Source organism: Roseibium sp. 10G30-5 (assembly GCF_055809635.1).
Genome location: NZ_CM147918.1, coordinates 2,961,442 through 3,192,127 on the forward strand (window position 1 = coordinate 2,961,442; position 230,686 = coordinate 3,192,127).

Sequence of the window (230,686 nt, forward strand, 5' to 3'; positions counted from 1 at the left end):
TTGCCGTCCGGGTCCTGTGTTGAGCCGCCCTCGAACGAGAAATTCATCGAGATCATCGGAATTGTGTGATCTTCGACAAGCCACGCGGTAATGCCGCCGGGGCTGGTGACCTTTTGCACGGTCATGGCCCAGGCTGGTGTGGTGGTCAGGGTTGCGACAAGGGCAAGCGTTGCCGTTGCGACGCGCGGCGCGCTCATCAGGAAATGTTTCATGGAATGCAGCATGATTACGACTTGTCCTTTGCACCGGTTGGCTTCGAGGTCTTGTCGGGGGCAGGGGCGCGTTTCAAAAGCCCGACCACCGGCGAACCGGCGAGATATGCGCGGGCGGCCTTCTGAATGTCCTGTGGTGTGACCGCATCAATGCGTGCTGGCTAAGGTCTGAACTTGTCTCATGGTCTGGCCGGTCGCCAAAGCGCTGCCAAAGAGGCGGGCCAGAGACTGCTGGCTGTCCTGACTGTAGATGGCACTGGCGGTGAAGCTGTGCTTCGCCTTGTCCAGTTCTTGTTGAGTGACGCCATCTGTCAGGATCTTGTGTAACTGGGTCTTCAACTGACTTTGCATTTCACCCAGCGTGTGGTTGTCACGCGGGGCGGCATAAACCGTAAAGGTGCCCTGATCCAGTGCGGTGCTCTGGTAGTAACTGCCTGCATCCAATGCGCTGCGATCGCTCAGCACCATGCTCTTGTGCAGGCGGCTGGTCGGTCCATTGCCAAGGATATAGGACAACAGGTCCAGTGCTTCCGGCGTGTTGCCCTTGCCTGTGTGATCACTGGGTACAACCCAGGTCATGGTAACACTTTCCTGCTTTACGCGGGGATCGCTGAGAGATACCTGACGCTGGCCCGGCAGCTTTGGTTCTTCCGGACGCACGCGCGGCGACAGATGAGACCGGTCCTTGACCTTGCCATAGGTTTCCTCCGCGAGTTTCAGCACCTTTGCCGGGGTCACGTCCCCTGCAACAACGACAATGGCGTTGTTGGGTGTGTAGTAATGCCGGTAGAACGCCAGAATATCGTGTCGTGTCAGGCCTTCGACCTCTTTGGTCCAGCCGATGGTCGGGGTGCCATAAGGATGGTTGACGAAGGTCACGGCGTTGAGCGTCTCGCGCAAGCGGGAGGCCGGGTCGGTTTCAACGCGCATTCGGCGTTCTTCCAGCACCACTTGGCGTTCCGGATTGATGACCTTGTCGGTCAGCACCAGGTGCGTCATACGGTCTGCTTCAAGCTGCATCATCAGCTTCAGGTGCTGCTTGGCAACGCGCTGGAAAAATGCGGTGTAATCGTTGGTCGTGAAAGCATTTTCCTTGGCCACCCAAATCGGCAACGATCTTGGAGAATTGTCCATCCGGATGCTTTTTGGTGCCCTTGAACATCAGATGCTCAAGGAAATGCGCCAAACCGGACTTGCCTTGGACCTCATCGGCTGCCCCGACCTTGTACCAGACCATGTGGGTCACAACCGGTGCGCGATGATCCGGGATCACAACCAGTTCAAGGCCATTCTTGAGAACGTAATGCTTGGCATGGGGACCGATCAATGGTGCCTTGGCGGTCGCTTTAGCCTCCGTCTTTTCGGAGGGTACTGCACTGGCAGCGGCCTCGTCTGCCTTGATCGGCGACGCTTTGGGTGTCGGGGCTTTTTCAGCGCTCGACTTTGGCTTCGGGATTTTTGATTCTGCGGCTTTTTCCGCCTTAGGCTCCGGTGTCTTCGCAGCAGGGGCAGTGGTTTCCTCTGGCGCTGCGTCTGTTGCCGGAACGGTGGCTGTGTCCTTGGTCGTTTGCGGCGACGTTGTCGCGGCAAGGCTGAGGCCAGGATGCGCGAAGGTAAGGCTTGTGAATACGAGAGCGGAGGTCAGTCGCAGTCCGCGCCTTCTTCGGCGCATGGACTGATCGCTGGGTGTGTCGAGGGGCACTACGGTCTCCATGTCGGTGTTCGGGATGGCAGCGCGTCCGAACCGGCAACGCTGGCCATTCTCTATGGTGGTCCTCAAGATATAAGGCCCTCCTGTTATCCTCTCCAGACGCATCACGGGATTTTGGGTTTTTTGAGACCGGGAGCTTAAAAAAGAAAAGCCCGCCACAAGGGCAGGCTTTTCCAGTACATGATCGCGGAAAGGCGATGAGAATTTACTGATTGCCGCGGTGGCAGTCGCCGCCGCTGTTTTCCAGGCACTTCATATCGAGAGGCTTGTCGTAAACGCCCTTCGTATCCTTGTGCTTGGCATCCTGAACCGTGGTCGGCATCGGTGCATCGGGCGAAGGCTGGCTATAATCAGATGGCGGCTGCGTCAGGTATTTGCGTTGCAGTCCGTCCGCCTGTGCCCCTTTGACACTCTTCTGGTCCAGAGCCTTTGCGTCGCCGTTCTGAGCGCGCATTTCGGCAGAGGTCATAAGGCTGCCTGAGGAAATGTCCTGCTGGCGCTGTTCGACCGCCGGGTTGCGTTTGGCCGCACTGCGAATGTTGACGCCGCGCATCTGTTCTGGGGTCAAAGGCTTGTCATGCTTGCGGGCTGTACCGGCATAAAGCTGTTTGACGCGTTCCAGATCCCGGTTCTGTGCTTTTTTCGGCCAGTTCGACTTGTCATCTTCTGCGACCCGTGTTTCGGGCGCAGGCAGATTGGACGTGTTGGCAGGCATGGCAAGCGGTGCGCGTGGCTTGTACTCAATCGGCTTTTGATGCGGATCCACCGCACCAAGGCCAGACATGATGCTGTCTACCAGCGCAACATCGGGAGCCTGCTTAGTGCCATCGGCGGCCTGACAGCCGGCCAGCGATGCTACGGCAGCCGCGCCAAAAGCTAGCCCTGCAAATTTTTTCAAGACCGTCCGCAACAAATCGGATCCCCCTGTTCGTGTCGATTGAACGTCCATTCCACGAAGCTTTCAACAGTGTGCAGTCTGTCGGTCAGTCGCAAAAGACTTTTCCATCACGCATGACGCGCTCTAGTTGTGCTTTGCGGCTTTGTTACGACCACTTTGAATTCCGTCATACAGCAGACCGATCACTCCGGCAACGATGGCCACGTCCGCCAAGTTGAAGACGTACCACGAAAAATCGCCCATGTGGAAATGAACAAAGTCCACCACGGCCCCATAAGCGACACGATCTATGCCATTGCCAATCGCGCCACCGATCAGCAGCGCCATGGCGATGGCCAGAAAGCGACTATGGACACGGGCCGACCAGATCCACAGCACAATAGCGGCAACAAGCGTGACGAGCGCCAGAAGCCAGCGCCCTTCGCCGGAGTTTTGCTGGAAGAGACCATACGAGATGCCACGATTCCATACCAGCACGAGATCAAGCGCCGGCAGCAGGTGGACCGGGCCGCGCAATGCGAGGTCCAGTCCATGCAGAACCCAAAGCTTGCTGGCCTGATCGAGGATCACCCCAATCACGGCCAGGCTCAAAACCAGACGGCTGTGTTTTCCCCAAAGCCAGGTCAAAGGGCTTGAGGCATCCGAGGTCGCTTTGGTCATATCGGTCATTGCTTTTCCTGTGCCGTTGTCAGGCTGCGGCGTGGGAGGCATCCCACTCGCGCAGTGCGTCAGCATCCCGAAGCGTAACTTCAGGATAGTCGGGATCGGTGCCAACCTCCGGCAGTACTTTCCAGGACCGAGCGCATTTGGTCCCTTCCGCCAGACCTGGAACAACGGCCACGTCAGGCGTGTCGTCCAGACGGAAGGCTGTTTCAGGGGCTGCATCAGATGTCAGCGTCAACTGGCTGGTGATGGCGATATCGGCCATGTCCTTGCCTTGCAGCGCTTCCATCAGGGTCGCGTCGGTGACATGCACCACCGGGTGCGCTTCCAGAGATGAGCCGATGCGCTTTTCGCGACGCTCGATTTCAAGTGCTCCGGTGATCACGCGACGCACCGTGCGGATCTTGTCCCACTTGGCCGCAAGCTCCGGATTCAGCCATGCCTGTGGCACATTCTGAAACTGTTCGAGATGCACTGAGCTGTCCTCGCCATAGCGCGAGGACCAGGTCTCTTCGGCGGTAAAGGGCATGACTGGCGCAAGCCACGTGACAATGCAGCGGAACAGCTTGTCGATAACCTGAAGCGATGCCTGACGGCGCACAGACGTCTGTGGATCACAATACAGCGCATCCTTGCGGATATCGAAATAAAAGGCCGACAGGTCCAGCGTCATGAAGTTGAACAGGTGATGCACAACGCGCTTGAAATCGAAATTCCAGTAAGCCTTGCGCACCAGGTCGTCCAGCTCTGCCAATCGGTGCAGCATCAGACGCTCCAACTCGGGCATGTCTTCAACGGCAATCTCTGATCCGGCATCATGGCTGAGAGATCCCAGCATCCAGCGCAGCGTGTTGCGCATCTTGCGATAGCTGTCGACGCTGGTCTTGATGATTTCATCACCCAGACGCTGATCTTCCGAATAGTCACAGGACGCAGTCCACAGACGTAGGATGTCAGCGCCATACTGCTTGATGATGTCTTGCGGGAACACCTGATTGCCCAGTGACTTGGACATTTTGCGACCGTCTTCTGCCATGGTGAAGCCATGCGTCAGCACCGAATCATATGGTGCGTGGCCACGCGTTCCACAGCTTTCCAGCAGCGAGGAATGGAACCAGCCGCGGTGCTGATCCGAGCCTTCCAGATACAAGACGTAGTCGTTTCCGCCAAGTCCCTGACGTGACGGTTTCAGATCGTCGCGCTGTTCAAGACAGAAAGCATGGGTTGAGCCGCTGTCAAACCAGACATCAAGAATGTCGGTGACCATGTCCCACTCATCAGCCTTGTAGTCTGCTCCAAGGAAACGCGCCTTGGCACCATCCTCGAACCAGGAGTCGGCGCCTTCCTTGGTGAAAGCCTCATAGATGCGGGCATTGACGGTTTCGTCTTTGAGGACTTCGCGGCTGTCCTTATTGACAAAAACCGTGATCGGCACACCTCAGGCGCGTTGACGCGACAACACCCAGTCAGGGCGGTTTTCGATCATCGAACGCAGCCGGTTCTGGCCACTTTGCGGCACAAACCGTGTCTCTTGAATGGCCTTGAGCGCCCGAGCGCGCAGCGTATCACCTTCCGCCGCAATGTCGCGGTCCATATAGACGAACCACTGCGGCGTGTTGCGGAAGATCACCGGCTTCTTCGAGCGCCATGGAATGCGGATAGGAATGCTTCAGACGACCAAGCCCGATCAGGGCTCCGGCCTCTTTCAGCTTGTCGATGTTGGCCTTGTTGGCCGAGCCGGTTTCACCTTTGTGAGTGATGACCTGATGCCCCTCAAAGCCCGGAGCGTCCTTGGTGTAAAAGCCATCATCAGCCACGGTGAAGGGGATCGTGCTGTCGATCCCGCGGGCTTCGTTATCCCGTGCGGACGCCATCCAGATTTCAAAGTCATCTGCACCATGGCCCGGTGCGGTATGCACAAAACCCGTGCCCGCATCATCGGTGACATGGTCGCCGTCCAGTACAGGAATATCGAACTGATAGCCGCCGAGATCGAGATCCCGATACGGATGCGCCAGCGTCATGGTGGCCAGTTCGTCAGACGTGACGGAGCGGACTTTCTTAAAGCTTTCGATTCTTGCGTTCTTGAAGACGTCTGCTGCCAGTGCATCGGCCAGAAGTAGACGGTCGCCTTGCTGTACCCAATTGTCGTCCGGCAGGCCATCCTGCGTCACTTCGTACATGCCATAGGCAATATCGGACGAGAAGCAAACGGCGCGGTTGCCCGGAATGGTCCAGGGCGTCGTTGTCCAGATGACAACGGCAGCGTCCAGCAACTCTTCTGCTGCGGCTTCGTCGGTGCCGCCAACGCTGACGATCGGGAAGCGCACCCAGATCATATCCGACTTATGGTCGTGGTACTCGATTTCGGCTTCGGCGAGCGCTGTCTTTTCGACTACGGACCACATCACCGGCTTTGAGCCGCGATACAACTGGCCGGAAGTGGCGAATTTCATCAATTCGCGGGCGATGATGGCTTCGCTTTCAAACCGCATCGTCAGATAGGGATTGTCCCAGTCTCCTTCGATGCCGAGGCGCTTGAATTCCTTTTTCTGAACGTCGATCCAGTGGCTGGCGAAGTCACGGCATTCCTGACGGAACTCATTGACCGGTACTTCGTCTTTGTTCTTGCCCTTGGAGCGGTATTTCTCTTCGACTTTCCACTCAATCGGCAGGCCATGGCAATCCCAGCCCGGAACATAGTTGGAATCCCACCCCGTCATCTGCATGGAGCGGGTGATGATGTCCTTGAGCGTCTTGTTCAGCGCATGACCGATATGGATGTTACCATTGGCATAGGGAGGTCCATCGTGCAGCACAAATTTGTTGCGGCCTTTGCCTGCGTCCCGAAGCTTGCCGTACAGGTTCATCTGCTGCCAGCGCTCGATGATCTGAGGCTCTTTTTTGGGCAAACCGGCGCGCATCGGATAGTCGGTCTTGGGCAGGTTCAACGTTTCGGAATAATCGCGTGTCTTGGTGTCGTCAGTCATCACTCGGTGGATCCAGTCGGATAGGCGCAGTTGTGGTTGCGTATCCCATCAAGCAGAATTACAAAGCGGGCCGCTTTCGCAGGGGCCCCGCAAAACGATAAGGATACTCCCGGTCCTTTGGCGGCGCAGGTTTGCGCTCTAGCCGCAGGCCGGGCCAATAATTCGAACACACCGGGACGATGCCCGATCTGTCAAGGCTGCGAAACAAACACTCATGGCGCATGGACATACCAGCACTTGGCAGATGAATAAAGCCATTCCGTGGCCTCTTTTTCGTGAGGGCTGAATTTGTCGCGGCCGAGGGGGCCGGCGGATCGGTGCGGGGGAGGGCGGTTTATGGGTTGGCACGCCCGGTTTCTTTGAGGTAGGAAAATTGACTTGGCCTTAGCCGAGGTCAGGAGAACGCAAGAATGACGTTGGGCAAGACCCTCAAAACCGGCTCATGGGCAACGCGTGACAGGCTGTTGCCAGCAGCAATCATGGCGCTGTTCGCCTATGGCGTCGTTCTCATCTATTTCTTTGGCTATCCGGGTGTCTTGTCGGTCGCAACCGGGGCGCGGTTTGGCACAACGGTGACCAATGACTTTCTGAGTTTCTGGAGCGCTGCCGCGCAGGCGCTTCAGGGACATTCTCTTGTTCCCTATGATCCGGCTGCCTTCCGCTCCTTTCAGGCCGATCTGTTACAACAGGGAAAAGCTGCCCCCTTCTTTGCTTTTTTCTACCCGCCAACGTTTTTGCTATTGGTTTTGCCGCTGGGGCTGTTGAGCGGATTACACGCTTTTCTTGTCTTTGAGCTTCTGGCGCTTCTCTGTGCAATGGTCGCCTGTGGGGCGCTGGTAATCTCTGTCAGCAATCGTTTCACCTATGGGATCGGCGGGCCATCGCCAAAATGCTCACGGGGACAGCTTTTCCTGGATGGTGCTTTGCTGGCCGCCGCCTTGCCGACGAGTTTCATTGCTGTCTTTCATGGCCAGAACGGGGTGTGGAGCCTGGCTCTTTTTGCAGGCGTGCTGGGGGCTTTGAGCTCGCGGCGAGAAATTCTGGCAGGGCTGCTGATCGGGTTCATGACGTTCAAACCGCAATTGGGCCTGCTCATTCCCTTTGTGTTGCTGGCCGGCGGCTATTGGCGCTGTTTTCTGGCCGCCGGGGTTGTCACGCTGACACTGTGTCTCGTCAGCCTTGTGGTTTTTGGAGAGCAGACATGGCTGGTCTTTTGGGTGCAGCGCGATTTTGCCGAGCAGGTTCTGACCCATGGCCTCGTCTCCATGAGCAAGATGGTTTCGTTTTATGCCGGGTTCCGGCAAATCGGTCTGTCCAGCATGCTTGCCATGGGTTTGCAGGGGCTTTTTTCGCTGGCGACGCTGGTGGTGTGCATGCTCATCTGGCGACAATCGCGAGACTGGGTGACCAAGGGCTGGACTTTGATGGGCGGCATTGCACTGTCGACACCCTTCGTCTTCTCCTATGATCTGGCGATCCTGGCTGTGCCCGCCGCACTTGGCATGGCAGCGCATCATCAGCGTCGCACTCTGCCCTTTGACCTGACGATCATTGCTTTCGCGATGATCTGCGCGATTGCCTCGCGCGCTCTGGCCAGCATGGTGGGGGTGCCTTTGGGGCCGTTGGCGTCTCTCTTGATCCTGTGCCTCGGCGTGCGCCGCTGGTGGGTCCTTGAGCGGTCGACCCGCACATAAAACACCATGAAAGGGACGGCGCGAGGCGCTGTCCTGCCGAGATTATCCGAAAGGCAGGAGCTTGGTGTCGAGTTCGCCTAAGGGTTGCAAGGATCCAAGCGCAGCGCGCGCTTCTTCACTGTCGCGGTCCATCTGGGCGATCAATGCGTCGACTGCATCGAATTTCAGTTCCTCGCGCAAATAAGAGCCGAGGTGAACCCGCAATGTCTTGTCATAGAGATCGCCCCTGAAGTCGAAGACGAAGACTTCGAACAGGGCTTTGCCATTGTCAAAGGTCGGGCGACGGCCGAAACTTGCGACACCGTCATGATAGGTGTCGTTAATACGAACCTTCACTGCATAAATGCCATGCTTGAGAGGCGCGTTCTCAGGCAGCTGCAAGTTGGCCGTGGGGTAGCCAAGATCGCGGCCCCGTTTGTCGCCGTGATGAACCTTTGCATCGAAGAACCAGTGATAGCCGAGAAGGCCATTGGCAAGCGCGACATCCCCTTCCGCCAGCGCGTGACGAATGCGCGATGAGGAAATGACCTGTGCGCCTTCATCGTGCTCTGCGGTGACAATGGTCACACCGAAATTATGAGTGGCACCTGATTCTGTCAGGAAACTGGGCGTGCCCTGACGCGCCTTGCCAAAGTGAAAATCATAACCGGTGACAGCATGAGAAATATCCAGCCGGTCGAGCAGAATATTTTGGATGAAATGATTGGCTTCGAGACCTGCAAATTCCTTGGTAAAGGCGATCTGCAACAAGCCATCCAGCCCCAGCTTGCGCATCACTTCGGCTTTTTCCTCTGGCGGCGTCAGGCGAAAGACCGGTTTGTCCGGTGCAAAGAAGCTGCGTGGATGGGGCTCGAATGTCATGGCAAACACAGGGCAGCCGCGGGCGTGGCCCTGCACGAGAGCCGTTTCCAGCACGCTGCGGTGTCCCCGATGAACGCCATCAAAATTGCCGATTGCCACAACGCCTTTCTTCAAGGCCTCGGGAAAGTCTCCAAGGTCCGTGACATATTGAAATGTGGGAGAGGCGTGCATTCAAGACCCTTCTTGTATCCGTTTCTTGACGGCGCAGGCATGGGAGATTGGGAGATCCTCGCCGGTCAATTCCGCTGTGGGCGGCGGTTGTGCTGACATATGTGCATGGCAACACTCTGCTGCAATCCTCATACTGTCTCCTGCAGGAACTGGCAATGTGACACGGTGCGCAGGTGACAGAAAGTCAAGTGGCCCATAGGCGCAACCGGCCGAATAAAAGCGAATATCACGAAAATTTCGATGAATTTTCTAAACATTCAAGGCAGAGAAACTGGCTCGCATTAACGGTCTTTTCAGGTGCTTCTCTTATTTTTCTTGAAAGTTGGGGAGGTGAGGACACAAACGTGTTGCTCTCCTGTTCGTCATATCGCGTTTCCGGGGCCCGACGGCCAGAGCCGCGCACCTTGACATTTATGGAGTAGATGAATGGCCCTTGATCTTCAGATGCCGGTTCTCGTGGTCGATGACTATAAGACGATGATCCGAATCATCCGGAACTTGCTGAAGCAGCTTGGTTTTGAAAACATCGATGACGCTGCCGACGGTACGGAAGCGCTGGAGAAGATGAAACAGCGCAAGTACGGCTTGGTTATTTCCGATTGGAACATGGAGCCTATGACCGGTTACGAACTGCTGAAGCAGGTCCGTGCCGATTCGGGCTTGAGCAAGACACCGTTCATTATGGTCACCGCCGAATCCAAGACGGAAAACGTTATCGCCGCCAAGAAGGCCGGTGTGAACAACTATATCGTGAAGCCCTTCAATGCTCAGACGCTTAAGGGCAAGATTGAAGCTGTCTTCTCCGATTGATTTTGGTTTTGCGCGGATTGCCTTTCCGACCAATGACTGTCGCCGAAGGCAATCCGTATTTTCTATCGACGGATGAATTGCTGATGGTTCCGCACGCAAGCGGCAAGCGGCGGTTCGCACACCAATGTTTGGAGCATTCATGACTTCGGGTGAGAGCGAGAATATTGAGCGGGTTATCCAGTTTTTGCAGGACAACAAAGAGCGTGGCGGCGACGTCTCTTTGAATGATGTCATGCATCTGGCGGAAATCATGTCCGGCTCCATGCAGGAGTTTATCCGCAATGTGCGCCCGGCCGTGATGGATGAGATGTCGTTGATTGCCCGCGAAATTTCACGGATGAAAGACGAAATCGTTCAGTTGCGCGCCAATGACATGAAGGACAACAAGATCCCCGACGCTGGTCGGGAGCTTGATGCCATCGTGGAAGCAACGGAAAAGGCAACCAATTCGATCATGGAAGCCGCCGAAGAGATCATGGGCGCCGACAGCTCCGATCATGATGCTTATGTTGGCATGGTCAACGACAAGATGATCGAGGTTTTCGAAGCCTGTACCTTCCAGGATCTGACAGGTCAGCGCATTTCCAAGGTTGTGTCGACACTGCATTACATCGACGAACGTGTCAGCGCTTTCGTCGAGAAGCTGAAGATTCCGGTCGATATGGAAAGCGAGCAGCAGGAAACGGAAGAAGAGCGTCGCAAACGCGAACTCATTCTTCATGGTCCGCAGCATGAGGGCGAGGGTGTTTCCCAGTCTGACGTCGACGATCTTTTGAAAGATGCGCAGGCGGATATCGACAAGCTGTTCGATTGATCCTGCTCAGATATTCAGAATATGAAAAAGGCCGCTGTCCTGAGGACCGCGGCCTTTTTTCGTTTGGTGATCTTGCTTCGGGGTCTACCAGACCAGTCGTGGCACTGCGGCAACGGCCTTCAGGCCTTCTCCGTGCAGACGGTCTTGAATGAGAGCCTCTTCCGGCGCGTCAATCGGGCCGAAATCCGGGCCGTGGATGCCTGCGGTGATGAACAGGACATCGAGATCTTCCGAGACCGCACCGCGAATGTCGGTCGGCAGGCCATCGCCAACGGCAAGCAACTTACGGTCGTCCGGCTGGTGGCCGAGAATTTTTGCCATACGCGCACGGGCTTCATCGTAGATCGGCTTGTGTGGCTTGCCGGCAATGGCAATCTTGCCACCCAGATCTTCATAAAGCCGGGCCAGCGCGCCGGCGCACCAGACGAGCCTGTCGCCACGCTCGACGACGATGTCCGGATTGGCGCAAATCATGAGCAGACCGCGTTTGGCAAAGCCCGCCAGCAGATCGCGGTAGTCGTCCGGGGTCTCCGTGTCATCATTGACCAGGCCGGTGCAACAGATAACATCGGCCTCGTCAGCCCCGGTCAGATGGACGCCCGTACCTTCGTAAAGGCCGAATTCCTCATCCTTGCCAAGGTGAAACGCATTCTTGCCGCTATAATCATGCAGCAAGGTTTGCGTGACATCGCCGGACGTCACGATATCATCATAGGCATCGTCCCAAACGCCAAGCCCGGCCAATTGCGTGCGCACGGCGGGTCCAGGGCGAGGGGAGTTGGTAATCAGGACGACATGGCCGCCCATTTTGCTGCGATAATTGGCCAGCGCTTCGCTGGCAGCCGGAAAGGCGCTCACGCCATTGTGCAAAACGCCCCAGACATCCGACAGGATGCCTGTGTAGTTTTCGGCAATGTGGCTGAGGCCGGGGATCAGAAGCCTTGAAGAAGATGTCATGCTCTGTCACTTGAGACGTGGAAGGACTGGTCAACTGAGGCTGAATCGGTCAGCCTGCGGCGCGACACTATAGGAAGCGGTCCCCGGTTGGAACCGGCGAAAGGAATTTGAATGCAGGTCAGGCAACTCAGCGACGAGACCATCAACCGGATTGCAGCTGGTGAGGTCATCGAACGGCCGGCGAGCGTGATCAAGGAGTTGGTCGAGAACGCCGTGGATGCCGGCGCAACGCAGGTTGATATTGTTACCGCAGCAGGTGGCAAAACGCTGATGCGTGTGTCCGATGACGGGCGTGGCATGACCCGAACGGACCTTGAACTGGCGGTGCGGCGGCACTGCACCTCCAAGATCAACGAGGAGGACCTGTTTGATATTCGCACTCTCGGATTTCGCGGAGAAGCCTTGCCGTCCATTGGCTCTGTTGCACGTCTGGGCATTCAGACCCGCCACGACAGCGAGAGCCATGCGCTGGAAAATTGCGATCGAAGGCAGCATTGAGACGCCGGCCGGTCCGGCAGCGCGTCACAAGGGCACGCAGGTGGAAGTGCGCGACCTGTTTTTTGCAACGCCTGCCCGCCTGAAATTTCTCAAGTCTGACCGGGCCGAGGCAACGGCGATCACGGAAATCGTCAAGCGAATTGCGTTGGCCTATCCAACCATCGGCTTTTCACTGTCGGGCGCCGACCGGACCAGCAGCACCTGGCCGGCCGCAACCGGTGAGGACCCCCGGCTGGCGCGGATTGCCCAGATCCTTGGGGCAGATTTCATCGAAAATGCGATGGAGATCAATGCCGAGCGTGAAGGCGTGCGCTTGACCGGATTTGCTGGTCTGCCGACCTTTCACCGCGGTAATGCACAGCACCAGTTCTTTTTCGTCAATGGCCGGCCAGTCAAGGACAAGCTGCTTCTGTCGGGACTGCGGGGTGCTTATGCCGATGTTTTGGCGCGCGACCGGCATCCGGTGGTCGTATTGTTTGTAGATTTGCTGCCTGCGCTGGTCGACGTCAACGTGCATCCGGCCAAGGCGGATGTGCGCTTTCGCGATGGCCAACTCGTGCGGGGCCTTCTGGTCGGTTCGATCAAGCAGGCACTGGTGCAATCGGGCCATCGCTCGTCCACGGCCAATGCGGGGGTCGCATTGGATGCCTTGCGGCCAACAGGGTTTTCTTCACGACCTGGCGCTGGATATGGGACATCTCCGCAGGCGGCTGCAGCGCGTGGCACAGGCTTCGATATGGCGGCATTTCGTCCGCTGGAGACAGCAGGCTTCGCCGATCCCGGTGAAGTGGGGTCTGACAGGGAATTGCGATCGGAATCGACCCCGGCCATGTTCGGCTTTGCAGACGGTGAGGCGGCGGGCGGCGCGTTGGCGCGAGACATGGCGCATGGTCTGGCTGGTGTTATCCATCCGTCAGCCGACGCGCGCGCGCATGAGGGGCCGCTTGACGCCACACGCATGGCGCTGCCTCTGGGGGCTGCCCGTGCGCAGGTCCATGAGACCTACATTATTTCGCAAACCGAAGATGGCGTAATCATCGTTGATCAGCATGCCGCTCATGAGCGACTGGTCTATGAGCGGCTGAAGGAAGCGCTGGCGAAGAAGGATATTGCCCGTCAACTTCTGTTGATCCCCGAAATCATCGAAATGCCGGAAGAAGACGTGGGTCGGCTGGTTGAGCGGGCAGACGAGCTGGAAGCAGTCGGGCTGTCTCTGGAGGCTTTTGGTCCCGGCGCCATTGCCGTGCGTGAAACACCGGCCATGCTGGGTGATACAGACATCCGTGGCATGGTCATGGACCTTGCAGATGAATTGGCCGAGTGGGACACGGCGACCGGGTTGCGAGAAAAACTGGATCACGTCGCCGCCACGATGGCCTGTCACGGATCGATTCGCGCTGGTCGGCGGATGCGGGCTCCGGAAATGGATGCCTTGTTGCGCGACATGGAGGCAACCCCTCTGTCGGGTCAGTGCAATCACGGGCGCCCGACCTGGGTCGAACTGAAACTCTCCGACATTGAAAAGCTCTTCGGCCGCAAATAGATGGCTGTGTGCCGCCGGGCGCTGTCCTTCCCTCACATTGCATCAGACATAAAAAAACACCTGCCAGGGGGAGGATCCTGACAGGTGTCTTTGGGAGGTTCTGCCTGGGAGGAGGCAGACTAACGACAACCGGTCCTTGGGAGGAGGAGATGGACCGGAGATCGAAACTTTTTAAATGGTGGCAGCCTGAGCGGTGCGACGGATGTCAGCACGCGCCATACCGAGGTCTGCGAGCTCACGATTGGAGAGCTTGCTGAGTTCGTCGTATGTGCTGCGGAACTTTTCCAGTTCTGATACTTGCGAGCAAAGCTGTTGATCATGGTTTTGGCCTTCTATCTCTATGGCCAGCGATTTCTTCAGTCCGGATGACTGAGACGTTGGCCCGTTCCCTTTGATGATCTGAAGATAGTCCTTCAGAACACCTTGAGGTAGAGGGCAAACCGCACGGCAGCTATGCCGAACATGCAAGGCTTGCAATGCGTTAAGCGCTCATCTTGCAAGACACTCTGTGCCTGCGCCATGCGGCGTGGTGCCGCACGGTGCTGATCAACTGGATTGGCAGCATTGCATCAGACACAAAAAAACACCTGCCAGGGGAGGATCCTGACAGGTGTCTTTGGGAGGTTCTGCCTGGGAGGAGGCAGACTAACGACAACCGGTCCTTGGGAGGAGGAGATGGACCGGAGATCGAAACTTTTTAAACGGTAGCAGCCTGAGCGGTGCGACGGATGTCAGCACGCGCCATACCGAGGTCTGCGAGCTCACGATTGGAGAGCTTGCTGAGTTCGTCGTATGTGCTGCGGAACTTTTTCCAGTTCTGATACTTGCGAGCAAAGCTGTTGATCATGGTTTTGGCCTTCTATCTCTATGGCCAGCGATTTCTTCAGTCCGGATGACTGAGACGTTGGCCCGTTCCCTTTGATGATCTGAAGATAGTCCTTCAGAACACCTTGAGGTAGAGGGCAAACCGCACGGCAGCTATGCCGAACATGCAAGGCTTGCAATGCGTTAAGCGCTTACCTTGCAAGACACTCTGTGCCAGCACCATGCGGCGCGGTGCCGCATGTGGATTATTTGGAGTTTTTCGGGTGGTTTTGGGTGTGCTTCAGCACGGAGCGCGCCAGCTCGTCAGTGACATACTGCGGGCCTTTGCGAAATTCGTTTTTGGCAAATTCCAGCATGGCGGCTTGCAGATTGTCTGGCACAGTCTTGAGCACCCTGTCCTTGGGGACAGGGCGTCCAATCAAGAACCCTTGAATTTCGTCGCAGCCCTGCCGTGCCAGGAATGTCAGGCTTTCGATGTCCTCCACACCCTCGGCAACGATCGACATGTCGAGGGCGCGGCCCAGGCGGATCACCGTTTCGATGATGGCCGTAGCTCCCGAATTGTTGGCGGCATTGGTGAGGAACGACCGGTCGATCTTGATCGTGTCGAAAGGAAACCGGCTCAGGTAAGACAGTGATGAATAGCCAACGCCAAAGTCATCAAGAGCAATCAGGACGCCAATGTCCTTCAGCGTGTTGAGAATTGACAGCGCGCGAGTGTCGTCGTCGATCAGCAGGTTTTCCGTGATTTCCAGTTCGAGGCGGTCGGGCGCGACGCCGGACTTCGCAATGGCTTGCTTCACGTCATCAAGGAAATTCGGATCGCGGAACTGGATAGGGCTGACATTGACGCTGATGCGTGATGTTGGAAAATCATCGCGAGCCGCTTTCAAGGCCGTATCAATCACCCATTGCCCGATCTGCATGATCTTGCCGGAATTTTCTGCAACCGGAATAAAGTCACTTGGGTTGATCAGGCCCTTCGTCGGGTGGTTCCAGCGGATCAGCGCCTCATACGCGACAATATCGCCGATGCGCAAATCAAGCCGTGGCTGGTAATAGAGCTCGAATTCGCCATTGGCGAGGGCAGGATGCAGATCTTCGTTCAACTCGCGTTGTCGACGGACGCGGTCGCCCATGCCTTCCTTGAACACACTGTAGGTGCTGCGGCCAAGGCTCTTGGCATTGTAAAGAGCGATGTCTGCATTCGAGACGAGATGGTCGAGATCGGGACTGTCGGTATCAATCCAGGCGACGCCGACGCTGGCGCTGGGATAGATGACCAAACCGCCACCACAATCAATCGGACGGGACAGATGGGAAATCAGACGTCTGGCCAGATCTTCTGCCTGATTGAGGAATGTGGCCCGGCGTTGAATGAGAGCGAATTCGTCGCCCCCGAGACGAGCCACAATGTCTGTGGGGCCGGACACTTGGCGCAGCCGTTCTGCCGTTTCGCGGATAACCTGGTCGCCTGCCGGGTGCCCATGCAGATCATTGATGTCCTTGAAGTGATCCAGGTCAACGAGAAAAAGCGCTGCCGTGTAATGACCGGCCGTTGCGCCCTTGATTGTATAGGCAAGCTCTGCATTGAAGAGCGCGCGGTTCGGCAGGTCTGTTAGCGTGTCATGCTGTGCCAGATGCAGAATTCGAGCTTCGGCCTGCTTGCGTTCGCGAAGGTCCACCAGCGCTGAGACGCGCGTTGGGGCGCCACGATAGGCAATGACGCGGGTGCGAATTTCCACCGGGATAATCTCACCGCTGCGATTGACCATTTCCAGCTCACGCGGCTCCCGTTCGGCCCGCACGAGATGGCTTTCCAGCGTGCTGGCGAGATCCGAATGGACGAATTCATAAAGCCCGCGTGTCTTGAGGTCTTCAATCTTGTAGCCGAGCAGCCTTTCAAGTGCGTCGTTGCCATCCAGGATACGGCCATCAATCGAGATGACGATGGCATCGAACGTTGCATTGGCAAGTGCGGACAGGCGCTCTGATTCTTCACGGGTACGTTTGGTCTCCCGCGCACGTCCCTGTTCAAGTTCAGAGCTTTGAATGGTATCCATCAGCGCATTGAACAGCACGGTCAATCGTTCCGCTTCATCGCCGGACGACACGTCCAGCCGCATGGTGAGGTCTGCCTTGCCCGCAATGACCTGATCAATGGCATCTTCAACGTGGCCGATCCCCAGGCTGAGTGGCATGCTCGGCTTCGTTCATGCCGCGCTCTTCATCGCCATCAGAAATGCGCAGCGGCGTAAACATCGACAGGATTTTCAGGCTGGCAAAACCCATGCCGAAACACCAGACAAAATTGAGCGCAACACCTTCAAACTGGACAAGGAATTGATCCCAGCGATTATGCAGGGGGAGATTGGTGAGTGGAGCGAGGAACACAAGACCAAGTGTGCCAACAACGCCCGCGAAAGCGTGTACCGAGATAGCCCCGACGGCATCGTCAATCTTGAGTTGACGTTCCAGAAACTGCCCGCCGATGACAGCACTTGCGCCACCCATAGCCCCGATCAACATGGCTCCGGGAGCGGTCAGGACATGACAACCTGCGGTGACGGCGACAAGTCCGCCAATCATCCCGGCAAGGGATTTTTCCGGCAGGATGATCTGATCCTGCCGCCATCCTATAAAATACCCGATGGAGCCGCCGGTGCCGGCGGCCAAAACGGTATTGGTGATGATGCTGGCAATCTGCGGAGTGGCCTGCAGGGTCGATCCGCCATTGAACCCGATCCAGCCAACGAACAGCAAAAGACTGCCGGTTGCAGACAGGACCGCACTGTGGCCCTGCATGCGCACCGGCTCGCCACTGGCCGTAAAGCGCCCCTTTCTGGGGCCGATGATGATACAGGCGGCCAGGGCAATCCAGCCGCCGGTACTATGCACAACGGTGGAGCCTGCAAAGTCGACAAAGCCCTGTGCCGCCAGAAAGGCACCGTCATTGTCAAAAAGGGCGCTGCCCCATGCCCAATGGGTAAACACCGGATAGATAAAGCCGGCGGTAATGATGGAGCACCAGACATAGGCGCGCAGTCGCATGCGCTCGGCCACGGCCCCGGAAATGATCGTTGCGGCGGTGCCGCAGAACATGACCTGAAATGCAAAGAATGCCAGTTGCCAATCGGTCAGATGCTGGAGGAAGGCGAAGTCCAGATCCCAGCCGATCGGCAGAACGCCGGATGGCGCAAATGCGAACATGAAGCCGACCAGCGCGAACAGAAGAACCGAGAACATGAAGTCCAGCAGGTTTTTCTGTGCGACGTTGATTGAATTCTTCGACCGGACAAGACCGGCCTCAAGCAGCAGAAAGCCGACCTGCATGAGAAGAACCAGCGCAGCAGAAACCATCAGTCAGGCAAGATCAATGTGATACTGCAACGCCGAAACTGTCGCTTCGCTGATTTTGGACAGCTCTGCGGCACCAGCGGAGGAACTGGTTACCAAGACAATAAGGGCAAAACTTAGGAGCAGTCGGAATGCTTGGCTGAAAACGGCTGACATAAGGGGTCCATAACTTCTCTGTGAAGGTCAGCTTCTCGCCCGATTGGTTAAATTAGTGTAACAATATTAGATAAATACTTAGTATTCCTGCCAAGTGTTCGCGTCTTGCAGGCAGTTGTCGCCGCAATGCAACATGATCGGGTTCAGTCGGAGCAAGATACCGTTACGCCAGGTTTCAGTCAGCCTGGTGCCGAGGCTGGAGATGAAGGTCTGCACTTGGCGTCAGAGTACTTGGCGGCGGCCTTTGAAAAAGCGCTTCAGCAGATTGGCTGCTTCGATTTCTGCAATGCCGGAATAGACTTCCGGACTGTGATGGCAAGTGGGGTGGTCATAGAACCGTGTCCCATGTTCCACTGCCCCGCCTTTTTCATCGCCTGCGCCATAGTAAAGTCGGCGGATGCGCGCGAAAGAAATCGCTGCGGAGCACATCGGGCAGGGCTCCAATGTTACATAGAGATCGCAATCTGGTAGCCGTTGTGATTGAAGTTTTTGCAGGCCTGCCGAATGACCAGAACCTCGGCGTGGGCCGTCGGATCGTTTTGTTCCAATGTGCGATTGCCGTCGTGGGCCAACACCTTGCCCTCGTGTACAAGTACGGCACCGACTGGAACTTCACCCCGCGCTGCCGCTTTTTGGGCCTCGGCAAGGGCGATTTCCATGAAGCTTTGACTGGTTTCTGGCATGGTGAAAGATCTTGAATGCAAGGTCGGACTGATGAAGGAGGCGCAGGACGTCGCCAAGCTGACGTATCGTATTGCCGCGTATCACGATAGCCCGACATGAAAAAACATGAAACTTGCTGATTCCAGAAAGTCGCAAGCTCTGCTATGAGGCGGATATGACCACAAGACAACCTCCCAAGAAGGGTTTTGGCCGCGATCGCTCCGAACGGAGCGCAGGCGGGCCGAAACGCTCATCGGCTGCGGGCGCGAACAAGCCCCCACGCGGCCCCCGTAAGGATGCAACCGGCGGCCCGAGCAAGATCGCGGCTGGCGGTGCACGCAAGGATGGCGCAAACACCGCGCGCGCCGCGGCGACATCTGCCGTGAACGCCGATGTCGCAGGCAAAGGCGAGCGTATTGCCAAGGTGATGGCGCGCGTCGGGCTGTGCTCGCGCCGCGACGCTGAGGCCTGGATTGCTGATGGCCGTGTCGAACTGAACGGCAAGACACTGGATACGCCCGCTGTGACCGTAGGGCCGCGCGACAGGGTCGTCGTTGATGGTGAGCCGTTGCCGATGCGCGAGCGTACCCGCCTCTGGCTGTACCACAAGCCACGTGGACTGGTGACGACCAACCGGGATCCGGAAGGCCGCAGGACTGTCTTTGAAAAGCTGCCGTCGGACCTGCCGCGTGTTCTCGCTGTTGGTCGTCTGGACATCAACACCGAAGGCTTGCTGCTTTTGACCAATGATGGCGGTTTGGCTCGTGTGCTGGAACTTCCGGCAACCGGCTGGCTACGCCGCTACCGCGTCCGGGCCTTCGGCAAGGTGACGCAGCCGCAGTTGGATGCGCTGGCCGACGGGGTGGCCATTGACGGTCTTCTTTACGGCTCCATCGAGGCGACCCTCGACAAGGAACAGGGCGATAATGTCTGGATCACCGTTGGTCTGCGTGAAGGCAAGAACCGCGAAGTGAAACGGGTGCTGGAGCATCTGGGTCTCGCGGTGAACCGGTTGATTCGGCTGTCCTTCGGTCCTTTCCAGTTGATGGAACTGGAGGAAGGCGGAGTACGCGAGATTCGTGGCCGCGTCTTGCGGGACCAGTTGGGTGACAAGCTGGTTGAAGAAGCTGGTGCTGATTTTGATGCGCCATTGCTGCATCAGCCCAAGCCGGAAGCCGAAAAGCGTGTCAGTACACGTGGGGGCGACAAGGATCGCAAGCGGGACGGGGCGACAAAAGGCGGCTGGGTTTCCGCGCGTGAAGCCTCCAGCCTGAAGAAGCCTAAATATAAGAGTGGTGCCGGTGCTTCTGCTGGTGGACGTGGCGGGGATCGCGAAGAAAGCCGTGATCAACCGCGTAAGCCAAAAGTCAAAGTGTCTCCACGTGGCCGTTTCAGAACCGAAGGCACGACACCGCGCCCGCGTGATGATCGTGCCGAAGGGCCGCGCCGTGACCGGGGTCCGACTCGCCGTATCTGGGGAGACGATGGTCTGCTCGATGACAAGGGGCAGGAGCGTCGCGCCGGGCAACAGGATGCTGCCAAGGCAGGGCGTCGCGGGGATAGTGGACCTCGTGGTGAAACCAGCCGCCGCAGTGAGGGCGGACATCGCAACGAAGGGGGCGCGGAACGCCGTGGAGGCAGTAAGCCGGGGGGCGTGGCGAGCGTCCGCCGCATCGTGACGAGAAGCCACAGCGTCGTGGCAATGCCCAGGGCCGTAACTCGGATGGTCCAGGCGGTGGTGGTCGTGGAGGAGCCCCGCGTGGTGATCGCAAGCCGTCGCCGGGTCGTTCCGGTCCTCAGGGTAGCCGGGGGCGTCGGTGAGAATAGTCGCCGGTCGCTTCAAGGGCAGTGCGCTTGCAACGCCCAAGAGCAACAGCACGCGGCCGACGTCTGATCGGCTGCGTGAAAGCTTGTTCAATATCTTGTCACATGGGATGGACGTCACATTTGACGGACTGCGCGTGCTGGATCTTTTCGCAGGCACGGGCGCGCTAGGCTGTGAAGCCATCAGCCGTGGCGCGCGTCATTGCACCTTTGTGGAAGAAGGGGCGGAGGCGCGTGGCGTTATTCGCAGCAATATGGAGGCTTTCGGCTTGAATGGGGCCGCCAAGATCTTGCGACGCGATGCAACGCGTCTGGGGGGCGGGAACCATTGAGCCATTTGATCTGCTGTTTGCTGATCCGCCCTATGACAAGGGGCTGGGTGAGTTGGCTCTGGCCTCGGCGCTCGAGGGAGGGTGGCTGAAGTCAAACGCTGTCTGTGTGCTGGAAGAGCGGGCCACCGCCGTTATCGAAGTCCCGGTCGGCTTTGACGAGATCGACCGACGCAATGCGGGCGATAGCCAGCTTGTATTTTTGCGGCTGACGGCTTCGAAATAAGGTCTGACGAGGCGGGCGGCGCCGAGGAAGGCGTCATCGACAAGAAAAAGGCAAACGATTGCAGCGTTGACGCAATCGTTTGCCAGTTAAGGATGCATGGGAGGAAGCATCCTGGCTTGCGTTGGTGCCCGTGAGAAGGAGGGGAACAGACACCGGCGCATCACATGAACCAAAACCTCACGATCTGTCGATCAAGGCAGTGCTGTCAGCAGCGGTGCAGACTGACGGGCTTGGGTGCGTAGCGGTCGGAGCGGAAGCGCTCTGACGACAGGAAAACGCCCGGGTTCTGAGCCTGAAAATAGATCAGTTCACCTGCGTGGCCACTCTCGCGCACAAGCGATTGCTTGCTGCACAAAGCTGCGACCATCAATCCCAGAGCACGATAGTGTCCTCTGCGGTAACAGTAGACCGCAAGCTGGCTACGAACCGTTTCATCGAAAGCGGAGACCGTTTCACGGATCTCATCCTCGGAATAATTTCGTAGATCGTTGAGCAGCTTGTCCGAGACGGGACAGGCGTCAACGTCAAGCGACGTTTCAACAGTCATCATCGTCCGTCATCCCCCAAATGGAATAAGTAGACACTAGCGATGAAGGGGTTAAAGAGTTATTAAATCTAACTTATTTTAATTAAAATTGTTTATGTATTTCTACGTGAGCGCAAGTTTACTTACGTCATTCTTTTGTAACAGTTCGATCTTCTCAGCAATTTTACGCTTGGTGAGTTCCTTGAGGTGGCGGCTGTCATCGAGAATTTTTTCCGTCTTCAGAAAGTCGAGCAAGCGCACTTGGTCATCGACCGGACCGACGAGGATATCAGGCGTATTGAGCTTGAGTTTTTGCGTCGTAATTGTCTGCATCAGGATCTGGGGTGCGCCGAAAAACGCATCGACGCTTGAAAGATGTTCGATGTCGTGACGCGGCACGGGCCGTCCGACCACATCGCAGGCGACTGTCAGATCACATTCCGTTGGTAGCACATCAAACGGCAGCGGATTGACTACACCGCCATCAATCAACACACGGTCATTGTGCGAAACAGCTTTGAAAATGCCGGGAATGGCGATGGATGCAGCGACCGCTTCGATCAGGCCACCATGGCTGAGGACCGTTTCATCGCAGGAATAGAAATCAGTGGCGACCACATACAGCGGTATCTTCAGCTCTTCAAAGGTTTCTGGCAGATGCATGGTAACGAATGCATCCAGAATCCGGGATGGGTCAAATGGCATGAGGCCACCTTCGAACCATCCGGTCAGTCCACGGGGTCGAATTTTCCATAGCGCCGACAGTGGGCCGGAGTTGGGGCCGAAGGTTTCAAGCGCAATCTGGCGCAACTCTGCACCGCTGCGACCTGAGGCATAAGCGGCACCCAGAATCGCGCCGATGGAGCAGCCTGAGATGGCATGAGGGGTGATTCCAAGGTCATCAAAGGCCTCAAGAACCGGAATATGGGCCATGCCGCGGGCACCACCGCCTCCAAGGGCCAATCCGATCTTCGGTTCACTCATGACATGCCTCTGATTGCTCTGTGTACGGTCTCAACCCTTCTTACAACTGCGCACCAGGGGGTGGTTTCAAGTTTTCTTGCAAAAATGGCAAAAGCTGATGTGCCGTGCGCCTTATCCTGTGCAATCACTGGCAAAACGGCATCAAAAACCCGCCCTGCCAACGTTGGTCAGAGCGGGTTTGAACCATTGCAAATGAGGTGTGAGAAGCGCACCAATCAGATATGGGGGTTGGGTTCCGTTTCGCGGGCAATCGCACGTTGGCCAATGTCCGTCCTGTAGAAGCCCTCTGGCCAGTCGATGCGCGCGAGGGCGGCATAGACCTTGGCCCGCGCTTCGCCGACTGTTTTGCCGCGAGCGGTGACATTGAGAACGCGGCCACCGTTTGCCAGCAGATGCGCATCGCCTGATTTGGTGCCGGCGTGAAAGATCTCCACGTCGGGCACGAGTGCGGCATCTTCAAGATTGTTGATCTGAGTGCCTTTCTCGTAGGCTCCAGGATAGCCCTTTGCGGCCATGACCACCGTAAGCGCGGCTTCATCAGACCATTCGGCTGTGACCTGATGCAAGGTTCCCTTGGCAGAGGCTTCAAGCAGCGTCAGCAGATCGCTTTTCAGGCGCATCATCAGCACCTGACATTCCGGGTCGCCGAAACGGGTGTTGTATTCGATCAGCTTCGGGCCGTCGGCACCGATCATCAGGCCTGCATAAAGCACGCCCTTGAACGGAATGCCGCGCCGAGCCATCGTTTCCGCAGTTGGAATGATGATCTCGTTCATGGTCCGCTCAATCAAGGCGTCGGTCATGACGGGAGCAGGCGAGTAGGCGCCCATGCCGCCGGTGTTGGGGCCGAGGTCACCGTCGAAAGCACGCTTGTGGTCCTGCGCTGTGGCTAGGGGCAAGACGGTCTTGCCGTCAACCAGCGCAAAGAAGCTTGCTTCTTCGCCGGTCAGGAATTCCTCAATCACGACTTCAGAGCCTGCGTCACCAAAGGCGCCATCGAAGCAGGTCTCAACCGCTTCAAGTGCTTCGTCCAGCGTCATGGCAACAACAACGCCCTTGCCTGCGGCCAGACCATCGGCCTTCACGACAATCGGCGCGCCCTGCTGGCGCACATAATCGAGGGCGAGCTCCTTGCTGGTAAAGTGGCCATAGGCCGCAGTCGGAATACCCGCCTCATCACAAACGCCTTTGGTGAAGGTCTTGGAACCTTCCAACTGTGCGGCTGCCTTGGAGGGGCCAAAGGCAGCAATGCCAGCCTTTTCCAAATCGTCGACAAGCCCGTCAACGAGGGGAGCTTCCGGCCCGACGACCACAAGATCAATTTCGTGATGCTCACAAAAGGCAATGACATCGTGGTGACTGGTAACATCCACTTCCACCAGCGTGGCGTTGCGGGCAATGCCGGCGTTGCTAAGGGTGACGTACAGCCGCGTCAGTCGGGCAGATTTTTCAAGCGCCCATGCCAGTGCATGTTCACGGCCACCAGACCCGATGAGAAGAATGTTCATGGACGTAACGTCTCCTGTTCAACCAGCCATCAGCCCCCAGAAGCGCCGACGGGCCATGCCGGTTCAATCGCGTTGATGCAGCAGTCACATGGGGTGTGCCGCAAGGTCTGGCGATCTAACACAACTGAACCGCAAAGAACAATCGCTCACACGCACTCTCGCAGACATATGGGCTTGTGACGCATGACAGGATGGGGGGCAGATGTTAGAGATGAAGCGAGAAAGTCCTCATCTTGACGCAAATTAGGTGGTGCAGAGACCCGTCATGTTTTTCCAGACCAAAGATACCGGCCCCGTCTCCGATGCTCTCAGCAAACATTGGGTTGATACTCGCATGCCGGGCTGGTTTCGTCCTTATGCGCGTCTTGCCCGTCTGGAGCGCCCGGTCGGTTGGTGGCTGTTGTTGTGGCCGTGCTGGTGGTCGGCGGCGCTGGCGGCCATCGCGGGTGGCGCAGCCTTCCCCAATATCTGGAATCTTGTGCTGTTTTTCGTTGGTGCTGTGGCCATGCGTGGTGCGGGCTGCACCTTCAACGATCTCGTTGATGAAGATATTGACGCCAAGGTGGAGCGGACCCGGTCGCGGCCCATTCCCGCCGGGCAAGTGACGCGCAAACAGGCGATGATCTTTTTGATCTTGCAACTTGTTGTCGGGCTTGTGGTGCTGCTGCAATTCAACACCTATACGATTGGTCTCGGCTTTCTGGCAGTGGTGCCGGTGGTCATCTATCCTTTCATGAAACGCTTTACCAACTGGCCACAACTTTTCCTTGGCACTGGCGTTTTCCTGGGGGGCGCTGATGGGGTGGGCTGCAAGCTTTCAGTCGTTGGGTTGGACGCCGATCCTCCTCTATATCGGCGGTATCGTCTGGACCATCGGCTATGACACGATTTATGCACATCAGGACAAGGAAGACGACGTTCTGGCCGGCGTGAAGTCAACGGCGCTGCTGTTCGGCGACAAGACGCGCCCGGCCATCATTGCGTTCTATGTTGCCGCGACCGCCCTTTTTGTGGCTGCAGCCGCAACGGCAGGTGCCGGGCCGGTCGCCTACGCTGGCCTTGCGCTGGGCGCCGGGCATCTGGTCTGGCAGGTGGTGCGGCTTGATATTGATGATCCGGATCAGTGCCTGAAGCTCTTCCGGTCCAACATCAATTATGGCTGGATTCTGTTTTTGGGCTTTGTGCTCGACGCTGTCGTCACCAACGCTTTTTGATCAGGCGGGTAAGCGAAAGCGCGTGCCCCGGGCGCTAGGAGCGAGCGATGATTTCACGGGCATTGCGATAAACCGGGGTCTGGCCCTGCGAGGAGCCGCAGCGGCGACGGTTGAGGAAGCGCGGGCGACGTCCGGTCAACAGCGCCAACTTGCGGCGCGGCGTTGGTGCCCCGCAGGGAGCTGCACTGTAGGATTCAATCGGATTGACCTTGCCGTCGCAGTCATGCACCAGCATCGGCAGACCAAGTTTCTTTGACCAGGACACCCACAGGGGCGCAAGGTCTTCGGCATTGGCCGAGGTGAAGAGCGTGATCCATTGATTCGGGTCTGCGTGTTTCAGGACCAGACGGGCGCAAACGCTGCCGGGAAGATCGCCCGGCTCAACAGCGACCATGACACCTTCATAATCTGCGTCGGGAATGTCGATCTGTGTAGGTTGGGTTGCGTGTCTCGTGTGGTCGACCCCATGGTTGGCGACCGTTAGCGCGGGACAATATGGTGCGGTGCTCATTGTTTCCTCCGCGCGGATAGGCGTGCGTGACGGTGTGCTTTGCAGGCAGACATCATGATTGTCATTCAACAGTGCGGATTGTCCGAGGGACTGCTGATGATCTTGTTTCGTTTGATGGTTCACAGGGTCACTCCGTCGCGTCCAGTTTGTTGCCCGCAAGGTCTTGCTGACACCCCTATGAATAGGCCCTGCGTCGTACCCATCGACTTAAAAAACAGAGTTAAAAAAAGCCTTATTTTCAAGAGGGTTACTCTTTTCTCAATGGTGCATTTACGAAGGTATAACCCCGCCTTTCCATCGTCTTAACCGGCTGTCCAAGGGGTTTGATTATCTTGGTTTTTTACAATGGCCAAAATGACCGGCCGGGCGGACGGGACGTCGCTTTGCCGCCTTGTTTTTGGGCCATCAAGGCTCTTGCCCTTGTTCGGGCATCGTCCTAGGGTCCGGCGCAATTCGATCAACGGGTTAAAGCCCCTTGGAAAAAGCCTTGCAGGAGTAATGCGACGCCATGGCACACGAAAGCATCAATCAAAAAGAGCTGGAGACGCGCGCGGCGGCCCTTGTCGAGGCAGCCAAGCGGGCCGGGGCTGATGCATGTGATGCCGTGGCCGTAACGGGTATGTCCCTGTCCGTTGGAGTACGGGAAGGCAAGGTCGAGGAAACGGAGCGCTCCGAAGGCAATGATCTGACGCTGCGCGTCTTCATTGGAAAAAGTGCGGCCTCCGTCTCCGCCAACAGCTTTGATGATCCGGCGGCGCTCGCCGAGAGGGCTGTCGCCATGGCGCGAGTCACTCCCGAGGATAAGTTTGCAGGCCTTGCAGATCCATCGCGCCTTCTGACGCAGTTTCCGGACCTGGAGTTGCTGGACGATGCTGCGCCCGACGCTGAGACTCTGACGCGCATGGCAATGGCCTGTGAGGAGGCCGGTCTGGGTGTCACGGGCGTGCGTACTTCAAGCGGGGCATCGGCCTCGCGCTCACTCGGTGGGCTGGTTCTGGCCACAAGCCATGGTTTTCTCGGCAGTTACAGTGTGTCGCGCTACGGCGTGTCACTGACGGCTGTGGCAGGCGAGGGGACGGTAATGGAGCGGGATTACGATTACGATTCCAAAACCTTCTTTGCGGATCTCGATGATCCGGGGGCGATCGGTCGACGTGCTGGAGAGCGGGCGGTGAAGCGTCTCAATCCGCGCCAGATTTCGACTCGCACCACCAACGTGCTTTATGAATCGCGCGCCGCTCGTAGTTTGCTGGGGCATTTCGCGGGTGCTGTGAATGGCGCTGCCATTGCCCGAAAGACCAGCTTCCTGCGCGATCTGATGGGGCAGCAGATCTTCGCAAAAGGAATTTCCATCGTCGATGATCCCTTCAAGCCTCGCGCAGCGGCCACACGTCCCTTCGATGGCGAGGGAACGGGTCCGCAGCCACTGCATATGGTCGAGGATGGTGTTCTCAAGCATTGGTTCCTGGATGGGGCTACCGCACGGGAATTGAACCTTGAGCCTAATGGACGTGCGCATCGCGGTGGGGCAGGCACGTCGCCGGGTAGCACAAATCTGACGCTGCAACCGGGACAGCAGACACCCGAGGAGATGATGCGTGAATTGGGTGAGGGGCTTCTGGTCACCGATCTGATTGGCCACGGTGTCAACGGCGTTACCGGCGATTACTCTCGCGGCGCTTCCGGGTTCTGGTTTGAGAATGGCGAGATCGCTTATCCGGTCAGCGGCATTACCATTGCTGGAAATCTCAAGGACATGTTCACACGGCTGCAGCCCGCTTCTGATCTGGATGACAGATATTCGGTGGCAGCTCCCTCGATTCTGATCGAAGGCATGGCATTGGCGGGGAACTGACATCGTGACCATGGAGCAGCAGAACGAGCAGGATCTTCTGCTTCTGGAAGAAGCAGCGCGCGAGGCCGGCGAAATTGCGCTGACTTTCTTTGGTGCCGATCCACAGACCTGGTGGAAGGAAAACAATTCACCGGTCTCGGAAGCCGATCTGACAGTCGACCGGTTTTTGGCCGAACGCCTCTTGGCCGAACGTCCGGATTACGGCTGGTTGTCAGAGGAGACGGCGGCCACCGATGCGCGCCTTGAGTCGAAGCGCTGTTTCATTGTCGATCCGATCGACGGGACGCGTGCGTTTCTCGCCGGCGGGACAGAGTGGACGATTGCGCTGGCCGTTGTGGAGGCCGGGCGCCCTGTCGCTGCGGTTGTTTACTGTCCTGTTCGAAAAGAACTCTTTAAGGCAATTCCCGGAGGAGGCGCCTCTTGCAACAATGCCGTGATTGGCGTATCGCCACAGGAAACCGTCCAGGGTGCAAGGTTGACCGGACCACACTCGGTTGCGGCCAACAAGGATGTTCAGAGCGCGGGTTTCAAGCGAGCCGAGGGCATTCGGTCTCTTGCCTATCGCATAGCGCTGGTGGCCGATGGGCGGACAGATGTTGCTGTTGCCCGAGCATCAGCAAGTGACTGGGATCTTGCGGCAGCCGATCTTCTGGTTGCGGAGGCTGGTGGTCATTTATGCACGCTTGAAGGAACTGGCCTGCTGTACAACCAGCAGGTGACGCGACACCCCACGTTGGTCGCGGCGCCATCCGGACTTATCAAAACGGCATGTGACGTCATCGCCCGTGCCCTAAGCTAAAGTGCATGTTGCAGTTAAAGGAGAAAAGAGACTCCCATGAGCGATACCACAAATTCCAAACAGCTTCTTCATCTCGTCTTCGGTGGCGAGTTGGTGTCTCCTGAGGGGCTGACCTTCAAGGACCTCAAAGATCTTGATGTCGTCGGCATCTACCCGAATTACGCCGAAGCTTACACAGCCTGGAAGTCAAAGGCACAGGCAACGGTCGACAATGCCCACATGCGCTATTTCATTGTCCATATGCATCGATTGCTGGACCCGGAAGTTCCGGCCTGATTTTTCTTCACTATGAACTGACAAGGGCTGACCTAAGCCACCCTTTTCGGTTTTGCCTGTTTCAGCCTGGCCCGGATTTTGGTTCGGACCGGGCTTGTTTTACGTTGTGATGGCTCCGAGCTGGTTGTCAGGCGCTGGAAACTAAGGCTTGATATGGCCTACCAGCGCTGCCTTGGCTGCAAATGACGATCTCCAGCAGACGTCCAGTCCGGGCGCGGCTGGCAGACATGATGACGGGTCCGAAAGAGATCCGGTTCAATCAGGGGATGAAAGACAGAGCGTGCCGCTTTTCCTGTTTCTATATCTGACGCTCTCCCGGTTTTCTTCTCCGGTCTACCGCGTAGTGCATTGGTACCGGGTCCGGAAGGGCAAGGCGGATACAACGCGTAAGGCCGAACGCTTTGGTATCACGGATCTGTCGCGTCCTGCCGGTCCGCTGGTGTGGATTCATGCGGCCAGTGTTGGCGAAACCAATTCTATCTTGCCGTTGGTGCGCAAGCTGGTTGCAGATGACATTTCGGTCGTGCTGACCACGGTGACCAAAACGGCGGCGATTGTGGCTGAACGCAATCTGCCCGAGGGGGCGCTGCATCAGTTTGCCTGCTACGATAATCCCGCTTTTATCAATCGGTTCTTGAACCATTGGCAGCCTGATGCTGCGATCATGGTTGAATCTGAAATCTGGCCTGCGACCTTTGCCACCCTCAACCAACGATCCATCCCGCTGGTTCTGGCAAATGGCCGGTTGTCGCACAACAGCTTTCGAGGCTGGCAGCGTTTCAAGACCTCCGCCGCCATGGTTTTCGGCTGGTTGGATCTGTGTCTGGCCCAAAGCGACGCTGATGCAGAACGATTTCGCGCGATTGGCTGTCGCAATGTGCAGATGCCATGGCAATCTCAAGTTCGATGTGATGCCGAAGCCTGTCGATGAGCCGGAGTTGGCGCGGCTGCGTCAGGACATCGGCGCACGCCCGTTGTGGCTTGCTGCGTTAACCCATCCAGGGGAAGATGAAATTGTGCTTGCCGCACATCGCAGCCTTTTGCAGCGCTGGCCCGAGGCGTTGCTTGTTCTTGTGCCACGTCATCCGGAGCGGGCTGCCACGATCGAGGCACTGGCGCGCAAGCAGGGGTTTGTCGTGCAGCGTCGGTCGACTGATGCGGTGTCTCTCTCGGGCGTTCAGGTGTATCTTGGGGATACATTGGGTGAAATGGAGCTTTTCTACGCGCTCGCTGATCAGGTTTTCCTTGGCGGATCTTTTGCCGAGGTGGGGGGGCATAATCCGGTTGAAGCGGTCTTGCAGAAGTCGGCGTTGGTCACAGGCTCGCGTGTGCCGAATGCGCGTCCTGTCTATCGGTCGCTGTGGCAAGGAGATGCGGCTGTGCGTCTGGAAACGCCGGATGATCTGGCCGGGCAGATTGAATGGCTGATGACACATCCACACGAGGCAGAGCAAATGGCGCAACGCGCAGAGCATATCGTAGTTGACGGGCAGGGCGCTCTGATGCGCACGCTTGAAGCGCTTGAGCCGCTTCTGGTCAAACTGAAACAGGATGCCGCCAAATGAGAGCGCCGTCATTCTGGTGGCTGGAACGTCCCTCGCTGGCCCGGCTGCTGTTGTCGCCCATGGCCTTTATCTACGGGGCTGTGGCGGGGCGCCGCATGGTGCGCCCGGCCAGCAGCAACACGATCATTCCGGTCATTTGCGTTGGTAACTATGTCGTTGGCGGAGCTGGAAAAACCCCGTTCAGCCTTGAACTCGCGCGCTTGCTGCAAGACATGGGCAGACATCCGGGCTTTTTGCTGCGTGGCTACGGCGGCCAGCTCAAAGGACCGCATCTGGTGGACATGAACATCGACACAGCGGAACTGGTCGGTGATGAAGCCCTTCTGCTGGCTGAGGCACAGCCGACCATTGTGGCCGCCGACCGTAGCGCGGGGGGCGCATTTGCCAGCCGGTTGGCCTCTGAGGGCATCATTGATGTGCTGATTATGGACGACGGCTTTCAAAACCCGACGCTGCATCGTGATTTTTCAATTGTTGTCGTTGATGCTGCAACGGGGGTTGGCAATGGAGCGTCCATCCCGGCAGGCCCTCTGCGGGCTCCTTTGCGCCGACAACTCAGTAAGACGGATGCCTTGTTCGTCGTTGGTGGCACACCGGATGACGGTGCTTTGCCGCGTCGCCTGCAGCGTGTGATCAAGAAATTGCGCAAGCGCGAAATCCCCATCTGGCGCGGTTCAGTCGAGCCGCGTGACGCCGACAGGCTTGCGGGCAGACCGCTGTACGCCTTCGCAGGGATTGGTCGACCGCAAAAGTTTTTTGATACACTTGGCAGCGTTGGCCTTGATGTGGCCTTGAGCCGTGGGTTTGGCGATCATCATGTCTATTCAGAGGAAGACGCAGAAGGTCTGCTGCGGTTGGCGCAGGACAAGGGCCTGACGCTGGTCACGACCTCGAAAGACATGGTCCGGCTGAAAACCGCCCGAGGAGCAGCCTTGCGCAAACTGGCAGCACAGAGCGAAGTGCTGGATATCTCCATGCGGGTCAAGGATACAGACGCTCTGCTTACGGAAATGAAGCGCATTCTTTAAGGCTTCCGCCGGGGACTGCGCTTCAGGATTTGCTTTGGTGATATGGTCGCAAGCCAGCGTTTGCGAAGCCACCGGCAGAGCAAGCCGGCAGTTCTGGCGAGGCGTCATCTTACTTGTCGTTTATTTCCTTGAAGCGTTTCTGCGACGCAATCGGGTCGACATAGGCTTCTTGCAGATCAACGGACCAGTATTTCAACTCGTCGAGCGGGATCGAAGTGTTCGTGACAGAGCAACGGACGAATGTTCCGGGGCTGACGACCTGAAAGTCGCCATCAAGATAGCGCACTTTGGCTTCCTTGGGCGGTTTCGGCGTGTCGAAAATATTCATGCAGTCAGGTCCATTTCAGGCAAGGCGCGGTCGGCGAAGGTGCCGGACGGCGTCGAAAAATCTTGCGCGGAGCATAAGACTTTGGGTCAGGCGGGGCAAGCGTGGCAGAGCGCACTGTCACATGATCCACCATCGTACGGATGAGGTTTTCATTCCATTCCGATCCCTGTAGGGTCGGGCCACCAAAAAGCGGCCATCTTACTCCTCGCGTCGCATCTCTGACACCAGCAGGATTTCCCATGAGCGATTTCAGCACTGATCTCATCGAAGCCTCCGGTCTTGGCCTTGAGACCGCGCAGCGGATTACGGCTGATGCCCTGAAGGGGGCAGACGACGGAGAATTGTTCTTGGAGTATCGCCAGAGCGAAGGTCTGGTGTTCGACAATGGTCGCCTGAAGGGAGCCAATTACGATACGTCGCAGGGCTTTGGACTGCGCAGCGTTGTGGGTGATGCCGCAGGCTATGCCCATTCTGGTGAGATGAGCGAAGAGGCGCTAAAGCGCGCTGCTGATGCTGTTTCCGCCGTCAAAACCGGCCATAGCGGCACCTATGCGACAGCCCCCGCCCGAACCAATCGTTCACTGTACTCGGACATCAACCCTCTGAGGACACCAACCTTTGAAGCCAAAGTGGCTCTTTTGCAGGAAATTGATGCCTACGCGCGAGCGCTTGATCCACGCGTGCGTCAGGTGACAGCCTCTGTTGCAGCGTCGTGGCAGATCGTCGAAATTCTACGGGCCGATGGTCATCTGGTGCGTGATGTACGCCCGATGGTTCGATTTAGCGTCAGCGTGGTTGCGGGCGACGACACACGGCAGGAGAGCGGCTCTTTTGGCTGTGGCGGACGGGAAGGGTTCGACCGGTTTCTGACGCCTGAAAACTGGCAGGGTGGCGTCAATGAAGCGCTGCGTCAGGCGCTCGTCAATCTCGATGCGGTTCCGGCCCCGGCGGGGACATTCGATGTTGTGCTTGCCTCTGGCTGGCTAAGGCATTCTCCTGCACGAAGCTGTCGGGCATGGACTGGAAGGTGACTTCAACCGTAAGCAAACCTCCGCATTCTCGGGCCTCATGGGGCAACGTGTAGCCGCGCCCTGGCGTAACCATCGTCGATGATGGCACGATCGCGGACCGTCGCGGGTCGTTGACGGTTGATGATGAGGGAACACCAGCCTCCCGCACGATGCTTATCGAAGATGGGATCCTCAAAGGATATATGCAGGACCGGCAGAATGCCCGTTTGATGGGCATGGAGCCAACCGGCAACGGGCGTCGTCAATCCTATGCACATATGCCCATGCCGCGGATGACCAACACGGTGATGCTGTCAGGCGACAAGACGCCGGAAGAGATCATCGCCTCAATGGATGATGGCCTCTACATGGTCAATTTCGGCGGCGGTCAGGTGGACATCACCTCGGGCAAGTTTGTGTTCTCCTGCACCGAAGGGTACCGGGTTCGAAAGGGCAAGATCGAGGAGCCGGTGAAAGGCGCGATGCTGATCGGCAATGGTCCGGATGCCCTGACGCGCATTTCGATGATCGGGAATGACATGAAGCTGGATCCGGGCATTGGCACTTGTGGCAAGCAGGGTCAGGGCGTGCCCGTTGGCGTTGGGCAACCCTCCATGCGCATCAACGGTCTGACCGTTGGTGGAACGCAGGTCTGAGGCCTCAAAATGGCGCGCCACACACCGCCGATTAGCTTTGTCATCTTCGACATGGATGATGTGCTGTATGATTATGACCATGCGGTGCGTTTGAAATTGCTGGCGGAGATGACGGGCCAATCCGTCGAAGCTATTGATGCCGCCGTGTGGGGAGGGCCGGAGGAAGCCCTTGCTGAGGCGGGATGTCCCGCAACCGGTGCGGCCTATCTGACGCAATTCAAGCAACTGCTCGGGCATGACATCAGCCGCGAGGAGTTTGCGCAGGTGCGTCAAGCCATGATGACCCCGCGCGAAGACGTGCTTGATCAAGTGGCCATGCTGAAAGCGCAGGTGGACATCGCTCTTCTGACCAACAACGGCATGCTGCTCAAGGATGTCCTGGGGCTTGTCGCCCCCCGTGCGCTGGAGCTTTTCGGGCAGAAGGCGCATGTTTCGGCAGAGTTTTCTGCCCGCAAGCCCAATCCGGATGTATACCGCGCCATCTGCCGACGCTACAGTCATGCGCCTACCCGCACGGCCTTTGTCGATGACAGGTCTGAGAACATCGAAGGTGCCGAAAAGGCCGGTCTGGTCGCGCATCTTTATCAGTCGCCACAAGGGCTAAGGGATTTCCTCGCAACGCTGGATCTCGTTTCTCCCGTTTCCGAAAGTGTGGACCCATAAGCACGGTTCGAATGGTCGGAGCAGATTGTTCTGCCTGTTAGGCGCGGATGCGCAGAAAACCGGCTGGTTTGCAGACGTCGAACGACACAGGCAGGGAAATCTGCCTGATCCTTCCTTTCTGCTCTTTGCGCTTTATGACGCGATATAAAGTGCATCCATGAATCCGTACCCTCGCTTTTGACCGATCTTCGGCAATGTGTCGCTGGATAACGGAAAGTTTTCCGGTCTTTGCTTTTTGTAGAAAGGTAATCCGGTATCCTTGATCCGTCATTCCACCGGATTTGCAAGGAGCCAGAATGTCAGCCGCTGACGGTCCTCCCTTTTTGACGGAAGCCATTATCCTGTTGTCATCGACCGTTGTGGCCGTGCCAATTGCGAAGCGGCTTGGACTGGGGTCTGTGGTTGGCTATCTTGCAGCGGGGGCCGTTATCGGTCCGTTCGGTCTGGGGCTTTTCGGCTCGCGGCAAGGGGCAGATGTGCTGCAATTCGCCGAACTGGGCGTGGTTTTTCTGCTGTTCGTGATTGGTCTGGAACTGGATGCAGGAAAATTGCTGCGCATGCGGCGCGACATCCTTGGGCTTGGTACATTGCAGGTGGTGCTGACTTCAGCCTTTCTCTTCATTCTGGCCCGCTGGATCGGGGCATCCATCCCGGTGGCTCTGGTTGCTGCTTGCGGATTGGCATTGTCATCGACCGCTTTTGCCCTGCAGATCTTACAGGAGCGTGGCCAGCTTTTTTCCGCTTATGGGCAACGGTCCCTCGCTGTTCTGCTCTTGCAGGACATGGCAATTGTGCCACTTCTGGCAATGGTTGCCATTTTGTCTCCAGCTCATCACGGTGCCACTGGTGTAAGCCTGTGGAAGGAAATCGGCACGGTCATTGCAGCTCTGGCGGCAGTGCTTTTGACAGGCCGTTATCTGGCCTCCCCCTTGTTCTCGCTGTTGGCTGCCAGCCGCGCCCGTGAGATTATGTTGACGGCAGCGCTGTTGGTGGCCCTTGGCAGTGCTGCGTTGATGCACGCCGTTGGTTTGTCGATGGCTTTGGGCGCATTTCTCGCCGGAGTGCTTCTGGCTGAAACGAGCTTCCGGCACACGCTGGAAGCGGATATCGAACCCTTCCGCTCGCTGCTGATGGGGTTGTTTTTTATGGCCGTCGGCATCTCGTTGAATTTCTCAATTCTGGCGCAGAACTGGCTGTTCATTCTCGTGGCGGTGCCAGGCGTCATGCTCATCAAGGGCGGCTGTCTGTGGGCGTTGACGCGGGGCACGGGCTCGTCCAATTCCGATGCGTTTCGGGTCGCGGTGACCTTGCCGCAAGGCGGAGAGTTTGCCTTCGTGCTGTTCACAGCCGCTGTCGGCAATGACATTTTCACTTATGAGACGGCCAACCTTCTCAACGCGATCGTCATTCTTACCATGCTGATGACGCCACTGGCGTGCCTTGGGCTTGATCTTGTCGCGGCCCGGATGAAAGCGCAGGGCGGGGACAAGCCGATCCTCGAAACATTTGACGAGGCGACCCCGGCTGTTCTGGTTATAGGCTTTGGACGTTTTGGACTGACAGTAGCCGAGATCCTGACCGCAGAAGGTCTGGAGGTCAGGGCGCTCGACAACAAACCCGAGCGGATCGGCTATGCCCGCAAGCTTGGCTACAAAGTCTATTACGGCGACGCGCGGCGCGCTGATGTGTTGAGCGCGGCAGGCGGAGGCGAAGCCGCGTTGATTGCCCTGTGTATCGAAGATGACCAGGTGATGAACAGTGCCATTGATCTGGTGCGCAGTGCCTTTCCGCAAGCGCTGATCTTTTGCCGCGCGACAGATCGGCAGCACGCCCTTGAACTGGAACGCAAGGGCGTCAACTTCCAGATCCGCGAGACATTCGAATCCAGTCTGGTGTTTGGCCGTGCCGCGCTGGAGCAGTTAGGCATTCCGGTGGAGCGGATTGATCAGATTGAAGAAGATGTGCGCGAACGTGATGCGCATCGGTTCGTGTTGCAGGTCAAGGATGGCCTGTTTGCCGGAACAGAGACCCTGCACAAGGTGACCCCGCGACGCGTCAAGACCGTTGCAGCAGGCCTTCCTGACAGCAGCCCTGAAGAGACAACCGCGACTGCACAGAAAAACAGCGCCCCTTAGGCGCTGTCATCAGATCACGGCAGAGCGTCGAAGCCCGGTGAGAAGCCTTTCAGGGAAATCGGAATGCCAATGCCCTCTTCCGGCGTCTGGAAGATGATGAAGGTGGCCTGCTTTCCCTTGCGCAGCTTGTCCAGAAGCGTGTCTTCCAGAACGACTTCAGCGATACAGCCATTGGGCAGACAGCGCACGAAACCGGCGCGGCCAATGTCCGAATTGTCGATGCGCAATCCCAGGCCCGAGGGCAACAGCACGCCCAGAGGTGCCAGAACGCGCAGGATCCGGCCTTTCTTGTCGGCGGTTTTCAACACGATGACGGACAGGCCGACATTGTCACGATCTTCCGCGGTAACATTCTGGATCAGTGCGCATTGCTCTTTCTTGGCACCCGGCGGGGTGTCGCAACGCATCTGCCAGTCGCCATACTTCGCCTTGATCTCACCCTGTGCCCGCGCAGTGTTCGGCGCGATCGATGCGCCAATGAGGGTCAGCAACAAGGTCAGACAGGCTGCGAGGGACAGAAAGCGGGTGGGCAAGGTTGATCTCCGGCTCTTGCTTTGGGTGTCCGACATCCGGTGAAGGTCCGTTTCTGGGGCGGCGGCACGCGCGTGCCGGTCAGACTTGGTCATAAGTGCGAATCCACATGATCTTTGTCGGTGCAGGATGCCGTATCCCATCCCGTGTGACCAGTGTCCAGACGGGTGAGACATGTTGAAATTAAAAGATTTCCTATAGGACGATGTCGGAAATGTGATTGCCGTAGGGTTAGCTAGTAAAAGTTTTCGGTGGCAAAATACACAAAGATGGCGCTGGAGGGTGCTATGGTCAGGATCTTGGAGAGGGATTTTTGCTCATAACGGCATTCTGCCGCGGCTTGTGCAAAGTGCTGGGAGGCCTTGCGGAACCTGCGGTACGCCGCATTGAAAGACTGTTTTCCAGATATTTCATAGGGACCATTGTCCGACATACCAATTTTCGCGGCCGCAGGAAGGGCTTAGGGTATCGATCACATGACGTCTTGGAGTGCTTGCCACTGAAAAGATCAGGACGTGTGAGGGGCAAGAAGACCGAGAAGTGTATGGCATCGCGGCAATGCGATTTTTTTGAAGAGCCAACGGTTTCATGACAGATGTAAACTGAGAGAGCGTTGATTGTATTTGGGTCAACTGCACTGAAATTTGGCACGTTTTGCTCTTGCCAGACGAAAGCTTGCCGGGGGCAGGTTTAGGGATTGATGTGACAAGGCGCGATGAGGAGCAGTTTGCAAGGGGTACAGGCTGTTTGAGGGAAGGAGCGCGATGTGACGAGTTTGATGGATCGTTTCTTGAGAGGGGCGGGGGTCTTCGTGATCATGTGGCTGCTGAATGCCATTGGTGTGGCACAGGCGGCTGATCCGGGCACTGGTGTGACCAATTGGCAGATCGGCATGCAGGAGCCTGCCACCGAGGTGATGCAGGACATTCACTGGTTCAATACGCTGACATTCGTGATCATGGCGGGCGTCGTGTTGTTTGTGCTGGGCCTGCTGGTCTATGTGATGGTGCGGTTTAACGCCAAGGCGAACCCGGTGCCTTCGCGCACCTCTCACAATACAGTGATTGAAGTGGCCTGGACGATCCTTCCGATCCTGGTGCTGGTGGTCATTGCTATTCCGTCCTTCCGGCTTCTTTATAAGGAACTGGAAATCCCCAAATATGACATGACGATCAAGGCGACTGGCTTCCAGTGGTACTGGGGCTATGCCTATACGGATGAGGCAATGAATGGCTTGTCCTTCGATTCCTTGCTGATCACGGATAATCAACGGGCCGACACGGCCAAGGCGCGTGGTCTCTCTTTGGACGAGGTGCCGCGTCTTCTTAGCGTCGACAATGAGATTGTGGTGCCGGTGAATGCTACCGTGCGTATGCAGGTGACGTCTGAAGACGTCATTCACTCTTTCGCCATGCCCGCATTTGGCGTCAAGGTCGACGCAGTGCCGGGGCGCCTCAACGAGACGTGGTTCCGCCCGGAGCGGACGGGCATCTATTATGGTCAGTGTTCGGAATTGTGCGGCACCAACCATGCGTTCATGCCAATTGTCATTCGCGTGGTCACGCCGGAGCAATATCAGGCGCTGGGCCAGCAAGGCACCTGAGGATCTGGAAAGCGCCAATGCGCAACTGATGGCGGCGCTGGCCTTGGACAAAAAGTCCGTTGCAGAATCCGGCGGGGTCGTTCAAATGAAGCTGGCAACCAACCGGATGGCGACGCGGTAACGACCGCTCAGGCTGAGGAAACGCTTTTAATCTCCGCTCGGGTCGGTTCATCCGCACCGGGATCGGGAAAGCAAGAGGGCAGGAAAAATGACGGCAAGTGACGCCCATGCAGGCCACCACGATCGTCCGACCGGTTTCACCCGTTGGGTCTGTTCGACCAATCACAAGGATATCGGCATCCTTTATCTGATCTTTGCGGTGTGCGCGGGGATTGTGGGAGGCGGACTGAGTGTCGGCATGCGTATGGAGTTGCAGGAGCCGGGCCTGCAAATTTTCTCAAATCCGCATGTCTTCAACGTTTTCACGACATCGCATGGGCTGATCATGATTTTCTTCATGGTCATGCCGGCGATGATCGGCGGCTATGCGAATTATTTCGTACCGATCATGATCGGCGCGCCGGACATGGCGTTCCCGCGCATGAACAACATCTCTTTCTGGTTGCTGCCACCGGCGTTCCTGCTGTTGATCAGCTCGCTGTTTGTGCCTTGGTCCACCGGCGGGCAACGGGGTGGGCGGCGGCTGGACCAGCTATCCGCCGCTGTCGACGTCCTTTCAGCAAGGTCCGGCGATGGACATGGTCATTCTGTCGCTGCATATCGCCGGGATCTCGTCGATCCTGGGGGCGATCAACTTCATCACCACCATCTTCAACATGCGCGCTCCAGGCATGACCTTGCACAAGATGCCGCTGTTTGCATGGTCGGTTCTGGTAACGGCCTTTCTGCTGCTGTTGTCGCTGCCGGTGCTGGCCGGGGCCATCACCATGTTGTTGACAGATCGTAACTTCGGAACGACCTTCTTTGAAGCGTCCGGTGGCGGCGATCCTCTGCTGTTCCAGCACCTGTTCTGGTTCTTCGGCCACCCGGAGGTCTATATCCTGATCTTGCCGGGCTTCGGCATCATCAGCCATGTCATCTCGACCTTTTCTCGCAAGCCGATCTTCGGGTATCTCGGCATGGCCTATGCCATGGTTGCCATCGGCGTGGTCGGTTTCATCGTCTGGGCGCACCACATGTACACGGTCGGTATGTCTGCCAATACGCAGGCCTATTTCGTCGCCTCCACCATGGTGATTGCCGTTCCTACTGGCGTGAAAATCTTCTCATGGATTGCAACGATGTGGGGTGGGTCGATCGAGTTCAAGACGCCTATGCTCTGGGCAATCGGTTTCATCTTTCTGTTTACACTCGGCGGGGTGACCGGGGTGCAGCTTGCCAATGCCGGGCTCGACCGGTCGCTGCATGACACCTATTACGTCGTGGCGCATTTTCACTATGTCTTGTCGCTGGGTGCGGTCTTCGCGATCTTCGCGGCGTGGTACTACTGGTTCCCCAAAATGTTCGGCTACATGTACAATGAAACCATTGGCAAATTGCACTTCTGGGTGACATTCATCGGCGTCAATCTTGTCTTTTTCCCGCAGCACTTTCTTGGCCTCAACGGCATGCCACGGCGCTATGTCGATTATCCCGAGCAATTCGCGGGTTGGAACTTCGTTTCGTCGATCGGCTCTTATATCTCTGCTTTCGCTGTACTGATCTTTCTTGTCGGCGTGGTGGATGCCTTTGCACGCAAGCGGGTTGCCGGAGACAATCCCTGGGGTCCGGGCGCCACCACTCTGGAATGGACGCTGTCGTCACCACCACCGTTCCACCAGTTTGAAACCTTGCCGCGGATCAGGTAAGACACGCATCAAATGGCCTCTGCCCTTAGGGCAGGGGCATATTGAGTATTGCGAAGCGTCAGCTTTTGGAATACTCGGCGGGTATCGTTTAGGCCGCGAGCGGGCAGGACCCGCATTCGCAGGGCGATGGGCCGCACATTCCCTTCGCAGTCAAAATCTAAGGAAAGCCGATGTCGCTGGTAGAGCGCCGGGAGCAGAGTGACACCGACAGCCTTGCCTGGAATGGCGGTATGGGCACAGTCGGCGATTTCATTGCCCTTCTCAAACCACGTGTCATGTCGCTTGTGATCTTCACCGCCTTTGTCGGCATGATCCTGGCCCCCGGACACATCAATCCGGTTTTGGCCGGGGTGGCCTTGCTGTGTATCTCTGTGGGTGCCGGGGCCTCTGGTGCGTTGAATATGTGGTATGATTCCGACATCGACTGCATCATGTCGCGCACGCGCAAGCGTCCGATTCCGGCTGGCAAGGTGGTGCGGGAAGAGGCCTTCGCTTTTGGTCTGACCTTGTCGATTGTCTCGGTGATGACGCTCGGCCTGCTGGTAAACTGGTTCACGGGGGCCTTGCTTGCCTTCACGATTTTCTTCTACGTTGTCATTTACACCATGTGGCTGAAACGCCTGACGCCGCAAAATATCGTGATCGGTGGGGCCGCCGGAGCCTTCCCTCCCATGATCGGCTGGGCTGCCGTTACAGGCAGTGTCAGTGTGGAAAGCGTTCTGCTGTTTCTCATCATCTTCATCTGGACGCCGCCGCATTTCTGGGCGCTGGCCTTGTTCAAGAACGAAGATTACAAGGCGGCAAACATTCCGATGATGCCGGTCATTGCGGGTGAGACCCATACGCGTCATCAGATCCTGGGATATTCGCTGGTGCTGGCACCTCTAGGCGTTGCGCCCTATTTCCTTGGTTTTGTCAGCCCTTTTTATGGCATTTGCTCAGGCATTCTGGGGGCCGTCTTACTGGGGCTGGCGGTCAATGTCTGGCGGCTGCGCGAGGGTGAAAGAGCCCGCAAGGCTTGCATTCGTCTGTTTTCTTTTTCCATCCTGTATCTTTTCCTGCTCTTCGTCCTTTTGCTGGTCGAAGGGGTAATGGCTCGTTTCTGAGGCGCTGATGTCGCATGACAATGACAAGGGGATCCGCTTGAGCGAGGAGCAATTGCGCCGTCGCAAAGGGCGATCTATTGCAATTGCCGTTGCGTTAGTTGCCTTTGTGGCCTTATTCTATGTTGTGACAATTGTGAAATTGAGTCTGCAAGCAAATAGCTAAGGTGTGGCCCCCTTAACGCGGTTCAACTGACGTTCTGACCGTCTTGATGGGCTACGCCTTCACCGCTTTGAGGAGGGCGGCATGAGCGAGGGCGGACAGTCTGATGGCAAGACAGGGCAGCCGACCTCCGCACAGCGCCGCAATGCGCTGGTTGGATGTGTTTGCTTTGGCATTTTCCTGGCCATGATCGGCGCGGCCTATGCAGCGGTGCCGCTTTACAACATGTTTTGCGCCAGCACCGGCTTTGGCGGAACCACGCAGCGCGCACAATCTGCCAGTAACACGGTGATCGATCGCATGATCACGATTCGGTTCGATTCAAATGTCAGTCGAGACCTTGCTTGGAATTTCAGGCCGAAGCAGCGTTCGGTGACGCTGAAGATGGGCGAGACGCGGCGGATCGCGTATCTGGCGACCAACGAGGGTCGGGCCCCCTCGGTCGGGACATCCGTTTTCAATGTCACGCCGAGTAAGGCCGGGGCCTATTTCAACAAGCTGCAATGCTTTTGCTTCACCGAGCAGGCTTTGAAGGCCGGTGAAACAGTGGAGATGCCGGTCGAGTTTTTTGTCGATCCGGACATGAGCAAGGACCCGGACCTGCGCTACGTGCGCGAGATCACCTTGTCTTATACGTTTTACCCGGTCGCGAAGCCGAAGACCAAGCCAGTTGCGGGTGTTGCCGGGCAGCAGAATGCTGTCGCGCGGCCACTCGAAAAACTTTGATGAATTGAAGTGGATAGTGCGTGCCCATCAGGCGCTGACGTGATGACCTGAGGGCGAAGGTGGATTTGGGACGATAAGCCCAAGAGGGGGAATGCACCGATGGCTGAAATGCATGCCAAGAACCATGATTATCATCTTGTAGACCCAAGTCCCTGGCCGTTTATGGCCTCGATGGGTGTGTTTGTGCTGGCGCTTGGCGGCATTGGCTTCATGAAGCATGCACAGGGCAAGGAGTTCATTCTTTACGGTTTTGATTTTACCGGGTGGTGGGCCTTCGCCGTTGGGGTGATTGTCATTCTCTACGTGATGTATTCATGGTGGCGCGACACTATTCGCGAAGGACATGAGGGGCATCACACACGTGTGGTCTCGCTGCATCTGCGCTATGGCATGATCCTGTTCATTGCCTCGGAGGTGATGTTTTTCGTCAGCCTGGTTCTGGGCGTATTTTGATGGCGCCCTCTTCGCAAATGAGGCCATCAACTTCAGCCGGGCGCAGGTCACGGGTGGGCAATGGCCGCCAAACGGCATTCAGACCTTCGACCCTGGCATCTGCCTTTGCTCAATACATTGATCTTGCTGTGTTCCGGTTCAACCGTGACCTGGGCGCATCATGCCTTGCTACATGACGACAGGGACAGCGTGCGCTGGAGCCTGATCACCACGGTTGTTCTCGGCCTGCTGTTCACAGCCTGTCAGGCTTATGAATACAGCCACGCGGCCTTTGATTTCGGTGGCAATATCTATGGCTCGACCTTCTTTATGGCCACCGGGTTTCATGGCTTTCATGTGATTGTCGGCACACTCTTTCTCGCGGTTTGCCTGTTTCGCATTCTTGCAGGTGATTTCACGGCAAAACATCATTTCGGCTTCGAGGCCGCAGCCTGAGTATTGGCACTTTGTTGATGTGGTGTGGCTGTTTCTGTTTGTCGCAATCTATATATGGGGTGCTGGCGAGACCGTTGCGGCCATGCATTAGGGTGCGGTGCTGAGAACAGGCCGTGCTTGTGCAGAACGATGGCCGTGTTCCTTAAAAACCGGCGGACAGGATGACCCTGCGCCGCCGATTGATCGTGAAGGGGATTTACGGACCATCTTGTGGGATGGTCATATGAGCACGCGGGGAGCTCAGGTCGTGTAGTCCACCAGAAGCGATCCAACCTCTTCGGAGGTGGTTGTGCCGCCTGCAGAATAACCCGTCGGATTTGACAACTGGTCGAGCAAGGCAGCGAGAGGGTCGTCGTCCTCATCCTCGTCAGTTGATGCAGCGGAGGAGGCGGCTGTCAGATCTGCCAGAATACCATCGCTTGGCGTTGTCCCATCTGCTGGCGGTTTCGGGGGCGTCATCAACTCCTTCAGCTCGCTGGCACTGGTTTTCTGTCAGATTTCCGGCTTCGACCTGATCTGATAAAAGACTGTCCAGCTTGGAGACCAATTCCGCAGGGTCGGGTGGTTGTGATGCAGTCGATTGTCCACCCTGAGGCGGAGCAAGTTCCTCACTCATGGTATTGAGAGCGCCGAGGAGGGCATCCTCGTCGTTTTGGCTGATAGTTCCGTTGGACACCTGAGAAGATAGTCGATCCTGAAGCATTTCATGGGGAGATGGACGGCTGGGCGAACTGGTTGAGATATCCATTTTCAACTCCTTTCGTGTCTGTATGAACATTCCGCTTCCCTAGCGTCAGATTGCACAGGTTAACGAGATGTTAAGCAGCTGACCTTTCTTTAATTCGCAATATTTCTACGTTCACTGAGGGATAAATGAAGAAATGTTGCGGACTAAAAATCTGGTTGCCGCTGCATCCGCGTGTTGGACGAGACTGGGGAATAGAGGGTGAAGCCTTGTCGATTTGGACAGGGGGCGCTTTGCGACCGGCGGAGAGTCGCCAGCGTAAGTTCAGTGAAGCCTTGGGGTTGAGAAATCGGGAGGCGCATATGCAGAATAAATGGCATTCTGGCTCAGTCATTTCTGACCCCGTGCGCGCGGGCTTGCGTGGAAAATGTCCACGTTGTGGCTAGGGGCGTTTGTTTCAGGGGTATCTGACAGTCCCCCAAACGTGTGAGAGTTGTGATCTCGATCTGGCGTTTGCCGACAGCGGTGATGGTCCTGCCGTTTTTGTGATGTTTCTGGTTGGATTTGTCATCATCGCATTGGTTCTGTTCGTCGAGGTGATGTATCGCCCGCCAATGTGGGTGCACCTCAGTCTCTGGTTTCCGTTGACCATCTTGTTGGCAGTCGGCATCTTGCGACCGTTGAAGGGTGTGTTGATTGCCCTTCAGTTTCGCCATAACGCACATGAGGGAAAGCTTGACCCCTGAAGACTCCAGGACATCGCGCAAGACTGATGCACCGGATTTCGTTCGCGCAGAACGGCCGTCGCTGCGCTGCCTGATCTGGCCAACTGTGGCGATGGTGATTGCCCTCGCCATCCTGATCGGTCTTGGCGTGTGGCAGCTTCAGCGGTTGGCGCAGAAGGAAGCGTTGATTTCCACGGTGACCAGGAGTGTTGCTTCGCGCCCCCATCCAGTGCCGCAGCCAAAAAGCTGGGACGCCTTGAATGCGACGTCCGGGGACTACCAGCACGTTGCCTTGTCGGGCCATTTTCTTTCCGGGCGTGCCTATTATTTTGGGGCCGTGGATGCGCCGGGCGCACAGTTTTCCGGTCCGGGCTATTTTGTCTATCGCCCGTTCAAGACCGATGCAGGCTGGTTGGTAATGATCAATCGCGGATTTGTGCCGCAGCACAGGTTTCGCGAGTGGCGCGAAGGGCCTCAGGACCTGGCAGGAGATCATCAGACATTGACCGGCATCCTGCGCGTTGCAGAGCATCCGAACTGGATAACAACGCAGACCGATCTGGCGCAAATGGTCTGGTTCGCCCGTGATCCGGTGGATATGGCGCAGCATATCGGCGTTGGCCGCGCGAAGGTCGCCCCTTTCAGTATTGATCTCGATGCCCGGTTCTCAGGAGAGGGCGGATTGCCGGAAGCCGGAGAGACCCGCGTTCATTTCCGCAATGATCATTTGCAGTACGCGCTGACGTGGTTCGGTCTGGCGTTGGGGTTGTTAGGCGTCTACGGGGCGTTCGTTGCTCACCTCATGCGACCGCCTGAGGATCATGACGAGGGTGTCAATGTACAAGACGGCGATGCTCTTGATGAGGATGAGGCGAGGGTCAAGCGCCGTGCCGCCGTAGGTTCAGGCGTCAATCTGTAAGACTGTGCTGCTGACAGCGTTATGGTCAGAGTACACGCTTTCTGTTGATATGAAAAATGCGCCACGAAGATCGTGGCGCATGTGTTTGAAAGCGATTGGGAGGATGCTGCTCAGGCCGATAGTTTTTCGAGCGCTGCATCAACGCCGCTGACATCTGTATTGGCCGGAGAATCTTCCAGACCGAAGTAGGTCACGACACCATCCTTGGCGATCAATGCGAAGCGCTGAGAGCGTGTGTCGCTGAAGAGTGGGGCTTCAAGAGAGACATCAAGAGCCTTGACGAAAACCGCGCCGGGGTCGGACAGAAACACGATGTCCGGATCGCCGGAGGCTTTCTTCCAGGCATCCATGACGAACAAGTCATTGGTTGCCATCACGGCAACCGTATCGGCGCCCTTGGCTTTCAGCTCATCCAACTTGTCGATGAAGCCTTTGAGATGTGTGTTGTGGCACGTTGGCGTGAAGGCCCCTGGCACTCCGATCAAGACCACCGTCTTGCCAGAAAACAACTCGCTGGTCATCAGTTCTGCGGGGCCGTCCGCTGACATGATCCTGAACGTTGCTGCGGGAATCTTGTCGCCAGTGTTGAGAGGCATAATGCGTCACTCCATGAAGAGAAAAGGGAACCGTCGCTCATTCGGGCGGCTATAGGCCGACCAGTGGAGGTCGGTGTTAAGTCACATATACGTGATTATACGTAGCTCTTGCAATGCTGCCGACAGGCTTATTGCGCTGGAGGTGGCAGCATGTCCTTGGTGATTTTTACGAGTTTCTGAACCACATTGGCTCCATTGCGCAGAACAAGGGTCAAGACGTCGTCGGTCTTTGCTGGCACGAGCCCCGTTGTCGGCAACACCCAGACGGCTTTGTCCTTGGTATGTTCGCTCAGACTTGGAAGACCGATATAGGATCCTTTGGGGCCACGGGCGAAAAGATCTGTCGTCTCCTTGGTGTAATCCTGTTTTAACTCCGCCGTGATCCGCAAAGCCTTGCCTTTGGCCGTTGCAATCGTGTTGACGCTGGTGATGTGTGCGCCGCTGTCCGTTTGCACTTGAGGCACCAGCGCCAGGTCGCGTTGGATGAGTTTGTCGGCGAGGTCATCGGTCGGTGCATCGGGCGACAGTGTCAGGTGGAGGACGGCATCATCGCGGATACAGATGTCCTTGCAGACCCCAAAGCTTGCCTGCACGGCCAGAGAGATCGGTTTTTTCGCGTCCGTCGGGCTTGCGAAGATCGGCAGGACGACATCTTTATCGTAAATGTTGGACGCGCTGAACCCGTCATCATAGCGCTTGGGAGCGGGAAACAGTACGTGCCCCCGCTCAAGGTTGGTCGACTTTGACAACGTCAACTCGGTGCCAATTCCTGCCTCACCCGGGTAACGCCAATACGTGTGCCAGCCGTCATTCAGCGAAAATTCAAAGCCGACCTGATAGCTGCCGTCCTGAATGGGCCCTGTCGAGATCAATCGCACGGAACCGCCTTGCACCTTGGTCCAGTTGCCAATAGCGGCGTTGGCGGGCTGCAAGCTGCATGTGGCGGCGAGAAGTAAACTGCCAAGAAGGAAGAGACTGCGGAAATGCTGCATTACTGTTTGCCAACTTGATCGAGAACGCCCAACCCTGGGCGGGAAAATAAGACTGAGGACAAAGCAAATACCCTGTGATTGCGAGCATAACTGATGCCCGCTCCGCCGACCATATACAACCTGATCGATCATCATGGCGGTGTTGTAACAGCGCGGTGATGCCGTCATCATGTCCTCAAGACCCAGTTGCTGCTCTCTTGCAGACCAACCAGCTTGCAGGGCAGGGAAGGGCTGACTATTCTTAACCCAGATGTCGGCGATGTCGAAACGTCGGATGACTCGTTTTCTCGGCGCCTGTGCGCGTGACCTAAGGAGCCATGAATGGACAATTCCCTTGAGGGACAGGTGCTAATCGCCATGCCCAACATGGAAGACGGCCGTTTCGAGCACTCCGTGATTTACATTTGCTCGCATTCAGAGCAAGGGGCCATGGGGTTGGTGCTTAATCAGGCCGCCCAGCATTTGAGCTTTGAAGCGCTGCTGGTACAGTTGAATATCGTCACCGATGACACGGCCATTCGCTTGCCTTTGCAGTTGCGTGACATGAACATTCACAAGGGCGGGCCTGTCGAAATGGAGCGTGGTTTCGTGCTGCATTCCGACGACTATGTGTTGGATCAGGCGACGCTGGAGATCGGCAACGGTATCTGCCTGACGGCGACGCTGGAAATTCTGAAAGCCATGGCCGATGGACGCGGGCCACAGCATGCCATGTTGGCGCTGGGGTACTCTGGTTGGGCTCCTGGGCAACTTGAAACGGAGATCCAGGCAAATGGCTGGCTGACGGCGCCCGCTGACCATGATCTCCTTTTTGATTCGGTCCTGGAAACGAAATGGCATCGTGCATTGGCTGGTCTGGGCGTGGATCCTGCCATGTTGATGCGGGATGCAGGTCACGCTTGATCCACATAGCCCGGACGCGACCTGGGTGCCTCCGGCTTTTTTGGCTTGGATTGTCGCAGGCTACGGGGCTTTCTGCGCTTCTCCTGTCTTTGAAAAGGCTCCTGTGGACGTCTTTGTTCGGCTCACGGCCGCATGCCGGTCCAATCGCTCTGCCATTCGCAGGGCCTCTCCGGGCGACATTCGTGACGGAAATGGCTCGGTTTTGTTTCAATTTCAGGACAGTTTGCTATAGGGTGCTCCGACACAAAAGCAAAAAAGCTTAACCAAGTTGGAGGCGTAGGGCACAGTGAAGTATTACAGTACGCGTGGTGAAGCCCCCGCTCTCGGATTTTCCGATGTGCTGTTGCAGGGACTTGCGCGCGATGGTGGTTTGTATCTGCCTGAAAGCTGGCCGACCTTTGATTCCCAGACCATTGCTTCCTTTGCTGGCAAGTCCTATCAGGACGTGGCCTTCGAAGTTATTTCGCCATTTATGGACGATGAAGTCGGGCCGGATGATCTGCGCGCAATGATCGACGACGCCTATGCCACGTTCCGGCACAAGGCCGTGACGCCGCTGACTCAGATCTCTCCCAACACTTTTGTTCTTGAGCTTTTTCACGGTCCGACGCTCGCCTTCAAGGATGTGGCGATGCAGCTCCTGGGCCGATTGATGGATCATGTGCTGACGAGGCGTGATCTGCGCGCAACCATTGTCGGGGCGACTTCTGGCGATACAGGTGGTGCTGCGATTGAAGCCTTCCGGGGGCGTGATCGGACGGATGTGTTTATTCTGTTCCCTGAAGGCAAGGTGTCTGAAGTGCAGCGTCGCCAGATGACGACGCCGACTGACCACAATGTCCATGCACTTGCGTTGGAAGGCAATTTTGATGATTGCCAGTCGATCATCAAGGGCATGTTCAACAATTTCGGCTTTCGCGATGAAGTGGCCCTGTCCGGGGTGAACTCGATCAACTGGGCCCGTATTCTTGCGCAGGTGGTGTATTATTTTGTGGCCGGTGTTGCGGTTGGCGCGCCGCATCGCCAGGTGTCTTTCACCGTGCCAACCGGTAATTTCGGCGATATCTTCGCCGGATTTGTGGCCATGAGGATGGGCTTGCCCATCGAGAAACTGGTGATCGCAACCAATGTGAACGACATTCTGGTGCGCACATTGGAAACGGGTCGCTACGAAATGCAGGGCGTGACCGCAACCACGGCTCCGTCGATGGATATTCAGATTTCGTCGAATTTCGAGCGGTTGCTGAGTGAGGCAACGGGACGAGACGGAGAGGCTGTGCGCCGCATGATGCAGAGCCTTGGTCAATCCGGCGGCTTTCAGATTGGCGAGGACGCGCTGTCCGTGATCCGGACGTATTTTGAGGCAGGACGCTGCGATCAGGCCGAAACGGCTGCGACGATCGCCAGAGTTCTGGAGGAGAATGGATATCTGCTCGATCCGCATACGGCGATCGGCGTCCATGTTGCTGCACAGAAGGACAACGGCACGGCACCCATGGTGGTGTTGGGCACGGCGCATCCGGCCAAGTTCCCGGATGCTGTCGAGGCCGCCTGCGGTGTTCGTCCTGAATTGCCACCATTGATGCAGCCGATGATGCAGGCCGAAGAGCGGCAGGATGTTCTTCCTGCGGATCAGACGGCCATCGAGCAGCATATCAAGACGCACGCACGTGCCGTGCAGGACGGGGTTTGACATGAATGTGAGGACGACACGACTGAGCAACGGGATGACCGTGGTAACGGATGAGATGCCGCACCTGAAAACGGTGGCCCTTGGCGTCTGGGTCCGCACGGGCTCGCGTGCCGAACGTCCAGAACAAAATGGCATTACGCACCTGCTGGAGCATATGGCCTTCAAGGGAACGCTGTCGCGCACGGCGCGTGGCATTGCCGAGGAAATCGAGGCGGTTGGTGGTGAACTGAATGCCTCCACCAGCATTGAACACACCAATTATTATGTGCGCATTCTGGCCGAGGATGTGCCTCTGGCGGTCGATCTTTTGGCCGATATCTTACAAAATTCGACCTTCAATGTCGACGAACTGGAGCGTGAGAAGAACGTCATCCTTCAGGAAATCGGCGCGGCCAATGACATGCCGGATGACCGCTTGTTTGATCTCTTTCAGGAGACGACCTTAGCCGGATCAGGCTCTGGGTCGACCTATTCTGGGCACCAGTGAAAGGGTCAAGAGCTTCACCCGGGATGGTCTTTACGACTACCTGCGTGAGCGCTATCGCGGCCCGGATATGGTGTTGTCTGCCGCCGGTGCAGTCGATCATGATGCGTTGGTGCAACTTGCCGAAGAGAAGTTCAATCGCATTGAAGCGGCCCCAGCGCGCGATGGCGAGTTGGGCGTTTATCGCGGCGGTGAACAGAAGCTGGTCAAGGACCTGATGGAAGCTCAGGTGCTGCTCGGCTTTGAGGGTCGATCTTACAGTGCCGACGATTATTATGCGGTGCAGATCCTTGCGTCTGTTCTGGGTGGCGGCATGTCATCCCGTCTGTTCCAGGAAGTGCGTGAAAAGCGCGGTCTGTGCTATGCCATTTACACCTTCCATTGGGCCTTTGCCGATACGGGGGTCTTCGGGCTTCACGCGGCAACAGGGCGCGAGGATCTCGGCGAACTCATGCCGGTGATCATTGATGAGCTCAAGAGCGCCAGCAGCACCATCACGGCGCCGGAAGTGGAGCGGTCGCGGGCGCAGATCCGCGCTGGTCTGATGATGGCTTTGGAAAGCCCGGCAGCACGCGCCGGCCAGATCGCTCGTCAGGTCCTGGTGCGCGGGCGGGTGCTGGACATTGAGGAAGTCTCGGAAAAGGTCAATGCCGTGACAGTCGACGATATCTGTCGCGTGGCGCATGAGACGTTTGTGAATTCACGGCCGACGCTGTCTGCGATTGGCCCGGTCGAGGACCTGATGAGCCTGGACGACTTGTCCGCCCGCCTGTCAGAGTCCGCACCGAAAGTGGCTGTGCTTTAGTCTTAACCTGACCGGTGTATCAGCGGCGACGTTTTTTGGGGCTTGGGGAAGATGGCGCTTTTGCGTCCGATACGTCCGTTTGAGGGGGACATGCGGATCGACAGCGAGACGCATTACCTTCGTGCGCCTGTCATGTCGGATTTTGCGTCGTGGGCTGCGCTGCGCGAGCGCAGTCGTGGCTTTCTCTCTCCTTGGGAGCCGATTTGGCCTGTCGATGATCTGACCAAGAGTGGATATCGTCGTCGGTTGCGACGCTATGCCCGCGATCGACGGCTGGAGCGGAACTATCCTTTCTTTTTGTTCCGGGCATATGACAACGAGCTACTTGGCGGTCTGACGCTGTCCAACGTACGCCGGGGGGTCAGTCAGGCGGCAACGCTGGGCTATTGGATGGGGGCTGACTACGCCGGGCAGGGGCACATGTCCCACGCTGTTTCAATGATCCTGCCTTATTGTTTTCAAGTCATGCGACTGCACCGTATCGAGGCGGCATGTCTGCCGCAGAATGACCGGTCCATTCGGCTTCTGCAAAGCAGCGGTTTCGTGCGCGAAGGCTATGCCCGCAATTATCTACTGATCAACGGTCGCTGGCAGGATCACGTTTTGTTTGCGTGTCTGGCAGATGATTACGCGACGCAAACCACGTTGCGCCTGACATCGGACGGGGGCAATGCAAAAGAATTCTTGTGAGATGAACCGCAAACCGATAGTCCTTCAGCCCATGTTACGCTGTGTATCGGGTGAGCTTTCTGGTTTGATTAGAAAATTCCTGCTCTTGGCGATTGTCTGTCTGACAGTCCTGTCCACGCAAAAAGCCTTTGCCTTGGAGCCTATCAACGTCCCGTTGGACGTTGAGGCGCTGGACCTGACGCATGCGGTTGAAATTCATCCAGATGCGGGTCCGCGCATTCAGGTGTCTACGGCGCCGGGCGCCGATGGCATCGTGCGCAGGATCGAGGTGTCCTCCTCGAACGGCAAGAACAAGGATTGGGCGGTTTTCTCGTTGGCCAATACCAGCGACGAACAGATCGACCGCTTGTTGGTTGCGCCCTATTACCGTCTTGTTGGATCACATGTGTTTTGGCCCGATCTGGGCAAGTCGCGCATCGCGTCGATCACGCCGAGCCAGGGCATCACACCGGTGCGCGAAAAGAGCCTTGATGCGGATGTCTACCTGATCACATTGGATCCGGGCGCTGTGGTTACGTTTGTGGCCGAGCTGACAACGCCCAAGGTGCCGGAGCTGCGGCTGTGGAAGCCGGATGTCTACAAGGAAACGGTCAACGCCTACACCCTGTATCACGGCATCATCATTGGAATTTCCGGCCTGCTGGCCCTGTTCCTGACCATTCTGTTCGTGGTCAAGGGAACGGTGATGTTTCCGGCTACCGCAGCGCTTGCCTTGGTCTGTTCTGGCCTATCTGTGCATTGATTTCGGCTTCTGGAGTCGGGTTTTCAACATTGCGCATGGTGATGATCAGATCTATCGGGCGGGTGCCGAGGTCATGCTGGCTGCCAGCCTGATCATCTTCCTTTATGCCTATCTCAATTTGAATCGCTGGAATGTTCACTACTCGCATCTGGTGTTGACGGCACTGGTGTTGCTGCTGGGTCTCTTTGGGGTGGCCGCCTGGGATCCGTCTGTCGCTGCCGGGATCGCCCGCCTGTCGCTTGGTCTTATCGGTGTTTTCGGATTTGTGACAATCATCATTCTGGCGCTTCAACACTATGACCGGGCGATCATGCTGATCCCCACATGGTTCTTGTTGTTGTGTTGGCTGGCCGGGTCTTTCATGGCCGTCACGGGACATCTTGATAATGACATCATCCAGTCGGCTCTGGGCGGCGGGCTTGTCCTGATCGTCATGCTGATCGGGTTTACGGTCATGCAGCACGCTTTCGCTGGGGGCGCAGTTGCGCAAGGTCTGATTTCAGATGTCGAGCGGCGTGCTCTGGCGCTGACTGGTGCGGGCGACATCATCTGGGACTGGGATGTCGACCGGGACCGCATTTTCACCGACAACGAGGTGGAAGATCTGCTTGGTCTCAAGCATGGCAGTCTGGATGGACCTGTGCGTGACTGGCTTGAGGTGTTGCATCCTCAGGATCGGGATCGGTTCAAGGCGACGCTGGACGCTGTGATTGACCAACGTCGGGGCAAGGTCAATCTTGTGTTCCGTTTGCGCTCCGAGGATGGCAATTTCCGCTGGTTCCGGCTGCGGGCCCGCCCGATTGTTGGGTCGGATGCAGAAGTCATCCGCTGTGTTGGTACCCTGTTGGAAGTGACTGAACAGCGTATGGCGGAAGAGCGTCTGTTGCACGACGCCGTGCATGACAATCTCACGGGTCTTGCCAACCGTGAACTGTTCATGGATCGCCTCAAGGCATCTGTCGCACTGGCGCGGGCGAGTGGCGACAGCAAGCCGACGCTGATGATCATCAATCTGGACCGCTTCAAGCAGGTGAATGACAGCATCGGTCTGTCGGCCGGCGACAGCATTTTGTTGACGGTGGCTCGCCGCCTGAGCCGTGTCATTGCACCGCAAGATTCACTGTCACGTCTGAGTGGGGATCAATTCGGTCTCATTCTGTTGTCGGAGCAGGTGCCGGATGCCATCGTGGCGTTGGCGGATGCACTGCGAAAGGGCGTGCGTGCGCCGATCACCTATAGTGATCGCGAGATCTTCCTCACCTGTTCAGTTGGCATCGCCTTGTATGACGAAGAAAGCCCGCAGGTGGAAGAACTGCTGTCCAACGCAGAGATTGCGCTCAATCATGCCAAGCGTCTGGGCGGCGACCGTCAGGAGGTCTTCCGGCCGATCCTGCGCCCGCTGGGCAAGAATATTTTTGACCTTGAAGGCGAGTTGCGCGAGGCGATCCAGAAAGAAACGCTCGGCGTTTTCTTCCAGCCGATTATCCGTCTCGACGATCATTCGATTGCAGGCTTTGAAGTTCTGGCGCGATGGACCCACGCCAAGCGGGGCAAGATTTCGCCGTCAGAGTTCATTCCGATTGCAGAACAGTCGGGTCTCATCAACGATCTTGGCACCTACATGTTGGAAAAGGGTGCGCAACAACTGTCGCAGTGGCAGCAGGACTTCCGCACCAAGCAGCCGTTGTTTGCCAGCATCAACCTGTCGTCGCGCCAGCTTCTCAAGCATGATCTGGTCAACGAGGTGAAAACCATCCTGTCGCGTATGGTTCTGTCGCCGGGGACGCTGAAACTGGAACTGACTGAATCCATGGTCATGGCCAATCCGGAAAATTCCACCAAGGTTCTGGAGCGCCTGAAAGAGCTTGGCGCAGGATTGTCTCTGGATGATTTCGGCACCGGTCACTCTTCGCTGTCCTATCTTCAGCGTTTTCCGTTTGACACCATCAAGATTGATCAGTCGTTCGTGCGCATGGATAGCAATTCATCCCGTCCGGTGCTGCTGCGCTCTATCGTTGCCATGGGCCATGATCTGGGCATGTCGCTGGTGGCGGAAGGGGCTGAGAATGAGACGGATGCGCTTGAATTGCGCCAACTCGGCTGTGAATACGCGCAGGGCTACTTCTTTGGCCGCGCCGTTGCTGCAGACGAGGCGACAAAGCTTCTGAAAGCACAGCAAAAAGACAGCTAAAACACCTGATGATGCCGCCAAGGCCGCGAAGGTTAGGGGCGACCACACGTCGTCTCCGGTTGTTTCAGCGTTTGGGTCTGGATGTCTTGCAAGGTGAGGGGATGGGTGGGGTCTTACCGCGCTAAGGTCACCGAGCGGGCTCGTGCATTTCAAACAGACACGCTAGAACTAACGCTTGGCCAAAGCACATGTGTGATGTGGTGGAACGATATGCCGGAGGGGTGGAGCGTCAGTCGGCCTCAGGCGTATAGCCCGGCTTATAGGGTGCCATGCCGCGCCGAGCGAGTTCATCCGCCTTTTCGTTTTCCGGGTGGCCTGCATGACCTTTCACCCAGTGCCATGTGACATCGTGCCGGTTGCGGGCCTTATCCAGAGCCTGCCAGAGTTCGGCATTTTTCACGGGCTTGTTGGCGGCCGTGCGCCAGTTCTTCTTCTTCCAGCCGAACATCCATTCTTTGATGCCGGAACGCACATAGGTGCTGTCGGTGTAAAGATCGACAGTACAGGATCGTTTAAGGGCATTGAGGGATTCGATTGCCGCTGTCAGCTCCATGCGGTTGTTGGTGGTTTCCTTTTCGCCGCCGTACAGTTCTTTCTCGTGCTCGCCGTAGCGCATCACGGCTCCCCAGCCGCCCGGGCCGGGATTTCCTGAGCAGGCCCCATCGGTGTAGATAACAACGCGAGATGTTTCGCTCATGCGGTTAGTCCATAGCTGGCGGGGCTGGCTGCATCGCGGTGAAAGCGCAGCTTGCGCAGATATTCAATCGGATCTTTTGGCGTCACAAGCGCGCCTTCTGGCACGCTCAGCCAGTCATAGAGACGTGTCAGCAGGAAGCGCAGGGCAGATCCGCGTGCCAGCAACGGCAAGGCTTCATATTCGGCAGTCCGCAGCGGGCGAACGGATTGATACCCATTCAGCATCGCTTGAGCCTTGGTGACATTGAAGGAGAGATCCTGTTCAAAGCACCAGGCGTTCAGACAGATCGCCAAGGTCGTACGCAAACGCATCGGTACATGCGAAATAGAAGTCGATCAGACCGGACAGCTCGTTGCCGAGAAAGAAGACGTTGTCCTGAAACAGATCTGCATGAATGACACCGCTTGGCAGATCTGTCGGCCAATGCGCTTCCAGATGATCCAGCTCAGTTGCGATTTCGTCTCGCAGCCCCGCAGACACAGTGTCAGCTCGCTCGGAGGATTGCTCGAACAAGGGGCGCCATCCCTCGACCGACAGCGCATTCTTGCGTGTCATATCAAAACTGCTGCCTGCCAGATGGAGCTTTGCCATGGCACTGCCAAGTTGTTCGCAGTGACCGGGTGTTGGCCGCTTGACCCACATGCCCTCCAGAAAGCTGACCATAGCAGCAGGCCTGCCTGCCAGTCTGCCGAGCATCTTGCCTTGCCGGTCTTGCAGGGGTGTCGGGCAGTTGATGCCTTGCGCCGCCAGATGCTGCATGAGCTTCAGGAAAAAGGGCAGGTCGGTCGGGTCGACGCGTTTTTCATAGAGCGTCAGGATCAGACTTGTCGTCTCCGTGCGCAGCAGAAAATTACTGTTCTCGACACCTTCGGCAATGCCTTTGAAGGACAGCAGGCGTCCCACATCATACCCATCAACGAAAGCCGACAGCTCTTCGTCGCTGACATCCGTATAAACGGCCATTGAGACCTACTCCGCAGCCGTGTGTGTTTCGAGATAGACGTCGCGCAGCTCTCTCGGCAGATTGAAGGCGATGGTCTCCTGCGCGGTGACAACGGTTTCAACCTGCACGTTGTAGCGCGCGGCAAAGGCGTCGATGATTTCCTCAACCAAGGTTTCCGGGGCCGAGGCCCCCGCAGTGAGGCCAAGGTTGGCAATCGAGCCGATCTTGTCCCAATCAATGTCGGTGGCGCGCTGCACGAGCAACGAGGTCCGACATCCGAATCGTTCGGCTACTTCGCGAAGTCGCTGCGAGTTCGATGAGTTGGGCGCTCCCACCACGATCATGGCGTCAACCTTAGGAGCAACCGCCTTGACAGCTTCCTGACGATTGGTTGTTGCGTAGCAGATGTCTTCCTTGTGTGGCGCGACCATGTCGGGAAACCGCTCGCGCAAAATGTCGACGATTCCCGCGGTATCATCCACCGACAAGGTCGTCTGGGTGATGAAGGCGAGCTGCTTGTTGCTGCCCGGCTGATAGGTGCGTGCGTCGTCTTCCGTTTCAATCAGCGCCACGGTGCCTTCCGGCAACTGCCCCATAGTGCCAATGACTTCCGGGTGGCCAGCGTGACCGATCAGCAGGATCTCGCGCTCCTTGCGGTCATGGATCATTGCTTCCTTGTGCACCTTGGAGACGAGCGGGCAGGTGGCATCAAGGAAGAACATCTTCCGCGACTGAGCATCTTCCGGTACGGATTTCGGAACGCCGTGGGCTGAAAAGATCACCGGACAATTGCCATGCTCTGCCGGAATTTCATCAAGCTCCTCAACAAAAACGGCGCCTTTTTTCTTCAGGCCATCGACCACGTATTTGTTGTGAACAATCTCGTGGCGGACGTACACGGGGCTGCCATATTTCAGCAGCGCCAGTTCGACAATCTGGATGGCACGATCAACACCGGCGCAAAACCCGCGCGGTGCGCAAAGGTGGATCGTCAGATCTTGTCTGTCGCTTGGCTGGGCTGTCATCACGGTCCCTTGGGTTCTTCAGTTGGTCGCAATAAGCGGGGCTGATCCTGTTGTGTCAAGGCGATTGTCGGAAAGAGCCCTTCGCACTCTCGCCAAGGTCAGCCTTTGCTGATATGTAACGTGGTCAAATTCCAATGTGATTCAACGGTGACATATGACTATGGGCAAAGGGAAGGTCGGATTTCGATGGGGACGGCCGCTTTTGGCAAGCGCTCTGTGTGCATTCGTTCTCACGGGATGCATGAGCGACGGTGGCGATGCACCAGCATCCACCACACCTCAGTCATCCGGCGGCGGTATCGGGTCCAAGACCAAAAACTGGTTTGCCAGTCTGGCGACCAGTGGCAAAGGCCCCATTGAGGTTGATCCCAATGCCTTCGTATCGGATGTGTATTGTCCGGCCATTCAGTTGCGCTCTGGTACGCATTTCATTGCGAAGTTCAAGCGCGGTCATCAAAACGACCCTGAAGCGCTTGAGTATCAGATCACCATTACCGATTGGGCCGATTCCTGTGCTCGTGAAGGGACGGATCAGACTCGTATCAAGGTTGGTGTTACCGGCCGTGTAACACCGGGCCCAGCCTGGACCGGCGGATCGGTTTCGGCTCCCGTGCGCGTGGTGATGGTCACGGACGACGATGGCGCCAAGCCGGTTATTTCCCGTCTTTTGAAAACTGAATTGTCCATTGGAAAGGATGCGCCAAGCAAGTCCTGGACGATCATTCAGGATGATTTCATTGTGCCGCGCAATCAGGACATGAAGATCGAAGTCGGTTTCGATGAAAAAGGCATGCATTAACGCTGACTGACATGAGATCTGCGGATTGTGTGTGAACGCTTGTCTGCAACATTGACAATGTTTTTCGCACAGTCGAAAATATAGGCATCGTCTCCTTCGTTGTGGAGGCGGTGCATTTGCCTGAAAGACATGATGCCTGTGCCGGGTGTTCCGGGGGCTGGTTGTCAGGCAGATCAACACCCTAGCGGGAGAGACCGGTTGAAATGCCGGCGCCGAAGGAGCAACCGCCCCGGAAACTCTCAGGCAAACGGACCGCGACGGGGACAACGCTCTGGAAAGCAGCTCTGATGCCGGCATGACGCCGGAGCAGGCTCACCGAAGGAGTAACCGTGTGTGGCCGTGGTCATGGGCGGGAAATCTCTCAGGTACTCGGACAGAGGGGGCACGGACGGGCCGGATGGCGCGTTCACGTGCGACCTTTTCCGAGGAGGCTTTATGGCCGGGACTGACGAGACAAGCCCAGCGGCGGCTGGCGATATTCTGAAACAAACACCCCTCTACGACCTGCATGTCGAACTGGGCGCCAAGATGGTGCCTTTTGCTGGTTACGATATGCCCGTGCAATATCCCGCTGGCATCATGAAGGAGCATCTTCAGACGCGCGACAGCGCCGGGCTGTTCGATGTATCGCATATGGGGCAGGCGCGCCTTGTCGGGCCAGACCACGAAACAACGGCCAAAGCGCTGGAAGCGCTTGTTCCCTCCAACATGATCGAGTTGAAGCAAGGTCGTCAGCGCTACACTGTTCTGCTCAATGATGAAGGCGGCATCATCGACGATCTGATGGTCACTCGCCCTGCCGATCCTGATATGGACGGCGTGCTGCTTCTGGTCGTCAATGCGGCTTGCAAGGACAATGATTACAAGGTCATTGCTGCAGGTCTGCCGGATAATGTCACACTGGAAATCTTTGAGGACAAAGCTCTGATCGCGGTTCAGGGCCCAAAGGCTGTTGACGCAGTGGCGGCACATGCGCCCGCTGTGGCGGACCTGGCCTTCATGTCCGGCATCTTTACCGAGTTTGACGGTATCGCCGTTCATGTGGCGCGGGCCGGATATACCGGTGAAGACGGCGTTGAAATGTCGGTGCCGGCCGGAGCCGCCGAGGCGATTGCCCGCGCTCTTCTGGCGGATGACCGTGTGCAGCCGATTGGGCTGGGCGCGCGTGACAGCCTGCGTCTGGAAGCCGGTCTTTGCCTTTATGGTCATGACATCGACGAAACCACCTCGCCGGTTGAGGGCAACATCACCTTCTGCATGCAGAAGCGCCGCCGTGAAGACGGTGGCTTCCCCGGTGATCAGCGTATTCAGCAGGAACTGGCCGATGGTCCGCGGCGTGTGCGTGTCGGACTGCGTCTTGAAGGACGTGCACCCGCGCGTGAGGGCGCCGAAATCCGGCTGAACGATGGAACCCCGATTGGCACCGTAACATCCGGCGGATTTGCACCAAGCGTTGGCGCACCAATCGCCATGGGCTATGTCGCTGCCGGTCATGAAGAGATCGGCACCAGCGTCAAGCTGATCGTGCGCGGCCGAGAGCTGACTGCCACCGTCAGCGACATGCCGTTTGTGCCAAACCGCTATTACAGAAAACCAAAAGCCTGACCCTCCTCCCAGAGAACGAAAGACATAATTATGAGCACCTATTTCTCCAAGGACCACGAATGGATCACCGTTGAAGGCGATACGGCGACCTTCGGCATCACCGACTATGCGCAAAAGCAGTTGGGCGATGTTGTCTATGTGGAGCTGCCGGATGTCGGCAAGTCTCTGACGCAGGGCGATGAAGCCGCAGTGGTGGAATCGGTCAAGGCAGCCTCCGAGGTCTATGCGCCGATTGATGGTGAGGTGACTGAGGCGAATGGCGTTCTGGCTGATGAGCCTGCCAAGGTCAATGAAGACCCGGAAGGTGCTGCATGGTTTGCCAAGCTGAAAGTGGCCAATGCCGAGCAGCTGTCTGACCTGATGGATGAAGCCGCCTACAAGGCTTACGTGGAAACGCTCTGATCATGGCTGGACACATCTACACGGCGGAAATTCTCTGGAGCCGGGAAGGCACCCTTGAAAAGGGGCGGTACTCCCGCAAGCACCTGTGGCGTTTCGATGGTGGTGTGGATGTGCCCGCGTCTGCCTCTCCGTCAGTCGTACCGCTACCTTATTCCGATGAGGCAGCCGTTGACCCGGAAGAGGCGTTTGTCGCCGCCCTGTCGTCTTGTCACATGATGACATTCATCGATCTGGCGCGCCATGCGGGCGTGATGGTGGAAAGCTACAGCGACAAGCCGGAAGGCACCATGGAGCGGGTCGGGCGCGGACGCATGGCGATGACCAAGGTCATCCTGCGGCCCTCCGTCAGCATTCTGGCGGACAGTGAGCCAGATCCCTCATGGCTGTCAGACCTGCACGAAAAGGCGCATGAAATGTGTTTCATCGCCAACTCCGTCAAGACCGAGATTGAGATTGCACCGGAACCGCTGAAGCTGGTTTCGGGCTAACCGAACGAGATCGCGAACATGCGTTACTTGCCATTGAGTAACCCCGACCGCGCCGACATGCTGGCAAAGGTAGGGGTCGATACGATTGATGAGCTGTTTTCCGATATTCCGGAGAAGGTTCGCCTGAACGACCTTCTGGACCTGCCGCGTCGTGCGGGCGAATTGCAGGTGGAGCGTCAGCTCTCCAAACTCGCCGCCAAAAATGTGTCGGCAGGCTCAGTCCCTTTCTTTGTTGGGGCAGGGGCTTACAAGCACCACGTTCCAGCCACCGTGGACCATCTGATCCAGCGGTCGGAATTCCTGACGAGCTATACCCCGTATCAGCCGGAAATCACGCAAGGGACTTTGCAGTACCTGTTTGAATTTCAGACACAGGTCGCCCGTCTGACTGCGATGGATGTTGCCAATGCGTCCATGTACGATGGTTCCACCGGCACTGGTGAAGCCGTGCTGATGGCGCACCGTGTGACCCGCCGCAACAAGGCTGTTCTGTCTGGCGGATTGCATCCGCAGTACCGCGAAGTGGTCAAGGGACTGTCGGAGATGGCCAGCGACAATGTTGTCGCACTGCCCGCCGACCCGGCAGGCAATGAAGACATTCTGTCGCAGATCGACAAGGATACATCCTGCGTCGTCGTGCAGTCGCCGAACTTCTATGGCCAGATTGTTGATCTGAAGCCGATTGCCGAAAAGGCGCATGAATGCGGTGCATTGCTGATCTCGGTTTTCACCGAAGTCGTGTCACTTGGCCTCATTGAGCCGCCGGGAACGCAAGGGGCTGACATCGTGGTTGGCGAAGGCCAGTCCATCGGCAATGGCCTCAACTTTGGCGGGCCTTACGTGGGGCTGTTTGCGACGCGCCAGAAATATGTGCGCCAGATGCCAGGTCGCCTCTGCGGTGAAACTGTGGATGCTGACGGCAAGCGTGGCTTCGTGCTGACGCTTTCTACCCGCGAACAGCATATTCGTCGCGACAAGGCGACGTCCAACATCTGCACCAACTCGGGCCTCTGTTCGCTGGCCTTTACCATTCACTTGTCGCTTTTGGGCGCCAAGGGCCTGAAGCAGCTTGCCACGATCAACCACGCCAATGCTGTGAAGTTGAAGACGGCTCTGGCCGCCGTGCCAGGCGTGGAAGTGCTGACAACAGCCTATTTCAACGAGTTCACCGTCAAGTTGCCGAAGGCGGCGCATGAGGTGGTTGAAGATCTTGCGGAGAAAGGCGTTCTGGCCGGTGTGCCGGTCTCCCGTCTTGAGCAGGGTCAGGATGCGCTGGAAAACCTTCTGGTGATTGCCTCAACCGAAGTGAACACGGACGACGACCGCGCCGAGCTGGTCGCAGCACTCAAGGAGGTGCTGGCATGAGCATGAACAATCAGGGACGTCCAAGTGCCCCCGTTGAAGGCGCTGACAGCTTCACGCCAACAACGTTTACCGGCAACCGTGCGCTTGATATGGAAGAGCCGCTGATCTTCGAATTCGGTCATTTCGATACAACTGGCGTTGATCTAGACATGCCGGACGACTTCGAAATGGAGCTGGGCGGTATGCAGCGTGAAGATGCTCTGGAATTGCCGGGGCTGGCCGAGCCGGAGGCCATGCGCCATTACGTGCGCCTGTCGCGCAACAATTATGCGATCGACAGTGGCCTGTATCCGCTGGGGTCTTGCACCATGAAGCACAACCCGCGCCTGAACGAGAAGATGGCGCGGCTGCCAGGACTTTGGTGATATTCACCCCTTGCAGCCCGTATCCACGGTTCCGGGAGCTATTGAGCTGATCAGCGACCTGAGCCATTGGCTGATGGTCATGACCGGTACATCGGCAGTGGCCATGAGCCCCAAGGCCGGTGCGCATGGCGAATTGTGCGGCATGATGGCGATCAAGGCCGCGCATGCCGCCAGCGGTCGTGATCCGAAGATCGTTCTCGTGCCGGAAAGTGCGCATGGCACCAACCCGGCCACAGCTGCTCTTCTTGGCTATAAGGTCGTCTCCGTTGCCGCAAAGGCGGACGGTACGGTTGATCTGGACAAGTTGAAGGACACGATTGCGGCGAATGCCGATGATATCGCCGGCATTATGCTGACCAACCCGAACACCTGCGGGTTGTTCGAGCGGGACATCATGGAAATTGCCGACGCGATCCATGCCGCTGAGGGCTATTTCTACTGCGATGGAGCCAACTTCAACGCCATTGTCGGCAAGGTTCGTCCGGGGGATCTCGGTGTCGATGCCATGCACATCAACTTGCACAAGACCTTCTCCACACCGCATGGCGGTGGGGGACCGGGGTCTGGTCCTGTGGTGTTGTCCGACCGCCTTAGCTCCGTTCGCACCGCTACCCTTCATCCGCAAGACGGAAGATGGTCCGATTCTGGTCGAGACCAACGAGGAAACTCTGGAGGACGAACTGCCGTTCGGCCGTATGACAGCCTTCCACGGCCAGATGGGCATGTATGTGCGAGCCCTGTCCTACATGATGAGCCACGGCGCCGATGGCTTGCGTCAGGCCTCTGAGGACGCGGTGCTGAATGCCAACTACGTTCGCGTTGGCTTGCAGGATCTCATGAGCCTGCCGTATGGCGAGCGTCCGTGCATGCATGAAGTGCTCTTTGACGACAGCTTCCTGAAAGACACAGGCGTCACCACGCTTGATTTCGCCAAGGCGATGATCGACGAGGGCTATCACCCGATGACCATGTACTTCCCGCTGGTGGTGCATGGTGCAATGCTGATTGAGCCGACGGAATCTGAAAGCCGTGCGTCGCTTGATCTGTTCGTGGCCACACTGCGCGATCTTGTGCAGAGCGCTACGCGCGGCGAGACGGACCGGTTTTCCGGTGCGCCATACTTTTCGCCGCGTCGTCGTCTGGATGAGACCCGTGCGGCCCGGAACCCGGTCCTCAAGTGGACGGCCCCGGCTCCAGCCGAGGTGAGTTCAGCTGCCGAGTAAATCTCAGGCTTGCTCAAGATACCAAAAAAGCCCGGGCAGATCAGATCTGCCCGGGCTTTTTCAGACGAAGATGTCGGGCGACAGGCTCAGTCGAGCTGTGTTTCGATGGCAGACTTATCCAGCACAGACCAGACCTCCCGCACTTTCCCATCCTCGTAGCGATAGAAGACATTTTCGGAAAAGCGGACTTTGCGGCCGTTGATCGGCAGACCCAGAAAGTCACCGCTTGGAGAACAATCGAAATCCAGTCGGCAGGCGATCAAGGGTGCATCAGCCGCCAACAGAGCGATGTTGAACCGGAGGTCAGGGATCGTGCGATAGTCGTTCTCCAGCATGGCTCGGTACCCAGCGATACCGAGTGGGCGGCCGTTGTGCTGAACATCGGTGTGCACATGAAGGTGCAGAGCATCCCAGTCTTGCGCGTTCAGGCAATCTATATACAGGCGATAAGCGTCTGCAAGTGCGGTCTCTGTCATGGCAAACCTTCAATGAAACAGTGATATCGTCAAAAATAACATGCGCGGAGCGGCGAATGAAAGGGCTGGCAGGCAGTGTCTTGTCGCTCAGCACAGCGTGCCTCTGTCCGGTGTAACGCAGTGTTCACACCTATGGCCTTGTACCACATGGCGTTGCACGGCACCTTCCACCAAAAGGACGTCTCGAACTCGAGAAAATGAAGGCAGGGGTCATGGCAGGGAACGGCAGAAACACGGCAGCTCTGGCGCTGGATACACGAACGGGTCTGCCCAGCGAATGGCTCACTTTGCTTGCGCTTCATCCGCGCGATCAGTGGGGAATGCCGGGTCACATCTCGCCCTTGGCGGATTTTTGGCTGGACCGCCATCAGGATTTGCGCGTGATGGGGCGCGGCGTGTTGCAAGGTCTCGATGCGTTTCGGGAGGATAGAGTGGCCGCGCGCGATTTTGCGGCCTTCCTGACTCCCGCGCCTCAATGAGTTTCTGTCCACGTTGCACCATCATCACGAGATCGAAGATGCGCACTACTTTCCAGTTTTTGCCGCCGCTGAAAAGCGGCTTGCTCAGGGCTTTGATCTTCTGGAAGGTGACCACGAGCTAATCCATGAACGCATCTCGTTACTGGCCGACAGCGCCAACGCTCTTCTGCTCGAAATGCGCAGTGAACTGAAGGATCCGGTGCGCCGAGCTGCCGATGCTTTTGCGGAGCGCAGTGATCAGTTGATGCAGGGCCTCCTGCGCCATCTGAATGATGAGGAAGATCTGATTATTCCGCTTATTCTCAACCGTGGTGAGGACGAGCTGGGCGTGTGACCCATCCGCCCGCCAAACCGATCAGGTAATCTGATGATTGGCCGTTTCCAGAAGCGCTCGGGCGCGCGGCAGGTCTGTCTGTTTTACCAGAATGTGGTCGCCGTCAAACGTCGAGACGACACAGAGGCCGAGCCCGCCAGTTGAGATCGGCTGCACCACAGAAAGAACAATGCCTGTGTCATCGAATGCGAACGGGCCTTGCAGTTTCAAGCAGGTCCATCCGGCATCGCATTGCACTTCGGTGGGAATACGATTGGCCAGACACATGATGGACAGCTCATCTTCGGTCCTGGAGATGCTGACAAAACCATCCCCATCGGCCCAGCCGGGCAATGCCTCATCCGCGGGAAGACGCGCAATGCCGTAAGTACCGGACAATTGCTTGAGGGTGATGGATCTAAGTGTCATGGGCGCGTGGCTTTGTGTCTATTTTTAATATATTTTCGCCTAAGTAACTCGAACTTACTATCAACGGAATAGTAAAGTAGCGCAGAAAATAAAATTACAATTATGTATGATATAATAGTTTTGAAGAAAGTTCCGTCAGCCTGAGGCAAATGCAAGCGGTTCATAACCCAGCCGACAACAAATAAATGTGATAAATAGATAGGATATGATAATTGTCCGATAAAATAATCTACCCTCCAATTTTTACTATTCTTAAAAATTAGATCGATGGATAGAGTTATTGTAGATATAATTATTATTTTTTTTATGGTTTCTCCTAATGGTATTATATTATACGATAATATAAGTGAAATTACGAGAACGTAAATTGTATAAAAAGATACAATACTTATTTTTTGAATGTTAAATCTTTTCCCTATCTCAAAAGCAATACTTCCAAGGAGGAAAGTCGATAGCTCATTTGGGAAGAAACGATAATTCCACGGATCCTCTGAGAGGCCATTATATGTAAGTAATAGGCGTAGTGTGAACGAAAAAGCAGCGAGCAGGATTATCAATGATAAGCTCCTTTTAAGAATAAATGGAGCTAAGATATAAAATGATATTTCGCAGCCAATTGACCATGCTTGCGGAACCAGCAAAAGCTGATAAAGAGGCCTTGCGCTATCTTTAAAGTCATAAGTCCAGTGAAGTGAAGATGAGCTAACTTTAAGGAACATTGTCATGTCTTGAAAAAATATTGTTAAATTTGTGAAGGTCAAGAAAACTATAGCAGAATAGGGTTCTGCTGATATTTTTTGTATATAATGTAAGAAATGAAATTTCAAAAAGAGAGTTAATAAAGCGCAGACAAAGTATATAGGAAATAATCTAAAATATCTACTAGCCCAAAATGTGTAAAATATATCATATTTTCCTATTATCAAAGACATGTAGTATCCAGATATAAGGAAAAATATCTGTACCGAACAGCTCCCACCAGTGAATTTTAAGAGATCATTTGAATTAATATGGGCGCCGACTACGGATAAGGCGAGTAATATTCTTATTAGACCCATTTTTATCTCAATGAATATTTTGTTTGTATAGATTTGGGTGGACCCTATATTAAAGTTCACCGTTTTGGGTTATCTATTTTGAAATAGATGAGTTCAACTTTGTCTTAGTCTTTCAAAACTAGGCGTCTCGTGGAGCGATTCTTTGCTTCGTCAGTCTTGCTGGTTTACCGGACATGTGTGTTTCAAGGCAAGAGCCGTGCGACGCAAACGTCTTTTCAGTGCCGCGGATCGCACGGTGGGTGCTGACAACAATCTGCGTCAGGTGAGGTTTTTCTTGAAAAAAGTGATGGTGCGGTCTTCAGCAAGTTTGGCTGCGTTCGCGTCGTAGCGCGGTGTGGTGTCATTGTGAAAGCCATGGTTGACGCCCGGATAGATAAAGGCTTGATAGGTCTTGTCATTGGCTTTCAAAGCTGCCTCATAGGCTGGCCAGCCGGAGGTGATGCGCGTATCTAACTCGGCATATTGCAGCATCAGAGGTGCTTCGATGGCAGGCACATCTTCGGCTGAGGGCTGGCGACCATAGAAAGGTACGCCGGCGGAGAGCTCAGGGTAGGCGACGGCGATAGCATTAACGACACCGCCTCCATAACAGAAGCCGACCGCTCCGACCTTGCCTGTACAATCCTTCCGCGACAACAGGGTCTCGAAACCGGCGAAGAAGTCGTTCATCAGTTTGACCGGATCGACGGTACGCTGCAATTCGCGCCCCTTGTCGTCATTTCCCGGATAGCCGCCTACTGAGGTCAGCCCGTCCGGAGCCAGAGCCATGAATCCGGCCTTTGCCATACGCCGAGCAACGTCCTTGATATAGGGATTGAGGCCCCGATTTTCGTGAATGACGAGAATGGCGGGCAATGCTGTCGTGACGCCTGCCGGCCGCACCAGATAGCCGTTGACCGCGCCGTTTCCATCAGGAGACTGGTAGGTGATGTCCTGTGTTTCAATCGTCGGATCGTCAACAGCAACTTGTGCTGCAAAGGCGTAGTCGGGCGAAAGCTGGTCGAGCAGCAAAGCTGCCGTCACGCCGCCGATGGCAAACTTGGCAGCGCCATCGAGAAACTGGCGTTTGGTGATCTTCCCGTGGGCGTAGAAGTCATAGAGATCGAGCAATTCTTGCGGAAAATCTTTCGCCGTTTTGCGTGCAGGCTTGTCGGAGGTCGTGTCAAGGTCAGTCATGCTGCTTCTCCTGCTGGTGATGCGGTTGCAAGCTTCTTCAAGCTCTTGATCGCGTGCTGCACTGGGTCACCTTCACGCTAATGAGGATTTGTGTCGTCGACCAGACAGCTGGTGGCGACACACGCACTTGTGACAGGGTGACTGCTATGCAACCAACTTTTCAACACATCAAGAGATCGTTCAATTATGATTTTATATTTTATATTCAGAGACTTAGATCGTGAATGCTGTGTTTTTGAGGCTGTGAAAATTTTTATGGCTTGACTCTTTTTCAGCCTGCGGCAATTAATCTGCACATGACCAAGATCGCCTGCACCTCTTTTGTGTATTCCTATTACGTCACCGACATATTGGCGGCTGCGTAGGATCTTGTTCACCTTCTAGAACCTTCAAAAAGCCGCCGCGTCAGGCGGCTTTTTGGTTTCATGGCTCCCCTGACGGGCTCAACGTCAGGATCGCCTACAATGACCCTTCATTCTACGACTGAAACATCATCACCCACACGGGTGAAATCCGAAGCTCTGCAAGTGCTTCTGGAGCGTGGACTGCTGCATCAGTGCACTGATCTGGAGGCGCTTGACGCAAAGCTTGCGGCAGGGCCGGTAACGGCTTACCTCGGCTTTGATGCTACGGCGGCCAGTCTGCATGTTGGCCATCTCATGCCGCTGATGGCCATGCGCTGGCTTCAGAAACTCGGCCACCGCCCTATCATCGTCGTAGGGGGTGGAACCAGTCAGATCGGTGACCCAAGTTTTCGCAATGAAGCGCGTCCTATGCTGGAACAGCAGCAGATTGCCGCCAATATCGCCGGTATCCGCCATTCTGTTGATCGATTGATCGACATATCGTCGCGCAAAGGCGGGCAGGTTGTCGACAACGGTGAATGGTTGACCGAGTTCAAGTTCCTTGAGTTCCTGCGCCAATACGGGTCTCAGTTCACAGTCAACCGCATGATGACCTTCGATAGCGTGCGGTCGCGGCTTGAGGCGCAGGTGCCGCTGACGGTGTTGGAATTTTGCTACATGATGTTGCAGGCTGTTGATTTTCTGGAGCTGTCGCGCCGCATGGATTGCACCTTGCAGGTGGGCGGGTCGGATCAGTGGGGAAACATTGTCAACGGCGTCGAACTTGGGCGTAAGGGCGGCGAAAAGCAGCTTTTCGGTGTGACTGTTCCGCTGATTACCACGTCCAATGGCAAGAAGATGGGCAAGACGGCCGCAGGCGCTGTCTGGTTGCATCCTGAGCATCTGTCGGCATTTGCCTTCTGGCAATTCTGGCGCAACACGGCGGACGCTGATGTCGCACGGTTCCTGCGGCTTTTCACGGAAATTCCGATGCCGGAAGTGGTGCGCCTGTCAGCGTTGCAAGGGACGGAAACGAATGAAGCCAAGACGGTTCTGGCGAATGCCGTGACAACTCTGGTGCATGGCGCGGATCAGGCCCGTCACGCAGCCCGGCAAGGGGAGGCGCTTTTTGCGGGCAATGAAGTAGAAGCCTCCCCGACACATCATGTGCCAAGGGCCCGTCTGGCCGAAACGCTGGGCCTTCTGGAGCTTCTTGTCGCGACCGACTTTGCCACCTCCAATAGTGAGGCGCGTCGTCTGATCGAGGGAGGCGGTGTTCGTTTGAACGGGCAGATCATTGAAGACCCGCGACGGATCATCGGCATTGGCGATCTTGGTCCCTCTGACCGGTTGGTCGTCGCCGCTGGTCGCAGGCGCAAGGCGTTGGTTGCCTTCGGCTGATCAACACGGTGCCTGAGTGTGATGGGTTACACCAAGTAGCGCATTGGCAAAGAGATAAAAGCCTCGCCACCTTGCGGTTGACGGGGCTTTTATCTCAAAAGGCTTCGCGGGGGAGCGAGGTCTTTGACGGAAAAGGCCAAACCCTTGACGGGTTCGGCCCTGGGTTAGATCGGCATTTGCGCTCTGACTTCCTGGCGCAATGTGTCGATCGACAGGGTCTTGCGACCCTTAGCGCACATGCCAGTAGGTCCAGCCGTTGCAGGATGTCTGGCCTTGAACCAATGCACCCACCTTGTGAATAGAGCCGGTAAAATCTCCGCACCGCAGAGAGCCATCGGCTCGCACAATGGCGCGGTGCAGGCCCTTGGGACACGAGAGTTCGGCACCCGCGCTCAACAGACCGGCTTCGAGCAGATTGCCAAAGGGAATACGTCGTTCTGCGCGTTTGCCCTTCTGCGTATCGAGGATGTCGCCCGACCCGGCCTCGATCTGATCGAGACGTGCCTGGGCGGCGTCAATATAGTCCTGCTCACGCTCAACGCCGACAAAGTGACGGCCAAGTTTTTTGGCCACGGCGCCGGTTGTGCCCGTGCCGAAGAACGGGTCAAGCACCGTGTCACCCGGATTGGAGGAGGCAAGCAGCACCCGATAAAGCAGTGATTCAGGTTTTTGGGTCGGATGCACTTTCTGGCCATCGTCGCTCTTGAGCCTTTCAGAGCCCGTGCAAAGCGGCAGATGCCAGTCAGAGCGCATCTGGAGATCGTCGTTGAACGTCTTCAGAGCCTCGTAGTTGAAGGTTGCTTTGGCATCCTTCGACTTGGTCGCCCAGATGATCGTTTCATGCGCGTTGGTAAAACGCTTGCCCCGAAAATTTGGCATCGGATTGGCCTTCAGCCACACGATGTCGTTCATGATCCAGAAGCCGAGATCCTGGAGGATCGCGCCAACGCGGAAAATGTTGTGATAGGATCCGATCACATACAGAGAGCCATTGTCCTTCATCACGCGACGCACCGACAGAAGCCAGGCGCGGGTGAAATGGTCGTAGGCTTCGAAGCTTTCGAACTGATCCCAATGGTCGTCGCAAGCATCGACCTTCGAGTGATCCGGACGATGCAAATCGCCACCCAACTGTAGATTGTAGGGTGGGTCTGCAAACACCAGGTCAACCGACTTGGATGGCAGTTTGTTCAAGGCGGCTACACAGTCGCCCTTCATGATCGTGTCGAGCCAGCGCAGGAGTGCCTGTTTGCTCATCTGGGAGTTGGGGTGCCACGGCGGACACCCCGTTACGCTGTACTCTCATTGCGACGCAATACCTCACGCAATTTCGAGTGTCATGGTTACCGGTTTTGGTAAATCAGGAGTTAAGCTAAGATCATAAAAAGTACTATAGAATCAATAGTTTGTTTACCTACGTAAATGCTTTACAGGAGATTAAGTTTTGCGTTTCGCGAAACATCAGCAGTTTCAGGTGGTTTGAGGTGCAAGCGTGCCATCCTGGCACGTCGCTTCGGTTAATATGGCATGGAAAAATTTACCAAGTTTTTTTCTCGCAGAGACAAATACCCTTGAGCTTTCGACCATCTTAACCATGGTGGATCGCCGGGCTTGCCAACGCAGTCCTGAAAAGATGTCGGTTGGCGACCTTTCCAGCTTGTGCAAGACACATGCAGATGGCTTCATCCATTTGAGATTGTGAACCCGGCAGAATAGGGTTGGTTGGCGAGTGACTTGCGGGACATCTTAGTTCAACCGTGAGGTTCGCACCGATAAACAGGAGGAAGCATGTCCGACAAGGCGAGATCCGTAATGGGGACCGGCACTGCCGCGAAACCGATTTTGATGAGCCCTGGGTTTCCGCTTGAAAGTTTTATGGAGGCCGACAAGGCCGTTACGCGGCTTATCGAGATCTTCGAAACGAATACGGCTTTCCTGCGCGAAGCGTTTTTGCACCTGATTGCGGGCACTGCACCTCAGGGGCGCGTGCGCGCGTTTTATCCGCAGGTGCAACTGGTCACGGAAAGCCACTCCCGTCTCGACAGTCGCCTGGCGTTCGGCTTTGTTGCAGGTCCCGGTGTTCATGCCGCGACGATTACCCGGCCGGATCTGTTTCGCAGCTATCTGGAAGAGCAGATTGCCCTGCTCATCAAGAACCATGGCGTGCCCGTGCAAATCGGTGCGTCCGATACACCGATTCCGCTGCATTTTGCCTTTTACGATGGCACCCATGTGGAAGGGGCGCAGCCGCAGCGCAAATTGATATTCCGTTGGCTGATGTGTTTGACCTGCCGGATCTGACGGTGATGGACGATGCTATTGCCAATGGCACCTATGAGCCAACAGACGGTGTAATGCCGTTGGCCTCTTTCACGGCGCCACGGATCGACTATTCGCTGCACCGCTTGCAGCACTACACGGCAACGGCGGCAGAGCATTTTCAGAACTATGTGCTTTTCACGAACTATCAGTTTTATCTGGATGAATTCTGCACTCTGGCGCGCAAGCTTCTTGCGGACCCCGCCAATGGTTATGAAGCCTTTGTTGAACCGGGAAATCTGACAACACTTGTCGGCCCGGATCTGGAGCAGCAGGGGGGCTGCCGCCAAGCTGCCGCAGATGCCTGCCTATCACCTCAAGCGTCCAGATGGCTACGGCATCACCATGGTCAACATTGGCGTTGGCCCATCGAACGCCAAGACGATCACTGATCACGTGGCTGTTCTACGCCCTCATGCCTGTATTGATGCTCGGCCATTGTGCAGGACTGCGTAACAGCCAGCAGCTTGGTGATTATGTTCTGGCGCATGGTTATGTGCGTGAGGACAATGTGCTCGACAAAGATCTGCCGTCGTGGGTTCCGATCCCGCCTTTGGCCGAAGTTCAGGTGGCATTGGAAGATGCGGTTGCGGAAGTGACTGGCTACGACGGTTTTGATCTCAAGCGGGTCATGCGTACAGGCACTGTTGCCTCAGTTGATAATCGCAACTGGGAGCTTTGGGACCAGAAAGAGGTGGTTCAGCGGTTTTCGCAGTCACGCGCCATCGCACTGGACATGGAATCGGCGACCATTGCGGCCAATGGTTTTCGTTTTCGTGTGCCTTATGGCACGCTGCTCTGCGTCTCGGATAAGCCCTTGCATGGCGAACTGAAGCTGCCAGGCATGGCGACGGACTTCTACAAGAAGCAGGTGGCCCAACATCTGGAGATCGGGATAAAGGCACTTGTGAAACTGCGTGAGATGCCCGCTGAACGTTTGCATTCGCGCAAGCTGAGGAGCTTCGCCGAAACGGCATTCCAGTAAGGCGAGGGGGCTGCTTTCGTCTTCCCGACGGGATAGCAAGCATAAAAAACGCGGTCCAATGACCGCGTTTTTTTGAAACGAACCTTTGAGGCATGACAAGGGGCAGAACTTCGCCCGTTGTAATTTACTCGGCTTCGTCGGCAGACGCAGATTGAAGCTGGCCGTATTTTTCCACGCCCAGCTTTTCAAGCAGCTCAAGCTGTGTTTCGAGGAAGTCGATGTGGCCTTCCTCATCTGCGAGCAGCTCTTCGAAAAGCTTCATGCTGACGTAGTCGCCTTCGGCATGGCAGATCTCGCGGGCTTCCTTGTAGTTGTTGCGGGCGTCATACTCGCCAGCAAGGTCGCATTCCAGAACTTCCTTGATGTCCTGTCCGATGCGCAGCGGCGAAACTTTCTGCATGTTCGGATGGCCTTCCATGAAAATAATCCGGTCGGTCAGCTTGTCGGCATGGCCCATTTCTTCAATGGATTCAGCGCGCTCTTTTTGAGCCAGCTTCGTATAGCCCCAATCTGCGGTCAGGCGATAATGCAACCAGTACTGGTTGATCGCACCCAATTCGAGAAACAGAGCTTCATTCAGCCGGTCGATGACTTTCTGGCTGCCCTTCATGGCAATTGCCTCCTCTTGAGGTGTCTGGATAACTTACTTTAGAACTATTCTACTTTATAAGTCCAGCTCTGATGCAGGTCCTTTTGGAGTTTTTTGCATCCTGCAACGGCCATCGTCTGGATGGCACTTCAGCGCTGCTGCCCGATGGCCACTTCGGCGTGCGGATGTATCAAACCAAATTCTGCTGAGGGAGGGAAGATCTGAAAAGAGTGCTGCTGTGCAACACCCTACCGTCAAGATGTGCAAAAGGACTCATCGGAATTCCGGGCCATGGCTCCAGCATGTCAGGGAGTAGCGCAGGCCGCGTGTGACGGGCGCGACTTTGTGCAACATGAAACTGGCAAACAGCGTTGCCGCACCGATCTCGCGCGTCGCCGCGGAGGGGTGCCCGCCTTGGGAGATCTCCAGGTTGCCGCCCTCATAGGCGTCCATTTCCGAAAGTTGTGTCACGATCGTGAGCTTGCGGTGGCGTGCCAGTGGGCCGTCGCCTATGTCGGAATGCCAGTCGTAATGGCCTTGATTGTCTTCCGGGTAGCAGGCGACCTGAAGCCGTTCTCGGAAATCGGTAATATCAAAATGAAAGACATCGCGGTTGGAATCTGCCACTGCCTGCACGATCCGGTCCATCACCCAACCGGCGTTGCCTTGATCATCCAGCCAACTGATTTTGGCACGGCGAATATTGTCGTGGTTCTGCCCGCCAACGAGACCGCCCGGGGCAAGCTCTGCGGCCTGCCCCATACGAATGATTTCCTGTGTTTCCTGCTTGCTGAAAAGAGCGGGAATTGAATGTGTGAACATACGCTTTGAAAGCCCTGAGAGTTCTGAACCGATCAGTGTAAGCGGTAAGTTTCAGGGCTTTGCAACTGAATAGTGTGTCACCTGGCGTCTTATGAACCAACAAGACGCTCCGGCGTGGGGCGTCTTTACAGGGCCGCCTTGATGATCTTGCGCATGACAGTCGGCAGGGCTTCTCCGTCAAGATCTTCCGGCGGAGACCACCAGGCAGCGTCCGGCACACGCTTGGTTGGGTCTACATCGGCCCGAAAGACGGTCACTTCCAGATGAAAGTGGGTGAACGTATGCTTCACCACGCCTATCTTTTGTTTCCAGGCTGCATCGCAAGGAGCAAAGGGATCGGCGTCCTTCAGAAGGAAATCTTCGCTCCACGTTGAGCCGGGAACTTCGCTCATGCCGCCTAGCAATCCTTTTTCCGGACGCCGTTGCAAGAGGACCGCGCCATCGCTGTTGCGCACGGTGACAAAAGCAGCACCTTTGCGGGTTGGCTTTTGCTTCTTGGCTGCTTTGCGCGGCAGGGTTGCTTCACTGCCGGATGCGCGGGCCATGCACGGGGTCATCCAAGGGCAGAGCGCACAGGCTGGCCGCTTCGGAGTGCAGATCGTGGCCCCCAGATCCATGACGGCCTGAGCAAAATCGCCGGGCCGATCCTGCGGTGTCAGCGCGCTCATCTCCGCCTTGATCTCAGGCTTTGCGTCAGGCAGTGGGGTGTCGATTTCATAAAGGCGGCTCAGAACGCGCTCGACATTGCCATCGACGACGGCCGCATGCTGATTGAAGGCGATGGCTGCAATCGCTGCGGCTGTATAAGGGCCGATACCGGGCAGTGCCTGCAAGTCTGCTTCGGTGTGCGGAAACGTTCCGCCGTGCTCAGTGGCGACAACTTCGGCGCATTTTTTCAGATTGCGGGCGCGCGAATAATAGCCAAGACCGGCCCATGCCTTCATGACATCCTCATCGTCTGCCGCAGCCAGATCTTCGACACGGGGCCAAAGGCGAATGAACTTGAGGTAATACTCTTTTACCGCTGCAACGGTTGTTTGTTGCAGCATCACTTCGGACAGCCAGATGTGGTAGGGGTCGGCAACCTGACCAAGACGTCTGTCTTCCGGCAGAATGCGCCAGGAAGCGTTCTCGCGTGGCGGTCGTACCAGTCGAGCAAATCAACGGAATTCGGGCGCTCGGGCATGGTCTTGCTGGTTTGCATCCGTATTTTTTACGAGTATCGAAACAAAGGCTGGGGAAAACGGAGGCAATTGTAGAACGTGAATCTACCACCTCCCGTTTAGCCGTTTTTCTGACGCAATCCCTGTGGCATGATTCTGTATAGGTGATTTGCGCAATGCTTTTCGGCTCGGTTCAGGAGTAACGTCATTTCCAGCCCCGGAGCAAGAGCGCCAGTCGAGTTTACATCCAGGTCCACAAAAACCGGAAGTAAAACATCAATGGCTGTCGCGTCAGAAAAACGACCCAGAGTTCATAGCCTGTCGGAATTGATCGGCAAGGCAATGACTCCCGTGTGTCGAAAGCGCGGGTTTGCATCATCGGATATTCTTGCAAGCTGGTCGTCCATCGTGGGCGAGAAATACGGCGAACGGGTTCAGCCGGAACGACTCCTGTGGCCTCGTCTTCCCAAGGACAGCGTTGACGGCGCCTCGGAACCTGCAACCCTTGTGGTCCATACCGATGGACCGACGGCGTTGATGCTCTCCCACGAGATGCCGCAGATCATTGAGCGTATCAATCAGTTTTACGGCTGGCGTGCAGTCAACCGCATTCGCATCAACCAGAAGCCGGTGCAGCAAAAGCCGAAACCTGTTTCGAAGCAGTTGCGCAGCCTGAATGATCAGGAACGCGAACATATCAGTGAGTTGGTGAAAGACGTTGGCAATGAGCGCTTGAAGCGCGCCTTGACCAAATTGGGCGAGCAGGTCATTGCGCGCTCCGAAGCCGCTCGTGAGGATGATGCAGGCGCCAGTGTTGAATCCGGTCTTGCCCGCAAATCTGCCTGACGTTAGTGAGATCTGGTCTCTTTGAAATATCTCATGATTTTTCTATCGCTTGCACTGTAGCGCTGTTGCCTTGGGTGGGCGGAAGACATAGAACCTCCACCCCATCAAGTTAATGATATTTAAGATAGTAATGCTGCCAAAGACAGCGGCTTTGAGCTAGTATCTCGCTTATGAAGCATGTGAGGACATGGGTTTGTGAAGGCCTTTCAAGGGGCTTCGGAAGCGGTGAATGTGTCCTTCTGCTTCCAACAAGCGCCACAATTCGTGTGTTTGTTGGCTTGGAATACGCAAGGTTGGATGATGAACATATGTCTTGAAGGCGCGCTGCGACGCGCTGCCTTTCAGGATTTTGGCCCGGTTTTGAGCCAGTTCGCCCCAAGTGACCCAAAAGCAATGTTGCACAGGATGACGCCCGTGAAATTCTCCCGCCGCCAGTTTGTACTTTCCGCCACAGGTCTTGCGGTTGCCGCAGGTACGGCGACCCTGCCGATCTCAGCGTTTGCGGCCGAAAAGGTCAACGTCAAGGAGCTGATGAAGCCGAGCCCGCTCGGTGAAATGTCGCTTGGCAAGGCAGATGCGCCGGTGACCGTGATTGAGTATGCCTCGATGACCTGTACGCATTGCGCACATTTTGCGGATGTCACGTTCCCGAAGTTCAAGGAACAGTTCATCGACACGGGCAAGGTTCATTATATCCTGCGTGAATTCCCGCTTGATGCCGTTGCTGCTGCCGCCTTCATGCTGGCGCGCTGCGCACCGAAGGACAAGTACTTCGACATCGTTGAAGTGATGTTCAAGGATCAGGAAACCTGGGCGTTCACCAAGGATCCCTACAACTCCTTGAAGAAATTCTCCAAACAGCTTGGTTTCACCGATACGACGTTTGACGCCTGCCTGACCAACCAGAAGCTTCTGGATGGCGTGAACGCAGTGCGTGAGCAGGCGTCTAAGGATTTTGGCGTCAACGCAACGCCGACATTCTTCATCAATGGTGAAAAACATCCTGGTGCTTTGCCGCTCGATGAGTTGAGCAAGCTGATCAACGCCGATCTCTGATTGGGCATCAGGTCACATTTTAAAGACATGACGGACGGGTCGGGGAAATGGTCTCATTTCCCCGACCCGTCCGTGTTTTTGACAGGCTTCGGTTTTTATTTTCTATTGCCTGACGGATTTGTATAAGATTTCCTTGCCGAAGGTGGGGTTCCGGCTGGGGTTTTCATGAAGTTCTCCAAACTGCGCATTGTGGGGTTCAAGTCGTTTGTCGAACCGATGGAATTTGTCATCGGGACGGGGCTTACGGGTGTCGTTGGACCAAACGGTTGCGGCAAGTCGAACCTTGTTGAAGCTCTGCGCTGGGTGATGGGAGAAAACTCCTATAAGAACATGCGTGCCTCGGGCATGGATGATGTGATCTTTTCGGGCAATCAGAGCCGTCCGCAACGCAATGCTGCCGAAGTCACCGTTTTCCTCGACAATGAGGAGCGCACGGCACCTGCCGCGTTCAATGATGCCGATGCGCTGGAAATTTCACGGCGTATCGAGCGCGAGTCCGGGTCCAACTATAAGATCAATTCGCGCGATGTTCGCGCGCGTGACGTGCAACTGCTGTTCGCGGATGCATCTACCGGGGCGCGGTCGCCTTCGATGGTGCGGCAGGGGCAGATCGGTGAGCTGATTTCGGCCAAGCCGACGGCGCGGCGGCAAATTCTGGAAGAGGCCGCAGGGATTTCCGGCCTGCATTCGCGGCGCAAGGAAGCAGAAATCCGGCTGCGTGCCGCTGAACAGAATCTGGAGCGTCTGGAAGATGTTCTGGTGCAGATCGACAGCCAGCTCGACAATCTGCGCCGTCAGGCACGGCAGGCAACGCGTTATCGCAATCTCTCATCTGAGATCCGCACCTCTGAAGCAGCCATTCTGTATTTGCGCTGGTGCAAGGCGCGCGATGCGGTCAGCGAAAGCCAATCGGCTTTCAATGTGGCCCAGGCTCGGGTCGCCGAGGTTGCCGCGCATCAATCTGAAACGGCGAGAACGCAGGCAATTGCAGCCCATAAGCTGCCGGAACTGCGGGAAGCTGCGGCTACCGCGGGTGTCGTGGTGCAGCGTCTGGTGATCGCCCGCAATGAGCTTGAATCTGAAGAGCGCCGGGTCAAAGATCGGTTGCAGGATTTGAGCGGACGCCTTGGCGCAATTTGAAGAGGACATCGCTCGTGAAACCAGTCTGCGCGATGAGAATGATGAAGTTCTTGAACGACTCATGGAGGAGCGTGCCGAGCTTCTTGAATTGAATGAAACGGCACTTGAGCGCGGAGAAGATGCTCGCGAAAGGCTGGTGGGCGCAGAAGAGAGTGTCGCGGAAAAAGAAGGCCATCTGGCCGATTTGACGGCTCGTCAGGCGCAACAGGCCGCACAGCGTCAGCAGCTTGAGCGCCAACTTGAAGAGGCGCGCGGCCGTGCTCGCAAGGCAGAAGATCAGGCAGAACAGGCAAGGACTGCCTTGCAGGCAATCCAGGATGAAATGGCCGATCTTGAAGACCTGACGCCTTTTCGTGAAGCCCTTGAAGAGATTTCTGAACATCTGCAAGAGGCGGAAGGCGCGGTTGAGGTTGCGGAAGAGCGGACCGCGCAGGCGCGGGACACCGAACAGGCGTTACGAAGCCCATTGGCCGAGGCGGAGATGCATCTTTCTGCGCTGGAAACGGAAGCGCGCACGTTGCATCAGGTCTTGAGTCTTGGCTCGGGTACGGACTTCAAGCCCGTCGTCGACCACATGTCAGTTGAGCCGGGATATGAGGCTGCGCTCGGTGCAGCGCTTGGCGAGGATCTTGATGCGCCGCTGGATGAGGCAGCTCCGGTGCGTTGGGGGCAAGTCTTTGCTGTCTCCGGCGATCCCGCTTTGCCAGGGGGCGTAACGCCATTGGCAACATGGGTGCAGGCTCCGGAGGAACTGACGCGCCGTCTGGGTCAGATCGGGCTTGTTGCGGCAGATGCAGGGACGGCTTTGCAGGCGTCCCTCAAGCCCGGGCAGAGGCTGGTGTCGAAGGAAGGGCATCTGTGGCGGTGGGATGGGTTCGTGATTGAAGCCGATGCGCCAACGTCTGCGGCTCAGCGGTTGGCACAGCGTAATCGCTTGACCGAGTTGGATGGCTTGATCGAGATGGCGCAAGGTCTGGTCGAGGGGCAACGGCAGAAACTTGTCGCCGCCTCTGAGGCTGTGCGCACAAGTGTCGAGGCGGAGCAGGTAGCACGTAACCGTATCCGAACGTTGCAGAAGCAGGATACGGACGCACGAGACGCGTTGACGAAGGCAGAGCGGGCCTTCTCGCAAATCGCAAGTCGTCGGGAAACGGCGCAGGAGCGTGTTGAGCGCACGCTTGACGATGCAAACGAGGCACGGGAAGTCGTCGTGGAGCGCGAAGAGATTTTCGCCGAGGCTCAGGAGCAGACGGACCTTGGCGAGGAGATTGCCATTTTGCGTGGTGAGGTTGCCGAATCACGTGCGTCTCTTGCCGAATTGCGGTCGATCGTTGACGGCTTGTCGCGTGAAAAACAGATGCGGGACGCGCGTCTTCAGTCGATTTCCGGGGAATACGACCAGTGGCAGCGGCGAGTCGCCAACGCTGGCGAACAGATCCGGGTGCTCTCAGAGCGTCAGCAAGCCGCGCGTAACGAACAGGAAGAGCTGCTTGAAGCTCCTGATGACATAGAATTGAAGCGTCGTGATCTGCTGTCCGGAATTGCCGAGGCAGAAGACAGAAAAAAGCGCTGCGACGATCAATTGGTGCAGGCTGAGGCCGGTCAGAAAGAGGTGGATCGCCTGGCACGTGAGGCCATTGAGGCTTTGTCAGGCGCGCGCGAAGAACGGGTCCGTGCGGAAGAGCGATTGCAGGCCAATCAGGAGGCAAAACAGGGGCTTGAAGAGCGTGTCGAAGATGAATTGGAGGTTGCTGTCGCCGCTCTGCCGGAGATCGCCGGAATGCGCGATGGGGCGCCGCTGCCGGATCTGGAGGGGCTTGAGCGCAAGTTGACGCGGCTGAAAAGCGAGCGCGAGCGGCTTGGGGGCGTTAATCTTCGCGCTGATCAGGAACTTCAGGACATCGACGAGCAGAGGTCCACGCTGACCCATGAACGGGATGAATTGATCGAGGCAATCCGCCGTTTACGCGCCAGCATTGGTAATCTCAATCGGGAAGCGCGTGAGCGATTGCTGGCGTCTTTTGGTACGGTCAATGACCATTTTCAACGGCTTTTCACGCATCTTTTCGGCGGTGGCGCAGCGGAATTGCAGCTGATCGAATCGGATGATCCGTTGCAGGCTGGCTTGGAAATTCTGGCGCGGCCCCCCGGTAAAAAGCCGCAAACCATGACGCTTTTGTCAGGCGGTGAGCAGGCGTTGACTGCCATGGCGCTGATCTTTGCGGTCTTTTTGACGAACCCGGCACCGATCTGTGTGCTTGATGAGGTTGATGCGCCTTTGGATGATGCCAATGTCGAGCGCTACTGCAATCTGCTGGAAGATATGGCTTTGCGCACCGAGACAAGGTTTATCGTGATTACTCACAATCCGATCACAATGGCGAGAATGAACCGGCTTTTCGGCGTCACAATGGCGGAAAGAGGTGTCTCTCAACTGGTTTCTGTGGATCTAGAAACGGCAGAGAAGTTCCAGGACGTAGGGTAAGAGTTTGGTTTTTCCTATGAGGTCTTGAGCACTTGCGTTCTATTGCATTGCAGCTTGCATTTTTCCTCTCTGTGAAAGTAAAATCAAATCGTTATACTGATTTTGCCTTTCTTGACAGGGGGAGGGGTGACACTATGGTGCGCCTCGATTTGGGGGAGGTACTCCGGTCTTTCGGACGGAATTATGGTGAGGGGGCAGCATGGCGAAATCTCCACACAATAATGATGTGCCTGAGGACAGGCATGCCGTCCCGCAAGGAGACTTGTCGGAGCGACGGAAAAGACTGAGCCAGACCCTTGCGGGTTTGAAATCGTCTGAGGAGGAAGAAAACCGCCCAGATGATACACGTTCAGGCTATTCTCAGGCTGTCAAACTCTCGTCTGAGTTTATAGCTGGCGTTCTGGTTGGGGGAGGCATCGGCTGGGTCTTTGACCAGTGGCTGGGGACGTCGCCATTCGGGCTGATCGTCTTTTTGTTACTGGGCTTTGTCGCCGGGGTCTTGAATCTTCTAAGGTCAGCGGGTTATGTGGCTGAACCCGGAGAACAGGCCCGCGATCAGAACAACGCGGACGATAACTCCGTAAAGTGAACCGCACCTTCGGGTGCATGGCAACAAGAGCAAGCGCAGAAGGCTGACAGGTGTCGAACAATCCGATCCATCAGTTCCAGATTCACAAGATTTTCCCGATCGAGGTCGGGCATGTGGATCTTTCTTTCACCAACTCTTCGCTATTCATGATCGTGAGCGTTGCAATTGCATCCGCCTTTCTGATCCTGTCTACGAGCGGGCGTGGTCTCGTTCCGGGGCGCTGGCAGTCGCTCGCCGAGATGTCTTACGAATTTGTTGCCGGCATGCTGCGAAGTGCAGCGGGAACGGAAGGGATGAAATTCTTTCCCTTCGTGTTTTCGCTCTTCATGTTCGTGCTGGTGGGCAACTCTCTTGGCCTGTTTCCGTATTTCTTTACGGTCACGAGCCACATCATCATCACCTTCGCGCTGGCAATGCTCGTTATTCTGACGGTCATCATCTACGGCTTCATGCGTCACGGGTTGAAATTCTTTCAGCTTTTCGTGCCGGATGGCGTGCCGGTAGTCCTGTTGCCGCTGGTGGTTGCGATCGAAATCATTTCGTTCGTGTCCCGTCCGGTCAGCCTGTCTGTTCGTTTGTTCGCAAACATGCTGGCAGGTCACATCACCCTGAAGGTTTTCGCCGGGTTCGTCGGAACTCTGGGCACGTTTGGAGCAATCGGTGTGGCTGGTGCCATTCTGCCTCTCGGGATGACCGTTGCGCTGACCGCACTGGAATTTCTTGTCGCCTTCTTGCAGGCCTACGTTTTCACGGTTCTGACCTGCATGTATCTGAACGACGCAATTCACCCGTCGCACTAAGGCAAATATACAGTCATGCGGCAAAGCTTGTTTTGGTCGCTTGGTAAACTCTGCAAAAACACAATCTAGGAGCACGTGTCATGGAAGCAGAAGCAGCAAAATACATCGGCGCCGGTATCGCATGTCTCGGCATGGGCGGCTCGGCCATTGGTCTTGGAACTATCTTCGGTAGCTATCTCTCGGGCGCACTGCGCAATCCGAGTGCAGCAGACGGTCAGTTTGGCCGCCTCATCTTCGGCTTCGCCGTGACCGAAGCACTGGGCATCTTCTCCCTTCTGGTTGCCCTGATCCTTCTCTTCGTCTGATCATCTTCTCGTTGATCAGCGAGACATGACGTGTTTCCGGCGGCGGCGCCGGATTAAAGCGCCGCCAAGCCCGGACCATGGAGAGAGTAAGAAATGGCAAGCCAAACCCATTCTAGTACAGACGGCACACACGCTTCGGTTGGCGTGCCTGGACAGGAGCACGGAGGGCACAGCTTTCCGCCGTTCGACAGCTCGACCTTCGCGTCGCAGATCCTGTGGCTGGCCATTGCATTTGGTCTGCTGTACTGGATCATGAAAAACGTGGCCCTGCCGCGGATTTCTGGGATCCTTGAAGATCGCCGTGATCGCATCGCGGGTGATATCTCCGAGGCAAACCGCCTGAAGCAGGAAACCGATGCGGTTATCGAAGAGTACGAACAGGCTCTTTCTGAGGCACGGTCCAAGGCTCACGGCATTGCGCTGGATACGCGCAACAAGGTGAAGGCAGAAATCGCGGCGCGCCGCGAGAAGGCAGACGCCGAAATTTCTGCAAAAATCTCGGAAGCCGAGGCAAAGATCAACGCCGTCAAGGATGAAGCTCTGACCCACGTCGATGAAATCGCCACCGAGACGACGTCCGTTCTCGTGAAGCGTTTGATTGGCAAGGCTCCGACCAAGACGGATCTTTCAAAGGCGCTGAAAGCGTCGTTGAACTGAGGAGGCGACCATGGATGCAACGTTTTTTGCCTTAGTCGCCTTTGCGATCTTTATTGGCGTCCTGATCAAATACAAGGTTCCGGGCACGCTTACGGGCATGCTGGACACGCGAGCTGATACAATCCGCAAGGAGCTGGATGAGGCGCGCCGTTTGCGCGAAGAAGCCCAGACCCTTCTTGCTGAATACCAGCGCAAGCGTCATGAAGCGGAAGCCGAAGCAGAGGCCATTGTGGCTGAAGCCAAGAGCGAAGCCGAAATGTTGGCACGTGAAGCGAACAAGGACCTTGAAGAGTTGATCGCACGCCGGTCGAAGGCCGCGGAAGCCAAGATCGCGCAGGCTGAAACGCAGGCTGTCGCAGAAGTCCGTTCCAGGGCTGCCGAGATTTCGGCGCAGGCTGCGAAAGAAATTCTGACGCAGAAGGTCAAGGACAAGGTCGCAGATGATATCTTGTCGCAGAGTATCGAAGAAGTGAAAGCCAAGCTCAACTGAGCCAAAGCGACATTTCACTGCGAACGATTTTAAAACGACCCTTCGGGGTCGTTTTTTTATGTCCGCAGTTTCAGTCCTGATCGGGTTGGATAAGCCATCCTGTGCGACGTGCCGCGGGTCTTATGCATCAGGTCTATCTGGGCTGCCAGAGAAACGTAAAGCGTTTGATGGATCGACAGGGTTGCGTATAGGACCATCCTGTGGCCACTTGGTCACTCTTCGTTGGCGAGCCGCACGGGCTTGAACGACAAGCGATGATGACGGCTCGGACCATGCTGCTTGAGCGTGAGCTGGTGTCGTGGCACGCCATAGCCCTTGTGGCTGGCAAATTCATAGGCCGGCTCATGACCAGCGAGACGGACCATCATGCGGTCACGCAGCACCTTTGCGATGATTGAGGCAGCGGCGACAGCCAGAGCAACGTCCGTCTCCCTTGATGAGAAACTGACCAGGACAGGGCAGTCCCGGCGGGACATCGCGACCATCAATGATGACGTGACGTGGCTGTGTCGGCAGCGCGTTGACGGCGCGTGTCATCGCGGCCAGCGTTGCGGCACGAATGTTGTGCCGATCAATGCTAGAAGGTGAGGCGCTGGCAATGCCGACTGCGGCAGAGCACATGATCTTGTCGAAGAGGGTCTCGCGACGGGCTTCGGTCAGCTTTTTGGAATCATTCAGCCCGTCAGGCAGCCTGTCATAATCGAGAATGACGGCAGCGGTCACCACCGGGCCTGCCCATGGCCCACGCCCGGCCTCGTCCACTCCCGCAAGCAACATGCTGAACTGTGCCGCATGGCGTCGCTCCAATATCTCGTTGGGACTGTCGTCAAAAGCAAGGTCGAAAAGGCAGGCGGAGGCTGAAGAAGTCATGCCGTGACAATGCCAAGAGCGTACCGCCGCGGCAAGCGCATGGTTCAGAAAAGATCAAGCTGCACACCGCCCTTTTGCGGCGAGACAAAAAGCTCCGTGTTCAAGCGGCGCTTGCGTTGGTTCAGTCCCAGCCGCTTGGCAGCCAGAGTAAAGCGCTTGGCAATCTGCTCTGCATAGGGTCCGCTGCCACGCATGCGCTGGCTCCAGTCGGCATCATAATCCTTGCCACCGCGCATGGAGCGCACGAGGTTCATGACATGTTGATAGCGTCCCGGGTGTTCGCGCAGCAACCAGTCGCGGAACAGCTCTGACACTTCATGCGGCAAGCGCAGCAACACGAAACCGGCACTCTCAATGCCCTGCTCATGGGCAGCGGTGAGGATGGCCTCAATCTCGCTGTCGTTCAGCGCTGGAATGACAGGGGCAACCATGACGGAGGTTGGAATCCCTGCCTCGCTCAGTTCCTTGATGGCGGCAAGGCGCTTGTGCGGCGCGGAGGCGCGTGGCTCCATTGATCGGCTCAGGCGATTGTCGAGCGAGGTGATCGACAATCCCACACGTACCAGATTGCGCTCTGCCATGTCGGCCAGAATGTCTTTGTCGCGGCACACGAGCGCCGACTTGGTGACGATGGCGACCGGATGATTGACGCGGTTTAGAACCTCCAGAATCTCACGCATGATTTCATACTGGCGCTCAATGGGCTGATACGGGTCTGTGTTCGTGCCAATGGCAATGGGGCGCACCGTGTAGCCGGGACGTGACAGTTCGCGTTCCAAAAGCTCGGCGGCGTTGGGCTTGGCGAATAATTTGGTTTCAAAGTCCAGCCCGGCAGACAGCCCCATGTGGCCATGCGTTGGACGGGCAAAACAATAGATGCACCCATGCTCGCAGCCCCGATAAGGGTTGATCGACCGGTCGAAGGGAATATCGGGAGAGCTGTTGCGCGTTATGATGGTACGCGCCTTTTCCGTCTGCACATGGGTCTTGAGCGCAGGCAGATCGTGAAGGCTGTCCCAGCCGTCGTCGACAGGTTCGGCCGCCAGTTTTTCGAAGCGCCCGGCCATATTGAGACCCGCGCCGCGTCCCGAGCGTCGTTCGGCCGCGATTGACGTCGAGGCGTGGGGGATTTCTCGTGCAGTTTCAGGCGCAAACGCAGGGGCGTTAATGGGATGTGCCGGTGCCGGCATGATGTTCCTCGTTTCGAAAAAATGAGAACGTAACAGGAACATGTGTTAAAAACGAAACGAATGCAATCAACCTTTTGTCGCCATCAAGAAAAAAACAGATACAACTCAGAGTCATGATTAGCGTGATTGTTTCGACACAGAACTCAGAAGTGAAGCTTGCCCACACGTTGGCCTCCCTGGTTTCAGCGGCAGCGGAAGGTGTTGTCCGGGATGTCGTGGTGGTCGACGGCGGTGCATCAGATGAAACGGAAATGGTTGCCGATGCGGCCGGGTGTGAGTACCTGCGCGTTCCCGGCAGTCGCGGACAACGTTTCATGCATGGCGCTGAAGCCTCGTCGCGCGGCGAATGGCTGTTGTTCCTGAGCGCTGAGACCGTTCTGGACGTGGGGTGGCATCAGGAAGTCTGCAAGTTACTGGAGCGGCTGGAGCGCTCCGGCAAGGCGCACCGAAGTGCGGCGGCTTTTCGGCTGCGCCTCGATGCCTTTGGTGCCCGCGCCAGACTGATCGAGTTCGCATCGCTTGCGCGCGCGCGTCTCACGGGTGGGTCGGACCGGCGACAGGGCCTTTTGATTTCGCGCCGTTTCTACAATGAGTTGGGGGGGCATCGGCCCTTGCCGGAAATGGAAGACCTCGATCTTTTGAAGCGCATCGGTCGCCGCCGTCTGGTGTTCCTGCATTCTGCGGCCATCTGCTCGGAAGAGGGGAATGAACCCGTTGGAGGGGTGACCGCACTACGTCGCCATGTGGCGCGCTTTTGTGTGGGCACCTTGCGGCTCCCCTCGCATTTCTTCATACGTTTGCATGGTTGAGTGAGCCGGCAAGCGCGATTGCCTGAAGGGGCCTGCCGTTTCAAACTCAGTTCGACGATTGCAGCTTGCCGCGTTTCAGGTGTTCATCCAGACGCGGCATGATCTCGACGAAATTGCAGGGCATATGGCGATAGTCGAGCTGCCATTTCAGGATTTCGTCCCAGCCATCCTTACAAGCACCTGTCGAACCCGGCAGCGCGAAGATATAAGTTGCGCCCGCCACTCCGCCTGTGGCGCGGGATTGAATGGTCGATGTGCCGATCTTTTCATAAGAAATCTGATGAAATAAATGCGAAAAGCCCTCCATGCGCTTTTCAAACAGTGGCTCCAGCGCCTCAGGTGTCACGTCGCGACCGGTAAACCCGGTGCCTCCAGTGGTAATGACCACATCAACCTGCGTGTCTCTGATCCAGCCTTGAACGACAGCGCGAATGGCGTCCATATCGTCAGGTGCAATCTGGCGATCATGAAGTGTATGACCCGCATCTTGGATGCGTTGCGCCAGAGTGTCGCCAGATCGGTCGTCTGCAAGCGTGCGTGTGTCGGATACGCTCAACACCGCGATGCGCAACGGCACAAAAGGGCGACTTGCATCAATTTTCGTCATCTTCATCTCCATTTTGCATCATCTTATGCGAGCTGGTTCTCAATGTCGCGTTTTCCGCTAGGTTCATTGTTCTTTTCGTAAAATTGCGAGAAACGTCTTTTTAGAGAAATTATCAAAAAAAATAGGGCAGGAATATTGACCTTATGTTGTTCTCGTGTTTTTGTCCTTCTTACGATGTGGCGCGGCCACTTGAATAAAAAAAGGTCAATTCCCCATGACAGACTGGACAACATTGTTCGCAGAACGATCGCAGCGAATGAGCGCGTCCGAAATCCGCGAGCTGCTGAAACTTCTTGCTCAACCCGACATCATTTCGTTTGCCGGTGGAATTCCAGATGCGAACCTGTTTCCGAAGGATGCTTTTGAAGCCGCTTACGCGAACATCTTCGCTTCTGAGGAGTGGCGCAATGGCTTGCAGTATTCGCCAAGTGAAGGCCATGCCCCGCTGCGCGAATGGATTGCAGAGCGGATGGAAAAGCTCGGCGTGCCATGCTCTCCTGACAATATCCTGATCACGTCAGGGTGTCAGCAGGCGCTGGATTATCTCGGCAAGATCTTGCTGTCGACGAATGACACGGCGCTGGTGGGCTGGCCCACGTATCTGGGGGCCTTGGGGGCTTTCAATGCGTATGAGCCGCGTTACGACCGGCTGCTGCCGTTCCGCAACGAGGGGTCGGAGGATATGACTGCGGCGGCGGCGGCTGCTGGCGGGCGGATTAAGTTCAGCTATGTGTCGCCTGACTTCGCCAACCCGACCGGCGAAACGCTGACGCTTGCAGAACGCTCCAGTCTTCTGGATGAAGCACATGCCCTTGGCATTGCCGTTGTCGAAGATGCAGCCTATCAGGATCTGCGTTACGAGGGAGAAACTCTGCCGTCCTTGCTGGCGCTCGACATGGCGCGCAACAATATGGACATCGACGCCACTCGCACCGTCTATTGCGGCAGTTTCTCCAAGACCATGTCGCCGGGACTGCGGTTGGGCTGGGTCTGTGCCTCGAAGGAATTGATCTCAAGACTGGTCCTGGTCAAGCAGGCGGCGGATCTCAATTCCTCGGCGATGAACCAGATTGCGCTGTCCAATGTCTTGCGTGACGTTTTTGACGATCAGGTTGCGAAAATCCGCAAGGCATACAAGAAACGTCTTGATCTGATGCTAGATGCGCTCGCCAAGCACATGCCGGAAGGTGTCTCCTGGAGCCGACCTGAAGGCGGCATGTTCATCTGGGCAACTCTGCCGGATCATATCAATGCAGGCGAGCTTCTGGCTCAGTCTCTGGTGTCCGCCAAAGTGGCGTTTGTTCCAGGTGCAGCCTTCTTCGCAGACGGTTCGGGTACGAACACGCTGCGTCTGAACTTCACCTGTCCGCCTGAAAATATCGAGCCGGGCATTGCGGCATTGGCAAACACCATCCGGCAGACGCTGGAGACGGCGCAGCCGTTATCTGAAGCGGTTTGATCGGCGAAGACAGTCCGTCGAAAACATGGGGCGCGCCCGTCAAGATTTTCTGGTGCGCCCGTGATCGTGAACAAGGCCGACCCTGCCGAACTGGAGCAGGGCTCTTTGGAAGGAGGAGGTCTTGGACCTCTGGCGTCACTACGACGGGTATTGTGAAAGACTGGGTCCAGGGTTCTGGGCAGAGCCATTGAATGCGGCGAGCAATGCGGCCTTTCTGGTTGCGGCGCTTGGCGCGTTTTTGCTATGGCGGCGTTACGCGCCCCGCGATGGTCTTGCGCTGGCGCTGATCCTTGTGGTGCTGATCACCGGCTTCGGCTCGTTTCTGTTTCATACATTTGCCACGGGCTGGGCCATGTTGGCCGACGTCATTCCGATCGCGGTTTTTATCAACATCTATCTGTTTGCCAGCCTGCATCGCTATGTGGGGGTGAGGCAATGGCGCGCGCTGGCGGTGACCTTGATCTTTTTCGCCCTGTCACCCCTGCTAGCCATGCAGTTATCTGCCGTTTTCGGCTCGTCTTCCGGCTATATTCCGGCACTTCTGGCTTTGTTCGCCATAGGCGTGGTGTGTTGGCGGCGCCATCGACAGGTGTCTGTGGCGCTGCTGTCAGTGGCGGCGCTGTTTACCGTATCGATCACCATGCGCGCGCTGGATGCGTCAATCTGCGCGCAAGTTCCGGTCGGGACACATTTTCTATGGCATATTCTTAATGCTGCCGTTCTCTTTTGTCTTCTTGCCCTTCTCATTTGGCATCGCGGCGTTTACACCGTGCGCTCAAGCTGTGAATGATGGTGTGAGGACGGTTTCGGCAAGGCTGCCTCAAGCAGGGCAGCAAACGTCCTGACGGGATGGAATTCGACTGAGGAAAGGCTGTGGACTGAGTATGAGCGACAAAAAGCCAAGCGGAAGCGATCTGACGGAGGCCGCGCTTCACTTCCACCGCTATCCGCGCCCCGGGAAGCTGGAAATCCGCGCGACCAAGCCACTCGGCAACCAGCGTGATCTGGCACTCGCCTATTCTCCCGGCGTTGCAGCGCCTTGTGAAGAGATTGCCATCGACCCGTCGAAGGCTGCGGACTACACGTCTCGCGGAAATCTCGTCGCCGTCATTTCCAATGGCACCGCCGTGCTCGGTCTTGGGGCGATCGGCCCGTTGGCCTCGAAGCCGGTGATGGAGGGCAAGGCTGTCCTCTTCAAGAAATTCGCTGATATTGATGTGTTCGACATTGAAGTTGATGAGACAGACGTGGATCGGTTCGTCAATGCAGTGGCTGCACTTGAGCCGACCTTTGGCGGCATCAACCTGGAAGACATCAAGGCCCCAGAATGCTTCATGATCGAAGACATTCTGCGCAAGCGCCTCAATATTCCGGTTTTTCATGACGATCAGCATGGCACGGCGATCATTGTCGGTGCGGCTGTGATCAACGGTCTGGAACTCGCCGGGAAAAACATTTCCGAAGCCAAGATCGTTGCCTCCGGGGCAGGTGCTGCCGCACTTGCCTGCCTGAACATGCTGGTCTCGCTGGGGGCCAGGGTGGAAAACATCTGGGTGTCGGACATCGAGGGTGTGGTCTATGAAGGCCGCGAAGTCCTGATGGATCCATGGAAGAGCAAGTTCTCTCAAAAGACCGATGCCCGTCATCTCGGCGATGTCGTTGATGGCGCGGATGTCTTCCTTGGGCTTTCGGCCGCAGGCGTCTTGAAACCGGAAATGGTTGCCAAGATGGCCGACCGGCCATTGATCATGGCGCTGGCCAATCCGCGCCCGGAAATCATGCCCGATGATGCGCTGGCTGTGCGCTCCGATGTGATGATGTGTACGGGCCGTTCGGATTTCCCGAACCAGGTGAACAACGTTCTCTGCTTCCCTTACATTTTCCGTGGTGCGCTGGATGTCGGGGCCACCAGCATCAACGAGGAAATGAAGCGCGCTGCCGTTCACGCCATTGCGGGGCTGGCACGGGAAGAGCCATCTGATGAAGCTGCGCAGTCTTATGGTGGCATCACGCAGACTTTTGGCCCAAGCTATCTGATCCCGACGCCCTTCGATCAGCGTTTGATTTTGCGCGTGGCACCGGCGGTGGCAAGGGCTGCCATTGAAACTGGTGTCGCGACCCGTCCGATCGAGGACTGGGATGCGTATATGGACCAGCTCAACCGGTTCGTATTCCGCTCTGGGTTGGTGATGAAGCCGATTTTCCGCGCGGCGACAGAAGATCCCAAGCGCATCATTTTTGCCGAAGGGGAAGACGAGCGCGCCTTGCGCGCGGCTCAGGTCGTTCTGGAAGACAAGACCGCCGTGCCGATCCTTGTTGGCCGACCCGATGTTATTGAAAACCGATGCGAGCGGTTTGGTCTCAAGGTGCGTCCGGGCGTTCATTTTGAATGTATCAACCCGGAAGACGATCCCCGGTATCGGGATTATGTCGACGAGTATTTCGCTTGTGTCGGCCGTCGTGGTGTTGCGCCAAGCAGCGCCCGGACCGTAGTGCGTACCAACAACACGGTGATTGCCGCTCTCGCAGTGCGTCGTGGAGATGCCGATGCCTTGATCTGCGGCATGGAAGGCAGCTACATGGAGCACCTTCGCGATATCAACCAGATCATTGGGCGGAGTGAGGGCGTGCGCCAGCTTTCTGCCCTGTCGCTGTTGATCAACAGTCAGGGCGCGCTATTCCTGACGGACACGCTGGTTTCTGACAATCCGAATGCGTCGGAAATAGCTGAAATGGCCACGCTGGCCGCGAAGGAAATTCGTCGCTTTGGCATTCAGCCCAAAGCGGCCTTGTTGTCGAAGTCGAATTTCGGCTCGCGGGATACGGAAAGCTCACGCAAGATGCGCGACGCCTTGCAGATCCTGTGGGAGACCTGCCCGGATCTGGAAGTTGATGGTGAAATGCATGGCGATTCGGCTCTCAGCGAGCCGCTGCGCGAGCGTGTGATGCCGGACAGCCGCCTGAAAGGCGAGGCCAACTTGCTGTTGTTCCCGAACCTTGATGCGGCGAATATCTCGCTCAACCTGTTGAAGGTGGCAACGGAAGCGCTTCACGTTGGGCCGATCCTGCTGGGCACTGCGCAGCCTGCACACATCATTACGCCGTCGGTGACTGCTCGCGGTGTCGTCAACATGGCGACACTGGCCTGTGTGCAGGCTCAAGCGCATGTGCAGGCTGCCGCAACCACTGCTGAAGAGTGAGCGCCTTCATCTGAAGGACCGCACCAGACATGAAAACGGGCTGGCCTTTTATCAGGCTGGCCCGTTTCGTCAGGAGGGAGTGGTTAAGCCGTTAGACGCAGACGGATTGCCGCGTCTAACAGGCAGGAAGATCTGCTCCGACCATTTGAAACGCATTTGGCTTCACACCTTAAAGCAGCGCTCCAGTTTGCTAAGATGCCTAAGGTGAGGGGGCTGTGCATCTGTTCAGACGTCGTAAAGAAACTGGAGACCTTTACATCGGACCAACGAGGGGGATTGTCAGGTCGGTCTCTCGTGCGTGCAATGGGCAGGTCTCGATCAGAGTGTCGAGCTGTTCCGCCGGAAGTGCTTCGCCGAAATGAAACCCCTGTCCGAAGTCGCAACCAAGCTCCTTCAACAAGGAGAGTTGCCCCTTTGTTTCAATGCCTTCTGCCGTCACCTGCATCCCGAACCCTTGGCCTAGCGATAGAATTGTCTTGACGAGGCTCAACTGTTTTGGGTCGGTTGCGCATGTAGAGATGAAGCTCTTGTCGATCTTCATCAGATCGATGTTCAGGGTTGCCAGCTGTGACAGGTTGGAGTTGCCTGTGCCGAAGTTGTCGAGTGCAATACGAACACCAAACCGGCTGAGGTCGGTCAGTACGCGCCGCGTTTGCGAGAAATCAGCCGTTACCGTGCTTTCCGTGATTTCGATCTCGAAACGTCCCGGCGCCAACCCGGTTTCACGCAATGTGCGGATGACCCGCATACTGAACATCGGATCGCCCAACAGGATTGGTGAGACGTTGAACGTCAGTTTCAGGGGCGGCGGCCAGGTTGCCGCCTCCTTGCATGCCTTGTTGAGGATGGTCATTGAGAGTTCGAAAATGAGACCCAGATTTTCGGCTGTCTCGACGAAATGTGCTGTGTCTGCATAGCTGCCATTGTCGCGTTTCCATCGCGCCAAAGTTTCAAATCCGCACAGGCTGTCGGTGGTCAAATCGTAAATCGGCTGGAAATGTGGAACAATGGAATTGCTTTCCATCGCGGATTTGAACTGTTGCTCGAAGGCGGCGCGGTTGGAAATCAACGAATCCATTTCCGGGTCATAGGGCATGACCTTGAGCGACATCTGATCGTTTCGCTTGGCGCTGTAAAGGGCGGTGTCAGCATGCTGACGGGCTTTGTCAATTGTCATATTGTTGGGCGACAGAGCCAGCGCAAAGCCGACACTTATGCCCACAGTCGCGTGGATGCCCTCCAAGTCCATCGGCTCGGCAACGCTGGCAATGATCGAGGTGGCAAATTCAATGGCTTCCGTTTCGCGCATGGCCTTGGTTACCCCAAGAAATTCGTCACCGCCCAATCGACAGACCATGTTTTCCTTGAAAAATTCGCGCAGTCGAGCCGACGTCTCGACCAACAGTTCATCGCCGCTTTCATGCCCCAGCAGATCATTGATCTTCTTGAAGCCATCCAGATCCATGGCGAAAACCGTAACGCCGCTGTCGCCATAGATTTGCTGCGCCAGCTCTGGCAACTTGGTCGCCAGAAAGCGACGATTGGGCAAGTTGGTCAGGAAATCATGTGTCGCATTCCAGCGCGCGTCTGCTTCCGCATTGGTGCGTGCAACAACCTCGCGTTTGAACTGTGCAATACGGCGTGCGGCGAGAAAGAAGCCTGACAGACCAAGAATGACGATGCCCAAAAGCAGTTCGTCCGCCTCCCAGCCTTCATGAGTCGCCAAAAAATTATGAACCAATTCGTGAACATCAAAATATGTGGCAAGAATCCAGAGGAAGAATGCCATTAAAACTGTTATCAGAAAGTCTCTCTGCATGTCCGTAGTTTTCGAAATAGTGAAAATTGACAGGAGTATTATTTTCTTTTACATATATTGTCATCAAAACTGTCAGTAATTAGGGCTAAAAAATATAAAAATGTCTTAGCGGAATCTGGATAATTTTATCTATCGTGGTTCTCCTTACAAATGTCTATTTGGCTTGACATAGTGTCGCTTTCACGCGATATGCAGAACCTTAGACGCCGCTTTGCCTTATTGAGGTGAATTGCTGCGGCTTGCGATGGGTGTGTCTGGTGCCGATCGATTTACTCGAAACGCTGTGGTTCTCGGAACGATGACCAGATTGGCGTGCAGTTGACCTATAGTCAATCTGGACGCTGTCTCGTTCCCTTGAAAAGAACCCGCCCCGTGCTCAAGGGGTCTGAGCGAACGCTGTGTTCGCCAGTCGACGGAAGCTGTCCGAAAACTGCACCAGATCCCCGTCTCAAAGGACAAAACTTGAAAGATTTTCAATCGCTGGGACTTGGGTCCCATCTCATTGCAGCACTTGCTGCAAAAGGCTTTGGCGAGCCAACTCCGATCCAGGAACAGTCTATTCCTTACGTTCTGGACGGCAATGACCTGATCGGTCTGGCCCAGACGGGTACCGGCAAAACTGCCGCTTTCGGACTGCCTATCGTTGAATTGATGACCCGTGAACGGCAGCCTCGCCTGGATCGTGGAACGCGCGCGCTGATTCTTGCACCAACCCGCGAGCTGGTGAACCAGATTCAGCAAAACCTGATCTCCTTCGTCAAGGGCACCCGCCTGCGCGTTGCATCTGTTGTTGGTGGCGTTTCCATCAATGGCCAGATCAAGCGCCTGTCGGAAGGCACTGACATTCTCGTTGCAACGCCAGGTCGTCTCCTTGATCTGATCGACCGCAACGCCCTGCGCCTTGATGGCGTCAACTTCCTTGTGCTCGATGAAGCTGACCAGATGCTGGACATGGGCTTCATTCATGCGCTGCGCAAGATCCGTCAGCTGGTTCCGAAAAAGCGTCAGACGATGCTGTTCTCGGCCACCATGCCGAAGCAGATCGAAGAGCTGTCACAGTCTTATCTCAAGGACCCGGTCCGTGTAGAAGTGTCGCCGGTTGGCAAGACCGCGGACAAGATCACCCAGAGCGTTCATTTCATGAGCCAGAACGACAAGCAGGATTTCCTGTTGTCGGCGCTGCGTGAACGTCCCGAAGATCTGTCGTTGGTGTTCTGCCGTACCAAGCATGGTGCGGAACGCTTGAAGAAGAAGCTGGAAACCAGCGGATTGTCTGCCGGATCCATTCACGGCAACAAGAGCCAGAATCAGCGGGATCGCGCTATCCGTGATTTCAAGGAAGGCGAAATCCGCATTCTGGTCGCAACTGACGTAGCCGCGCGTGGGATCGATATTCCCGGTGTCAGCCATGTCTATAATTATGAACTGCCGGAAGTTGCAGAAGCTTACGTTCACCGTATTGGCCGCACCGCGCGTGCGGGCCGTGAAGGCGAAGCTGTTGCCTTGTGCGCGCCGGAAGAAATTGGCCTGTTCCGTCAGATCGAAAAGCTGATCGGTATCGACATTGATGTTGCCAGTGGTGACATTCCGCCAATGCACATGGCTCAGTCCATGCGCAAGGGCAAAAGCGGTGGCGGTAGCAAGTCTGGCCGTGGCGGCGGCGGTGGTGGCAATGGCGCCAATCGGCGTCGGGCCCACGCTGGTGGCGGCAAGGGTCAGTCGTCCGGTGGTGGTGGCGAAGGCCAGCGTTCCAACCGGTCGCGCGGCAATGCCAACGCCAATGCAAAGGGCCGTCGCTCACAAAAGAGCCCGCGCCCTGCTGCTTGATGGTAACAAGGCATATGCATGTCTGAAAATTGAAAACCGGGAGCCTGATTGGCTCCCGGTTTTTTATTTGGTCACGGTCAGATTGTTTGCCCGCCCGACACCTCTATGCGCTGGCCGGTGACCCAGCGGTTGTCATCGCTGAGAAGGTTGGACACCATTGGCCCGATGTCGTCCGGCAGACCGACGCGACCCAGCGCCGTCATGGCGGCAAATTCCGTGTTGAGGTCGGGCATGTCGCGTACAGCGCCACCGAGGAAGTCCGTTTCGATAGCTCCGGGGGCAATCGTGTTGACGGTAATCCCTCGTGCACCCAACTCGCGAGCCATGTAAACACTCAGAATTTCTACAGCACCTTTGGCGGCAGAATAGGCTGAAAACCCCGGGTAGGATACACGCGTCAGACCCGACGAGAAGTTGATGATGCGGCCTCTGTCCGACAAAAGCGGCAGAAGAGTCTGGGTGAGAAAGAAGACGCCTTTGACATGTACGTCGAACAAGGCATCAAACTGCGCTTCAGTCGTGTCTGTAAAGGCGGCCAATTCGCCGTGACCTGCGTTGTTGATCAGGTGGTCGAATGTTGTCTGCTCAAATGTCTCGGACAATGTCATGCGCAAAGTGTCTGCGAAGGCGGGCAGGGACGCCATGTCGCTGACGTCTAGTTTCAGCGCTATGGCCTTTTGTCCCCGCGCTTCAATGTCGCGCACAACGGCTTTGGCGTCCGCTTCATTGCTGCGATAAGTCAAAATGACGTCACTTCCATTTTTTGCAATATTCAAGGCAGTGTTGCGGCCAAGTCCACGGCTTCCACCGGTTACGAGTGCGATTTTTGTCATGCTGTCAGGCTCCATTATGTGAGGGAAATTATGCCTTTATCGATAATGGAAGTGGCTTATGGCGTCTTTGCCGGAAAGACGGAACTTCTTGCCTATTTCTCCAAATGGAAAGTGTTAGGAAAACAGCCGTTGGTGTAGAGTATGAGGCAATTGCCATTGGGGAACACGATGTCTGACGAGTTATATGATCTTGTTTCTGCTCATCTGAAACGGCACGCAGACGGAAGCGGAATTGCCAGAACTCCGGTTCAGGGCTTATCCGCTGTCATCTCGAAGTGTCCGAGCGAGCTGGACTATGCGATCTTGCGTCCGTTGGTGGCTTTGGTTCTTCAGGGACAGAAACGGGTTGCAATCGGTCAAAACATCCTGACCTTGTCAGCGGGGGAAATGCTTCTGGTTGCGGCGGATGTGCCAAGCGTCAGCCAGATTGTGCATGCCAGCGCGGAGCATCCTTATGTATCGCTCGTCCTGGAACTCGATGTTTCAATCATTGCAGACCTGGTGGCAGAAATGCCCGTCGCTGACGAGGTCGAGCCGGGTGCCTTGCGGGTTTCACAAACATCGCGAGACGTAAGGGGTGCCGTTTTCCGATTGATGCAGTTGCTCGACCGCCCGGCGGCCTTGCCCATTCTGAAGGAGCAAGTTCTGCGTGAGGTGCATTATTGGCTGTTGTGCGGCGAGCATGGCTCGGCGATACGTCGCCTGGGGTGGCCGGAGGGGCAGGTCGTGCGAGTGACCCGTGCAATTGCGCTTTTGCGGCGCAGCTACACACAGCCGTTGCGTGTCGAGGCATTGGCGGAAGAGGCGCGCATGAGCGTCTCGTCATTTCACCAGCATTTCCGAAAGGTGACGTCCTTGTCTCCTTTGCAGTTTCAAAAACAATTGCGGCTGATTGAGGCGAGGCGGCTTCTGATGGCTGACGGCGTGACGGCTAGCGCAGCCGCTTTTGGCGTTGGCTACGAGAGTGTGCCTCAATTCACGCGGGAGTATCGACGCATGTTCGGCTTGTCTCCGGCGCGTGATAGGGCAATGCAGCGAAGCCGGAGTGCGGCCTGACGCGGACGTGAGATGGTTCAGGCCGATGTCTCCTCCTTTGTCGTCGTAAATTCTTGAAAATCGTATGGGGTTCTGAGGATCTGCGCCAACAGGTAGAAAATCTGCTCCGACCACTTGAGCCGTATGCATCGCGCCGGCGCCGAGGGGCAGGCTTTGCCATTTTGTCGCAAAAGTTCTTTCTTCTCTCGCACTTACAAAATGGTTATATGGTTTCGTGAATAAGTGTTATTCATAAAACGATCTTGCTGAACTTAGGGGCAGGAGAGTAATTTCCAGAAAAATAAAAGTTAGATTCTCTGTGCGTCCAAATAGATGTGAAAATGGAATGCTGGACGACTATTTCGATAATGATAGATCTCTACGAGAAGGGAGCCTGTTGAATTGTCACAGGTGCGGCATCGCCTATTCTTCAATGCAGATGAGGGGGCGGGTTTGCTTATCGTGTGTCGAGGAAGCGCAGGTCAGTGAAGAGCAGTATCAGGAAAGTTTGTTGCGGGAGAAGATTCTCAAGCGCAATTTTAACAATCCTGATGAAATCCCGATCGAATTGATCGACGAATACGCGACGCAGGTGGTGTGCTCTACCTCGCACACCATGCCTGATTACGCGCCTTACAGGATTATCGATATCATCAGTGCTGATGTTGCGATCACCTTGAATCTCTTCCGCGATATGCTCAACAATCGGACTGGCAACTTGGGTGGGCGCAATCTGGCCGTGCAAAAGGCTGTCAAGGAAGGACGAGAATCCTGTCTGCTGGAGATCAAAAGGCAAGCGTTCATCTGTGGGGCGGACACGGTGTTGTCGCTGGACTTCAAGCTGGGTGAGGTCTCGGCGTTCAGCAGTGGGGGCGTGCTGTTGATTGGTGCAACAGGAACGGCTGTCGCGCCGCGCTAGGCCTTGTTGCGGGTTTTTGAACGTGTCGTGCAGACGCGCAAAACCCCGCGCTTTTGTGGGGCGCGGGGTCTCTGAATTGAGTATTTTCTGCTCTCAGATACGACAAACGTCACATGTTTGGATAGTTCGGGCCGCCGGCCCCTTCGGGGACGGTCCAGGTGATGTTTCCGTTCGGGTCCTTGATATCGCAGGTCTTGCAGTGAACGCAGTTCTGCGCATTGATCTGGAAGCGTGGACCATCTGCCTCTTCGACCCATTCATATACGCCGGCCGGACAGTAACGGCTGGAGGGCCCCGCATAGACATCGTGTTCCGACCGTTTTTGCAGCTCCATATCCTTCACTTTGAGATGGATCGGCTGATCTTCCTCATGATTGGTGTTGGACAGAAAAACGGATGACAGCTTGTCAAAGGAGACTTCACCATCCGGCTTGGGGTAATTGATCTTCTTACAGTTCTTGGCTGGTTTCAGACTGGCCGCGTCGCTCTTGCCATGCGACATCGTGCCGAAGAACGAGAAACCAAAGAGTTCGTTCGTCCACATGTCGAGCCCGCCGAGCGCGATGCCCAGAACGGTGCCGAATTTTGACCACAGTGGTTTGACGTTGCGGACCTTCTTCAGATCCTTGCCAATTGCACTTGCGGCCCAGGCCGTATCGAAGCCGGTCAGTTCGGCGTTGATTTCCCCACGGGCCAACGAAGCCATGACTTCTTCTGCCGCAAGAATGCCGGAGAGCATGGCGTTGTGAGAGCCCTTGATGCGCGGCACATTGACGAAGCCAGCCGAGCATCCCATCAGCAGACCGCCGGGGAACGACAGCTTGGGAACAGACTGGAAGCCGCCTTCCGTAATCGCGCGCGCGCCATAGGAAATCCGCTTGCCGCCTTCGAAGGTAGAGCGGACTGACGGATGCGTTTTGAAGCGCTGAAATTCGTCGAATGGAGACAGCCAGGGGTTGTCATAGTTCAGGTGCACGACAAAGCCGACAGCCACCTGATTGTCCTCCAGATGATAGAGGAAGGAACCACCGCCGGTCTTGCCGCCGAGCGGCCACCCGAAGGAATGTTGAACCAGTCCCGGTTTGTGCTTTGCCGGGTCAATGGACCAGAGCTCTTTCAGGCCAATGCCGAATTTAGGGGTATCGCTGTCCTTGTCCAGCTCAAAGCGGTCGATTAGCTCTTTGGCGAGAGATCCGCGTGCGCCTTCCCCGATCAGGATATATTTGCCGCGCAATTCCATGCCACGGGTGAAGCTTGCGTTGGGGGTGCCATCGCGGCCTACCCCCATGTCGCCGGTCGCCACGCCAACCACCTTGCCGTCTGCGTCATAGAGCACTTCCGCTGCCGCAAAGCCGGGATAGATCTCAACACCAAGCGCTTCGGCTTTTTCGGCCATCCAGCGGCAGACATTCGCCAACGAAACGATGTAGTTGCCGTGGTTGCTCATCAGGCGCGGCATCAGAAAATTCGGCAAGCGGATGGAGGCTGCTGGCCCGAGAACCAGAAAATGGTCCTGTGTGACCGGAGTTTTCAGCGGAGCACTGTCATCCTCGCGCCATTCCGGCAGAAGTTGATCAAGTGCGATCGGATCAATGACGGCGCCGGACAGAATATGAGCGCCCACTTCGGAGCCTTTTTCCAGTACGACAATCGACAGCTCTTCGCCCTTGTCGTTGGCGATTTGCTTCAGACGGATGGCGGCGGCCAGTCCGGCAGGGCCCGCGCCGACGATGACAACGTCAACGTCCATACTTTCGCGTTCGCCGAGCAGTTCCTCGTCAGCCATAACAGTCTCCCTCTCTGGTGCAGGCCAATACCCGCGCCCATAATTTTGCGTCCCTTTACGACTTTCATAAACGACTTTCCCAGTTTTTGAAGACGTTAGAGCTGGTTTTCTGCCCACAACCCTGTGGTTTTGATGGTCAGACCCGGGCATCGCTTCGTCTGCGCAGTTCCTTCACAGGCGGAAGACCGCGCGTCTTATGTGATGGTGTTTTGAGGATAGAAGCGAATGGGCGCGCAAAAAGACCTGCACACCCTTGGCATAGTGACAGAGCGCCTTTGTCTTTTCGAGGCAGTTTGGATAAGGTCCGCACTTGGAGACAGGACCGTGCAGATAGCCAACCCCACACACGCCGAACTTGAAGCATTGCTTGAGTTCTATATTGAATCCGGCGTAGGCAGCTTTCTCGAAGAGCAGCCCGTGGATCGCTTTGCGCAGACGGTTGAGCAGCAGGCCCGTCAGGCGGCACGCCAGGGAGGCTGTCAGGGCAGGGCAGGGACAATCACTGCCGCCCATGCCGTTATCCGGGACGCCCCCTCCCTCTCAGGGGCCTCAACATCAGGCCCGGCCTTCGTATCCGTCAGCACCTTTGCCCCACACGCCGCCAGCTCCAGCCCGGGCGGTGCCCGCGCCGCGCGAAAATCTGGGGGCTGCTCCCGTTTCTTCTGCCGCCGGTGGCACCGTTGTCCTGCCAGATGAGCAGGTTGTTGCGGCGGCGCGCGAGACGGCTCAACAGGCCGGCTCACTTGCTGAATTGGAACGGGCACTTCAGGCTTTTGAGGGCTGTAATCTACGTCTGACCGCGAAAAAACTGGTGTTTGCCGATGGTAATCCGCAAGCCCCGGTGATGTTTATCGGTGATGCAGCCAGGGCGTGACGAGGATCTTCAGGGGCGACCTTTTGTGGGGCCAACGGGCCAGTTACTGGATCGCATGTTGGCGTCCATCGGTCTGGACCGCACCGGTGTCTATATCGCGAATGTCGTGCCGTGGCGGCCGCCGGGCAACCGCACCCCCACGCCACAGGAAGCCGAAATCTGCAAGCCTTTCATTCAACGGCAGATTGAATTGGCGAACCCGCAGGTGATCGTTTTTCTGGGTGCGGCCTCGGCCAAGACCTTTCTGGACGTCAAGGAAGGGATCCGACGTTTGAGCGGGCGGTGGATGACATATGACGTCGCTCGCCGTGAAATTCCTTGCGTGACGACCTATCATCCAAATTATCTTTTGCTCAATCCGGCCGAAAAACGCCAGTCTTGGCGAGACCTTCTGACCTTGAAATTGAAATTGCAGGAACTTTCCGAAGGCTCCGCGATTTAACCCATGACATTTCTTGCAGAAAAAATGTTTCTGCAAGTTTCCGTAATGGTTGGAAATGAAAAATTTACGCAGGGGAATTATACCAATTCCAGAAGCGTAAATTTATTTCTTTATTTCAAGGATACGCCCCTGTGATGCCCGGCCTGACTGTTTCGCCGCACGCAGAGATCCCCGTTTTGGTGGTCGATCTGACGCATCTGACCTGTCTGGAAGGACGGGCCAGCCAATTCACCTCTGACGGTTGTCAGCTTCATTCTAACGGTCTTGATCGCATCACGGGCCATATCGGCTTGCGCGTCACCGGTTTCGACAAGCTCTTGCGGGGGCGGATCACATCCTGTGCTGATGGTGAGGCGCAGGTCATTTTCGAAGACGCGGAGGCCGGTGAACCTGTGGCCTCGACGAAAAGGGCCGAGGCGCCGATGCCTCCCTCTCCGGCCGTCGAACAGGATGAGATCGAGGTTGTTCCCGCTTTCACTGAAAAGCGCAGGGAACCGCGCCGCAAGGTGCAGTTGCCTGTCAGGATTTTCGGCAAGTCCGAGGGATCCTGCATTTGCGCAATGATTGTCGATGCGAGCAAATCGGGATGTCGGATCAAGTCAGACAGCCTCAGTGAAATCGGCGACGAAGTCGTCTTGAAAATCTTCGGGCGCAAGCCGGTTGTCCGGGGCCGTGTGGTCTGGCGCAATGCTGATCATGCGGGCATCAGCCTTGTCTGGCAGACTGCCTGAGCGAGACGCAAATGCGGCTACCGCCATAGAAATAAGGCGCTGCGGCAAAGGTTTCTTCCCAAATCAGGTTGCGATACCTATATCGAGGTGTCCCTGTTACGTTGGAGATCCTTGCAGTCATCATGAACCTTCAAAATCTGCTTCCGAAAAAGTTTCGCAAATCTGGCCAGATCATCCCCGTTGTTCGACTGCAAGGTGCCATCGGCATGGCCACGCCTCTGCGCAGCGGCTTGTCTCTGGCCTCCGTTGCCGTTCAGTTGGAGAAGGCTTTTTCTGTCAAGAAGGCCCCGGCGGTGGCGCTGTTGGTCAACTCGCCAGGCATGGTTCTCCCGTACAATCGCGGCTGATTTATCAGCGCGTGCGCGATCTGGCGGGAAAGCATGAAAAAGACGTGTTGGTCTTCGTTGAAGATGTGGCTGCCAGCGGCGGCTATATGATCGCGTTGGCCGGTGACGAGATTTATGCCGATCCGTGCTCCATCGTTGGTTCCATCGGTGTCGTGTCTGCCGGTTTCGGCTTTCCGCAGCTTCTGGAAAAGGTCGGCATTGAGCGACGTGTTTACACGGCGGGCAAGAAGAAAGTCATTCTGGATCCGTTTCAGCCGGAAAATCCGGATGACATCGAGTATCTCAAGGGCCTGCAACACGAGATTCACGAAATCTTTGTTGATATGGTCAAGGCGCGTCGCAAAGATGTTCTGGCCGACGATGACGACATATTCTCGGGCAAGTTCTGGACCGGGCGTTCGGCCCGCGACCTTGGCCTCGTTGATGCCTTGAGCGATATGCGCAGTACGTTGAAGCAGCGCTATGGGGACGATGTTCGCACCAAGCTGATCTCTGCACCGCGCAATCTGCTGGGCCGCAAGAGCGGGGGCGGTGGTGTTTCGCTGTCCACTGTCGATGGCTTGCAAGTCAAAGGACTGGCAGACGACCTTATTTCCGCCGCAGAAGAGCGGTCTCTTTGGATGCGCTTCGGATTTTGACAGGCTGAAACACCGGCCCGGATAACCGGGCCGGATGCTGGAGAATGGCTATGAACGAGATACTTGGTTTTGCCGCCCTGGCTGTCGGTGGTTACTGGATCGTCCGCCGTATGAAGAAGAAGATTTCAGAGGTTGAGGGACGTCTCTCTCAGGCTACCCATCGGACACGGCAGACGGATGAGCCATCACCGGTGCGTCTGGTGCGCGATCCCTCGACCGGCAAATACCGTCCTGAGTAAATCTGTTGCTGCGCGCAGACGATGATGTCTTGCGTCCTCTGCCCGCACGGGCTGCGCAAAAATACCTCTCCTGAGTGAACATTTCCCTGAAACCAAAGTGACGCACTGCTGCATTTGAGCGTGGCGCTTGACCTTCTTGTTTCTGCGTGGCACCTCTCCCTTCCAAGGGGGCACTCTGCCGCCACTTTGTTTCTTTCGTAACGGATAGTCTTCATGTCGACGGACACGCTGCCGGTGCATATGCGCCCTCAAAACTCCTTTCAGGGCCTGATCCTGACCTTGCAGAGGTTCTGGGCCGACCAGGGCTGCGTTGTCTTGCAGCCTTACGATATGGAAGTGGGGGCAGGCACGCTGCATCCGGCGACAACGCTGCGCTCGCTCGGTCCGCGCCCCTGGAAGGCTGCCTATGTCCAGCCCTCGCGTCGCCCGACAGATGGTCGCTATGGCGAAAACCCCAACCGCTTGCAGCATTACTATCAGTTTCAGGTGCTGCTGAAGCCGTCGCCGGAAAACTTGCAAGAGCTGTATCTCGGCTCATTGAAGGCCATTGGCCTCGACCCGCTTCTGCATGATGTACGCTTTGTGGAAGACGACTGGGAAAACCCGACCACCGGCTCCTGGGGGCTTGGCTGGGAATGCTGGTGTGATGGCATGGAAGTGTCACAGTTTACCTATTTCCAGCAGGTTGCGGGCTTTGAGTGTTCACCCGTGTCGGGTGAACTGACCTATGGGCTGGAACGTCTGGCGATGTATATTCAGGGCGTCGATAACGTCTACGATCTGAATTACAACGGGCGTGAAGGCGATGAGAAGATCTCCTACGGCGATGTGTTCCTGCAAGCAGAACAGGAATACTCGCGTTACAACTTCGAGCATGCCGACACCGAAATGCTGTTCCGCCATTTCAAGGATGCGGAAGCCGAATGCCGTGCCATTCTGGATGCCGGAGCCAAGGCCAAGGAAGAGGCGGGCGCGCCGGTGCATCAGGTGGCTCTGCCTGCCTATGATCATTGCATCAAGGCCAGCCATGTCTTCAACCTGCTGGATGCGCGCGGTGTGATTTCCGTAACCGAGCGCCAGAGCTATATCCTGCGGGTGCGCGAACTCGCCAAGGCCTGTGGCTCTGCCTATCTCGATACGGTTGGCGGTGGCATTGGCTACGAAGGCTGACCCTGCTTCCTCATGACGTTTGCCGGTCGCCCGATCGGGACCGGATTTTGACTTTTAAACCGGGTAATTCACCCGCTACTTCGAAGGCTGACTGATCTTATGCCCGATCTCCTTCTTGAGCTTTTCAGCGAGGAAATTCCGGCGCGCATGCAGCGCCGTGCCGCTGATGACCTGAAAAAACTGGTGACCGATGCACTGGTTGATGCGGGTCTTCCTTACGAAGGCGCCAAGGCGTTTGCCACGCCGCGCCGTCTTGCGCTGCATGTTGCGGGCGTGCCTGCGGCCTCGTCAGCCACCCGTGAAGAGCGCAAGGGGCCTCGCGTCGGCGCTCCGGAAAAGGCACTCGAAGGCTTTCTGCGTGGCGCTGGCCTGACCTCTGTCGATGAGGCTCAGATCCAGACCGACCCCAAGAAGGGCGACTTCTACGTTGCGGTGATCGAGAAGCCGGGCCGGGATGCAATTGACATCATCGCCGGGTTCATGCCGGGCATCATTCGCAATTTCCACTGGCCAAAGTCCATGCGTTGGGGGACAGGTCAGATGCGGTGGGTGCGTCCGCTGCACTCCATCATTGCAACCTTCGGCCCGGAAACGGAAGAGCCGGACATTGTGCCTTTCGAGGTTGATGGCATTCAGGCAGGCAAGACCACGCGCGGCCATCGCTTTCTGGCGGGAGAGCCGTTCGAGGTGCGCCGCTTTGACGATTACGCCCCGGCGTTGGAGAAGCACAAGGTTGTGCTCGATGCGGATCGCCGCAAGGACATGATCCTTCATGATGCAAAGGACCGCGCCTTTGCGCAGGGGCTGGAGCTGATCGAGGATGACGGGCTGCTTGAGGAAGTCGCCGGGCTGGTTGAATGGCCGGTGGTTCTGTCGGGCACCTTTGATGAGGCGTTTCTTGCAATTCCGGACGAATGCATTCGGTTGACCATCCGCGAAAACCAGAAGTGCTTCGTGATGAACGACCCGGCAACGGGTCGTCTGGCCAACCAATTCGTATTGATTTCCAACATTGAAGCCACAGACGGTGGGGCCGAGATCATTGCGGGTAACCAGAAGGTTATTCGCGCCCGCCTGTCCGATGCCCGTTTCTTCTGGGACAGCGACCTGAAGACCAAGCTTGCGAACAATCTGCCGAAGCTTGATGCCATTATCTTCCATGAAAAGCTAGGGACGCAGGGCGCGCGCGTTCAGCGTCTGGAGGCTTTGGCCGCAACACTGGCACCGCTGGTCAAGGCGGATGCTGACAAGGCTGTACGAGCCGCGCATTTGTCCAAGGCCGATCTGGTGTCGCACATGGTCTTCGAGTTTCCGGAATTGCAGGGCCTGATGGGCCGTTACTATGCCGTGGAACAGGGCGAAGATGTCGCCGTCGCACAAGCCATCGAGGACCATTACCGCCCGCAAGGCCCGTCTGACAGCATCCCGACCGATCCGGTTTCCATTGCTGTCGCACTGGCCGACAAGCTTGACCTGCTAGCTGGCTTCTGGGCCATCGACGAAAAGCCAACCGGTTCCAAGGATCCGTTTGCCCTGCGTCGTGCCGCGCTGGGTGTCATCCGTATCATTTTGGAAAACGAGCTGCGGCTGTCGCTCGGCACGCTGCTCGACACCGCTCTTGCTGCTCTCAAGAATGCTCCCTCGGAAGACGAGCGCAAGGCGCTGGTTACGGACCTTCTGTCGTTCTTCGCTGATCGTCTCAAGGTTTACCTGCGCGACAAGGGTGCCCGTCATGATCTGATGGATGCCATCTTTGCTCTTGAAGGGCAGGACGATCTATTGATGATCGTGCGCCGTGTAGATGCGCTGGGCGCATTTCTGGCAACGGATGAAGGCGCCAACCTGCTTGCCGGGTTCAAGCGCACCGTGAATATTCTTCGCGCGGAAGAAAAGAAGGATGGCACGGCCGTCACAGGTATGCCGGATCGTGCACATCTGAAGGACGCGGCGGAAGTCGCTCTGCTTGAAGCCCTTGATATGGCAGAAACGGCTGCAAGCAAGGCTGTGCAGGCAGAAGACTTCGCCGCTGCGATGGAAGCTCTGGCTTTGCTGCGTGCGCCGGTCGATACCTTCTTCGAGGACATTCTCGTCAATGCCGATGATGAAGATGTGCGCATGAACCGCCTGCGCCTGCTGGCTCGCATCCGCACCGCCATGGGCGTGGTCGCCGACTTCTCCAAGGTCGCTGGCTAACTCACGTTCAGGCGTAAAGTTTAACAGCCCCGGCAGATCCGATCTGCCGGGCCTGTTTATTATTGCCTCTTTGCGCAAGGACTGCGCGGGCCTCAATGCCGGGTCACATGCCCGGGCGCTTCAGCACCTTGAAGGCGAGGAACTGGCTGACTTCATGTTTGCTGAAGTTATTGTCGGCCTCGATGATCAGCACAGGTGCGCCATCGTCCTTGGTCTTGCCAATGGTGATGCCTTCCAGATTGTCGGGCTTCAGGCCGAGGGCGCCGATGTTGAGTACCAGTGACTTGCTGGCTGGAACGACGCGGGTCTTATTGGCGGCCAGAGCAGAGGCTTTGAGCGACGGGATCTTGGAGACGTCTGTTGCGCCGGAAATATCGACGAGGAAAACCTTGGCGTAGTTGCCAACGCCTTCGGCCCAGCCGCGCTCCAGAGCCAGATAATGCGTGTCATCCAGCGCATAGATTTCCGAAACACCATTGTCGTTGCCGCCGGTCGGTTTGGCGGCTGCCAGAGGGATCGGGTTGATCGGATAGACGTATTCCGCCTTTGGCTCGCCGGTCTTGGTGTCGTAGCGAATAATCCGGGCGAGGCTGCCATGCAGCAGGCTGGCAATGGGGCCATCCTGATAAAGAGCTGATTCAGTACCCACCAGCGTATCACCATCCGGCAGCACGGTCAGGCCTTCGAACGCCAGGTTGTCACGGATACCGGAGGAGTGATCCTGCGTTGGCGCAAAGCCTTCAGGCAGCTTGAACTCACGCACAAACGATCCGTCACGTTTGGCAACGCGGACGAACGGCGGCAGGCCAGCATCAGCACCGCCTTCACTGGTCCAAAGAATATCCTCGCCGAACATGCGGATTGATTCCGGATCAGCCTTCTTGGGACCGAACGGCTTGCCGTCCTTGGTCAGAAGCGTGGTCTGCTTTAAAACCTTGACGCTCTTGAAGCCGTCTTTGGTGATGTCGAGATCAAGATCATAGTAGCGCGACGGTGCTTTTTCCGAGCGATCATCGGAAATGGCGATGTAATGCCCGCTCGCCGGATCATAGTCGATGCCGGACAATCCGCCGACTTCCACACCGTCAAACATGGTGCCGGTCGGTACATCAACCTTGCCAAGGAACGACAGGTCGATGGCGGCAGCGCAATCGCCGAAAGGGCAGGGCGTGTCAATGCGGGTGCCGACTTCGGTGGCGTGCGCGGCGGCGGTTCCGGCCATTAACAGGCCCAGGAGGGTGGTGAGCAATCGTTTTTGCATGATCATATCTTTTCGTTTGGCTTGAAGTCCGGGAACCCGCAACCTCGGTCAATGCAACGCTAATTGTCTTTCTTGTCAGATGTATAACGACAGCATGCCAGATGAACCATTCGTGAGAAAATACTCTCTTCCGCTCAGATACCTGAGTCATCACGCAAGATGCGACATGGCGCAGTGATCCGCCGTGTGAAAAAAATCGTCGAAAATCTCCGCATGTGCCAGACATTTCGCTCTGTCCTCTTTAAGCTAGCGGTGGTCCTGAGGGACTACAAACCCTGCACGACCCATTCCGGGGTGCAGCGATCGACTCTTGAAAGAGGATCCGTTGTTTATGAAAGTTCTGAGAGTAGTCTGTGCGCTTGCCTTGCTGGCTGCAATTTCGTCTCCCGCCTATCTGCATTTGCAGCCGCCACACGGGGCGTTCCTCGCGGGCTTTGCCCATCCTATCTTTGGTCTTGATCATGTGCTGGTGATGATTGCTGTCGGCCTGTGGGGCGCGCATATCGGCGGGCGGGCCATGTGGGCCCTGCCAAGCACTTTCGTTGCGTCGATGGTCGTTGGCTTTTCGCTGGCGTTGATTGGCGTGTATCTGCCGCTGGTCGAGGTGGCTATTCTTGCGTCTGTCGTGGCACTTGGCGGGCTGGTGGCTCTGTCGGTGCGTGTGCCGGTTTGGGGCGGCACGCTCGTCGTCGGCACGTTCGGCCTGTTTCACGGCTATGCGCATGGCAGTGAAATCGGGCAGGCGGGCGAAGCTGGTTTTGCCCTTGGCTTTATTCTCGCAACTGCCCTGCTGCATTCTGTCGGCGTGTTCATTGCCTATGGGTCACAGGCAGGCGCGGGACGCTCTGCAGTGGCCTTGCGCATCGTCACGAGGGCGCTTGGAGCGGTTACCGCATTGGCTGGTCTTTATATGATTGCCGGTTGAGCGACTTCCAAAGCGGAGAGATGAGAAAAGAGATCGCGTGGTGTCACGCGATCTCGATATCGAGGCCCAGATCAAGGATCGGCGCGGAATGCGTGATCCAGCCCGACGAAATCAGATGAACACCGGCCTCTGCAACGGCTTTCACGGTGTCTTCCTCGATCCCGCCAGAGGCTTCCAGCAACACTTGACCTGCGGCAATTTCCACGGCCTTGCGCAGGTCGTCGGGGCCCATGTTGTCCAGCATTACCACGTCAGGCTTGCATGGCAGCGCTTCCTTGAGCTGCTCCAGCGTATCGACTTCAACTTCGATCTTGACCAGATGCCCGGCAAAGCCTTGTGCCGCTTCAATTGCCTGACGCACACCACCGGCAACGGCAATATGATTGTCCTTGATCAGGATGGCATCATCCAGACCGAAGCGATGGTTGGACCCGCCGCCACACCGCACGGCATATTTTTCGAAAGCCCGCAGGCCGGGCGTCGTTTTTCGGGTGCAGACAATGTCGGCCTTGGTATGGGCAATCAAATCGGCAAAACGAGCCGTTGCCGTGGCAATGCCGCACAGGTGCGAGACAAAGTTCAACGCCACGCGCTCACCCGAGAGAATGGCACGGGCAGGGCCTGAAATACGCGCAACAAGCGTGCCTTTTTCAAGTCGGTCGCCGTCCTTGGCCAGCGCTTCGAAGACAATGGCCCCGTCGGTCTGGCGGAAGGCGCTTTCGGCCAGTGCTAGGCCGGACAGAACACCCGGCTTGCGGGCTGCCAGCACAGCGGTTGCCTGCGCATCAGCGGGAATGGTGGCCTGAGATGTAATGTCGCCAGCGCGGCCCCAGTCTTCAAGCAGGGCGGCCTTGACGGCGTCATCAATCATCAGACGCGGCAGAACCGGAAGTTCCTGTGCCATGGTCGTCACACCCCTTCACTTGCATAGACGGTTTCGCAGATTTCGTCCGCCTGCTTCAGCGTCAGATAGGATCGTTTGGCCAGTTCAGGCACTTGCTCGGGGAAATCGGAGCGGGCGTGTCCGCCTCGGCTTTCTTCACGGATCAGCGCGGCAGCCGTGATCATTCGCGCAGTCAGCATCATGTTCTTGATCGAAATGCGCTGGCAGCGGGCTTCCGCATCACGGATGTCGATCAGGGCCTGACGCAGACCTTCTGCATTGCGGACCACACCGACATTGCGAGACATGGTCTGCCGCAAGATGCCGACCGCCTCACGCTCGTCAACATTGCGCTGGCTGGGCAGGCCTTCGTCAGACGGTCCGGCATTCCAGAAGGCCAGACGCGGCGTTGGCATCAGGCAATGGATGTCTTCTGCGATTCTGGCCGCAAACACCACGGCATCCAGTAGGGAGTTGGAAGCCAGCCGGTTGGCGCCGTGGACGCCGGAAGAGGAGACTTCGCCCGCAGCCCAAAGGCCATCGAGAGATGTCCGTCCATTGGCATCAATCAGCACCCCCCCATGTGGAAATGCTCTGCCGGGGCAATGGGAATGAGATCCTTGGCGGGATCAATCCCGGCTGCCTGACAGGCAGCGTAAACTGTCGGGAACTCGTCTGCAAAGGCACTGCCAATTGCTTCGCGGCAATCCAGAAACGCTCCACGGCCGGAAACAACTTCTTCGTGCACGGCGCGCGCTACAATATCTCGTGGCGCCATCTCGGCCAGTTCATGGATTCCCTCCATGAAGTGATCGCCCTGTGCGTTGACCAGACGTGCGCCTTCGCCGCGCAATGCCTCGCTGGCAAGCGGTGCCGGGTCCCGACCGACATTCAGGGCTGTCGGGTGAAACTGGACAAACTCCGCATCGGCAATTACCGCTCCGGCGCGCGCCGCCATGGCAACGCCGTGGCCATTGGCTTCACTCGGATTGGTGGTGACGGAGTAAAGGTGGCCGATGCCGCCGGAGGCCAGAACCACAGCCTTGGCCGGAAAGGCCAGCCGCTCCAGACCGCCGCGCTTGCGAGCAAGAACGCCGGTGACGTGGCGGCCTTCCTTCATCAGACTTTCGCCCATGAAGCCTTCGATGACGCGGATCGAGGGGGTGTCGCGCACCGCCGTGATGATTGCGTCCATGATGGCCCGTCCGGCCATGTCGCCACGGACCCGCACGACGCGATTTTCCGAGTGGGCAGCCTCGCGCGATAGCGACAGTTTGCCTTCGAGGTCCTTGTCGAAGGGGACGCCGTAAGACAGCAGATCACGAACACGGTCACCGGCTTCCCGGGTCATCTGCTCGACAAGGGTGGCCTCGCAGATACCAGCGCCGGCGCGCAGCGTGTCGTCGCGGTGCTTTTGAAAGGTGTCGTTCTCAGAGACCGCAGCAGCGATGCCGCCTTGTGCCCAGGCCGAAGAAGCCCCATGCCCGATGAGAGCGTTGGAGATGATGGTGACAGGACGCGGAGCAAGCTTGAGCGCACAGAACAGGCCTGCCAGTCCTCCCCCAGGATGACGACGTCATCGACGTCTTTTCCCGCAAGTGAAGGGGCGAAGGCCTCAACCGGATATGCCATTGTATATTCCCGAGATGCGCCGACTGACAGAGGGTTCGTCAGCCGGGCCAATGCCCCGCCGCAGTGGGCGGGGACCCTATACCAAGGTCAATCAGATTTTCAGATTGATCATGCGTTCGACAGCGACCCTTGCTCTCGCAGAGATGGCGGGATCGACAATCACTTCGTCTTTCAGCTCGATCAATGTGTCAAGGATCTTGTCGAGCGTGATGCGCTTCATGTGCGGACACAGGTTGCACGGACGGATATAATTCACGTTGGGTGTCTCGCTGGCCACATTGTCGGCCATGGAGCACTCGGTGATCATCATGACCTTTTCCGGCTGGCGTGTCTTGACCCAATCGATCATATGCGCGGTTGAACCAGCAAAATCGGCTTCGTCGACAACTTCCGGCGGACATTCCGGGTGCGCGATGATCTTGATGCCTGGATCAATCTTGCGGTAGTCGCGCAGCTCCTGTGCCGTGAAGCGCTGGTGCACTTCGCAAGCTCCGTCCCAAGTGAGAACTTCAACGTCTGTCTTCTTGCCGACGTTGGCTGCCAGATACTTGTCAGGAATGAGGAACACCTTGTCGACGCCAAAGCTTTCGACAACCTGAAGTGCATTGGAGGAGGTGCAGCAGATGTCGCACTCGGCCTTCACGTCGGCGGATGTATTGACATAGGTGACGATCGGAATGCCCGGGTTGCGCTCGCGCAACGCGCGCACATCGGCACCAGTGATAGATTCTGCCAGCGAACATCCGGCTTTCATGTCGGGGATCAGGACGGTCTTTTCCGGGCTGAGGATTTTCGAGGTTTCTGCCATGAAGTGGACGCCGCACTGGATGATGATGTCGGCATCCGTGCGGGTTGCCTCGATGGCCAGTTGAAGACTGTCGCCGACAATGTCGGCAACGCCATGAAAAATGTCCGGCGTCATGTAGTTATGCGCGAGAATCACGGCGTTGCGCTCTTTCTTGAGCGTGTTGATCGCATGTACGGTCGGGGCCAGCGCGGGCCACTCGATTGCGGGAATGACGTGCTGGACCCTGTCGTAGATGTCAGCTGTCGCTTCGCCAATTTCGGGTGTGTAGCGCAAGTCGGGTCGATCGATACGGCCGAAACGATCCAGAGCAACAGCCCCCGCAGGAGTGGCTCCGGCGAGATCTGCCGGGGATGTATTGATGGTCATGGAGACCTCCCTAAATCATTTATGCTCAATTTGAGCATATCCCTTGCAAAAGAAAGAGGACGCAAGCGTCCGTGAACCTTCTTTTTATGTTCGTTTTTGATATAGGCTCTTTGTTGACAATAATCTAGCGCTTTCAAAGCAAAAGGCTTATTTTATTATAAAAGACTATATATTTCAGTATGTTATGTGATTTTTTCTAAATTATGACGATCAAAAAACTTTTCGTGATGACCTTTCAAGGCCGGACGGAGGGGGTCTGGTAAGACCATATTCCGAGCATGGGCGCAGGATCCGCGACCATGCTGATTGAAAGTCAGGGCGCGCGCTTTCGCGCAGAAATGCAGATTTGCGCAGCGCCGGCGGGGCTGAATCAGTTCCAGCCGCCGCCATACGTCTTGTAGAAGACGTGATCACCGATTTTACCACGTTTTACCATCGCTTTGGCCCAGCGGGGATGCACATAGGTGGCGTGATAATGCGTGGATGCATCAACCATCTTGGAATACAGCGTGCCGTCGGTGACCTCATAAGCGATTTTCTTGGCCTCTGCCCAGGAGGAACTGTCGGAAATGCGATGCCGCTGCCCGTCGCAAGCAAAAGAGAACTGGCAGCGATTGTACAGATGGCGGTTCTGATAAACGACGCCACAGATCGTGTCCGGATAGGCGGGGTTCTTGACCCGATTCAGCACGACCTGTGCCACCGCGGCCTGTCCACCTTGCGGTTCTCCACGAGATTCGAAATAAACCGCCTCGGCCAAGGCACTTCTGCTCTTTCTTCTTGGAGACTTCCAGCGGCAACGGTTTTTGCGCCCACCAATGTGGGTTTTCCGGATCTTCCGGTGGCGGCAGCGGCTGTTCATATTTGTGAGCGCCAAAGAGTGCGTTGAAGGGATCCTTGGCATCTGTCAGCGTTTCCGGCGCATAGGCGGAGACCAGCGAGAAGCTTGCGGCAGCGGCGTTGCGCGCCATCATAACGCGTTGCAGGTTCAGCGGCTTGCCGTCAGAGCTTGTGCTGGCGCTGCGGAAATCCCGATCGCCGGTCACGGGCAGGTTGGCCTTGACGAAGGAGACTTTTGGCAGGGTCGACAGATCGTCATGGTCGATCAGACTGGCGAGACGGAAAACCGAACCAGACGCCATGGAGCCGAGCTTGATGGCCGGGGCGCGACTGATCAAACGGTCCTGTTTGCCCTTGCGATTGATGTCGATGTGATCTGGAACGGTCTGAGGAGCAACCTCCTTGAGAACCTCCGACATTCCCTTTACTTCCTGCGGCGCTGCGCCCTTGACGGCTGAGGTGATGGACACGCTGGGTGCGTCGGCGACCGAGGTGGTCTGGCGCGAATTATCGGCCAGCATCAGCCTGGGCTGCAACTTGACAGTATATTCGGTTGGCATCAGCGCCATCATCCAGCGCGGCGTTTCTGCTTGCTGTTCTTCGGCTGCCAGAAGGCTGACGATGTCCTGATGTGCCACGGTGGTTGTCAGGTAAAAGAAGGAGAGGGGAACTCCAAGGGCGAGGAGCTTCAGCTTTTGCCTGCCAGACAGGCCGCCACGCGACCGATTGCGGGTGCGCCGTCGAGGGGCATCATACGAAACGGTGTGATTGAGGCCAGACATACGCAGCCAAACTCCAACTCTACTCAAGGCGCCTGACAAGACGCTGTCACTGAACCTGGATGCCCAGCATCCCCACGGTCAGAAGACTGGAGCATTAACCTTGAAAAAGGCTTAATCGGATTTTTGATGACTGAAATGAGCCATTTTGACGATGGTAAATGCGGTTTTATGGTTAAATGGCATTCCCTTGCGTCATGCTCGCTCTGTCCTATTTTTGCACAGGCACGATCTCATTTGCTGGGGTGGTACGAGCGGTCATGTCAAAGGGCTGGGAGTTATGCAGCGAAACACAAGTCTGCCTTTTGACAGAGGTGTTTGCGGTTCAGAAGGTTGGAGCCGGGGTGCGCGACTTGATTACCGGCGGCTGAAGCGCAAGCCGGGGGCAGGGCGCTCGTCCAGAAGCTCATGACGAAAGCGGAACAGTGCTGCCGGGCGTCCACCGGTGGCCGTTGACGTTGCGCCCGTTGGTTCAACCAGATTGGCGTTTTCAGCCAGACGCCGGAAGTTCTGCTTGTGCAGATGCCGCCCGGAAATCGCCTCGACGCAGGTTTGCAGTTCGGTGAGGGTGAATGTCCAGGGCATCAGCTCAAACACCACCGGGCGATACTTCAGTTTGGCACGCAACCGCGAAATAGCGGTCGCCAGAACGCGGCGATGATCGAATTGCATCGGGCGACCAAATTTCGGCAGATCCGGATTGGCCAAAGCGTCGGGGCGTTCATCGCGCAGGGCTTCCTCCACCAGACTGGCGTCATAGAGAAGTTCGTAGCGCTCAAGTGCCTTTTCTTCGTCCCAGTCGTCTGACCGGGTGCCGAACGCATGCTTCAGGCGTTCCATTCGAGTCAGGGATTGCGCGGCACCAGAGGCATAACTGCTGGTCGACCCGGCCTGCGCCCACTGGGACAGTGCGGGCAGAATGTCACTGTCCAGCAGGGCAGGGCGCCCTTTGCGCCAGTCTTCCCAGGGGAAGCAGTCGTACCAAGGCCGCCAAGACGAATGGTGCTGTGCCAGAACTTGCTCGGAATCTTGTGTCTGGCGGGTCAGTGCCAGATAGCCGACAGAGACGACATGTGGTCCATCATCTTCACGTGTTCGATGGCGTCCCCGATCTCCGAAGGTGTAGAGCTGCTCGATGTAGCCCAGTTTCAGGGCCGTCTGGGCTTCCACCCAGCTTCGCAAACCAATCTCGAATGTGCGATGATGAGGCGGCTCAAACGGGCCGAAGGGCAGGGCTGCGGGCTCCTGTCCCTTGTCGTCTTCAACGGCAACAAACTGCGGCATTCCACCGGACACGGCAACGATGACGGCATTCAGCCCGATCTCGACGGCAGCTGTCGATCCGCTCATGCGGGACACGTCCTTTGCAGTGGGCACATTTTCATCCAATCGGCATTTCGAAGGGAGCGCCCTCAAAGGCGGTGCGGCCACGGCCAATGCTGCGAATGGCGTCGATCATTCGTCCGTCCCTGTCCAGCAGCTTGTCGGCAATAGCAATAATACGGGCATTGGGGGTGGCGGAGGGGGAGCAGCGGCGCAGTCGTGCGGCGAGCTCATATTCATTGGCCTCCGGTGACAAGGCGCAACTTGTCACATACGCACCTGCGGTCGAACGGCTGACGCCCGCCCAGCAGTGCATGACCATAGGCGATGTCTGGTCCCATGCGCACACGAAATCAAGTAATTGTATGACATGCTGTTCGGCGGGGGAGGTCAGTCCTGATACAGTGCCGACGATATCGTTGAACGACAGTCGCAGATGCCGATTGGGCAGCACGCAGACCGGCGTATCGACAACGAACTCCTCATTGATCAGACTGACGAGATGGCGAGCTTCAACCTTGTTGACGGTTTCGGTCAATCGGGAAAGGGAACAGACGTGAAGCATCGAGATTTCGAACCTGCGCAGCGAATAACCACGCAGTCAGGATACAGACTTGCAACGCAGAGGTCATCGCTCGTAGCTAAATGGAAGCGGCTTGTTCCCAACTTAGCGGGCAGATCTCGCGGTTAATCGGGCGGTGTCATCAGGCAACCCTGTCAAATCGGGCGGTTTCGATGTCGATCAGAGCCGCTCTTCGATTTCACGGAACCGGTCGAGGAAGAGTTTGTGCGCTTCAAAGGCTGGCAACGGCCTCAGGTTGAGACGGATTTCCGCATCAGGCTCGTCTGCACAGCCGGCTTCCGCCGTCTTGATGAATTTGTCAGGTCGCGTAAAGATCTTGTCGGCTTCTTCCCGCGAAAAGCCGGCCAGCTCGATTGCCTCGAAATAGGCGCTGACAATGTCGGCCTGTTTGGCCAGCTTCTTGATAGGGTCGGGCAGAACCGCAGGCAAGCCAAAGCGCAGGTGAATGGCCGCCTGAAGCCGCTCTTCGACAGATTTATACGCTCCGCCCATCACGGCCTTGAACGGGGAGATCATGTCACCGATGACATATTCTGGCGCATCATGCAGCAGCACCGCCAGTCGCCAGCGCGGCTCAAGGCCTGGCTGTAACTGGCAGGCGATTTCTTCGACCACCAGCGAATGTTCGGCAACCGAAAACGCATGTTCTCCCTCGGTCTGTCCGTTCCACCGCGCCACGCGCGCCAACCCGTGCGCAATGTCTTCTATCTCAATGTCCATTGGCGACGGATTGAGTAGATCAAGTCGACGGCCCGACAGCATGCGCTGCCAGGCACGGGGGGCTTTATCGGTGCGTGCAGACACCATCGGGTCTCCGTAACAAGGGCGAAAAAGACAAGAGGCAGCTTATGGGCCGCCCGTTATGTTCGATCAAGCCTGTTCGGGCCAACTGAATTCTGCCCAGTCCGGGATCACGAGTTCGGCGGTCAGCCCATCACAGGTCAGTTGTTGGCCCGCATCCATGGCGCTTTTGGCCTTGTCGAGACGCACGAGCGCCATGCCGATGCCACTCACCTTGTCTTGTGCAGAGATAACGCTCGTCAATGTGCCGATCGACTTTTCCGGTCCCGCCATGATCGGCATGCCCAGTTTCGGGATGCCGGCTGCGCAGGTGACCTGGACGAAACGCTTGCGGGCACCGCCCCGATGCTGCATGCGGGAAACAACTTCCTGCCCGACGTAGCAGCCCTTCTTGAAAGACACGCCGTTAAGTTGGTCCATGTCCGCATCATGCGGGAAAATGTCGGAGTAGTCGTAGTCGCGCAGCGCTTGTGGGACACCTGTAGCGATGCGGTGCGCCTCGTATCCTTCGACGCTTACATCGCGGCTATCGACAGCCGCAAGTGCGTGGCGCAGATAGTGGTCATTGCCGGCAACGCGTAGCCCCAGCGCTTCAAGACGGGGGTCTTCATGGGCAATCACGAATTCGCGGATCCCGGCAATGTCTTCTGGGTCTACATTCCAGATCGCTGCGACAACATCATCTTCGATGAGGGGGCGAATGTCGACGCGCGCGCGCAGACGGTAGAACGTCAGCCGCTTGATGAACTCATCCATCGTCTCGCTGGGGGTATCGAGAAGATAGGCGTGTTCGCTTTCCTTATGGGCGATGAAGTCGAACAGGATCTTTCCCTGCGGCGTCAGGAGCGCTCCGAAGCCACTTCCTGTCTCATCAACCTGTGCCATGTCGCAGGTTACCAAGTTTTGCAGGAATGTGTGGGCATCGTCTCCCGAAACCCGGATAAGTCCACGATTGGTCAATATGGAATGTCTGGGTTCGGCCATGATCTTGTCCTGTTCGTTCTTGAAGTCTCTTTCGAGCGACATAGTGGCCCTTGTTGGCCCCTGCAAGTGGCAAGCGCTGGACCGTTCAGTCAGAGAACGATCAAGGGCTTTGGAAAGTTGCCTGTCTCAACGTAATTGACGATCGCAAGCCTGCCGTGGCCTGTTTTCTTTGGCACGCCAATTTGGCGAGAGGTCTTTTCCCTCAGGCTAAAAAAATGCAGCTGTAAGCGGTTTGGTAAGGCTAATTATACCGATTTGACGCAAACTGACCCTAAGGTAGATGGGCTATCGGGGCAGATGCGGAGAGTGGGATGAAGACGGAAACCAACCTCAAGAATATGGTTGAGGGCACAAGGCCTCGGGCATCTTGCGGGCACGCCGACGCGCAGGGGAAGGGCTATCTCCATTGCCGCCGCGTGTGGCCTCATTGTGCTGAGCATCGTGCCAGGGTATGCCGCCGGTCTCCATGAAGTGGCAGGCTCAGACCCGGCCGCCGTCGCTCCATCCCAGGCCCATGACAGTGATCCTGTGCAGATGATCGTGTCCCTGAAAGATCAGAAGATCCGCATCTACAAGGGAACGCACCTTGTCACCGAAGCCCCGGTCTCAAGCGGTCGAAAAGGACGCAGGACGCCAACTGGCGTCTTCACCATCCTGGAAAAGCAGCGCAAGCACTTTTCCAACCTCTATGACAGCGCGCCCATGCCGTATATGCAGCGGCTTACATGGTCGGGCATTGCCTTGCACAAAGGGCATCTTCCTGGTTATGCCGCCTCTCATGGCTGTATTCGTATGCCGGGTGATTTTTCGAAATCTCTCTACAGCATGACGACACGCGGTATGCAGGTGATTGTCGTCAAGGACGCGGTCGAGCCGTTTGTCGTGCGCGAGGCTGTGTTGCCAAAGCCGATGGCCTCTGGAGTGGAAGTGGCCAGTCTTGATGGCGCCGCACCGAAGACGACCGGTGCTACCGCCCTGCAAACCGATGCGTCCTTGCCGTCAAAGGCCGTGACATTAGCTCCACCCGCCTCGTGGAAGCGTCCGGTGCGGATGATCGTGACACGAGATACGGATCGTGATCGTTTGCAGCGTTTGCAAACCCTGCTGAATGACCTGTCTTATGACGCGGGAAAGCCGGATGGGATCATGGGTCAACAGACGCGCGCTGCCCTCCGGCTGTTTCAAGAAGGCGCTGAACTGCCAGTCACCGGCAATATCACCGATGCTCTGCTGCGCAAGATCTACGCAGAGGCGGGCTATGACAGCATTCCGAATGCGACCTTGCGAGTGCGGCAGAATTTCAAGCCGATCTATCAGGCTGGCGTGACACTGGCCGATGGCGCGGCCCCTCTGGGTACGAAACTTTATACGGCAATGGGCTTCGTGCCGGGGGAGACGCGCATTCAATGGATGGCTTTGTCGGCAGAAGGCGCAGATGCACAGGCCACCAAAGATGTATTGAATCGACTGCACTTCGCCAGCAAGGTTAAAACTGATCTGGCACCTCTTGTGTCGCCGGGCGCATCCTTGATCGTTACTGACCGCAGTTTTGAACGCAATACAGGCCTTGGCACCGATTTCGTGGTGATCACTCGCTGAGAGAGACCGCTGTCCCGGTCACATGTGTTGAACGCCAAGAGGCGGCCCGAAAGGAGCCGCCTCTTATTGCTTGACCATCACAGTCAGGTCGTCGGTTCGTGCCGCGAGGTGTTTATTCCTGCGTCATGAAATAGTGCAGCGTGCCATCCTTGCCGATGCCTACTTCATAGAACAGCCAGGTTCCAACGGCTTCCATCTCGTCGAAATCGGCGCCGGTGATGACGCGAAACATCTCGACCTTTTGCTTTGGCGTCAGCTTGTTCAGTGGGTATCCGGCGAAATAGGGCCAGACATACATTTCCTGCGGCTTGCCAATGTCGACATGCAGATAACCAGCATTCAGCGTGTCTTCGAGGATCGCGAGGATCTCATATCCGTCCGGATCGCCCGCTGTCTCCTTGAGATAGGCGATCGGGTCCTTTTTGGTCGGCGTGGCCGAAACGCTTGGTGGCATTTCATTGCTCTCGAAGACCTTGCGCAGGTTCTTGAAGTCACCGCTCTTGGCGGCTTCGATCAGCTCTTCGCGCATTTTCTGGACCCGTGGCGGCAGCTTCGACACATCATAGTAGACATGCGGCATCTTTCCGTCACGAGCAACGTTGGACGGTGGCGTTACCGTCTGCGTGTCATCACCGCCCTCCGGCGTGAGCGTCTGGGCTTCACTCGTATCTGTGTCATCCTTTTGAGAGAAGATGATGCTCTGTGTCTTCACTGCCTTAGCTAGGGCGGGCTGCGCTGTTGGGGCAAGTAACAGGACAAGCGCACAGAGAAAAAGGCGGGAGAAAAGGGGCTGGGACGAAATCATGGGTCAAGGCTCTGGAAAATGTGCGTCATGAAGAGTGAATTGAGGCTAAGGCAGCCTGTGACGAGAAGGGCCCAGCCTTGCTCTTTTCGGTCGGTGTCGTTATCGACGGAAAGGCAAGATGTGAGTAAGGGAGTCGGATCCAGGTGACACTTCTGGAATTTCTGGTGATTGGCGGTTTGGTCGGAATCATTACGAGCGCTCCGGTCGGTCCAGTCAACATCATGACCGTAAGACATGCTCTCCATCAAGGGTTCTATGCTGGACTTTTCGTGGGGTTTGGTGCGGTTGTTGCCGACGCGATCTTTGCAACCGTTGCAGCCTTCGGTCTTTCTGCTGTCACAGTTTTCATCGAGGGCAAAGCCGATTGGCTCAAGCTCGTCGGTGGATCCCTGTTGCTGGCCTATGGTGCGCGTCTGCTTTTCGTCCATCCGCAATTCTCCGATGAGACCTCGGAAGAAACCTTGAAAAACGCTTGGTCTGACGCGCTGGCGGCGTTCTTGCTGACAATTACCAACCCTGGCTCGATCCTCGGATTTGTCGCTATTTTGGGCGGTCTGGGCGAGTGGGGGCCGGATCAGTCAAACATTACCGGGACACTGTGCCTGCTGGCGGGTGTCGCCGCAGGGGCACTGAGCTGGTGGGCTTTTGTCGCCGCGCTTGTCACGCGGTTTTCGCGGCAGATCGACGATGTGTGGCTGACCAAGTTGAACCGGTGTGCCGGCGTCTTCCTGATTGTCTTTGGATTGGCTGTCTTCGCTGACCTCACGTACGACTACGTGCTGTAGCGGCGTGCCGCTCTGAAACGGAACAGGGCGCGTGGTATCACCCGTCTCAAAGGCTGTGTTTATGCTCTGTAAAATGTTGACCAGCCAGATGAGCCGCCAAGAGTAGGCACCAAGCATAAAGCCTAGCGGGTGCTGCTTACTGAAGCACCCGGTTGACGGTGTATTCGCCGCGCAGGATGCGATCAGGCAAACCTTCAGCCAGCTTGCAAACAGCGTCTTCGCCATAAGCCGCAACCAGATCTGCAAGAGCAGTGAACATAGCGGCATGGGCGACAGCATCAGCATCGACGCCATAAGCAATCGCGTCAGCCCAAGCGTCGGAAATGAAGCCAAGGGCAGCCCGCCGAGTATCTTCCTCTTCAGCGAAGTCCCCATCAAACTCAAGTGTTGCGTCGTTGAAGTCGTCGTTGGTCATTCTGTTCCTTAATCGGCTTAAGACACTTGGTCAGTTGCCTGACGTGTTGCTTCGCGAATCATGTAGCTTTGACATTAACATGGCGAAGCCGACGGGACGGCAAAGGTGAACGTGATCTTAACGACTGCCCACAGCGCAGAGCAAAAGGGTTAACAGACTGGATACCAAAACTCTTTCGAAACCGCCGCTTATTGGCCGTAGCGTGTGAGAAGGGTGCTGCTGACGCTGCGTCCTTCCTGACCATACTGTTCCATTGCGAGACGGGCTGCCACCGTGCAGCGGCGATAAGTTGAGGAAAAACCACGATACCCACGGTTAAAGGATTCAACCAGCCGGGCTCGCTCGCTGGAATGATCTTGCTGAGTGGCGAGAAGCTTTTCCATGCGCACACGCCAGCTCGGCTGGTCGTTATGCCCACACAAGGGACGTAAGAAATGCAAAGTCCCCATGATCTCCGCGAGGCGTTCCATATCGGGCTGAAACGGAGGAGCCTGGTCGATGCTTGGAACTTGGGCTCGGGCTGGTGTGGCGACCATGGCGGCAAGCGCACCGGCAAAGAAAATGGCAAAGATGAACGCGCAAAATCGCATAATTGGTCCCCAAACCTGATGCGGTAATCATGCGGTGCCCGGCGAGAGCGTGCAAGGGGAAGGCCACTCCGCGCACAGCGGACGTGTCAGGCTTTGACCGTCTTGGCCAGATTGCGCCGCACGATGTCCGGTGTTTTTGGCGTTGTCAGCAGTGTGTCGAGGGTGTCGACGCTAATCCATTGTGCGGCGGCGGCATCATCAGCGGCGCGCAGGTCGCCTGACAGGAGCGCTGCAGTAAACACGGCCAGCACATAATGCGCGCGCACCCGTCCGTCATCCTCTGTCTGGATGCTGTCGAACAGTTCACTTACCTCGTGAATGTCAGCCGTAAGGCCGGTTTCCTCGCTCAGTTCGCGCTGGGCGGCATCGCGTACAAGTTCGCCCAGTTCCACTTTGCCACCGGGCAGGCTCCAGTGATCCTTGAACGGCTCTTTACTGCGCTTGACCAGCACGATCTCGCGGCCCTGCGCGGTTTCTCGATGACAGATCACGCTGACGCTGAGAATGGGAGACGACGGGTAGAGGCGGGAATTTGACATGGAAAGGTTGGAGACTCGATTGAGGACGTCGAGGGCTCAATCTAGGAGGGGCGGTCAGCTTATGCAAACATGGCGTCGATCTGTACCTGCGCTTCAAAGCCTTCGCGGACGATGGCTTCCGCATCGACGCGGCCATGAATGATGCCGCCTGCCATGGAGACAAGAGGTTTGATACGCGTCGTGGCAACAATGGCGATTTCTTGCGCCACGAGATCCGGGCTTTTCGCTCGCCGGATCATCGCCTGAGCGCGCAAAACGCATTCGTTAATTTGGTGCACCAATGTCTCAAGCGGCGCCCTGAAATCTTCGTCAGCGGCCTGAAAAGCGGCAATTGCCAGCTTCTTATCCTTGAACGTGGAGTTTTCGAAATGAGAAATGTAATCTTGAGGTGCCCATTCAAGAACATCGTCGGCGCACATGGGCATGTCTGGGAGCATTTCGAGAAGCATGACGACTTCATTGAAATGGTTCAAATAATCGGTCGCCAACCCCGTGACAGGATTGATGTTTGCCGCCAAAAGCAGGTCTGCGCTAAGAGCTCCGCTGCCCAGAACCGGTTTCGCGCCTTGCATGCCATTCCCCAGGTTAAACTTTTCCGGTTGTGACGTTAACTTGGCTTGGTTGCCAATTGACTAATTTGATAATAATTCAAAGTGATGTGTGGTCGATTTACGCTTTCAGCCTCGCCGGAAGAAGTCCGTGCCTTTCTGCAATATGCGGAAAACCCCAATTTTCCGCCGCGGTTCAATATTGCCCCAACCCAACCGATTGCCACGGTGCGGCGCGAACATGGTGAACGTCACTTTCAGCTCATTCGTTGGGGCCTGGTGCCTCCGTGGGTCAAGGATCCGGGTGACTTCACGCTTTTGCTCAATGCGCGGGCCGAGACTGCTCTGCAAAAGCCGTCGTTTCGCGGAAGTATGCGGCATCACCGCTGTCTGGTGCCAGCCAATGGCTATTATGAATGGCTGCGCGTGGGGGAGGAAAAGCAGCCGTTCTTCATTCATCGGGCAGATGGTGGCTTGATTGCCTTTGCCGGATTGTGGGCAACCTGGAGTGATCCGGATGGTGGCGATATTGATACCGGTGCCATTATCACGACGTCAGCCAACCAGACGCTGCGCGGCATACATGATCGGATGCCGGCCATCGTGATGCCTGAACAGTTTGAGGACTGGCTTGATGTGGGCAATGTGCTGGATCGCCATGCGCACAAGATGTTGCGCCCCGCCAACGAAGATTTGCTGATCGCGACGCCTGTGTCGCGCCGGGTCAATTCGGTGGCGCAGGATGATGCGCAGTTGGTCGAGGTGGCCACGGATGTGACCGTTGCCCCTGTGCCCAGGGCGCGCGCCCAGACGAAGAAGGATGGCCAGCTCGATCTTTTCTGATAAGAGCGGGGCAGCGATCACGCAGAACAAAGAGCGATTGAGCATGACGGAAGAACAGGACGACGCTCTGGCCGAGGCCTACAACACGGGGCTCGCGCTGGAAAAAGCTGGCGACTACGATGGCGCGGAGAAGGCCTATCAAGAGGCCCTTGCGCTGGACCCGGCAGATACGGGTGGCGTCACCATTCGTCTGGCAGCCATCGGTCGCGCCGCGTCCCCCGACAAGATGCCAGAAGCCTATGTCGCGACATTGTTTGATCAGCATGCCGATGTCTTTGATGAAATTCTGGTCGAGCAGCTTGGTTATTGCGTGCCGCTGCAATTGCGCGAGGCTGTGCGGTCGCTCCAGCTCGGGCCGTTCGACCGCCTGCTGGATCTTGGTTGCGGCACGGGCCTGACCGGCATGGCCTTCGCCGATTGCACGGACCATCAAACAGGCGTTGATCTGTCGGAGCGCATTGTTGAACTGGCCTATGACCGCGAGGTCTATGATGATCTCTATGTGGGCGAGGCCGTCGCGTTTCTGCAAGAATTCGAAGAAGAGGATGGCACCAGTACCGTCGTGGGATTTTATCGCTGCCACTGACGTCTTTCCCTATCTGGGCGACGTGCGTCCCATGGTGCGTGGTGCGGCAGACCGACTGACCCCCGGCGGATATTTCGCCTTCTCCACGGAAACGCTGCCGGAGGCCGTTCTGGGCGGCAAGTCTTACATGGTGGGCCGCAAGCAACGGTTTGCGCAAGGCGAGGCCTACATTCGCGAAGAACTGGCGACCGCGCATTTCAGCATTCTCGATATGCAGCCGATTATTGTGCGGCTTGAAGATGGCGAACCGGTGTCGGGGCATCTGGTCGTGGCCAGACTCGACTGATCCAGTCTCTGCAAAACACCGTCTCGACGCCACGATAACAAAGACCTCGTCAGAAATCCGGCGAGGCCTTTGTCGTTCTCAAGGGCTCTGCGTCTTAGCCAATTTTATGCAAGCACATGTGCGGCATACCGTCAGATGTCTTTTGTCGGGTCGTGCCATTGGCATCGAGTGTGACGGAAACCCGTTGACGAAAATTCGAAAAGCTGTCGAAGGAGACCACATCCACCGGCGTGTCGAAGTGCAAGGTGACGTGCAAGGGAGCATCGGGAGATGCCTGCGTCAGGGCAAGCACTTCGCCTTCGAACGGTTGCCCGAGGTAGCTTCCGGCTACTCTGTCGCCGAGAGAAAGCAATGGATCCGGCATATTGCCTTTCGCTGCAAAGAGCGTGTTCCAATCGCGATAGCCGTATTGGCGGGCAACGACTTCAAGGGCCTTAGCTGTGGGAGAGGGAGGCGTTCTGATCCGCGCCAAGCGTGCTGCGTAGGCGTTTTGCCTGGGCTTTCAGTGCATCAATCGGGGGAAGGGACATGGCATGAGGCCTTTCTTCGAGGCGCAGGCAGCGTGTCGGATGGGGCTCGCATTGCCATCGGCCTGCCTGCATCAAAGCAAGGGCTGAGTGTCCTGTACGTCCGGTAAATCCGAACGGGAAGATTTCACCAAAGCTATGACGCTTGCGAGCGGCAGGGATCTTCAACCCGAGCACGATTTTCGCGCGCTCGGGCTGATCCTGTCAAGACAGATTGTGTGTTAGCTTGCCCGTGCCGTGCGGAAATTTTCGCGTGTGGTTGCCGCTAATTGGCGCGTCAGGTCTTCGCCTGACAAGGCCTGGCAATAGACAGGCAAGGCACGTTCAAACCGCCAGCCCTCCGACAGAGGCCCCACGTCCACGGGGTCATAGCCAAACGCGTCAACAAGCTCTGCCACAATGGCCTTGTCATGTGGGTGATCGCCAGACATCGGCAGTGCGCGGCGATCAGAGGCACCCGCAGGGCGGGCGTCACGTTCCAATTCATTCATGCGAATGGAATTGAATGCCTTCACGATACGAGCGTCGGGCAGTGCGGTCTTCAGAAACTCGCTGGTGGTCATGCCATCAATTCCGAGATCGGCAATGTCGCCGTCGCGGGTCGGGTAGTAGTTGGTGGTGTCGATGACGAGTTTTCCAGCAAGAAGCTCGGCTGGCAAATCATTGATCGCCGTCATTGGCACAGCCACAATGATAACGTCGCCGAAGCGAGCGGCATCATCGGCTGTGCCCGCCTGACAGCCGAGGCCAACGGCGGTGCTCATCAGTGTCTGCGGTCCACGTGAGTTGCTGATCAGGACGTCATGCCCGTTTTTGAGCGCTTGCGCAGCCAGCGTGCGTCCAACCCATCCGGCCCCTAATATTCCGATCTTCATGATGTTGTTTCCTTGAAGAGATGTGAGGAGCCGACGCTAATTCGCGCTTCATAAGAGATAAATGCTCATGATATAAAGAGATAAACAATAAAATGGAGGGAATAATGGATCGGCTTACCAGCATGAGCGTATTCGTGAAAGCGGCGGATTTGGGGTCCTTTGCGGCGACCGCTGAGGCATTATCGCTGTCGCCGCAAATGGTCTCCAAGCATGTCATGGTGTTGGAAAACCGGCTGGGAGCCACCTTGCTGAACCGCACAACGCGGCGTCAAAGCCTGACGGATGTCGGGCGAGCTTATTATGAGAGATGTCGCATCGTGCTGGCTGAGGCCGAGGCGGCAGATAACCTGTTGCAGGAAATGCGAGATGAACCCAAGGGCGTCTTGCGAATTTCTGCGCCGGTGACCTTTGGAACACATATGTTGGCGCCCTTCGTGACTCGGTATCTTGTCCGGTATCCGCAGACACAGGTTGATGTGAAGCTGTCCGATCAGTTTCTTGATCCGCTGGAACATGATTTTGAGATCATGTTGCGTATCGGTCAGCTCGAAGCCGATGCAGGTTTGCGGACATATGCGTTGAGGCCCTACCGGTTGATTGCCTGCGCGTCGCCGGACTATGTCGCCAGACGGGGATTGCCGTTGCAGCCTGTGGAACTGGCAGATCACGATTGTCTTTTCTTTGGCGATGCGCAGACACCTGCGAGTTGTCACTGGCAGATTGAAAGTGCGGACGGGCGTCGCCAGACAGTCGCGGCGAAGGGGCGCACGCGCAGCAACAATTGGCCTTACCTGATGCAGGCTGCAATTGCAGGCGCTGGAATCACCTTCGGTCCCGAGACGATCCTGTCACGACAGATTGAGGACGGACATCTTGTGCGCGTGCTGCCCGATTATGAGGGGCCTGCCAAACCCATGCGCATTGCACATCCCCTGAGCCGTCGCCCGACGGCCAAGATCAAATGCTTCATCGAGGCGGTTATCGCAGAGTTTGGCAATCCGGATCAGTCACAGTGAGGCCCCCTCTCAGACGGTGAAGACCTCGTCGCGCAGAAGCTGCCAGGTGTCCTTGTCTGGCGCGACCAGCAGTCCGCCGTCCAGATGTTCCGGCTGATAGGTGGACCCATCGAAACGGGCGACATAGGCTCCGGCTTCCTGCGCGATCAATGCACCGGCCAGATGGTCCCAGGGCAACAGCTTATTGTACATTAAAAAGTGCAGATGCCCTCCGGCAAAGGCGCGGTATTCGTGCGCCGCACACCGGTAACCGACCTGATGGCGGATCTTTGACAGATTGCCCCCGACGGAGACCCTTGCGGTGGGCGGTAAAAACCCGGTCGAAGCCGCGCCGACCATATGGTCCAGCGGCACACGATCACTGGCCGTCAGCTTGAAGCCGGAGCCGTCCGGGCGAAGCAGTTGCGCGCCAGAGCCTTTTTCCGCCATGACCCAGTCGTCGCCCATGGGATCGTAGATGATTCCTGCGACCGTCTCGCCCTTCTCGACGATGGAGGCCATGACACCAAACAGCGGCACGTCGGAGGCAAAGTTGAAAGTGCCATCAATCGGGTCGACAATTACCGCACGCTCCGCGCCATCAAGCTTGCCGAGAAGGTCCGGATCTGCGGCAACACTTTCCTCGCCGATAAAAAGGTGGTTCGGAAGCAAGGCTTCCAGTTCAGCGCGAATATAACGCTCCGCCTGTTCGTCTGCTTCCGTCACCAGATCGCTTGGCTCGCTTTTGGACCGGATGTCATCGTGTGCCAGATGGCGGAAGCGCGGCACAATCTCCCGCTTCGCCGCTGCGCGCAAAAGCTCGGCAAGAGCCATGATGTCAGGTTGAGTGGACATGAGGACACCTTTCAAACATTTGGGGAGCAAGCAAAGCGGGAGGGAGTGTTGTCAGAGCATACGGTCAGGGTTCATCAGGCCCTTGGGATCGAAGGCGTCCTTGATGCGCTGCATCAGGTCCAATTCGACCTCGCTTTTGACCGTCTTCAGCAGGTCGCGCTTCAGGCGACCGATGCCGTGTTCTGCGGAGATTGAGCCGTTCAACTCATGCACGATGCCATGAACGATTTCGTTCATCTCATCCCACTTGGCAATATAGTCTTCCTTGTCGGCACCAACTGGCTGGGAGACGTTGAAGTGAATGTTGCCATCGCCCAGATGCCCGAAAGGCACCGGACGGCAACCGGGAACGAAGTCGGTGACAGCGGTCATGGCGCGTTCAAGAAATTCCGGGATCAGACCGACGGGGACGGACACGTCATGCTTGATCGAGCCGCCTTCCGCCTTTTGCACTTCCGACATGCCGTGGCGAATATGCCAGAAATCCTGCACCTGGCTCATGTTCTGGGCAAACGCTGCATCTTCGACGATTTCGGCCTCAAAGGCTTCTCCGAGGATCGATTCCAGCAGATCACGGATGGGGAAAGCATCGGAACCGCTGGAGAGTTCCATCAGCACATACCAGGCATGTTCGCCTTCCAGCGGATCTCGGGCGCCGTCCAGATGCGCAACGCAGAATTCCAGTCCGACCCGTGGCATGATCTCGAAACCGGTGAGCACCGGACCGGCCTGTGCCTTGGCCGTAGAGAAGAGTTTCAGCGCCGCCTGTGGATTCGGCAGACCGACAAAAGCCGCTTCCAGTTTCTTCGGCTTGGGGAAAAGTTTCAGGGCTGCAGCCGTGACGATGCCAAGAGTGCCTTCTCCTCCAATGAATAATTGTTTCAAATCGTAACCAGTGTTGTCCTTGCGGAGTGTCCGCAATCCGTTCCAGATGTCGCCATTTGGCAGCACGACCTCCAGTCCCAGAACGAGATCACGCGTGTTGCCGTAGGACAGAACGGCTGTGCCACCAGCATTGGTGGAGATGTTGCCGCCAATGACACAGGAGCCTTGCGCGCCGAGGGACAGCGGGAACAACCGGTCCACTTTTTCCGCTTCATGATGCAGGGTTTCCAGCACCACACCGGCATCGACGGTCATGGTGAAACCATCCGGGTCGACGGAGCGCACCTTGTTCAGACGCGTCACGGAAATGACGATTTCATCCCCGGTTTCCAAGGGGATTTGAGCTCCCACCAAGCCCGTGTTGCCACCTTGCGGAATGATCTTCAGATCATTGTCGTAGGCGTATTTCATCACCTTTGACACTTCGTCGGTCGAGCCGGGACGCAAGACCATCTGAGTGGTGCCCTGATACAGGTCGCGCCACTCCGTCAGATAAGGGGCCTTGTCACTGTCTGACGTCAAAACATTGGTCTCTCCAATGATGTCGCGAAAGGCTTTGATGTGGGAAGACTGGTCCATGGAGAGGATCCTCGGAAATTCATGGTTGATGCGTTGCGTCGTAACATAATGATAGGAAAGGTGTACGTCGACGTTTCTATTCGGTGCTTAGAAGTCTTGAAGGGAAAAGGGTGGTGTGCCATAGGATGCCAACCCGTTGAGGGGTGGTTACTGAAATCCTTCTGGAGAAGACGATGGCGGAGACGCGCGGATTAATGAACGGCAAACGCGGCCTGATTATGGGCGTTGCAAACAACAGGTCTATCGCTCAGGGCATCGCTAAGGCACTCAGCGAAGCCGGCGCGGAACTGGCGTTGACCTACCAGGGCGATGCTTTGAAGAAGCGCGTCGAGCCTCTGGCTGGTGAGTTGGGTGCTCTTGTCGCTGGTCATTGTGACGTTACCGACGGCGAGTCGATCGATGCGGTGTTCAAGACGCTTGAAGAGGAATGGGGCAAGATCGACTTCCTCGTTCATGCTATTGCGTTTTCCGACAAGGACGAACTGACAGGTCGTTATCTGGAAACGACACCAAGCAACTTTGACCGGACGATGAACATTTCCTGCTACTCGCTGACGGCCGTGACACAGCGCGCCGAAAAGCTGATGTCGCATGGTGGGTCCATCCTGACATTGACGTATTACGGCGCTGAAAAAGTGCTGCCGCATTATAACGTCATGGGCGTGGCCAAGGCTGCTCTGGAAGCCAGTGTGAAGTATCTTGCTGCGGATCTCGGCCCGAAGGCCATTCGCGTCAATGCGATTTCCGCAGGGCCGATCAAGACGTTGGCTGCGTCCGGTATTGGTGATTTCCGCTATATTCTCAAGTGGAACGAAGACAACGCACCGCTGCGCCGCACCGTGACAACACAGGAAGTCGGCAATGCTGCTGTGTTCCTTCTGTCCGATATGGGCACAGGCGTGACCGGCGAAATCCAGCATGTCGATTGCGGTTACAACATTGTCGGCATGAAGGCTGTTGATGCTCCGGATGATGTGCCGAACAAGGGGTGATCCCGTCGGCTCGCAGCACACGGATTGGAATTGAGAAAGGTCGGCTTTGCCGGCCTTTTTTGCATTTATCGGCCTTTTGAGAGCCTGAAAGACACATCTGCGTCCGACTTTCATGCCTTTGCCATGAAAGCGTTGCACTTTTTCCAAGAATCCGGGAGAGATGAACGGCCTGTCCTGGAAGCTTGGAAACCTGCCCCATGAGTGAAATTCTATCGCCCATCGCCCTGCCTCATCTGCTGATCTTCATTCGTCACGGTCAAACCGACTGGAACGCGGAAGGCCGGATGCAAGGGCAACGCGATATTCCCTTGAATGATCTGGGGCGCGGTCAGGCCAGCGGAAATGGTGCCAGATTGAAGAGCTTTCTGGAAGCCAAAGGCCTGCGCGAGGCAGATCTTGATTTCGTCGCCTCGCCGTTGATGCGGACCCGCGAAACCATGGAGCGTCTGCGCGATGCCATGGCGCTTCAGCCCGACGTCTATCGCCTTGATCCTGTGCTGAAGGAGATCACCTTCGGCGAGTGGGAAGGATTGACGTTGGACGAGCTGGCAGAAACCGTGCCACATTTGGTGGATGAGCGCCAGCAGAACAAATGGGGGTTCACACCGCCCAATGGCGAGAGCTATGCCATGCTGTCTGACCGTATCAAGGGCTGGCTGGAAAGTATCGACCAGCCAACTGTGGTTGTCGCCCATGGCGGCGTGCTGAGGGTCGTGCGCGGTTTGCTTGAAGGATTGGCATGTGCTGAGGTGCCGAAGCTCGATACGCCGCAGGATCGTGTTTTTGTCTGGAACGGCGCGGAATTCGATCGGATCTGATCTCCGTATCAACTCTGCCGTTGACCGACACCTGAATTCGACTGATCCTGAAATGGACGGGCGGTTGCTGGATAATGTTTGGCAAACAGCAGGGGGAACGGGAAGAGTGAGCGCAGAAAACGCCGATTTCTATCTGGCTCTCAGGAGCCATGAAAAATTCAGTGCTGTTGAAGATCCTTCGTTCTATCAGGCTGTCCCCGATGACTGGTATGTGCTGGCGGCAGATATTGTCTCGTCTGGCAAGGCGATCGAGAACGGTCGCTATAAAGAGGTCAATTTTGTCGGCGCCTGCGTTATTGCTGCAGTCTTGAACCGGGTTGGCCGCGAACGTGTTCCCTTTATCTTTGGCGGTGATGGGGCTTTGCTGATGGTGCCCGCGTCTGAGGTCGAAAAGGCTCGGGAGGCGCTGGCCGGTGTGGCACGCCTTGCCCGCGATCAGGTCGGGTTCACGCTGCGCACAGCGGCGATCCCGGTGGCGCATCTGCGCGCACTGGGCACTCAGATCAGCTTGCTGAAATACCAGATGAGCCCGGATAATTTCCTGGCCATGGGGATTGGGGGCGGACTGGAACTGGCGGAAAAGATCCTCAAGAATCCAAAGCAGTGCCAACCGTTTACAATCCATATTTCTGACCCCCCGCAGCCCGATCTGACTGGCATGTCGTGTCGCTGGGAGAACTTGCCCAGCCGCAAGGGCAATATTGCCAGCCTTATTTTGAAGATGCCGGATGATCGTGAGACGATCAGCGCCATGCGGGAATTGCGTAGCGGCCTGATGGATGCGATCGGTGAGGATCCATTTCATGATGATGGTGAGAAGAGTTTGCTGGTGCTGCCGGAAAGCCTCAAGTTCCGCTTTCCACGCAGGGGTGTCGGGATTGAGGTTCGCGTTCTAGGGGCTGTTCGAGGGTATTTTCGTCAAGCGCTGAAGACGGTGTTTGAATGTGTGGCCTTCACCATCGGCATGGCAGCGAAATGCACCATCGGGCCGTTTGAGCCCAAGCGTTACCTGCATGAGGTGTCGCGCAACACGGATCATCGCAAGCTGGATGATTCCTTGCGATTGGTGCTTGATCTCGACGATCCGCAACTTGCCGGGTTGCGCAATTGGCTTGAGCACGCCTACGAGGCCGGGTCACTGGTCTATGGGCTGCATGTGTCTGGCGGCGCTTTGATGACGTGCTTCGTGTCCAATCTTGGTTCGGGCAAGCATGTGCATTTTGTCGATGGACAGAACGGCGGACTGGCCGCCGCTGGTGCCGATCTGAAGGATCGGTTGGCACACCTCACCAAGCCACAAGAAACGCAAGCGTAAGCGTCTTGGCCGTGACCGACGTCCCAAGATCCTATAACTTGGCCTTTGGCACTTGAGCTGCCTTGGCGGATGGCTTATCGCTGGCGTCTTGAGTGTAGTAGCAAGGTGTTGGCTTTCCTGTCGGGGAAGGCGGAAATGAAGGGCGTTCCATGTCGCACAATTCCTTTGGCCATCTGTTTCGCGTAACGACCATGGGGCGAGAGCCATGGGCCTGCCATTGGCTGCGTGGTGGATGGGTGTCCGCCGTTGATTCCTTTGAACGAGACCGACATTCAGGGATTTATGGACAAGCGCAAGCCGGGGCAGTCGAAGTTTACGACCCAGCGCCGCGAAGCGGATGAGGTTCGTATCCTGTCCGGTGTGATGGTCGATGAAGACGGCGTTCAAAAGACCACTGGCACGCCGATTTCGCTGATGGTCGAGAATACAGACCAGCGTTCCAAGGACTACTCCCAGATCAAGGACCGGTTTCGTCCGGGCCATGCCGATTTCACCTATGATGCCAAATATGGCATCCGTGATTATCGGGGCGGTGGGCGGTCTTCTGCACGTGAGACGGCGATGCGCGTGGCCGCTGGTGCTGTAGCCCGCAAGATCGTGCCGGGGATCACTATTCGTGGTGCACTGGTGCAGATCGGCGATCGAAAAATCAACCGGGCCAACTGGGATTGGGCCGAGATCGACAACAACCCGTTCTTCTGCCCGGATGTCCAGGCCGCCGCTGAGTGGGCGGACTATCTTGATGAAATTCGCAAGAGTGGATCTTCTGTCGGTGCCGTGATTGAAGTCGTTGCGGAAGGCGTGCCCGTCGGTCTTGGTGCGCCACTTTACGGCAAGCTGGATGGCGATATCGCCGCAGCACTGATGTCGATCAATGCTGTCAAAGGCGTCGAGATTGGCAACGGCTTCGAGGCTGCCACTTTGACCGGGGAAGACAATGCCGACGAGATGCGGCTTGGCGAAGGCGGCAAGCCGGTGTTCCTGTCGAACAATGCCGGTGGCGTTCTGGGCGGGCTGGCCTCGGGCGAACCGGTGGTGGCGCGCTTTGCCGTCAAGCCAACCTCGTCCATCCTGACTGAGCGCAAATCCATTACGCGTCAGGGCGAGGAAGTTGATGTGATGACAAAGGGACGCCACGACCCGTGTGTTGGCATTCGCGCCGTGCCGGTGGGCGAGGCGATGATGGCATGTGTTCTGGCCGATCACTTTCTGCGGGATCGTGGCCAGATCGGCTGATCAAAAACGTCTGTTGTCGACAGGAGTTCAAACAAAAAGCCGACGGGGTCTTTGGGAGCCGTCGGCTTTTTTGTGTCTTTGAGTGATCTTGCTTAAAGCCCGAGCAGAGGTCTGACAAAAATCACCAGCAGCCCGGCGGCAATCAGCAGCACCTTGTATGGCCAGCTTGAGGTCGCGATCAATCCATACGACACGAGGCTGAGGCCAACGCCCACCTGCACGAAGGCGAGTAGCGCTGCGACGGGGTGCGTTTCGAGGGCTATGAGATTCGGGTTGGCAACCATGCCCAAGGGGATCAAATAGAGACCGATGCCAAGCGCCATGGCTGTTCGGGCCACTTTGAGCCAGTTTTCGCCGATCATGCCCGCTGCAATGAACACAGCCCCGCAAACGGGAGGTGTGATCGTTGACAGGAGCGCGAACCAGAAGACGAAAAGATGGGCCTGCAAAGGCGCAAGGCCTAGCTGGTTCAGGGCAGGCCCGGCCACCGACACGCAGATTACATAGGCAGCCGTGGTTGGCACTTCCATGCCCAGGATCAGGCAGGCGACGGCGGTCAGAAACAGCGAGGGCCACAGCAGGCCGCCTGCGCCGGACAGGATCAGCGAGGTGATCTTGACGCCCAGACCCGTGATGGACAGCACGCCGATGATGATGGACGCACACAGGATGATCGAGGCGATCATTGCCACCTGTCGGGCGGCGCTTAAAATTGCAGCTTCGAAGCGGGCGCGGATCTGTTTCACATCCAGTGTCAGACGCGCATTGAAAAACAGCAAGATGGCGGCGGCCAGCGTGGCGATGCAGGCCGCGTATTGAGGTGTGTAGCGGGCCGCAAACATGCCCCACATCAACACGGCGAACGGGATCAGAAAGAAGCCAGTGGTGATCAACGTCATCTTGAGACCGGGGCGATCCTGTTCGTCCAGCGCTCGCAGGTCCAGTCGGCTTGCATAGGCATTGATGCCCACCCAGACGGCGAGAAAATACAAAATGGCAGGCAGCAGTGCTGCGCCCATGATTTGTGTGTAAGGCACACCGGTCAGTTCCACCATGACAAAGGCTCCGGCCCCCATCAGCGGCGGCATGATCTGGCCGCCCGATGAGGCCACGGCTTCTACGGCCGCAGCTAAGCGCTTCGGATAGCCGAGCTTGGTCATTGCGGGCAGGGTGATGGCCCCGGTTGACGCAACGTTGGCTGAGGCAGAACCGGAGATGGAGCCGAAGAGGGCGGACGAGATGATCGAAACTTTCGCTGCCCCGCCATTGAGCCGACCAGCGGCTGAGGCGGCAATATTCATGAAGCCTTGCCCGGCTTCGCCAGCGTTCAAGACCGCGCCAAAGATAACGAAGATGGCGACAACGGAGACAGAGACACCCGTCAATGTGCCCCATAATCCGCCTTCGGCAATGGTTAGCGTGCCGAGGAAGCTCGCCAGTGGCGTTCCGGCATGGCCGAAGTCTCCGGGAATATATTGGCCGAACAGCCCATAAAGCAATGCGAGTGCGGCCACCGTCGGCAGGGGCCAGCCAATGGCGCGTCTGGCGGCTTCCATGACGGTGATCAGCAACGCGCAGGCAACGCCTATCTGGAAGGGTGTTTCCAGATAGCCATATTGTCCGGTCAGCATATCCTGATTAAGCGCGATCCAGACGCAGGACGCGATGCCGACCCCGGTAAACAACAGGCCGATAACGCGGCCGGTCATGGTTTTGGCGGGCACGAACAGGAAAATCCATGGCAGCGCCAGAGCCATGTGCAGCGGTCGGCTGATCAGGTTGGGCACGAGACCGGAGAAGATCAGGCCAAGGTGAAAGGCCACCAGAATGGCAGCGCAAAAAAGCTGAAGGCACCGCAGAAGCGTGGCGTTGGTCGACGGCTGCAAAGGGGATGTCGTCATTTCTGGCTCTGGACTGAAGAACCCCGCATGGCAGCAGAGAGAACGCGATCACCGGATCGCGGACGTCTGCAACATGCGGGGTCTTGAGACGGATTATTTTTGCGCGGCAGTCACCGGGAAACCGGCTTCCTGATAGTAGCGCAATGCACCGGGATGGATCTGGCCTGTAATGGCCTTCATCAATGTCTTGTCGACACCTTTCCACCAGCGCGCACGATCACTCAATTTGGTCTTTGTCTGCCAGAATGTCTTGGTCAACTGGTAGGCGGTATCGTCGCTCATGGCTGTCGTCGTATAGGCAACCACCGACAGCGACGTGGTGTGAATGTCTTTTGTCTGACCTGCATAAGTGCCTGCTGGAATGACGATTTCGGTACGTTTGGTCTTGGCGATTTCGTCCGGTGTCAGCGACAGGATCTTCACGTCCGTTGAGGCGGCGGCCTCAATGACGTTGGGGGCGGGATAGGATCCCGCGGTGACGAAGCCGTCAATCTGGCCGTTCTTCAGGGCCGCGACAGCGTTGGACAGTTCAACGGTTGCCAGCTTTACCTTGCCGTCGAGACCGAACAACTTGAGATACTTCTCACCTTCGCGCGCGCCAAAGGAGCCCTTGCCGAGCAGAATGGTCTTGCCTTTGAGATCTTCGATGGAATTGATGCCACTCTTGCGCGACACAACGAAGTGCATCGTCAATGAGGGGATCGGAAACAGCGCGCGGATGTCCTTGAACTTCGGGCTAGCACGCTTTTCAAACATGCCCTTGCCAGCCTTGGCCAGCTTCACCAGAACAGGCGGGGCGGTGAAGACATAGTCGGCGCCTCGCACACGGGCTTCCATGACGTTTTGAACAGAACCCTGGCTTTCCTCGACCGTCATGTTGAGGTCGTCTTTCGAGCCTTTCTTGACGGCTTCCGCAATCTCGACGCCCATCTGATAATAGGATGATCCGGATTTTGCGGACTTGTAGGTAATGCGGGTCTGCGCGCTGGCCGGAAAGGCCATGGCAAGTCCAAGGCAGGCGGCAAGGCCCAGTTTGATAGCCGATCTGAACATGTTTCCTCCATTGATGCAGGAGGGGCGGGGTGGAGACTTCTTGCTGGAGTAGGTTCCTTGTTGCCCGGCGCGCCCTCAAAAAATGCTCTTCTTCCTTGCACAGCCCAACGGGCACGACAACCTCATTTCTGCCGAAACGGGTTCGCGTGTGGCTGTTTCTAACGCTTTCGGGATGCTGCCGTATCGTTAGATCGGCGACCAGATCAGGCGTGCGTATAAGCCTTGATGCGGGCGAAGATCTCTTTGGAATTGCCAGTCAGCGTATTGAGGCGGATCTCGCAGGTGCTGATTGACGTTCTTGCGTCGCTTCAGTTTCCAGTTGCGAGCCATCAGGCCTTTCCAGATCGGAAAGGTCTGCGGGGCAACGAGAGCATCGTCCAGTGGGCGCGTCAGTTCGATGTCCAGGACAGCGAGTTCTATGCTGCGCACATTGGTCTGTCGCAACTTGATCTCACCGATGGCCGACCAGTCGATGAAACCGATGCGCTCAACGAAAAGCCCTTTGGGATTAGCGCCCAGTTGAGGATGCTCGCGGTCCACCATTGGATAATACCAGTAGGCTGTGAACAGGGGCACAAGAGAGATCGCAATAAGCGGCTGCACGCCGCTGACAACACCGATGAGAAGAAACAGGAATCCGAACAGCAGTCCCCCATAGACCAGAGGTTCTCCAGAGGCTTTCGAGTAGCCGACAGCGAAAGGCTGAGGATCCAGGACCTTGTCTTCCTCTCCTGCAAACGGGCCGGCGCTCTGTTCACTCATCTCGGGTCTCCATATTGCCTGCAATCGCAGACGCTTCTCTCCTTTCTTAAATAGGAAGGATGATCACAAGTTTCAAAATGGAATTCGGGGCAGGTGGTTAACTGGCCCCGAATATCCTCAGCCTTGCTGAATGTCGGGCGAAATACTTGGCTGGGTGATCTTCAAAAGACGCAGCACCAGAAAAGCAATGAGGGCGCAGGCGAAGATGGCTCCGACCATCGGTGTCGCAGTGCCATCGAAGAATGGGCTGGCGACGGCGATCATCAGGCCCCCGATGACCATCTGCAGGGTGCCGCCAAGGGAGGAGGCAAGGCCGGCGATATCACCGTGATCATCCAGCGCCAGCACCTGTGTCGAGGGGATGACGAGGCCAAGAAAGCTATTGCCTGCGAACAGCAAGATAATCAGCACGAACAGGCTGTGAAAACCCGCCAGCGTCAGCGCCAGAAGCACGATCTGGCACAGAAGAAATCCGGTGATGGCGCGGGTGATCATACGTTCAGGCCCCATGGCACGGCCAACGCGAGCGGCAAGCTGCGAGGTCGAGAAAAAGCCGATGGCATTAACAGCGAATGCAATGCTGAAGCCCACCAGACTGAGACCATATTGCTCGGTATAGACAAAGCTGGCGCTTGACAGAAAAACGAAGAAACTCGCCATGCCGAAGCCTCCGATCAGGGTCAGTCCCATGAAGCGGCTGTCGCGGACAAGCACCTTGACGCCTGCCCAAAGGGCTTTGCCGTTGACCTTGTGGCGCTTTTCCGGTGTCAGCGTTTCCGGCAAGATGAAGGCAGCACCAACCAGGTTGGCAACGGCAACAAGTGCCAGGAACAGGAACAGCACACGCCAGCCTCCCAGATGGATCAGGCCCGTTCCAAGCAAGGGAGCCAACATCGGTGACACGCTGATCACCAGCATGATCATCGCCATCATGCGGGTGGCTGTGTAGCCGGTGAATTGATCGCGGATGATGGCGCGCGGCAGCACCATGGCAGAGGCAGCGCCCGCACCTTGTAAGGCGCGGCAGGCAATCAGCCAGCCAATGGAAGGTGCTATGAAGCAGCCAAACGAGCCGAGAGCACAGATGCCCAATCCGATATAAAGTGGCAACTTACGCCCCGTCTGATCGGACAAAGGGCCATAAATCAACTGGCACAATCCAAAAGCGGTGAAAAACGACATCAGGGTGAGCTGTGTCGTTGAGGCGCTGGCCATCAGTTCTTTTTGGATGGTTGGCAGGGCTGGGAGATAGACATCGATGGAAAGCGGCCCGACTGCGGCCATCACGCCGAGGATGAGAGCGGCACGAAAAAGCGGCGGCGCCGCAGGTGTCGTGTTGGACATATGCTGATCGTCACTATTCTTGAAGGAAAAAGGATGGCTGATGGGCACGGGACGCGTCAGCAAAATGTATCTTACCAGACATGCGGAAAAGGCGCGACACCTGCGTGACGCGCCTTTTCAAGCTTTCTCTGTCAGATCTTGGCAAGGGCCAAGACATCAACCGTCGATTGGTTCGGTGGCCTCGATCTTGATGTCAAAGCCTTCCAACCCGACGTAATGCCGCTGGCGGGACGACAGAAGGCGGATCGAGTTGACACCAAGATCGCGCAGGATCTGTGCGCCAAGGCCGATTTCGCGCCATTCTTCCTGACGGCTTTTGGCCGAGACGTGCTTTTCCTGGCTTGCAGCCTCCAGCCGCTCTTCTTCAAGCGGTTGGCGCATCCGGCTGGATTGGCGCGCCACACCAACGCCACCCTCGCGCAGATAAACAATGACGCCGCGGCCCCGGTCCGAAAACGCTTTCATCGTGTTGTGAATGCCCGGGGTGCAGCCGAACACATCATCCAACACCGATTCGAGCTGCAGGCGCACCGGTACATTCCGCCCATCCAGAATGTCGCCGTAGATCAGCGCAACGTGGTGCATCTGGTCATACGGCGTGGAATAGGTGATGGCATAGGCCGGACCGGCCAGCGTTTCGACAGGCTGCTCGCTGACGCGCTCCACCAAGGCGCTCTGTGCGTTGACGCCATGCAATGAGATCGGACACCGAGACACTGGTCAGATTGTGCTCTGCTGCAAAGTCGCGCACATCATCGCCTTTTTTGACGGAGCCATCATCGTTGACAAGCTCGCTGATGACGCCGACCTCAGGCAGTCCGGCCAGGCGGCAAAGATCGACGGCAGCCTCGGTATGGCCGGAGCGCATCAGCACGCCACCCTGTTTGGCGATCAGCGGGAAGACATGGCCGGGGCGGACAAACTCATGCGGGCCCGCATTGGGATTGGCCAGGGCGCGGGCCGTCGAGCAGCGTTCTTCGGCGGAGATGCCCGTGGTCAGACCGGGAGCATAATCGACGGAGACGGTAAAGGCTGTCGCCAGCGGAGCGTCATTCTGTGAGACCATCGGCGTCAGATTGAGGGCTCTGGCCCGTTCTTCGGTCATCGGCGCGCAGATGATGCCGGAGGTATGTCTCACGATGAAGGCAATCTGTTCGGTCGTGGCCTTGGAGGCAGCGACAATCAGGTCACCTTCGTTTTCACGGTCATCGTCGTCTGTCACGACCACGATTTCCCCTCGCTCGAACGCACGGATGGCGTCGGCGACGCGGCTTTGAGACACGGCATACTCCCTGCTGATGTCCAGGCCGAGAAAATCGTTGGGAGTGACCGCACCGCGCGTGGCGGTGGCAATCTTATGCGCCATGTCGCGCGACACCCAGACGTCGGGATCATTGCACAGCGCCGTTACAGAAGCGGCAGACAATCCTGCTCTTCGTGCAAATGCACTCCGATTTTCCCGGTTTTCATCAAGCCATTGATCAAGTTTCATGCTCTCTTAGGTAGCAAGAATGATCGGTGGCGCAAGGCCTGATGCCACGAAAATTCAGTGAGACTGAAAATTCATGTCACCAGTTGCGGGTAAAAGATCCTTGACCGCGCCGTTGCCGTTTGGTCAGCCGGCCTTGGTCAGATGTGCCACGCACTCGACGTGCGGGGAATAAAGAAACTGATCAACCGGCGTGATCGACTTCAAAGTGTAGCCGCCATCCAGCAGAATGCGGATGTCACGCGCCAGCGTTGCCGGGTTGCAGGAAACGGCGATCACGTTCGGCACCTTTGACAGGGCAAGTTGCTCTGCCTGTGCCTGTGCCCCAGCGCGCGGGGGATCGAAGACTACAGCGTCGAATTCGTTCAATTCAGCTCGCACCAGCGGGCGGCGAATGAGGTCGCGTTTTTCGACCGTGACTTTCTTGATGCCTTTGGGCACGCGCAGGGCCTGCGTCAGTGCATTACAGGCCGCTGCATCGCCTTCAACGGCGTGAACCGAGGTAATCCGTGCCAGACGCAATGAGAAGGTGCCAATACCCGCAAAAAGGTCGGCAACCTTCTTCGGCTTCTTGCCCAGCCCTTCGGCGACCAGCGCGCTGAGAAATTCCTCGGCCTCAAGGGTTGCCTGCGTAAAGCCACCGGGTGATGGGACGACGTTCATGCCCCCCATGTCCAGCAGGGGGGCGGATTTCAAGCAGGGTTTCGCCGTTGACAGAGAGGCGCGCAAGGTTCAACTCGGCCGCCTTCTTCGACAGCGCCGCAATATGCTTGTCGTAGGTGCGGTCGGCCTGCGTCAAGGCAACATCAAGGCCTGCGGTGGTCGACAGAACGGTGAGGCGCAACTCGCCCTTCTTCGGCATCAGCAGGCTTGCGAGAGATTTCAGGCCAGGCAATGCTGTGACGATTTCAGGAACCAGAACCGGGCACATGGAAATGTCGACCAGTCGGTTGCTGGCTTTTTCATGATAGCCGAGCAACGTGTGACGGCCAGCGCGCGAAGCGGACAAAACGGCGCGCCGCCGGGTGCCGGGCAGGCCAGGCTTGATCGGCTCCGGCTGGATTTCGAGACCTCTGTCGGCAAACGCCTTGGTCACCAGACCGCGCTTCCACTCCAGATAGGGGGCGCTGGCCAGATGTTGCACGTTGCAGCCACCGCAAGCCTCGAAATGGGCGCAGATGGGAGACACGCGATCGGCGCTTTCTTCCAGAATGCGAATGTCCTTGGCGCGGCTTTTGTCGAGCTGCACGGACACTGTTTCGCCGGGAAGGGCGTCAGCGACATAGACGGTCTCGCCGTCATGCGAGGCGAGGCCATCGCCTTTGTGGCCGAGACTGTCGATTTTGAGTTGAAGTGCCGTATCTTTCATGGGGGAGCGATAGCCTCGATCCGGGATTTGAACAAGTGGGCGCGCGCAAAAAGACGCGCGACGCTCTGAAAAACGTACCGATTGGCAAACAGACGGCAAAAGTCGGCGGCATCGTTGGGCCCGTGACATGCCGCATGTTGCGTAGAAAGTGGAGTGCGAAGCCGATCAGGTCTTCTGGCCGAATAAGAGCCACTCCGCGTTGCCATCGCCGCCTTTGACCGGCGATGGGATCAAATCCCCTGCCTGCCAGCCGGGCTGCTCATCCAGCCAGAGGCGAAGACTGTCTGCCGTCTCGCTGGCAATGTCAGGGGCGACAAGTCCACCCTTGCCAATATTCTTGCGCCCGGCTTCAAACTGCGGCTTGACCAGGAAAATGCCACAGGCGCCGGGGGCGCCTAGCGCAAGTGCAGGCGGCAGCGCAAGTTTCAGCGAGATGAACGACACATCTGACACCAGCAGAGACGGCGCATCACCGTTGAGATCATCGGCCACAAGGTCCCGCGCGTTCAGGCCGTCGCGACGGTGGACCCGCACATCCTTGTCAAGCGTGTCATGTAACTGGTCATGGCCAACGTCGATTGCGTGCACCTTGCGCGCACCCCGTTCCAGAAGCACTTGGGTGAAACCGCCCGTCGATGCGCCAATGTCGAGGCAGATACGATCGGTCGGATCAACACGATAGGCGTCGAGGCCGGCGATCAGCTTCAAGGCAGCTCGCGAGACATAGGCTGCAGCCGGGTCGGTGACCACGATTGCAGCAGACGCATCGACCTTTTGTGCGGGTTTGTTGCAAATGCTGCCCGCGAGCGTGACAGTCCCACGCAGAATTGCATCCCGCGCTCGGGCGCGAGAAGGGAAATGCCCGAGATCGACAAGCTGCTGGTCGAGACGTTGTTTCTGGCTCATGGCTGGATCTTCGCTGGTCGCAAGGCTTAGGCATGAAAGTCTGAAAGACGGGCGCCCCACCTGTCGCACCTTGGCAGGCGGGATCGCGCTCTCATAAAGGCTCGTGTTCCCGCTGGCAAGCAAAGCCCGAGTTTACACGGCGGGCTCTGCTGATGTTTCCAGCAGGCGATGGATCTTCTTCAAGGCTATCTGGTCGCTTTCGCCATAGGTGATGGTGCCACGCAGGTGCTGGTTCGCGTCCATCAGATAGATCTGGGCAGAATGGTCCATCGTATATCCGCCGTCTTCAAGCGGCACTTTCTTGGCCGAAATACGATAGGCCTTCAGCGTTTTGTCGATGGCAGCCTGTGATCCTGTCAGGCCCATGATATGATCGTCAAAGACACTGACATAATCCTGCATCACCTCCGGCGTGTCGCGGGTCGGGTCAACCGTGATGAAGACGTAGTTCAAATCATCGGCCTTGGGGCCGAGAGCGGCAATCCACCCTTGCATATCTGACAAGGTCGTCGGGCAGACCTCCGGACAAAAGGTGAAGCCGAAGAACATCAGGCTTGGCTTCCCCTTCAAGGACGCCTGTGTGACCGTGGTGCCATGGCCGTCGACGAGGGTAAACGGGCCGCCGATGCTGGTGATTTTGGCTATGGGTGGCGTGTCCCGAAAGGTCAACGCAAACAGACCTCCGGCAAGACACAGCGCCAGAACCAGAACACTACCCTGAGCTGCCGTAGCGGATGATTTTCAAAGAAGACATCGCTCATGCTCTCCTTATGGCTGCATCTTGGGGCTGTGTGCCATCATGCGCGCGCCGATCTTCTGCACGGCGAGGTGGGTCGTCACGGCGCCTGCATGTTCAAATGTCAGAGTTGCGGCAATGGACTGGCCCCGCTTGAGCGGGTGCTTCAGCCCCATAAACATCAGGTGATACCCTCCGGGAGTAAGCACCACAGCCTGATTTGAGGCAATGTTTAGCCCACCAGTGACCTCGCGCATTGTCATCACACCATCCTTGATCTGCATGCGATGCAGGGAGACGGACTTCGCATCCGGTGAGGTGATCTTGATCAGTCGGTCGGCCTGTGTGCCAGTGTTGGTGATGGTGACATAGCCTCCAGCTGTTGTCGCGCGTGGTGGGGTTGCTGGGCTCCAGCCCTTCGTCAACGCAATCGGCACAGAAGGGGTCGTTGAGGCAACATCCGCGCGGCTCGGGAAGATAGCTGTCGAGGTCAGCAGGATTGCTGCGGCAAAAGCGGATAGAATAGATGTCTTCATGATGAGCTCGATCCTTGAAGGAGACAGGACAAGCGGAGTTCTTGAGGGCCAGTCAGCGCCTCACTCTGCGGTCGAATCAGTCAGTCAGGATCGATCAGCGGGGGCGCACGGATTGGCCTATGCTGGTATGCGGACCACTGAAACAAGTGCAGGGGTCGGGGCAGCGTCAGACGCAGCCCGCTTGCTGCAAATGCCACAGGAACGCTTGTCTGAAGGCTTGGCAGATACGGCGCCCAGTGGTGCAGATGCATGCAGGCCGCACCACAAATGCAGTGTCCGGGATTATATGCAACGGGCTGGGTCTGGTCGAGTGTCGCACCGAGGCTCAAAGAGGTTTGCGGTGTTGGCGCGCCGTGGCAAAGCACGAGAAGGTGCCCGGACGGAGACGCATTGGCCGGGCTGGCCAGCGCCGTTGCAGCAAACAGAACGAAGCGAGCGGTGATCGCAAGGATCATCAGACAGACAAATGGATGTCGTTCTTGACGCAGTCCGCTGAACAGCATTGTCGCGCGCCCCATGTGCCACCAGACTGGTCCACCTGCCTTAGAGCTGTGGTCCTTGTCTTTTCGGCGATGTCAAAGGATGCGCCTTTGACGACGCTGCGTCAATTCTTCGGTTTGCTAGGCGATATAACCGGTGAACCGTCATCATCGTCGTCATCGTCATCATCGTCGTCACCATCGAAATCCGTCATGTCTTCCAATGTATTGTCTGCATCGGCCAGCGTGTCGCTGTCGTCGTCGTCCTCATCATCAACGGCATTCATGGCATCGAAGTTGTAGACATCGTCTTCATAGGCCGGGAAATCTTCTGGCGCGATCACGTAAGGCGCATCGACATCAAGCGGATCCGGCGAGATAACCGAGCCGACCTGTGCGGTGGAGGCGTATTCGTAATCGACCTTGTCTTCCGGGTCGATGGCATCGCGGATGAACAGGCGGGTCAGGATGAAGGCGGCCATGATCAGGCTTGTGATTGTGATGACCAGATAGAGGCCTCCGGGGCCGACAAGCGCCATGGCAAGGGAGGCCAGCAGAGGTCCACCCACCGACCCGAGACCGTTGGACAGCAACAGGCCTGAAGAGGTTTCGACGTAGTCGTTTGAATCTGCGTAATCGAAAGCATGCGAGACAGCGATGGCGTAAGTCGGCTGTGAAACCGCGCCAATCAACAGGGCCAGCGCCGTTGCAACGTAGAAATTATGTGGTGTGAAGATGGCAATGATCAGCCCCACAACGGCCGTCAGAACGGCCAGTGCAATAAGCACGATACGACGATCGAGCCTGTCCGACAGACGACCGAAGGGCCATTGGGCAACCATGCCGCCGCAGATGACCGCAGCAGTATAGAACGCGGCCTCATTGGTGGTGAAGCCGATGCGACTGCCGTACAGTGGTGACAGCGACCAGATGGCGCCATTGCCGAGACCGATCATGAAAACACCGACCAGAGCGGCGGGCGAGTTCTTGTAGAGTTTCAAAGGCCGGAACCGTACCAGGGTAATGGGCGCGGGCTGGTTGGCTTTGGTCAGTGAAATCGGGATGACAGCCAGACTGATCGTCACCGATGCAATGGCGAAAGGCATGAAGCTCGAAATATCCATCCCGGCGATGGAGACCTGTCCGCCCATGAGCGCGGCATAGACGATCACGATGTAGATCGACATGATTGTGCCGCGGTTCTCGTTGGTGGCGCTTTCGTTCAGCCAGCTTTCCACGATCAGGTAGAACCCGGCCAGACAGAAGCCCGACAACATGCGGATGATGAACCATGCCATCGGGTTGACCGCAATCGGGTGCAGCAGGGCTGCGGCGGACATCAGTGACACCAGCGCAGCGAAAGCACGAATGTGACCAGCGCGCATGACGAGATGAGGACCGGCAAGGCAACCGATCACCATGCCGATGTAATAGGCAGATGAGATCGCACCAATGGCGAGGCCCGAGAATGAATACTTGTCTGCGGCCAGTGGCAGGAGCGTGGTTTGCAAGCCATGGCCCACAAGGAGCAATGCAACCGAAAAAAGAAGGGCAGAGACCGACGCGAGTGTCTGAGCCATCAAATGCTCCTGCAACTGGAGTTAAAATAAAAGCGCCGACAAGCGTCGGCGCGTTTCATTTGTTTCGATACGCTTTTCAAGGTTGGACTTGAAAGTCAATGCTCAAACGTTTCGCACATCCAGCTGTTGTGCGGGTTGTGTTCGACGCAGATACACCCGAAAGGTGGCCGGTCAGCGCTCCATATGCAGGGCTGTGAAGACTTGTTTGCAGATCCCGTCGGCAGAAAGGCCTGCGTCTGCATACATTTTTTCCGGCTTGTCATGGTCCTGAAAGACATCGGGCAGGGTCATTGTGCGCACCTTGAGGCCATTGTCGAGAAGTCCCATCTGCGCCAACGTCGAGAGAACGTGACTGCCAAAGCCGCCGATTGAGCCTTCTTCGATCGTCACGAGAACTTCGTGTTCGCGCGCCAGACGGCTGATCATGTCAATGTCCAGCGGCTTGGCAAAGCGGGCATCGGCCACGGTGGTCGACAAGCCGGCGCGGTCCAGATCTTCTGCTGCCGTCAGACATTCCTGAAGGCGCGTGCCGAAAGACAACAGGGCGACTTTCGTGCCCTCACGCAGAATGCGGCCTTTGCCGATTTCCAGAACCTGACCGTATTCCGGCATGTCGAGGCCAACGCCTTCGCCGCGCGGATAACGGAAGGACAGGGGACCTTCGTCATAGGCAGCGGCTGTCGCCACCATATTCTGCAATTCGACTTCATCTGCTGCCGCCATAACGACAAAATTCGGCAGGCAGGCAAGAAAGGCTGTGTCGAACGCGCCCGCATGGGTGGGGCCGTCTGAGCCCACGAGGCCCGCGCGATCAATGGGAAAGCGCACGGGCAGCTTTTGAATGGCCACATCATGCACGACTTGATCGTAGCCGCGTTGCAGGAAGGTTGAGTAGATGGCTGCGAAAGGTTTGAAGCCTTCCGTCGCAAGACCGGCAGCGAATGTCACAGCGTGCTGTTCGGCAATGCCCACATCGAAGGTGCGCTTGGGGAACAGCTCCTGAAACAGATTCAGGCCGGTGCCATCTGGCATGGCCGCGGTGACGGCGATGATCTTGTCGTCTTTCTCTGCTTCCTTGATCAGCGACTTGGCAAAGACGCTTGTATAGGAGGGCGCATTGGCTTTGGGTTTGGACTGTTTGCCGGTGACAACGTCAAACTTTGCAACGCCATGATACTTGTCCTTGGCGCCTTCCGCGGGGGCGTAACCTTTGCCCTTCTGGGTGCGCACATGTATCAGAACAGGTCCTTGGTGCATGTCGCGCACGTTCTTCAAAACGGGCAGCAACTGCTCCATGTTGTGGCCATCGACCGGGCCCACATAATAGAAGCCGAACTCCTCGAACAGCGTGCCGCCTGTCCAGAAGGCGCGGGCGTATTCTTCAGCACGTGCGGCCTTTTCCTGCAAAGGCCGAGGCAGGGTGCGGGCGAAATTCTTCGCCGCGCCGCGCAAAGACTGGTAGGTCTTGCCTGATACCAGTCTTGCAAGATAGCCGGACATGGCCCCAGTTGGTGCTGCGATCGACATGTCGTTGTCATTCAGAATGACGATCAGCCGAGAGCCGAGATCCCCGGCATTGTTCATCGCTTCATAGGCCATGCCCGCAGACATTGCCCCATCCCCGATCACTGAAATCACGTTGTTGGTGCCGCCCGCCAGATCGCGTCCGACCGCCATGCCGAGACCAGCGGAAATCGAGGTCGACGAATGGGCCGCCCCAAAGGGGTCGTAGGGACTTTCGGTGCGCTTTGTGAAGCCGGAAAGTCCATTCCCCTGACGCAGCGTCCGAATACGGTCGCGGCGCTCGGTCAGAATTTTGTGTGGGTAGCACTGGTGTCCGACATCCCAGATCAGGCGGTCGGCAGGCGTGTTAAACACTGCATGCAGGGCCACGGTCAGTTCCACGACGCCAAGTCCCGCTCCAAGGTGCCCACCGGTTTCCGAAACAGCGTCAATCAATTCCGCGCGCAGCTCGTCAGCAACCTGTTGAAGCTCGGCTTCAGGGATGCGTTTGAGGTCGGCAGGAGAGTAGATTGAATCGAGAAGAGGGGTGGAAGGTTTGGAAGACACGCGGCTTTGGGCTCCAAGTGAATTTAACGCTGCAGCCTTACACCAAGCACTTCGAGTGCGCAAATACACTCTTGCCAGTCCATGCTTTGCGCTCTTTGCGGGCAAGGGGCAAATATGTGCAAAAAAAGCATGTGAAAAGAAATTATCGGCATAATTATCAAGATGTCACCCATGTGGGTGATGCATTTTTCAATGAATTGGCATAAGTGTCTTCACGTGGTCGATGGGGCCACGTGCACAGTGAACAACTAGGGCCGCTTCTGCGGCCCTTTTTTTATGTGTTTCAATGGATTGCGGATCATATGTCGCAGAGCGGAAGGGCTCTTCTGGTGATCAGGAGCCCGGCGTCTCCAACAGCGGCAGTAAGCTCGTAACAAGCATGACCAGTTCCAGCTGTGAGTTCGTACCGGTCTTGTCATAGATCCGGCGCAGGTGCGTTTTGCCGGTGTTGCGCGTGATATTGAGCTCGTCGAGCGCTGGCGGCAGGGCCTTGTGGACCATCAGGGCATGAACCAGCGCGGCTTCGCGGGGCGATAATGTGAAAGTTTCTTGCAAAAAATCGATGAGCTGTTCTGGAAGCGACGTTTGCTCATGGACATCGATCAAGAGGTAGCGCGCTGTCGAAAAATCAGTCCGTAAGGGTCTGATACGGATGCGACAGAGCTGGCCGGATGCGCGGTGCAGAATATGGCTTGATCCACCGCTCTCCCCATCTGATCCCAGCCGGTCGCTGGCAAAGGAGGGCGCTGCCGTTGCCAGATAGGTCAGGGATTGCGAAACAGAAGAATCAAGCGCTTCGACATTCCCGTCTTTCAATGCAAACACATCCTCGTAGGTAAACAGCTCATAGCAGGGCGGTGATTGCGCCAACAGTTGCAGGCGGCTGTCGAGCAAAAAGGCGGCGTGTTCCTGTGCAGCAACAGCAACGCTGAAGGCATCACAACTTGGGTCGCTCTCCAGATTTTCGGCTTCGATACGCAGGGTGGCAGATATTGTTCGCCGAATTTGCGAAAATTGCCCTAGCAGCTGTCGGTTCTGGCTCTGTGCAATTGCTGCGTCGTTACTGTCAGGATCCGCGTCGCCTTCAGGAGCGGCGCGCGGCCCGCAAACGACAAGGATTGTACGATTGTCTTCCCGAAAGACCGGGCAGGCCAGAACCTGATGACTGGCGATTTCTGTCTCCGGTGCCCAGTCCTCTGGAATGCGTTCGACATCGGTTTCATTTTTGTCGTTCAGGTCAAACGCATAGACAGCCTGGTTGAGGGATGACTTGACTAGGAAGGTCAGCACGTTGACCGAGGCCATCCGCAGCCGGGTATCGGCCAGCTTATCAACCATCGGACGCGCGTGGGAACTTGGAGAGTATCGACCGGTTGAGATGATGCCGCTTTGAAATTCAAGCAGATAGAGTGATCGTCCGAGAATGTTGCCGGCAGCCTCTAGCGCTTTGGGCCAAAGACGACGATTTGCAGCACATTTGTAGATGTGCTCCAGCGTTTCAGCCTTCTTTCGTTCAACATCAGCTAGCATGCTAAGTACAATTACGGAGTCTCATCGAAGGGTCTTCTGACGGATAACACAGAAAAAAGCATTTTCGTCTCTACAAATTCAAATTTCAGCGACTAAAATGAACCTGCGAGCGAAAAAGGCACTCTTTAAGCCAGATTTGCCGCCACCCACAATATTTCAGGGGCTTTGGGGCGGTCTTTCTTAAAACGCGATGCCGCCGCACGAGCGGAGTGAAGGTTCAGACGCGGTGACTGGTGCCCGCCAATTTCATCAGGGGTCCTGCGGATCCAGGCTTGTGGTGCCGGAAGCCTGTCCATCTTGCGAAGAGATCTGGATTTTCTCAACTTTGGCTTCGGCGGCTTTCAGCAGACTGTCGCAATGGAGGCGCAAGGCAGAGCCGCGCTCGTACATTTCAATTGAACGTTCAAGCGGAACATTGCCCTGTTCCAGCTCGCGCACAATAGTCTCCAATTGCTTGAGCCCATCTTCAAAGGACAGGGCAGAAACATCGGCGTGCGGCGCTTGGTCGGTCATGTCGTGAACTCATGCTGGTGGCAGGTGGGGAATGGAAAGCCTTGTGAGACTGACCGGGCGACCGGGAGTCGTCAAGTTCTCCCGTGCTGGCATCCGGGGCTGTCCTCAGCAGAATGCAGAATGTGCGCCGTTCTGGCCATTCGTGTCAGACTTTGAAAGGGTCCACATCCTAAGTCATCAGTGCATGAATATGGGCGGCCGCAGACTTTGCCAAGGCTTCCAGATCGTAGCCTCCTTCCAGAATGGAGACCAGTCTGCCATCGCAGGTGGTGTCGGCGATCTCCATCAAACGGCGGGTGATCCAGACGAAATCCGCCTCGACAAGGTTCAGTCCGCCAAGCGGGTCGCGGCGATGGGCGTCAAATCCGGCGGAGATCAGGATCAACTCCGGGGCATGTGCCTGGACACGTGGCAAAATGTGATCCTGTATCACCTGACGAAACTGTGGTCCAGCGGCGCCGGCAGGCAGAGGCGCGTTGAGTGTCATACCGAAGGCTCCGGTCTCCTCCGCTTGTCCGGTCAGCGGAAAGATCTGGTCTTGATGCGTAGAACAATAAAGAACATGCGGGTCATTCCAGAAAATGTCCTGTGTGCCGTTGCCATGATGCACGTCGAAATCAACGATGGCGATGCGCTCAAGCCCATGCACAGCCTGTGCGCGGCGCGCTGCAATCGCCACGGTATTGAAGAAGCAAAACCCCATGGCGCTGTCGGGGCCTGCGTGATGCCCGGGCGGACGTGCTGCGACAAATGCGTTGCGGGCCGTCTTCTGGAGAACCTCATCCACTGCCTGACAGCCCGCACCAACAGCCCGCAGGATCGGATCCCACGACGTTGGCGATAGAAAAGTGTCAGGTCCGATGCCGTGAAACCCTTCCGTTGGGATCAACGTCTGCAAGTGGTCGATATAGGAGACGGGGTGGACCCGCGTCATGTCGTCTCGTTTGCCAAGCGGCGCCATTTCGCGCTGGAGCAAGTGGAATGTCTCATTCTCCAGCAGGCGGTCCAGCGCGCGCAGGCGGTCGGGTCGCTCCGGGTGACCTTCCGGCACAAGATGATCAAGAAAATGCGGGTGATGCAGAAGAAGCGTGGACACGGGACATCCGTTCGACAGGGTCAGGAAAGACATTTCTGTCAGTCATGCCTGTTTCGTCTTTCCTGTCAAATTGCAAGGGAGAGGATTGCTTCTGAAGCGCGCAACAAAAAAGGGCGATCCGAGGATCGCCCCAGTAAGGTGCGGGCTGCATATGTGCCCGAGGGGAGGTCAGAAGCAGAAGATATCTTCTTCGACTTCAAAACTATTCGATTCTGAAGTGCTAGGTCCAGATTGAATAAGATTTAAGATGTGCAAAATATAAATTTAAAAGAGCATTGAATGAATACTTGATATTTATCTGAAGTGTAAAAATGCGGATGCCGGGTCTCTGCGTAACTGCCTGTTGGCTTGGGGGCGTCGTTACGTGCAGACCCATAAATGTGGTTCAAATGATCGAAGTAAAGTTCCGTACCCTAGGGGCGTGGGGCTGCTGCCCGGCGCAGGCGGTCGTTGATGGCTTCGCCAAGGCCTGTCTCCGGAATGGACTGCACGCAGATCGTTTGTGGCCCATCGGCATCCAGCCTGCGAAGCGCCTGAAACAGGTTGGCCGCAGCTTCATTCAGGTTGCCGGACGGGCTGAGGTTGAATTGTGCGGATGCCTTGTCGGCATGGGGGAGTGGGGTTGGGCCAAAGGCAAGCAGCGCATCACCGGTATGCACTTCGTTGGCATCAAGACGGACGCTTGCTCCGGGCGCATAGTGCGAGGACAACATGCCAGGTGCCTGCGGGGCTTGGGGATTGTCTGTCGCCTCCTGCAGCAACAAAGGCCGACCAAGGACGTCTTCGATTGCCTGTCGCGGAATGCCGCCGGGGCGTAACAGACGCGGCTGATCATCAAGAACGGCGACAATGGTGGATTCAATGCCAACCGGTGTCGGGCCTGCGTCGATCAAAAAAGTCAGTGCGCTGCCCAGATCGTCCTGCACGGCATCTGCATCCGTGCCGCTGACCTTGCCGGAAAGATTGGCGCTTGGGGCCGCCAGCGGCAGGCCGCTTGCGTGTGCCAGAAAACGCATGATCGGCCCGGACGGCACGCGCAATGCAACGCTGTCGAGACCGGCGGTTGCCAGATCGCAGATCGTGGAACTCTCGCGTTTGGGCACAACCAGTGTGAGGGCTCCCGGCCAGAAAGCATCTGCCAGCAAGTGGGCCAGCCCATTGAAATGGCCATGCAACAGCGCTTCTTCCGTGCTGGCGACATGCGAGATCAACGGATTGAATTGTGGACGTCCCTTGGCCGCATAAATTTTGGCGCAGGCCTCGGGCGATGTAGAGATAGCGGTCAGCCCATAGACGGTCTCGGTCGGTACGGCCACAAGATCACCGTTGCGCAAGGCCTGGACCACAAGATCGGCTTCTTCTGCGGTTTTCCAGGTCTCATCGGACAGATCAATTGTCCAGCGTTCCATCCGTGTCATCTCCAGGGGCAGACCTTTCAGGCGCATTATAGCGGCCTGATGTGGCAACAGGGGTGTTTGACGTTAACGTAAAGCGGGCTAGAATTGCAGTGCCTGTTTGTCTTTGCGTCTCTCGCTATGCCTTTTGCGGTGCACAGGCTCTGAGGTCAAGCACACACGCAGAACAGTTGTCTCGGGAGGATACGAATGTACCGCGCACCCTAGCAGGAAATCATCTTCACCTTGAAAAATGTGTGCGGGTTGGACGACCTGCGACAAGCGCAGGCCCATGCAGGTCGTGACGTGTTGGAGGATGACCTGCTCGAAGCAATTCTGAAAGAAGCCGGACGGTTCGCAGCTGACAAAATCGCGCCGCTAAACAGCCCAGCTGATCGAACCGGCGCACGGCTTGAAGACGGCAAGGTGATCACATCGCCTGGGTGGAAGAAGCTGTATGCAGCCTGGATTGCAGGGGGTGGAATGGTGTTGGCGCGCCGGAGCATCTTGGCGGACAGGGATTGCCGATAATGGTGTCGATGGCGCTGATAGAAATCTGGAATTCCGGCAGCATGGCCTTTGCCATTGGTCCGACTCTGACGATGGGAGCAATCGACGCACTTGCGGCACATGCCCCAGATGACATTAAGGCCCTCTATCTGCCGAAGCTGGTGTCGGGGGAGTGGATGGGCACGATGAACCTGACGGAACCGCAAGCAGGTTCGGACCTTGGGGCTTTGGCGACACGGGCCACCCGCGCGGCAGACGGAAGTTATCGCATCACCGGCGAAAAGATCTTTATCACCTACGGCGATCATGACCTGAGTGAGAACATTCTCCATCTGGTGTTGGCGCGTCTGCCGGATGCACCAGCGGGCACGCGCGGCATTTCACTGTTTCTGGTGCCAAAGAGGTTGATCCAGCCAGACGGCAGCATGGGGCAGGTCAACGATCTGCACTGCACCGGTCTGGAGCACAAGATGGGCATTCATGCCTCGCCCACCTGTACGATGCGGTTTGGCGAGGCCGGGGGCGCTACAGGTTGGCTCATCGGTGAAGAGCACAAGGGTCTTGCCTGCATGTTCACGATGATGAACAGAGCGCGCCTTGCTGTCGGACTGCAAGGCGTTGGGGTGGCAGAACAGGCCCGTCAGAAAGCCTTGGCTTACGCACTGGAACGTCGTCAGGGGAAGGTGCAGCATCAAAATAAGGCACTGGGTGCTCGCGACGTGGCCAAGGCAGAAGACGGAATGTCTCCCATCGCCGCGCATCCGGATGTGAAGCGGATGCTCTTGGGCATCACCGCCCGCACTCAGATGGCGCGTGTTCTGTGTTACGCCTGTGCCAATGCTCTCGATCGGGCGCAATTGGCGGCGACCTCGGACGAGGTGGCTCACTGGAATGATCGTGCGCATTTGCTGACGCCGGTGGCCAAGGCACTGGCGACCGATTTTGGCGTCGAAGCGGCCTCTCTCGGCATTCAGGTTCATGGCGGGGCAGGCTATATTGAGGACACTGGCGCGGCGCAACTGCTGCGCGATGCCAGAATTGCACCGATCTATGAGGGCACCAATGGCATTCAGGCCATTGATCTTGTGCTGCGCAAATTGCCGCTTTCTGAAGGGCGTGCCATCAAAAGCCTGCAAGATGAAGTCAAGGAGATCGCAGACGCTCTGGAGCAACGGGGCGAGGAGATGGATGGCTTGCAGACGCGTAGGCTTTCCGCTGCCTTGAGGCAAGCTCTTGGCCATCTGGACGAGGCGGTGAACTGGTTCGCAGTACAAAAGCGTGATGGTGCAACACATGCTGCCTTGGCCAGCGCGACACCGATGTTGCGCCTTTTGGGGGTGGTTTACGCGACCGCTTTGCTGGCGAAGGGGGCGTTGACCAGTCCGCCGCCGCACAAGAGGCGGCGAGTGACGGTGGCTCTTTTCGCCGCGCACAGTCTTTTGCCGGAGACATGTGCGTTGTGGGGTGACATTCGCAGTGGCAGCGACGCTATTCTGGCGTTTGATCCGGTTGCAGACGCCGACCTTTGATCGCGCCTTGTCGGGAGGTGCCGGTCAAGAAAAAAGGCCAGCCTTGTGAGGCTGGCCTTTAGATCGTTGTAGAACAGACGTCGCAATCGACCTTAGTCGAATTCCGGTCCCCGTGCCCGGTAAGGTGTTACGTCATGCCAGGCCTGCATCAGCTTTTCCAGCTCGACATCAGCTTTGGCCGGGAGCACGATCTGTAAGTTGACCAGCAAATCGCCGTGTCCGGTCTTTGTTGGCAGACCTTTGCCCTTGAGACGCATCGTGCGATCGCCGGAAGAGTTCGCTGGAATGGTGAGATTGACCGCGCCAGTCAGCGTTGGCACACGGATTTTTGCACCCAGAACGGCTTCATACAGCGTCAGCGGCAGGTCGAGGATAATGTCGTCGCCGCGCACTTCAAACAGGCGGTGCGGCTTCAGATGCACTTCCACCACAGCGTCGCCAGCAGGGCCGCCGCTCTGCCCGGGGTAACCCTGACCGCGCAAACGGATCTTTTCGCCACTGCGGGTGCCTGCCGGGATGGTGACATTGACCGTCTTGCCAGAGGGCAGGGTCACGGCCGTCTTGCCATTGGTCACAACATCTTCAAGCGACACATAGGCCACAATGTCCGCGTTTTGTCCGCGACGGGAGGCCGCCGCATGTGGCCCGCCAGCGCCTGGGCCTGCAGCCCCAGGCCGGGGTCCTGTTGGGCCGGCCTGACCGCGTCGGCCACCAAAGCCGCTGAACAGGTCATTCAGAATGTCGTCGAAGCCACCGCCACCAAAGGCACCGCCATTGCCACCGGCAGCCCCGCGGAATCCGCGTGCGCCAGCGCCAGCCTGACCTGCGTCATCAAAGCCGCCGAACCCTTCAAAACCATGAGACTGAAAGCGTGGCTTACCTTCGGCATCAATCTCGCCTTGATCGAATTTGACGCGCTTTTCCTTGTCTCCAACGATTTCATAGGCCTGGTTCACTTCCGCGAACTGTTGCTGGGCTTGCGGGTCATCCCGGTTCTGATCCGGGTGATACTTCTTGGCAAGCTTGCGAAAGGCCTTCTTGATCTCGGCCTCGTTTGCCGATTTGGCAACGCCGAGGACGCTATAGGGGTCTCGCATGTCTTGTTAGTCACCGAATTTGAGAATATGCGCCCGAGAGGACATCGGACACCTTGTCATATTTGCACTATATATTGTGCTTCAGCCGCTAAATTCCAAGGACTTCTGGAGGTTTCCAGAGCCAAAAACACGTCTTTTTTACAAGTGGGTTAAAGTCAGGCGTCGACTGGCGTCAACTGGGTGATCTTCAGCCCGGCATCGCCTGCCTTGCAGGCCAAGCCGTTGTAGACGTGGATCCCCGCAATCGTGTTCGCTGTGGTCTCGAAATTGACGCAGCCGGTTTGGGCCATGGCCAGACGATCAACGTTTTTGATCGTGCCGGAATTACCACTTTCAGGGTTTTTCCACTGTAGATGCGGCGGCTCGTCCTGATCCTGATAGGCGGTCGCCAGGTTGGCGTCATCCGGCGATGAGGCCACCAGACCGATGGTATAGGCGATGATTTCGCGGTCCTGGGTGTCGATGTCCTGCGCGGCAATCTTGGTTTGTGCCGGAATTGAGCCAGTGATGAGCTGAGTGTCGCTTGCCTTCTGGTCGGAGAACGATCCGCCGTTGATTGCGCAGCCGGACATCAGAAGACCGAGCGCGATCAGACCAATTGTCTGAAGACGCTGGATATTGGCGCAGCCAACGGTATATGACTCAGTCTGACACAAATTACATGGCCTTGAATGCGTGAAGTTTGGCGCTTCGGGCTCCCCACCAGGAACGACCGGCAGGCAGAACATGAGCAATCAAAATCCTTCCGCAAAAGAGTTAATAAAGCGTGACTTTACGGAATCTACGGATCCGTTTGAATTGTTTTCGCAATGGCTTGATGAAGCCGGCGAGAGTGAATTGAACGATCCGAACGCTCTCTCGCTGTCAACTGTCGACCGCGATGGATTGCCAAATGTACGTATAGTCCTTCTTAAAGAGCATGATAAGCACGGTTTCGTGTTCTATACAAATTTCCAGAGCACCAAGGGTCAGGAGCTGTTGAGTGCCCGTAAGGCTGCCATGTGTTTTCACTGGAAATCACGGCGCCGTCAGATCCGTATTCGCGGGACTGTCTCCACCGTGAGTGAGCAGGAGGCCGACGCCTATTACCATTCCCGGCCGCGCCGCAGCCAACTGGGTGCTTGGGCTTCGAAGCAGTCCAGTTCGCTGGAAAATCGTCAGATTCTGGTGGATGAGGTGACTCGGTTGAGCGAACAGTACGGCGAGGGTGAAATCCCGCGACCGCCGCATTGGTCTGGTATGCGATTGAAGCCGCTGTCGATCGAGTTCTGGCAGGATGGCGAGTTTCGTCTGCATGACCGCATCGTTTTCACCCGTTTGAGTGAAAACGATGCGTGGAGCAAAGAACGCCTTTACCCGTAAACGACTTGTCGTGACGATGCGGCATTGCGCCTGATCAGAGCAGCCTATGGTCAGTTTCAGCATGACTCAGGCTGAAACTGACACAGGCTGCCATCAGAAACAGGGAGAACGGAAAGCCATAGAGCCAGTTCAGTTGCGGCATATGCTGGAAGTTCATTCCGTAGATCGAGGCGATCAGGGTTGGCGGCAGAAACACGACGCTGACAATCGAGAAGATTTTCGTCATCTGATTCTGCTCCAGATTGACCAGCCCGATGGTGGCGTCGAGTACAAAGGCCAGCTTGCTGTCCAGCGCATCGCCGTGTTCCTTGACCGAATGGACGTCGTTTGCCAGCCCTTTGTAGAATTCTGTTTGGGCTGAGGTCAGCGACACCAATGTGCCATGTGTCTGCAAATAGGTCATTAAACGCGAAAGATTGGCGCAGACTTCGTGCAGCTTGGTGACCTGAATGCCGATTTTGCCCTGCATCCGGATGGCTTCCTGATAGATGCGTCGCTTGCGGGCTGCGATGCCTTCAATGAACACCTGATGCGACATCTGATCAAGGCGGTACGACGCCGCTTCCATCATGTCGGCGGTGCGATCGACAATGACTTCCATGATCGTCGACATGATGTCGAGAGGGCTTGAACCAAGGGTGGTGTCGGTCAGGAGGGCCTTGCTGGCGACGGATACGGACTTTGAAGCGCCATACCGCAAGGTGACGAGTTTGCCCTTCGTGACCATGAAGGTCATGGTTGCAATTTCAGGGTCGGGGTTTTCAATGGCGCCCGGCAGCAGGGCGCTCATCACCAGGCCGTTGGCGCTGGTGGTAAAGCGGTCGGATAATTCGAAAGATGTCATTTCATCTTTGGGTGGTATGTCCAGACCGGTGATGGATTTGATTTGCTCAAGTTCATGCGGGCCGGGCTGCTCGACATCAATCCAGACGGCATCCTGCGGGACTGAGTCGCCCGGATACAGGTCCTGACGGTCCAGAGTGCCAGCGCCAGCGCGATAAATGACGATCATCAATGGGTCTCCAAGTGCGATTCGCACTCAGAGTGCCACTATCCGCTAGCATAAGCCAAGAGTGCTTGAGACCCTTCTCAGCTCACATCGCTCACCTCGCCCGGAAGCTCCGGGAGAGGTGTCTTTGGAGAGATTTCAGCGCTTCGGCAGATCGCGACGCTTGGCGTCGGGGGCCGGTTTGTTGCAGGTCGTCGCCGCATTCAGGGCGGCAATACCCACTGGCTTGTATTGCTCGGCCAGGGCAGTTTTGGCTGCCAGCTTGTTCCGGAGGGGAGGCTTCATCTTCAACTCTGCCATAATCAGCTCTTTCAAGGGTTAGGTCCGCAGGGTCGACTGCTACCGCCTTGTCCATAAATGTGTATCTGCGCGGCCAGTCATATGCCACAAACCAGGTTGCAACGCGCCTCTCACTATACGAGGCGCACATTCAGGATCCAGTCAAATTGGTTAACTCTATGTTACGCCAAACTGTTTCTTGTGTTCTTGCCAGAAATTCCTGCACAACGCATATCGTCTTGGCAGCTTTGGCTGGTGTTTGATGAAAGACTGAGCTTATCTGCCACACGGATTGTGTAGGAGTTGGGGAAAAGGATGCGGGGGCATGAAGCTGTTTCCTGAATACGAGACGGGGCTGGGTCGACTGAGTCGTTTCGTTGGAGCGATCGGGCTGACCGTCGCGCTTCTGGCTCTGGTTGGGTTTCGGGTGCATTTGCTGCAACTTGACACGCTTTTTGCCTCGCTTTGGGTGGCGCTGTGTCTTGGGGCACTTGCTGTCATCATCTCCTTCATTGCCTTCAACCGGGTTTGGGTGTTTGGCGGTAGGGGGGCAGGTGCCGCGCTTGCGGGGTTTCTTTATGGTGTTGTTTGTGCGGTTCCCGGCGCGGTGTTGTTGATCCCGCCTTTGCTTACCCCGCAGGTGGCCACTGTGTACACGGAGAACGGCGCTCAGCTTTTGCAGAAAAGAGCTGCAGGTCCAACCGGGGGAGAGGTTGTTCAGTTGATGAGCCCTGATGCGACGCAGCAGGTGTCCCCTGTCAGCGATGGCGGTGACAGCGAGACCTCCGCACAGGAGCAATCCACCGGAACCGGCAAGCCCCCTGCAGTGATTGAGACGGAGGCCCCCGATACGTTGCGGCCCAAGCGCTATCCTGTCGAGCCTGCGACCCTGCATGACGCGGCCAAATTGGCATTGAAACATCTGGGATGGCAGATCACTGCCGAGGTGCCGCCCGATTTGCCTGATGCGCCGACCGAATTGAGTGTCAAGCGTCACAGTCTGGTTTTCGGCTTTGTTGATACGATCCGGTTGCAGGTGCATTCGGTTGGCAGTTGGTCGCGGATTGACGCCAGTCTCACGTCACGAATGCACCCCTTATGGGAACCCACACGCATGGATGTCTTGCGCTCTTTCTACGCCGAACTGGATAGCGTTCTGGCGCGGACCTATGGCGGCGTGGAGGGGGAAGAGATGGTGCCCTCTGGCAATGGCGAAATCATCATTTATGACGATGGCCAAAAGCAGGAGATCGCGCCAGCACCTGCCTTGCCCATGCCAGCGGTCAAGCCGCGCTGAGTTTCAGGCTTCAAAGGTCTTTTTGATGCTGTGCAGCGATGTTGGATGGTTCAGGTCCGCTGAAAGCGTGCGGTGAGATCCAGCGTCGGGTCAGCTTTGACAAGCGTGCGGGCCACAAGGTCTTCCAGGTGGGCGAAGACGGACAGTCCAGCGGCGGCGTGTAGATGCTGTGGGAGGTCCTGATAAATTGCCTGAACCAGTGCATCGATTGTGGAGGCTCCGCCGGCCAATTCGCGTAAAATGTCGGCCTCTCGTTCCAGCCGGTGTGCTTTGAGGGCGTGCATATAGGATCTGGCTTGCAGAATTGCCGGTCCATGACCGGGCAGAAACATCCTCTCAGGCCGTGCTTGCAGCTTTGCGAGAGAGGCCATGTAGTCGCTCATGTTGCCATCCGGCGGCGCAACGCTGGTTGTTGACCACGCCATGACATGATCGCCGGAAAACACGATGTCGGCACGCGTCAGGGCAAATGAAAGATGGTTGGCGGTATGTCCCGGTGTGGTGATCGCCTCAAGGGTGACACCGCCGAGCGAGACCATCTGCCCATCTTGCAATTGCTCATCCGGCATGTGATCGAGGTCTGAGCTGTCAGGTGGCTCCATGTCCGGGCGTGTTGTCATATGCGGGCCACAGCCCAGAATGGGGGCACCGGTTTGGGCTTGCAGAAGCCGCGCGCCGGGCGAATGGTCCTTGTGGGTGTGGGTCACGAAAATTGCATCGATCGGCATACCGTCACATGCGCGCAGAAGAGCGTCGATATGCTCCGGGAGATCAGGACCGGGATCAATTACGCAAAGCGAGTTCTGGCCGATCAGATAACTGTTGGTGCCGAAGAATGTCATCGGTCCGGGGTTGTTTGCAGTCAGACGGCGCACGCCGGGAACGATCTCGACGGGCGTCCCATAATGGGGCGAGAAATCACGGTCGTGCTGCATGGTTCTTCCGGATCCGTTATCGGGATGGCCGGCACAAGGTCGGCACATTGTCGGTCCCAGATGGCTCTTGGAACCTCGTATGAATGTGCATCACATTTCGGCTGGTTGAGAGGCGACGTCAAGTCGTGGTGTGACGCTCAGGCAATATCCGTTTGTTGGTAAGGAGTCTGTTAGTTTGTTTCGTCGTCCAACTGTCATAAAAGAAATGCTAATAAGACAGTTCGTTTACTTGCGTCTGTCGCCGTCGCCCTTTTTGTCACGTCGAATTGTACTGCACCAGACGAGTTCCATGCCCCGCGACAGCCATTAAGATATCATGACAGACCCAGCAAACGAGTCCGGTTCGGACACGCCAACACCCGCCCGCCCATCATGGCGGAGATCCCCAATATATGCAGCGCGTTGGACAATTGTCCTGTCGGTTGCTGCTGCGGTTGCCGGGTGTATTTTTTATGATATTCCCTGGTATCAAGCGGTTATCGTTGCTTTGCTGCTATCGGTCACGGGGGTCGTCGGGCGTCGCCGCAGCGTGTCGCGTCGCATTCTCGCTGGAAGTCGTCCCAAGATGTCTCTGGTGTGGCCGTCGACCGACATGAAAGCCGTGGTTGAAGGCTTGCCTATGCCTTGTCTTGTCACGGACGGGCGCGGTATTATGCGTTTCCTCAACAAGGCAGCGATGCGGAAGTTCGGGATTGCCCGGTTGGCCGAGCCGTTGTCCTTTACCCTGCGCACGCCGGCATTGCTGGAGGCGTTTGATCGGGTGTGCGAAACCGGCAATGCGGAGCGTATCAGTTGGTCAGAAAAGGTACCGACCGAGGCGTGGTTTGAAGCCGACATCGTGCCCGTGCATATTCCGCGCCTGGGCAATCGGACGTCGGATGCCAGTCAGTCGGATTTCGTCATGGTGGTCATTCAGGACCAGACCGAACAGCGCCGTCTGGAACGCATGCGAACCGATTTTGTGGCCAATGCGAGCCACGAGCTGCGCACGCCTCTGGCATCTTTGACGGGGTTTATTGAAACTCTACAGGGGCCTGCGCGCGATGATCCGACGGCGCGGGAGCGGTTCTTGCAGATCATGCTTGATCAGTCTGCTCGGATGCGCCGCTTGATTGATGACATTCTGTCCCTGTCGCGCATTGAACTTCGTGCCCATGTTCGCCCGAGCCAAGACGTCAATCTGGTTGAGATTGCCCGTCATACCCGTGATGCCTTGTCGCCTATGGCGCGTGAGAGCGAAATGGACATTCGACTGAATTTCGAGACGGCTGAGGCGCTGGTCAAAGGCGAGCGGGACGAGTTGATCCAGGTCGTTGAAAATCTGGTTGAGAATGCTTTGAAATACGGCAGTCAGGGTAAGTTCGTTGACTTGAAGCTGGAGCAGGATGCCGATGGCGGATGGCGTTTCAGTGTGCGTGATTACGGCGTTGGTATCTCTGAGGAGCATTTGCCACGTCTGACCGAGCGGTTTTACCGCGTTGATGTGGCGTCCAGCCGCAGCATGAAAGGCACCGGTTTGGGACTTGCCATCGTCAAGCATATTTTGACTCGTCACCGGGCCCGCCTCGAAATTGAAAGCACGCCGGGCGAGGGTGCGCAGTTCTCGGTCTATTTCCCGCCGAGCGAAGCGTCCGCCTGATTTCAGGCGCGCTCGCTTGGTCGATCTTTGAAGCCGACCCCATCAAGTTTGATCCGGATTAGAACCGCTGAAGCAGGTATTCTCCGCACTCGCCTTTGGTCAGCGCGTCGCCGATACAGGTTCGCCAACGGCAGCGATGGGCGCTGCCGTATCCTCTGGCGCTATATGAAAAGCTGGCTTCCATAGGCAGTCTCCGGTGAAAAGCGGTCTTTGGTTCCGTCTGACTGCTGAAACATGATCTATGCGCACACTTCAGGTTGGTGGCGTCCCTTGGCCACTTGCTCCTCTGGGCAGGACCGCTGTCGGCATCGTAGCACCCTCGTTTTCTCCCTTGAACCTCATCGCCTGAGCGGCCGTGCTGCGATGCTCGCTGCATGCATCAAAAACTCACGCATGTATCGGCCCACACACCAGGGTGGAGTGGTGGGTCTTGGTGGCATTTTGTGATCAAACGGAACCTTGGATGTTAACGCGAGCTCTGTCGCTCTAGTCGCGGCCGAGGCACGGCAGCGGGTCCGTGATGAACTCTTCTTCACGAGAATATGAGTGCCCGGGCTCTTGTGGTCGTGGGTGGTTTGGCGTTTGTAGAGCCAGATTATCAGGACTGTTGTTTCTACCGATAAGGGGTTCAGAGCGCTGCTCACCTCAACGGGTGTCCTTACCCGTTTTAGAAATATTCAGACAAATAAGATGTCATTTTTATGTATTTTTGACGATGAAACATGCTGTCTTCGCTCCTGAAAAGCGACAGAGGCTGGCATGAAGAAATTTGTCATGAAAAACCTTTCTCAGCTTTCCAGAAAATCAATATTTTTGAAATATACTATATTTTCCATATCTTTAGACCGTCATAAAACTGATATATATATGCCATAAAACTCTCACCCGACGAGACTAGGTTCGAAGCCGTCGACGGCAAGAGATGTTGCCGAAGCGAAAGACAAGTTCGGAAACTTATACCTTCAATCCAAAGGGAGTGATCAGGTGAAATTCACATCATTCGTAAGCGTTGCTGCCATCGCCGTTGCGGCGACTACTGTTGCTGGCGCCGCTCAGGCTCGTGATCAGATCCAGATCGCAGGTTCCTCGACGGTTCTGCCTTATGCCTCCATCGTTGCTGAAGCTTTCGGCGAAAACACCGACTTCCCGACCCCGGTCGTTGAGTCCGGCGGGTCGTCTGCAGGTCTGAAGAAGTTCTGCATGGGTGTTGGCGAAAACACCATCGACGTTGCAAACGCATCGCGCGCTATCAAGTCGTCGGAAATCGAAACTTGCGCCAAGAACGGCGTCAAGGACATCATGCAGGTTCGTATCGGTTACGACGGCATCGTCTTTGCTTCCGACGTCAACGGTCCGAAGTTCGCTTTCACACCGGCTGACTGGTACAAGGCAATCGGCGCAAAGGTTCTCGTTGACGGCAAGCTTGTCGACAACCCGAACAAAAGCTGGAAAGAAGTCAATGCTGACTTTGCTGATCAGCCGATCATGGCCTTCATTCCAGGCACCAAGCACGGCACACGTGAAGTGTTCGAGGAAAAGGTTCTGGCAGCTGGCTGTGAAGCAAGCGGTGCAATGGAAGCAATGGTCAAGTCCGGCATGGACGAGAAGGCCGCTTCCAAGGCTTGCATGAGCGTCCGCACGGACGGCGTTGCTGTCGACATCGACGGCGACTACACCGAAACACTCGCTCGCATCGCGTCCAACAAGGATGGCATTGGCGTTTTCGGTCTGGCTTTTTACGAAAACAACACAGACAAGTTGCAGGTCGCAACGATGTCCGGCGTGGTTCCGTCGACTGAGAGCATTGCATCCGGCAAGTACCCTGTGTCCCGCCCGTTGTTCTTCTACGTCAAGAAGGCGCACATCGGCGCCGTTCCGGGCCTGAAGGAATATGCTCAGTTCTTCGTATCCGACGAAATGGCTGGTCCTGAGGGTCCGCTGGCACAGTACGGTCTGGTTTCCGACCCGAAGCTGGCTGACACTCAGAAGGCTATCGCCGACGAAGAAACGATGAAGTAATCGCATAATGTTGAGAGGCGGCAGTCAGCCGTCTCTCTTTTTTGTCCTGTACCCAGGTGACGATCTTCATGTCTTTGCTCCTGCTAGTCATCATCTTGCTTTGCCTGTCTGTGGCAGGGAATATCCTCGCCCGGGCGAAAGCCTTGCGGTCTGCAGGCAGTGATCCACGCAAGTTGCACTCCAGACCGGTATACTATGGATGGAACGCAGCTCTCAGCGTGCTGGTCCCCTCTCTTGCCGTGTTGGCTGTCTGGCTGATCGTTCAACCAATCGTCATCAACGGCAACATCAGTGACATGGCGCGCGACAGCGGCCGCAGCGCGGGCCAGCTCAGTCTGGTCATGAGCGATGTGCGACGTGTGGCAGCCGGTCTTGATGTGGCGGTGGCGCAAGGGGCAATCAGTGCTGACCAAGCCGTGTCCAATACGCTCGATTCCACCACATTGCGCGGGACGCTTGGTTCATTGGGTGTTGCTCTGGCATCGGATGTTTCACCAGAGGTGCTCAAGGACGCACAGGCATATCGGGCCCAAACGATCACCGGCAACATCCTGAGAATGATTGCCGTTTTGCTGGTGGCAGTTGCGGGTCTTTATTGGGGACTTCGAACGGCTCGTGCTGATTTTCGGTCGCGACGCGCGGTTGAGCACGTCGTCCTCGGGCTGCTGATCTTTTCGGCCAGTGTGGCCATTCTCACGACAGTGGGTATCGTCTGTTCGCTGATCTTCAACACCATTGAATTTTTCAAGGTCTATCCGGCTGCCGATTTCTTTTTCGGCCTGACCTGGAGCCCGCACTTTGGTGGCGGCTCGGAACTTGGCATTCTGCCGCTGTTGTGGGCGACAATGTACATTTCCTTGATCGCACTGGCTGTTGCCGTGCCGATCGGTCTGTTCGCCGCTATTTATCTGGCCGAATATGCGTCCTCCGGCGTGCGCGCTTTTGCCAAGCCGATGCTTGAAGTTCTGGCCGGCATTCCGACCATCGTCTACGGTCTGTTTGCACTGCTGACAGTGGGGCCATTTCTGGTCACCATCTTCGGTGGCGACGGAGTTTTGGGTCTTGACTGGATGCGCGGCGGCACTGCCGTCATGACAGCAGGTCTGGTCATGGGCATCATGCTGGTGCCCTTTGTCTCCTCGTTGTCTGACGACATCATCAATTCGGTTCCTCAATCGCTGCGCGATGGCTCGCTGGGCCTTGGCGCAACCCACTCGGAAACCATTAAGCAGGTGATCCTGCCAGCGGCTTTGCCCGGTATCGTTGGAGCCATTCTTTTGGCTGCCTCACGGGCGATCGGTGAAACCATGATCGTCGTCCTGGGGGCCGGGGCCGCCGCGCGTCTCAGTCTCAATCCCTTCGATGCCATGACAACCGTGACGGCGAAAATCGTCAGCCAGCTTACTGGGGATGCAGACTTTGCGTCGCCTGAGGCTCTTGTCGCCTTTGCTCTGGGCATGACGCTCTTTGTCATCACCCTCGGGCTCAATATCATCGCTCTTTATATCGTGCGCAAATACCGGGAGCAGTACGAATGACGGATACAGGTCTTCCCGCTGGCGCCATGCCAGCCTCCCGTCGACCGGCGACAGTTGCAAAGTCTCTGCTTGCGGTCGATGCTCACACCCGCAAGCGGCATGCTTCCGAGCGTCGCTTTCGTTTCTATGGGCTGGCGGCGGTTCTGGTAGGCTTGCTGTTCTTGGCAATCCTTTTGTCTGCGATCCTGTCGAACGGCCTGACGGCGTTTCAACAAACCTTCATCGAAGTCTCGGTGCCGCTCAATCAGGGTGAAATCGACAAGGCCGAGAAATCCATCCTCAAGACCTCTAAATACCGTGACATGGTGATTATCGCGCTGCGGAAGGAAATGGCGGCCAAGGGCATAGAGACGACGCTGTCGAACAAGGATATGCGCAAGATCATTTCTGGTGGTGCCGGTTCCACGTTCCGCGATTTTGCACAAGCCAATCCGGACAAGATAGGGCAGACGGTCACTTTCGATCTGCTGACGACCTCGCGCGTTGATGGCTACATCAAGGGCCGTGTGGCGCGCGAGAATCTTGAGCGGGACCCCAATCTGGATGTGGCGCACCTCGATTTGGTCGACAAGCTGCGTCAGGCAGGGATCATTACCGAGCACTTCAACTGGCAGTTCGTGTTTGGCTCCGATGCGTCGGACAGCCGTCCTGAACAGTCTGGCATCGGCGTGTCGATGGTTGGATCGCTCTATATGATGCTGGTCGTGCTTCTGCTGTCGCTGCCAATTGGCGTTGCCGCCTCGATTTATCTCGAGGAATTCGCGCCCCAAAACCGGCTGACCGATTTGATTGAGGTGAATATCGCCAATCTGGCAGCGGTTCCCTCAATCGTATTCGGGATCCTCGGTCTGGCGGTGTTCATCCAGTTTGCACATTTGCCGCAGTCGGCGCCGCTGGTTGGCGGACTGGTTCTGACGCTGATGACCTTGCCGACAATTATCATCTCGACCCGTGCGTCGCTGAAAGCGGTGCCGCCCAGCATCCGCAGTGCCGCACTGGGCATTGGGGCCTCCAAGATGCAGGCGGTATTCCACCATGTGTTGCCGCTGGCCATGCCCTGGCATCCTGACCGGCACGATCATCGGGTTGGCACAGGCGCTTGGCGAAACAGCGCCGCTGTTGCTGATCGGTATGGTTGGTTTCATCGCCTCGGAATACCCAGGCAATGCACTCGAAGGGTTCATTTCTCCCAACTCTGCCATGCCGGCGCAAATCTATGAGTGGGCCAAGCGCGCCGACCCTGCGTTTTATGAGCGAGCGTGGGGGCATCATCATTCTTCTGGTGGTCCTGATGACCATGAACATCGCCGCGATCATCCTGCGTCGCAAGTTTGAACGTCGTTGGTAAGAAAGGTCGTAAAGATGAATAATATGTCTGAAGCCACTGAGGCCATTGCCATGAGCAAGCATAAGATCCGCGCCGAAAAGGTTCAGGTGTTCTATGGCGACAACCATGCCATCAAGGACGTCGACCTTCAGATCGAACCGCAAACGGTGACCTCCTTCATCGGTCCGTCAGGGTGCGGCAAGTCGACCTTCCTGCGGTGTTTGAACCGGATGAACGACACCATCAACGGCTGTCGCGTTGAGGGAGATATCCTCATCGACAACGAAGATATCTACGATCCGAAGGTTGATCCGGTGCAGTTGCGGGCGAAAGTCGGCATGGTTTTTCAAAAACCAAACCCTTTCCCCAAGTCGATTTTCGACAATATTGCCTATGGGCCTCGGATCCATGGACATGCCCGCAAGAAAAGCGAACTGGACGAAATCGTTGCCTCCAGTTTGCAGAAAGCAGGCCTGTGGAATGAGGTCAAGGATCAGCCTGGATGCGCCGGGAACCGGGCTTTCTGGCGGTCAGCAGCAGCGCCTTTGTATCGCCCGCGCCATCGCTGTGAGCCCGGAAGTCATCCTGATGGATGAGCCCTGTTCAGCACTCGATCCCATCGCCACGGCAAAGGTGGAAGAGCTGATCGACGAGTTGCGTGAAAATTTTACAATCGTCATTGTCACACATTCGATGCAACAAGCTGCAAGAATATCTCAAAAGACAGCTTTCTTTCATATGGGCCATATGGTTGAGATGGGGGAAACCCAGGATATCTTCCATAACCCGAGAGATCAGCGAACCCAGGATTATATCACCGGGCGCTTCGGTTAAGGAGCTGGCTTAGCGAAAAAGGACGAAAGTGAAATGGCAGAACATACAGTCAAATCGTACGATGACGAGCTCAAGGCGCTCGCCGGACGCATTGCTGAAATGGGTGGCATTGCTGAGGAAATCACCTCGCATGCCGTCTCCTCTTTGGTGAAGCAGGATCTTGAGCTTGCCGAGGTGACGATTTCCAGGACGGGAAGCTTGATGATTTGCTGCATGACATCGAAATGCGTAGTGTCATGGTCATCGCGCGCCGCCAGCCCATGGGGCAGGATCTGCGCGAAATCATGGCCGCCGGTCGCATTGCCAACGATCTGGAACGTGTGGGCGACATGGCCAAGAACATCGCCAAGCGCGTGATCGCCATGGATGCTGGCCTCAAGTCGCAGAAGCTGGCGATTGGTGTTGAGCATATGACCGAATTGGCGCTGTCACAGCTCAAGTCGGTGCTGGATGCCTACACCCGCAAGGATGCGGAACTGGCACGTGAAGTCTGGACCCGCGATGCGGAAGTTGATGCCATCTACACCTCGTTGTTCCGCGAACTGCTGACTTACATGATGGAAGATCCCCGCAATATTTCGCAGTGCGCGCATCTGTTGTTCTGTGCCAAGAACATTGAGCGCATTGGCGACCATGCGACGAATATCGCCGAGAATGTTTTTTACATGGCGAAGGGAGAGCGCCTGGGTGATGAACGCCCGCGTGTTGATGAGACCGGGGTGGAAGACCGAGAAGAAGTCTGATGGCTGGGGAAGGGGTCCCCAAAGCCATCACTTGGAGTGTGAAATGTAATGCCGAAGGTACTCATCGTCGAAGATGAAGAGCCCATCAGCCTGATGCTGAAGTACAATCTGGAAGCGGAAGGATATGAGGTCGAAACCTGCGAACGCGGCGATGAAGCCGAGGTTCGCCTTCGTGAAGTTCTTCCCGACCTGCTTTTGCTCGACTGGATGCTGCCCGGATTGTCGGGTATCGAGTTGTGTCGCCGCTTGCGCATGCGTGAGGAAAGCGAGCGCTTGCCGATCATCATGATGACGGCGCGTGGAGAAGAGACCGAGCGCGTGCGCGGTCTCTCCACCGGTGCAGACGACTATGTGGTCAAGCCGTTTTCTGTGCCCGAACTGACAGCGCGGGTGCGGGCGATCTTGCGCCGGGTGAACCCGGAAGTCGTCTCCAGCATGTTGCGCATGGGCGACATTGAACTGGACCGCGAAACGCATCGCGTTCGTCGCAACAGCAAAGAAGTTCATCTCGGACCGACGGAGTTCCGCTTGCTGGAATTCCTCATGACGGCCCCGGGACGTGTCTTCTCGCGTGAGCAACTTCTGGATGGTGTCTGGGGGCATGATGTCTATGTGGACGAGCGCACTGTCGACGTTCACGTCGGGCGCTTGCGCAAAGCTCTCAACCGTGGTCGCGTGAAAGATCCGATCCGCACTGTGCGTGGCGCGGGCTATGCTTTCAATGACCAGTTTGCAGTGGCTGCCGACTGATCCTTCCGAGTCGTTCGTTCGGACAGGCTGACTTTTCGGGCATGGCTTCCTTGAAGCTGTGCCCGTTTTGCTTTCTGGGGCGCGAGATGCTCTTTCACGCGCCTCAGAGGGGCGCATTCTATTTGCGGCTGTCATGCTATGCGGGCGAAAGTTGGCCTGCCGGTTCGTCGCCTCACAGGTCTTCGTGGTAGGGTGACGGTATCTCAAGCGCTATACTTCAAACACAAGAAAGCCCGCCAGATGGCGGGCTTTCTTGTAAGATCAACCTGATTTGAGAACGGTCAGGACGCTTTGGCGTTGGCAACAACCTTGCGCTCACGGCGGCGATCGCTGACAGGCTGATAGGCGACCTTGCAATGATGGGCACAATAAGGGGCGCCGGCATCAGAGTTGCGACCGCAGAAATAGAAGTCATCGGTGCTTGGATCGCCAATCGGCCATTTGCAGGTGTTTTCCGTCAGCGTCAGGATCGTCGCGCGCTGAGAGATCGGGATCACCAGATCATTGGCGCGCTTTTCCTTCGGGGCTTCCATCGGAACGGCATCGAAAATCGGCTCCGGCTGCAACGCGGCGTTGCCATGGGTCGGAAAGCTGGCCGGTTTTGACGGAGCAGCTTGTGTCGCGGACGGGGCCGCAGCACCTGTGCTTGTCTGTGGGGCGGTTGTCGAGCGGGCACGACGTGGCTTGCTCGCCTGAGCCGGCGCCTTAGCGCGGCCCGACAGGCCAAGACGATGGACTTTACCGATGACGGCGTTTCGCGTCACACCGCCAAGTTCGGAGGCAATTTGGCTTGCGCTGTGTCCCTCGGTCCAAAGCTTCTTGAGCAGTTCAACGCGATCGTTTGTCCAACTCATTTGCCGCACCCCTTAAGTGTATGGTTAATAAAAGCAGCCATTAACCATAGGCATTAAGATACGTTCGCAACGCATCAGGCTTTAGCACATATAGTGCTTTCAGATTGCTTGCCGCACGATATGTCGTGGCTGACAGGATGGAGCGTACAATAGCCGTAAAACGCCACGCAAGGTTGCGGTCCCAAACAGCTGGGGACGAAAAGACTTTTCCCCAGAATAGCCATCTTGCTGGCGGTGCATATGAAATTGGCTCGTTTAGGCCATTTCCGTTGACAATCTGCCCTTGCCGTTGTCTATAAAACCTCGACTTGGTCTGGCCGCCTGAACGGGCGGCCTGTTTTTGTTTTTCGCAGCAACACCTTGAAAGTCTGCGCGGAAACGGCAACCGGGTCGATCATCAAAGCCTCCAAAGGAGTGACGGGAAATGGCGGCGTCTGCGCTGTACGGAACATATGCAAGATCGAACCTGGAGTTTGATCACGGGGAAGGTGTCTGGCTGGTAACGAAAGACGGCCGACGATTCCTCGATTGCGGTTCCGGCATTGCGGTCAATTCCCTTGGTCATGCCCATCCGCATCTCGTTGAAGCGCTGAAGTCGCAAGCCGAGAAGCTGTGGCATACGTCCAACCTGCATCAGATTCCCGGTCAGGAAGAGCTTGGCCGTCGGCTGTGTGAGGCGACCTTTGCCGACAAGGTGTTTTTCACCAATTCCGGCGCAGAAGCCATGGAAGCGGCAATCAAAACGGCGCGCCGTTATCATTATGCTCAAGGTCAGCCAGAGCGCTTTCATATCGTGACCTTCGAAGGTGCATTCCATGGCCGTACTCTTGGAACGATCGCCGCTGGTGGCCAGCCGAAGTATCTTGAGGGTTTTGGCCCCAAGGCGCCGGGTTTTGATCAGGTGCCAGCGGGTGATCTGGAGGCGTTGAAGGCGGTTATCGGCCCGCAGACCGCGGCTCTTGCCATCGAGCCTATTCAGGGCGAAGGCGGGATTCGTGAAATCCCGACGGATTACCTGCGCGAATTGCGCAAGATCTGTGATGATCATGGAATTTTGCTGATTTTCGACGAGATCCAAACGGGTGTTGGCCGGACGGGTAAACTTTTTGCGCATGAATGGTCGGGTGTTTCGCCAGATCTGATGGCCATTGCCAAGGGCATTGGTGGTGGCTTCCCGATGGGGGCCTGTCTGGCAACAGAAGAGGTCAGTGCAGGTATGGTTCCGGGAACGCACGGCACAACCTTCGGTGGTAATCCGTTGGCTATGTCTGTTGGCAATGCGGTGCTGGATGTCATTCTGGAAGATGGGTTTCTGAATGGCGTTGAGCAGAAAGGCCTGCTTTTCAAGCAGAAACTGGCCTCGCTGCTGGATCAGCATCCGACAGTGTTTGAAGAAATTCGCGGCAAGGGCCTGATGATGGGTCTGAAGTGCAAGGTGCCGGCCGCTTCGCTCGTGCAGGCCGCGCGGGCGGAAAATCTGCTGCTGGTGCCAGCTGGCGACAATGTTGTTCGGCTGCTGCCGCCCTTGACGATTTCGGATGCTGAAATCGAGCAGGCCGTGGCGCGTATTGAAGCGGCAGCGCAGCGGTTGGAACAGGAAGCAAAATTGGAAGGAGCAGCCAGTGACCGGGGATAAGATGTCGCGGCATTTTCTGGATCTGACAGAACTTTCGGGCGATGAGTTGCGCCATATTCTGGACAGCGCCAAGAAGCTCAAGTCGGAACGCAATGGCGTGCAGCGCGGCCAGGGCCCGCTGGCAGGCAAGGTTCTGGCTATGATTTTCGAACAGCCGTCAACGCGTACTCGCATTTCGTTTGATGTTGGGATGCGGGAACTTGGCGGTGAAACGCTGATGCTGACGGGCGCCGAGATGCAGCTTGGCCGTGGCGAGACCATTGCCGACACTGCACGCGTCCTGTCGCGCTTTGTTGATGGGGTGATGATCCGTATTCTCGATCATGATTCCCTCAACGAATTGGCCGAAAATGCCAGTATCCCGGTTATTAATGGCCTGACGAAGCTGTCGCATCCTTGTCAGATCATGGCTGACATCCTAACTTTTGAGGAACATCGCGGATCTATTGCCGGGAAAACCGTGACCTGGACGGGCGACAGCAACAATGTGCTGGCCTCCTGGGCTCATGCTGCCCCGCGTTTCGATTTCGAATTGCGCATTGCCACGCCCAAGGAGCTGGCGCCGCCGCAAGATCTGATCGATCGCGTGCGTCAGGATGGCGGAACCATCTCTGTAACGGATGACCCGTTCGAAGCGGCCAAGGGATCCGATTGTATCGTTACCGATTGCTGGGTTTCCATGGGGGACGATGACGCTGAAAGTCGTCATAACCTTTTGATGCCCTATCAGGTCAATGCACATTTGATGAAGGAAGCCTCTCAGGATGCGCTCTTCATGCATTGCCTTCCCGCTCACCGCGGAGAAGAAGTGACTTCCGAGGTGATGGATGGCCCGGCGTCGGTCGTGTTTGACGAAGCCGAAAACCGGCTCCATGCCCAAAAGGGCGTGTTGGCCTGGTCGTTCGGCGCTGTGTAAGAGGCTGCGACGCTGTGGCGTTTAATGTTGAAGACTATGGTGTAGACCCGGTTGGGCAGGACGCAGTCCTGCCCTTCGCCGTTGAGGGTCTGGATGTACGCGGTCGTGCCCTGTCGCTGGGCCCGGTGATCAATCGTATTCTGGAACGACACGCGTATCCCGATTCCGTCTCTCGGCTTGTGGCGGAGGCGACGGTGCTGACTGCACTTCTGGGGACGTCGTTGAAGTTTGATGGTCGTTTCACCATGCAGACCCAGACCAATGGGCCTGTATCGATGCTGGTGGTCGATTTTTCGACTCCGGACGCGATCCGGGCTTGTGCGACCTTTGATCAGGAGGCGGTGGAGCAGGCTGTTGAGGCCGGGCGGACGTCGCCTGCCGAGTTGTTGGGGCATGGGCATCTGGCCTTGACCATTGATCAAGGCCAGCACATGCAGCGCTATCAGGGCCTTGTCGAACTCGACGGAATTTCCCTGGAAGAGGTGGCGCAGCGCTATTTCGACAGATCCGAGCAGATTCCCACGGTGGTACGTCTGGCGGTTGGGGAATTGTTCGTGCGCTCTGAGGGCGAGGCGGCAAGCCGCACCTGGACTGCGGGCGGCGTGCTGGTGCAGTTTTTGCCCGAGGCTCCGGAGCGTATGCGGGGCGCGGATCTGGATCCTGGTGATGCTCCGGAAGGGGCCGACCTGTCTGAGTTCGGTGATCTGGACGATGACGCCTGGGTCGAAGCCAAGACACTCGTGGAAACTGTCAAGGATGACGAGTTGACAGATCCGGCTGTGCCGGTCGAGACGCTGTTGTTCCGTCTGTTTCATGAACGTGGTGTGCGCCTGTATGAGCCGCAGCAGATCAACGACAAGTGCCGCTGCTCGCGTGAGAAAGTTGCCTCGGTCCTGGATGGCTTCTCGGAAGAAGAGATGGAGGAGATGGTCGTCGATAACAAGCTGGTGGTGACCTGTGAGTTTTGCAGCACGACCTACGAGTTCGACGCAAACGAATAAGTAACTCTCCTTAGAGAATACACCGCGTGCGGTCTTGTGATTTTGGAGTCCAGCAATACACTCGTTTGTGTTGCTGGATTTATTTTATAAAATTAAGATTTAATTAGATCTGTTTTCAGCGATGTGTAAGTTATTATCCGTATTTTTAAGGTCTCAATATTTATTTTTCTGCAGACTTCCCATAAGTGAGTAGCGAGAGAAGCGTCATGCCAACCATGTCTTCTCGTTAGCTTGGTAATATTACCAGGATATAAACCGGGAAGTTGGTGGGGCCATGACGAATGAAATGACATCTATCCTGAGTGTCGCACAAAGCGCGTCCGTTATCTTTGTGGGCGTTCTGGTGTTGTCGTCATTGATGCAGAAGACAGGCCGTCTCACATATTGTTCGTCTCTGCTTGCAGGGAGTGCTCTCGCGGTCGTCGGCTTGTTGGTGATGCTTAATCCTTTCATGCCAGTTGAGGGCGTGCGGGTTGATCCTCGCAATGCGGTCGTCGTGCTTGCTGCGGGGTTTGGTGGTCCGATCGCCGGGTTGGTGTGTGGTGGTGCATTGGCGGTGGCACGAATGCTCTTCGGTGGCGTCGGCATGTTGCCAGGGGTTGTGAGCATTACGGTGATCACGATTTCAACGCTTCTTATTCGCCACCTCTGGGTCAATGTTTCACGTCGTGACTTGTCTGTCGCATATCTCATGGTGATTGCCGGACTGCCCGAGGTCTTCAGCGCCACTGCGACGTTCTACACGTCGTCTCTCAGTCTGGATATCTGGCTGGCGGTAACGCTCGCCGCGGCGCCGGTCAATGTCGTCGCTGTCTTGTTGTTCGGTGCATTGCTTCTACGCGAACGCAGCCGGCGCCTGGAGATCCGCGAAAAGCGCGTCATCGAGCAGCGGTTGGCAACCATTGCAAAAACAGCGCCGACAGTCCTTTTCCAGCTTCGCTATAACGCACAGGACGAACTGGAATTCAGTTATCTTTCGCAGAGTGCTGATCGTATGCTTGGAGTGCCAAGTGCACGTGTTGAGGAAGCGTCGGATATTATCTTCCGCATTTTGCCGCACTCCAGTCACGCTGATCTTGTCTCCAGGATCGAGGCCTCAGCCGACACCGGCGAGGGGTGGACGATGGACATCGAGTGGCTGCGGATGTCTGATCAGGCCATTATATGGGTTCGCTTCATGGGCGAGCCAGTGCTTTCGGATGAGGGCGACCTCATCTGGAGTGGCACTATCAGTGATATCACCACGGAAAAGCGTAATGATCAGCTGAAAGATGAATTCATCGCGGTCATGAGCCATGAATTGCGGACACCTTTGAGCGCTATTCGCGGCTCTTTGGGGCTGCTGAATTCTGAGAATGAGCGCGTGCATCTTTCCAAGCATGCTCGTCATCTGATCGGCATTGCCTACAACAACAGCGTTCGCCTTGTGTCGATGGTCAATGACATTCTGGACATCGAGCAGCTAAGAGCGGGCAAGATGCGCTTCAACAACAGCAAGGTATCTTTGAACCGCTTGCTCGAGAAGAGCTATTACGCAAACGCGGGCTACATGCAGGAGAAGAACGTCTCGACTGTGCTGCTTAGCGATATTGACGAGGTGCGGGTCAATGTCGACAGCGACCGCTTGCAGCAGGCCTTCGCAAATCTACTGTCTAACGCAATCAAATTTTCGCCAACCGGAGGTATGGTGCGGATTGAGGCCTTGCGGCAGGGCGAGAATGTTCAGATAACAATTCAGGACGAAGGTGCGGGGATCCCGGCAGAGTTTCGCGATAGAATTTTCGGACGCTTCGAGCAGGCAGAAACGGCCAATGTGCGCCGGACAGGCGGCACTGGATTGGGGTTGAATATCACCCAGTCGATCGTTGAGCAAATGGGCGGCGAGATTGGCTTCACCTCGACGGAGGGGCAGGGCTCCAGCTTTTTCATCAGGCTGCCGATTGTGAAAGAACCTTTGGCGCGCGTGTTCTCGCTGGTGCCTGAGAAAACTGATGTCAAGCCGCGTGCCCTCGTGTGCGGGGTGATGGCCGAGGACCTGCCGGTTCTGCGCGAGGCGTTGAGCATGGCAGGGATCATCAGCGATGTTGCTCCGGATGAAGCATCTGCCCTGCGTCTTGCCGCAGAAGGAGACTACATTTTTGCAGTTTTCGAGAAGGTCGTTGGGGCAGAAGCAGCAGGATCACCCGAGAGCATGTCTCCGAACTTCTCGTTGCTGAACAATTTGCCGACGTTCAATCTCGAAGGTGACGCATGTGATGTGGCGCTGAGCGACCAGATCAGGAAAATGGAAGCTGAAGGGGGGCAGTCCATGGTGTTCAGCGAAAGTGTCGCACGGTTGCTCGGCGTTCTTGAAGCCCGAACGACATTGACCCCCGGCGCAAAATCCCGGGTTAGAAAGGCGAGAGAGGGTGATGCAGGTTTTATATATCGATGACGAGCCAGATCTTCGTGAGATTGTTCAGATGTGTCTGGAGCTGGATGGTGAGTTTTCGGTCAAGACCGCAGGCTCAGGCGAACAGGCGCTGGAAATGTTGCGGAGCGAACAACCGGACCTGATCATCCTGGATGTGATGATGCCGGATATGGACGGACCGGAGACGCTCGCGAATATTCGAAAGAATGACGACCTGGCCGATGTGCCGATCATCTTCATGACCGCGCGGTCGCAGTCGCGCGAGATCAGCCATCTCATGTCGCTTGGCGCCTTGTCTGTGATGCCCAAGCCATTTGATCCGCTGACTTTGGCGGCAAGTGTTCGGGAGCAATTTAAAGCATAACATCATGTTGCTGCGCCGATCGATCTGTCGGCGCAGCGACTGCTCGTAAACGTGCAAGCGTTTATCAGGAGGTGGTAAGCGTCTCGGCAAACACTGCGGTCAAACGGGCTGCTTCTTCAATATTGCTGTCGAGTGTGGCAATTGCCCGTCCGCGTGGGCCGAAGTCGTGGTTGCCGTCATCCACATAATGAATGGTCACATCTGTCGGCAGATCGATCCTGTCGACCTCGACCTGGCTGCCGAATGGGTCGCGTTCGCCTTGCACGATCTGCAAGGGTCGGCGCGTATTTTCCAGCGGATCAAGGCGCCACGGGGCATCACTTTTGCCAGTGGCGTGGAACGGATAACCGAAGCAGGCAACCCCTGCGACACGTGATGGCAGGCCCTCATTGCCCGCCAGCATCGCGGCGATCCGTCCGCCCATAGACTTGCCGCCAATCATCAAAATGCCCTGCACATCCGGCAGAGCCTCCTGCAAGGCCGTTTGATATTCGCCGATCAGTGTTTCGGCACGCGGGGCAGGGCGTTTCTTGCCGGTGGTGCGGCGCTCCGCCATGTAGCTGAATTCGAAACGGGCGACGCTGACATCATGCAAGGCCAACGCAGTAGCCAGCTTGGTCATGAAGGGGCTGTCCATGGCTGCACCGGCGCCATGAGCAAGCAGAAGCGTTGCGCGGGCTGATCCGTTCGAAGCCGGTGTCCAAAGAAAATCTGTCATGGAAGTCCTGTTGTTTGCGCAAGGACCAGACCTTGATGAAAGGTGCAGTCCGTGCCATGGGGCGTCGTGTCAACTCGCCCGGTGATGTCGTGCCCTGTTGGCATGCTCACGCGTGCGTAGGCTAATCCAGAAATGGCACTGGGAAATAGCGCAAGTAAATTTCCTGATACTTGCCGTTCTTGATCAGGGCATCAAGTGCGAAATCAATGGCCTGAGCAGTGGTCGTGTCATCGGCGCGCATGGCGAGCGATAAGCCGCGGTCGAAGTACCCCGGTTCCAGCCATGGCCCGCCAACCAGTGTGCAGCAGTCTTTGCCAGCCTCACTGGTGGTCCAGAAGGACAGTGCCAGTCCATCCCCGAACACGGCGTCGGCACGGCCATCCTGCAAGGCCTCCAGGGCTTTTTCTCGCAAGGGAAAGGCAAGTGTCTCCACCTCCGGCCAGAATTTTCGGGTAAAAGCCTCATAACGTGAATTCTTCAGCACCGCTATGCGCTCTCCCGCCAGAGCATTCTCGCTAAACTGGTGCGCGTCCGTCTTGCGCACCAGAAACCGGGCGGGAAGCCGGATGTAGTTGCGAGAAAAAGTCAATTTCCCAAGGGTCTCTGCCGAGGGTTGCAGGCCAGCGGCAATCACGTCGCCTTGTTTTTTCAGCAGAGAAGGCACCAGCTGATCAAACGGCATGATCTTCAGAGCGCAGGCATCTTTCAACTCGGTGCAGAGTGCGCGCGCCAGATCCACATTGAACCCGACCAGTTCATGATCCTGATTGCGGAACACAAAAGGCGGGAAATCATCGCTGGCGATGAATTCGAGTTTTGCCGGAATGTCTTCTGGGCGTTCGACGGCAAGTTGCGGGTTCCATGGCAAAGGAGCGTCCAGTGATGGTGGAGACGCATCGGCCGCCAGAGCCAAAGTCGATCCACACACGACCGCCACCAAGACGCTCAGGTAACCTGCGAACAAGGTTATTGCTTTTCTTTTTTGTTCTTGATTAAAATGACCTTGCGTTAATTTGTAGTATTCTAAGTATTTTTTACAATATATTTTGGGTTGGGGAGTGTGGTGATGCGCGAAACCTGGTCCGGGGATCTGGAAGTCCATCATTTCAGAGGGCTTTCTGATCACGCACTCAGGCTGGCCTTGAGAAAAAGCGATGCTGCTGGTGTCGCGCCTGCCGAATACCTGGTTAAACATTCTTATGTCTCCGAAACAGCGGCTTATAGTGCTCTTGCGGAGATTTGTGGGGCCCGGTTTTGCGCGGAAGATGGCTTTGCCCTGCACTGTGAGGCTGCGCAGGGCGCGCTGGGGCCAAGGCTCGACGGGCGTGGGCCTGTGCCGATGCGCTCGCACGGAGAGGGGCGTGCCTATGTTATTGCGCCGCAATACTCGGAGTTTGAAGAGGTTAGCGCGCATTTCGATCGATTTCCCCAATTGCGCCATTCCGTCAGCATAACAACGCCGTCAGCCTTGAAAGGCGCTTCGCATAAATCTGACACGCCGCTGGCTGCTCTGGAAAGGCGTTTTCCGGAATTTTCCGCAAAAGAAAGGCTTTCCCCCTACAGCGTCTGCTGGTTCCAACTGCACTCCTGTCATTTCTCGTGGGCTTTGTCGTTCCCGTGGCATTCGTGACGCAGCTGTCGGTGCTGCTCGTTTCGGCGTTGTCGGTCCTGATTGGTGGCGCGCGCTGCATGGGAGCTCTGGCCAGCTTGCCGGACCCCATCGACTATGCGCTGCCGGAGCGTTTCAATCACGGGGATATTCGCTGGCCAAGCTATACGGTTCTGGTGCCACTCTACAAAGAGGCAGCGGTCGTGCCGGATCTGGTTCGGGCCATGGCGGCATTTGACTATCCGCGCGACAAACTTCAGGTGATTTTCCTTCTGGAGCCTGAAGACACCGAAACCCGGCTTGCCTTTGTCGGCCGATTGCAGGAGGGCATGGAGGTTCTCACTGTGCCGCAGGGCTTTCCCAAGACCAAGCCGCGGGCTTTGACTTTCGGTCTGGAGAGAGCTGTTGGCGAATTTTTGACGGTGTATGATGCGGAGGATCGTCCAGACCCGGATCAACTCAAGAAGGCCGCTTTGTTTTTCGCCCTGGCGCCGGCCGATGTGTCCTGCCTTCAGGCGCGGCTGGCGATTGATAATGCGCATGAGAGCTTTTTTGCGCGTCAATTTGCGTTGGAGTACGGCTGTCTGTTCGATCAGATCCTGCCATGGTTTCATCGACGGGGCTGGGCTTTCCCTCTCGGGGGCACATCCAATCACTTCCGCACGGATGTCCTGCGCGAAGTGGGTGGGTGGGATGCTTATAATGTCACGGAGGATGCGGATCTGGGCGTTCGGTTGGCGCGCTTCGGGCATCGGCTGGGTGTGTTGCCCAGTTCCACCTTTGAGGAAGCGCCGGTGACATGGTCGGCTTGGTTGGCACAGCGTACCCGTTGGCATAAGGGGTGGATTCAGACGCTGCTGGTACATTTGCGCGATCCCGTGCTCAGCTTTCGTGAAATTGGCGCGCTGCAGGCCTTGGCGATGTTTGCCATGATCGCTGGCAGCTTTCTGATGATTGCGCTGGTGCCGGTCGGTTTGATGACCCTTGTCGCCTACAGCAGCGGGCTTCTGGCGTTGCCTGACTGGGTGGGACTCCACGGAGCGCTGCTTAAAACGGTCTGTCTGTCGGGAATTGGCTTCGGGTATTCAGGTGTTCTGGCGACAACTGTTCTGTCGTCAGTGCGGCGCGGCTACGGTGTCCGCCTGAGTGATGCAGTGGCCGTGCCGATCTATTGGCTGTGCACCAGCATTGCCTTTTATGCGGCTGTGCTTGAGTTCTGCCACGCTCCGTTTCGATGGAACAAGACGCCCCACGGCGTGTCGCAGCAAAGGAGGCGCAAAGCCAAACCGCCTCGTCCAGCATAATCACATAAGCGCCCACACCCTAAGCGTTGGTGGTTCAAACCTCGGGTGGTGCGGAATGTGATCGACTAATTCTGGAGGGAATGGCTGGAGCGGGTGAAGGGAATCGAACCCTCGTCGTTAGCTTGGGAAGCTACTGCTCTACCATTGAGCTACACCCGCATCAGTCTGACCATATCTGATCCCTGGGAGCGATGCTGTCAAGCAGCAACCGGGAACAAGAAAATGTCACCAACAGACCTTTTGCTTGCTCTTGCTGCTCTGATCAAAAGTCGCCATCTGACGGGGATGAGTGGGTTGGCAGGAAGGTGAAATGCGCAAGAAGATCGGGAAGCTGTTGCAATCGCGCCAATGGGAGGCTGCGATCGTCACATTGATTGTTGTCAATGCCATCACTTTGGGTCTTGAGACGTCCAGTCAGATTATCGGGCGGGCAGGGTCTTTGTTGGAATGGGTCGATACAGTCGTTCTCTGGGTTTTCTGTGTTGAAATTGCCTTGAGAATTTACGTTGCCGGTCCGCGTTTCTTCACTGGGGCGTGGAACCTGTTCGATTTCGCCGTCGTGGGCATCAGCCTGCTGCCTGTGGCCGGGCCATTCTCCGTCCTGCGTGCCTTGCGCATTCTGCGTGTGCTGCGGCTCATATCAGTTGTGCCGTCCTTGCGGCGAGTCATTGGCGGGTTGGTGGCCGCTCTGCCGGGCATGGCCTCGATCATGGTTCTGATGGCGCTGGTCTTTTACGTCTTCGCTGTCATTGCCACGCAACGCTACGGGGGAGCCTTTCCCGACTGGTTCGGCACGCTTGGTCGCTCGATCTATACGCTGTTCCAGATCATGACGCTGGAAAGCTGGTCCATGGGCATTGTTCGCCCGGTGATGGAGGTGTTCCCTTATGCCTGTATTGTTTTTTGTGCCCTTCATCTTGTGTACCGCCTTCACCGTGCTGAACCTGTTCATCGGGATTATCGTCTCCGCCATGCAGGAAGAGCATCTGCAAGCTGTCGAGGATGAGCTTCGTCTGGAGCAGGGCAGGGGCGTGTCCGCTGATCAGCAGGCCATTCTTGACGAGTTGCGCATGCTTCGAGCCGAGGTGAGGGAGCTTGGCCAACAGCGGGACGGATAGGGCGTTGCCACGCTTTTTCAAGCAGGGCTTGCTATTTACCGCAATGTTAGAAGAGTAAATAACTCCGTCGTATTGACAATTTTCTAGCTACTAAAGTTATTTCATGTTTTTGAGAGATATCTTTATTTCAAATAAAAAATGATTCTCTTTAGTTATTTTCATGTATTTATCGCGTATATATGATTTTCTGAAATCAATTTAAAGTAACTTTATGATTTTCTGGAAATTTATATTTTTTATTTTCTCTTGTAATATGACAGCTCTACGTGTTGTGTGACAGTTTTATGAAATTCTATTATTTTAACGCAATATTAGATCGAAGCGACAAAGAAGTGACTTGTCAGCGCGGTGTTGACACTGGGAAGCCTCCACTTCCGCTGTTCCTTTTTGCTTCGGATGCTAAGCCAAATGTTGAAAAAGCTGAAAATCAAGACCCGCATTTCTGCAGGTTTTTTTCTGATGACGCTACTGCTGCTTCTGTTTAGCGCATTCACCATCTATCAGACACGATCAAGCCAGGTCGGCTTCGAAACATTCAAGTCGCGAAATGCGACTGCCCAGCAAGTCACCGAGATTAATCTGGAAGTGCAGCGTCTGCATGCACTGCTCGCCTCGTACCTGAGCAATCCAAGTCTCAAAAACGTTCCGAATGAGGTCAGCGAGCTGCTGAGAGGTCTGCGCGGCCGCATGATCTCCTTGCGCAAGGACACCGATGAAATTCACTTGAAGCAAGTCAAAACAGTTCAGGACAACGTTGAGGCGTATGCGGTCGCCACTGAAAAACAGATTGCCTTGATGCAAACCGAACAGGCTGACCTGCAAGGAACCGTGGCAACGGTGCCCAGTATCCTTTCTCCTCTTGAAGAGGCGCGCGAGCAGGCGCATGAAATCACGGATGAGAATTTGCTGAACGCCTTGTCCCAGGCGCAGCAGGCCATCATGGATGCCCGCGTTTATTCCTTTCAGTTCCTTGGAGATGATCCCAAGGCTTATGACCTGTTCATCGACGCTCTCGCAGCGTTCAAGAAGCATCTCGACAAGGCTGCCGGGCTGGATCAGACGCCACAGCTTCGGGCCAAGATCAAAGCAGTCAAAGCGGGTTTTGAGACCTATGAAAAACTCGCACTCGCCATGTCTCAGTCGGCCCTGAAAGTTCGGGCGAATGACACTGCGATGAGCCAGAACGGCGCGCTTTTGCGCGCCAATCTAAATGAGCTGGCCAAGAGCTATGAAGTTGAAAGCGAGACTTTGGGCAACACGACATCGACGGCGATCTCGCGTATTTTGCGGGCGACTGTTTGTGTTTCGCTGATTGCGATCATTCTGTCGATGGTGATTGGTCGTTTGGTGGGGCAGAGCATTTCGCGTCCTCTGCGGTCCATCACCGAAGCCATGACGCAATTGGCCGCTGGCGCCAAGGAAACGGAAATTCCGTACCAGGACAGCCGCGATGAAATTGGCGAGATGGCCGATGCGGTACATGTCTTCAAGCAAAGCATGATCATGGCGGAACATGCGACACTTCGTGAAAAGGAGGAAGCACGTCGTGAAGAAGAACGCGCCGTTCATCTTCAGGTTCTCATCCGTGAATTTGACGAGAACGTTTCCTCGCTGCTGACCTTGGTCGCCGACACCTCGTCGGAGATGCAGGATACGGCGGTTGCCATGTCGGGCATTGCTGAGAGCACCAATCAGCGGGCGTCCACGGTTGCGGCGGCCTCGGAACAGGCTTCGACCAACGTGCAGTCCATTGCCACGGCCTCCGAGCAGCTCTCCGCCTCCATTCAGGAAATCGCGCGGCAGGTGTCGGAATCCTCCAAGATCGCAGCACTTGCCGTGCAGCAGGCGGATCGCACGAATGCGCAGATCCAGGGGCTGGCCGGCTCCAGTCAGCAGATCGGGGATGTGCTGGAAGTGATCTCCACCATTGCGGCCCAGACCAACTTGCTGGCGCTGAATGCCACCATCGAGGCCGCGCGTGCCGGGGACGCCGGTAAGGGCTTTGCCGTGGTCGCGGCCGAGGTCAAGCAATTGGCTACGCAGACGGCCAAGGCGACAGACCAGATCCACGCCCAGATCTCCACGATTCAGAGTGAGACAGGGGATGCGGTCGCGGAGATCCAGTCGATCAGCACCACGATCAAGGACATCAACGCGATTGCCACAGTCGTGGCGTCCGCGGTCGAAGAACAGAATGTCGCAACCTCGGAGATCGTGCGCAGCGTTGAACAAGCCGCATTGGGTACATTCAACGTCAGCCATAATATTGCGGATGTGACAGAAGCAGCCCGTGAAACCGGCACGACTGCAAGCAAAGTCACGGCGGTGGCTCAGAGCCTGAGCCAGCGGTCGGAGCAGTTGAGCAAGCAGGTTGAAAAATTCCTGATGGATATTCGCGCCGCTTGATCTGCCTTTTTGCGCAAGGAATCAAAGCCCGCCGGTTCTCTCTGGCGGGTTTTTTTGTATCCGTGACATAAGTCACAGGTCTGAATCGGTCAGGAGGAGGAGTGCGCCAGCCGTTTGCGGCGGAGCATCCGCAAGGTCGCATTGCGACCTGCTCGCAAGACCGGGTAGAGCAACTTTGAGCTGCGCGGTGAGGACAGCATCAATCGGTTCAGGCGGTTGAAGATGTTGACGGGCGTTGACAGCAATGCCAGCGTATTGACCGCATCGGCGCCACTGAGCCGGTGGCCCGCCCAGTCGACCACCATGCCCTCATCAAGATCGAACCCTTCATTCGCCAGTGCCTGTCGGGCCTCGGGCGCATGTCTCAGATCAATCAGACTGACTGGTCCGACACTCTCGCGCAGGCGCAGCAGGCCGACATATCGCGAACAGAAGGGACATTCGCCGTCGTAATAGATTTTCAGGGTTGCCGGAACAGCAGACCCTGCGGGCGACTTGAACACGGGACTTTCCTTCAAGTGATGCAGGTTGCATCTGAAAGGGAGGATCATAGGCGCTTTGCCGGAGCTTACGCAAATGAGTTGCGAGAGGGGAGACGATGGATGGACGCGCCAAGAAAAAAGGCGGCTCCATGAGCCGCCTTCCTTGAGACCGGATCAGATCGCTGCGATGCGGATCAATTGGTCAGTTCGCCGGACAGCGCCTTCTTGATCAGATTGCGTGTTTCTTCGATACCATAAAGCGCAACGAAGGAGCCGAAACGTGGTCCGCGTTCCTGACCAAGGAGAACCTGATACAGCATCTGGAAGAAGACGACAGACACGCCGGGGCCCCCATCTGGGCCGGTTTTCTTCAGATCCTGATAGCGCTCGATCGGGCGGGCCACGTCGAGGCAGGCGTCCTGTATCTGCGCACCATCCGCATCGGCGGGCAGGGCGGCCAGAACGGCTTCCAGATGTTCGAGTGCGGCGCGCTCGACATCGTCTGCCGGACGAAACGACTTGTTCGGCTTGACGAAATCATCGAAGTAACGGATTGCATAGCCGACCAGCGCATCCAGATGCGGGTGGGTGTCAGACGTGACGCCCGGGGCATAGCGGGTGATGAAGGCCCACAGCACATCCTTGTTTTCGGCATTCGATGCGGACACGAGGTTGAGCAGCATGGCAAAGGGCACCGGCATGTCGAGATCCGGCACGCGGCCAGAGTGAATATCGCCAGGCCGGGTTCTGCAGCTTTTGCTCCACCGGCATCGTCTGATACTTGGAGGCAAAGGTGTAATATTCGTCCACGGCCTTCGGGATCACGTCGAAGTAGAGCTTCTTGGCGGTCTTGGGCTTCTGGAACATGTAGAGGGCAAGGCTTTCGGTCGGAGCATAGGTCAGCCATTCGTCGATGGTCAGGCCGTTGCCCTTGGATTTGGAGATTTTAGCCCCATCGTCTGCCAGAAACAGCTCATAGACAAAGTGCTCAGGCGGAGTGCCCCCCAGAGCCTTGCAGATGTTGTCATAGACCGGCATGTTTGGGCCGTGGTCCTTGCCGAACATTTCAAAGTCCACGCCGAGAGCGGCCCAACGGGCGCTGAAGTCAGGCTTCCATTGCAGCTTGACGTTGCCGCCCTTGACCGACAGCGTGCATTCTTCGCCGTCTTCATCATCGAAGGTCACTGTGCCGTTTTCCGCATCAACGTGCTTCATCGGCACGTAGAGCACACGACCGCTCTTTGGCGAAATCGGCAGGAACGGGCTGTAGGTCGCCTGACGTTCTTCGCCAAGCGTCGGCAGCATGACATCCATCACCGCCTGAAAACGTTCGACTACCCGCTGCAGGATGTTGTCCATCTTGCCGGACTTGTAATACTCGGTCGCGCTGATGAACTCGTAGTCGAAGCCGAAGTGATCCAGAAAGCGGCGCAAAATAGCATTGTTGTGCGCAGCAAAACTCTTGTGCTCGCTGTCGAATGGGTTCGGCACGGCGCTCAATGGCATCTGAAGATATGGCTTCAGCGCCGCCATGTCCGGCACGCTTTCCGGGATCTTGCGCATTCCGTCCATATCATCGGAGAAGCACAACAGGCGCGTCGGCACCTTGTCTTCGGTCAGCAGGCGAAACGCCGTGCGCACCATCGTTGTGCGGGCCACCTCGCCAAAGGTGCCGATATGCGGCAGGCCCGAGGGACCATAGCCGGTTTCGAACAGAACCGGAATTGACGGATCCCGTTTCTCGATCCGTTTGACCAGTTTGCGCGCTTCTTCAAAGGGTACAGGCTTTGGAAGTCCGGGCCGCTTCAATGAACTCGGGCGAGAGGTCAAGCGGAGGCAGGGCGTTTTCTGTCATGATCGTTGGGTCTGTTCTTGATGTTGTGATGAATGAGGTCGTCGCAATACGTTCCTGAAACGTCGGGACGTAAAGTGTAGGCGACACTAGAAAAGGCGGTGCGGCGCGTCAACGTACAACTGGGGGCAGGCGCCGGTTTGTGGCGTTTTTCTCAGTCTTCACGGGCTTGGCCGGGCACTCACGATCCGAGCCACAGCAGCATTCAGTTCAGACTGTGAACCGCATCTGGAAGATCGAGAGAAAATGCGGGAATGGTGACGTCAAAGGAGGAGCCGTCTTCGCTCTCCATCTTGTAAGTGCCCAACATGATGCCCGAGTTGGTGCGCAGCGGACAACCGGACGAATATTCGAAGGTCTGTCCAGGTTCGATGACCGGTTCTTCGCCGACAACCCCAGCACCACTGACTTCTTCGACGCGACCGAGTGCGTCCGTGATCTTCCAGTAGCGCGAACGCAACTGGACACGCTGGCGCGTGCCATTGCGGATCTCAACCACATAGGCCCAGACATAGTGACCCGCTTCCGGGTCCGAGTCATCGTCCAGATAATAGGGTTCTACAGAAACTTCTATGCCATTCGTGACGGCGCGATATTGTCCCGACACGTGAGCTCCCTCGATGATGGCTGTCAGGCGCATGGTCTTGCTGCAAAGGCTTATAAGGCCAATGAGCGTGGCGCGAAAGGGAGCCGTTTATTTCTTTTCGTCTCTTGGACGAATTTCTGCAAAAACCTATTGGATCAAGGCCCTGCCAGAACGCGCCAGAACTTTTCACCTCTGACAAGCTATCAGGAAATGTTGCCCATCACGGTGTCAGTGCGCCTTGCGTTGAGGTGCCTTAAACGTCACGAGACACCAGCAACCCCGTCTTGCGATGGGCTCTGGCGCCTCGTTAAAAAGCTTGTGGAGCGTTCGAGCTACTTGATCATGTCCAGTGCGCGGGCGAAGTCTTCAATCAGGTCGTCCTTGTCTTCCAGACCGATGGAGAGACGCAGCAGACCGTCGTTGATGTCCAGCTCGGCCCGTGCCTCCTCGGTCATCGACTGGTGCGTCGTCGTGGCCGGGTGGGTGACCAGACTTTTGGCATCGCCGAGGTTGTTCGAGATCTTGACGATGTTCAGCGCATTGCAGACGTCGAAGGCCGCCTGCTTGCCGCCTGCCACTTCAAGAGCAATCATGGTTGAGCCACCAGTCATCTGGCGTTTCGCAACGTCGGCCTGTGGGTGGTCATCACGGCCTGGATAAATGACCCGTGCAACCTTTGCGTGATCGGCAAGGAAATCGGCAACAGCCGCCGCATTAGCTGCCTGCTGAGTAACGCGCAGCGACAGGGTTTCCAGGCCCTTGAGCAGGACCCAGGCATTGAACGGGCTCATATGAGGGCCGGTGTGCTTGACGAAAGGCATCACCTCGTCTTCGATCCACGCCTGATCGGAGAGCACCAGCCCTCCCATGGCGCGGCCCTGACCATCAATGTGCTTGGTGGCGGAATAGACTACGACATCGGCGCCGAGCTTCAGTGGTGACTGGAAGATCGGCGTGGCAAAGACGTTGTCGACAATCAGGCGAGCGCCAACTGAATGGGCGATGTCTGCCACCGCTGCAATGTCGATGATTTCCAGCGTCGGGTTGGTTGGGCTTTCCAGAAACAGAGCCGTGGTGTTCGGTTTGACGGCAGCCTTCCATTGCTCAAGATCCGTGCCGTCGACCAGTGTCGATTCCACACCGTAGCGCGGCAGCAGGGTTTCGATAATGTAGCGGCAGGACCCGAACAGGGCCTTGGCAGCCACCACATGGTCGCCAGCCTTGACGCTGGCCATCAGCGCCAGATTGACGGCAGCCATGCCGCTGGCGGTGGTGCGGCAGGCCTCGGCACCCTCAAGACCTTTGATGCGGTCTTCCAGCATGGTGTTTGTCGGGTTGGCATAGCGTGAATAGACGTAACCTGGATTTTCGCCGTTGAAACGCGATTCCGCCAATTCGGCAGTATCGTAGACGAATCCTTGCGTCAAATACATGGCTTCCGAGGTTTCGCTGAAGGGGGACCGCATTGTTCCGCCATGGACAAGTTGGGTTGCCGCACGCCAGTTTTTGTTGGCTTCAGTCTCGTTGGTGCTCATGTGTCATGCTCCGAAATACAAAAAAACCCGGCCTAAGCCGGGGTTTTGCAACCCGGCCCCTTAGCTATTTGTTTAACGTGGCTGCAAGCCGGCCGGCCAAAATCACCACTTCTAACGATGTCGTTATGCTTAGGCCAAAAGCGCAAGGACGTCAATCTCAGCCGGTTCTGCAAGGTATCTGCGAGACTCTTGATGTCAGGCTGGCGCGGTTTTGCATCTTTCGCTGCAAAACCGGTTGGCGGGAGCCGTGTCATCCGTTAATCACACTGCAACAAGGCACCGCACAGGGATCCGGGACATCATGACCACGCCTGCCGCCGGCATTCTTCCGGCTCAGACCATTGAAACCATGTTTGCGCAAGGTGTGATCCGGGCGGATCTGCCGCCTGTTGACGGTCAGATCCAACCCGCCAGTCTGGACCTGCGCCTTGGCAGCACGGCCTACCGGGTGCGCGCCAGTTTTCTCACCGGTCCCAGGACCACGGTGTTGGACAAATTGCAGGCGTTCAAGCTGCATACCTTTGATCTTCGTGAGGGCGCGGTTCTGGAAACGGGCTGTGTTTATATTGTGCCCTTGCAGGAAGCGCTCGCACTTCCCGGTGATATTTCGGCCACCGCCAATCCCAAGAGTTCGACAGGACGATTGGACGTCTTTACCCGTGTGATCACCGATCAGGGCCTTGCCTTCGACACAGTGCCCGCAGGCTACATGGGGCCGCTTTATGCGGAAATTTCACCATTGACGTTCCCGATCCTTGTGCGTGCGGGATCGCGTCTTAGCCAGATCCGGTTTCGGCGTGGACTGTCTCTGGTTGGCGATGCCGAGCTTGAAGGTGTGCATCGCAACCAGACACTGGTGAGTGGCGGCAATGAGCGCATTGGTGGCGGCGTGCAATTGTCGATTGACTTGCAGGGGCAAGGCGAGAATTCGCTCGTCGGCTACCGCGCCAAGCATCACACCGGTCTGATTGATGTGGATGCCATCGACATTCAGGATCCCTTGTCCTTCTGGGAGCCGATTTATCGGCGTGGCGCCTGCGAAATCATTCTGGATCCGAACGAATTTTACATTCTGGTGAGCCAGGAAGCCGTGCATGTGCCTGCCGACTATGCTGCCGAAATGGTGCCCTTCGATGCGCTCGTGGGTGAGTTTCGGGTTCACTATGCAGGCTTCTTTGACCCGGGCTTTGGCGCGGCCGTGGCAGGGGGTGTCGGCTCAAGGGCTGTGCTGGAAGTGCGGTCCCATGACGTGCCTTTTATTCTGGAGCACGGGCAGACCGTGGGCCGACTGGTTTATGAGCGCATGGCGGAGCGCCCCAGAAGTCTTTACGGCGAGGGCATCGGCTCCAACTACCATGTGCCAGGCGCTGAAGCTGTCCAAGCATTTTAAATCTCCAAACCTTTGAGCGACAAAGGGTTGGTCGATAATGGCGTTTAAAACAATCGAACAGGAAGTAGAAGGCTATCTGGAGGATCGGAAATCCCGGTTTCTCGCCTTTCTGGTGCCCTTTGATCAGTTTGACGCCAAGCTTGAATTTTTGCGCGGCGAGCATCGCAAGGCCAATCATTTCGTCACCGCGCATCGCCGTCTTCTGGAGGACGGTCAGATCGAAGAAAGCGGCAAGGATGACGGCGAACCCTCCGGCACATCCGGTATGCCGACGCTGAAAGTATTGATCGGTACAGAACTGATCAATGTTGGTGTGATCGTCGTGCGCTATTTCGGCGGCACGAAACTGGGTGGTGGTGGTCTCGCCCGAGCCTATTCTGGCGCGGCGGCCGCTGCCATTAACAATGCGCTGCTCATTCCCTACATCAAGACGTCCGTTGGTACGGTGGACGCGACCTTCGCCGACAGCGCCGAGATTGAGCGCCGTATTTCGCAGTCCGGCTTGACCGTTCTGGATCGCACCTTCACTCCCGATGGCGTTACTCTGACCATCGAAGGACCAGAAAATGCGGTGGTGAGTTTAACGGACAGCGAGGCGTAGCCGCGCGTAAAGCTGTTCACTGACTGGGCGTCGGGGTGGTGGCGGGCTGGCCGAGCAACTGGTTCAGGGTCGTGGGTTCGCCAGAAAGAAGCGTATCGGGAGTGGATGGAGAATCGTCGGCCGCAAGATCCAGATCATTCAGATCCGGATCAACACCGGGCGTTGTGGCGCTGTCAGCCGCAAGTGATGGCAGGAGGGGCTGCCAATTGCTGTTCCATTGGCCTTTTTTCTCTTGTCGCGCAGTCTCGGCCAAGATTTTGTAATCATCTGGGGCGTCGTCTGTTGGCTCGGCCCAGCCGTAGGTCACCAGCCATTTCGACAGATCAATATTGTAGCGATGGCACCTGTACCACAAAGTCTTGCGGGCCTTGTTTCACAAAATGATCGCAGGTGATTTGCGACACGCGCGAGACACCACGCATGGCGGTGCGCGCGCGGGCGCCGCAGGGCCAGTTTTCGCCGGTCGTTGCGGCGCAGGTTGTGGCAAGGGTCAGCGGCCTGATATGAGCCAGATGGATGCGCATGTCGCCCGCTAGCAGCACACCCGCCTCGGGCACCGTTGGCCGGACAAGTTTCACGGCTTCCTTCGGCAAGGCGATGTCGGCAACATGCTTTGGTTCCAGTACAGGGTTGGGGTTTATGGCATCCGGCAACCGCTGAAGCGGAGCTGAAACGATTGGGGTCACAACGCCGTTCGGGGCAACATTGCGCAGTTGCACGGGCAGAGGTGCTGCCGATGCCGCAGCAATCTTGTCCAGATCGACAGGCTTTGCCGCAATAACAGGGCGTTGCCGTTCATGCGCGCGCCGAGCCCTTTCGGCAGCACTTTGGTCCTCCGGCATGCGCGGCGGTGGCACCAGAACAAGCCATGCAACTGCGCCTCCTGCGAAGGCGAGCAGCAGCACTGGAGTCCGAATAGCGCGATAGAAACTCATGACGTTCAATTAACGCCGGGTCGGCGCTGCTCCTGTTGCCGTCGATCTTCGGCTATGCGGCAAATCATTTGGCACAGCCGGTGCGCTCCATTGAGCCACAGGCAGCATTGCTATTTTGCTACTGGCTTGCCCATAGAATACGGGCGGTCCAGGCAATTTGTTCGCGCGCTGCACTGATCTCGACCCCGACATGTGCGGGGTGTTCGAAAATGATAGCTGCGCTTGAGCGTTTGTGAAAGATCATCGCTTCCAGATGACCATCCTTCCAACCGATCAATGCCCTGTCGGATTTGCGCAGGGCGGAATGACGATCAGCGATCAGGACGGTGCCCGGACCATAAAGCGGTGTGAGGGTGGCGTCGAGCACTTCGAGGGCAAACAGCGTGCGTTTGCGCTTTGGGCTGCCAAAATCCAGTGTGCCCCACAGTCCTCCTTTCAGACTGCCATCATCCCGAAAGGCTTCGCCAAGGCTGATGTTCTGCCAGCGCAGGAGCGGCAATTCGAAACCGTCGTCGCCACGGGGACGCGCCGGTATTTTTCGCTGGGTGGTGCCATCCAGAAAGTCTTGCAGACTTTCGCCAGTGGCTTCCAGGATCTTGGCGAGCGATTCCGTCGAGGGCCAGCGGGGTCGGCCATCGGTGGCGAAGCGTTTGGAGCGGTTGAAGGTAGTGGGGTCTAGTCCGGCTGCTTTTGCCAGACCGGATGTGGACAGGCCGTTGCGTAGGGCAAGCCGATCGATTCCCTCCCAGACTTGCTCATGCAGCAGCATATTCCCCTCCGTTCATGCAAAATCCTTCACTAGGCCCGGGCTCGTCAGCGCAAGAGCGGTGAAAACTCGTCAGTCGTTACAAGCCGGCAGATCCGGTGCACTCTGTTGGCCTCAGGCAAGGTTCCGCAATTCATGCCGTCCTTTAAAGCGTATTTCCGGAGTGGTTCCCTAGGCTGTCTCATTCAAAATAGCCGGTTCCGTCCGGTTTGGGCGTGCTGATGATTGTCTTGGTTGCCAATTTCCTATGAATTTCCAGCGAGGCGCGTATTGGTATCTTGTTTGGTGGCGGGTCGGGTTATAGGCTCCGCGCACTTTGCGCAGGCGGTTTTGTGCAGGGTTTCACGCTCTCGGGTCGCAAGGGACAACGGGCAACAACCAGAAGGATGATGGAGATGGTCGGTATCTACAAGATTGTGCCTCGCGCGCTTTGGGAGAAGGCTGTTGCGGATGGCGTCTTTGAGGGTGCACCGGTGGATCTCGCCGATGGCTACATTCATTTCTCGACCGCCGAGCAGGCTGGCGAAACGGCTGCGAAGCACTTTGCCGGTCAGGCCGATCTTCTGCTTGCGGCGTTTGACTCGGAAACCTTCGGCGCTGCACTGCGCTGGGAGCCATCGCGTGGCGGCGCATTGTTCCCGCATCTCTATGCCCCCTTGCCTGTGTCCGCTGCCCGTTGGGTCAAGCCTTTGCCAGTCGGCGACAACGGTGTTCATGACTTTCCGGATCTGGATCAATGACTTTTTCCTTCATCGATAGGCTGGCGCTGGGTGGTCTGCACAAACTGGACGCCGAAACAGCCCATCTCGTGACGCTCAAGGCGTTGAAGAAGGGCCTGCTGCCACCACAGCGCAAGGTTATGGACCCGCGTCTTGCAGTGTCAGTGGCCGGGCTTCTGTTCGCCAATCCGCTTGGAATGGCAGCCGGTTTCGACAAGAATGGCGAAGTGCCTGATGCCCTGCTGCGGGCGGGCTTCGGCTTTACCGAAGTTGGAACCGTGACGCCAAAGCCGCAGTCAGGCAATCCACGGCCACGGGCATTTCGGCTGCTTAACGATGAAGCGGTCATCAACCGGTATGGATTCAACAATGACGGTCATTCCGCCCTGCTTGCGCGCTTGCAGCGTCGCAATGCTCGCGGTGGTATCCTTGGCATTAATGTTGGAGCCAATAAGGAAACGGATGATCGCGTCGGTGATTATGTGGCGGGCATCCGCAAGATGTATCCGGTAGCGCGCTACTTTACCGTCAATATTTCATCGCCCAACACGCCGGGCCTGCGAAATCTACAGGCGCGCGCGGCTCTGGCCGAGCTTTTGGGCAAGGTGATGCAGGAGCGCGACGAGAGGGCCGATGCCACGGGCTTTACCGTGCCGGTGTTCCTGAAAATTGCTCCCGATGTGTCGCAGCCCGAACTTGAAGACATCACAGCCGAAGTTCTGACGCATAACCTCGATGGGTTGATCGTTTCCAATACGACCCTGTCACGCGACGGTCTGTCCGCTGATCCGAACAGGGATCAAGCGGGGGGGCTGTCAGGTCGCCCGCTGTTCAGCCGGGCAACAATCATGCTGGCCCGCACCCGCCAACTCGTCGGTCCGGATTTGCCGCTGATTGGTGTTGGTGGCATCGACAGTGCGGAAACTGCCTTGGCAGAAAATTACCGCAGGTGCCGATCTGCTTCAGGTTTATTCCTCCTTGGTCTTCAAAGGCATGGCGTTGGTGCCTTCTATTCTGGAAGGGTTGGTGGCGCGTCTTGACGAGGGTGGCTATGCGTCCTTGCGTGACGCGCGTGACAGCAGTGTCGAAAGCTGGGCTCTGCGCGAAATCGACTGAGTTACAACCTGCCGGAGCGCTCACTCATGTGCTGGCAAAACAAGGTGTCTTCTGCGTCGCGCGAGTGTTGTCAGGTGGCCTGTGCTGCAAAGTGCGTGCGGGTCCGTTTGCGGCACATCAGCGCGAGCGACACCCCACGGCAACTGACGAAGATCACGGTCGCCAACCAAAGACCATTGTTGCCCCAGATCGGTGCAAGGCAATAGTAAGCAGCGATGTAGATTGCCAGGGACAGCACCATCATGTTGCGCATGTCGGTTGACCAGGTTGCGCCGATGAACACCCCATCCATCTGATACGCCAGCGCGCCCGCGATGGGCATGACGGCCACCCATGGCAGATAAATTCTGGCCTGCTCACGCACCAGCGGGGCTGTTGTCATCAGGTCGATCATCGCGTGACCGACGGTCAGATAGAACAGCGACAGCACGAGCGAGAGTGTTAGCGACCAGAACAGGGTCAGTTTGACTGCCTTGACGAAATGCGGACGGCTGCGCGCGCCGACCGCCGTGCCGGAGAGCTGTTCTGCGGCGGCTGCCAGTCCGTCGAGAAAATAGGCGCCGGTGATGAAAAGCTTTTCCAGAATGGCGTTGGCGGCCAGGGTCACATCCCCATGCGCGGCGGAGCGGGCGGTAAAGAAGGTAAAGCCGATCAACAGCGAGAACGAGCGGATCATGATGTCGCGGTTGACCGACATCATGCGCAACAGCTTGTCTTTTTGAAAGACGACACTGCGCGCAGGCCAGGTTTTGCCGTGAACGCTGGTGATCACCAGACCGACGCCGAGCACGAAGGTGGAGATTTCGGCAATGACGGTTGCCAGCGCAACGCCTTCGATGCCCATACCCAGATGCAAGCCCAGCAGCACTGACAGAACGATGTTGACGGCGTTTAGAAACACTTGCAGCACAAAGCCCGTGTGTGCCCGGCCCAAACCGAGAAACCACCCAAGCACGGCATAATTGGCTAGCAGGAAGGGCGCGCTGTAGATGCGGACGTTGAAATAAGCGCTGGTTGCGGCTTGAACCTCTGCGGATCCGCCGATAAGCCACAGTCCGGCGCGTAGAATGATGAGTTGCGCAAGAACCATCACCGCGCCGATGCAGATGCTGAGGAAAAGCGCGCGCAGGAAAGTGGCGCCGATCTCTGTGTCTTCATGCGCGCCGAGCGCTTGCGATGTCAGCCCCGTCGTGCCCGTTCTGAGAAAATTGAACGAGTTGAAGACCAGATCGAAGATCACGCCGCCCACGGCAATGCCGCCCACCAGCGCGGGATCCCCCAGGCGCCCGGTCACCGTCGTATCCACTATGCCCAGCATCGGCGTTGACAGAAAGGCGAGCGTCATGGGCACGGCAATGCCGAAGACCCGTCGATGGGTCACATCCGGGATCGCATGAGGCTGAAGTGGTGACAGAGGGCTGGGGGCAGTCATGGGAAGTCCTTTAAACGTACCCTTGTCAATGGCGCGAGAAACGTCCTCCGGTCAAGGTCGATTTGCTGATTTAATGGACTTGCCGCAAGGTCGTGCAGATCTATACTCCACGCCATGAGTGTCGCCTTTGTTCACCATCCCCGTTATCACGCTGACCTGAAGCCGGGCCACCGTTTCCCGATGGACAAATATCAGCAGGTGGCCATGCTGATTGAGCAGGAAGGCCTGCTGCGGGGACACAAGTTTCACCGCCCTCGTGCGGCGCCAGTGGAGTGGCTGGAGCTGGCGCATGATCCCGCTTATGTGCGTGGAATTTTCAATCTGGACGTGCCTGCGAAGATCGAGCGGGAAATTGGCTTGCCGATCAAGGAAGACGTAACGATGCGTGCAAGGTTTGCCACCGGGGGAACCGTCCTGGCTGGCTATCTGGCACTTGAGCAGGGGCTGGCGTGCAACACAGCTGGTGGAAGCCATCATTCAGGGCGTCTGCATGGCGCAGGTTTTTGCGTTTTCAACGATGTGGGTGTCGCCATCCGGGTGATGCAGGCGCATGGCGTCATTCGTCAGGCGCTGGTGATTGATCTTGACGTGCATCAAGGCAATGGCACGGCGGATATTTTTGCCGAGGACGACAGCGTTTTCACATTGTCGGTGCATGCCGAAAAGAACTATCCGGTGCGGAAAGCACGCTCGGACATGGATGTGGGGCTGGCAGACCAATTGACGGATGCGCCGTATTTGGAATGTCTGCAGGGCGTACTGGATGAAGTGCTGGACTTACGCCGCTGGGATCTGGTGTTTTTTAACGCAGGCGTGGACCCATATGAAGGCGATCGACTGGGACGTTTGTCGCTGACCCGTGAGGGCCTCATTGAGCGTGACCGTATGGTGATCAGCTCTGTGCGCGGCAAAGGCTTGCCGCTGGTCGGCGTCTTGGGTGGCGGCTACTCGGTCGACGCCAGTGAGGTGGCCGACCGGCACCTGACGCTGTTTCGCTGCAGGCACTGGCATGGCAGGACGCCCAGTCCTGAACCGAGGCAAGCCCCACATTTTGCAGCAAGTCCTGCCCGATCGTTTTGCGTTAGCGTCGGTTTCCCATCGCGAGCAGGCGCAAGATGAGCCAGATAGGCACGACGATGGCCGCACCAACGAGGAAATAGCGACCAAGGCTGCCAAGAGCATCAAAACCCATATGCCAGATGCGCTGGAAGAAGCGCCCGACCATATCGAACAATTCCAGCGGTTGCAGGTCAAGCGCTGTCAGGATGACGCCGACTACGAAGGACAGAAAAATCAGTCGCAGAGCGACATGCGCGGGAGACCCGCCGAGAAATCGGGAAAGTGTGTTGTCTGCCATCAGTCGTCCAGTGTCACGAGTGCCATTCCTCTTAGGTAGGGAATTGCGCGGTGAAACGCAACGTTTCTGGGCATTCGCTCGCGGTCTTGCGCAAGAATGTGATGCCGGCGTGCGCTGGGGCTGGGCGCGGTTGACAAGGGCGATTAGTCCCCCGGAGAGGATGGCGGCGGCGTTGGTTGCTGTTGTCGGACGGCGCGGGGGGATTGGCCAAACCATTTCTTCACCGCGCGCGAAAAGGCGCTGGTATCGGCAAAGCCGAGTTCATAGGAAATCGATTTGATTGATTTCGACGTTTCGGTCAGGAACCGCAGCGCCAGAACCTGACGGACATTTTCCAGGCAGGCCCGAAAACTGGTGCCTTCATCATCCAGGGCTCTTTGCAGGCTGCGCGACGACAGATTGAGCTTGGCGGCAATCTGATTGATGCTGAATTCCTGTTCGCTCAAGCCGCGTGTGATTGCCTCATTGACGATGCCTGTCATATTGGCCTGAGGGGCGGCAATATCCAGCGCGGCCTGCGCCGCCTGTTTGACAATTGGCAACAGGTTGGGGTCCGCCATTGGTGGTTTCAGATCCAGAAAATGCACGGGGATGATCAACCGGTTCGTGGTCTTCTCGAACCGCAAGTTGTCTCCGAATTTCGCGCGCAGGATATGTGGGTTGGAAGGGGCCGTCACAGCCATTTCGACAAACACTTCGCCGGCTTGTCCCTGAAGGCCCTGAGTACAGCCTCGTCGCCACAAGCGAAAACAGTGCGAGCGTGAACTGACGGTTCGGCCCGAGATGGGTTGGGACGTAAAGCTCCAGCATGGCGACACTGTCGGTTTCTGTCAGCGACATGCGCAGGCTGTTGCTTCGGATCGGATAGAATTCCGCGATCAGTTGCAGCGCCATCCTCAAGCTGTCGCTGCATAGCGTGAGGTAGTCGAAGATGCCTCCATAGCCGAGTTTGCTGCGTCCGAAATGGTTTGCCATGACGGAATCGTCCTGCAACCGGGCCGCAACCGTTTCGAAAAGGGCAAAGACTCTTTCGAGCGGCAGGTGGACGTTATTGTCCTCGCCTGAGACATGCGGCAGGCCGTGCTCTTCCAACAGAGACGCCCAATTCAGATTGCGTGCTCTGATCAAATCTTCCATGGCCAACGAGAGGACCTGATGTAACCCATTCAATAATTGGTTGTTTGATCAAGCAAAATGCCTCGCTTGCACAGTGAAAATAAATACATCAAGAAGTTTTATTTTTAATTTTCCGACAATATTAAACAAATATATTAGATCATTAATACGTGAAAAGACGTACTCCGTTTGAGCTCCAGTTTAACAAACAATATTATTCAATAATTTGCCTGATCTTTTCTCGTGTCAATGTCCATGCGTCTTTTCTGCCAAAAATGCTTGATGGCTTGGTTTCACATCCTAGCCGCGAACAGAGCCACTATCTTTATCAACTTCCGTAAAGCGACCGTAAAAGGTCTCCGCATTTTTCGCCATTTCACGCAACAGCGGAGTAGGCTTGAAACGATCGCCATACTTGCGGGAAAAGTCCCAGCAGCGGGATACGAACGCCTTGGTGCCGACCATGTCGATGTAGCTCAAGGTGCCGCCGGTAAAGGGGGCAAAACCGAACCCGAGGATAGAACCGATATCAGCCTCCCGCACATCGGTCAGACATTTTTCCTCAAACACGCGAGCGGTCTCCAGCGCCTGGATCGTCAAGAGGCGTTGCTTCAACATGTCGATGTCAAAGTCTTCGGCAGCTCTGCTTGGTCCGGTGATCTCGCTGAGACCCTGCCAGAGAGACTTCGCTTTGCCATCGTAGTCATAAAAGCCCTTGCCGTTCTTGCGCCCGAAGCGTTGCCGGGTGACAACCATCTTTTCGAGGATTTCGTCTAACGCAGAGGGGTGATAGGCCTTGCCTGCATCTGCCTTTGCAGCCTGGGCGATTTTCCAGGCAAGGTCCAGCGCCACTTCATCAGCCAGCGCCAATGGCCCGACCGGCATCCCCGCCATTTGCCCGGCATGCTCGATCATCGCAGGCGGAACACCGTCTTCCAGCATGAGCAAGCCTTCTCGCACATAGGTCATGACCACGCGCGTCGTGTAGAAGCCGCGGCTGTCGTTGACGACGATCGGCGTTTTCTTCACGGCCTTGACGTAATCGAGAGCGACGGCGAGCGCATGAGGCGCAGTTTTCTGCCCCATGATCACTTCAACCAGCATCATGCGGTCCACTGGCGAGAAGAAATGGATTCCGATGAAGCGTGTCGGATCTTCAGCCGCGTCTGCGAGGGACGTAATCGGCAGGGTGGAGGTGTTGGAGGCGAAGGTTGCATCTGGCTTCATCGTGGCGAGTGCGCGCTGCGTCACGTCTTTCTTGACGGCGCGATCCTCGAAAACGGCCTCAATCACAAGATCGCAGGTGCTCAGAGCACTAAAGTCGGTTGTCGGGGTGATGCGTGTCAGAATGGCGTCTCGTGCCGCTTCATCCAGACGCCCCTGCTGGATGGCCTTGGTCAGCAGGCTGCGACAGTGGGCCTTGCCTTTGTCGGCAGCTTCCTGGGTTTGATCGATCAGGGTGACGTCCAGCCCGGCACTTGCGGTAACATGTGCAATCCCGGCCCCCATGAACCCAGCCCCCAGAATGCCGACCCGTTTGAGATGCGTTGGCGGCTCGTCTACGGGGCGTCTTGCCAGCTTGTTCAGGGCTTGCAGGGACTGAAAAAGTGAGCGGATCATGTTGCCCGCTTCAGGCGTTTGCAGCACTTTGGCGAAATATCGGCTTTCGACCTGAAGGGCGAGGTCCATCGGCAATTGCAGCCCCTCGACCACGGCTTGCAGCAGATAGCGGACGCCGGGGTAATTGTCGTATGTTTCTCTCCGATAGATGGCGGCGGCGGCAGGCCAGAATTGAAATCCCTGTGCCGAATAGATGGGCCCACCAGGCAGCTTGAAGCCTTTTTGATCCCATGGCTTCAGCGGCGACACCCCGTTGCGCAACAGGGTTTTCGCAGTTTCGATCAGGTCGGCCTCGGGCACGGCGGCATCAATGAGCTTCATCGCCTTTGCTTTGGCGGCATCAAGCGGCTTGCCCTGCATCAGGAATTGCAGACCAGCCTGAGGATCGCAGATGCGCATGACGCGCTGGGTGGCACCGGCACCGGGAAAGATGCCGACCTTGACTTCCGGCAACCCAATCTTGAGGGCAGGGGTATCGGCCACAACACGCGCGTGGCACGCCAACGCCAGTTCAGTTCCCCCGCCCATGCAGATGCCCTTGATGGCGGCGACGAAAGGTTTGCCGCATGTCTCAAGCTTGCGATAGATCCGCGACAACGCGCGAGAGCCTTCCAACAGGGTTTTTGCGGCCGCCTCGGCATCCTCGTGACGCGCTGACTGATAGCTCGTCAGAAGCCCCCGGATCATGTCCAGATCGGCGCCGCCGGTGAACGTGTCCTTGCCGGTCGTGAGGATCGCACCGGTTATGGCATCATCCGTGGTGATGGTGTCGATGATCCGCGTCATGTCCTGCATCACTGAGACGTCAATGATGTTCATCGATCTGTCGCGCATGTCCCAGGTAATCAGCGCGATGCCGTCGGTGTCGATTTCCAGCGTGAAGTTCGTGTAGGTCATGATGTCCTCCGGGGAGAAAGAAACAGACGCAAACCCCTGGGTGCTAACGAATTGGTAGAATTCACACTGGTATGGTGCAGAGAATCATAAATTCTCAAATGCTCTCCAGAGGTGCTGCAATGACCTGTGTTGCTTGCCGCGAAGCTGTGCCGCTCGACTTCGATTTTTCCATGGCGTTTCAACCCATCATCGAGGTGAGTGGGGAGCGCATCTGGGGTTACGAGGCGCTGGTTCGCGGGCGGAACGGCGAGGGGGCCGAGACTGTTCTCTCGCGGTTGACGCCGGTCACGCTCTATCGTTTCGACCAGGCTTGCCGGGTCAAGGCGATCGAACTGGCCGCTCGCCTGTTTCCCAGGGATGACACGCGACTGTCGATCAATTTCATGCCGAACGCCGTGTATGAGCCGGCTGCCTGTATCCGCACCACGCTTTTGGCTGCGGCGCGAACCGGCTTTGATGTCAGCCGCATCATGTTCGAGTTTACCGAAGACGAGAGGCTGACCGACACGGCCCATGTTCAGGCGATCATCACCGAGTACCGGCGGCACGGGTTCACCACCGCCATCGACGATTTCGGGGCGGGTTATTCGGGCCTCAACCTGCTTGCCAGTTTCCCGCCGGATCTGGTCAAGATTGATATGGCGCTGGTGCGTTCCATCGATACCGACCCGACCCGGCAGATCATTTTGCGGCACACGCTTGCCATGTGCCGGGACTTGAACATTCGTGTTCTCGTCGAGGGTGTCGAGACGCGGGAAGAGTTCGCCACGCTGTGCGATATGGGAGTTGATCTGGTCCAGGGCTACCTGTTTGCCAAACCGGCTTTCGAAGCCTTGCCGCCGGTTCAGTTCAAGCCGAGCCTTGTTTCTGTCGACTGATTTCATAATGCGTGTCCTCACACCCGCTCGATGAGCGTTGCTGTGCCCATACCGGCACCAATGCACAATGTTACGAGAGCCGTCGTCTTGTCCTGACGCTCCAGTTCGTCCAATACGGTGCCCAGGATCATGGCCCCCGTCGCGCCAAGCGGGTGTCCCATCGCAATAGCGCCGCCGTTGACGTTGACGACCGCTGGATCCAGATCGAAAGCCTGGAGATAGCGCAGCACCACGGCAGCGAACGCTTCATTGACCTCGAAAAGGTCGATGTCCGCCAGGGTCATGCGGGCGTGCTTGAGCAGCTTGTGTGTCACATCCACCGGCCCGGTCAGCATCAGGGCTGGATCGGAGCCTATATTGGCAAAGGCCTTGATCCTGGCACGTGGCATGAGGCCGTTTGAGCGGGCAGCGGCCTTGGAACCGATCAGTACAGCGGCAGCTCCATCAACGATGCCTGAGGAATTGCCAGCGTGATGCACATGCGTCACGGTTTCCACTTCTGGGTGCGCCTGTACGGCGACGGCGTCGAACCCACCCATCGCCCCCATCATTTCAAAGGAAGCATTGAGACCGGACAGAGTGGTCAACGCGGTCTCGGGGCGCATGTGTTCGTCACGTGCCAGCAGGGTGATGCCGTTGACATCCTTCACTGGCATGACGGAAGCGGCAAAGCGGCCTTCCTCCCAGGCCCGAGCGGCACGGTGCTGGCTTTCAACCGCATAAGCATCGCAGTCGGCGCGGCTGAAGCCGTATTTGGTGGCGATAAGGTCAGCGGAGATGCCTTGCGGCATGAAATAGGAGGGCAGGGCGACCTGGGGGTCAACGGCCCATGCCCCCCCGAGGCGCCAAGTCCGACCCGGCTCATGGATTCGACGCCACCTGCGATCACCAGGCGGTTCTGTCCGCTCATGACTTGTGCGGCGGCCATGTTGACGGCATCAAGACCCGACGCGCAGAAGCGGTTGATCTGCATGCCGGGAACGGTCACATCGTAGCCTGCCGTGAAAACGGCGGCCCGTGCAATGTCACCACCAGCTTCCCCTACCGGATCGACGCAGCCCAGAATGACGTCATCGACGTTGCGGGTTTCAAGAGCGTTGCGATCCCGCAAGGCCTCCAGCGGGTGCGCTGCCAGGCATGGACGGAGGGGACTTCGTGCAGGGCGCCGTCCTTCTTTCCCCGTCCACGCGGTGTGCGTATATGGTCGAAAATATAGGCGTCCGGCATTATGTGTCTCCTCCACGAAACAGGCGATCAGGCGGTGGCAGGCATCGGGTGTCCAGGCATCAGGTCGTAGGGTGCTTTCCAGCCGCGCAGCTTGCGAATGCGGTCGAGCCAGCGGTTCATGTGCTCGTAAGGGGCAAAGTCGATACCGATTTCATCTGGCCAGAACAGATAGCCACACACCGACAGATCGGCGATGGTCGGGCGGTCTTCGATGATGAAGGTCCGGCCTTCCAGATGCTTGTTCAAAATGCTGTAGGCACTGACCACGCGCGCTTCCAGAAAGGCGGTTACGTCCGTTTCCCCTGTCTTGGCGAACATGCGCAGATACCGAAGGGTGGCGGTGAGCCCGCTGAGCTTGTGATTGTCAAACAGGATCCAGCGAAAGATCTCGCGCCGTTCTGCAGGTGTGCGCCAGCCAAAAGTGCCAAGCTGCTCGCTCAGGTACTCCAGAATGACGCCGGACTGAGACAATCGCATGTTGCGATGGATCAGCACCGGGATTTCGCCCATTTCGTTCAATTCGTCCCGAAAGGCATCGGAACGGGCCGCACCGTTGAAAAAGTCGATCCATTCGGGTGTCCAGTCTGCACCCGACAGCTCCAGCATCAGCGCCACCTTATAGGCGTTCCCGGACTGAGCGAAGCAGTGCAGCGTGAATTCGGACATGCGCTTGGTTCCTCTGAAAGAAAGATCAGGCAGGATTGCTCCACATCTTTCGCTGGTGATGACAACAGCCTTTTGTGTCCGCTGCCAACTGCCTTTTCATCAAAAATCAGCTTCATCCAGTGCCATGACACTGTCCGCCCCGGCGAGGATACGGGTCAGATGCGTCGCTGTGTCCGGTAGCATATGAGTCATGAAGAATAATCCCACCGTCAATTTTACGGATAAACGCTGTATTTCTGTGGCCTCAGTCTCATTCAGCCGGTCATGAGCCGCCTTTGCAATACGCGCCCACATGTATCCCATGGCGACCAGACCAAAGAGGTGCATATAATCCGTTGCCGCAGCGCCTGCGTGATTGGGATCCTTGGCCGCGGCATCCATCAGCCATAAGGTGGCCTTTTGCAGATCGTCGAGAGCTGCTTTCAGAGGTTGTGTGAATGAGGAGAGCGTATTATCGGCTGCCGTATCGCTCAGGAAAGCCGTCAGCTCGTTGAAAAAGGCGATGGGCGCACGACCACCGTTTGCGGGCAGTTTGCGGCCAACGAGATCCAGCGCCTGAATGCCATTGGCCCCTTCGTAGAGCATGGCAATACGGGCATCGCGCACAAATTGCTCCATGCCCCATTCGGCAATGTAGCCGTGCCCACCGAAGACCTGCTGCGCCAGCACCGTATTGGCAAAGCCGGTGTCAGTCAGGACGCCTTTCAAAACAGGGGTCATCAGTTCCATCATGTCGCGTGACAGTTCGCGCTGTGCCGCATTGGGAGAGTGATGCGACCGGTCGCCGTGCAAGGCCGTCCACAGCACCAGAGCGCGACCAGCCTCGTTGAAAGCCCTGATACGTAGCAGAATGCGGCGAATGTCGGCATGAACAAGCAGCGGATCAGCGGGCTCGTCCGGATAGGCAGCGCCTTTCAAGGCGCGTCCCTGCAATCGGTCACGCGCATAGGCGGCCGCGTTCTGATAGGCGACTTCAGACAGGGCCAGCCCCTGCACGGCGACACCGAGCCGAGCCTCATTCATCATCGTGAACATGGCGCGCAGGCCTTTATTTTCCTCGCCTACAAGTTCGCCGACCGCGTTGTCATAGTTCATCACGCAGGTGGCATTGCCGTGAATGCCCATCTTGTGTTCCAGACTGCCGCAACTCACACCATTGGCGGCCCCCGGCGTGCCATCGGCGGTGATGAGCTGACGTGGCACCACGAACAGAGAAATACCCTTGGTTCCCTGTGGAGCGCCCTCAATGCGGGCAAGCACCAGATGGATGATGTTGTCGGCCAGATCGTGGTCGCCTGCCGAGATAAAAATCTTGGTGCCGGAAAGCTGATAGGTTCCGTCTTTCTGGCGTGTGGCTTTCGTGCGGATAAGGCCCAGATCCGTACCGCACTGCGGTTCGGTCAGGTTCATTGTGCCGGTCCACTCGCCAGAGATCATCTTAGGCAGAAACATCTGTTTTTGTGGTTCGCTGCCATGAAGTGACAGGGCAGCAATGGCGCCTTCCGTCAAGCCGGGGTACATGGCAAAGGCCATGTTGGCAGAGGACAGGTATTCGTTGACGAGTGTCGCCAGTGTATGCGGCAAGCCCTGGCCACCGTAAGTCGTTTCTGCCGAGAGTGTGCTCCAGCCTGCCGCGCAAAATGCCTTATAAGCCGACCGGAAACCCTTTGGAGTGTGGATGGTGCCATCCTCCTGGCGGTGACAACCTTGTGTGTCGCCTATCCGGTTGAGAGGCAGAACTTGTTCTTCGGCGAATTTCGCCGCTTCGCGCAAGATCGCCTCTACGGTATCTGGCGTTGCCTCTTCGAACCCGGGCAAGTCCCGCAGAGCATCAAAACCCAGAACCTCCCGCAAGAGAAACAGAGTGTCATCGACGGGTGCGATATAGTTCGGCATGGCGCTCCTCCCAGATTGCCCACCTCAAGGCGGTGACGTTTCCGTTAACGTCACCTTGAGAGCAATATAGGCTTGACTGAGATGCCCGACAAGCCGTGTCGTAAGGGAAGGTCATGCAAAAAAAAGACCTGAAGGGATCTGCCGTTCAAAACGGTAAAAGAAACCTTCAGGTCAAAAAGCAGGCAAGGGAGAGGAAGATCACGGTGCTACAACGTGAGAAAAGGATGGCTTACTCCAGAGAGCGGGCCGAAATCTCCAGTTCGGCGCTTTCAGCTTCCTCGGCTTCGCGGTGACGCAACATGCCCGAGACGATTTCAACCGTGCGTGACAACTCGTCAACAGCCTGGTCAATTTCTAGCGCTGCGTTTGCAGCACGGTGATTTGATCGTTGAAACGGGCCAGAGCCACGCGCAATTGAGTGGCTTGACCATCGCGCAGATCATAAAGGTCCAGCATATCGCGAATTTCTGTCAGAGAAAATCCAACACGCTTGCCCATCAGCACGAGCTTCAGCCGCGCACGATCCCGCCGCGTGTAAATCCGGTTAAGGCCTTCCCGGCGCGGGTTCAACAGGCCTTTGTCTTCGTAGAAGCGCAGGGTTCGCAGAGTGCAGTCAAATTCCTTCGCCAATTCGCCGATTGTGAATTGGGTCTTCTTGGTGCTGCTGTCACGCGCGGCGACGATTTCGACGATCTTCTCATTGTCGCGAATGGAGAGGGCTTCACTCATATCCGTCTCTGATGTCTTCCTGTTGCGGGAGGCAGGTTGTCTGGCCGATGATCCTGGATCTCCATCTGACGAAAGCGTCAAGGAGTGTTGGCTCGCTCGCGGGTCAAGATGGGATCTATACGGTAGTCACTCTGCCTATGCATCCATCTTACGCAAACGTCAAGGCTGAGATGCGGCTTATTGATGCGTTAACCTTGCCAGATGGTTGCGATTTCGCGAAAAGCAATGAAATGACGGAAATTGAAAAGAATAAGGAGGCTGAAAAGAAACTTTCCTGCGCATAAGTTGCAGGGGAGAAAGACACTTGGAGAAGCTCGGGTTAGGCCTTGTCCAAGAGGCCGTATTTAGCCTCGAATGTGTTGATAATTCAACCTTTTTGGTGAATTCCAGCGCGTTTGACAGGTCTTCCGTAGCGTTATTTTTGATGAGATCATCGCATGTATTTGCCTCTTGAAAATGAGGGGTAAGGCATCATTCATGGTGAATCGCAAATGAAGGAAATCCATGTTTCCCAAGGACTTTTAACGCGCTGTTTACCCTAAACCGCAATCATTTGGATGCTGTCTTGCAACGGATGTAATTCGTCCGATCATCATGCCGGGCAGCCCAGAGTCATCAAGCGGCCAGAAGGTCGCCAGTTCAGGGTCAAAAAATGTCGGCTTGGAAAAACCATAGGGCAGGACGCCGTGGCCAGGATCAATCCTTGTACGGGATCGAGGATCGCCTTGAAACATCTGAGGATGGTTCCGGAGTGGAGCCCGCGTTTCGACCCAGCCGACATGATGCCTTGAACGAACGTGTGGAGCGCTTGACTCGCACCGCCACATCCATTGCAGCAGATGCCTCCAGCCGTAGCCACAATGGTGAAAGCGACGATCTGGCAGCGGTTGCGAAACAGCTCGATCGGTTGCTGCGCGAGCGCGAAGACCTGAAACAGTCGGGTGGTCACGCAGCCCTTAAAGGCAGTGCGACAGCGGAACCGGCAAGAGCAGCTTCCAAGCCGATTGCTGACACACCACGCCCGCGTCGCACGGTCCGCAAGGCTGCTGAAACGGTGGTGCCTGCTGCGGAAAGTGATGCTTTTGACAGTATCATTTCAGCGCTGGAACGCCTTGATCGTCGGGTCGAGGACCTCAGCAACGCTGACGCACGCCTGAGTGCTGAAATCTCTCATGACCCGCAGGACGATCTGAGATCTTCTGCGCGTGATACTTATCTTGAAGACGAGGCGTTGGATGACGAGGGGGACTATGATCTGGCTCCCGCTTCCATGCCGTCTCGCGCAAAGAGCGACTTCCACCCGCCAATGCAGCCGGTTGCTGATGGCGGATTGTCCGCGCGCATGGTCGACGATCTCGCCGCCCGGATCGACGCTTTACGGCAGCCACAGGAACAGGCCTTTGGAGCTGTTCGTGGAGAAATTGGCTCTCTGCGCGAAAGCCTTGATGGGTATGCCACGGATCACAAACAACGTATTTCGCGCCAGAATGATGAGCTGCGCCGCTTGGGCGACATGGTCGAACGGTTGCGCGCGGGTGGGCACGACACCAAACTTGCACATGAAGTACGTCAGGAAATTTCCAGCCTCAAGGATCTAGTCTCGGAAGCGAATGTCGAAGGCTCGCTGAAGACGCTGGAACATGGCTATGCCCATCTCTTGCAGCGCATGGATGAATTGAAGCGCGGTGCCGCGGATCCCAAGATCCTCAACAATGTGGCCCTGCGCCTGAATGAAATCGAGGACGCTTTTGCCTCCTTGCCCAGCGGCGAGCACATGCTGCTGCTGGAAACCCGTATCGCCGATGTTGCCTCAACTCTGGAAATGCTGCTTCAGCGTAATGCCGGGGCCGAAATCGCTCCCTTGCGCGATGAGTTGCGTGAAATGCGCGACGTGGTTGAGCGCATCAATGTGCAGGGCCTTGTCTCCGGCATTGACGAGCGCTTGCGCTTTGTCTCCGGCCGTATGGACGAGATTGAGACGCTGGCGCGCGAACAGCACGGCCTGGGGTCGCGCCTGACCTCCATGGAAGATCGTCTGGAAGGGCGTCTGGAAGAAATTTTCGGCATGATGGCCGAGGATCGCTCCGCTCCCTCCGACACGCGCCTTGATGACATTGTCGGTCGACTGGATCGGATGGAAAATAGCCCGGTTGCCGCACCGACGGTTGAACAGAACATTGCCGCGCTCGATAGCCGTCTGGATCTGATTGCTGCGAAGCTGGATACGCTGGTCAAGAAAGCCAACCGTCCGGTGCCCGTCCTGGATGCGGCTGCGACCAAGGCAAGCACCGTCGAGAGCAAGCTTTTACAGGATCTTCATGCAAGGGTCATGGATCTGACCCGCAAGCTTGATGTGCCGAAGGACGGTGTCTCGCGTCAGGCGTTGGATGAATTGCGCGGCGAGATTCGCGAAATGCGTGCGACGCTTGTTCAGGCGCCGCGCAACAGCGATCTGGAAGACCGCATGGCGGATCTGGCCGATGCGCTGGCCAGTGGAGCCGAGCGCACCGATGATCGTCGCCTTGAATATCTTGGCGAGAAGGTCGCCGCACTGGTTGATTTATTGCAGGAAAGCGGCACCTCTGAACGGGGTATGCAGCAGATCGCGACCACTTTGCAGCGCATCGAAGAGGGGCTGGGCGAAACCCGCCGTGATATGGCCTCGCTGGCGCGCGACGCTGCCTTTGAAGCTGTCTCCAAGAGCGCGGCTGAAATGTCTGCAAACGGCGGTCACGGCGATCCGGCAATGGAAGGGTTGCAAGACGATCTGCGTCGGCTGCTGGAAGCTGCCGAAGGCTCTGAACAGCGCACACGCAATACCTTTGGCGACGTCAAGAATGTTCTCAGTTCGCTGAATTCCCGACTGGATGACCTGGAACGCTCCAGCGTGGCCCGCAGCGGTCGCAAGGGTTGGGGTGGTCCTGCGGAATCTGTGCCAGCACCGCGCACAGCCGCAGACCGTGGCCGTGATCGCAAGGCCGATTTTATTGCGGCCGCGCGCCGTGCCGCGCAAGCGGCATCGCAGGAAGCCGCCCGCATGGAAGAGGAAAAGCCGGAGGTTCCGGTCCCTGCTGCCCATGTGGACGACATCGCAGAAACGCAGAAGCGCGATGGCGGTTGGCTGAAAAAGGTTCTCAAGCGCGATCGTGAAGCACAGGAAAACCTGACAGGCGATGATGAGACGCTGGAACTCGGACCAGAAATGGAAGCTCCATCGCGTGAACCTTTCGGCTTGCGCGCAGAACAGCGCATCGCCGTGCCGGATGCGACGCCCGCTGATGAGGAAGAAGCTGATGAGGAGGCGTCCGGCAAGGGCAAGACCCGCCGTCGGGCCCTTTTGTTTGCTGCGGCAGCCGTTGTTCTGGCTATCGGCTCGCTTCAGGCGGTAAAGTTTGTCGATCCGGCCCTCTTGAAGGGCAAGCTGCCCGGCATGATGGCGCAGACGGGTCCGACACAGACAGACGGAAAATCAGCTGCGTTGGCGCAGGCGGCAACGCCGGTCAAGGTTTTGACATCGGGCACAGACCAGGCGCCGAAGAAAGTCGCTGACCGGATGATCCCGCAAGGGGCGCGGGACGGCGACCAGATGGCGAAAGGGGCTGTTCTGCCAAGCGATGCCGCGACATCCGCTGAGGATACATCGGACATCCCGACAGAACCCGCGCCGGAGGCAACCGCGTCTATCGGATCTGTTGGTGACGGCGCAACCGCGGCCAATCCCAGCAAGGCCGTGGCCTATGCTCCGCCAAGCGGTGTTGATAGCCATTTCACCAAGTCTGCATCTGCGGATGCAACGGCTTTCAGTAAAACCAATGCACCTGCACAATCGGCAAAAGCAACACCTGCTGATCTCAAATTGCCACCTGAAGAGGTTGGGCCGATGGCCCTGCGCAAAGCTGCAGCCCGTGGCAACGCCTCTGCCGCTTTCCTCATTGGCGTGAAATACACCGAAGGGCAGGGCGTGCAGGCCGATCTCGCCGCTGCTGCCAAATGGTACAAGCTTGCCGCCGACAAGGGACTGGCTCCGGCTGAATACCGTCTCGCCAGCCTTTATGAAAAGGGCCGCGGCGTTACGCGCGATCCAGCCAAGGCGCGCATGCTCTATACGCAAGCCGCTCAGGCGGGCAATGCCAAGGCCATGCACAATCTCGCGGTTATGTATGCCGAGGGTGTCGACGGAAAGCCTGACTTTAACAATGCTGCGCGCTGGTTTGAAGCGGCGGCCAATCACGGCATTCGCGACAGTCTCTTCAATCTCGGCATTCTGTATGCGCGTGGATTGGGTGTGCAGAAGGATCTTGTCCAGAGCTATAAATGGTTTGCCATCGCGGCCAGCCAAGGCGATCAGGGCGCTGCGAAAAAGCGTGATGAAATTGCCAAGATGATGGATGCGACGACCCTGGCCAAGGCCAATGAAGCGTATCAGTCCTTCAAGGTCAAAGCGCTTTTGCCCGCGGCCAACAAGGTCAAGACGGATGCCTCTTGGGAAACCGCTCAGGCAAATGGTCCGGATCTGACGACATTGACAAGCGGACTTCCGGATTTTGGCGGCATGGTGCTGACTGCTCAGACGAAGTTGAATGATCTTGGCTTCAGCACCGGTCAGCCTGATGGCAAGATGGGCCCCCGAACACGCAGTGCGATCCGGGCTTTTCAGCGAAGTATAGGGCGTCCGGAAACGGGCGAAGTGACTGCCAGCCTGATGCAGGCGTTGAAGAAGCAGTCCATTTGACGTGCCAGTGATTTGAAGCCTTCACGAGGTCAGATATCTCGGGCGGTGGAAAAAGACGGAAAGCGACCTAAGTGTCATAAGGATGAAAGAAATATAGCTTTTTTCCGGGGCAGGGTCGCAAAGGCAAATTCCGTCTTCCTTGCTTGACAGTTTCTGCAGAGACCGGCTTTAACCACTCAACAGCAATAGGGCGCAGTCAATCGCGCCCACAAAGTCCGGCAGCCTATCGTGCAACTCTACCTGCCTATCGCCGAAATTCCTGTCAATATGTTCGTCATCTTCGGCATGGGGGGAGCGATTGGCTTCCTGTCGGGATTGTTCGGAATTGGTGGCGGGTTCCTGTTGACGCCGCTTCTGATCTTCTCCGGCATTCCGCCCGCAGTTGCCGTTGCCACCGTCACCACTCAGGTCACCGCGTCTTCGGCCTCCGGCGTTCTGTCCTACTGGCGACGCAAGGCCATCGACTTCAAGCTTGGCACAGTGCTGCTGATTGGCGGCATCATCGGGTCCATGTTGGGTGTGGTCCTGTTCAGGGTGCTTGAATCGCTCGGCCAGCTCGATCTGGTTATTTCCCTGTCCTACGTGACGTTTCTGGGCACCATCGGCGGCTTGATGCTGGTTGAGTCTTTGCGCGCCATGCGACGCCGCAAGGGGGGCGCCCGGTCACCAATCGTAAACCCGGACAGCATAACTGGATCCATGGCCTGCCGTTCAAGATGCGGTTTCGCCGCTCCAAGCTCTATGTCAGCGTGATCCCGATTGTTGTGCTTGGCGGCACCATCGGCTTTCTGGGTACGGTGTTGGGCATTGGCGGCGGCTTCATGATGGTGCCTGCACTGATTTATCTGCTGCGGGTGCCAACCGGCGTCGTGATCGGCACCTCGCTTCTGCAAATCCTCTTCACCATGGCAACCGCGACTGTGCTCCATTCGGTCAGCACTCAAACTGTTGATGTGGTGCTGGCGATGACCTTGATGATTGGCGGTGTCATTGGCGCGCAGTTCGGCGCGCGCATGGGACAGAACCTGCGCGGAGAACAGTTGCGCCTGATGCTGGCCCTGCTGGTCTTGCTGGTCGGTGTGCGGTTTGCCTACGAATTGCTGCTTCAGCCCAGCGAACTTTATTCCATTGCCATTCTCAAGGGGGCAGGGGCGTGATGACCAACTCTCCTGCAAGCGGCGGCAAAGCAAGTCGCACTCGCCGCGCCGGAAGGGCTCTTCAAGCCGCTCTTATGAGCATCGGGGCGTTGTTGCTTTGCGCAGTGGGCGCTGCACAGCAGGCTCAGGCCGAGAACCTCGTCATGTCGCTGTCGTCCAACATTGTGTCGATTGAATCGAATTTCAGCGGGACATCCATCGTGGTCTTCGGTCAGGTGTTGCGCGATGCGGAAACGGTGGAGCGTCCAGGAAAATACCAGATTGCAACCATCGTTGAAGGTCCCTCGCAAGAGGTGACGACACGGCGAAAGGGGCAGCTTCTCGGCATATGGGTCAACCGCGGCAGCGAAGTCTTTGACGACGTGCCATCATTCTATGCGCTGGCAAGCACCGATAAGGTGAGTCAGCTTGCACCGCGTGTGACCCTCGATAATTACGAAATCGGCTTGCATCACATCAATCTGGCGATCACGGGCACATCGGATGTGCCCGTCTCGCAGCGGTTGGGGTTCCGTAATGCGTTTTTGCGCCTGAAGCAAAAGCACGGGCTTTATTCAGAAGCTCCCGGAACGGTGAGCTTTCTGACCAACAGCATGTTCCGTACCACCATTCCCCTTCCAGCCAATATTCCGGTTGGGAAATACAAGGTGCGCACCATTCTCATGCAAGATGGCATTGTTTTGGCGCAGGTCTCGCAGAAGTTGGCAGTCGCCAAGATCGGCTTTGAGCAATTCACCTACCACCTGGCGCATCAGTCTCCCCTGATCTACGGCATCGGCGCAGTTGCCATTGCGCTGCTGACCGGCTGGTTCGCCGGTGTGATCTTCCGCAAGGATTGAAGGATGGACTGCGTTATTCAATTGGCAATAATTCTTTTGCTTACGTACCAGTCATCAAATTTTGACAAATCCGTGAGTACGCGTTGAAAGTTATTTTTCTCGAGAAGATTTTTAATCTTCTCCCTTGATTCCGTAAAGTTATGTTCGCACGTAATTACATCGATGTTGTATTCTGAGAAATCAAAGGCGTCTAAAATATCAAATTCGCTCCCCTCGGTATCTATTGATAGGTAGTCAATATTTTTTGGTGCGTTGTGTTTCTTGAGAAGGTCATTCAAAGATATCGTCTTTACCGTGTAAATTGTTCCTTTTTGCCTACTTTGTTCGTGGAAGTCTGAGGCTTCGAAATCATGAAGTGTGGACAAAGTTGCAGCTTCGGCTTCTTTGAATTGCAGGGTTTCTCCTGACGTGTGCCATACACAATCAGTTTCAATAGTTGCATTGCGGTTTGATTTCAGTGCTGTCTGCCAACATTTTGCTGGCTCTGCCAGAATGCCTGTCCAGGAAAATTTCGTTTCCAGTAAATGGGTATTAGAAAATTCGATACCATCTGTGGCACCGAATTCTACAAAGAAACCGTTATATTTAAAATCCGTCTGGCTGAGAACAAAAAGATCTTGAAATATTTGCGATTTGGAATCGTCAATATTTTTCAAAAGGTCTTTATGATATAAATCCAGCATGCCCTTGAGGAATATTAATTTAGACTCGATTGAATGAATACGAGAAATTTCTTTCTTAAGTTTCTTATATTCTTGATAACGCTCTTCCTTAATCAATCGAAACGGAAACTTATTATTTTTCATTAGGTGTATCTCCATTTGAACGATGCATAATTTAGTGTGATCAGTCTGCCACCAGACGGGTGGCGACAAAGGGATAGAGGCGGCTTTCGCCAAGCAGGAAGGTCGAAAAGCGGCGGTCTTCGAACAGTGGCGAAAACGTCTGATCCAGCACATTCAATCCGCCGGTCAATGCGCCAAATGCGGGAAGAACGATGCGTTTGCCATCCGTGGCAAAGCAAGGCCGACGAATCCCGCGTCCATAACGGCGGATCTTGGCGGCCGGGTGCAGATGGCCGCAGACCTCACCCATGTGGTGTCCGCCGATGTCCTGGTTCGGCTCATGCCGGAAGACGAGGCGACCCAGGCTCGATTTCATCGACGGTTTCCCCGCACAGACGCACGGGCGCGATCGGATCATGATTGCCTGTGACCCACAGCCACTCGCGGTTGAGCTGCAACGTCGCCAGCATGGCGCGGTAGGTTGCAGGCAAACGATCAGAGCCGTTGCTGTCGTGAAAACTGTCGCCAAGCGCAATCACACGCGTCGGCTCGAAAGCCTCGATTACGGCAGCGATTTTTTCCAGCGTGGCAGCGGTATCATAAGGGGGCAGCATGAGGCCGCGCCGGGCAAAGCTGGAGGCTTTTTCCAGATGCATGTCGGCAATGATCAGCGTTGACTGATCAGGCCACCAAAGCGCGCCACTTTCATGAAGGCCGAGTGTTTCGCCATTGATCTGCAAGTCATAGCAGACCGGCGCAAACATGAACTCTTTCATATGGGAGGGAAGCAAGCTCATTCTTCTGTCGCCTCGCGAAACAAGACGTCGGATGTATCTTCGAGAATGCTTTCCATAGCTTCGCCATATATCGGTTCACGTCCAATCTCAGACAGGACTGGAACGGCAAGAGGGGAAACGCAACTGAGACGAGTATGCGTGATCTCGTCCGCGAATTCGGGTGAGAAGTTCACTCAATCGCAAGATATCCAGAAGTCCTTCCGCGGCGTCGTTCCATGTCGCCTGCAACAGGATATGATCCGGTTCATGACGGCGCAAAACGTCATAAATAAGGTCGGAGGAGACGGTGACCTGACGGCCAGACTTCTCTTTGCCCGGATGCCGCCTCTCGATCAGACCGGCAATTACCGCGCAGTTGCGGAACGTTCGCTTCAAGAGCGCGGACTCTGCCAGCCAGTAAGCATCCAGATCGTCTCCCAGAATATCTTCTTCAAACAACTGATTGAAATCGAGAAGCCCTTTGTCGACGAGACTCGACAGATCGCTCAGGGTCCATACGCTGAGAGCATAATCATTGGCAACGAACCCCAGGGTTTCGCCCCCATACGCTCAAGACGTCGCGTCAACAGCATGCCCAGTGTCTGGTGGGCCAACCGTCCTTCAAAGGGATAGCAGACGAGATAGTGCTTGTCGGCGCGCGGGAACGTTTCGATCAGCAGTCCATCGCTGGAGGGGAGAAGCGATTTTTCATCCTGCAATTCCAGCCAGACCCGCACTTGATCGGGCAGCAGTTTCCAGTGATCCCGGTCGGCCAACATGCGACGCACGCTTGCTGCCAGATAGGTGGACAGTGGAAACTTGCCGCCTTGATACGAGGGCACCATTGGCTCGCTTGCCTGTGCCCGTGACACTTGTACCTCGTTCTCCATCAGGCCTTCGAAGCGCAGCACCTCGCCACCAAAGAGGAACGTATCGCCCTTAGCTTAACTGCTCGATGAACCATTCTTCGATCTCGCCCAGCATGCGCCCGCCGCGTCCCACCGGTTTCCGGCTGCCACTGGCTCGCGAACGCACAAGGCGTACCTTCAGCATGGGGGCCTCGACAATGGTGCCGACATTCAACCGGTATTGCTGTGCAATCCTGGGGTTGGCAATGCGCCACACATTGTCAGGCGTGCGCTTGAGCTTGGCATACTGGTCGTAACTGCCGAGCGCATAGCCGCCGGTTGCCACAAAATCGAGCACCCGGTTAAACGTTTCGCGGTCGAGCGAACGATAGGTCTGGCACCCCGTGACTTCGGCAAACACCGCATCGGCAGAAAAAGGGGCCGCACAGGCAAGGCCGAGCAGATGCTGGCTCAAAACATCCAGTGCGCCCCGACGCAGCGGCGGCGTGTCCTGATCTCCCGTCCACGAGGCCTCAAGCGCAGCCTGACATTCCAGCACTTCAAACCGGTTGGAGGGCACCAGAATTGCCTTGGAGGGTTCGTCCATGCGGTGATTGGCACGCCCTATGCGTTGCGCGAGTCGGCTGGCTCCTTTGGGCGCGCCAACATTGATGACCAGATCAATGTCGCCCCAGTCAATGCCCATGTCCAATGACGAGGTCGCAACGACAGCGCGCAACTGGCCATCTGCCATGGCTGCTTCCACTCGGCGACGCTGGCCAACATCCAGTGAGCCATGATGCAGGGCAATCGGCAGTGTGTCCTCGTTGATGCGCCAGAGGTCCTGAAACAGCACCTCGGCCTGTGCGCGGGTGTTGACGAAGACAAGCGATACGCGATGGGCACGGATCAGTTCATAAATTTCGCCAAGCGCGTAGCGGGCCGAATGGCCGGACCAAGGAATACGATCCTTCGAGTGCAGGATGGAAATATCGGGACGCGCTCCGCCCTTCACTTCCACCAGTTCGGCCAGCGCCTGAACGTCCGGGTTATCCTGTGCCACCAGCCAGACGCGCAGGTCATCCACCTCCGCTATGGTGGCCGACAAACCAATGGTGCGCAGGCCGGGGGCCAGGCGTCTCAGTCGCGCCAGCCCGAGGGCAAGAAGATCTCCGCGTTTCGATGTCACCAGCGCATGCAACTCGTCGAGAATGATCGTGCGAAGGGTGGAGAACATATGCCCGGATGCCGGGTCGGAAATCAGAAGGGCAATCTGCTCCGGTGTCGTCAGCAGCATGTCGGGTGGTTGCTGCTTCTGGCGCTGCCTCTTGTGGCTCGGGGTGTCGCCAGTGCGGGTTTCGATGCGAATATCGAGCCCCATCTCCTGCACCGGTCGATCCAGGCTCAGGGCAATATCGACGGCCAGTGCCTTCAGAGGTGAGACATATAGCGTGTGCAGGCCTTCTTTGCCAGGAGAGCCGGGTGGCAAGGCCTTGCGTTGCGTCAGTTCTACCAAAGACGGCAGAAATCCAGCCAGTGTCTTGCCCGCACCGGTGGGGGCGATCAGCAATGTCGAGCGGTCCCGCTCCATGTTGTCCAGCAGCGCCAGTTGGTGCGGGCGCGGCGTCCATCCACGGGTGACGAACCAGTCCTGAAACTGCGGGGGAAGAAGCGGCGCGTCATTCATGTGTGATCTATATAGGTGTTGCTGGGGCAACGGCCAGAGGTTCGCCGGGTGTTACTGGTGTTGAGGTCTTTCCGGCTGCTGCTATCACCCAGGTCGCGGCGCCCAGAGAATGATGGCCGCCCCGGTCAGACAAAGAGATGCGCCCAGCACGTCCCAATGATCTGGCCGCTGCCCCTCTGCAAGCCAGAGCCAGAGCAACGAAGACACGATGTAGAACCCACCATAGATGGCATAGGCTCGGCCGGCCTGATTGGCAGGACTGAGTGTCAGGAGCCAGGCAAACACCGCCAGAGATGTGAGGCCTGGCGACGAGCCAGAGAGCGGACTGGCCGAGGCGCAGCCACGCCCAGAAGGCAAAGCAGCCGGCAATTTCCGCCAACGCTGCGGCAAAGTAGGTGAGAACAGTTTGCATCCGGCAGATATACGAAGTTGCTTGAAGCACGTCCATGGGGGTAGTGCATTGGCTCTGTTCTTCGCTTTGAAGCGTGCCTATATCCTGTGGCATGACCAATTTGTTGAGCCAAACGGCGGAGGGATTGTACTGCCCGCAAATCGACGCCCATATCGATCCGGTGCGTCCGGTCGAGCGGGCGCTGATCACGCATGCCCATGCGGATCATGCTCGCTCTGGCCATGGAGCTGTACTGGCAACGCGACAGACGCTGGACATCATGGCCATCCGCTATGGCGAAGCGTTTTGCGGTACACGCCAGCCTGTCGACTATTCAGAGACGTTGGACATCAACGGAGTGCGGGTTTCGTTTCATCCGGCAGGCCATGTGCTGGGGTCTGCCCAGATCGCGTTGTGTGGACGGGAAGGGCGAACGGTGATCTCGGGCGACTACAAACGGCAGTCCGACCCGACGTGTGCACCCTTCGAACTGGTGCCTTGCGACACCTTCGTTACCGAGGCGACTTTTGGTTTGCCGGTGTTTCGCCATCCCCCTGCCAGCGATGAAGTTGCCAAGCTCTTGCACACCCGCGCAATTTTTCCGGAAAAGACGCTCCTTGTCGGAGCCTATTCACTCGGTAAGGCGCAGCGCGTGATGGGCGAACTGCGGGCAGCCGGCTATGACGACACGATTTATCTGCATGGCGCTTTGGTGCGTCTGACGGAGTTCTATCAGGCTGAAGGTGTGGATCTGGGATCGGTTGAGCCGGTCGGAGACCGCGGCAAGGAGCTTGCCGGCGAAATCATCCTTTGCCCGCCGGGCGCGCTCGCCGATCGCTGGTCGCGGCGGTTTCCAGATGTGGTCACGGCAATGGCCTCCGGCTGGATGCGGGTGCGGGCGCGAGCCCGCCAGCGTGGTGTTGAACTGCCACTGATTATCTCGGACCATGTGGACTGGGATGATCTGTGCCGCACGGTACAGGAGACCGGTGCCGAACAGATCTGGGTGACACATGGCGCCGAGGACGCGCTGGTTCATTGGTGCGAGATGCAAGGCCTTCAGGCGCGCCCGCTCAATCTGATTGGTTACGATGACGCAGAAGACGAGGTGTAAACACTTCTTCTTGCGTCTTGCCCGTTGCAACGACGATCAACAATCTCATATTGATCAAGGCATTGATCGAACTGAAGGACATACCATGGCGAAGATGATCCACTCCATGATCCGGGTCACCAACGAGGCGCGCTCGGTGGATTTTTACAATAAGGTGTTCGGTCTGGAGGTTGCCGGTCGCTATGCTTTTGACGGCTTTACCCTGATCTATCTGGCGAACGAGGAGACTGGTTTCGAACTGGAGCTGACCGTCAATGAGGGCGAGCAGAAACCGTTTGATCTGGGCAACGGCTATGGCCATCTGGCGGTCTCCGTCGAGGATCTCGAAGCTGAACACGCCCGTATCATGGCGTTGGGATACATTGATATTGCCATTGGCGAGATCAAGCAAATGCCGCATGACGGCAAGCCGTTCGCGAAGTTTTTCTTCCTCAGCGATCCGGATGGCTACAAAGTTGAAATCTTGCAGCGTGGTGGCCGCTTTCAATAAGCGGTCCCGAGTATTTTGAAAGCCAATGAAAAAGCCCCGGACGCAGTGTCATGCGTCCGGGGCTTTGTCTTTTGTTTGTATAAAATCAGGCGTTCAAAGCCTATGTGGTTCAAGCCTTGTTGGCCTTGCGGTCAGACCGCGAAGGCTTCTTGCTTGGCTTGCCGGTTGGCTTCTTGCCAGCCTTGGCAAAAGGCTTTTTGCCGCCAGGCTTCTTGTCAAAAGAGCGCTCGCCACGCTCCCCCTTGTCCTTGCGCTCCGGCTTGTCGCCAGCACCAACAGGGCGGGCGTCAAACGGCTCGTAGGCCGGATGGCTTGGCCGGGCATCCTCGTCGTCACGGCGCGGACGGCGCTTCGGCTTTGCGCCATCACGGTCCTTGAAGCGACGCTTCTCATCAAGGCGATCTTCCGCACCACTTTCGAAATCTGAGCCCCGGTCACGACGCGGCTTGCGATCTGCACGATCCCGGCTCGGTGCACCACGGTCCGGGCGCGAGTAGGGAGGAGGCGTCTTGGCAGCACTGTCATCCATCTTGGTGATGGTGACATTGTCTTCGCCGGTGCCATCACGGTTGATGACTTCGGCATAACGCGCGGCATGTTCGCTGGCGATTTCGAAACGGGTTTCGTTCTGGAAGATCTTGATGGCGCCAACTTCGCGCTTGGTCACGTGACCGGCACGACAGATCAGCGGCAGCAGCCAGCGCGGTTCGGCACGGTGCTTGTGGCCCAGAGAGACCCGGAACCACGACCCATTCTCGAACTTGCCGAGAATTTCCGCAGACCGGCCACCGCGTTCACCAGCGCCACGGCCCTGCAAGCGGTCTTCACTGGCTTCGCTCACGTCTTCGGGAGCGGGCAGGCGAGACTTGTAGAGACCGACGAAAGCGGCTGCAATCTGTTCCGGCGTGTGCTTTTCCAGAAGAGCTGCAACTGCGCGCTGGATGTCATCATCCGGAACCACCGTCAAAGACGGATCGTTCAAGAGGCGTTCCTGATCCTGTGCCAGGATTTCATCCGCCGTCGGCGCACCTTTCCAGGTGACCTTGACGTTGGCGTGCTGCAAAACGCGCTCTGCCTGACGACGGCGCGGATAAGGCACCATCAGCACGCAGGTGCCCTTGCGGCCCGCACGGCCGGTTCGGCCAGAACGGTGCAGCAGGCCGGCCTTTCCGGTCGGAAGATCGGCGTGAATGACAAGATCAAGGTTGGGCAGATCGATACCACGGGCGGCAACATCGGTTGCCACGCAAACGCGCGCGCGTCCATCCTTCATTGCTTGCAGCGCGTTGGAGCGCTCTGCCTTAGCTCAATTCACCAGACAGCGAAACGATGGAGAACCCACGATTGGCCAAACGGCTCATCAGGCGATTGACGGCTTCACGTGTCGAGCAGAAGACAATCGACTTTTCCGCTTCATGCAGGCGCAGCACGTTGACGATGGCGTTTTCACGCTCGTTCGGCGCAACCGGGTGAGCGATATAGTCGATGTCGCCATGCTGTTCGCGGGCGTTGATCGTCGTCAGGCGCACGGCGTCATTCTGATAGCGACGTGCCAGATCGGCAATCTGCTTCGGAACGGTGGCCGAGAACATCAGCGTACGGCGCGACGCCGGTGCAGCGTCGAGAATGAATTCGAGATCTTCGCGGAAGCCCATGTCGAGCATCTCGTCGGCTTCATCAAGCACAACGGCGCGCAGGGCACTCAGATCAAGCGCACCACGTTCGATATGGTCGCGCAACCGCCCCGGTGTGCCAACAACAATGTGGGCACCACGATCAAGAGCACGGCGTTCGGCGCGCGGGTCCATTCCACCAACACAAGAGGTGGTCTGGGCCTTGGCATCGGCATAAAGCCAGGTAAGTTCTTCCTTGACCTGCAGTGCCAGCTCGCGTGTTGGCGCGATCGCCAGTGCGAGCGGCAGATCTGCCTGCCCAAGGGTTTCTTCGTCACCCAGAATGGTGTCGGCGAGTGCCAGCCCAAAGGCAACAGTCTTGCCCGAGCCGGTTTGTGCAGAAACAAGCATATCCACGCCGGATGGTGCTTCTGTCAGTACGCTTTCCTGCACGGGCGTCAGGCTCTCATAGCCACGCTTTGCCAAAGCCCGGGCCAACGCCGGAGCGACGTTATTCAATACGGTCATAAATATCTTTCAATGGAGATCAATGCAGCGACAGACAGGTTACAAGTCCGTCCGCTGACTTTTCATTGACGGCCTGTATAAGGGTTTCTTGCCTCAACGTCTACAGTCAAGGCGTTTTGACTGGCCGGATAGACAATAAATTCGCAAAAGACGTGTAACGGAACCACAGCCTTGCATGTTCTGTTGTCAATAATAACGGCGTCTTGGCCCTGCGTCGATATGTGTCAGGGGCTAAAAGACGATTTTTGGGATTTTCATGCAGGCTTTTGCAGAATTGCTGGATCGATTGTCGTTTGAACCGCGTCGCTCGCTCAAAGAAGCGTTGCTTCGGGACTACTTGCGCCAGGCGCGGGATCCGGATCGCGGCTTTGCGCTGGCGGCACTGACGGGGGATCTGTCGTTTCGCAATGCCAAACCGGCGCAACTGCGAGCGCTGGTCGCCGAAAAGGTCGATGCGCGCCTGTTTGAGCTGTCCTATGATTTTGTGGGTGATCTGTCGGAAACCATCGCCCTGATGTGGCCGCAGGGGACCACACATACGCAGACGGCTCCTTTGCATCTGTCCGAGGTGGTCATGCGTCTGCACGAGGCGAAACGCAGCGATGTGCCTGCATTGCTTGAAGGCTGGCTTGACCAGTTGGACGACACGGGGCGTTGGGCGCTGTTGAAGCTGGTCACGGGCGGGTTGCGGGTGGGGGTGTCCGCACGGCTGGCCAAGGTGACGGTGGCCAGCATGGGACACGTTGAGCCGGATGAGGTGGAGGAAATATGGCACGGGCTTTCGGTGCCTTACGAAACGCTGTTCGCCTGGGTGGAAGGCCGTGCACCACGGCCCGAGATGACCGATCCTGCACCTTTTCGTCCGGCCATGCTGGCGCATCCGCTTGATGAGACCAAGGATAGGGACGCGCTTGATCTGGGCGACTTCTTTGTCGAATGGAAATGGGATGGTATCCGGGTTCAGGCTGTCAGTGGTGTCGATGAGACGGGAGCACGGGTGGCGCGGCTTTATTCGCGCACCGGCGAAGACATTTCGCAGGCCTTTCCGGATCTGGTGAGCGCCTTGACGTTTGACGGAGCGCTGGACGGCGAGTTGCTCGTTGTTCGGGAAGGGGTCACGCAAAGCTTTTCCGAGTTGCAAAAACGTCTCAATCGCAAGACAGCGAGTGCAAAATTGCAAAGGGACTATCCGGTCGCCATCCGGGCCTACGATCTGCTGGCCGCAAATGGCGAAGACCTGCGTAACCGCCCCTTCATCGAGCGACGCGAGAGGCTCGAAGCCTTTCTTGGAGATCTTGACGGCGCGCGCTTCGAGTTGTCGGCCCGGGTGCCCGTTGAGACCTGGGAGGCCGTGACGGCCGCGCGCGCCGCGCCTACTACGTGGCTTCCCGACGATGAGGCGACAGCGGTGGAAGGGCTGATGCTGAAACGCCGCGATGCTCTCTATGTGCCCGGCAGACCGAAGGGGCAGTGGTACAAGTGGAAGCGCGACCCTCTCTTGATTGATGCTGTGCTGATGTATGCCCAACGCGGCCATGGCAAGCGGTCGTCGTTTTATTCCGATTACACGTTTGGCGTCTGGCAATCTTCGAAGGATGACGATGGGACGGATGAGCTGGTGCCGGTGGGCAAGGCCTATTTTGGCTTCACTGACGAGGAACTGGCCGAGATTGATCGTTTCGTGCGCAACCACACGGTCAACCGCTTTGGGCCTGTCCGGGAGGTCGAGCACACGAAGCAGACGGGGCTGGTTCTGGAGGTAGCCTTTGAAGGGCTGGCGCGTTCGTCTCGCCACAAGTCAGGCCTCGCCATGCGGTTTCCACGGATCTCGCGGTTGCGCTGGGACAAGCCGCCGGCAGAGGCGGATCGGCTGGAAAGCGTCGAGGCTCTGTTGGGAGGCACCAGGGCATGATCATGTAATTTCATGCCTCTTCCTCAGGAAATGCTGGTGTCCCCGTGATTTCTCTCAACACGGCCGGTGTCCTTTGGTAAAGTTTTATTCATATTGGATGTGGTCGGCCGTGATGGTCTCACGCTGCATGATAGGGGAGCGGGTCTTGAAACAGGGAACCATGGCGCTTTTGCTGGTGGTCGGACTGACGGCATCCGCCGCAGCACAAACGATGGATACGAACGCAGGCATTGCCGCTGGGCCGGGCGATGGATCTGCGTCGACCGGAGCGCCACAGGGGCCGGGTGCAATCGGCAAGACACAGCAGTCCGTTCCGCAAGAGCGTGTTCCGAAAACGGAGCCAAAGGGCGGATTGCCGGGGCCTGACACAGGTGCCGCGACAGGCCGTTCGGCTGGGGATGAGGCCTCTGTTCCGCAGGCCAGCGACCGTTTCGCGATTGTCAAGATTGAGGGGGATATTCTTCGCATCGACCGCGAAGAAGGGACCGTCAACGCCTGTCGCAAGCACAGCGGGATCTGGCGCTGTATTCCAGCGCCTTTGACTGAAAAGGCCTATCGCAAGGAAATCAATGATCTATCGGATCAGGTGACACGTCTGACGAGACAGGTGAGCGAACTCGAAGCGCGCAACGACGATTTGGCGCAGGCGAAAGAGCCGGATGCAGGCGAGGCGCAAAAGCCCGATCCGGCGCTTTCCATGGTGGGCAAAGGCAAGTCGGCCAACCCCTTCACGCCGGATGACGAGCATTATCTGCATCGTCTTTGGGTCTCTTCTCAGAAAACTCTGGATCATCTGTTTGACCGGTTGCGGAAACTGAAGCCGGAGTGAAAGTGTCGCTTCAGGCGGGACCATTTGATGTGAGCCATTGACGCAGAACCGATGAGGCTGGCCAGACGTCTCAAGAGGCTGAAGTATTTGCGATTGCACGGGGTTACCAGTGTTCCTCGCCATGAGTGCTGAAAAAGCCCCCCGTGCGCCCATCGGCTTCCAGGGCCAGACGCACGGCCGCTTCGGCACCCTGGGCGACGGTTTGCACACCGGTGTGGTTGTTGAGGTCGGTTGCCGTGAAACCCGGGTTGACCGAGTTGACCGCAATGCCGTCGCCTCTCAGTTCTGAGGCCAATTGCACGGTCATCATGTTGAGAGCTGCCTTCGACGCGCAATAGCCGATGTACTGATAATCGGAGAACTCCCAGTCGGGATCACTGTTTCGCGTCAGAGAGCCAAGCCCGCTGGACATGTTGATGATCCGGGCCAGCGGTGCCTTGCGCAACAGCGGCAGCATGGCTTGTGTGACCGCAAGTGTGCCGAAGAAATTGGTTTCCATTGTCTGTCGCACTGCATCGACCTTCGCGCGGGACGGCGCGTCGTCGCCATTGCAGGTGATGCCAGCATTGTTGATCAGAACATTCAGTTGGCCCTCATGGGCCGTGATGTCTGTCACTGCCGCTATGATGCTGGTCTGATCGGTCAGGTCCAGTTGCAGCGCGCGTGCTTTGCCAGCCAACTCACCCAGATCGCGGATTGCAGCCTCAGCATTGGCGATGGATCTTGACCCTATGAGGACGTGTAAACCGGCTCCCAAAAGTTGGCGCGCCATTTCGAACCCAATGCCCTTGTTGGCGCCGGTGATCAGAGCAACACGCCCGGTTTTTTGCATCATGAAAACGATCCCGTTGAACAATTGATCTCTTTGTGTTTACGTCCCTAAAATATGAAGCAATCTTCAGGTTTTGAATTCGCATATGGCCCCGCTCGCAGAACTCAGTCAAAATCCCCGAAAAGTGCCGCGTCAGGCCCGCTCGCAAGCCACGGTAGAGGCGATTGTGCAGGCAACCCTTCAGGTTTTGCTCGCCGTCGGATCACGTCGGTTGACGACCACAAGAGTGGCTGAGCGTGCGGGATGTTCCGTCGGTACGATGTATCAATATTTTCCGAACAAGCGGGCCCTGTTCTATGCTGTCTTGCAAAGGCATCTGGACTTTATCGCAAGCGAGATCGAGGCAACGTGTAACCGTCTCCATGGGCACACTCTTGCCGATATCGGCACAGAGCTGGCCGAAACTTATTGGGCGGTGAAGACACGCGAGATTCCCAACTCCCGGGCGCTTTATAAGGTTTTTCTGGAACTTGATGTCGATGATCTGATCAATGGCATCTCCAAGCGGACACAACTGGCAATCGAGACAGTTCTGATCAGTGCCAGGGATGCGGAGTTTTCAGATCCTGCTGCAGTGGCCCTGACATTACGTGTCATTCTGGCGGGGGCCTTGCGTGTGGTTCTTGAAAATGAGGCCCCGGCAAATGGGCTCGAAGCGTTGCACCAGCAATTGCCAGCCGTTTGCCGGGCCTATCTTTTGTCTGTTGCCGCAGACGGTGCCGATGAACATGCGCCCTCCTTGAAAAATGTCGCTGCCGGTTGATCCGCAAGGGCTGTACACACTTTGCAAAGCGATTATCTTAGAGTGCAGTTGTCTGGATCAACAGCCGGGTGCCACGCCCTCGCCGTCTTGAAGGCGACATGCTGTTGAGGAAAAACTCTCGCGTTTCCCTCTGTGGAGACGGCCAAAAGTCAATGCGGTTGCAAGGGAGGCTGCGATGATGGACCAATCCGTAGGTGTCTGGACGTTTGATGATGATACAATGCCATTGCGTCAGGCGATGGGCCGCTTGATGGTGCCAACGCAAGGGGCGGGTTTCATCTCCATCAATGCTCCTCTGGGAAAATGGCTGCGTGAGAAAGACGCAGGCGATGGCCTGCTGACGCTGTTTGTCCGGCATACCTCCGCAGCGCTGGTCATTCAGGAGAATACCGATCCGGATGTGCAGTTCGATCTGTCACAGGCGCTCGATATGTTGGCACCGCAAGACCGCCCGTATCGACACTCGATGGAAGGCAAGGACGACATGCCCGCACATATCAAGGCCATGTTGACTGGGGTGAGTATGCAGGTTCCAGTTGTCGGCGGAGAGATGGACCTGGGCACATGGCAGGCGATTTATCTGGCTGAATATCGGGCAGCCCCCCACCGCAGAACCTTGACCATGCACTATCTGGGGACGTGAGGTCGCCCTTCTTTGTCGCCAGACCAGATGCACGCGTGAGCAGTTGATGTGAAGACAAGCAGCCTGTGTTGGGATTTTTTGTGCCTCTCATTAAAAAATATGCGTGGCGGGTAGGAAAATATGCCGAGACCATGCATTGTACTTATCGATACAATCGATGCATTTGGCGTAAGCAATTTGTAAAACTGTTGACGGCGAGGGACTTGTTTTCTGCATGACGAGCTCGGTCTACTTCTGTCTGTTTTATTTGACTTGCTCATGATGTTCCTCATGGGACACCCTGCAGATGTAGAGGTGATTATCGCGTCAACAGATGCGGAGACCACGGCAAGGAAGGCATTTTTCTCCGATGGCAGAATTCGTTTGCGTGTCCAAGTCGTTGCATGAGCCCGCAAGCAGGCGGTCCTGATGGACGGTCGGGAGAGGGTGATGTCGCTGTTTGCCGAGTCATTGGACGGTACTGCGGATATTTGCGCGGCGCGCTGGGCCTGTCTGCTCGATACGTCGCGCGATGGCATTCTTGTTCTCGATGAACAATGTCAGATCCTGTCCTTCAACCCGGCTTGCGCGCAGCTTTTTGGCTGGAGCGCGGAAGATGTCCTCGGAGCCCATGTCTCGGACCTCATGGTGGGGGAGTTTCGGGTCACCCATGACGGTCTTGTGCAATGGGACCCGGAGGCTGGCGGCGCAGTTCTAATAGAGCGCGAGCATGAAGTCGAAGGGCGCCACAGCAACGGAACACATTTTCCCTTGGAGCTCTCTGTCGGCATGGCTCCGACGCCCGAGGGCCGACAGTTCATTGGCGTGGTCCGCGATATTCGAGGCCAAAAGCAGGTTGAGGAGCGCCTGGCTCTGGCGCAGGCCCAGCTTGTCAATTTGACCCGCCTCAATGCCATGGACGAGATGGGCGCTGCCATTGCTCACGAGTTGAACCAGCCGCTGACAGCGATCTTGTTGTATCTGCAATCGATCGCCCGCAAGAGAGCGCAGGTGGAGGAAATGGATCCGCTGCTTTTGGGCGTAATCGACAAGACCATTCGTGAAGCCGAACGTGCTGGTATGATCATTCAGCGCATGCGCAGCCTTATCGAGCGCCGTGAGCCGCGCCGGGAGCGGATTGATATTGCAACGCTTGTTGTGTCCTGCATAGAGATGGTATCGCTTGCAACGCCTGTTCCAAGCTCGGTCTTTGCCTATGAGATTGCCGATAATCTGACTGATCTCTATGCAGATCCTGTTCAAATCCAACAGGTTGTCGTAAATTTGCTCAAGAATGCCGGGGAAGCAGTGCAGGGTTGGCCCGATCCGAAGGTCAATCTTTCTGTCTATGCCGATGAGACGTCTATTCTCTTCGAGTTGAGCGATTCCGGGCCGGGTATTCCAGAGGATCAGATTCCTGATCTGTTCAAGGCCTTTGCAGCCAGCAAGCGAAAGGGTCTTGGTCTGGGTCTCGCCATTTCGCGGTCCATCGCCCAGAATCACGGTGGCGATCTACATCTTGTTAAAGGCAATAGCGGGGAAGGGGCAACGTTCATTCTTCGTTTGCCGATCCAGCGATAAGAACCGACGATCTCGTCAGAAAATACGAAGCGACAATGTCACCTAAACGAGTAATCTGCGTTTGCTATGGTGTTCGACAGGAACACTGGTTTGAAAAGGGAGAGTGAAATGAGTGAGACCAAGGCCGTCTACATTGTGGATGACGATCCGGCAGTCCGGGATGCACTCTCCGTCGTCTTGAATATGGAGGGCTTCGAAGTTGAGACCTTCACCGATGGCGATGCGTTTGTTTCTTCGGCAAGCAAGACCCATCCGGCCTGCGTGTTACTGGATGTTCATATGCCGGGGCGCTCCGGCATAGAGATCCTGAAAGCACTGAATGCCGATCAGTACCCCGTGCCGATCTTCATCATTTCCGGGCAGGGCGATATTCCCATGGCCGTGGAGGCCATTCGCAATGGTGCGTTCGACTTTATCGAAAAGCCGTTTACCGCAGATCTGGTCATTCAGCGCATTCGCGAAGGCATCGCTGCCATGGAGCAGCGTGCAAAGGAAGAGGATACTTCCAATTTCGAAGGCTCCGAGTTGCTGACCCGTCGAGAGAAAGAAGTTCTTTCGGAAATTACCGGTGGGGCGTCCAATAAGGAGGTCGGTCGTATTCTGGGCATCAGCCCGCGCACGGTGGAAGTTCATCGTGCGCGAATCATGGAAAAGCTGGGCGCGCGCAATGCTGCCGATCTCGTGCGCATTGTGCTGGAACGTCGCTGAGGCGCGGGACAGCAGATTTTTTGCGCCGGGCCGACGAGACTGGATCTGGAACAGGGAGGGCAGAGGTCTCCCTGTTTTGGTTTTGACAAGGCGTAATATTTTGTCTTTTTATGAAAGGTTTTCCATCACGGAGTGATATTTTAAGTGTTTTTATCTAAATGCATTTACTTATAATTTGTATGTAATTTCCCGTAAGTATTCATAGAATCAAATTTTATTGTCCACATTTTCGATATTAATCGCTCTGATTACGTGCTCGCGCGTACGAAAGAATGAAAGCCCTTCGTTATTCTCTTTGAGACTTCTTTGAGAAAAATGAAGGTCTCACTGTGAAAATCTATATTGTAGAAGATGATCCCGGCGTGTCCGACGCTTTGAATTCTTTGTTGATCGAAACTGGCTTTGAAACGAGCGTCTTTGCCTGCGGGGAAGACTTTTTAAACGTTTACGATGCAGGGCCGACGGATGTGATCATTCTGGATCTTGATTTGCCAGGGCTGAATGGCGGGCAGGTGTTGCAGGAGCTGATCCGTCGTGACCTGTCGCCAAGGGTTCTGGTAATCTCGGCGATGAACGAGCGGGAAGCAAAAACACAAATCGCGGACTATCAGCCCGCCGTTTTTGTGCGCAAGCCATTCCTCATGCCGAGGATCAGCGAGTATATCCGTGAGCAGGAAGACCTTTTGACAGGCAGTGACGCGCTGTCGACTCTGGCGCAAGGGCAACATCGCGGCGCTTGACCTGCGGCGAGCTTGTCTCTTGAACGTTCGAGGTCACCCCAAGACACCAGCACAGAGTCGCGGTTCTGTTCAGAACTGGCGCGAGATTGTGAATTTTTAGGGGTGCCTGAAGCAGGTGGCGTCTGCCGGGCAGATAAAGCCCTTGGTGTCGTCTCGTCGTGGTTCCTCAGAGAACCATGGTGGTGACCACCATGCTGACGGCCACGAGAACGAGTGCAAAACCTGACACCATCAGAAGGTTTTCCCGTCTGTTGGGCAAACCGGTTTTACTGTTTGTAGAGGTCTCATTCCGGGATTGCATGCGGAGGTCTTCTTTTTCTGTTTTTTGTTGTTCTGCCGTCATGGCGCACCTTCAAGCTCAACATACAGGGAGCGTTCGACCCGGCCACTATTGCCATGTCTCGCTTGAAAGTTCAGTTAATTTTGCTCGGCAAAACTCATTAACTCCCCGCAACTTTACCAAGGTGTAAATTGGTGGGTTGCAGTTTTAGCCACCCGCCGCAGGATAGATCGAGCGGCGTGCGCCGCTTTCATCTTCGTCGATGCGCAATTGTCCGTCACTGTCGACGGAACCCTTGGGTAGTTCGAGCATGTCCCAGACGTCCAGCAGCGAATCGCGCAATTCACCGATCAGCACATCACTGTGCAGAGGCGTTGGCGTGATGCGCAGTCGCTCCGTGCCACGCGGCACGGTGGGATAGTTGATGGGCTGGATATAGATGTCGTGACGGTCGAGAAGAATATCGCTGGCCTTCTTGCACAAATCCGGGTTGCCGACGAGGATGGGCACGATATGGGTCTGCGAGGGCATCACCGGCAGACCGGCGGCCGTCAGTGTGTCCTTGGTGCGCTGGGCTTGCGCCTGATGCTGTGACCGCTCGCTTTGCGAGGCCTTGAGGTGGCGGATGGAGGCGCAGGCCGCAGCCGCCAGGTACTGGGCGGAATGGCCGTTGTGAAGATGAACTCCGGCGCGTAGGAGCGCACGGCATCGACAATCGTCTGACTGGCCGCGATATAGCCGCCCATGACGCCAAAGGCTTTGGCCAGGGTGCCTTCGATCACGTCGATACGGTCGAGCACGCCTTCGCGCTCGCAGATGCCTGCGCCACGTTCGCCGTACATACCCACGGCATGCACTTCATCAATGTAGGTCATGGCATTGTATTTGTCGGCCAGGTCGGCAATGCGCTCGATCGGCGCAATGTCGCCATCCATGGAATAGACAGATTCGAACACGATCAGCTTGGCGCGATCATTGCCCGCAGCCTTCAACAGATCTTCGAGGTGTTCGAGATCATTGTGGCGCCAGATCTGCTTGGCTGTTCCCGAGCCTTTGACACCGGCAATCATCGACGCATGATTGAGTTGGTCGGAAAGGATCAGACAGTCGGGCAGCAGGCGGGCAATCGTCGCAATCGAGGCTTCGTTGGATACAAAACCGGAGGTGAAGACGAGGGCCGATTCCTTCTGGTGAAGATCCGCGAGCTCGCGCTCAAGCTGGACCAGAGGGTGATTGGTGCCCGATATGTTGCGTGTGCCGCCTGCGCCCGCGCCCATGCGCTGTGCCGTTTCCGTCAGCGCCGACAAAACCTGCGGATGTTGCCCCATGCCCAGATAGTCATTGGAGCACCACACGGTGATTTTGCGTTCCAGACCATTGTCCGACCGCCAGATAGCCTTTGGAAATTCACCAACCACACGTTCAAGGTCAGCAAAAACCCGATAGCGCTTTTCGTCCTTCAAGGATGAGATCGCATTTTCGAATGTTTCTTGATAGTTCATCAGTGAACCTAATCCTATCCTCTCCGCATATGCGGACCCTATTGGCTCCCGCCGCCTGTGTCTATTGACACATTGACGCGGCTGCGTGTGTGCAACGCGCGCGGCAAGTGCTTGTATGCCTGTGCTGCCTTGCAAGGCTGCGCAGAGCAGAGTGTGGCCTCTGTCAGGATATGGATACGTATCGGCGGATCGCATCCTTTTTAATTATTCCAAGGTAGATTTACGCTTCCTCTTTTGATTTGACCAGCACGTTCTTTTGTCAGGCAGGGCAATCAAGGATGTGGCACACTGTCACAGCCTAACAACAGACGATGAAAGAGCTTTAAACGGTGGCCGTCACCTGAGCGGATGACAGGGGCCAGCCTGCCAGCCGTGCATTCAACTGAGTTGTGATGGGCGACAGGGCCTTTCTGCCATTGCCTGTAGGGTTAATAACTCTCTCTTCAGCTTTTTATGCGAAGGCTATCGGAGATAACGGAGGTTTGCGTGAGTCTTGATCTTGCTTCTCTAACGTTTCTTCTTGTTGAAGATAGCGCCTACATGCGGACGATCATTCGCACGATGCTTCAGGGCTTCGGTGCACGACGGATCGTGGAAGCGGAAGA

At 56.8% G+C, this 230,686-nt stretch carries 181 protein-coding genes, 1 tRNA gene, 39 pseudogenes and 2 riboswitches (2 of these 223 running past the window's edge); of the genes and pseudogenes, 111 read left to right on the plus strand and 110 right to left on the minus strand.

Annotation, left to right across the window (positions count from 1 at the left end):
- From AC0L7U_RS15055 to ileS, 6 genes and pseudogenes are all read right to left on the minus strand, one after another.
- A protein-coding gene (locus AC0L7U_RS15055) for a M16 family metallopeptidase (protein ID WP_473691796.1) crosses the window boundary here: on the minus strand, positions 1–224 show its 5' portion. 628 nt of this gene lie to the left of the window's left edge; the window shows 224 of its 852 coding nt (coding positions 1–224); its start codon is at positions 222–224; its stop codon lies beyond the left edge, outside the window.
- Positions 225–359: 135 nt separating this feature from the next.
- On the minus strand, positions 360–1,313 hold the full coding sequence (locus tag AC0L7U_RS15060) for a M16 family metallopeptidase (RefSeq protein ID WP_473691797.1): 954 nt from the start codon (positions 1,311–1,313) through the stop codon (positions 360–362).
- Positions 1,222–1,992, minus strand: a complete 771-nt coding sequence (locus AC0L7U_RS15065) for a M16 family metallopeptidase (RefSeq protein ID WP_473691798.1) — start codon at positions 1,990–1,992, stop codon at positions 1,222–1,224. The genes AC0L7U_RS15060 and AC0L7U_RS15065 overlap by 92 nt, the downstream gene beginning before the upstream one ends.
- Before the next feature lie 136 nt (positions 1,993–2,128).
- Complete coding sequence (locus tag AC0L7U_RS15070; RefSeq protein ID WP_473691799.1) at positions 2,129–2,821, minus strand: hypothetical protein; 693 nt, start codon at positions 2,819–2,821, stop codon at positions 2,129–2,131.
- Positions 2,822–2,944: 123 nt separating this feature from the next.
- Positions 2,945–3,481, minus strand: a complete 537-nt coding sequence (gene lspA, locus AC0L7U_RS15075; RefSeq protein ID WP_473695852.1) for a signal peptidase II — start codon at positions 3,479–3,481, stop codon at positions 2,945–2,947.
- A 28-nt stretch (positions 3,482–3,509) separates the two neighbouring features.
- A pseudogene (ileS, locus tag AC0L7U_RS15080) lies at positions 3,510–6,474 on the minus strand (isoleucine--tRNA ligase).
- Positions 6,475–6,884: 410 nt separating this feature from the next.
- Between ileS and AC0L7U_RS15085 the strand changes: the two are divergent.
- Entirely contained in the window at positions 6,885–8,168 is a 1,284-nt protein-coding gene (locus AC0L7U_RS15085; RefSeq protein WP_473691800.1) for a glycosyltransferase family 87 protein, read from the plus strand.
- A gap of 42 nt (positions 8,169–8,210) precedes the next feature.
- Here AC0L7U_RS15085 and AC0L7U_RS15090 read toward each other — a convergent pair whose 3' ends face one another.
- The gene (locus tag AC0L7U_RS15090; protein WP_473691802.1) at positions 8,211–9,200 is read right to left on the minus strand and encodes a bifunctional riboflavin kinase/FAD synthetase; all 990 of its coding nucleotides are present in this window, start codon (positions 9,198–9,200) and stop codon (positions 8,211–8,213) included.
- Positions 9,201–9,626: 426 nt separating this feature from the next.
- Here AC0L7U_RS15090 and AC0L7U_RS15095 point away from each other — a divergent pair, with 426 nt between their 5' ends.
- Both AC0L7U_RS15095 and AC0L7U_RS15100 read left to right on the plus strand, forming a co-directional pair.
- Positions 9,627–10,010 (plus strand): response regulator, encoded by a 384-nt coding sequence (locus AC0L7U_RS15095; RefSeq protein WP_473691804.1) that lies wholly within the window; start codon positions 9,627–9,629, stop codon positions 10,008–10,010.
- Positions 10,011–10,149: 139 nt separating this feature from the next.
- A complete protein-coding gene (locus AC0L7U_RS15100; protein ID WP_473691806.1) occupies positions 10,150–10,824 on the plus strand; it encodes a protein phosphatase CheZ in 675 nt (224 codons plus the stop codon).
- An 84-nt stretch (positions 10,825–10,908) separates the two neighbouring features.
- Here AC0L7U_RS15100 and AC0L7U_RS15105 read toward each other — a convergent pair whose 3' ends face one another.
- Positions 10,909–11,781 (minus strand): TIGR01459 family HAD-type hydrolase, encoded by an 873-nt coding sequence (locus AC0L7U_RS15105; RefSeq protein ID WP_473691808.1) that lies wholly within the window; start codon positions 11,779–11,781, stop codon positions 10,909–10,911.
- 111 nt (positions 11,782–11,892) lie between these two features.
- On the opposite strand from AC0L7U_RS15105, the pseudogene mutL reads away from it, so the two are divergent.
- A pseudogene (gene mutL, locus AC0L7U_RS15110) lies at positions 11,893–13,822 on the plus strand (DNA mismatch repair endonuclease MutL).
- A gap of 171 nt (positions 13,823–13,993) precedes the next feature.
- Here the strand turns inward: mutL and AC0L7U_RS15115 are convergent.
- The 5 genes and pseudogenes from AC0L7U_RS15115 to AC0L7U_RS15135 form a co-directional block, all read right to left on the minus strand.
- Positions 13,994–14,299, minus strand: a complete 306-nt coding sequence (locus AC0L7U_RS15115) for a DUF1127 domain-containing protein (protein ID WP_473691809.1) — start codon at positions 14,297–14,299, stop codon at positions 13,994–13,996.
- Between the two features lie 220 nt (positions 14,300–14,519).
- Entirely contained in the window at positions 14,520–14,669 is a 150-nt protein-coding gene (locus AC0L7U_RS15120; RefSeq protein ID WP_473691811.1) for a DUF1127 domain-containing protein, read from the minus strand.
- Positions 14,670–14,892: 223 nt separating this feature from the next.
- Positions 14,893–16,848 carry a putative bifunctional diguanylate cyclase/phosphodiesterase gene (locus tag AC0L7U_RS15125; RefSeq protein ID WP_473691813.1) on the minus strand — a complete coding sequence of 652 codons (1,956 nt, stop codon included), beginning with the start codon at positions 16,846–16,848 and terminating at the stop codon, positions 14,893–14,895.
- Positions 16,817–18,007, minus strand: coding sequence for an ammonium transporter (locus AC0L7U_RS15130; protein WP_473691815.1), 1,191 nt, complete (start codon positions 18,005–18,007; stop codon positions 16,817–16,819). Before AC0L7U_RS15130 ends, AC0L7U_RS15125 begins: the two co-directional genes overlap by 32 nt.
- A 375-nt stretch (positions 18,008–18,382) precedes the next feature.
- Positions 18,383–18,819 (minus strand): annotated as a pseudogene (locus AC0L7U_RS15135) (nucleoside deaminase).
- A gap of 179 nt (positions 18,820–18,998) precedes the next feature.
- Between AC0L7U_RS15135 and AC0L7U_RS15140 the strand changes: the two are divergent.
- Positions 18,999–20,717, plus strand: coding sequence for a pseudouridine synthase (locus AC0L7U_RS15140; RefSeq protein ID WP_473691817.1), 1,719 nt, complete (start codon positions 18,999–19,001; stop codon positions 20,715–20,717).
- Positions 20,641–21,202, plus strand: a pseudogene (gene rsmD, locus AC0L7U_RS15145) (16S rRNA (guanine(966)-N(2))-methyltransferase RsmD). The gene AC0L7U_RS15140 and the pseudogene rsmD overlap by 77 nt, the downstream one beginning before the upstream one ends.
- A gap of 205 nt (positions 21,203–21,407) precedes the next feature.
- Here rsmD and AC0L7U_RS15150 read toward each other — a convergent pair.
- From AC0L7U_RS15150 to purD, 3 genes are all read right to left on the minus strand, one after another.
- On the minus strand, positions 21,408–21,752 hold the full coding sequence (locus AC0L7U_RS15150; RefSeq protein WP_473691818.1) for a hypothetical protein: 345 nt from the start codon (positions 21,750–21,752) through the stop codon (positions 21,408–21,410).
- Between the two features lie 99 nt (positions 21,753–21,851).
- On the minus strand, positions 21,852–22,712 hold the full coding sequence (locus AC0L7U_RS15155; RefSeq protein WP_473691820.1) for a patatin-like phospholipase family protein: 861 nt from the start codon (positions 22,710–22,712) through the stop codon (positions 21,852–21,854).
- Positions 22,713–22,927: 215 nt separating this feature from the next.
- The gene (gene purD / locus AC0L7U_RS15160) at positions 22,928–24,220 is read right to left on the minus strand and encodes a phosphoribosylamine--glycine ligase (protein WP_473691822.1); all 1,293 of its coding nucleotides are present in this window, start codon (positions 24,218–24,220) and stop codon (positions 22,928–22,930) included.
- Positions 24,221–24,485: 265 nt separating this feature from the next.
- Here purD and ubiA point away from each other — a divergent pair.
- Positions 24,486–25,434 (plus strand): annotated as a pseudogene (gene ubiA / locus AC0L7U_RS15165) (4-hydroxybenzoate octaprenyltransferase).
- A gap of 34 nt (positions 25,435–25,468) precedes the next feature.
- On the opposite strand, the gene AC0L7U_RS15170 reads toward ubiA, so the two are convergent.
- Entirely contained in the window at positions 25,469–25,945 is a 477-nt protein-coding gene (locus AC0L7U_RS15170; protein ID WP_473691823.1) for a DUF6101 family protein, read from the minus strand.
- Between the two features lie 508 nt (positions 25,946–26,453).
- On the opposite strand from AC0L7U_RS15170, the gene AC0L7U_RS15175 reads away from it, so the two are divergent.
- From AC0L7U_RS15175 to lpxK, 6 genes are all read left to right on the plus strand, one after another.
- Positions 26,454–27,800 (plus strand): TldD/PmbA family protein, encoded by a 1,347-nt coding sequence (locus tag AC0L7U_RS15175; RefSeq protein ID WP_473691824.1) that lies wholly within the window; start codon positions 26,454–26,456, stop codon positions 27,798–27,800.
- Positions 27,801–27,810: 10 nt separating this feature from the next.
- A complete protein-coding gene (locus AC0L7U_RS15180; protein WP_473695854.1) occupies positions 27,811–28,599 on the plus strand; it encodes a 3'(2'),5'-bisphosphate nucleotidase CysQ in 789 nt (262 codons plus the stop codon).
- Between the two features lie 36 nt (positions 28,600–28,635).
- A complete protein-coding gene (locus tag AC0L7U_RS15185; protein WP_473691826.1) occupies positions 28,636–28,875 on the plus strand; it encodes a DUF4170 domain-containing protein in 240 nt (79 codons plus the stop codon).
- Positions 28,876–29,155: 280 nt separating this feature from the next.
- On the plus strand, positions 29,156–29,806 hold the full coding sequence (locus AC0L7U_RS15190; RefSeq protein ID WP_473691828.1) for a 3-deoxy-D-manno-octulosonic acid transferase: 651 nt from the start codon (positions 29,156–29,158) through the stop codon (positions 29,804–29,806).
- Entirely contained in the window at positions 29,718–30,440 is a 723-nt protein-coding gene (locus AC0L7U_RS15195; RefSeq protein ID WP_473691830.1) for a 3-deoxy-D-manno-octulosonic acid transferase, read from the plus strand. The genes AC0L7U_RS15190 and AC0L7U_RS15195 overlap by 89 nt, the downstream gene beginning before the upstream one ends.
- Positions 30,437–31,468 carry a tetraacyldisaccharide 4'-kinase gene (lpxK, locus tag AC0L7U_RS15200; protein WP_473691831.1) on the plus strand — a complete coding sequence of 344 codons (1,032 nt, stop codon included), beginning with the start codon at positions 30,437–30,439 and terminating at the stop codon, positions 31,466–31,468. Before AC0L7U_RS15195 ends, lpxK begins: the two co-directional genes overlap by 4 nt.
- A gap of 109 nt (positions 31,469–31,577) precedes the next feature.
- Here lpxK and AC0L7U_RS15205 read toward each other — a convergent pair whose 3' ends face one another.
- Positions 31,578–31,796 (minus strand): DUF2093 domain-containing protein, encoded by a 219-nt coding sequence (locus AC0L7U_RS15205; RefSeq protein ID WP_473691833.1) that lies wholly within the window; start codon positions 31,794–31,796, stop codon positions 31,578–31,580.
- A 239-nt stretch (positions 31,797–32,035) separates the two neighbouring features.
- On the opposite strand from AC0L7U_RS15205, the pseudogene tldD reads away from it, so the two are divergent.
- The 3 genes and pseudogenes from tldD (at position 32,036) to AC0L7U_RS15220 (ending at position 36,260) form a co-directional block, all read left to right on the plus strand.
- Positions 32,036–33,462: pseudogene (tldD, locus tag AC0L7U_RS15210) on the plus strand (metalloprotease TldD).
- A 9-nt stretch (positions 33,463–33,471) separates the two neighbouring features.
- Positions 33,472–34,125, plus strand: a complete 654-nt coding sequence (locus tag AC0L7U_RS15215; protein WP_473691835.1) for an HAD family hydrolase — start codon at positions 33,472–33,474, stop codon at positions 34,123–34,125.
- A 296-nt stretch (positions 34,126–34,421) separates the two neighbouring features.
- On the plus strand, positions 34,422–36,260 hold the full coding sequence (locus AC0L7U_RS15220) for a monovalent cation:proton antiporter-2 (CPA2) family protein (protein WP_473691836.1): 1,839 nt from the start codon (positions 34,422–34,424) through the stop codon (positions 36,258–36,260).
- 14 nt (positions 36,261–36,274) lie between these two features.
- On the opposite strand, the gene AC0L7U_RS15225 is transcribed toward AC0L7U_RS15220, so the two are convergent.
- Entirely contained in the window at positions 36,275–36,886 is a 612-nt protein-coding gene (locus AC0L7U_RS15225) for an invasion associated locus B family protein (RefSeq protein WP_473691838.1), read from the minus strand.
- Between the two features lie 671 nt (positions 36,887–37,557).
- Between AC0L7U_RS15225 and coxB the strand changes: the two genes are divergently transcribed.
- The 7 genes and pseudogenes from coxB to AC0L7U_RS15260 all read left to right on the plus strand — a co-directional run bounded on the left by coxB (position 37,558) and on the right by AC0L7U_RS15260 (position 43,173).
- Positions 37,558–38,394: a cytochrome c oxidase subunit II gene (gene coxB, locus AC0L7U_RS15230; protein ID WP_473691839.1), complete on the plus strand. Its 837-nt coding sequence runs from the start codon at positions 37,558–37,560 to the stop codon at positions 38,392–38,394.
- Positions 38,395–38,602: 208 nt separating this feature from the next.
- A pseudogene (gene ctaD, locus AC0L7U_RS15235) lies at positions 38,603–40,202 on the plus strand (cytochrome c oxidase subunit I).
- 170 nt (positions 40,203–40,372) lie between these two features.
- Positions 40,373–41,308, plus strand: coding sequence for a heme o synthase (locus AC0L7U_RS15240; protein ID WP_473691841.1), 936 nt, complete (start codon positions 40,373–40,375; stop codon positions 41,306–41,308).
- Between the two features lie 244 nt (positions 41,309–41,552).
- Positions 41,553–42,194 carry a cytochrome c oxidase assembly protein gene (locus tag AC0L7U_RS15245; RefSeq protein ID WP_473691843.1) on the plus strand — a complete coding sequence of 214 codons (642 nt, stop codon included), beginning with the start codon at positions 41,553–41,555 and terminating at the stop codon, positions 42,192–42,194.
- Between the two features lie 99 nt (positions 42,195–42,293).
- Positions 42,294–42,396, plus strand: a pseudogene (locus AC0L7U_RS15250) (cytochrome c oxidase subunit 3); the annotation flags it as partial.
- Positions 42,378–43,082: pseudogene (locus AC0L7U_RS15255) on the plus strand (cytochrome c oxidase subunit 3). The pseudogenes AC0L7U_RS15250 and AC0L7U_RS15255, both read left to right, overlap by 19 nt.
- Positions 43,083–43,104: 22 nt before the next feature.
- Positions 43,105–43,173 carry a hypothetical protein gene (locus AC0L7U_RS15260; protein WP_473695856.1) on the plus strand — a complete coding sequence of 23 codons (69 nt, stop codon included), beginning with the start codon at positions 43,105–43,107 and terminating at the stop codon, positions 43,171–43,173.
- Between the two features lie 149 nt (positions 43,174–43,322).
- On the opposite strand, the gene AC0L7U_RS15265 is transcribed toward AC0L7U_RS15260, so the two are convergent.
- A complete protein-coding gene (locus tag AC0L7U_RS15265) occupies positions 43,323–43,541 on the minus strand; it encodes a hypothetical protein (protein ID WP_473691845.1) in 219 nt (72 codons plus the stop codon).
- Positions 43,542–44,219: 678 nt separating this feature from the next.
- Here AC0L7U_RS15265 and AC0L7U_RS15270 point away from each other — a divergent pair.
- The gene (locus AC0L7U_RS15270) at positions 44,220–44,513 is read left to right on the plus strand and encodes a DUF983 domain-containing protein (RefSeq protein WP_473691847.1); all 294 of its coding nucleotides are present in this window, start codon (positions 44,220–44,222) and stop codon (positions 44,511–44,513) included.
- Positions 44,503–45,411 carry an SURF1 family protein gene (locus AC0L7U_RS15275; protein WP_473691849.1) on the plus strand — a complete coding sequence of 303 codons (909 nt, stop codon included), beginning with the start codon at positions 44,503–44,505 and terminating at the stop codon, positions 45,409–45,411. The genes AC0L7U_RS15270 and AC0L7U_RS15275 overlap by 11 nt, the downstream gene beginning before the upstream one ends.
- Positions 45,412–45,521: 110 nt before the next feature.
- On the opposite strand, the gene AC0L7U_RS15280 is transcribed toward AC0L7U_RS15275, so the two are convergent.
- Positions 45,522–46,007 carry a redoxin family protein gene (locus AC0L7U_RS15280; protein ID WP_473691851.1) on the minus strand — a complete coding sequence of 162 codons (486 nt, stop codon included), beginning with the start codon at positions 46,005–46,007 and terminating at the stop codon, positions 45,522–45,524.
- A 128-nt stretch (positions 46,008–46,135) separates the two neighbouring features.
- Positions 46,136–46,999 carry a protein-disulfide reductase DsbD domain-containing protein gene (locus AC0L7U_RS15285; protein ID WP_473691853.1) on the minus strand — a complete coding sequence of 288 codons (864 nt, stop codon included), beginning with the start codon at positions 46,997–46,999 and terminating at the stop codon, positions 46,136–46,138.
- Between the two features lie 321 nt (positions 47,000–47,320).
- Here AC0L7U_RS15285 and AC0L7U_RS15290 point away from each other — a divergent pair, with 321 nt between their 5' ends.
- The 5 genes and pseudogenes from AC0L7U_RS15290 to AC0L7U_RS15310 all read left to right on the plus strand — a co-directional run bounded on the left by AC0L7U_RS15290 (position 47,321) and on the right by AC0L7U_RS15310 (position 54,507).
- Complete coding sequence (locus tag AC0L7U_RS15290) at positions 47,321–47,902, plus strand: YqgE/AlgH family protein (protein ID WP_473691855.1); 582 nt, start codon at positions 47,321–47,323, stop codon at positions 47,900–47,902.
- Positions 47,903–48,188: 286 nt separating this feature from the next.
- Positions 48,189–49,595: a threonine synthase gene (thrC, locus tag AC0L7U_RS15295; protein ID WP_473691857.1), complete on the plus strand. Its 1,407-nt coding sequence runs from the start codon at positions 48,189–48,191 to the stop codon at positions 49,593–49,595.
- A gap of 1 nt (position 49,596) precedes the next feature.
- Positions 49,597–50,884 (plus strand): annotated as a pseudogene (locus AC0L7U_RS15300) (M16 family metallopeptidase).
- A gap of 51 nt (positions 50,885–50,935) precedes the next feature.
- Positions 50,936–51,574 (plus strand): GNAT family N-acetyltransferase, encoded by a 639-nt coding sequence (locus AC0L7U_RS15305; protein ID WP_473691859.1) that lies wholly within the window; start codon positions 50,936–50,938, stop codon positions 51,572–51,574.
- 31 nt (positions 51,575–51,605) lie between these two features.
- Positions 51,606–54,507, plus strand: a pseudogene (locus AC0L7U_RS15310) (EAL domain-containing protein).
- Between the two features lie 229 nt (positions 54,508–54,736).
- Here AC0L7U_RS15310 and rnhA read toward each other — a convergent pair.
- The 3 genes and pseudogenes from rnhA to ispH form a co-directional block, all read right to left on the minus strand.
- Positions 54,737–55,204 (minus strand): ribonuclease HI, encoded by a 468-nt coding sequence (rnhA, locus tag AC0L7U_RS15315; protein WP_473691861.1) that lies wholly within the window; start codon positions 55,202–55,204, stop codon positions 54,737–54,739.
- Positions 55,201–56,167, minus strand: a pseudogene (locus AC0L7U_RS15320) (homoserine kinase). The gene rnhA and the pseudogene AC0L7U_RS15320 overlap by 4 nt, the downstream one beginning before the upstream one ends.
- 6 nt (positions 56,168–56,173) lie before the next feature.
- Complete coding sequence (gene ispH, locus AC0L7U_RS15325; RefSeq protein ID WP_473691863.1) at positions 56,174–57,172, minus strand: 4-hydroxy-3-methylbut-2-enyl diphosphate reductase; 999 nt, start codon at positions 57,170–57,172, stop codon at positions 56,174–56,176.
- Between the two features lie 241 nt (positions 57,173–57,413).
- On the opposite strand from ispH, the gene AC0L7U_RS15330 reads away from it, so the two are divergent.
- From AC0L7U_RS15330 to gcvPB, 6 genes and pseudogenes are all read left to right on the plus strand, one after another.
- Positions 57,414–57,971: a hypothetical protein gene (locus tag AC0L7U_RS15330; RefSeq protein ID WP_473691865.1), complete on the plus strand. Its 558-nt coding sequence runs from the start codon at positions 57,414–57,416 to the stop codon at positions 57,969–57,971.
- Positions 57,972–58,146: 175 nt separating this feature from the next.
- Positions 58,147–58,236, plus strand: a riboswitch (glycine riboswitch).
- A gap of 170 nt (positions 58,237–58,406) precedes the next feature.
- Positions 58,407–59,576: a glycine cleavage system aminomethyltransferase GcvT gene (gene gcvT / locus AC0L7U_RS15335; RefSeq protein WP_473691866.1), complete on the plus strand. Its 1,170-nt coding sequence runs from the start codon at positions 58,407–58,409 to the stop codon at positions 59,574–59,576.
- 30 nt (positions 59,577–59,606) lie between these two features.
- The gene (gene gcvH / locus AC0L7U_RS15340) at positions 59,607–59,978 is read left to right on the plus strand and encodes a glycine cleavage system protein GcvH (protein ID WP_473691868.1); all 372 of its coding nucleotides are present in this window, start codon (positions 59,607–59,609) and stop codon (positions 59,976–59,978) included.
- A gap of 2 nt (positions 59,979–59,980) precedes the next feature.
- Complete coding sequence (locus AC0L7U_RS15345) at positions 59,981–60,466, plus strand: OsmC family protein (protein ID WP_473691870.1); 486 nt, start codon at positions 59,981–59,983, stop codon at positions 60,464–60,466.
- An 18-nt stretch (positions 60,467–60,484) separates the two neighbouring features.
- Positions 60,485–61,831 (plus strand): aminomethyl-transferring glycine dehydrogenase subunit GcvPA, encoded by a 1,347-nt coding sequence (gene gcvPA, locus AC0L7U_RS15350; protein WP_473691872.1) that lies wholly within the window; start codon positions 60,485–60,487, stop codon positions 61,829–61,831.
- A pseudogene (gene gcvPB, locus AC0L7U_RS15355) lies at positions 61,828–63,419 on the plus strand (aminomethyl-transferring glycine dehydrogenase subunit GcvPB). Before gcvPA ends, gcvPB begins: the two are co-directional and overlap by 4 nt.
- Before the next feature lie 86 nt (positions 63,420–63,505).
- Here the strand turns inward: gcvPB and AC0L7U_RS15360 are convergent.
- Positions 63,506–63,895, minus strand: coding sequence for an ester cyclase (locus tag AC0L7U_RS15360; RefSeq protein WP_473691874.1), 390 nt, complete (start codon positions 63,893–63,895; stop codon positions 63,506–63,508).
- Between the two features lie 212 nt (positions 63,896–64,107).
- On the opposite strand from AC0L7U_RS15360, the gene AC0L7U_RS15365 reads away from it, so the two are divergent.
- Positions 64,108–64,374 (plus strand): hypothetical protein, encoded by a 267-nt coding sequence (locus tag AC0L7U_RS15365; RefSeq protein WP_473691875.1) that lies wholly within the window; start codon positions 64,108–64,110, stop codon positions 64,372–64,374.
- A gap of 13 nt (positions 64,375–64,387) precedes the next feature.
- A complete protein-coding gene (locus AC0L7U_RS15370) occupies positions 64,388–64,708 on the plus strand; it encodes a hemerythrin domain-containing protein (protein ID WP_473691877.1) in 321 nt (106 codons plus the stop codon).
- A 21-nt stretch (positions 64,709–64,729) separates the two neighbouring features.
- Here the strand turns inward: AC0L7U_RS15370 and AC0L7U_RS15375 are convergent, their stop codons facing one another.
- The 3 genes from AC0L7U_RS15375 to yghX all read right to left on the minus strand — a co-directional run bounded on the left by AC0L7U_RS15375 (position 64,730) and on the right by yghX (position 67,350).
- The gene (locus tag AC0L7U_RS15375) at positions 64,730–65,116 is read right to left on the minus strand and encodes an ACT domain-containing protein (protein ID WP_473691879.1); all 387 of its coding nucleotides are present in this window, start codon (positions 65,114–65,116) and stop codon (positions 64,730–64,732) included.
- A complete protein-coding gene (locus tag AC0L7U_RS15380) occupies positions 65,113–66,174 on the minus strand; it encodes an acyltransferase family protein (RefSeq protein WP_473695858.1) in 1,062 nt (353 codons plus the stop codon). Before AC0L7U_RS15380 ends, AC0L7U_RS15375 begins: the two co-directional genes overlap by 4 nt.
- Positions 66,175–66,432: 258 nt before the next feature.
- Positions 66,433–67,350: a YghX family hydrolase gene (yghX, locus tag AC0L7U_RS15385; protein WP_473691880.1), complete on the minus strand. Its 918-nt coding sequence runs from the start codon at positions 67,348–67,350 to the stop codon at positions 66,433–66,435.
- A gap of 464 nt (positions 67,351–67,814) precedes the next feature.
- Between yghX and tyrS the strand changes: the two genes are divergently transcribed.
- Positions 67,815–69,095: a tyrosine--tRNA ligase gene (gene tyrS, locus AC0L7U_RS15390; RefSeq protein WP_473691882.1), complete on the plus strand. Its 1,281-nt coding sequence runs from the start codon at positions 67,815–67,817 to the stop codon at positions 69,093–69,095.
- A 164-nt stretch (positions 69,096–69,259) separates the two neighbouring features.
- On the opposite strand, the pseudogene AC0L7U_RS15395 reads toward tyrS, so the two are convergent.
- Positions 69,260–70,352, minus strand: a pseudogene (locus AC0L7U_RS15395) (DNA methyltransferase).
- Between the two features lie 555 nt (positions 70,353–70,907).
- Between AC0L7U_RS15395 and AC0L7U_RS15400 the strand changes: the two are divergent.
- A pseudogene (locus tag AC0L7U_RS15400) lies at positions 70,908–72,399 on the plus strand (AMP nucleosidase).
- A 124-nt stretch (positions 72,400–72,523) separates the two neighbouring features.
- On the opposite strand, the gene bfr reads toward AC0L7U_RS15400, so the two are convergent.
- The 3 genes from bfr to mutY form a co-directional block, all read right to left on the minus strand.
- On the minus strand, positions 72,524–73,009 hold the full coding sequence (bfr, locus tag AC0L7U_RS15405) for a bacterioferritin (RefSeq protein WP_473691884.1): 486 nt from the start codon (positions 73,007–73,009) through the stop codon (positions 72,524–72,526).
- 252 nt (positions 73,010–73,261) lie between these two features.
- Positions 73,262–73,810, minus strand: a complete 549-nt coding sequence (locus tag AC0L7U_RS15410) for a 2OG-Fe(II) oxygenase (RefSeq protein ID WP_473691886.1) — start codon at positions 73,808–73,810, stop codon at positions 73,262–73,264.
- 125 nt (positions 73,811–73,935) lie between these two features.
- Complete coding sequence (mutY, locus tag AC0L7U_RS15415) at positions 73,936–74,961, minus strand: A/G-specific adenine glycosylase (RefSeq protein ID WP_473695860.1); 1,026 nt, start codon at positions 74,959–74,961, stop codon at positions 73,936–73,938.
- 291 nt (positions 74,962–75,252) lie between these two features.
- Here mutY and AC0L7U_RS15420 point away from each other — a divergent pair, with 291 nt between their 5' ends.
- From AC0L7U_RS15420 to AC0L7U_RS15455, 8 genes and pseudogenes are all read left to right on the plus strand, one after another.
- Positions 75,253–75,819 carry a DUF721 domain-containing protein gene (locus tag AC0L7U_RS15420; protein WP_473691888.1) on the plus strand — a complete coding sequence of 189 codons (567 nt, stop codon included), beginning with the start codon at positions 75,253–75,255 and terminating at the stop codon, positions 75,817–75,819.
- A gap of 405 nt (positions 75,820–76,224) precedes the next feature.
- The gene (locus AC0L7U_RS15425) at positions 76,225–76,875 is read left to right on the plus strand and encodes a DsbA family protein (protein ID WP_473695862.1); all 651 of its coding nucleotides are present in this window, start codon (positions 76,225–76,227) and stop codon (positions 76,873–76,875) included.
- Positions 76,876–77,040: 165 nt separating this feature from the next.
- Positions 77,041–80,500, plus strand: a pseudogene (smc, locus tag AC0L7U_RS15430) (chromosome segregation protein SMC).
- 199 nt (positions 80,501–80,699) lie between these two features.
- Positions 80,700–81,089, plus strand: a complete 390-nt coding sequence (locus AC0L7U_RS15435; RefSeq protein ID WP_473691890.1) for an AtpZ/AtpI family protein — start codon at positions 80,700–80,702, stop codon at positions 81,087–81,089.
- Between the two features lie 50 nt (positions 81,090–81,139).
- Positions 81,140–81,889 carry a F0F1 ATP synthase subunit A gene (locus tag AC0L7U_RS15440; RefSeq protein ID WP_473691892.1) on the plus strand — a complete coding sequence of 250 codons (750 nt, stop codon included), beginning with the start codon at positions 81,140–81,142 and terminating at the stop codon, positions 81,887–81,889.
- 80 nt (positions 81,890–81,969) lie between these two features.
- Complete coding sequence (locus AC0L7U_RS15445) at positions 81,970–82,194, plus strand: F0F1 ATP synthase subunit C (RefSeq protein WP_473691894.1); 225 nt, start codon at positions 81,970–81,972, stop codon at positions 82,192–82,194.
- A 93-nt stretch (positions 82,195–82,287) separates the two neighbouring features.
- Positions 82,288–82,851, plus strand: a complete 564-nt coding sequence (locus AC0L7U_RS15450) for a F0F1 ATP synthase subunit B (protein WP_473691896.1) — start codon at positions 82,288–82,290, stop codon at positions 82,849–82,851.
- 10 nt (positions 82,852–82,861) lie between these two features.
- Positions 82,862–83,341 carry a F0F1 ATP synthase subunit B family protein gene (locus AC0L7U_RS15455; protein ID WP_473691898.1) on the plus strand — a complete coding sequence of 160 codons (480 nt, stop codon included), beginning with the start codon at positions 82,862–82,864 and terminating at the stop codon, positions 83,339–83,341.
- Between the two features lie 212 nt (positions 83,342–83,553).
- Here the strand turns inward: AC0L7U_RS15455 and AC0L7U_RS15460 are convergent.
- Both AC0L7U_RS15460 and AC0L7U_RS15465 read right to left on the minus strand, forming a co-directional pair.
- Positions 83,554–84,211, minus strand: a pseudogene (locus tag AC0L7U_RS15460) (ribonuclease HII).
- A 44-nt stretch (positions 84,212–84,255) separates the two neighbouring features.
- A complete protein-coding gene (locus AC0L7U_RS15465) occupies positions 84,256–85,401 on the minus strand; it encodes a PA0069 family radical SAM protein (RefSeq protein ID WP_473691900.1) in 1,146 nt (381 codons plus the stop codon).
- A gap of 149 nt (positions 85,402–85,550) precedes the next feature.
- Here AC0L7U_RS15465 and AC0L7U_RS15470 point away from each other — a divergent pair, with 149 nt between their 5' ends.
- Entirely contained in the window at positions 85,551–86,210 is a 660-nt protein-coding gene (locus AC0L7U_RS15470) for a glycosyltransferase family protein (protein ID WP_473691901.1), read from the plus strand.
- A gap of 46 nt (positions 86,211–86,256) precedes the next feature.
- On the opposite strand, the gene moaB is transcribed toward AC0L7U_RS15470, so the two are convergent.
- On the minus strand, positions 86,257–86,817 hold the full coding sequence (moaB, locus tag AC0L7U_RS15475; protein WP_473691903.1) for a molybdenum cofactor biosynthesis protein B: 561 nt from the start codon (positions 86,815–86,817) through the stop codon (positions 86,257–86,259).
- Positions 86,818–87,031: 214 nt separating this feature from the next.
- Here moaB and AC0L7U_RS15480 point away from each other — a divergent pair, with 214 nt between their 5' ends.
- The 3 genes from AC0L7U_RS15480 to AC0L7U_RS15490 all read left to right on the plus strand — a co-directional run bounded on the left by AC0L7U_RS15480 (position 87,032) and on the right by AC0L7U_RS15490 (position 91,476).
- Complete coding sequence (locus AC0L7U_RS15480) at positions 87,032–88,276, plus strand: aminotransferase-like domain-containing protein (RefSeq protein WP_473691905.1); 1,245 nt, start codon at positions 87,032–87,034, stop codon at positions 88,274–88,276.
- A gap of 121 nt (positions 88,277–88,397) precedes the next feature.
- On the plus strand, positions 88,398–89,066 hold the full coding sequence (locus AC0L7U_RS15485) for a ceramidase domain-containing protein (RefSeq protein ID WP_473691907.1): 669 nt from the start codon (positions 88,398–88,400) through the stop codon (positions 89,064–89,066).
- 94 nt (positions 89,067–89,160) lie between these two features.
- Positions 89,161–91,476, plus strand: coding sequence for an NADP-dependent malic enzyme (locus AC0L7U_RS15490; RefSeq protein ID WP_473691909.1), 2,316 nt, complete (start codon positions 89,161–89,163; stop codon positions 91,474–91,476).
- A gap of 253 nt (positions 91,477–91,729) precedes the next feature.
- On the opposite strand, the gene AC0L7U_RS15495 is transcribed toward AC0L7U_RS15490, so the two are convergent.
- Positions 91,730–93,202, minus strand: a complete 1,473-nt coding sequence (locus AC0L7U_RS15495; RefSeq protein WP_473691910.1) for a putative bifunctional diguanylate cyclase/phosphodiesterase — start codon at positions 93,200–93,202, stop codon at positions 91,730–91,732.
- Between the two features lie 555 nt (positions 93,203–93,757).
- Between AC0L7U_RS15495 and AC0L7U_RS15500 the strand changes: the two genes are divergently transcribed.
- Positions 93,758–95,122 carry a DEAD/DEAH box helicase gene (locus tag AC0L7U_RS15500; protein WP_473691911.1) on the plus strand — a complete coding sequence of 455 codons (1,365 nt, stop codon included), beginning with the start codon at positions 93,758–93,760 and terminating at the stop codon, positions 95,120–95,122.
- A 77-nt stretch (positions 95,123–95,199) separates the two neighbouring features.
- Here AC0L7U_RS15500 and AC0L7U_RS15505 read toward each other — a convergent pair whose 3' ends face one another.
- The gene (locus AC0L7U_RS15505) at positions 95,200–95,955 is read right to left on the minus strand and encodes an SDR family NAD(P)-dependent oxidoreductase (protein WP_473691912.1); all 756 of its coding nucleotides are present in this window, start codon (positions 95,953–95,955) and stop codon (positions 95,200–95,202) included.
- 168 nt (positions 95,956–96,123) lie between these two features.
- Here AC0L7U_RS15505 and AC0L7U_RS15510 point away from each other — a divergent pair, with 168 nt between their 5' ends.
- Positions 96,124–97,011: an AraC family transcriptional regulator gene (locus tag AC0L7U_RS15510; protein WP_473691913.1), complete on the plus strand. Its 888-nt coding sequence runs from the start codon at positions 96,124–96,126 to the stop codon at positions 97,009–97,011.
- A 325-nt stretch (positions 97,012–97,336) separates the two neighbouring features.
- Positions 97,337–97,909: a heavy metal-binding domain-containing protein gene (locus AC0L7U_RS15515; protein WP_473691914.1), complete on the plus strand. Its 573-nt coding sequence runs from the start codon at positions 97,337–97,339 to the stop codon at positions 97,907–97,909.
- A gap of 109 nt (positions 97,910–98,018) precedes the next feature.
- Here AC0L7U_RS15515 and AC0L7U_RS15520 read toward each other — a convergent pair whose 3' ends face one another.
- Together AC0L7U_RS15520 and AC0L7U_RS15525 are read right to left on the minus strand one after the other, a co-directional pair.
- Positions 98,019–99,695: an electron transfer flavoprotein-ubiquinone oxidoreductase gene (locus tag AC0L7U_RS15520; protein ID WP_473691915.1), complete on the minus strand. Its 1,677-nt coding sequence runs from the start codon at positions 99,693–99,695 to the stop codon at positions 98,019–98,021.
- Positions 99,696–99,866: 171 nt separating this feature from the next.
- Positions 99,867–100,208, minus strand: a complete 342-nt coding sequence (locus tag AC0L7U_RS15525; protein WP_473691916.1) for a hypothetical protein — start codon at positions 100,206–100,208, stop codon at positions 99,867–99,869.
- 106 nt (positions 100,209–100,314) lie between these two features.
- Here AC0L7U_RS15525 and AC0L7U_RS15530 point away from each other — a divergent pair, with 106 nt between their 5' ends.
- The 7 genes and pseudogenes from AC0L7U_RS15530 to glyS all read left to right on the plus strand — a co-directional run bounded on the left by AC0L7U_RS15530 (position 100,315) and on the right by glyS (position 106,329).
- A complete protein-coding gene (locus AC0L7U_RS15530) occupies positions 100,315–100,569 on the plus strand; it encodes a hypothetical protein (RefSeq protein WP_473691917.1) in 255 nt (84 codons plus the stop codon).
- Positions 100,553–101,011: a uracil-DNA glycosylase gene (locus AC0L7U_RS15535; RefSeq protein ID WP_473691918.1), complete on the plus strand. Its 459-nt coding sequence runs from the start codon at positions 100,553–100,555 to the stop codon at positions 101,009–101,011. The genes AC0L7U_RS15530 and AC0L7U_RS15535 overlap by 17 nt, the downstream gene beginning before the upstream one ends.
- Positions 101,012–101,145: 134 nt before the next feature.
- On the plus strand, positions 101,146–101,742 hold the full coding sequence (locus AC0L7U_RS15540) for a PilZ domain-containing protein (protein ID WP_473691919.1): 597 nt from the start codon (positions 101,146–101,148) through the stop codon (positions 101,740–101,742).
- 122 nt (positions 101,743–101,864) lie between these two features.
- Positions 101,865–102,727 (plus strand): annotated as a pseudogene (locus AC0L7U_RS15545) (S49 family peptidase).
- Between the two features lie 50 nt (positions 102,728–102,777).
- Positions 102,778–102,966, plus strand: coding sequence for a hypothetical protein (locus tag AC0L7U_RS15550; protein WP_473691920.1), 189 nt, complete (start codon positions 102,778–102,780; stop codon positions 102,964–102,966).
- A 240-nt stretch (positions 102,967–103,206) separates the two neighbouring features.
- Positions 103,207–104,136: a glycine--tRNA ligase subunit alpha gene (locus AC0L7U_RS15555; protein ID WP_473695864.1), complete on the plus strand. Its 930-nt coding sequence runs from the start codon at positions 103,207–103,209 to the stop codon at positions 104,134–104,136.
- Positions 104,137–104,235: 99 nt separating this feature from the next.
- Positions 104,236–106,329 carry a glycine--tRNA ligase subunit beta gene (glyS, locus tag AC0L7U_RS15560; protein ID WP_473691921.1) on the plus strand — a complete coding sequence of 698 codons (2,094 nt, stop codon included), beginning with the start codon at positions 104,236–104,238 and terminating at the stop codon, positions 106,327–106,329.
- Between the two features lie 103 nt (positions 106,330–106,432).
- On the opposite strand, the gene AC0L7U_RS15565 is transcribed toward glyS, so the two are convergent.
- Positions 106,433–107,590, minus strand: coding sequence for an esterase-like activity of phytase family protein (locus tag AC0L7U_RS15565; protein ID WP_473691922.1), 1,158 nt, complete (start codon positions 107,588–107,590; stop codon positions 106,433–106,435).
- Between the two features lie 331 nt (positions 107,591–107,921).
- Between AC0L7U_RS15565 and AC0L7U_RS15570 the strand changes: the two genes are divergently transcribed.
- Positions 107,922–108,515 carry a HupE/UreJ family protein gene (locus tag AC0L7U_RS15570; RefSeq protein WP_473691923.1) on the plus strand — a complete coding sequence of 198 codons (594 nt, stop codon included), beginning with the start codon at positions 107,922–107,924 and terminating at the stop codon, positions 108,513–108,515.
- A gap of 43 nt (positions 108,516–108,558) precedes the next feature.
- On the opposite strand, the gene nadC is transcribed toward AC0L7U_RS15570, so the two are convergent.
- The 4 genes and pseudogenes from nadC to AC0L7U_RS15590 all read right to left on the minus strand — a co-directional run bounded on the left by nadC (position 108,559) and on the right by AC0L7U_RS15590 (position 113,108).
- Positions 108,559–109,419 (minus strand): carboxylating nicotinate-nucleotide diphosphorylase, encoded by an 861-nt coding sequence (gene nadC, locus AC0L7U_RS15575; protein ID WP_473691924.1) that lies wholly within the window; start codon positions 109,417–109,419, stop codon positions 108,559–108,561.
- Positions 109,420–109,424: 5 nt separating this feature from the next.
- Positions 109,425–111,030 (minus strand): annotated as a pseudogene (locus AC0L7U_RS15580) (L-aspartate oxidase).
- A gap of 91 nt (positions 111,031–111,121) precedes the next feature.
- Positions 111,122–112,204 carry a quinolinate synthase NadA gene (nadA, locus tag AC0L7U_RS15585; protein WP_473691925.1) on the minus strand — a complete coding sequence of 361 codons (1,083 nt, stop codon included), beginning with the start codon at positions 112,202–112,204 and terminating at the stop codon, positions 111,122–111,124.
- Positions 112,205–112,574: 370 nt separating this feature from the next.
- The gene (locus tag AC0L7U_RS15590) at positions 112,575–113,108 is read right to left on the minus strand and encodes a cell wall hydrolase (protein WP_473691926.1); all 534 of its coding nucleotides are present in this window, start codon (positions 113,106–113,108) and stop codon (positions 112,575–112,577) included.
- Positions 113,109–113,446: 338 nt separating this feature from the next.
- On the opposite strand from AC0L7U_RS15590, the gene AC0L7U_RS15595 reads away from it, so the two are divergent.
- A complete protein-coding gene (locus AC0L7U_RS15595; protein ID WP_473691927.1) occupies positions 113,447–113,674 on the plus strand; it encodes a hypothetical protein in 228 nt (75 codons plus the stop codon).
- A 506-nt stretch (positions 113,675–114,180) separates the two neighbouring features.
- On the opposite strand, the gene AC0L7U_RS15600 is transcribed toward AC0L7U_RS15595, so the two are convergent.
- The 4 genes from AC0L7U_RS15600 to ygfZ form a co-directional block, all read right to left on the minus strand.
- A complete protein-coding gene (locus AC0L7U_RS15600; protein ID WP_473691928.1) occupies positions 114,181–115,173 on the minus strand; it encodes an NUDIX hydrolase in 993 nt (330 codons plus the stop codon).
- A gap of 31 nt (positions 115,174–115,204) precedes the next feature.
- Positions 115,205–115,711, minus strand: a complete 507-nt coding sequence (locus AC0L7U_RS15605) for a tyrosine phosphatase family protein (RefSeq protein WP_473691929.1) — start codon at positions 115,709–115,711, stop codon at positions 115,205–115,207.
- Between the two features lie 177 nt (positions 115,712–115,888).
- Positions 115,889–116,536, minus strand: coding sequence for a YfbR-like 5'-deoxynucleotidase (locus AC0L7U_RS15610; RefSeq protein WP_473691930.1), 648 nt, complete (start codon positions 116,534–116,536; stop codon positions 115,889–115,891).
- A gap of 63 nt (positions 116,537–116,599) precedes the next feature.
- Entirely contained in the window at positions 116,600–117,514 is a 915-nt protein-coding gene (ygfZ, locus tag AC0L7U_RS15615) for a CAF17-like 4Fe-4S cluster assembly/insertion protein YgfZ (RefSeq protein WP_473691931.1), read from the minus strand.
- Positions 117,515–117,955: 441 nt separating this feature from the next.
- Between ygfZ and AC0L7U_RS15620 the strand changes: the two genes are divergently transcribed.
- On the plus strand, positions 117,956–119,113 hold the full coding sequence (locus AC0L7U_RS15620; RefSeq protein WP_473691933.1) for a L,D-transpeptidase family protein: 1,158 nt from the start codon (positions 117,956–117,958) through the stop codon (positions 119,111–119,113).
- Between the two features lie 112 nt (positions 119,114–119,225).
- On the opposite strand, the gene AC0L7U_RS15625 is transcribed toward AC0L7U_RS15620, so the two are convergent.
- Complete coding sequence (locus AC0L7U_RS15625; protein ID WP_473691935.1) at positions 119,226–119,825, minus strand: hypothetical protein; 600 nt, start codon at positions 119,823–119,825, stop codon at positions 119,226–119,228.
- A 236-nt stretch (positions 119,826–120,061) separates the two neighbouring features.
- Here AC0L7U_RS15625 and AC0L7U_RS15630 point away from each other — a divergent pair, with 236 nt between their 5' ends.
- Positions 120,062–120,703 (plus strand): LysE family translocator, encoded by a 642-nt coding sequence (locus AC0L7U_RS15630; RefSeq protein WP_473691936.1) that lies wholly within the window; start codon positions 120,062–120,064, stop codon positions 120,701–120,703.
- Between the two features lie 136 nt (positions 120,704–120,839).
- On the opposite strand, the gene AC0L7U_RS15635 is transcribed toward AC0L7U_RS15630, so the two are convergent.
- The 4 genes from AC0L7U_RS15635 to AC0L7U_RS15650 form a co-directional block, all read right to left on the minus strand.
- The gene (locus tag AC0L7U_RS15635; protein ID WP_473691938.1) at positions 120,840–121,118 is read right to left on the minus strand and encodes a hypothetical protein; all 279 of its coding nucleotides are present in this window, start codon (positions 121,116–121,118) and stop codon (positions 120,840–120,842) included.
- A 188-nt stretch (positions 121,119–121,306) separates the two neighbouring features.
- Complete coding sequence (locus AC0L7U_RS15640; protein WP_473691939.1) at positions 121,307–121,708, minus strand: TIGR02301 family protein; 402 nt, start codon at positions 121,706–121,708, stop codon at positions 121,307–121,309.
- 86 nt (positions 121,709–121,794) lie between these two features.
- On the minus strand, positions 121,795–122,247 hold the full coding sequence (locus tag AC0L7U_RS15645; protein WP_473691941.1) for an NUDIX hydrolase: 453 nt from the start codon (positions 122,245–122,247) through the stop codon (positions 121,795–121,797).
- 59 nt (positions 122,248–122,306) lie between these two features.
- Complete coding sequence (locus AC0L7U_RS15650; RefSeq protein WP_473691943.1) at positions 122,307–122,819, minus strand: hypothetical protein; 513 nt, start codon at positions 122,817–122,819, stop codon at positions 122,307–122,309.
- 84 nt (positions 122,820–122,903) lie between these two features.
- On the opposite strand from AC0L7U_RS15650, the gene AC0L7U_RS15655 reads away from it, so the two are divergent.
- Together AC0L7U_RS15655 and AC0L7U_RS15660 are read left to right on the plus strand one after the other, a co-directional pair.
- Positions 122,904–123,638 (plus strand): SOS response-associated peptidase, encoded by a 735-nt coding sequence (locus tag AC0L7U_RS15655; protein ID WP_473691945.1) that lies wholly within the window; start codon positions 122,904–122,906, stop codon positions 123,636–123,638.
- A 43-nt stretch (positions 123,639–123,681) separates the two neighbouring features.
- A pseudogene (locus AC0L7U_RS15660) lies at positions 123,682–124,510 on the plus strand (methyltransferase).
- A 94-nt stretch (positions 124,511–124,604) separates the two neighbouring features.
- Here the strand turns inward: AC0L7U_RS15660 and AC0L7U_RS15665 are convergent.
- Both AC0L7U_RS15665 and AC0L7U_RS15670 read right to left on the minus strand, forming a co-directional pair.
- A pseudogene (locus tag AC0L7U_RS15665) lies at positions 124,605–125,040 on the minus strand (glyoxalase superfamily protein).
- A gap of 218 nt (positions 125,041–125,258) precedes the next feature.
- Positions 125,259–125,912, minus strand: a complete 654-nt coding sequence (locus tag AC0L7U_RS15670; protein WP_473691947.1) for an NADPH-dependent F420 reductase — start codon at positions 125,910–125,912, stop codon at positions 125,259–125,261.
- Positions 125,913–126,016: 104 nt separating this feature from the next.
- Here AC0L7U_RS15670 and AC0L7U_RS15675 point away from each other — a divergent pair, with 104 nt between their 5' ends.
- Complete coding sequence (locus tag AC0L7U_RS15675; RefSeq protein ID WP_473691949.1) at positions 126,017–126,928, plus strand: LysR substrate-binding domain-containing protein; 912 nt, start codon at positions 126,017–126,019, stop codon at positions 126,926–126,928.
- A gap of 9 nt (positions 126,929–126,937) precedes the next feature.
- On the opposite strand, the gene AC0L7U_RS15680 is transcribed toward AC0L7U_RS15675, so the two are convergent.
- Both AC0L7U_RS15680 and AC0L7U_RS15685 read right to left on the minus strand, forming a co-directional pair.
- The gene (locus AC0L7U_RS15680; protein WP_473691951.1) at positions 126,938–127,762 is read right to left on the minus strand and encodes an inositol monophosphatase family protein; all 825 of its coding nucleotides are present in this window, start codon (positions 127,760–127,762) and stop codon (positions 126,938–126,940) included.
- A 51-nt stretch (positions 127,763–127,813) separates the two neighbouring features.
- Positions 127,814–129,226 carry an FAD-binding oxidoreductase gene (locus tag AC0L7U_RS15685; RefSeq protein ID WP_473691953.1) on the minus strand — a complete coding sequence of 471 codons (1,413 nt, stop codon included), beginning with the start codon at positions 129,224–129,226 and terminating at the stop codon, positions 127,814–127,816.
- Between the two features lie 173 nt (positions 129,227–129,399).
- Between AC0L7U_RS15685 and fabI the strand changes: the two genes are divergently transcribed.
- The 4 genes and pseudogenes from fabI (at position 129,400) to aroC (ending at position 133,587) form a co-directional block, all read left to right on the plus strand.
- Positions 129,400–130,218: an enoyl-ACP reductase FabI gene (gene fabI / locus AC0L7U_RS15690; protein ID WP_473691955.1), complete on the plus strand. Its 819-nt coding sequence runs from the start codon at positions 129,400–129,402 to the stop codon at positions 130,216–130,218.
- A 197-nt stretch (positions 130,219–130,415) separates the two neighbouring features.
- Positions 130,416–131,036 (plus strand): histidine phosphatase family protein, encoded by a 621-nt coding sequence (locus tag AC0L7U_RS15695; RefSeq protein WP_473691957.1) that lies wholly within the window; start codon positions 130,416–130,418, stop codon positions 131,034–131,036.
- 106 nt (positions 131,037–131,142) lie between these two features.
- The gene (locus AC0L7U_RS15700) at positions 131,143–132,351 is read left to right on the plus strand and encodes a DUF3095 family protein (RefSeq protein WP_473691959.1); all 1,209 of its coding nucleotides are present in this window, start codon (positions 131,143–131,145) and stop codon (positions 132,349–132,351) included.
- Positions 132,352–132,500: 149 nt separating this feature from the next.
- Positions 132,501–133,587, plus strand: a pseudogene (gene aroC, locus AC0L7U_RS15705) (chorismate synthase).
- Positions 133,588–133,679: 92 nt separating this feature from the next.
- On the opposite strand, the gene AC0L7U_RS15710 reads toward aroC, so the two are convergent.
- From AC0L7U_RS15710 to AC0L7U_RS15790, 17 genes and pseudogenes are all read right to left on the minus strand, one after another.
- Positions 133,680–135,488: a TRAP transporter permease gene (locus AC0L7U_RS15710; protein WP_473691961.1), complete on the minus strand. Its 1,809-nt coding sequence runs from the start codon at positions 135,486–135,488 to the stop codon at positions 133,680–133,682.
- Positions 135,489–135,581: 93 nt separating this feature from the next.
- Positions 135,582–136,541 (minus strand): TAXI family TRAP transporter solute-binding subunit, encoded by a 960-nt coding sequence (locus AC0L7U_RS15715; RefSeq protein ID WP_473691963.1) that lies wholly within the window; start codon positions 136,539–136,541, stop codon positions 135,582–135,584.
- A 186-nt stretch (positions 136,542–136,727) separates the two neighbouring features.
- Positions 136,728–137,303, minus strand: coding sequence for a hypothetical protein (locus AC0L7U_RS15720; protein ID WP_473691965.1), 576 nt, complete (start codon positions 137,301–137,303; stop codon positions 136,728–136,730).
- A 117-nt stretch (positions 137,304–137,420) separates the two neighbouring features.
- A complete protein-coding gene (locus AC0L7U_RS15725; protein WP_473691967.1) occupies positions 137,421–138,710 on the minus strand; it encodes a multidrug effflux MFS transporter in 1,290 nt (429 codons plus the stop codon).
- 93 nt (positions 138,711–138,803) lie between these two features.
- Positions 138,804–140,139 (minus strand): annotated as a pseudogene (ribB, locus tag AC0L7U_RS15730) (3,4-dihydroxy-2-butanone-4-phosphate synthase).
- A 123-nt stretch (positions 140,140–140,262) separates the two neighbouring features.
- The gene (locus AC0L7U_RS15735) at positions 140,263–140,799 is read right to left on the minus strand and encodes a class I SAM-dependent RNA methyltransferase (RefSeq protein WP_473691969.1); all 537 of its coding nucleotides are present in this window, start codon (positions 140,797–140,799) and stop codon (positions 140,263–140,265) included.
- Positions 140,753–141,505 carry a class I SAM-dependent RNA methyltransferase gene (locus tag AC0L7U_RS15740; protein WP_473691971.1) on the minus strand — a complete coding sequence of 251 codons (753 nt, stop codon included), beginning with the start codon at positions 141,503–141,505 and terminating at the stop codon, positions 140,753–140,755. The genes AC0L7U_RS15735 and AC0L7U_RS15740 overlap by 47 nt, the downstream gene beginning before the upstream one ends.
- Positions 141,506–141,670: 165 nt before the next feature.
- A complete protein-coding gene (locus AC0L7U_RS15745; protein ID WP_473691973.1) occupies positions 141,671–142,411 on the minus strand; it encodes a TlyA family RNA methyltransferase in 741 nt (246 codons plus the stop codon).
- A gap of 132 nt (positions 142,412–142,543) precedes the next feature.
- Positions 142,544–143,080 carry an SCO family protein gene (locus AC0L7U_RS15750; protein WP_473691975.1) on the minus strand — a complete coding sequence of 179 codons (537 nt, stop codon included), beginning with the start codon at positions 143,078–143,080 and terminating at the stop codon, positions 142,544–142,546.
- 99 nt (positions 143,081–143,179) lie between these two features.
- Positions 143,180–143,683 carry a copper chaperone PCu(A)C gene (locus AC0L7U_RS15755; RefSeq protein ID WP_473691977.1) on the minus strand — a complete coding sequence of 168 codons (504 nt, stop codon included), beginning with the start codon at positions 143,681–143,683 and terminating at the stop codon, positions 143,180–143,182.
- Between the two features lie 80 nt (positions 143,684–143,763).
- A complete protein-coding gene (locus tag AC0L7U_RS15760; RefSeq protein WP_473691979.1) occupies positions 143,764–144,186 on the minus strand; it encodes a hypothetical protein in 423 nt (140 codons plus the stop codon).
- A 101-nt stretch (positions 144,187–144,287) separates the two neighbouring features.
- Positions 144,288–145,742, minus strand: coding sequence for an MFS transporter (locus tag AC0L7U_RS15765; RefSeq protein ID WP_473691981.1), 1,455 nt, complete (start codon positions 145,740–145,742; stop codon positions 144,288–144,290).
- 171 nt (positions 145,743–145,913) lie between these two features.
- On the minus strand, positions 145,914–147,812 hold the full coding sequence (gene dxs, locus AC0L7U_RS15770; protein WP_473691983.1) for a 1-deoxy-D-xylulose-5-phosphate synthase: 1,899 nt from the start codon (positions 147,810–147,812) through the stop codon (positions 145,914–145,916).
- 333 nt (positions 147,813–148,145) lie between these two features.
- Entirely contained in the window at positions 148,146–149,342 is a 1,197-nt protein-coding gene (locus AC0L7U_RS15775) for a helix-turn-helix transcriptional regulator (protein ID WP_473691985.1), read from the minus strand.
- A gap of 249 nt (positions 149,343–149,591) precedes the next feature.
- Complete coding sequence (locus AC0L7U_RS15780) at positions 149,592–149,855, minus strand: exodeoxyribonuclease VII small subunit (RefSeq protein WP_473691987.1); 264 nt, start codon at positions 149,853–149,855, stop codon at positions 149,592–149,594.
- Between the two features lie 169 nt (positions 149,856–150,024).
- A complete protein-coding gene (locus AC0L7U_RS15785) occupies positions 150,025–150,951 on the minus strand; it encodes a histone deacetylase family protein (protein ID WP_473691989.1) in 927 nt (308 codons plus the stop codon).
- A gap of 413 nt (positions 150,952–151,364) precedes the next feature.
- Positions 151,365–152,360: an L-threonylcarbamoyladenylate synthase gene (locus AC0L7U_RS15790; RefSeq protein ID WP_473691991.1), complete on the minus strand. Its 996-nt coding sequence runs from the start codon at positions 152,358–152,360 to the stop codon at positions 151,365–151,367.
- Between the two features lie 219 nt (positions 152,361–152,579).
- On the opposite strand from AC0L7U_RS15790, the pseudogene AC0L7U_RS15795 reads away from it, so the two are divergent.
- Positions 152,580–154,384 (plus strand): annotated as a pseudogene (locus AC0L7U_RS15795) (acyl-CoA dehydrogenase).
- 92 nt (positions 154,385–154,476) lie between these two features.
- Here the strand turns inward: AC0L7U_RS15795 and AC0L7U_RS15800 are convergent.
- Together AC0L7U_RS15800 and AC0L7U_RS15805 are read right to left on the minus strand one after the other, a co-directional pair.
- Positions 154,477–155,481, minus strand: coding sequence for a DnaJ C-terminal domain-containing protein (locus AC0L7U_RS15800; RefSeq protein WP_473691993.1), 1,005 nt, complete (start codon positions 155,479–155,481; stop codon positions 154,477–154,479).
- Positions 155,482–155,636: 155 nt separating this feature from the next.
- Positions 155,637–156,137, minus strand: coding sequence for an RT0821/Lpp0805 family surface protein (locus AC0L7U_RS15805; RefSeq protein ID WP_473691995.1), 501 nt, complete (start codon positions 156,135–156,137; stop codon positions 155,637–155,639).
- A 70-nt stretch (positions 156,138–156,207) separates the two neighbouring features.
- On the opposite strand from AC0L7U_RS15805, the gene pdxH reads away from it, so the two are divergent.
- Positions 156,208–156,843, plus strand: coding sequence for a pyridoxamine 5'-phosphate oxidase (pdxH, locus tag AC0L7U_RS15810; protein ID WP_473691997.1), 636 nt, complete (start codon positions 156,208–156,210; stop codon positions 156,841–156,843).
- 34 nt (positions 156,844–156,877) lie between these two features.
- Here the strand turns inward: pdxH and AC0L7U_RS15815 are convergent, their stop codons facing one another.
- Both AC0L7U_RS15815 and AC0L7U_RS15820 read right to left on the minus strand, forming a co-directional pair.
- Entirely contained in the window at positions 156,878–157,855 is a 978-nt protein-coding gene (locus tag AC0L7U_RS15815) for a CorA family divalent cation transporter (RefSeq protein WP_473691999.1), read from the minus strand.
- Positions 157,856–157,990: 135 nt separating this feature from the next.
- Entirely contained in the window at positions 157,991–158,167 is a 177-nt protein-coding gene (locus tag AC0L7U_RS15820) for a hypothetical protein (RefSeq protein WP_473692001.1), read from the minus strand.
- Positions 158,168–158,456: 289 nt separating this feature from the next.
- Here AC0L7U_RS15820 and AC0L7U_RS15825 point away from each other — a divergent pair, with 289 nt between their 5' ends.
- Complete coding sequence (locus AC0L7U_RS15825; RefSeq protein ID WP_473692003.1) at positions 158,457–159,428, plus strand: hypothetical protein; 972 nt, start codon at positions 158,457–158,459, stop codon at positions 159,426–159,428.
- A 50-nt stretch (positions 159,429–159,478) separates the two neighbouring features.
- Here AC0L7U_RS15825 and AC0L7U_RS15830 read toward each other — a convergent pair whose 3' ends face one another.
- The gene (locus AC0L7U_RS15830; protein ID WP_473692005.1) at positions 159,479–160,363 is read right to left on the minus strand and encodes an MBL fold metallo-hydrolase; all 885 of its coding nucleotides are present in this window, start codon (positions 160,361–160,363) and stop codon (positions 159,479–159,481) included.
- Positions 160,364–160,679: 316 nt separating this feature from the next.
- Between AC0L7U_RS15830 and AC0L7U_RS15835 the strand changes: the two genes are divergently transcribed.
- The 7 genes and pseudogenes from AC0L7U_RS15835 to phoB all read left to right on the plus strand — a co-directional run bounded on the left by AC0L7U_RS15835 (position 160,680) and on the right by phoB (position 169,213).
- The gene (locus tag AC0L7U_RS15835; RefSeq protein WP_473692007.1) at positions 160,680–162,002 is read left to right on the plus strand and encodes an ATP-binding protein; all 1,323 of its coding nucleotides are present in this window, start codon (positions 160,680–160,682) and stop codon (positions 162,000–162,002) included.
- A gap of 984 nt (positions 162,003–162,986) precedes the next feature.
- On the plus strand, positions 162,987–164,021 hold the full coding sequence (locus tag AC0L7U_RS15840; protein WP_473692009.1) for a substrate-binding domain-containing protein: 1,035 nt from the start codon (positions 162,987–162,989) through the stop codon (positions 164,019–164,021).
- Positions 164,022–164,089: 68 nt separating this feature from the next.
- Positions 164,090–165,559: a phosphate ABC transporter permease subunit PstC gene (gene pstC / locus AC0L7U_RS15845; RefSeq protein ID WP_473692010.1), complete on the plus strand. Its 1,470-nt coding sequence runs from the start codon at positions 164,090–164,092 to the stop codon at positions 165,557–165,559.
- Positions 165,556–166,907, plus strand: a pseudogene (gene pstA, locus AC0L7U_RS15850) (phosphate ABC transporter permease PstA). Before pstC ends, pstA begins: the two are co-directional and overlap by 4 nt.
- Before the next feature lie 23 nt (positions 166,908–166,930).
- Positions 166,931–167,720, plus strand: a pseudogene (gene pstB, locus AC0L7U_RS15855) (phosphate ABC transporter ATP-binding protein PstB).
- A gap of 33 nt (positions 167,721–167,753) precedes the next feature.
- Positions 167,754–168,463, plus strand: a pseudogene (gene phoU / locus AC0L7U_RS15860) (phosphate signaling complex protein PhoU).
- A gap of 48 nt (positions 168,464–168,511) precedes the next feature.
- Complete coding sequence (phoB, locus tag AC0L7U_RS15865) at positions 168,512–169,213, plus strand: phosphate regulon transcriptional regulator PhoB (RefSeq protein ID WP_473692012.1); 702 nt, start codon at positions 168,512–168,514, stop codon at positions 169,211–169,213.
- Positions 169,214–169,494: 281 nt separating this feature from the next.
- Here the strand turns inward: phoB and AC0L7U_RS15870 are convergent, their stop codons facing one another.
- Positions 169,495–170,067, minus strand: coding sequence for a GcrA family cell cycle regulator (locus tag AC0L7U_RS15870; RefSeq protein WP_473692014.1), 573 nt, complete (start codon positions 170,065–170,067; stop codon positions 169,495–169,497).
- Positions 170,068–170,491: 424 nt separating this feature from the next.
- Here AC0L7U_RS15870 and AC0L7U_RS15875 point away from each other — a divergent pair, with 424 nt between their 5' ends.
- From AC0L7U_RS15875 to AC0L7U_RS15895, 5 genes are all read left to right on the plus strand, one after another.
- Positions 170,492–171,703 (plus strand): acetylornithine transaminase, encoded by a 1,212-nt coding sequence (locus tag AC0L7U_RS15875; RefSeq protein WP_473692016.1) that lies wholly within the window; start codon positions 170,492–170,494, stop codon positions 171,701–171,703.
- 1 nt (position 171,704) lies between these two features.
- A complete protein-coding gene (gene argF / locus AC0L7U_RS15880) occupies positions 171,705–172,619 on the plus strand; it encodes an ornithine carbamoyltransferase (RefSeq protein ID WP_473695866.1) in 915 nt (304 codons plus the stop codon).
- A 14-nt stretch (positions 172,620–172,633) separates the two neighbouring features.
- Positions 172,634–173,620, plus strand: a complete 987-nt coding sequence (locus AC0L7U_RS15885) for an Hsp33 family molecular chaperone (protein ID WP_473692018.1) — start codon at positions 172,634–172,636, stop codon at positions 173,618–173,620.
- 274 nt (positions 173,621–173,894) lie between these two features.
- Positions 173,895–176,054 carry an ATP-binding protein gene (locus AC0L7U_RS15890; protein WP_473692020.1) on the plus strand — a complete coding sequence of 720 codons (2,160 nt, stop codon included), beginning with the start codon at positions 173,895–173,897 and terminating at the stop codon, positions 176,052–176,054.
- Positions 176,032–176,397: a response regulator gene (locus tag AC0L7U_RS15895; RefSeq protein WP_473692022.1), complete on the plus strand. Its 366-nt coding sequence runs from the start codon at positions 176,032–176,034 to the stop codon at positions 176,395–176,397. The genes AC0L7U_RS15890 and AC0L7U_RS15895 overlap by 23 nt, the downstream gene beginning before the upstream one ends.
- A gap of 64 nt (positions 176,398–176,461) precedes the next feature.
- On the opposite strand, the gene AC0L7U_RS15900 is transcribed toward AC0L7U_RS15895, so the two are convergent.
- Positions 176,462–177,115, minus strand: coding sequence for an alpha/beta fold hydrolase (locus AC0L7U_RS15900; protein WP_473692024.1), 654 nt, complete (start codon positions 177,113–177,115; stop codon positions 176,462–176,464).
- Between the two features lie 121 nt (positions 177,116–177,236).
- Positions 177,237–178,310 carry a transporter substrate-binding domain-containing protein gene (locus AC0L7U_RS15905; RefSeq protein WP_473692026.1) on the minus strand — a complete coding sequence of 358 codons (1,074 nt, stop codon included), beginning with the start codon at positions 178,308–178,310 and terminating at the stop codon, positions 177,237–177,239.
- A 431-nt stretch (positions 178,311–178,741) separates the two neighbouring features.
- Between AC0L7U_RS15905 and AC0L7U_RS15910 the strand changes: the two genes are divergently transcribed.
- A complete protein-coding gene (locus AC0L7U_RS15910) occupies positions 178,742–180,028 on the plus strand; it encodes a glycosyltransferase (RefSeq protein WP_473692028.1) in 1,287 nt (428 codons plus the stop codon).
- 85 nt (positions 180,029–180,113) lie between these two features.
- Here AC0L7U_RS15910 and AC0L7U_RS15915 read toward each other — a convergent pair.
- A tRNA-Gly gene (locus AC0L7U_RS15915) sits at positions 180,114–180,187 on the minus strand.
- A gap of 151 nt (positions 180,188–180,338) precedes the next feature.
- Between AC0L7U_RS15915 and AC0L7U_RS15920 the strand changes: the two are divergent.
- Positions 180,339–181,146, plus strand: a pseudogene (locus tag AC0L7U_RS15920) (ion transporter).
- 459 nt (positions 181,147–181,605) lie between these two features.
- Complete coding sequence (locus AC0L7U_RS15925; RefSeq protein WP_473692030.1) at positions 181,606–183,552, plus strand: methyl-accepting chemotaxis protein; 1,947 nt, start codon at positions 181,606–181,608, stop codon at positions 183,550–183,552.
- 89 nt (positions 183,553–183,641) lie between these two features.
- On the opposite strand, the gene AC0L7U_RS15930 is transcribed toward AC0L7U_RS15925, so the two are convergent.
- The 4 genes and pseudogenes from AC0L7U_RS15930 to AC0L7U_RS15945 all read right to left on the minus strand — a co-directional run bounded on the left by AC0L7U_RS15930 (position 183,642) and on the right by AC0L7U_RS15945 (position 188,007).
- On the minus strand, positions 183,642–184,055 hold the full coding sequence (locus AC0L7U_RS15930; RefSeq protein WP_473692032.1) for a DCC1-like thiol-disulfide oxidoreductase family protein: 414 nt from the start codon (positions 184,053–184,055) through the stop codon (positions 183,642–183,644).
- Positions 184,056–184,228: 173 nt separating this feature from the next.
- Positions 184,229–185,889: pseudogene (locus AC0L7U_RS15935) on the minus strand (lysine--tRNA ligase).
- Between the two features lie 202 nt (positions 185,890–186,091).
- Positions 186,092–186,526: a Co2+/Mg2+ efflux protein ApaG gene (apaG, locus tag AC0L7U_RS15940; RefSeq protein WP_473692034.1), complete on the minus strand. Its 435-nt coding sequence runs from the start codon at positions 186,524–186,526 to the stop codon at positions 186,092–186,094.
- A 278-nt stretch (positions 186,527–186,804) separates the two neighbouring features.
- Positions 186,805–188,007 (minus strand): O-succinylhomoserine sulfhydrylase, encoded by a 1,203-nt coding sequence (locus AC0L7U_RS15945; RefSeq protein WP_473692036.1) that lies wholly within the window; start codon positions 188,005–188,007, stop codon positions 186,805–186,807.
- Between the two features lie 40 nt (positions 188,008–188,047).
- A riboswitch (SAM riboswitch) is annotated at positions 188,048–188,126 on the minus strand.
- Positions 188,127–188,308: 182 nt separating this feature from the next.
- On the opposite strand from AC0L7U_RS15945, the pseudogene AC0L7U_RS15950 reads away from it, so the two are divergent.
- A pseudogene (locus AC0L7U_RS15950) lies at positions 188,309–189,413 on the plus strand (2'-deoxycytidine 5'-triphosphate deaminase).
- Positions 189,414–189,434: 21 nt separating this feature from the next.
- A complete protein-coding gene (locus AC0L7U_RS15955) occupies positions 189,435–189,998 on the plus strand; it encodes a YigZ family protein (protein WP_473692038.1) in 564 nt (187 codons plus the stop codon).
- A gap of 16 nt (positions 189,999–190,014) precedes the next feature.
- Here AC0L7U_RS15955 and AC0L7U_RS15960 read toward each other — a convergent pair whose 3' ends face one another.
- The 3 genes from AC0L7U_RS15960 to AC0L7U_RS15970 all read right to left on the minus strand — a co-directional run bounded on the left by AC0L7U_RS15960 (position 190,015) and on the right by AC0L7U_RS15970 (position 191,702).
- Positions 190,015–190,353, minus strand: a complete 339-nt coding sequence (locus AC0L7U_RS15960; protein ID WP_473692040.1) for a hypothetical protein — start codon at positions 190,351–190,353, stop codon at positions 190,015–190,017.
- Positions 190,322–190,933: a hypothetical protein gene (locus AC0L7U_RS15965; protein ID WP_473692042.1), complete on the minus strand. Its 612-nt coding sequence runs from the start codon at positions 190,931–190,933 to the stop codon at positions 190,322–190,324. Before AC0L7U_RS15965 ends, AC0L7U_RS15960 begins: the two co-directional genes overlap by 32 nt.
- Before the next feature lie 118 nt (positions 190,934–191,051).
- The gene (locus tag AC0L7U_RS15970) at positions 191,052–191,702 is read right to left on the minus strand and encodes a helix-turn-helix domain-containing protein (RefSeq protein WP_473692044.1); all 651 of its coding nucleotides are present in this window, start codon (positions 191,700–191,702) and stop codon (positions 191,052–191,054) included.
- Between the two features lie 392 nt (positions 191,703–192,094).
- Here AC0L7U_RS15970 and AC0L7U_RS15975 point away from each other — a divergent pair, with 392 nt between their 5' ends.
- Together AC0L7U_RS15975 and AC0L7U_RS15980 are read left to right on the plus strand one after the other, a co-directional pair.
- A complete protein-coding gene (locus AC0L7U_RS15975) occupies positions 192,095–192,439 on the plus strand; it encodes a DUF952 domain-containing protein (protein ID WP_473692046.1) in 345 nt (114 codons plus the stop codon).
- A pseudogene (locus AC0L7U_RS15980) lies at positions 192,436–193,534 on the plus strand (quinone-dependent dihydroorotate dehydrogenase). Before AC0L7U_RS15975 ends, AC0L7U_RS15980 begins: the two are co-directional and overlap by 4 nt.
- Before the next feature lie 70 nt (positions 193,535–193,604).
- On the opposite strand, the gene AC0L7U_RS15985 reads toward AC0L7U_RS15980, so the two are convergent.
- Positions 193,605–194,966: an MATE family efflux transporter gene (locus AC0L7U_RS15985; RefSeq protein ID WP_473692048.1), complete on the minus strand. Its 1,362-nt coding sequence runs from the start codon at positions 194,964–194,966 to the stop codon at positions 193,605–193,607.
- 114 nt (positions 194,967–195,080) lie between these two features.
- On the opposite strand from AC0L7U_RS15985, the gene AC0L7U_RS15990 reads away from it, so the two are divergent.
- On the plus strand, positions 195,081–196,085 hold the full coding sequence (locus AC0L7U_RS15990) for a histone deacetylase family protein (RefSeq protein WP_473692050.1): 1,005 nt from the start codon (positions 195,081–195,083) through the stop codon (positions 196,083–196,085).
- Here the strand turns inward: AC0L7U_RS15990 and AC0L7U_RS15995 are convergent.
- The 4 genes and pseudogenes from AC0L7U_RS15995 to AC0L7U_RS16010 all read right to left on the minus strand — a co-directional run bounded on the left by AC0L7U_RS15995 (position 196,048) and on the right by AC0L7U_RS16010 (position 199,956).
- Positions 196,048–196,323 carry a DUF6460 domain-containing protein gene (locus tag AC0L7U_RS15995; RefSeq protein WP_473692052.1) on the minus strand — a complete coding sequence of 92 codons (276 nt, stop codon included), beginning with the start codon at positions 196,321–196,323 and terminating at the stop codon, positions 196,048–196,050. The genes AC0L7U_RS15990 and AC0L7U_RS15995 overlap by 38 nt on opposite strands.
- 143 nt (positions 196,324–196,466) lie before the next feature.
- Positions 196,467–197,018 (minus strand): helix-turn-helix transcriptional regulator, encoded by a 552-nt coding sequence (locus AC0L7U_RS16000; RefSeq protein ID WP_473692054.1) that lies wholly within the window; start codon positions 197,016–197,018, stop codon positions 196,467–196,469.
- Between the two features lie 115 nt (positions 197,019–197,133).
- Positions 197,134–197,460: pseudogene (locus AC0L7U_RS16005) on the minus strand (AraC family transcriptional regulator ligand-binding domain-containing protein); the annotation flags it as partial.
- Positions 197,461–197,739: 279 nt separating this feature from the next.
- On the minus strand, positions 197,740–199,956 hold the full coding sequence (locus AC0L7U_RS16010; protein WP_473692056.1) for a 3-hydroxyacyl-CoA dehydrogenase NAD-binding domain-containing protein: 2,217 nt from the start codon (positions 199,954–199,956) through the stop codon (positions 197,740–197,742).
- Positions 199,957–200,075: 119 nt separating this feature from the next.
- Between AC0L7U_RS16010 and AC0L7U_RS16015 the strand changes: the two genes are divergently transcribed.
- Positions 200,076–200,834, plus strand: a complete 759-nt coding sequence (locus AC0L7U_RS16015; protein WP_473692058.1) for an EAL domain-containing protein — start codon at positions 200,076–200,078, stop codon at positions 200,832–200,834.
- A 17-nt stretch (positions 200,835–200,851) separates the two neighbouring features.
- Here AC0L7U_RS16015 and AC0L7U_RS16020 read toward each other — a convergent pair.
- The 4 genes and pseudogenes from AC0L7U_RS16020 to AC0L7U_RS16035 all read right to left on the minus strand — a co-directional run bounded on the left by AC0L7U_RS16020 (position 200,852) and on the right by AC0L7U_RS16035 (position 205,352).
- A pseudogene (locus tag AC0L7U_RS16020) lies at positions 200,852–202,061 on the minus strand (acetyl-CoA C-acetyltransferase).
- Between the two features lie 27 nt (positions 202,062–202,088).
- A complete protein-coding gene (locus AC0L7U_RS16025) occupies positions 202,089–202,727 on the minus strand; it encodes a glutathione S-transferase family protein (protein ID WP_473692060.1) in 639 nt (212 codons plus the stop codon).
- A 99-nt stretch (positions 202,728–202,826) separates the two neighbouring features.
- On the minus strand, positions 202,827–204,623 hold the full coding sequence (locus AC0L7U_RS16030) for an acyl-CoA dehydrogenase C-terminal domain-containing protein (RefSeq protein ID WP_473692062.1): 1,797 nt from the start codon (positions 204,621–204,623) through the stop codon (positions 202,827–202,829).
- Between the two features lie 229 nt (positions 204,624–204,852).
- Positions 204,853–205,352: pseudogene (locus AC0L7U_RS16035) on the minus strand (MerR family transcriptional regulator).
- Positions 205,353–205,399: 47 nt separating this feature from the next.
- Here AC0L7U_RS16035 and AC0L7U_RS16040 point away from each other — a divergent pair.
- From AC0L7U_RS16040 to AC0L7U_RS16055, 4 genes and pseudogenes are all read left to right on the plus strand, one after another.
- Entirely contained in the window at positions 205,400–205,636 is a 237-nt protein-coding gene (locus AC0L7U_RS16040; RefSeq protein ID WP_473692064.1) for a hypothetical protein, read from the plus strand.
- Between the two features lie 515 nt (positions 205,637–206,151).
- Positions 206,152–210,084: a peptidoglycan-binding protein gene (locus AC0L7U_RS16045; protein WP_473692066.1), complete on the plus strand. Its 3,933-nt coding sequence runs from the start codon at positions 206,152–206,154 to the stop codon at positions 210,082–210,084.
- Between the two features lie 228 nt (positions 210,085–210,312).
- A pseudogene (locus AC0L7U_RS16050) lies at positions 210,313–211,241 on the plus strand (sulfite exporter TauE/SafE family protein).
- The gene (locus AC0L7U_RS16055) at positions 211,241–212,080 is read left to right on the plus strand and encodes a TIGR02186 family protein (protein WP_473692067.1); all 840 of its coding nucleotides are present in this window, start codon (positions 211,241–211,243) and stop codon (positions 212,078–212,080) included. Before AC0L7U_RS16050 ends, AC0L7U_RS16055 begins: the two are co-directional and overlap by 1 nt.
- A 17-nt stretch (positions 212,081–212,097) precedes the next feature.
- Here the strand turns inward: AC0L7U_RS16055 and AC0L7U_RS16060 are convergent, their stop codons facing one another.
- The 6 genes and pseudogenes from AC0L7U_RS16060 to AC0L7U_RS16085 form a co-directional block, all read right to left on the minus strand.
- The gene (locus AC0L7U_RS16060) at positions 212,098–212,886 is read right to left on the minus strand and encodes an FkbM family methyltransferase (protein WP_473692069.1); all 789 of its coding nucleotides are present in this window, start codon (positions 212,884–212,886) and stop codon (positions 212,098–212,100) included.
- Between the two features lie 40 nt (positions 212,887–212,926).
- Complete coding sequence (locus tag AC0L7U_RS16065; protein ID WP_473692070.1) at positions 212,927–213,241, minus strand: hypothetical protein; 315 nt, start codon at positions 213,239–213,241, stop codon at positions 212,927–212,929.
- A complete protein-coding gene (locus tag AC0L7U_RS16070) occupies positions 213,204–213,662 on the minus strand; it encodes a metallophosphoesterase (protein WP_473692072.1) in 459 nt (152 codons plus the stop codon). Before AC0L7U_RS16070 ends, AC0L7U_RS16065 begins: the two co-directional genes overlap by 38 nt.
- Positions 213,659–216,176, minus strand: a pseudogene (locus tag AC0L7U_RS16075) (ligase-associated DNA damage response DEXH box helicase). The gene AC0L7U_RS16070 and the pseudogene AC0L7U_RS16075 overlap by 4 nt, the downstream one beginning before the upstream one ends.
- An 84-nt stretch (positions 216,177–216,260) precedes the next feature.
- A complete protein-coding gene (locus AC0L7U_RS16080; protein ID WP_473695868.1) occupies positions 216,261–216,461 on the minus strand; it encodes a YnfA family protein in 201 nt (66 codons plus the stop codon).
- A gap of 16 nt (positions 216,462–216,477) precedes the next feature.
- Positions 216,478–216,681, minus strand: a pseudogene (locus tag AC0L7U_RS16085) (hypothetical protein); the annotation flags it as partial.
- Between AC0L7U_RS16085 and AC0L7U_RS16090 the strand changes: the two are divergent.
- Positions 216,680–217,681 carry a ligase-associated DNA damage response exonuclease gene (locus AC0L7U_RS16090; protein ID WP_473692074.1) on the plus strand — a complete coding sequence of 334 codons (1,002 nt, stop codon included), beginning with the start codon at positions 216,680–216,682 and terminating at the stop codon, positions 217,679–217,681. The pseudogene AC0L7U_RS16085 and the gene AC0L7U_RS16090 overlap by 2 nt on opposite strands.
- 85 nt (positions 217,682–217,766) lie before the next feature.
- Positions 217,767–218,171, plus strand: a complete 405-nt coding sequence (locus AC0L7U_RS16095; RefSeq protein ID WP_473692076.1) for a VOC family protein — start codon at positions 217,767–217,769, stop codon at positions 218,169–218,171.
- A 109-nt stretch (positions 218,172–218,280) separates the two neighbouring features.
- Here AC0L7U_RS16095 and AC0L7U_RS16100 read toward each other — a convergent pair.
- A pseudogene (locus tag AC0L7U_RS16100) lies at positions 218,281–220,312 on the minus strand (DEAD/DEAH box helicase).
- A gap of 256 nt (positions 220,313–220,568) precedes the next feature.
- On the opposite strand from AC0L7U_RS16100, the gene AC0L7U_RS16105 reads away from it, so the two are divergent.
- Together AC0L7U_RS16105 and AC0L7U_RS16110 are read left to right on the plus strand one after the other, a co-directional pair.
- A complete protein-coding gene (locus AC0L7U_RS16105; RefSeq protein ID WP_473692078.1) occupies positions 220,569–222,224 on the plus strand; it encodes a cisplatin damage response ATP-dependent DNA ligase in 1,656 nt (551 codons plus the stop codon).
- A gap of 145 nt (positions 222,225–222,369) precedes the next feature.
- On the plus strand, positions 222,370–223,053 hold the full coding sequence (locus AC0L7U_RS16110) for a hypothetical protein (RefSeq protein WP_473692080.1): 684 nt from the start codon (positions 222,370–222,372) through the stop codon (positions 223,051–223,053).
- 103 nt (positions 223,054–223,156) lie between these two features.
- Here the strand turns inward: AC0L7U_RS16110 and AC0L7U_RS16115 are convergent, their stop codons facing one another.
- Positions 223,157–223,888: an SDR family oxidoreductase gene (locus AC0L7U_RS16115; RefSeq protein ID WP_473692082.1), complete on the minus strand. Its 732-nt coding sequence runs from the start codon at positions 223,886–223,888 to the stop codon at positions 223,157–223,159.
- An 82-nt stretch (positions 223,889–223,970) separates the two neighbouring features.
- On the opposite strand from AC0L7U_RS16115, the gene AC0L7U_RS16120 reads away from it, so the two are divergent.
- The 5 genes from AC0L7U_RS16120 to AC0L7U_RS16140 all read left to right on the plus strand — a co-directional run bounded on the left by AC0L7U_RS16120 (position 223,971) and on the right by AC0L7U_RS16140 (position 228,299).
- Complete coding sequence (locus AC0L7U_RS16120; protein ID WP_473692084.1) at positions 223,971–224,648, plus strand: TetR/AcrR family transcriptional regulator; 678 nt, start codon at positions 223,971–223,973, stop codon at positions 224,646–224,648.
- A 175-nt stretch (positions 224,649–224,823) separates the two neighbouring features.
- Positions 224,824–225,291 (plus strand): secondary thiamine-phosphate synthase enzyme YjbQ, encoded by a 468-nt coding sequence (locus tag AC0L7U_RS16125; RefSeq protein WP_473692086.1) that lies wholly within the window; start codon positions 224,824–224,826, stop codon positions 225,289–225,291.
- A 429-nt stretch (positions 225,292–225,720) separates the two neighbouring features.
- Entirely contained in the window at positions 225,721–226,851 is a 1,131-nt protein-coding gene (locus tag AC0L7U_RS16130; protein ID WP_473692088.1) for a two-component system sensor histidine kinase NtrB, read from the plus strand.
- 108 nt (positions 226,852–226,959) lie between these two features.
- Complete coding sequence (locus AC0L7U_RS16135) at positions 226,960–227,559, plus strand: response regulator transcription factor (RefSeq protein WP_473692090.1); 600 nt, start codon at positions 226,960–226,962, stop codon at positions 227,557–227,559.
- A 329-nt stretch (positions 227,560–227,888) separates the two neighbouring features.
- Entirely contained in the window at positions 227,889–228,299 is a 411-nt protein-coding gene (locus AC0L7U_RS16140) for a response regulator (protein WP_473692092.1), read from the plus strand.
- A 166-nt stretch (positions 228,300–228,465) separates the two neighbouring features.
- On the opposite strand, the gene AC0L7U_RS16145 is transcribed toward AC0L7U_RS16140, so the two are convergent.
- Together AC0L7U_RS16145 and hemA are read right to left on the minus strand one after the other, a co-directional pair.
- The gene (locus AC0L7U_RS16145) at positions 228,466–228,642 is read right to left on the minus strand and encodes a hypothetical protein (RefSeq protein WP_473692094.1); all 177 of its coding nucleotides are present in this window, start codon (positions 228,640–228,642) and stop codon (positions 228,466–228,468) included.
- Between the two features lie 144 nt (positions 228,643–228,786).
- A pseudogene (hemA, locus tag AC0L7U_RS16150) lies at positions 228,787–230,081 on the minus strand (5-aminolevulinate synthase).
- Positions 230,082–230,621: 540 nt separating this feature from the next.
- Here hemA and AC0L7U_RS16155 point away from each other — a divergent pair.
- On the plus strand, positions 230,622–230,686 hold the beginning of the coding sequence (locus AC0L7U_RS16155) for a response regulator (RefSeq protein ID WP_473695870.1). Its footprint extends 409 nt past the window's final position; 65 of the gene's 474 nt are visible here — the first part of the coding sequence; its start codon is at positions 230,622–230,624; its stop codon lies beyond the right edge, outside the window.

Bases quoted from the DNA above. Each gene is read 5' to 3' on its own strand.
- lspA (WP_473695852.1), bottom strand. From the start codon at position 3,481: ATGACCAAAGCGACCTCGGATGCCTCAAGCCCTTTGACCTGGCTTTGG.
- AC0L7U_RS15085 (WP_473691800.1), top strand. From the start codon at position 6,885: ATGACGTTGGGCAAGACCCTCAAAACCGGCTCATGGGCAACGCGTGAC.
- AC0L7U_RS15090 (WP_473691802.1), bottom strand. From the start codon at position 9,200: ATGCACGCCTCTCCCACATTTCAATATGTCACGGACCTTGGAGACTTT.
- AC0L7U_RS15095 (WP_473691804.1), top strand. From the start codon at position 9,627: ATGGCCCTTGATCTTCAGATGCCGGTTCTCGTGGTCGATGACTATAAG.
- AC0L7U_RS15100 (WP_473691806.1), top strand. From the start codon at position 10,150: ATGACTTCGGGTGAGAGCGAGAATATTGAGCGGGTTATCCAGTTTTTG.
- AC0L7U_RS15105 (WP_473691808.1), bottom strand. From the start codon at position 11,781: ATGACATCTTCTTCAAGGCTTCTGATCCCCGGCCTCAGCCACATTGCC.
- AC0L7U_RS15120 (WP_473691811.1), bottom strand. From the start codon at position 14,669: ATGATCAACAGCTTTGCTCGCAAGTATCAGAACTGGAAAAAGTTCCGC.
- AC0L7U_RS15125 (WP_473691813.1), bottom strand. From the start codon at position 16,848: ATGCCACTCAGCCTGGGGATCGGCCACGTTGAAGATGCCATTGATCAG.
- AC0L7U_RS15130 (WP_473691815.1), bottom strand. From the start codon at position 18,007: ATGGTTTCTGCTGCGCTGGTTCTTCTCATGCAGGTCGGCTTTCTGCTG.
- AC0L7U_RS15140 (WP_473691817.1), top strand. From the start codon at position 18,999: ATGACCACAAGACAACCTCCCAAGAAGGGTTTTGGCCGCGATCGCTCC.
- AC0L7U_RS15150 (WP_473691818.1), bottom strand. From the start codon at position 21,752: ATGATGACTGTTGAAACGTCGCTTGACGTTGACGCCTGTCCCGTCTCG.
- AC0L7U_RS15155 (WP_473691820.1), bottom strand. From the start codon at position 22,712: ATGAGTGAACCGAAGATCGGATTGGCCCTTGGAGGCGGTGGTGCCCGC.
- purD (WP_473691822.1), bottom strand. From the start codon at position 24,220: ATGAACATTCTTCTCATCGGGTCTGGTGGCCGTGAACATGCACTGGCA.
- AC0L7U_RS15170 (WP_473691823.1), bottom strand. From the start codon at position 25,945: ATGAGCACCGCACCATATTGTCCCGCGCTAACGGTCGCCAACCATGGG.
- AC0L7U_RS15175 (WP_473691824.1), top strand. From the start codon at position 26,454: ATGGCACACGAAAGCATCAATCAAAAAGAGCTGGAGACGCGCGCGGCG.
- AC0L7U_RS15180 (WP_473695854.1), top strand. From the start codon at position 27,811: ATGGAGCAGCAGAACGAGCAGGATCTTCTGCTTCTGGAAGAAGCAGCG.
- AC0L7U_RS15185 (WP_473691826.1), top strand. From the start codon at position 28,636: ATGAGCGATACCACAAATTCCAAACAGCTTCTTCATCTCGTCTTCGGT.
- AC0L7U_RS15195 (WP_473691830.1), top strand. From the start codon at position 29,718: ATGCAGAACGATTTCGCGCGATTGGCTGTCGCAATGTGCAGATGCCAT.
- lpxK (WP_473691831.1), top strand. From the start codon at position 30,437: ATGAGAGCGCCGTCATTCTGGTGGCTGGAACGTCCCTCGCTGGCCCGG.
- AC0L7U_RS15205 (WP_473691833.1), bottom strand. From the start codon at position 31,796: ATGAATATTTTCGACACGCCGAAACCGCCCAAGGAAGCCAAAGTGCGC.
- AC0L7U_RS15215 (WP_473691835.1), top strand. From the start codon at position 33,472: ATGGCGCGCCACACACCGCCGATTAGCTTTGTCATCTTCGACATGGAT.
- AC0L7U_RS15220 (WP_473691836.1), top strand. From the start codon at position 34,422: ATGTCAGCCGCTGACGGTCCTCCCTTTTTGACGGAAGCCATTATCCTG.
- AC0L7U_RS15225 (WP_473691838.1), bottom strand. From the start codon at position 36,886: ATGACCAAGTCTGACCGGCACGCGCGTGCCGCCGCCCCAGAAACGGAC.
- AC0L7U_RS15240 (WP_473691841.1), top strand. From the start codon at position 40,373: ATGTCGCTGGTAGAGCGCCGGGAGCAGAGTGACACCGACAGCCTTGCC.
- AC0L7U_RS15245 (WP_473691843.1), top strand. From the start codon at position 41,553: ATGAGCGAGGGCGGACAGTCTGATGGCAAGACAGGGCAGCCGACCTCC.
- AC0L7U_RS15265 (WP_473691845.1), bottom strand. From the start codon at position 43,541: ATGACGCCCCCGAAACCGCCAGCAGATGGGACAACGCCAAGCGATGGT.
- AC0L7U_RS15280 (WP_473691851.1), bottom strand. From the start codon at position 46,007: ATGCCTCTCAACACTGGCGACAAGATTCCCGCAGCAACGTTCAGGATC.
- AC0L7U_RS15285 (WP_473691853.1), bottom strand. From the start codon at position 46,999: ATGCAGCATTTCCGCAGTCTCTTCCTTCTTGGCAGTTTACTTCTCGCC.
- AC0L7U_RS15290 (WP_473691855.1), top strand. From the start codon at position 47,321: ATGGACAATTCCCTTGAGGGACAGGTGCTAATCGCCATGCCCAACATG.
- AC0L7U_RS15305 (WP_473691859.1), top strand. From the start codon at position 50,936: ATGGCGCTTTTGCGTCCGATACGTCCGTTTGAGGGGGACATGCGGATC.
- rnhA (WP_473691861.1), bottom strand. From the start codon at position 55,204: ATGAGCGAAACATCTCGCGTTGTTATCTACACCGATGGGGCCTGCTCA.
- ispH (WP_473691863.1), bottom strand. From the start codon at position 57,172: ATGACAGCCCAGCCAAGCGACAGACAAGATCTGACGATCCACCTTTGC.
- AC0L7U_RS15330 (WP_473691865.1), top strand. From the start codon at position 57,414: ATGAGCGACGGTGGCGATGCACCAGCATCCACCACACCTCAGTCATCC.
- gcvT (WP_473691866.1), top strand. From the start codon at position 58,407: ATGGCCGGGACTGACGAGACAAGCCCAGCGGCGGCTGGCGATATTCTG.
- gcvH (WP_473691868.1), top strand. From the start codon at position 59,607: ATGAGCACCTATTTCTCCAAGGACCACGAATGGATCACCGTTGAAGGC.
- AC0L7U_RS15345 (WP_473691870.1), top strand. From the start codon at position 59,981: ATGGCTGGACACATCTACACGGCGGAAATTCTCTGGAGCCGGGAAGGC.
- gcvPA (WP_473691872.1), top strand. From the start codon at position 60,485: ATGCGTTACTTGCCATTGAGTAACCCCGACCGCGCCGACATGCTGGCA.
- AC0L7U_RS15360 (WP_473691874.1), bottom strand. From the start codon at position 63,895: ATGACAGAGACCGCACTTGCAGACGCTTATCGCCTGTATATAGATTGC.
- AC0L7U_RS15365 (WP_473691875.1), top strand. From the start codon at position 64,108: ATGGCAGGGAACGGCAGAAACACGGCAGCTCTGGCGCTGGATACACGA.
- AC0L7U_RS15375 (WP_473691879.1), bottom strand. From the start codon at position 65,116: ATGACACTTAGATCCATCACCCTCAAGCAATTGTCCGGTACTTACGGC.
- AC0L7U_RS15380 (WP_473695858.1), bottom strand. From the start codon at position 66,174: ATGGGTCTAATAAGAATATTACTCGCCTTATCCGTAGTCGGCGCCCAT.
- yghX (WP_473691880.1), bottom strand. From the start codon at position 67,350: ATGACTGACCTTGACACGACCTCCGACAAGCCTGCACGCAAAACGGCG.
- tyrS (WP_473691882.1), top strand. From the start codon at position 67,815: ATGACCCTTCATTCTACGACTGAAACATCATCACCCACACGGGTGAAA.
- bfr (WP_473691884.1), bottom strand. From the start codon at position 73,009: ATGAAGGGCAGCCAGAAAGTCATCGACCGGCTGAATGAAGCTCTGTTT.
- AC0L7U_RS15410 (WP_473691886.1), bottom strand. From the start codon at position 73,810: ATGTTCACACATTCAATTCCCGCTCTTTTCAGCAAGCAGGAAACACAG.
- AC0L7U_RS15420 (WP_473691888.1), top strand. From the start codon at position 75,253: ATGGCTGTCGCGTCAGAAAAACGACCCAGAGTTCATAGCCTGTCGGAA.
- AC0L7U_RS15425 (WP_473695862.1), top strand. From the start codon at position 76,225: ATGACGCCCGTGAAATTCTCCCGCCGCCAGTTTGTACTTTCCGCCACA.
- AC0L7U_RS15435 (WP_473691890.1), top strand. From the start codon at position 80,700: ATGGCGAAATCTCCACACAATAATGATGTGCCTGAGGACAGGCATGCC.
- AC0L7U_RS15445 (WP_473691894.1), top strand. From the start codon at position 81,970: ATGGAAGCAGAAGCAGCAAAATACATCGGCGCCGGTATCGCATGTCTC.
- AC0L7U_RS15450 (WP_473691896.1), top strand. From the start codon at position 82,288: ATGGCAAGCCAAACCCATTCTAGTACAGACGGCACACACGCTTCGGTT.
- AC0L7U_RS15455 (WP_473691898.1), top strand. From the start codon at position 82,862: ATGGATGCAACGTTTTTTGCCTTAGTCGCCTTTGCGATCTTTATTGGC.
- AC0L7U_RS15465 (WP_473691900.1), bottom strand. From the start codon at position 85,401: ATGCCGGCACCGGCACATCCCATTAACGCCCCTGCGTTTGCGCCTGAA.
- moaB (WP_473691903.1), bottom strand. From the start codon at position 86,817: ATGACGAAAATTGATGCAAGTCGCCCTTTTGTGCCGTTGCGCATCGCG.
- AC0L7U_RS15480 (WP_473691905.1), top strand. From the start codon at position 87,032: ATGACAGACTGGACAACATTGTTCGCAGAACGATCGCAGCGAATGAGC.
- AC0L7U_RS15490 (WP_473691909.1), top strand. From the start codon at position 89,161: ATGAGCGACAAAAAGCCAAGCGGAAGCGATCTGACGGAGGCCGCGCTT.
- AC0L7U_RS15505 (WP_473691912.1), bottom strand. From the start codon at position 95,955: ATGACAAAAATCGCACTCGTAACCGGTGGAAGCCGTGGACTTGGCCGC.
- AC0L7U_RS15510 (WP_473691913.1), top strand. From the start codon at position 96,124: ATGTCTGACGAGTTATATGATCTTGTTTCTGCTCATCTGAAACGGCAC.
- AC0L7U_RS15515 (WP_473691914.1), top strand. From the start codon at position 97,337: ATGCTGGACGACTATTTCGATAATGATAGATCTCTACGAGAAGGGAGC.
- AC0L7U_RS15520 (WP_473691915.1), bottom strand. From the start codon at position 99,695: ATGGCTGACGAGGAACTGCTCGGCGAACGCGAAAGTATGGACGTTGAC.
- AC0L7U_RS15525 (WP_473691916.1), bottom strand. From the start codon at position 100,208: ATGGGCGGCAGTGATTGTCCCTGCCCTGCCCTGACAGCCTCCCTGGCG.
- AC0L7U_RS15535 (WP_473691918.1), top strand. From the start codon at position 100,553: ATGCAGCCAGGGCGTGACGAGGATCTTCAGGGGCGACCTTTTGTGGGG.
- AC0L7U_RS15540 (WP_473691919.1), top strand. From the start codon at position 101,146: ATGCCCGGCCTGACTGTTTCGCCGCACGCAGAGATCCCCGTTTTGGTG.
- AC0L7U_RS15550 (WP_473691920.1), top strand. From the start codon at position 102,778: ATGAACGAGATACTTGGTTTTGCCGCCCTGGCTGTCGGTGGTTACTGG.
- AC0L7U_RS15555 (WP_473695864.1), top strand. From the start codon at position 103,207: ATGCGCCCTCAAAACTCCTTTCAGGGCCTGATCCTGACCTTGCAGAGG.
- glyS (WP_473691921.1), top strand. From the start codon at position 104,236: ATGCCCGATCTCCTTCTTGAGCTTTTCAGCGAGGAAATTCCGGCGCGC.
- AC0L7U_RS15565 (WP_473691922.1), bottom strand. From the start codon at position 107,590: ATGCAAAAACGATTGCTCACCACCCTCCTGGGCCTGTTAATGGCCGGA.
- AC0L7U_RS15570 (WP_473691923.1), top strand. From the start codon at position 107,922: ATGAAAGTTCTGAGAGTAGTCTGTGCGCTTGCCTTGCTGGCTGCAATT.
- nadC (WP_473691924.1), bottom strand. From the start codon at position 109,419: ATGGCACAGGAACTTCCGGTTCTGCCGCGTCTGATGATTGATGACGCC.
- nadA (WP_473691925.1), bottom strand. From the start codon at position 112,204: ATGACCATCAATACATCCCCGGCAGATCTCGCCGGAGCCACTCCTGCG.
- AC0L7U_RS15590 (WP_473691926.1), bottom strand. From the start codon at position 113,108: ATGCCAAGGATCCCTTCAACGCACTCTTTGGCGCTCACAAATATGAAC.
- AC0L7U_RS15600 (WP_473691928.1), bottom strand. From the start codon at position 115,173: ATGAGCGGATCGACAGCTGCCGTCGAGATCGGGCTGAATGCCGTCATC.
- AC0L7U_RS15605 (WP_473691929.1), bottom strand. From the start codon at position 115,711: ATGCTTCACGTCTGTTCCCTTTCCCGATTGACCGAAACCGTCAACAAG.
- AC0L7U_RS15610 (WP_473691930.1), bottom strand. From the start codon at position 116,536: ATGGTGTCTGCACGCACCGATAAAGCCCCCCGTGCCTGGCAGCGCATG.
- ygfZ (WP_473691931.1), bottom strand. From the start codon at position 117,514: ATGGCCGAACCCAGACATTCCATATTGACCAATCGTGGACTTATCCGG.
- AC0L7U_RS15635 (WP_473691938.1), bottom strand. From the start codon at position 121,118: ATGACCAACGACGACTTCAACGACGCAACACTTGAGTTTGATGGGGAC.
- AC0L7U_RS15640 (WP_473691939.1), bottom strand. From the start codon at position 121,708: ATGCGATTTTGCGCGTTCATCTTTGCCATTTTCTTTGCCGGTGCGCTT.
- AC0L7U_RS15645 (WP_473691941.1), bottom strand. From the start codon at position 122,247: ATGTCAAATTCCCGCCTCTACCCGTCGTCTCCCATTCTCAGCGTCAGC.
- AC0L7U_RS15650 (WP_473691943.1), bottom strand. From the start codon at position 122,819: ATGCAAGGCGCGAAACCGGTTCTGGGCAGCGGAGCTCTTAGCGCAGAC.
- AC0L7U_RS15655 (WP_473691945.1), top strand. From the start codon at position 122,904: ATGTGTGGTCGATTTACGCTTTCAGCCTCGCCGGAAGAAGTCCGTGCC.
- AC0L7U_RS15670 (WP_473691947.1), bottom strand. From the start codon at position 125,912: ATGAAGATCGGAATATTAGGGGCCGGATGGGTTGGACGCACGCTGGCT.
- AC0L7U_RS15675 (WP_473691949.1), top strand. From the start codon at position 126,017: ATGGATCGGCTTACCAGCATGAGCGTATTCGTGAAAGCGGCGGATTTG.
- AC0L7U_RS15680 (WP_473691951.1), bottom strand. From the start codon at position 127,762: ATGTCCACTCAACCTGACATCATGGCTCTTGCCGAGCTTTTGCGCGCA.
- AC0L7U_RS15685 (WP_473691953.1), bottom strand. From the start codon at position 129,226: ATGGACCAGTCTTCCCACATCAAAGCCTTTCGCGACATCATTGGAGAG.
- fabI (WP_473691955.1), top strand. From the start codon at position 129,400: ATGGCGGAGACGCGCGGATTAATGAACGGCAAACGCGGCCTGATTATG.
- AC0L7U_RS15695 (WP_473691957.1), top strand. From the start codon at position 130,416: ATGAGTGAAATTCTATCGCCCATCGCCCTGCCTCATCTGCTGATCTTC.
- AC0L7U_RS15710 (WP_473691961.1), bottom strand. From the start codon at position 135,488: ATGACGACATCCCCTTTGCAGCCGTCGACCAACGCCACGCTTCTGCGG.
- AC0L7U_RS15715 (WP_473691963.1), bottom strand. From the start codon at position 136,541: ATGTTCAGATCGGCTATCAAACTGGGCCTTGCCGCCTGCCTTGGACTT.
- AC0L7U_RS15720 (WP_473691965.1), bottom strand. From the start codon at position 137,303: ATGAGTGAACAGAGCGCCGGCCCGTTTGCAGGAGAGGAAGACAAGGTC.
- AC0L7U_RS15735 (WP_473691969.1), bottom strand. From the start codon at position 140,799: ATGAACGTCGTCCCATCACCCGGTGGCTTTACGCAGGCAACCCTTGAG.
- AC0L7U_RS15740 (WP_473691971.1), bottom strand. From the start codon at position 141,505: ATGAAAGATACGGCACTTCAACTCAAAATCGACAGTCTCGGCCACAAA.
- AC0L7U_RS15745 (WP_473691973.1), bottom strand. From the start codon at position 142,411: ATGAGCCAGAAACAACGTCTCGACCAGCAGCTTGTCGATCTCGGGCAT.
- AC0L7U_RS15755 (WP_473691977.1), bottom strand. From the start codon at position 143,683: ATGAAGACATCTATTCTATCCGCTTTTGCCGCAGCAATCCTGCTGACC.
- AC0L7U_RS15760 (WP_473691979.1), bottom strand. From the start codon at position 144,186: ATGCTGTTCAGCGGACTGCGTCAAGAACGACATCCATTTGTCTGTCTG.
- AC0L7U_RS15765 (WP_473691981.1), bottom strand. From the start codon at position 145,742: ATGGCTCAGACACTCGCGTCGGTCTCTGCCCTTCTTTTTTCGGTTGCA.
- AC0L7U_RS15775 (WP_473691985.1), bottom strand. From the start codon at position 149,342: ATGCTAGCTGATGTTGAACGAAAGAAGGCTGAAACGCTGGAGCACATC.
- AC0L7U_RS15780 (WP_473691987.1), bottom strand. From the start codon at position 149,855: ATGACCGACCAAGCGCCGCACGCCGATGTTTCTGCCCTGTCCTTTGAA.
- AC0L7U_RS15790 (WP_473691991.1), bottom strand. From the start codon at position 152,360: ATGGAACGCTGGACAATTGATCTGTCCGATGAGACCTGGAAAACCGCA.
- AC0L7U_RS15800 (WP_473691993.1), bottom strand. From the start codon at position 155,481: ATGCGAGACCCCTATAGCGTCCTCGGCGTTGCCAAATCGGCAAACGAG.
- pdxH (WP_473691997.1), top strand. From the start codon at position 156,208: ATGAGCAATCAAAATCCTTCCGCAAAAGAGTTAATAAAGCGTGACTTT.
- AC0L7U_RS15815 (WP_473691999.1), bottom strand. From the start codon at position 157,855: ATGATCGTCATTTATCGCGCTGGCGCTGGCACTCTGGACCGTCAGGAC.
- AC0L7U_RS15825 (WP_473692003.1), top strand. From the start codon at position 158,457: ATGAAGCTGTTTCCTGAATACGAGACGGGGCTGGGTCGACTGAGTCGT.
- AC0L7U_RS15830 (WP_473692005.1), bottom strand. From the start codon at position 160,363: ATGCAGCACGACCGTGATTTCTCGCCCCATTATGGGACGCCCGTCGAG.
- AC0L7U_RS15835 (WP_473692007.1), top strand. From the start codon at position 160,680: ATGACAGACCCAGCAAACGAGTCCGGTTCGGACACGCCAACACCCGCC.
- pstC (WP_473692010.1), top strand. From the start codon at position 164,090: ATGTCTTTGCTCCTGCTAGTCATCATCTTGCTTTGCCTGTCTGTGGCA.
- phoB (WP_473692012.1), top strand. From the start codon at position 168,512: ATGCCGAAGGTACTCATCGTCGAAGATGAAGAGCCCATCAGCCTGATG.
- AC0L7U_RS15870 (WP_473692014.1), bottom strand. From the start codon at position 170,067: ATGAGTTGGACAAACGATCGCGTTGAACTGCTCAAGAAGCTTTGGACC.
- AC0L7U_RS15875 (WP_473692016.1), top strand. From the start codon at position 170,492: ATGGCGGCGTCTGCGCTGTACGGAACATATGCAAGATCGAACCTGGAG.
- argF (WP_473695866.1), top strand. From the start codon at position 171,705: ATGTCGCGGCATTTTCTGGATCTGACAGAACTTTCGGGCGATGAGTTG.
- AC0L7U_RS15890 (WP_473692020.1), top strand. From the start codon at position 173,895: ATGACGAATGAAATGACATCTATCCTGAGTGTCGCACAAAGCGCGTCC.
- AC0L7U_RS15895 (WP_473692022.1), top strand. From the start codon at position 176,032: ATGCAGGTTTTATATATCGATGACGAGCCAGATCTTCGTGAGATTGTT.
- AC0L7U_RS15900 (WP_473692024.1), bottom strand. From the start codon at position 177,115: ATGACAGATTTTCTTTGGACACCGGCTTCGAACGGATCAGCCCGCGCA.
- AC0L7U_RS15905 (WP_473692026.1), bottom strand. From the start codon at position 178,310: ATGTTTAACCAGGTATTCGGCAGGCGCGACACCAGCAGCATCGCTTTT.
- AC0L7U_RS15925 (WP_473692030.1), top strand. From the start codon at position 181,606: ATGACGCTACTGCTGCTTCTGTTTAGCGCATTCACCATCTATCAGACA.
- apaG (WP_473692034.1), bottom strand. From the start codon at position 186,526: ATGCGCCTGACAGCCATCATCGAGGGAGCTCACGTGTCGGGACAATAT.
- AC0L7U_RS15945 (WP_473692036.1), bottom strand. From the start codon at position 188,007: ATGAGCACCAACGAGACTGAAGCCAACAAAAACTGGCGTGCGGCAACC.
- AC0L7U_RS15955 (WP_473692038.1), top strand. From the start codon at position 189,435: ATGGCGTTTAAAACAATCGAACAGGAAGTAGAAGGCTATCTGGAGGAT.
- AC0L7U_RS15965 (WP_473692042.1), bottom strand. From the start codon at position 190,933: ATGAGTTTCTATCGCGCTATTCGGACTCCAGTGCTGCTGCTCGCCTTC.
- AC0L7U_RS15970 (WP_473692044.1), bottom strand. From the start codon at position 191,702: ATGCTGCTGCATGAGCAAGTCTGGGAGGGAATCGATCGGCTTGCCCTA.
- AC0L7U_RS15975 (WP_473692046.1), top strand. From the start codon at position 192,095: ATGGTCGGTATCTACAAGATTGTGCCTCGCGCGCTTTGGGAGAAGGCT.
- AC0L7U_RS15985 (WP_473692048.1), bottom strand. From the start codon at position 194,966: ATGACTGCCCCCAGCCCTCTGTCACCACTTCAGCCTCATGCGATCCCG.
- AC0L7U_RS15990 (WP_473692050.1), top strand. From the start codon at position 195,081: ATGAGTGTCGCCTTTGTTCACCATCCCCGTTATCACGCTGACCTGAAG.
- AC0L7U_RS15995 (WP_473692052.1), bottom strand. From the start codon at position 196,323: ATGGCAGACAACACACTTTCCCGATTTCTCGGCGGGTCTCCCGCGCAT.
- AC0L7U_RS16010 (WP_473692056.1), bottom strand. From the start codon at position 199,956: ATGACCTACACGAACTTCACGCTGGAAATCGACACCGACGGCATCGCG.
- AC0L7U_RS16015 (WP_473692058.1), top strand. From the start codon at position 200,076: ATGACCTGTGTTGCTTGCCGCGAAGCTGTGCCGCTCGACTTCGATTTT.
- AC0L7U_RS16025 (WP_473692060.1), bottom strand. From the start codon at position 202,727: ATGTCCGAATTCACGCTGCACTGCTTCGCTCAGTCCGGGAACGCCTAT.
- AC0L7U_RS16030 (WP_473692062.1), bottom strand. From the start codon at position 204,623: ATGCCGAACTATATCGCACCCGTCGATGACACTCTGTTTCTCTTGCGG.
- AC0L7U_RS16040 (WP_473692064.1), top strand. From the start codon at position 205,400: ATGATCCTGGATCTCCATCTGACGAAAGCGTCAAGGAGTGTTGGCTCG.
- AC0L7U_RS16055 (WP_473692067.1), top strand. From the start codon at position 211,241: ATGACCAACTCTCCTGCAAGCGGCGGCAAAGCAAGTCGCACTCGCCGC.
- AC0L7U_RS16060 (WP_473692069.1), bottom strand. From the start codon at position 212,886: ATGAAAAATAATAAGTTTCCGTTTCGATTGATTAAGGAAGAGCGTTAT.
- AC0L7U_RS16065 (WP_473692070.1), bottom strand. From the start codon at position 213,241: ATGAAATCGAGCCTGGGTCGCCTCGTCTTCCGGCATGAGCCGAACCAG.
- AC0L7U_RS16070 (WP_473692072.1), bottom strand. From the start codon at position 213,662: ATGAGCTTGCTTCCCTCCCATATGAAAGAGTTCATGTTTGCGCCGGTC.
- AC0L7U_RS16090 (WP_473692074.1), top strand. From the start codon at position 216,680: ATGACCAATTTGTTGAGCCAAACGGCGGAGGGATTGTACTGCCCGCAA.
- AC0L7U_RS16095 (WP_473692076.1), top strand. From the start codon at position 217,767: ATGGCGAAGATGATCCACTCCATGATCCGGGTCACCAACGAGGCGCGC.
- AC0L7U_RS16105 (WP_473692078.1), top strand. From the start codon at position 220,569: ATGCAGGCTTTTGCAGAATTGCTGGATCGATTGTCGTTTGAACCGCGT.
- AC0L7U_RS16115 (WP_473692082.1), bottom strand. From the start codon at position 223,888: ATGATGCAAAAAACCGGGCGTGTTGCTCTGATCACCGGCGCCAACAAG.
- AC0L7U_RS16120 (WP_473692084.1), top strand. From the start codon at position 223,971: ATGGCCCCGCTCGCAGAACTCAGTCAAAATCCCCGAAAAGTGCCGCGT.
- AC0L7U_RS16125 (WP_473692086.1), top strand. From the start codon at position 224,824: ATGATGGACCAATCCGTAGGTGTCTGGACGTTTGATGATGATACAATG.
- AC0L7U_RS16130 (WP_473692088.1), top strand. From the start codon at position 225,721: ATGTCGCTGTTTGCCGAGTCATTGGACGGTACTGCGGATATTTGCGCG.
- AC0L7U_RS16135 (WP_473692090.1), top strand. From the start codon at position 226,960: ATGAGTGAGACCAAGGCCGTCTACATTGTGGATGACGATCCGGCAGTC.
- AC0L7U_RS16145 (WP_473692094.1), bottom strand. From the start codon at position 228,642: ATGACGGCAGAACAACAAAAAACAGAAAAAGAAGACCTCCGCATGCAA.